Below are 230686 nucleotides of genomic sequence, written 5' to 3' on the forward strand. Positions count from 1 at the left end.
TGCCGGCGATGACCACCACCGGTACGCCATGCTGGCGGGCGATGCGCGCCACGCCAAAGGGGGTCTTGCCACGCAAGGTCTGGGCGTCGAAACGGCCTTCGCCGGTGATCACCAGGTCAGCGCCGTTGATCGCCTCGGCCAACCCGGTCAACTGGGCGACGACGTCCACGCCGGTGCGAAATTGCGCGCCCAGGAACGCCTTGGCGGCGAACCCCAGCCCTCCGGCGGCGCCGCTGCCCGGTTCGTCGCGTACATCCTTGTTCAACGCCTGGGCACAGTGTTCAGCGAAATGCCCCAGCGCCTGGTCCAGTTGCTGTACCTGCTCAGGGGATGCCCCTTTCTGCGGGCCGAAAATCGCTGAAGCGCCGTGAGGTCCGCACAACGGGTTATCGACATCGGCGGCAATCTCGAAACTGACCTGGGCCAAGCGCGGGTCCATCTTGCTCAAATCGATGCGAGCCAGGTCGGCCAAGGCCAGGCCTCCCGGTGGAAGCGGTCGGTTGTGTTCATCCAGCAGGGCCACGCCCAGGGCCTGCATCGCGCCGGCACCGCCGTCGTTGGTGGCGCTGCCGCCGATGGCCAGGATCACGCGCCCGGCGCCTTCGTCCAGGGCGGCGCGAATCAGCTCGCCAGTGCCATAGGTACTGCTGGAACAGGCATCACGTTGCCCAGGAGGTACCAGCTGCAAGCCGCTGGCCTCGGCCATTTCAATGATCGCGGTGTGGCTGTCGGGCAACCAACCCCAACGCGCTTCGACGCTGTCCCCCAGCGGACCTTTCACCCAACTGCGCCGCCACTGCCCGTTGCAGGCCGCCAGCACCGACTCCACCGTGCCCTCCCCGCCGTCGGCCATCGGGCACTTGATCAACTGCGCATCCGGCCAGACCTGGGCCAGGCCTTGGGCGACAGCATCGGCCACGCCCTGGGCGCTCAGGCTGTCCTTGAACGAGTCGGGGGCGATGACTATTTTCATACTTATTCTCCGGTTCCAGTGCACGGCACGGCAGTTGAGCGCAATTGTTCAAGTTCACGCAATCGGGTTGCCATCAACCTCGTTGTCGAGGCTGATGGCCTCATCGCGAGCAGGCTCGCTCCCACAGGGATCCGGGCTAGCTGAAACCTGTGGCCCAGGCAGATCAGTGTGGGAGCGAGCCTGCTCGCGATAGCGGTCTGCCTGTCAAATCTCTATCGAGTGCGTGGGTTGTTGTCCGGAGTGTAAGGGGTCGAGCGTGGCCTGCGATCTTTTCGTTTGCCACGCCCGGTTGTTCTGGGGTTTGATTGGGCCTTTCCCATCGATAAAAGGACCTTGTCATGAGCTACCGCACGCTAGGCCATTCCGGGTTGCAAGTCTCGACATTGACTCTGGGCACCATGATGTTCGGCGAACAGACCAGCACCGAGGATTCGCTGCGGATCATCGACAAGGCCTGGGACCAGGGCATCAATTTCATCGACACCGCAGACGTCTACACCAACGGTCGTTCCGAAGAGATCGTCGGCGAGGCGATTGCCAGTCACCGTCATGAATGGGTGCTGGCCACCAAGGTCGGCTTCGGCCCACCAGATGGTGTCCCCAACCGCAGCGGCCTGAGTCGCAAGCACATTTTCAATGGCATCGAGGCCAGCCTGACGCGCCTGGGCACCGATTACCTGGACATCTATTACCTGCACCGCGAAGACCACAACACCCCGCTTGAGGTCACGGTGTCGGCCATCGGTGACTTGATTCGTCAGGGCAAGATCCGCTACTGGGGCCTGTCGAACTACCGTGGCTGGCGTATCGCCGAGGTGATTCGAATCGCCGACCGCCTGGGCATCGACCGGCCGGTGATCAGCCAACCGCTGTACAACATCGTCAATCGCCAGGCCGAAACCGAGCAGATCACCGCCGCGCAGAACTATGGCCTCGGCGTGGTGCCTTTCAGCCCCCTCGCCCGCGGGGTGCTCAGTGGCAAGTACGCACCGGACGTGGCACCGGACGCCAACAGTCGCGCCGGTCGCCAGGACAAACGCATCCTGGAAACCGAATGGCGGGTCGAGTCCCTGCGCATCGCCCAACAGATCCAGCAATACACCCAGGAACGCGGCGTGGGCATTGTCGAGTTCGCCATTGCCTGGGTGCTGAACAACCGCGCTGTCACCTCGGCGATCGTCGGACCGCGCACCGAGGAACAATGGGATGGCTACACCAAGGCGCAGTCGGTGACGATCACGGCCGAAGATGAAGCCTTCATCGATTCGCTGGTGACCCCGGGGCATGCCTCGACGCCAGGCTTCAATGACGTGGGCCACTTCGTACCGGGGCGTGTGGCGCGTACGTCATAACTTCGTCGACTCCGACGAACACTGTGGGAGCATGGCTTGCCCGCGATGGCCGCGCTGCGGTTCAAGGGCTGAACCGCGTTATCGTTCATCGCGGGCAAGCCTTGCTCCCACAGGCCATGCGCCACAGATAAATTTTCCAGTCACAAGTCCGGGTGTCGATGATCACCCTCATGAGAACCACTGTGTCCAAAGGCATCGTTCTATCGGTCTCGGCCTCTGTGCTGTTCGCCGTCATGTATTACTACACCTCCCTGCTCTCGCCGCTGACCGGCGTGGAAATCTTCGGTTGGCGCATGCTGCTGACGATGCCCTGCATGACGGTGTTCATGCTGGTGGCAAAGGAGTGGAACCTGGTAACGGCGCTCGGTCGGCGCCTGATCGCCACGCCGCGTCTGTTGCTCGGTGCCATGGCGTCTTCGGCGTTGATGGGCGCGCAGCTGTGGCTGTTCATGTGGGCGCCCCTCAACGGCTACAGCCTGGACGTGTCGCTGGGGTATTTTTTGTTGCCGCTGTCGATGGTTCTGACCGGGCGCCTCGTCTATGGCGAGCGCCTGTCCTACCTGCAGAAAATCGCCGTGTTCTTCGCCACCCTCGGCGTGGTCAACGAGTTGTACCAGGTGGGTGGGTTTTCCTGGGCAACACTGTTGGTGGTGGTGGGTTATCCGATCTACTTCATCCTGCGCAAACGCCTGGGGACTGACAACCTGGGCGGGTTGTGGCTGGACATGACCCTGATGCTGCCGCTGGCGCTCTGGTTCGTACACAATGGGGAGCAGGGTTTCGCTGTTTTCGACCAGTACCCTTGGCTGTCGCTGCTGATCCCGTTGCTCGGGGTGATCAGTGCTTCGGCGCTGGTGGCCTACATCGTTGCCAGCCGGTTGCTGCCGTTCAGCCTGTTCGGGCTGTTGAGCTATGTCGAACCGGTGTTGCTGCTGGGCGTTGCCCTGCTGCTGGGAGAAAGCATCCAGGCCAGTGAATGGCTGACCTACATTCCCATCTGGCTGGCCGTGGCAGTGCTGGTGCTCGAAGGGTTCAAGCATCTGATGCGCCAGCGACGCCGGACCTGAAACTTACACGGACCTTGTGGGAGCGAGCCTGCTCGCGATATCGGCGGCACATTCAACATTGATGTATCTGAAAGGTCGCGATCGCGAGCAGGCTCGCTCCCACATTGGGATCTGCTGGCCAATAAAAAACCCGTACGGCAGTTACGCCGCACGGGTTGTCTGTTGCCTCAGCTCTTACTCAGTAGCCAACACACCACGCCGCACCTGGTCACGCTCGATGGACTCGAACAACGCCTTGAAGTTGCCTTCGCCGAAGCCATCGTCGCCCTTGCGCTGGATGAATTCGAAGAACACCGGCCCCATCAGGGTTTCCGAGAAAATCTGCAACAGCAGACGCTTGTCGCCCTGTTCGGAAGCGCCGTCCAGCAAAATGCCCCGCGCTTGCAGTTCATCCACCGGCTCGCCGTGGTTCGGCAGGCGACCTTCGAGCATTTCGTAGTAGGTGTCCGGCGGCGCGGTCATGAAGCGCATGCCGATGCTTTTAAGCTGGTCCCAGGTTTTGATCAGGTCATCGGTCAGGAAGGCCACGTGCTGGATGCCTTCACCGTTGAACTGCATCAGAAATTCTTCGATCTGCCCGGCGCCCTTGGACGATTCCTCGTTCAGCGGGATGCGGATCATGCCATCCGGGGCGGTCATGGCCTTGGAGGTCAGGCCGGTGTATTCGCCCTTGATGTCGAAGTAACGGATCTCGCGGAAGTTGAACAGCTTCTCGTAGAAGCCGGCCCAGTAGGCCATTCGCCCGCGATACACGTTGTGGGTCAGGTGGTCGATGATTTTCAGGCCCGCGCCCACCGGGTTGCGGTCAACGCCTTCGAGGAACACGAAGTCGATGTCGTAGATGGAGCTGCCTTCACCAAAACGGTCGATCAGGTACAGCGGCGCGCCGCCGATGCCTTTGATTGCCGGCAGGTTCAGCTCCATCGGACCGGTTTCGATGTGAATCGGCTGGGCGCCGAGTTCCAGGGCGCGCTTGTAGGCCTGTTGCGAATCCTTGACCCGGAATGCCATGCCGCACACCGACGGCCCATGTTCGGCGGCGAAGTACGAGGCCACGCTGTGGGGCTCGTTGTTGAGGATCAGGTTGATCGCGCCCTGGCGATACAGGTGCACGTCCTTGGAGCGGTGGCTGGCCACTTTGGTGAAGCCCATGATCTCGAAGATCGGCTCCAGGGTATTGGGTGTGGGGGATGCGAATTCGATGAATTCAAAGCCCATCAGGCCCATCGGGTTTTCGTATAGATCTGCCATGTTGGCGCCTCATCATGCTTATCAATTAACGGAGCGTTAGTTGCCGGCCATGCTGAGGGCACGCGGTGGCGCGCAGGAAATGCCGCGAACGGTGCGGGCGAGGAAATCGCCGTAGATCAGTTGAAACCCGAATATCTTCATTGTCGACCCAAGGCTCTTGCGGGCGAGGCTTCTGCTGCCAGAAGACGTTTATTCTTATATGCGTAACTCGATTCTACACAGCGTAACCATGTTTGTCCGCCTTCGGTATCAAATCGTCTTTTGCGGCGACCGCGCAAGGGGTTTGTTGCACAGGAAAATCCCCGTCAGGATCAGCCCCGCACCTACACCCATCAAGACGGTGAGCCGCTCGTCCAACAGCAGCGCCCCGAACAGCACAGCGGTCAACGGGTTGAGTGCGATGAACACGCCGGAACGGGTCGCGCCAATCCGACGGATGCCGTCGTACCAGGCTATATAGGCCAACGCCGACCCCAGCACGCCCAAGTACAGCAGGCTCAACCATTGCCGGATGTCCAGCCCGCGCAATGCTTCGACGCGAACTTCGCCTGCGGCCGCGCAGGCTAGCCACAACATCAAGGTGCCCAGCAGAATCGACCAGGTCACGGTTTGCAAAGGCCCGAGGCTTTCATTCAGGTTTTTGGAAAACAAGGAATAAATGCCCCAGCCCAGCACGCAGCCAAAAATCAGCAGATCGCCCAGCCAGCCCTGCCCTGCACTCTGTAGCAAGGACGGATCGCGACTGACGATCACCAGCCCCGCCCCGCCGATACACAGCACGATGCCCGCAACTTTCGCCCGGCTCAGCCGTTCCTTGAACAGCCACCAGGACGCCAGTCCTATCACCGCCGGATTCAAGGCCACGATCAACGAGGCCCGCGACGCATTGATGTACTGCAAGCCATAGAAGAAACACAGGTTGTAGAAAAAGATCCCGAAGAACCCCAGCGCCGCCAATTGCAGCCCTTGTTTGCGGTTGGGCCTGGCCAGCGGGATCCCGGCCAGACCGAGAAACAGCAACAGCGCGAGACTGGCCAACAGAAACCGCAGGCTGGCGGCGAGCAGCGGGGTCAGGGCATCGGAAAGGATCCTGCCGGCAACGAAGGTGCCGCCCCAGATCATGGTGACCATGGCCAGTTTCAGGTAGACCGGCAGGTCCGAAGGGGTTGGAACGGATTGTTCGAGGGTTTTCATGGTTTCACCACATTGAAATAAAACGACTACCCGTGGCGAGGGAGCTTGCTCCCGCTGGGCTGCGAAGCGGCCCTTTTCTATGAGCGCTTCGCACTCAAGCGGGAGCAAGCTCCCTCGCCACAGGAAAGTGCGCTTGAGATACTCTATTGTTCGCCTCATGCTTGATCATCGTAAAATGAGTATTCCCTCATGACCCTCACCCAACTCGAAATCTTCTCCCAGGTCGCCGAGCTACGCGGTTTCACCGCCGCGGCGACGCGGTTGGGCATCAGCCAGTCAGCGGTGTCCCACGCCATCAAATCGCTGGAGCAGGAGTTGGGCGTAGAGCTGTTCAGACGTCATCAGACCCTCATCGAACCCAGCGACATTGGCCGGCAGTTGCTGCTGCGCGCCCGGGCCATGCTCGGGCTGGCCAATACCCTGCGCCAGGAAGCCGCCGATGCGCGGGGCATGCGCCGAGGCACCCTGCGCATCGGCTCGTTCGGTCCGACTTCGTCGATGAAGTTGTTGCCCGCCATCCTGCAACGTTACCGGGCTCTGCATCCGGGGATCGAAGTGCACATCGACGAAGGGCCGGACCGGCAAGTCATCCAGTGGCTGGATGAACGGCGGATCGACGTCGGTTTCGTGGTGCTGCCCGAAGACCGTTTCGACACGTTCGCGCTGATGCAAGACCAGATGGTCGCCGTGCTGCCCACCGCCCATCCCCTCGCTGCCCAAGCCAGCCTGAGTCTCAAGGACCTGTGCACCGACCCGTTCGTGCTTACCGAGGCCGGTTCTTCTGAACTGGTTTCGCGCCTGTTCAACGCAGCCCGGCTCACCCCGAACGTGCGCTATCGTTGTTCGCAGCTGCTCAGTACCCTGGATGTCGTCAGCCGCGGCGAGGCCGTGACCCTGGTGTCCGAAGGTTCGCTGCCGGGCGGCGACAACCCACGGTTCGTCACGCGGCCATTGTCGCCGCAGGTTCCGCGTCAGATAGGCCTGGCGGTACTGGACAGCCGACAGGCCTCGCCTGCCACCCTGGCATTTATCGAGCTGGCGAGGCAGTCAGTCTGATCACCGGCAACCGAATACACTATCGAAGCTGTTCCTCAAGCCCTCACAGGTTATGCAGATGCCATTGACCGCCACTCGTTTGCGCAAGCGGCCCCGTCGCAACCTGATCACGCTGCTCTGCGGCGTGCTGCCGATACTGTCAGGGCTGGGCATTCTGTACCTGCAGGCCGAACGGACACTGGAGCAACAGAGCCGACAGACCAGCGAAGAGTTGATCGGGCAGATCGAACTGATGCTCGACAACACCGCCCTGGCGGCGCGCGAACTGCTGCCTCTGGCCGGCCAGCTCTGCGAAGCGGTGAAACTGGCCTTGCGCGAACAGGTGACGCGTCGCCCATTCGTCCGTTCGACCAACCTGGTGTGGGACAACATCCTCTATTGCAGTTCGCTGTTTGGCGCCTTCGAGGAAACGGTTGATCCGAACGCCTACCATCAGGGCACCTTGTGGCTCATGAACGGCAACCCGATCACCCCCGACACCGCGCTGCTGATCTACCGGCTCAATGAAGGGCGGCAAGGGGCATTGGCAACGCTGGACGGTTATCACCTGGCCAATGTCTTGCGTCTGATCGGCGGCGAAACCCGGTTGTTGCTGCAAGTCGGGCCAAACTGGCTGACCGCGGACGGGAAGGTCCGAGCAGCGCCCCTGCCCGCGCTGCCGGTCGCCCGCAGCAACCTGACCTCATCGCGCTATGCCTTCAATGTTGAAGCCGGCTTCGATGAGGGGGAAATCTGGCGCTACATGGCCCGTGAGTATCCGCCGCTGTTCAGCCTGCTGATCTTCTTCGGTGTCATCGCCGGAACGCTCGGCTATTGGCTGCAAAAACGCGCCTCATCCCCCAGCCATGAGCTGCAACGCGCGCTTGAGGCCGGGGAATTCGTGCCGTATCTGCAACCGGTCGTGCAGGGCGACAGCAAACGTTGGGCCGGGGTCGAAGTGCTGATGCGCTGGAACCATCCCAAGGAAGGCCTGGTGCGGCCGGACCTGTTCATTCCCTTTGCTGAACACAGCGGCTTGATCGTGCCGATGACCCGGGCATTGATGCAGCAAACGATGCGCTTGCTATCGCCCTTGGTCCCGCAACTGAAAAGTCCTTTTCACGTCGGCATCAACATCACCGCTCGCCACTGTCAGAGTCTGGAACTGGTACAAGATTGCCGCGAGTTCCTGGAGGCCTTCCCACCGGGGGTCATTACCTTGGTGCTGGAACTGACCGAGCGCGAGCTGATCGAACCGACACCCACCACTCACCAGCTGTTCCAGCACCTGCGTGAACTGGGGGTGAAGATCGCAATCGACGACTTCGGCACCGGTCATTCCAGCCTGGGCTACTTGCGCCAGTTCAACGTGGACTTCCTGAAAATCGACCAGAGCTTTGTTGCCATGATTGGCGTCGATGCCCTGTCACGGCACATCCTTGACAGCATCATCGAACTGTCGGGCAAGCTGGACTTGGGTATCGTTGCCGAGGGGGTCGAAACCGTTGAACAAAGCAACTATCTGGCCGCTCACGGTGAACTTTTTGCAGGGTTATCTATTTGGTCGCCCGATGAGTGGCGCGGATTTCATTGCGGCGGTGTCCGTCATTGAAAGCCCTGGTGCTACGTCCCTCCACGGACAACCACAGTCGGACTGATAAAATTCGCATCCCTTGTTACATAACGAAAAAGTTACGATTTACACCCGTGGGTTTCACTACTACAATTTTTTTACCTGTGGCTAATAGCAGGAGCGTCATTATCACCGAGTCGCTTCAAGGCACTTGGCTTATAGCTTTGTTTGCGGTTGGTATCAGCCAAATATTCTGATTGGAGTAACGATATTGTCCAGACTCGCTGAATTTCGTAAAGCAGAACAGGACCTTCAAGAGCGGCTCAAGCAGCTGGAAAAGCTGAAGAATGATGCCGGGCTCAAGAAAGAAATCGAATTCGAAGAGAAGCTCCAGGGACTGATGAAAACCTACGGCAAGAGCCTGCGCGACGTCATCGCGATTCTCGACCCGAACCCGGCCAAGGGGGGCCTGCCATCGACCAAGCCTGTCAAAACCCGCCGTGCGCGAGTGGTCAAGGTGTACCAGAACCCGCACACAGGTGAACTGATCGAAACCAAAGGCGGCAACCATCGAGGCCTGAAAGCCTGGAAAGAACAGTACGGTGCAAAAACCGTTGACGCCTGGTTGCGCAGCTGAGAAAACTGGCCGAATGAAAAAAACCCTGAGCCTGCTCAGGGTTTTTTATGGGGCAGGATTTCTGGATTAAGTAGTTCTAATACCGAGGGCTTTATAGTTTCAGGCTATTTCGTACCGACTGTATTTCATCCTGGTTTTCTACAAACTCCTGAGCCTGCCCCGCATAGGACAGCACATTAGCCCTGCCCTCCTTTAGTGCAGCGACGAGTGTCTGAGATAACACGTGCCGACCGTTTTGCGTGATCGTGCAAGTGGTCTCCAGTGCGGCAACGTCGCCCAACATCGAAGAATGAATCTTATTACAGACACTTTGATAACCGCTCTGATAAAAGTCCTTTTGAATTGATTTGCGCATTTCCAGTAACACGCCTTGCAAGTTGACTTGATGACCCGGCTCGATGGGCGTCGTGGTCAGTTCCATGACCATCACCGCCGTGCCCGCTGAATCACTCTTTGTCGCCCGTTGCCGGGTCGTTCCCGGCGCTGCCGACGAGGTGCCAGCATCAGAGGGCAATGGTTCGATGACCCAGCCTGGGGGCCAGGCGACCTGCGGTTCGGCGGCCTGGACAGCGACATTTGCCATCGCGGCCAGCAGCAGGACAAACAGCGAAAGGAACGGTCGAATCATTGCATTGCACTCAAGGACGATTCGTAAAGTCTGAAGCCCGCCGCCCAGGCAAGCAATAGCCAGAGGCGTTTGGCGATGCCGCGCCCCTTGCGTATCATGGGTGCACCTGCAAGGAAGCCGTTTAGCGCAAGCCCAGGACCGTCGCAGCAAAGTTGCGATGCCGTTTGCCCCACTTATTTTCCGGAGGGCCCATGAGCCTGCACGAACTCAACACTTTCCCTGGCGTCACCGCCCAACCCGATACCGCCACGGCCAAATTCGTCTTCAACCACACCATGCTGCGGGTCAAGGACATCACCAAGTCCCTGGATTTCTACACCCGGGTGTTGGGTTTTTCCCTGGTGGAAAAACGCGATTTCCCGGAAGCCGAATTCAGCCTGTACTTCCTCGCCTTGGTGGACAAGAGCCAGATTCCGGCCGACGCTGCACAGCGCACCGAATGGATGAAATCCATCCCCGGCATCCTGGAGCTGACCCACAACCACGGCACCGAAAGCGACCCGGCGTTCGCCTACCACAACGGCAACACTGACCCACGCGGGTTCGGCCACATCTGCATCTCGGTCCCGGACATCGTGGCCGCTTGCGAGCGCTTCGAAGCGTTGGGCTGCGACTTCCAGAAGCGCCTGAACGACGGTCGCATGAAAAGCCTGGCATTCATCAAGGACCCGGATGGCTACTGGGTTGAAATCATCCAGCCTGCGCCGCTGTAAGCGCCACCGTAGGGTGTGTGGGCAATAAAAATCCCACAGCCCCCTGTGGGAGCGAGCCTGCTCGCGATAGCGGCAGCGCATGACAGTCTGCTATCGCGAGCAGGCTCGCTCCCACAGGGTAATGCGTGATCCAAAAAACAAAACCCCATGAGCACTGGGCTCATGGGGTTTTGTTTTTCCCGCTATCGGCTATCTGTTTACGCCGGCGCGGAGGTACGGATCAGGTGGTCAAAGGCGCTCAACGAAGCCTTGGCCCCCTCGCCTACGGCGATCACGATCTGCTTGTACGGAACAGTCGTCACGTCACCGGCGGCGAACACACCCGGGATCGAGGTTTCACCGCGGGCATCGACAATGATCTCGCCGCGTGGCGACAGCTCGACGGTGCCTTTGAGCCAATCGGTGTTAGGCAACAGACCGATCTGCACGAAGATCCCTTCCAGCGCCACGTCCCGTACTTCACCGCTTGGGCGGTCTTTGTAACGCAAGCCATTGACCTTCTGGCCATCGCCCGTCACTTCGGTGGTCTGGGCGTTGGTGATCACGGTCACGTTCGGCAGGCTGTGCAGTTTGCGCTGCAATACCGCGTCGGCACGCAATTGCACGTCGAACTCCAACAAAGTGACGTGGGCTACGATACCGGCCAGGTCAATGGCCGCTTCCACGCCGGAGTTACCGCCGCCGATCACTGCCACGCGTTTGCCTTTAAACAGCGGGCCGTCGCAGTGCGGGCAGTACGCCACGCCCTTGTTGCGGTATTGCTGCTCGCCCGGCACGTTCATTTCACGCCAGCGCGCACCGGTCGCCAGAATCACGGTCTTGGCCTTGAGGCTCGCACCACTGGCGAATTTGATTTCGTGCAGCGCGCCATCCTTGCCTGGTACCAATGCATCGGCGCGTTGCAGGTTCATGATGTCCACGTCGTACTGCTTGACGTGCTCTTCCAGGGCGACGGCCAATTTCGGCCCTTCGGTTTCCTGCACCGAGATGAAGTTCTCGATGGCCATGGTGTCGAGCACCTGACCGCCGAAGCGCTCAGCCGCGACACCGGTGCGGATGCCCTTGCGGGCCGCATAGATAGCCGCCGAAGCGCCGGCTGGGCCACCGCCCACCACCAGCACATCAAAAGCTTCCTTGGCGCTGATCTTCTCAGCCTGGCGCTCGATACCACTGGTGTCGATCTTGGCGAGGATTTCTTCCAGGCCCATGCGGCCCTGGCCAAAGTTCACGCCATTGAGATAAACACTCGGCACGGCCATGATCTGGCGTTCGTCGACCTCGGCCTGGAACAGCGCGCCGTCGATGGCGACGTGGCGGATATTCGGGTTCAGCACCGCCATCAGGTTCAGGGCCTGGACCACGTCCGGGCAGTTCTGGCAGGACAGCGAGAAATAGGTCTCGAAGTTGAACTCGCCTTCAAGGGAGCGAATCTGTTCGATGACTTCGACACTGGCCTTGGAAGGATGACCGCCGACTTGCAGCAAGGCCAACACCAGCGAAGTGAATTCGTGGCCCATGGGGATGCCGGCAAAACGCAGGCTGATATCGGCTCCTGGGCGATTCAACGAAAACGAAGGCTTGCGCGCATCGGTGCCGTTGTCGAGCAAGGTAATCTGGTCACACAGACTGGCAACGTCTTTGAGTAACGCGAGCATTTCCTGGGATTTCGCACCGTCGTCGAGGGAGGCGACGATCTCGATCGGCTGGGTGACCCGTTCCAGGTATGACTTCAACTGAGCTTTAAGATTGGCGTCCAACATACGGGCGATTTCCATTTTTTGAATTTCAGAAAAAACAACGCCCGAGCGAATCTCGCCCGGGCGTTTTTTGGGGCGAAGCGGCTTGCTTGATTAAGAGCGGATCGCCCTCGGATGACTCACAGACTTAGATCTTGCCGACCAGGTCCAGGGACGGAGCCAGAGTGGCCTCGCCTTCTTTCCACTTGGCTGGGCAGACTTCGCCCGGGTGAGCAGCAACGTACTGAGCAGCCTTGACCTTGCGCAGCAGCTCGGAAGCGTCACGGCCTACACCACCGTCGTTGATTTCAACGATCTTGATCTGACCTTCAGGGTTGATCACGAAAGTACCGCGGTCAGCCAGGCCAACTTCTTCGATCAGCACGTCGAAGTTGCGGGAGATGACGTGGGTCGGGTCACCGATCATGGTGTACTGGATCTTGCCAATGGCTGGCGAGGTGTTGTGCCAGGCAGCGTGAGCAAAGTGAGTGTCGGTGGAGACGCTGTAGATTTCGACACCCAGCTTCTTGAATTCAGCGTAGTTGTCGGCCAGGTCTTCCAGCTCGGTTGGGCAAACGAAGGTGAAGTCGGCCGGGTAGAAGAACACCACGGACCACTTGCCTTTCAGATCGGCATCCGAAACCTGGACGAATTCGCCGTTTTTGAAAGCGGTAGCGTTGAACGGTTTAACTTGGCTGTTGATGATAGGCATTGATGACTCTCCGTCAGGGGTTGAAAAGTTGATGACGTGAATCTTAACCACTCATCCCCCGGCAGGCTCATTGGCAAACCTGATGTGAATGATTGGTTTTGGCTATCAGCCGCTTAATAGATAGAAGAAAACCTAATATGGCGAGCGGGCTCGCTCGCCATAGGTGGGTCCCAAGGATCAGGACGCTACGGGAGTTCGCATCGTGACGAATTCCTCGGCGGCAGTCGGGTGTACGCCGATGGTCTCGTCGAAATCACGCTTGGTAGCGCCAGCCTTGAGCGCGATGGCAAGCCCCTGGACGATTTCCCCGGCATCCGGCCCGACCATGTGGCAGCCCAGCACTTTGTCCGTGCGGGCATCCACCACCAGCTTCATCAGCGTGCGCTCCTGGCAGTCGGTGAGGGTCAGTTTCATCGGGCGGAAGCGGCTTTCGAACACCTGGACTTCCTTCCCCTCCTCCCTGGCTTGCTCTTCGGTCAGGCCGACCGTGCCAATATTCGGCAGGCTGAACACAGCCGTGGGGATCATCCGGTAATCCACCAGACGATACTGCTCGGGCTTGAACAGCCGCCGCGCCACCGCCATGCCTTCAGCCAGGGCGACGGGGGTGAGTTGTACCCGACCGATCACATCACCAATGGCCAGGATCGACGGTTCAGCGGTCTCGTACTTTTCGTTGACCTTGACGAAGCCCTTCTCGTCCAGCGTGACACCGGTGTGTTCAAGGCCCAGATTGTCGAGCATCGGCCGCCGGCCGGTGGCGTAGAACACGCAATCGGTGGCCAGTATGCGACCATCCTTGAGCTCTACCTCCAGGCTGCCATCGGCCAGTTTTTCGATGCTTTTGATGTCCGCGTTGAATTGCAGATCCAGGCCGCGACGGCTCAGCTCTTCGGCCAGATGCTTGCGTACCGCGCCATCAAAGCCGCGCAGGAACAGCTCACCGCGATACAGCAACGAGGTCTGCGCGCCCATGCCATGGAAGATTCCGGCGAACTCCACGGCAATGTAGCCACCGCCCACCACGATGACGCGCTTAGGCAGTTCCTTGAGGAAAAACGCCTCGTTGGAGCTGATCGCGTGCTCACGGCCCGGAATGTCCGGTATCACCGGCCAGCCGCCTGTGGCGATCATGATGTGTTCGGCGGTGTAGCGCTGGCCGTTGATCTCGACCTCATGGGGTCCGGTGAGCCTGGCGTGGCCCTCGTGCAACACCACGCCGCTGTTGACCAGCAGGTTGCGGTATATCCCGTTGAGGCGATTGATTTCCCGATCCTTGTTGGCGATCAGCGTGGCCCAGTCGAAACTCGCTTCTCCCGTCGTCCAGCCATAGGCCGACGCTTGCTCGAGGTCCTCGGCATAATGCGCACCGTAGACCAGCAGTTTCTTCGGCACACACCCCACGTTCACGCAGGTACCGCCCAGGTAGCGGCTCTCCGCCACGGCCACCTTGGCCCCGAAACCGGCCGCGAACCGCGCAGCCCGCACACCGCCGGAACCGGCGCCAATCACATACAAGTCAAAATCGTAGGCCATTTTCTCTCTCCTTCGGCAGGCCATCAGCATACCTGCTGTTTTCACGCGAGGCAGCGTTGCGATGGTTATGGGGGCGAGAAATGAAAAAGCCAGGCGAAATGGGTAACACCGATCACTTGAGCCAGAACCTGTGGGAGCGAGCCTGCTCGCGATAGCGGTGGGTCAGCTTGTGGTGATGCTGGATGTGTGGGCGTCATCGCGAGCAAGCCCGCTCCCACAGGGGTTTTGTTGGAGTGAGAGCATTATCCAGACAAAAAAACGCCCCGAACCAGTCGGGGCGTTTTTCAAGGTGCGGCGCAGGCGATCAGTACGCCTTACCCGTCTTGTAGAAGTTCTCGAAGCAGAAGTTGGTCGCGTCGATGTAGCCTTCGGCGCCACCGCAGTCGAAACGCTTGCCTTTGAATTTGTAGGCCATGACGCAGCCGTTCTGGGCCTGCTTCATCAGGGCGTCGGTGATCTGGATTTCACCGCCCTTGCCTGGCTCGGTCTGTTCGATCAGGTCGAAGATGTCCGGGGTCAGGATGTAGCGACCGATGATCGCCAGGTTCGACGGTGCATCTTCAGGCTTTGGTTTTTCAACCATGCTGTGGACGCGGTAGATGTCGTCGCGGATCATTTCGCCGGCGATTACGCCGTACTTGTTGGTTTCCTGCGGATCGACTTCCTGGATCGCCACGATGGAGCAGCGGAACTGCTTGTACAGCTTGACCATCTGGGTCAACACGCCGTCGCCTTCGAGGTTGACGCACAGGTCGTCCGCCAGGACCACGGCGAAAGGTTCGTCACCAATCAGTGGGCGACCGGTCAGGATCGCGTGGCCCAGGCCTTTCATTTCGGTCTGGCGGGTGTAGGAGAACGAACATTCGTCCAGCAGTTTGCGGATGCCGACCAGGTACTTCTCTTTGTCGGTGCCCTTGATCTGGTTTTCCAGCTCGTAGCTGATGTCGAAATGGTCTTCCAGGGCGCGCTTGCCGCGGCCAGTAACGATGGAGATTTCCGTCAAGCCCGCAGCAAGGGCTTCTTCGACGCCGTACTGGATCAGTGGCTTGTTCACCACCGGCAGCATTTCTTTGGGCATGGCTTTAGTCGCTGGCAGGAAGCGAGTACCGTAACCGGCTGCTGGGAACAAGCATTTCTTGATCATATAAGTCCTTGAAAAGGCGGTGTGTACGAGTTTCGGCGCAGTCTAATCAGGCCGCAGGCACCTTACAATGCCCAAGCTGGCCAACCGATGCCATCATAGAGAAATAAAAAATGGCGGATAGTTCAATCATCTTTCATTGCGAGGGCCAAGCGGTCTCACTGTACGCTCATGGGCGCTGTTTGCGAGCATTTGACGTATCATGGCGCTCTTGATCCCGCCAATGAGGCAGTTAGATGTCGGCAACAAAAAACGCAAACGGTTATTCGGTCAGCCAGGACAAAGACGGTCAGTGGTGGATCATCAACTACCACGGTGAACAGGTCGCCGGCCCCTTGCCCAGCAAAGCAATGGCGGTGGAAGTGGCCGCCGTGTTTCAGGACGAGCGCGCTGCCCCGGCAACCAAAGAGCGTGAAACGGCTCCAGCGCGCAGCCCCCGTCGTAAAAAGTAACGAGACAAGCCTCAAGTAAATGTCGCCTGGACATGGAACGGGGCTTTGTTTATCTGTACCGAAATGGCCATTCGCTATAACCTCGCGCCAGCCCCTTCCTTCTCGATGACGATTCCATGAAAAAATTTCTGGCGCTGTTTGCAGTCCTGGCCCTGGCAGGCTGTGCCACAGCCGAAAAAACCTACCTGAACACCGGCGAACAAGGCCTGACCATCGATTGCTCGGGCGAAGCGAACTCCTGGGCCACCTGTTATGAAAAGGCTGACGCCTCCTGCGCCGGCACCGGCTACCGCATCGTCGGTACCGATGGCACGCCGCAAGCCAAGGAAAGCGACAAGACCCTGGGTGTGGATGTCGGCAACTTCACCAGCCGCAGCGTCCTGGTGGTGTGTAAATAAGCCCGTGGTCTGACTCTCAGATGTGGATCTCGGCGAACTTGATCCCCAGGCCGCGGATGATCTCGATCAGGTCATCGAGGCGGCTGAAGGATTCAACTTCGTCCTGGTCGTCCACCAGAAAAAAGCTGCGTCCTGCGCTTTTCTTGAAAAAGACGATCCACTCCCCCGGGGTCGCCGGGTTCTGAATCACATGGGTGGCGCAGATAAGACCTTCTGCATGGCGCTCACGCACCTGCTCGCGCTTCATCGACTGACTCCATAAATGACAATGCCGCCAACGTCGACCGTGGCGGCATTTTTTGTCGAGGGCAGCAGTTTATCCGATGCCCGGCCTGCTCGTCAGGCCGAGCCCTGGCTCAACCGGAAATGCAGGCGTTGGCCGCGTCCTGCACATCACCCGGACGCACGGGCACGTTGGACAGGCTTTCGTGCAGCTTGATGCTGCTGCCACTGGAGCGCTCGTCAATATCGAACACCGCCGCCGGCAGCGTCGACAATTTGCCGGGGACGATCAAGCGCACGCCATTCTTGTGAGGTTCCATTTGCAGCGGACCCCGGGTGCTGGCCAGCTTGTCAGCGACGCACTTGGCATATTCGTGGGGTTTCTTTCCGGAGATGACATTCATGGTGGGCGGCGTCTGGTTGATGTCCGATACCGATGCACATCCACTCATGGCCAATGCCAACACCCACACACTGCGCTTCATATGATTCCTCCGATAAAGATCCTCCGACAATGCAAACGCTGCTTTTCTCCAGCATCCTGCGTCTTTTTTTGCGCATCCTGCGATAAATGAACAAAGCGTGGGGCGCAGGCCGGATATTAGCACCCGGTGCTGATAAACTGCGCAGCATTGACCTTGCTATCGTTTTGATTTGGTAGAAAAAGCCCTTCTGGAGGCGCCCATGAAATTCATACACCAGCGCGAACACCTCAACGAAGACGATATCGTCGTCATCGAATGCTCTCAAATGTGCAACATCCGCTTGATGAACGACGCCAACTTCCGCAGCTTCAAGAACGGCGGCCGGCACACCTATCACGGCGGCGCGTTCGACACGTTCCCGGCCAGGATCACCGCACCGAGCACCGGTTTCTGGAACATCACCATCGACACCGTCAACCGCCGTGCCATCAGCGTCACGCGCAAGCCGACCCTGACCCACAAAATCAAAATCATCCGGCGTTCCAGCTCGAAACTGAGCTGAGCATCGCCCTTCAAGACAGGCAAAACCGTGGCCCAGACAACCAAATACGTCATCAAGTACAAGCTCAACGGCGAACGCCGCTTCGAATTCGCGCAACTGGAAACCGGCACAAAGGAAGAAGCCATGGCAGCGCTGCAGGCGATCCATGGCCAGACCGATGATGTGATCAGCGACGTCAGGGTCAGTAAACCGTTGTAAAGGTTTCGTAGGCTCTTTGTGGCGAGGGGGCTTGCCCTGATTGGCGGCGCAGCAATCGTCAAGCCGGTGTACATCGCCTGCCGGAAGATTGCATCCTCCCCTTTGGACCGGCTGCGCCAACCAGCGCAAGCAAGCGCCCTCGCCACTAAGAATGCTTGCCTTATCTCAAATGTTGCACCGCAGGAAAATAAGACGATTTAAGTTGAAGAGTACTTCCCCCGGCTAAGTCTCTCACGATCCCATGGGTCTGATTCTCATGCCCGCGTCTCGCCCAATACCAAGAATTCGGCCAACCCAGTATCGAGGGTAAATCGCCTTCGTGCCGGTAGTTCCCAATGAAAGCATCATAGACAGCTTCCTCGAGTACCCCACCCTGCCCCCACATGACACTGACCAGAAGTGAGACTACCTGCACGCCCGAAACGGTAATGGTATAGGACGCAGTGATGCCGTCCCCGTCGGTGACAGTGATTTGCGCCTGGCCATTGCCCGCGGCACGCACATACCCCGTATCCGCGTCCACCACAGCCACTTGCGGGTTCGATGACGAGTATTTGTGGGGAGGAACCCCACCTACCGCGACACGCGTGTAACTCGCGTTGCTGGAGGGGATTGGATTGTTGGGCAATCGATGGTCCGCAATGACGTAGTTCTGCGTGGCCATGACATAGGCGTCCCCAAAACTCAGAGGGAACGCCACGGTCAGGTCTCTTGCCGACGACACCTGACCGCTACCGTAGAGCGCTTTCGCGGTGAAACTGTGCTCACCGATGGCCAGACCGATGACGGCGAAGTTCCAGATACCGTTGCTGCTGACGTGGGCAGAGCCTTTGAAATCCACAACGTCAAAAATATCCACTCCTTTATCGCCACTGGCGGTGCCGCTGAGCATGACGGCCGTTTCCACAGTGCTTGTGCCATGCGGAATTTCAACTTCCTTGCCGTCCTTCACTGAGGTAATTTCTGGCGGAGCAAGTCGGTTCAGGTGAATATCCAGAAAATAAACTGACGACTGACTGGAGTTGCCCAATTGGTCGAGCACCCTGAACTCGACCTGTGCCCTGCGGTTGTCACCCGCTTCCTGGAATTTGTCGGTGAACAGTGTCCTCACCTCCGGGACCGGGGCGCCGTCGGCTATCTCCCATTCATCGGTCGCATCGCCCAGCAGAAACTGAATACGATCGTAGGGCCGCCGGTTGCTGTAGTCGAAACCGAACGTCACCCCTTGCGCCGCCCGCTCGGCGCTGACCCCTTCGTCGATTACATCGGCTGGAATCAGCAGTTCCAGGCCTTCCGGCGCAGGTTCACCCGGAGCACGCAGGTGATACAGGAAGGTCAAGTCATCCGAGACCTCGTCGCCGCCGCTGGCGCGGGTCACTTTGTAGTACAGCCGGTTGACGCCATGACGCAACCGCCTGTGGGGTACATACAAGCGCATGCGCAGGCTTTCCTCCCCCGGCCGGACTGTATCGCCTGTCACGGGAGCGGGCTCGTCATTGAGATACAAGTCAGCCCGATCATCCGCTTCCAATGTCCAGGAATGACTCTGGGCCAATACCCATGGATCAATCAGACATTCAAGGCCCTTGGGCTGGTCGTCGTAAAGGCTTTTGGGGATACCCACCTGAGCAATGCCGGCCGGTCTCACCGGGGTGACCCAACCCATGATGATCACGGGGTACAACTTGAATAGTTCGTTCAATGTGCTGGATTGGATATCCATCATGCTCTCCTGGTGGGTGACAATCGCGAGCCTTTCGGGAACGTCGTTATCACACTCCAGGGCGGGGGAACTGGCTACTGTCAGATCTAACAGGTGTCGTGACGTTTGAGACAAATGGTTGGGTTGAGCTCGGTCAAGGGACATTGACCGCAAGCCCCGGAGTGCCGCAGACCTGAGCGCCTGCCAGACTGACCGCACTCTATTTGCCAGGTCTTCGATCATGCTCCCGAGCCTTCATGCGCCCTCGCTGGCCCAACACGTCAACACCCTTGACTGGCCCTCCCTGGAACAAGACCTCGACCAGGACGGCAGCGCAATCATCCGTAACCTGCTTACGGCCGAGCAATGCAGGATGCTCAGTGGCCTATACGCCGAACCCAACCTTTTCCGTTCGAAGGTGATCATGGCCCGCCACGGATTCGGGCGCGGGGAGTATCAGTATTTTCGCTATCCGCTGCCCGACCTCGTCCAGCAGTTGCGTCAATCCTTGTATCCGCCGTTGGTACCGCTGGCCAATCGCTGGAACGAATGCATGGGCCTTGAGGTGCGCTACCCCTCCGAGCATCCGGCTTTCATTGAACGCTGTCACACCGCCGGGCAACGGCGTCCTACGCCGTTGTTGCTGCAATACGGCCCGCAGGACTACAACTGCCTGCATCAGGACCTGTACGGCGAGCACGTATTCCCGCTGCAGGTGGCGATTCTGCTGTCGGAACCGGGCCAGGACTTTACCGGCGGCGAGTTCGTTCTCACGGAGCAGCGCCCGCGCATGCAGTCACGTGCGCAGGTTATCGATCTGAAACAGGGCGATGCGCTGGTATTTGCCGTGCATCAACGGCCGGTCAAATGCGTTCCCGGTTATTATCGGGTGAACATGCGCCATGGCGTCAGCCGCGTGCACAGCGGTAGCCGGCATACACTTGGAATCATTTTTCATGATGCGCAGTGACGACACCCCTATCACGCTGGACCTGTTCGCCGACGAGACGCCGACGACACCCGGCCTGACCGAACAGATCGGCGAGCAAGCGTTTGTGTTGCGTGGTTTCGCCCTGCCCTGGCTCGAACGTTTGCTGCCGGCCCTGGAAGCGGTGTTGCTGGCCGCGCCGTTCCGGCAGATGGTCACGCCTGGCGGTTTTACCATGTCAGTGGCCTTGAGCAGTTGCGGCGCGCTGGGCTGGACCACCGACCGCAGTGGCTATCGCTACACGGCCCATGACCCACAGACCGGCCAACCCTGGCCCGACATGCCAACGGTGTTCCGCGAACTGGCCCAGGCCGCCGCCCAGCAGGCCCACTTCGAGCACTTCGAGCCCGACGCCTGCCTGATCAACCGTTACGTGCCCGGCGCGCGAATGTCGCTGCATCAGGACAAGAACGAACGCTGCCTCAGCGCCCCCATCGTCTCCATGTCCCTGGGCTTGCCGGCGGTGTTCCAGTTCGGCGGGTTCGAGCGCAGCGACAAAAGTCTGCGCGTTCCACTGTTCCACGGCGACATCGTGGTCTGGGGCGGCGTGGACCGGTTGCGTTATCACGGCGTGCTGCCGCTCAAGCAAGGCCAGCATCCGAAGCTGGGCGCCCAGCGGATCAACCTGACGTTCCGCACCGCCGGGTAACCGTGCAGAATTCAACCGCAAGACCCGGAGTGTTGCCATCTCACAGGCTCGCTATCTTAGCCAAAACGGGCCAATGGACATAACGACCATGAACAGCACTTCGAACACCCTCACCGCTGAACAGGATCCTCGCTGGGCCGCCGTGCTCGCCCGGGATCCGCGCGCCGACGGGCAATTCGTCTATGGCGTGAAAACCACCGGCATCTATTGCCATCCCAGCAGCCTGTCGCGCCTGCCCAATCCACGGAACGTGGAATTTTTTGACACGCCGGAACAGGCCCAGGCGGCGGGGTATCGTCCCAGCAAGCGAGTGGCCAGGGACCAGACCCAGCTCGCCGCCCAACAAGCGGCCCGGGTCGCGGCCGCCTGCCGACAGATCGAGGCTGCCGAAGAACTGCCTGGGCTCAATGAACTGGCGCAAAGCGCAGGCTTGAGTCCCTTCCACTTCCACCGGGTGTTCAAGGCCGTCACCGGCCTGACACCCAAGGGTTATGCCGCCGCCCACCGCTCGCGCAAGGTGCGCGAACGCCTGAGCGATGGTGGATCGATCACCCAAGCGCTGTACGACGCCGGTTTCAATTCCAACAGCCGCTTTTATGAAGCCGCCGACAAAGTGCTGGGCATGAAACCCGCCGATTACCGCGCCGCCGGGCAGAACACCGACATTCGTTTCGCCGTCGGCCAATGTTCCCTCGGGGCGATTCTGGTGGCGCAAAGCGAACGCGGTGTGTGCGCGATCCTGCTGGGGGACGATCCGGACGCGCTGGTGCGGGACCTGCAAGACAAGTTTCGCCGCGCCAACCTGATCGGTGCCGACCGCGAATTCGAGCAATTGATCGCCCAGGTGGTGGGCTTTATCGAGGCACCGGCCCTGGGCCTGGACCTGCCGCTGGACCTGCAAGGCACGGCGTTCCAGGAACGGGTCTGGCAGGCCCTGCGGGATATTCCGCCGGGCAGCACCGCCAGCTATGCCGAGATCGCCCAGCGCATCGGCATGCCTAAAGCCGTGCGCGCCGTGGCCCAGGCCTGCGGGGCCAACAGCCTGGCGGTGGCGATCCCTTGCCACCGGGTGGTGCGCAGCGACGGCAACCTGTCAGGCTATCGCTGGGGCGTGGAGCGCAAGCGTCAGTTGCTGGCGCTGGAGCGCTCGTCCGCGGACTGAACGCCGATGTAGATCGCCACCGAGTCGGGGCCGCTGTAGACCTCGAAATCGGTGGTGAAGCGGCGCAGTGTCTGCGGGTTGTCCGCGAAATATGCCCAGATCAGGCCCCAGGTCTGGATCACGCAATCGGGCATCGGTCCCTTGGCCGAAAACACCAAGTAATCCCCGCCTTCGATGTCCACGGCGGGGTAGCCTGCGCTGGTCGCATCCACCTGCACCCCGGCCGTCACATCAAAGTAGCCGGTGGCGTCGGATTCATAGTTGGAATAGACCCCGTAGACAAACGATTCCGACTGCCTGGCGGGGATCTTGTCGAACAACCCTTCGTTGAAGAATTGCTGCCACATCGGGCCGATCCGTGCCGTGTCGGACTGCTGTTCGTCAGCGTTGCGCGTGTGTACCTGCAGGCCGGCCACGGTAAAGGGTTCGACTGCCTTGAGTTTGACGTCCATGGGTCAGGCTCCTTGAGAAATGAAGCGCGCATGGTAACCCGCTGGCCGTCGGGATCAAGTTGCCGCATCCGATTGAAAAACTCGACTGGCCCTGGCCGGGCCACACCTGCTAAAAACGCTGTTTTCCTCTGCCGTCGGAGACCTGTACATGAGCCAGTGGCCAGACACTCGCATTCTTGACCTGCTTGGCATCGAGCTACCCATCATCCAGGGGCCGATGGCCGGAGTGACGGGGCCGGCCATGGTGATCGCCGCCTGCAATGCCGGCGGGCTGGGTTCGATGCCGGCGGCGATGCTGGATGTCGAGCAATTGCGCCAAGCGCTGACGACGATCAGCGAACAGACCGACAAGCCGTTCAACGTGAATTTTTTCTGTCACCAGCCACCCGTGCTCGACGAGCCGCGCGCCGAGGCCTGGAAGCAACACCTCAAGCCCTACTACGAAGAACTGGGCGCTGACTTCGACGCGCCGACGCCGGTGTCCAACCGCACGCCGTTCGATGATGCAGCCTGCCGGGTGCTGGAGCAGATGCGTCCTGCAGTGGTCAGCTTCCACTTCGGCCTGCCGGAGAAGTCCCTGCTGGATCGGGTGAAAGCCACCGGCGCTAAAGTCCTGTCGTCGGCCACCACCGTCGAGGAAGCCATCTGGCTGGAACAGCACGGTTGTGACGCGATCATCGCCATGGGCTATGAAGCCGGCGGCCATCGCGGGATGTTCCTCAGCGACGACCTCAACACCCAGGTCGGCCTGTTTGCCTTGCTGCCCCAGGTGGTGGATGCGGTGAGCGTGCCGGTGATCGCTGCGGGCGGTATTGGCGATGCGCGGGGTATCGTCGCAGCGTTTGCTCTGGGCGCATCGGCGGTGCAACTGGGCAGCGCCTATCTGTTCACCCCCGAGGCGAAGATCAGCGCGGCCCATCACCGGGCGCTGCGCACGGCCAAGGAAAGCCAAACCGCAGTCACCAACCTGTTCACCGGCCGCCCGGCCCGGGGCATCGTCAACCGGGTGATGCGCGAGATCGGGCCGATGAGTCCGATAGCGCCGGCCTTCCCCCTGGCTGGCGGTGCGTTGCTGCCGTTGCGCGCCAAGGATGAAGCAGACTTCAGCAACCTGTGGGCCGGCCAGGCGTTCCCCATGGGTCGGGAGCTGTCGACCGCGGAGCTGACCCGACAACTGGCCCAGGAGGCCCTGGCCCAACTGAACGGCCGTGGGCGGTCCTGACGGTCGTCATCGTCTGTTGGAACGCCATCGCGAGCAGGCTCGCTCCCACAGGGGATCGGTGGTGAACACAACATCTGGGCACACCACTGGACCTGTGGGAGCGGGCTTGCTCGCGAAAGCGGTGGGTCAGCCAATAGAAATGTTGAATGTACCGCCGTCTTCGCGAGCAAGCCCGCTCCCACATGGGTTCTGGTGTGGCAGCAAGAGGTGTGTTCGCCACAGATCCCCTGTGGGAGCGAGCTTGCTCGCGATGGCGGCCGCCCTCTCACACCAACGTCCGCAAAATGCCGCGTTCCGTTTATCGGCCATTCGCTATATATTTCCGTATATAGCGAAACCGACCTTTCGGAGCCTTTATGTACCTCACCCGCTTCGCGCCGTTGCTGCTGACTACACTCTTTTGCGTTGGCGCCGTCCAGGCCGATGAGGTGCAGGTGGCCGTGGCGTCCAATTTCACCGCACCGGTCCAGGCCATCGCCGCCGGCTTCGAGAAAGACACTGGCCACAAGCTGGTGGCGGCCTATGGCGCGACCGGGCAGTTCTACACCCAGATCAAGAACGGCGCACCGTTCGAAGTCTTCCTCGCCGCCGACGACACCACCCCGGCCAGGCTCGAAAGCGAAGGCGACACCGTGAAGGGTTCGCGCTTCACCTATGCGGTCGGCACGCTGGCGCTGTGGTCGGCCAAGGACGGTTATGTCGACAGCCAGGGCCAGGTGCTCAAGGACAACGGCTTCCAGCACCTGTCCATCGCCAACCCGAAAACCGCGCCCTACGGTTTGGCCGCCACCCAGGTGCTGGACAAACTGGGGTTGTCCGGGCAAGTCAAAGGCAAGCTCGTCGAGGGCCAGAACATCACCCAGGCTTATCAGTTCGTTTCTACCGGCAACGCAGAACTCGGCTTCGTGGCCTTGTCCCAGGTGTACAAGGACGGCAAGGTGGCCAGCGGTTCGGCATGGATCGTCCCCGCCGAGCTGCATGACCCGATCAAACAGGACGCGGTGATCCTCAACAAAGGGCGAAACAACGCCGCCGCCTCGGCGTTCATGGATTACCTCAGAGGCCCGAAAGCCACCGCCATCATCCAAGCCTACGGTTATCAACGCTAAATGCCACTGACCAGTGCCGACTACGCCGCCATTTGGCTGACCCTGAAACTGGCCTCGCTGACCACAGTGATCCTGCTGCTGATCGGCACGCCCATCGCCCTGTGGCTGTCACGTACCCAGTCCTGGCTACGCGGGCCGGTGGGCGCGGTGGTGGCCCTGCCATTGGTGCTGCCACCCACGGTGATCGGCTTTTACCTGTTGCTCGCCCTGGGCCCCAACGGCTGGATCGGTCAATTCACCCAGGCCGTCGGGCTGGGCACCCTCACCTTCAGTTTCACCGGGCTGGTGATCGGCTCGGTGATCTACTCCATGCCGTTTGTGGTGCAGCCATTGCAGAACGCATTCTCCGCCATCGGCAGTCGTCCCCTGGAAGTGGCGGCCACTTTGCGGGCCGGTCCCTGGGATACGTTTTTCAGTGTCATCCTGCCCTTGGCCCGCCCCGGTTTCATCACTGCGGCAATCCTCGGCTTTGCCCACACCGTCGGCGAATTCGGCGTGGTGCTGATGATCGGCGGCAATATCCCCGAAAAGACCCGCGTGGTGTCGGTGCAGATCTACGACCATGTCGAAGCCTTGGAGTACGCCCAGGCTCATTGGCTGGCGGCGGCAATGCTGGTGTTTTCATTTCTTGTGCTGCTGGCTTTGTATTCCAGCCGCCGAACCCGGGCCGGCTGGAGCTGATCGATGATTCAAGCGCGTTTTCAGCTCGACCATGGAGACTTCTCCCTGGACCTGGATGTGCAACTGCCGGGCCGTGGCGTGACCGCGCTGTACGGCCAGTCCGGTTCCGGCAAGACCACCTGCCTGCGCTGCATCGCCGGGCTGGAACGGCCGACCCGGGGTTTCATCGAGGTCAACGGCGAAGTCTGGCAGGACAGCGAGCGCGGCGTGTTCGTGCCGCCCCATCGACGGGCGCTGGGGTACGTGTTCCAAGAAGCGAGCCTGTTCGCGCATCTGTCCGTGCAGGCCAATCTGGCGTTCGGCCTCAAGCGCATCGCGCCGGCGCAACGGCGGGTGGACATGGACCAGGCTACCGAACTGCTGGGCATCGGTCACTTGCTCGATCGACAGCCACACAACCTGTCCGGCGGTGAACGCCAGCGGGTCGGCATCGCCCGAGCCCTGTTGACCAGCCCGCGACTGCTGCTGATGGACGAGCCCCTGGCCGCCCTGGATACCCGGCGCAAGAACGAAATCCTGCCTTACCTGCAACGCCTGCACGATGAGCTGGACATCCCAGTGCTGTACGTCAGCCACTCGCAGGACGAAGTGGCGCGCCTGGCCGACCACATCGTGCTGCTGGAGGCCGGTCGCGTGCTGGCCAGCGGGCCGATCGGCGAAACACTGGCGCGACTCGACCTGCCACTGGCGTTGGGCGATGACGCGGGCGTGGTGGTCCAGGGCAAGGTCAGCGGTTATGACGCAGCCTATCAACTGCTGTCCCTGACACTGCCCGACAGCCTCTTGAACGTGCGTGTCGCCCACACGCCACTGGCCATCGGACAGCCGTTGCGCTTCAAGGTCCAGGCCCGTGACGTCAGCCTCAGCCTGGCGAACGATGCCCAGACCAGCATCCTCAACCGTTTGCCAGTCACTGTGGTCAGCGAACTGGCCGCCGACAACGCCGCCCATGTGTTGATTCGGCTGGAGGCTGCTGGCACGCCGCTGTTGGCGCGCATCACCCGTTACTCCCGCGATCAGCTCAAGCTTCATCCGGGACAGTTGCTGTGGGCGCAGATCAAGGCGGTGGCGGTGTTGGCGTAGGGTATCGCCCCAGACAAATCCCTCGTGAAAGCGGGCTTGCTCGCGATGGCGGTGGTTCAGTCAACATGGGTGTGAACTGATCTGACGCTATCGCGAGCAGGCTCGCTCCCACAGGTCCGGCGGTCCAACCCTGATTCGTGGGTGTTGCGGGCCACCTCAGAAACTTGGCACGACCGTCACAGGCTGCGGTCAATCACTCACAGGCCCCGGATTTGCTGCCAAGGATTCTTTCATGCCCGACACCCTGCCGCCGGATGCGCTGCCGGCCGATCTGCATTATGTCGATGACACCGCCCCTGGTATCTCCCGCAAAAAGTTGCGGGGCAAGTTCTGCTATTTCGATCCTCAGGGCCAGCGGATCACCGATGCGGCCGAAATCCAGCGCATCAACGCCTTGGCCGTACCGCCGGCCTACACCGATGTATGGATCTGCACCGACCCGCGCGGCCATCTCCAGGCCACCGGTCGGGACGCTCGGGGGCGTAAGCAGTACCGCTATCACCCGCGCTGGCGGGAAGTGCGCGATGCCGACAAATACTCCCGAATGCTGGAGTTCGGCCGTACCCTGCCGCGCTTGCGCAAACGCCTGGAGCAGATCCTGGCCACGCCCGGATTCAGCCGCGACAAGGTCATGGCCACGGTTATCACGTTGCTGGACGTCACCCTGATCCGGGTCGGCAACACCCAGTATGCCCGGGACAACCGCTCCTACGGCCTGACCACCCTGCGCAGCAAGCACGTCGAGGTCAATGGCAGCGCGATTGCCTTCCAATTCCGTGGCAAGAGCGGCGTCGAACACCAGATCACCGTGAAAGACCGGCGTCTGGCGCGGATCATCAAGCGTTGCCAGGAGATTCCAGGGCAGAACCTGTTCCAGTACCTGGACGACAACGGCGAACGCCACTCCGTCAGCTCGTCCGATATCAACGCCTACCTCAAGAGCCTCACCGGCGCGGACTTCACCGCCAAGGACTACCGCACCTGGGCCGGCAGCGCGGCGGCTCTGGCGGGGCTGCGACTGCTGTGCTGGGAAACCGAGAGCGAGGCAAAAAAACACCTCGCCGAGATGGTCAGGCAGGTTGCCCGGCAACTGGGCAATACCCCCTCCGTCTGTCGTAAATGCTACATCCATCCCGCCGTGGTGGAGGGTTTCCTGCTGGGTTCGCTGAGGGAGCTGCCCAACCCCCGGGTCCGCAAAGGCCTCAGCGAGGAGGAAGCCGCGCTGGCGATGTTCCTGCAACGCATGGCCCAAACTGCCGAAGCGTGCTGAACCCGGCGAACCACACCTGCGCGAACGCCAACATCCGGCCTCAGACGAGGAACATCCGCGCACCTGCGAACTCCCAACTGTACGGCGCCACCGCTGCGCTGACCGTTCAACGGGAAGTCGACAGGAGTTTGAAATGTCCGAACACATTGTCCATTTTCATTGCCAGATCGATCAGGGAACGACCGAGCGCTTCCGGGACAACTGCCTGGATGCCATTGAAAAAGGCGCCGACTCACTGATGCTCAATCTCTCGACGATCGGTGGCAGTACCAACTTCGGCTTTACCCTCTACACCTTCATCAAATCCCTTCCGGTGCCGGTGCGTGCCGTGAATGCCGGCAATATCGAGTCCATGGGCATCATCATGTACTTGGCCGCCAGCGACCGCACCACCACGCCTCACTCGCGTTTTCTGATTCACCCGATGAACTGGTATTTCGGCCAGAAGTCGGTGGATCACTCGCGTTTGCGGGAATACCTGTCCAGCCTGGACAACGACGTGGCGCGGTACGTGGAAATCTACGTGAAGGAAACCGCCGGCGCCGCCACTCAGTTGGACATTTTCAAATGTCTTTGCGCCGAAGAACGGGTCATCCCGGCCGAAAACTCTTTGGCCTTCGGCATCGCGCACCGGGTCGAGCAAGTGGTTTTCCCGGTGGATGCCAAGCATTGGAAAATCAGTGGTGGCGAGGACCAGTGACCCCGTGCGGTCAGTGCGTGCCGTTCGTCATCTGACGAAGTGTTTTCATTAAACTTTTGCCGGCCATTTCCTTTCACAAATTATGCGAGGCTCGTTGCTCGCGTAACCAAAATGAGGATGCTCGAAATGGCCAGTAGTGGAAACAAAAACCAAGGCAACTTCGCAAATGATCGGGAAAAAGCATCGGAAGCCGGCAAGAAAGGCGGCCATGCGTCGGGCGGTAACGTTGCAAGTGATCGTCAGAAAGGCACTGAGGCGGGCCGCAAAGGAACTGACCGCAACCAAGGCGCGGGCAGAAAATCGTAACCTGGAAAATCGCTGGGGCGCACGCCTGCTGCGCTCCGGCGCTTAATCTGTCATTGCCCTGAGGCGTCGATCAGCGTCCGCTATAAGCCTTTTTCACCATGTCGATCCAGATCGGGTCCAGCCGAGCTTGCTCGCTGTCGAGATTGAGCGACTGCATCCTTGTCAGATGCTCATCAGCCTCTCGGGCGAGTGAGCCCTGGGCGCTGGAGTTGGCGTCCAGTTGATGCATCTGCGTCAATCCCAGATGATAAAACCGTAGCAGCTTCATGGCCGCCACGTCCTGGGCCTGCACACCGGCCTTCACCTGGTGCATCACATTGGTGATGCTCATCAGGCTGCGCTTGAGCTGCCAGCCGTACACCGCCGCGGCCATCCACGGCTGCGACCAGAAATACAGACGCATCAAGGCGACCATCACCAACACCGCGGCAATCACCCCGCCGAGATTGAAGCGAAAATTATCCCCCCCGGGTGTGCCGAACAGCATCACCGAAAGGCTGGACAACAGCATCGCCAGTGCCAGGAACGTCACGGCGACGATGAGGGTACTGCGTCGGGTCTGGCGTCGGTAGACTTCGGCGTCCCACGGCTTGAGCTCGAACATCGCGGTGCAATTTCCTTGTGCGGGGTAAAAAAAGTCCCGCATTATCGCCTGCCCGGTGGATTTAGCTATGCTGGAGCTCATTTTGTGTTGCAACCGACCCGAAGGATCCGGATCAAAGTCCATGGCGATACCGCAAGGATCGTGCGATCTTTCTGCGTGGACGTTTTTTTCAAGATGCCGTCGTTGTGAGTACGGCATCGTTTTCAAGGAAAGCTGAATGAATCAAAGACATGTAATCAACGCCTCGGTCAGCCCGAAGGGCAGCCTGGAGACTTTGTCCCAGCGCGAAGTCCAGCAACTGAGTGAAGCCGGTTCCGGCAGTATCTATACCCTCTTCCGCCAGTGCGCCCTGGCCATTCTCAACACCGGCGCCCATGTCGATAACGCCAAGACCATCCTGGAAGCCTACAAAGACTTCGAGATCCGTATTCACCAGCAAGACCGCGGCGTACGCCTGGAACTGCTGAACGCCCCGGCCGACGCCTTCGTCGATGGCGAGATGATCGCCAGCACCCGCGAGATGCTGTTCAGCGCCCTGCGCGATATCGTCTACACCGAGAACGAACTGGACAGCCAGCGCATCGACCTCAGCTCCTCCCAGGGCATCAGCGACTACGTCTTCCACCTGCTGCGCAACGCCCGCACATTGCGCCCTGGGGTGGAGCCAAAAATCGTCGTGTGCTGGGGCGGCCACTCGATCAACACCGAAGAATACAAATACACCAAAAAAGTCGGCCACGAACTGGGCCTGCGCAGCCTGGACATCTGCACCGGCTGCGGCCCGGGCGTGATGAAAGGCCCGATGAAAGGCGCCACCATCGCCCACGCCAAACAGCGTATCCACGGCGGCCGTTACCTGGGCCTGACGGAGCCCGGCATCATCGCCGCCGAAGCGCCGAACCCGATCGTCAATGAGCTGGTGATCCTGCCGGACATTGAGAAGCGCCTGGAAGCTTTCGTGCGCGTGGGCCACGGCATCATCATCTTCCCGGGCGGCGCCGGTACGGCGGAAGAGTTCCTCTACTTGCTGGGTATCCTGATGCACCCGGCCAACCAGGACCTGCCCTTCCCAGTCGTTCTTACCGGGCCCAAGAGCGCCGCGCCGTACCTTGATCAACTGCATGCCTTTGTCGGTGCGACCCTGGGCGAGGCTGCGCAGAAGCACTACCAGATCATCATCGACGACCCGGCCGAAGTGGCGCGCCAGATGACCCAAGGGCTCAAGGCGGTCAAACAGTTCCGCCGCGAACGCAACGACGCTTTCCACTTCAACTGGTTGCTGAAAATCGACGAAGGCTTCCAGCGCCCGTTCGACCCGACCCACGCCAACATGGCCAGCCTGGGCCTGAGGCGCGACCTGCCCGCCCACGAACTGGCCGCCAACTTGCGCCGGGCGTTCTCGGGGATCGTGGCCGGTAACGTCAAGGACAAGGGTATCCGCCTGATCGAAGAACACGGTCCTTACGAGATCCACGGCGATGCCGCCATCATGGAACCCCTCGACCGGCTGCTCCAGGCCTTCGTCGCCCAGCACCGCATGAAACTGCCGGGCGGCGCGGCGTATGAACCGTGCTATCGCGTGGTGACCTGACCGGTTCAACGATCACCACAGATCCAACTGTAGGAGCGAGCCTGCTCGCGATGGCGGCGGGTCAGATTGCATCAATGCTGAATGTGCCGACGCTATCGCGAGCAGGCTCGCTCCCACAGGGGGTCTGCTGCGATCACAGCGTCGGGTTCAGTCGCATCCGTCCGGCCTCATCCACCTCAAGGCCAAGCCCACGGTAATCCTTGATCAGCGGATGGGGGGTGGCCACCGGATGCGTATGCGTCGCCGTCACCACCCGCACATCCGCTCCCGCCGCCTCGCCGGCCTTGATACCCGCTTCGGCATCCTCGAACACCAGGCAATCCTGGGGGGCGACTTGCAGGCGCTCCGCTGCCAGTCGATAACAGGCCGGATTGGGTTTGCCGTCGCTCACATCCTCGGCGGTGACCATCACCGCCGGACGTGGAATGCCGGCCGCTTCCATGCGCCGCAAGGCCAGCGCCATGGGCGCCGAGGTGACGATGGCCCATTGCAGGGGCGGCAGGCTGTTGAGAAATGCTGTAGCGCCGGGCACCGGCACCACACCTTCCACGTCTTCGATTTCTTCGCGGGTAATCTGCTCGGCCTCGGCCAGGGCATCTACCCCTGGCAGGCGCTGGCGGGCAATGGTGTCGATGGCGCGCACGCCGTGGATGGTCGGCAGAAAGCTCGCCACCTCCACACCGTGACGAAGGGCCCAGCGCGTCCAGATCCGCTCGGCCGCGGCGATGGAATTGAGCAGCGTGCCGTCCATGTCGAAGAGGAAGGCGCGATAGGAAACACTGGAGGGCGGGCGGGCAGACATCGAAATCCTCGGTGATGGCGGTAGGAGAATGCCGGCCACTGTAACATCGCCAGGCACCGAATCCCTGTGGGAGCGAGCCTGCTCGCGATGGCGGTGGGTCAGCGCGCATCGATGCCGAATGTGCCGACGCTATCGCGAGCAGGCTCGCTCCCACAGGTTTTTTGTTGTGTCAGAAAGCGCAGCGCTACACCAACCGCTCAATCCGCTGATGCTGCCAGACCATCTTGTAGTACAGGGTCTGCAACACCAGCATGCTCAAGTAAGCCACCGGAAACGCCATCCATACCCCTTGCAGGCCGAACTGCGCGTCCAGCAGGTAGGCCACTGGCAGCTGAACGCCGACGATGCAGAAGATCGAAATCGCCACCGGCATCAGCACCGTGCCGCTGGCGCGCATGATGCCGCCGACCACCGCCTGGAAGCCGAAGACCAGCAGGCTCCAGAGCATGATGTGCAGCAGATGTTCGGCCTGGATTCGCGCCGCCGGGTCGGTGATGAACAGCCCCAGCAGCCAGTGAGACAACAGATATCCCAAGACCACCAGCCCACCGGTGAGCCAGACGTTGATCAACAGGCCGGTGCGCAGGATCGGCCCCAGACGCTCCAGACGCCCGGCACCGATGGCCTGGGCGCCGAGGATCGAGGCGGTGATGGCAATCGACAACGCCGGGAACTGCACGTAATTGACGATCTGCGTCACCGCGCCATAGGCGGCCGTGGCCTGGAACCCGTGGCCATTGACCAGCGCCAGGATCACCAGCTCCGACAGTGAGATCACCACCATCTGCAAGCCCGTGGGCAGGCCGATGCGCAGTACCTTGCCGAGGATGTCCATGTCCAGGCGCATCGCCGCGAACAACGCCCGGTCCGGCGCCAGGGCGTGCTCGCGACGGTTCAGGCGCCACGCGAGCATGACCATGGCCGACGCCGTACCCACCAGTCCCGCCAGCGCCGCGCTCTCGATGCCCATCTGCGGCAGCCCCAGCCAGCCGCGAATCAGCGCCGGCGTCAGCAGCAGCCCGACGCTGGTGGACACCAGCAAGGCCAGCATGGGCGACAGCGTATCGCTAACCCCGCGCAGCAACTGGGTAAACACCACGAACACCAGCAGTATCGGCAGGATCCACATCATCACCCGGGCATAGGACACCGCGTCCTCCAGCACATCGGCCGGCGTCCCCAGCCCCTGCAGCGCCTGGCGCGCGAACACGGTGCCGAGCACCGCCGCCACCAGCCCGATGATCGCCGCCAGCAGCAACGTGGTACCGGCAATCGCCTTCACCGTGCCGGTTTCCCCGGCGCCGTAAGCCTGCCCGATCAACACCCCTGCTCCCGCGCCCAGGCCAATCACCAGCGCGATAAAGAAAAACAGGATGGGAAACATGCCTGATACCGCCGCCAATGCCTGGGTGCCGAGCATCTGGCCGATGTAGATGCTATTGAGCGTGCCGGACATCGATTGCAGGAAATTGGACAGGACCATGGGGGCCAGGAACAGGAGGTAGATTTTCCAGAGAGGCTGGGTGGGCATGAGGGCTCGTGATGGCAGGTTCAAAATCCGATGCGGGGTAATTTAGCTTATTCCCGGATGGTGGTGAGGGAATCTGTGGGAGCAAGGCGCAAGGGGTTGTGGGCGACTCATCTGTTCGTCAGGGCGCCTCGACATTTCAGCGACTGCGTCTAATCTCAGATAGCACAGTGCCACTCACTGGGCAGGTCAACGCCCTCGGCCATACCGGAATCGGACGACCGGTCTTAAAGTCCGGGGTGGGGTCGCAGATAACCAGTTATTCGTAAATAACCTGTTAGCAACACTGTTCAAGGACCGAACCATGACGTCGTATTCACACGGTCATTCCCATTCCCAAACTCCGCCGCGCATCCTTTGGTCCAGCTTGTTTGTGGCCCTGATCGCGAGCGTCGGCCTGTTGGTTCTCAACGGCCCAAGTACACAAAACCTGGGGTTGTGTGCCGTGCTCCTGGCCATTGGCGCCGGGGTCGGCGTGTGGGCTGCCCGCGCCCAGCACCAGCAGATCGACAGAGCCGTCGCCGCCGCCATTGCCCATCACGCGCTACACGCCGCCGACCACTTGAACCATAAGGCCAGCGCGCAACTCAACGAAGTCATCCTCGGTGCCATGCCGATCTGGGCCAAGCAGGTGGAAAGCTCCCGGCAGCAGACCGAAACCGCGATCGTCTCGCTGACCAATCGCTTCACCGGCATCTCTTCACGCCTGGAAGATACCGTGCAAGCTTCGCAACTGGCCGCCGGTGAGCTGGCCGGCAACAGCAGTGGCGGCGCCGTGCAGGTGCTGGCCCAAAGCGAAGGTGAGCTGGTCCAGGTCATCGACTCCCTGAAAGCCACCCAGGCCAGCCGCGATGAAACCCTGGCCCAGGTGCGTAACCTCACCGCCTACACCGGCGAGCTGCGAACCATGGCCGCCGATGTCGCGGCCATTGCCGCGCAAACCAACTTGCTGGCCCTCAACGCCGCCATCGAAGCCGCCCGTGCGGGCGAAGCCGGGCGCGGTTTTGCGGTGGTGGCCGACGCCGTGCGCAGCCTGTCGAGCAAGTCCAGCGAGACTGGCCAGCAGATGTCGGCCAAGGTCGACATCATCAATAGCGCCATCACTCAACTGGTCCAGGCCGCCTCCAGCGGCGCGGATCAGGACAGCCAGTCGGTCAGCGTCTCCGAGGACAGCATCCAGCGCGTGCTGGAACGCTTCAAGAGCGTCACCGGGCGGCTGGCCGAATCGGCCGACCTGCTGCAGCAGGAAAGCTTCGGTATTCGCGACGAGCTCACCGAAGTGCTGGTCAACCTGCAATTCCAGGATCGGGTCAGCCAGATTCTCAGCCACGTGCGCGACAACATCGAGGACCTGCATGTGCATATGCAGCAGGCCAGTCAGTCGCCCGACCAGGCCGTTTCCATCGATGCCCGCCAATGGCTGGCGCGCATGGAAACCACTTACGCCACCGAAGAACAACGCCGCAACCACCACGGCGAATCGGGCGCGCACCAGAATTCACAGGAAATAACCTTCTTCTAGGAGAGCCGTTCATGGCTAAAAGTGTATTGGTTGTCGACGACTCCGCGAGCGTCCGGCAGGTCGTCGGCATCGCGTTGAAAAGTGCCGGCTACGACGTGATCGAGGCCAGCGATGGCAAGGATGCACTGGGCAAGCTCAATGGCCAGAAGGTGCACCTGATCATCAGTGACGTGAACATGCCGAACATGGACGGCATCACCTTCGTCAAGGAGGTCAAGAAGCTGGCCAGCTACAAGTTCACGCCGATCATCATGCTCACCACTGAATCCCAGGAGTCGAAAAAACTCGAGGGCCAGGCGGCGGGTGCCAAGGCCTGGGTGGTCAAGCCGTTCCAGCCGGCGCAGATGCTGGCGGCGGTGTCCAAGCTGATTCTTCCTTGATTCGCGGAGAGTGAAATGCCCTTGCTGTACGAAACACAGGACGACACCGCGCAGGTGCAGATCGACGGCGAGCTGACGATCTACACCGCCGCCGACCTCGCCGCGCAGTTGCTGCCGCGCCTGGGGGCGACGCCGCGCATGGCGCTGGATCTGTCGCAGATTACGGAAATGGACGGCGCCGGCCTGCAACTGCTGATGATGGTCCAGCGCGAGGCTCCCAAGGCCGGTACCCGCCTGGAGATAACGGGCCACAGCAAGGCCGTCACGGAAACACTCGCCCTGTGCAACCTGGTTGTATAGAGACCTCGCAACACGTCGGACACGACAAAGGATATGAGCGTGAGCATCAATCTCGATCAGGCACAACAAACGTTCATCGTCGAGGCACGGGAACAGTTGCAGGCGATGGAAGAGTCCCTGCTGCAACTGGAAAGCGACCCGGGCGACGATGATGCTATTGGCGCGATCTTCCGGGCGGCCCATACGATCAAGGGCTCGGCCGGGCTGTTCGGCCTGGAACCCATCGTCAGTTTCACTCACATCGTCGAAGACGTGCTCGATCGGTTGCGCAATGGCAGCGTCGAAGTGGACGCCGGCCTGATCGCCGTGCTGCTCAAGTCCAGTGATCACATGCTGGAGCTGATCAATGTGGTGGCCAACCAGGGCGCGAAACTGGCGCCCCCGGCCCTGGCCCGGGAAATGGAGCTGTGCCAGATCCTTCAGGAATATCAGGCGCCCTCGCCTGCCGAAGCCCCGAAGCCCGCCGAAGCAAGCGACACACAAGCGCCCGCCGAAACGCGCCTCTGGCATATTGCCCTGCGTTTTGGCCCGGAGGTGTTCCGCAACGGCATGGACCCGCTGTCATTTCTGCGTTACCTGCAAACCCTCGGTGAGATCATCCACATCACCACGCTGACCGACGCAATGCCCTCGGCCGAAACCTGGGATGCCGAGTCCTGCTACCTGGGGTTCGACATTGAGTTCAGTTCGGCTGCCGGCCACGGGGCGATCAACGAAGTCTTCGATTTCGTGCGCGAAGATTGCCAGATCCAGATCGTCGCCATTGATGACCCCGTGCCGCAGATGAACACCGGGCTGGTTGCAACCACTCAAGAGCAGGCTGACCCCAACACGGCAATGGTCACCACCGGCGAACTGATGCCGGACCAGCGTTCGGCTGCGCGCATGCCCGCTCAGGTCACGCCCGACAAGCAACCGGCAACCAGCGACGGCAAGGCCAAGGACGGCGCCTATGTGCGGGTCAACGCCGACAAGCTCGACGAGTTGATCAACCTGGTGGGCGAGCTGGTCATCGCCAGCGCCGGCGCCAGCCTGCTGGCCCGCCACTGCAACGACGACTCGTTGCAAGAGTCAACTTCAACGGTGTCCGGCCTGGTGGAAGAAATTCTCGACGGCGCCTTGCGTCTGCGCATGATCCCCATCGGTGAAACCTTCAATCGGTTCCGCCGGGTGGTGCGCGATGTCAGCCAGGAACTGGGCAAGGACATCGACCTGATTATCAGCGGTGCGGAGACCGAGCTGGATAAAACCGTGGTGGAAAAAATCGGTGACCCGCTCATGCACCTGTTGCGCAACGCCATGGACCACGGCATCGAAACCGCTGAGGCGCGGCTGGCGGCGGGTAAACCGGCCAAAGGTCATCTGCACCTCAATGCCTATCACGACTCAGGCAGCATCGTGCTGGAAATCGCCGACGACGGCGCCGGCCTGAACCGTGACCGGATCCTGGAAAAAGCCCAGGAACGCGGCCTGGTTGCCCTTGGCGCCAGCCCCACCGACCAGGAAATCTACAACCTGATCTTCGAGCCGGGTTTCTCCACCGCCCAGGCCGTCACCAACCTTTCCGGGCGTGGCGTGGGCATGGATGTGGTCAAGCGCAACATTACCCTGCTGCGCGGCACTGTCGACCTGGACAGCCAACCGGGCCAGGGCACCGTGGTGCGCATCCGCCTGCCGCTGACGCTGGCGATCATCAATGGCTTTCTGGTGGGCATCGGCCAGTCCACGTACGTCATTCCCCTGGACATGGTTCAGGAATGCATCGAGCTGAGCGAGGACGACGGGGTTTGCAGCCGCGAACAAGGCTACCTCGACCTGCGCGGAGAAGTGCTGCCGCTGGTGTACCTGCGCGATCACTTCAACCACGAAGGCCCGGCCTCGCGCCGGCAGAACGTGGTGGTGGTGCGCTACGCCGAACTCAAGGCCGGGCTGGTGGTGGATGACCTGCTCGGTGAATTCCAGACCGTGATCAAACCCCTGGGCAAGTTGTTCGGCGCGCTGCGCGGCATCAGCGGCTCGACGATCCTGGGCAGCGGCGCTGTGGCGTTGATTCTCGACGTGCCGGCGCTGCTCACGCAGATCGCCCAAATAGACAACCGCTACACCTCGACTCAATCACAACAAGCCACTGCTCGCTGACGCTTTAGCAATTCCATGGAGAGGTACTTCCCAATGAAATGGTTCTACGATCTTAGAATCGCCACCAAACTGATCACCTCGTTTCTGGTGGTGCTCGCGTTGACCGCCGTCATGGGGGTGTTCTCGATTATCCAACTCAACGAGGTCAACGGCACAACCATCGAGATCCGCGAAAACTGGATGACTTCGATGCGCGCCGCCTCGGGCATGCGCTTCTACGCGGCGAACTATCGCCTCAAGGAAAATCGCCACATTTCCGCTGACTCCGAGCAGGAGCGCACGGCCATCGAAAAAGAAGCGGACGAAGCCAAGCAGGGTTTCGAAACGCGTCTGGCGACCTATGAAAAACTGCTGTCCAGTGCCGAAGATCGCCAGCTGTTCGACACTGCCCGCAGCGACTGGGCCGCGTACCTGGCCGTTAGCAAAGACCTGTTCGCACTGTCCCGACAAAATTTGCTCAACGAAGCCCAGACGTTGCTCAAGGGCGAATCCAAACGTCATTTCGACCTGGTGACCGCCGACCTGCAGAAACTGGTTGAGCTCAATGCCGCCGGGGCCGACGTGGCCAGCGCCCATGGTACGGAACTGTATGAGAATGCGCGTCTGTCGATCATCGCCGTGCTGGTTGCCGCCCTGCTGGTGGGCCTGGGCCTGGCACTGTTCATTTCGCGGATCATTTCCCGCCCCCTGAAACAGGCGGCCTTGGTTGCCGAGCAACTGGCCGAAGGCAACCTGAACGCGAAAATCGAAAGCGGCTCCAAGGACGAAACCGGCATGGTGCTCAACGCCATGCAAAACATGGTGGGCAAGCTGTCCCATATCATCGGTGAAGTGCGCAACGCCGCCGACAACCTGGCCAGCGCCTCCGAAGAAGTCAGCGCCACCGCGCAATCCATGAGCCAGGCCACCAGCGAGCAGGCGGCCAGCGTCGAAGAAACCAGCGCCTCCATCGAACAGATGAGCGCCAGCATCAACCAGAACACCGAGAACGCCAAGGTCACCGACGGCATGGCCAGCAAAGCCGCCAAGGAAGCCACCGACGGCGGTGAATCGGTGCAGCAGACCGTGGTGGCGATGAAGAAAATCGCCCAACGCATCAGCATCATCGACGACATCGCCTACCAGACCAACCTGCTGGCGCTCAACGCTGCAATCGAAGCGGCCCGCGCCGGTGAGCACGGAAAAGGCTTCGCGGTCGTCGCCGCCGAGGTGCGCAAACTGGCTGAACGCAGCCAGGTGGCGGCCCAGGAGATCGGCGAGCTGTCGTCCAGCAGCGTCGACATGGCCGAGAAGGCCGGGCATCTGCTCAACGAAATGGTCCCGTCCATCAACAAGACCTCGGACCTGGTGCAGGAAATCAGCGCCGCTTCCGAAGAACAGGCCGCCGGCGTGGCGCAGATCAACACAGCCATGACCCAGCTCAACCAGGTGACCCAGCAGAACGCTTCCAGCAGCGAAGAATTGGCCGCCACCGCAGAAGAGATGAGCAGCCAGGCCGAACAGCTGCAACAGGCCATGAGCTTCTTCACCCTGGACGCGCCGGCCAAATCGGCCAGCCAGCCACTGAAGGTGGACAACACGCCCGGCCCGTCCAGTCGCAAGACAGCCCGTGCGCCCGCGGCGGTGATGCCCAAGGCATTTGCCTACAACATGGCCAGCGCGCCAGACGAATCCGAATTCACCCGGTTCTGACGGTCCGGCCCTACGGGCTTCGCTTAAAAGGAGAAAAGGCATGGGCGCCATCGCGACCACACGTCAAGCCGCCATCGCGGTTGAGGAAGAAGCGCAATACCTGACGTTTATGCTCGGCACGGAGATGTTTGCCATCGGCATCCTGTGCATCAAGGAAATCATCGAGTACGGCAACCTGACGGTGGTGCCGATGATGCCGGCCTTCGTACGCGGGGTGATCAACCTGCGCGGCGCGGTCGTGCCGGTGGTGGACCTGTCGGCCCGGTTCGGCCGACAGAACTCGGCGATCACCCGGCGTTCGTGCGTGGTGATCATCGAGGCCAACACCGAGGACGGCCCCGCCCAGGACATCGGCCTGCTGGTGGACACGGTGTCGGCGGTGCTGGAGATCCCGGCTTCGCAGATCGAACCGCCACCGAGTTTCGGGGCGAAGATCCGCGCCGATTTCATCAGCGGCATGGCCAAGGTCGACGGTAAGTTCGTGATCGTACTGGAGGTGGACCGAGTGCTGTCCATCGATGAAATGTCGCAGCTGGCCCAGGCCAGCCCTGCCGCGCTGGAAGCTGAAAACCAATGAACGCAGACACCTGCAAGGAACGCACTGTGAACTCATTGGCGCTCAATGACCGTGAGTTCAGCCAGTTTCAAGCCTGGCTGTATCAAGCCGCGGGCATCAACCTGTCACCGGCCAAGAAGGCCTTGGTGGCCGGGCGGTTGTTCAAGCGCCTCAAGCACTATGAGCTGGGCAGTTATAGCGAGTATTTCAAGCTGATCATGAGCGGCCAGCGCACCGAGGAATTGCAGGTGGCGCTGGACCTGCTCACCACCAACGAAACCTACTTTTTCCGCGAGCCCAAGCACTTCGATTTCCTGCGCGAACATGTGCTGCCCCATGCAACGCCGGGTAAAACCTTCCGCCTGTGGAGCGCCGCCAGTTCCTCGGGTGAAGAGCCCTACAGCCTGGCCATGACCCTGGCCGAAGGACTGGGCACCACACCTTGGGAAATCATCGGTTCAGACATCAGCAGCCAGGTACTGGCCAAGGCCCGTTCCGGACATTACCCCATGGAACGCGCCCGTACCCTGCCCCAACCGTTGCTGGTGAAATATTGCCTGAAGGGCACCGGCAGCCAGCAAGGCACATTCCTCATCGACCGGGCGTTGCGCAGCCGGGTCAACTTCATCCAGGTCAACCTCAACGACACCTTGCCGGAGCTGGGCGAGTTCGATGTCATTTTCCTGCGCAACGTCATGATCTATTTCGACCAACCCACCAAAAGCAAAGTGGTCGCCCGATTGCTCCCACGGCTCAAGTCCGGCGGGTATTTCATCGTGAGCCACTCCGAAAGCCTCAACGGCGTATCCGATGCGTTGAAACTGGTGGCACCTTCGATTTATCGCAAGCCATGAGCGCCGCGCTCAAGCAAATGCCCGAGGTGTATCTGGCGCCCGGCGAGTTTCGTTTCGCCACCAGCCCGACTCGCCTGCGCACCATTCTCGGCTCTTGCGTGGCCGTCACCCTGTGGCATCCGGAGCGCAAGATCGGCGGCATGTGCCATTACATGTTGCCCAGCCGGGCGCGCTGCTCCACGGCGCTGAACGGCATGTACGCCGACGAAGCCATCGAACTGTTCGTCCGCCAGGCAAAGGCCCATCGCACCGAACCCGAGGATTACCAACTCAAGCTGTTCGGCGGCGGCGAAATGTTCCCGGAGCTGCAACGCCAGGTGCCGTTCGGCGACGTGGCGCGGATGAACGTCAACGCAGCGCTGGAAATGGCCGCGCTGTACCGCCTGGACCTGATCGCCCAGGACATGGGCAGCACGGGCTACCGAAGCATCATCTTTGACCTGTGCAGCGGCGACGTGTGGGTCAGGCATCAACCGATAAGGACCCGGCATTAACCATGTCAAAAAAGATAAATGTACTGCTGGTGGATGACTCTGCCGTGGTTCGCCAGGTACTGCTGGCGATCCTCAGCGACACGCCGGACATCCATGTGATGGGTGCGGCGTCCGATCCGATTTTCGCCATGGACAAACTGGCCCGGGAGTGGCCCGACGTGATCGTGCTGGATGTGGAGATGCCGCGCATGGACGGCATCACCTTCCTGAAGAAAATCATGAGCGAGCGTCCCACGCCGGTGGTGATCTGCTCGTCCCTGACGCCCAGGGGCGCCGAAACCACTTTGCAAGCCATGGCCGCCGGCGCGGTGGAAATCATCACCAAGCCCACCAGCGGCCTGAAGAATTTCCTGCTGGAGTCGGCACCGGAGCTGATATCGGCCATTCGCGCCGCCGCCCAGGTCAACGTCAAAAACCTGGGCCGGCGCCCTGCCCCGGCGCCGCTGACCCCAGCCACCAAACTCACTGCCGATGCCATGCTGCCAGCCGCCAACGGCCATGCCATGGCCCAGACCACCGAACGCATCGTCGCCCTCGGCACGTCCACCGGCGGCACCCAGGCCCTGGAAGCGGTGCTGACCGCCTTGCCACGGGTGTGCCCAGGCATCGTCATCGTCCAGCACATGCCGGAAAAATTCACCGCCTCGTTTGCCGCCCGACTCAACAGCCTGTGCCAGATTGAAGTACGCGAAGCCCGCAACAACGACCGTATCCACCCGGGCCTGGCCCTCATCGCCCCAGGCGGCAAACACATGATGGTGACCCGCAGCGGCGCGTTCTATCACGTACAAGTGGTGGATGGCCCCCTGGTCAACCGCCACCGCCCATCGGTGGACGTGCTGTTTCGCTCAGTAGCCAAATTCGCCGGCCGCAACGCCACCGGCATCATCATGACCGGCATGGGCGACGACGGCGCCCGCGGCCTGAAAGAAATGCTCGACGCCGGCAGCAGCACCGTGGCCCAGGACGAAGCCAGCTGCGTGGTCTTCGGCATGCCCAAGGAAGCCATCAAACTCAACGCCGCGCAGCGGGTGATGGGGTTGCAGGAGATTGCCCAGGTAATTTTGCATCGGTAGGCGCTAAGGACTGCTCCCCGATCCACACAGAACTCATTGTGGGAGCAAGGCTTGCCCGCGATGCAGGCGATACAATCTTTCAGCAACCGAGGCGCCTGCTTCGCGAGCAAGCTTTGCTCCCACAACGGGGATAAATCCCCTCGCCACAAAAAGCGACCGGGTTTGCTTCAGTATTCCGCTGAAGCATTCCTTTGCTACAGGGCCACCTTGTCTGCGGGCTTGTGTCTACACCGGCGAAATCGTCGCCAGCACGCCAATCAAAAGGGTCAGTGCCAAAAAACCACCCAAAAAAATCGCCATCTTCGTCATGAGCACTCCTGAAGCAGAAAACTGCGCTACACGGGCGGTTTGATAGGCAAACCGCGTGGCTATTCTGAGGTGGGAACTGGGTTGATTACAGCGGCAGCTTTAACAGAAAAATACGGATCAGACGAAACGCGTAGAACCGTGCCTCACGACCGTTGTGAAGTCAGCCGACGACTCTCGTTTTCGCCATTGCAACGGTTCGTCAAGCTGGAGTTGCCTTTCGCAACCCTCCGACGTCATTGCCTACAACCACTACAGAATCAGCTGGCATTTGCCCCCTTCACCGGCTCAAGATTCAACGCCAGCACGCTCATCAACACGATAACCGCCCCAACCACCACCATCACTGACGGGCGCTCGGCCAGCACCAAAGAAGCCATCAACATCGCGGTGGGCGGTATCAGGTAAAGCGCCATGGAGGCGCGGCTTACATTGCTATGCGCCAGCACGTAAGCCCATGCGAGGTACGCCAGCGCGCTGGGAAAAATACCCAATATCAGCACCGCCAGATTCACCGAAACAGAAGCGTGTTGTGCGTCAATTAGCAGTCCCGGCGCGAAAATAAATAGCAGGACTGTGCCCGACCAGACGGTGTAACAAACCATGGTCAATCCATCGTATCGATAGGCATGACGTTTCTGGAGAGAGAAATACAGACTCCAGGACAGCGCCGCCAGCAGGATCAATAGTCCATGGGCGTTCATATCACCCAAGCCACGATCCCCCGTGACGACCACGGCAGCGCCAAACAAGCCGCACACTACGCACCCCCACTGCCAACCACTGACTCTGTCCTTGTAGAAAAAATGTGCGAGTAAAGCGCTGAACAAAGGCGTGGACTGGGCGAGCACACTGGCGGCCCCGGCACTGACACCACGCTGACCGTAATTGAGCGCTATGTGGTGCAAGCTCACAGCGAAGAAACCCAGCACCGCCAGCAATGGCAGGTCCCTGAGACGCGGCCGGGAAATACCCTTGACCATCGCGACCAGTGCCATGAACACCGAAGCGATGAGAAACCGCATCAGCGCCAAGTGGCCCGGATCGTAAGCCTGCAAGCCGATGCGAATGCCAATCGGAGAATAGGCCCAGCAAAAAATCACGAACGTCGTCGCGAGGATAATTCTCGCACCGGGTTTGCTGGAGGAACCGTCGAACGACACACAACGCGTTTCCATTTAGAAGTCCCTGCCCCATTGAGCGTCTGCCGATTTGCCTCGAAGTATCGAAACCACCTCACATCAGCACAAGTGACTTAAACTCAACCCACCATTCACTTTGGGTGAGCTATGGAACTGTCCCAACTGCGCATGCTCAAGACGGTCTGCGACACCGGCAGCATCGCCCGTGCCGCTGAAGTGCTGCACTGTGTGCCGTCCAACATCACCGCACGCCTCAAATCCTTGGAGCGGGAGCTCGGCACGCCGTTGTTCTTCCGCGAAGGTCGCGGACTGCGAGTCAGCCCGGCGGGCGAAGTCTTTGTGGGGTACGCGACAAAAATACTGAACCTGACAGAAGAAGCCCGCCGCGCAATAGCCCCTGACAGCGCGCCGAGCGGCCCGTTGCGCATTGGCGCGATCGAGTCCAGCGCCACGGGGCGTCTGCCCCAGCTGCTGGCCAAATACCACGCGCAGTACCCGCAAGTATCCCTGGAACTGAGCACGGGCACCTGGGCTCAGCTGCTGGACGATGTCCAGCATCACCGGCTCGATGGCGTAATCGTAGCGGTGGACATGGAGCGACCTGGACTCAAGCGAGCCGTGATGTACCGCGAAGATCTGGTGCTCATCGCCTCCGAGTCTCACGGCCCACTGCGCAGCGCGGCAGATTTGCGAGGCAAAGTGATCTTCATGTGGCCCACGGGCTGTCCGTACCGCTTGGCGCTGGAGCAATGGCTGCTACGCCATGAGCAAACGCAGCCGATCATCAGCATCGCCAGCTACGGCGCCATCGTCGGCTGCGTCAGTGCAGGTGCAGGTGTCTCGCTGGTGCCCCGTGGGATCTATGAGCAATACCGCCAGGGGGCTGGTTGGACGGGGTATGAATTCCCTGAGCTGGCGGGGATCGATAACCTTTTTTATTGGCATGAAAACGCCGGTCGGCATCCTGCCAGGGAGGCGTTTTTGGGGATGCTGCAAACGGAGTTCGAGGGCTAGCTGCACCGCCCTCCCTGTGGCGAGGGGATTTATCCCCGCTGGACGTCTTGCACGCAACCGCTGATTACCGCATCCGTGTGGTGACTCAAGTACTGGAAAACATCGCGTTCCGATCCGAGATCGCCAGCGACACAGTGGTGCTTTCGGACTTGGCGCAACTTTTGGTAATTCCGTTGCGTGATGGGTGTGATTTGCTGGAAGTGATTGGTCGACGGCTTCAGGCGCAGGTTGAACATTGACAGAGTTTCGGGCGCTTAAAGCGCCCGTTTCTGCTTAGCTGGCCGATGAGTTCTGCACGGACTTCCCTCGTTGCATGCATTCGACCTTACCTGCCATTTACATCGGATTTGACCACCTATGATTGGCAGAGAATGGCCTTTGCTGCCCATCGCACGCCCTCACCGCACTGATGCCTGATAATCACCCAGAAGTACCGCGGCTTACTAAGCCGTTTCGCAAGAGCGAGCTCGCGGCAAATCACTGGACGAAGTTTCCGAGGGTGAAGTTGTAGCGAACTGAGTCGTTTCAGCTAGCCAACCCTCAGCGCGCCTCCCTGTTAGTCTTGCGCAGCAGTTCGTGGGCCATCTCGATGGCCTGCTCGCGTGAGGCGGCGAACAGCAGCGGGTAGCCCCAGACCTTGGCGAACAGGCCGGCGAATGCCTTGAATCCCAGGCGCTTTGCCGCGCTGGGTTCGACCATGATCAGGGCCAGAACCAGGCTGCGCAGTTGCGCCTTGTGCTTCTTCATCCACAGCGTGGTGCGTTTCTTTTCTTCTGGTGAGTGCTCATGGTCATCGCCGGGTGGCGTTTCGCTGAGCAGCACGAAGGGTTCGCCGCGCTGCAGGTTGGCTGCGAACTCGTCGAAGTCCTTCTGGGTATCGTGCCCGGGCTCGTGGGCGAAACTCATCCACACCAGCGGGAATTCAGCGCTATTCATCGGCATGGCGGGTTCCTTTGCGGTTGAGGTGACGCCAGCTGGCGGCGATGGCGAACACTCCGGGCAGGGTGATGAAGAATACCGCCGAGAAGGCGACGTACCAGCCGTCGCGCAGCCCGTCGGTGACTCCGCCCAGGGTATTGAGCACGACCAGCAGGCTGCCGAGGATCAGGACAGCCCACTGGGCCTTGCGGGTTTCGATCAGGGCGAGGAGCACCGTGACGATCCAGGAGCCATAGAAGGTAGGAAACACCCAAAGCATGCCGGGCTCGAAGGTAATCGCCGGGGCGGTGCCCTGTGCTCTCACAAAGTCGTTTACGTAGAAGAACAACTGGAAGGTCACGAAGAGCACTGCGCCAGCAGTAGTCGTCAACCAGAACAAGGTGACCTTGTTCGCATTGTGTATCGCCAATACGTGAACCGGGTTTTGGGTAGGCATGAGCACGTTCTCGATGTTCAAGGCGGTAGGGGCGCGAGTCGCCGGCAGCGATCCGCGTACTGCGGGCAATCAGTAGCGGTAGTCCAGCGTGGCCATCAGGTTGCGCGGGGCGCCATAGGTCACGGTGTCGAAGTCACCCTTCTGCAAGGCGTACTTCTTGTCGAATAGGTTGTTGACGTTGAGGCCCAGGTCGATGTTCTCGCTCAGGGCGTAACGCCCCATCACCGAGGTCAGGGCATAGGCGCTCTGTTCGCCGCCCAGCGTGCTGGTGCCAACGCCCGGCGCCTGGTAAAAGCGGCTCTGCCACTTCACGCCTGTGCCCAGGGTCAGCTTGTTCCATGCGCCAGGCAGCCGGTAGGTGGTGAAGAACTGGGCCGTGGTGCGCGGTAGCTGGGAGTTCAGGCGCTCGCCGTCGCCATCCTCGGCGGTGAAGTGGGCGATACCGGCGTAGATGTTCCAGCCAGTGGCCAGCTCGCCCTGCAGGTCGAACTCGATGCCGCGAGACTTGGTGCCGTCGGCGCCGGTATAGGCGTTGGCTCCGCCTGGGGTGAACGCGCCGGGGACCAGTTGCGCGGCGTTGTCCAGCTTGGTCTCGAACACCGCCACGGCAGCATTCAGGCGCCCGTCCAGATAGGCGGCCTTGAGGCCGACTTCCTTGGTCTTGCCCTTGGACGGCGTGAGCACGTTGCCGGTCGTGTCGCGGAAGTCGGTTTGCGGGTTGAAGATGCCCGTGTAGCTGACGTAAGCCGAGTAGGTACTGTCGATGTCGTAGACCAGTCCGACGTACGGGGTGAATTCGTTGTTTTTCTTGTAGTGCAGCGTGCTGCCGTTGGCGTCGTCGTCGACCTCGTAATAGTTCAGGCGCCCGCCGACGATGAGCTTCAGCGGATCGGCCAGGGAGAAGCGGGCCGCACTATAGATGCCGCTCTGCTTGACCTCGGTGCGGGTCGGGATATGCGGTATGACATCAAAGTTGGGCCGTGGCGTGCCTGGGCTCAGGCTATGGATGTTGATCGGCGTAAAGCCTGCGAAGAACGGCGCTACATCGTCCTGACTGGCCTTGCGGAGTGAACTTGTCGCGCCGACCACCAGGTCGTGCTGGCGACCGAGCATTTCGAAGGGGCCGCTGGCCATCACGTCAAAGGTGTTCTGGCGACTGCGCCCCTCGGACGCCACTGCGAACGGGAAGGCGCCCAGCCCCGTGACGGGGTCAGGCCGGCCACCCAGGGAGACCAGTTCGGATTCGCTTTCGGTGCGGTACTGGTTGAACACGCCCTTGAGCGTCCAGCCGTTGTCGAAGCGGTGCTCGACTTCGGCAAAGGCGGTCTTGAGGGTGTTGTCGAAATGGCTCCAGTCCTGCCCATAGCTCTTGGAGCGGGAATAATCGATCTGCGAACCGTCGCTGTACCACAGCGGCAAGCCGCCCCAGGTGGCGCCCTTCGGCGTAATGTCCTGGTAGTCATAGCCCAGGCTCACCGTGGTATCGGCGGTCAGGTCGGCCTCGACGATGCCGTAGAACGCCTTGCGCTCGGGCTTGTAGCCGTCCAGGTAGGAGTTGCCGTCCTGATAGGTGCCTACCAGGCGCGCGCGGATGCGGCCGTCCTCGGTCAGCGGTGTGGAGACGTCGCCCATGCCGCGGTGGGTATCCCAGCTCCCGGCGCCGAGGGAGGCGGATGCGGCGAATTCAGGTGTCGGCCGTTTGCGCACCAGGTTGATGGAGGCTGAAGGGTTTCCGGTGCCGGTCAGCAGGGCCGAGCCGCCACGCACCACCTCGACACGGTCATAGAAGGCGGTGTCCAGGGCGCTGATGCCGCTGCCGTTGACGGCGTTGCCGATCACGGTGGGGATGCCGTCGTACTGCACGTTGTTAATCAGCAACCCCCGCGAATAGAAGCTGGTGCGCTCGCTGTCGGCCTGGCGCGCGGTGACACCGTTGGTGTTCTCCAGCACGCTCTGCACCGTGTTGAGTTGCTGGTCGTCCATGCGCTGGCGCGTGATCACGGTCACCGCCTGGGGCGTTTCCTTCAGCGTCATCGGCAGGCCCGTCGCCGCTGCCGTCTCGCCGGTGGTGTAGGAGCCGGTTCCCTCGGTGGTCGCGTTGTCCATTTGGCCTGTCACGCGGATTGCCGGCAGGGCCACTTCCTTCTGGGCTGAGTCTGCTGCCTTGTTCTGCGGCTGCGCCGTCTCGGCGGCAAATGCGCCCGGCGCACTGAGCACAAGCGCTGCCGCAATCGCCGAGCCCAGCGCGCCGCAGGGCGCGTTTTTGAGGTGCCCGGCGAGCGGCGGGCAGACGACTGAATCGGCGCACAGAGCAAGAGACGAGCGAAACTTCCCTGTAATGGATGAAGTTTTCATTTAAGCAATACTCATTTGCATTTAGATGGCGCATTTAACAACAAAGGCAATGCGCCATGATGGTGAAATCAGGCCAGATTGTTATTCGATTCGGCCAATAATGATCACACCCTCCCGCTGGCCGTTTTGAGTAATAGTCATGGTTGATTACGGAATATGGTCGACTTGCCAGGCAGACTGACGAGGGGCAAACGGCCGGCGTGACATGCGGCGATGTCGCCGTTAGCGCGGTCGTCTTCATGGGCGAGCGACGTTGCAGGGTGTGTGGGGGGTGCTGAAGTCCGCGGCTTTTTAATAAAGCAGCGCAGGCTTGCGTCAGGACAGGCGGATTGGATCAGAGGGCGATCGGATCGGGGAGCATGATTCCGGGCGCAGCTGCCGTCACCGCGCTGCCGGTGCGATCCGAAAGGTAGCGAGCCGGCGGCTTGCCCACCGCCTTGCGAAACATCGTGACGAAGCCGCTGGCGTTTTCGTAGCCCAGTTCCAGCGCCACCGTTTGCACGCTGTCACCCTTGGTCAGCCTTTGCAGCGCCAGGATCACGTGCAGCTGCCGACGCCAGCGCCCGAAGCTCATGCCAATTTCCTGCAGCAGCAGGCGGCTCATGCTGCGCTCGCTCATACCTATGCGCGTCGCCCAGGCGGTCTTCGACGTCTTGTCAGCCGGCGTCGCCAGGATCATTTCCGCGAGGCGACGCAAGCGTGGGTCACGCGGCATGGGCAGGTGCAGGTCCTCCACCGGCGCCGCCACCAGCTCGTCGAGCAACACCGCCAGCAACCGTTCCTCCCGTCCGCCTGGGGCGTACAGCTCGGGAACGGCGGTCGCCTTGAGCAGCAACTCGCGCAGCAGCGGCGATACCGAAATTGTGCAGCAGGTGGTCGGCAGATCCGGCGCGGCATCCTGCTCGACGAACAGGCAGTAGCACTCCACTTCACCGGAACCCCAGGCCGAGTGGGGCAAGTCGCCGGGGATCCACAAGGCGCACTGCGGCGGCACGATCCAGACGCCTTCTTCGATTTCGCAGTTGAGGATGCCGCGAACCGAGTAGATCAACTGCGCCTTGCGGTGCTGATGCGTGGCATTTTCCCAGTCCTTGGCGACCAATGTGGCACTCAGAGCCACAACCGGCCGCGAGACGCTGTCGACGTCCATGGTGGAGGTCAGATCGGTAACGGCGATGCTCGACATGAGGTGTAGAGACTCGGATAGAAAAGGAGGCCTTGGCCTAGCTGGAAAGTATCACGAGCCGCTAGTGTAATGACATCCGGCCTTCCCTCCACGTCAGCAGATGTGGATTTCGTGCACATGCGCGATTTCCAGTCCGGTTTTGAGTACCTGTCGCACTCGAAAACGTTTTTACACAGCCTCGGCCGAAAACAGACGAAAGCCCACCCCATCCCCCGATCTACTCCACAACCCCATTAAAAACAACAATCCCATCCCCCTCCTTCTTAACCGTCAACCTATTCCCCTCCACCACAACCTCAACCAACTCAGAACACCCAGCCACCTCCCGCTTCCCATCAACACGCTCGACCTTGGCATCAAAACTAAAAACATAAGTAGACGCCGGGCAAGCATTCCCACCCTCCCCCGTGGAAACAACCACCACATACCGGCTCGGCCCAAACGTATAAGCCTTTTCAATCGCCACATACCCGGTGTACTCAGCCTCCTCGACAATTGCCTCCATGACATTCACCACCCCAGCGTGCGTTTGATAATTCAGCGCGGTCCCCGTCCCTTGGGTCTGGGTCGTGAAAGGCCCGGCACGCTCGGCGGTGACGGGCAAGGGTTCATAGGCAACGCCGGGCGGCGCTGGGGGCGCGATTTGAGTCGTGACGGTGGGTTTTGCAACGAGGCTTTGTTGGGGTTCAGGAAGATCGCATAGGCCGTTTTTGCAAATGAAATCCCCTTGGCAATCGATATCTTCCGAGCACTGGTTGGTTTCTTCGAAGGTGCTCTGGTTGGCTTTGGCATAGCCGACGACGGCCAGTGCAAGGAGGGTGCAGACGAACAGACGCTTCATCGGTGAAGTCCTTTTCTTGGATGGTGGTCAGATGATAACTGCAAACCTTCCGGGTTTGTCTCTGGTCACTTTCGATTTTGCAGTGTCGGGTGGTCCAACTTTGCTTTGAATACTAGCCTTGTAAACGTGCGCACAAGGAAGTCGAGAAAACCATGACTGACCGCGATCAACTCCATCGAAATGGGTACGCTCTGCTCCGTCAAGCGATCCCAACCGAATGGCTGGAAGACCTGCGTGCCGCGTTCGATGCTGGTGTTAGGCCGTCGGACCAATGGCCCGTGCCTCGTGGCATGGACTGGCGTCATTCGCTGTTGGACGATGATGCGAAGGTTCAGGCTGTGTGTCGTCTGCCCCAGGTGCTGGCGGTCGCGGGGGAGTTGATCGAGGAGCGGTTCTTTCTGTCGCAGGTGGAGGGGCGCGAGCCTCTTGCCGGTGGCGGCCATCAACCGCTGCACCGCGACTTGTCGGCCCAACGGCCAGGCGACATTGCCATGGCCCTGGCTTTTTTTGACGACTATGGCCCTGAGAACGGTGCGACACGCATCGTGCCTGGCAGCCATCGGCCCGAGCCGGGAGCGCCGCCATTCGATTTCACCAACGAATCACGCTCCGTACAGTTTTCAGGTTGCGCCGGTGACATCCTGGTGTTCGATGTGGACTTGGTGCATGCGGGCAGCCTGAACTCGGTGGGTTCGCACCGTCGTTCGATTTTGATCAGTTATTTTTCGGAGCAGTTGTACGCTTCACACTTGGAAACCGTGGGCCTGCGTAATGTTCGTATGGCCACGAGTGAGCGGTTCGAGCCTTTGGATTTTGGCTTCGGTCTACGCTCGCCTAGGTAAAGATGCAGTCATTTGCGCATGACACACCGCCAGAATTTCATCGGCCAGCGCCGAGTCGTCAGGACAGGCGCGCGATAGCATGATCGCGCCGACCGCGTGCGCCAGCAGGTCGATCATTTTCCCCCTCGCCTCACCCGGCCCGGTCGGGTATTTTTCGCCGAGTGTTTGCAACATGCGCTCGATGCCTTCAGCGAATGCCGCCTTCAAATCGTCCGACTGACGTGCCGCGTCACCGCACAACGCTGCCATGGTGCAACCCGTGGCGCGCCCGTCGCGATGGTCCCGTGACACATACACATCAATGAAGTCCTTCACGCTCAATGCGTCGACGCCGATCAGTGACTGCTCAAGACTCTTCGCCGAGGCTTCGGCCATCAGGTCAGCCTTCGAACCGAAATGTTTGTAGAAACCGCCATGGGTGAAGCCGGCGGCGGCCATCAGGTCGGCCACGCCGACCCCGTCAAAACCGCGCTCGCGAAATACGACTGAGGCTGTTTCGACGATGTGCTCCCGATTTGCCTGGGCCTGGGCTTTGGTCACGCGCATGTTTCGATACCTCGTTACCGCTGGAAATTCATCGACTGATCATACATTGATGTTGATCATAATCAAAACCGTTGACAGTTTAGATTTCGATCATCATCATAATTTCCAGCGATCAGACCAGTTACCAACGGACACGGAACAACCTCCCATGAGCGACCTGAATCTGTTTACCGCCTATACCTTGGCCCAGGCACTGGCTGATCGAGCCTGACTTTTTCTCATGCATCAATCCCAATCCATGTTTCTCACAAAGAGCTGACATCATGACTACTCGCCCTACCGTTCTCATCACTGGCGCGTCCACCGGCATTGGCGCGGTTTACGCTGAGCGTTTCGCCCAACGCGGACATGATCTGGTGTTGGTCGCCCGAGATCACTCTCGCCTGGAAACGCTCGCCGCGAAGTTGCGTGGCGAGCACAACGTCGCCGTTGAAGTGCTTCAGGCCGACCTGACTCAACTCACTGACCTGCACAGCGTCGAAGCGCGCCTGCGGGATGATGCGCGCATCGGCATCCTCGTCAACAATGCCGGCGCCGCACAGTCCGGCACCTTCATCGAGCAAAGCACCGACAGCGTTGCACAACTGGTAGCCCTCAACACCACCGCACTGGTGCGGCTCGCCAGCGCCATCGCGCCGCGCTTGGCCAAAGCAGGTGAAGGCGCGATCATCAACATCGGCTCGGTGGTGGGTCTGGCGCCTGAGTTCGGCATGACGGTCTACGGTGCGACCAAGGCGTTCGTGCTGTTCCTGTCCCAAGGCCTGAGCCTGGAACTGTCGCCTCAGGGTGTCTATGTGCAAGCCGTACTGCCCGCCGCCACCCGCACGGAAATTTGGGATCGCGCCGGGGTCGACATCAACACCTTGAGCGAAATCATGGAAGTGGATGATCTGGTCGATGCCGCCCTGGTGGGCTTCGACCGTCGCGAGCCGGTGACCATTCCTCCGCTGCATGAAGGCGAGCGCTGGGATGCCCTGCAAACCGCGCGTCAGGGTCTTTTGTCGCAGATCAGGCAGTCCGCTGTGGCGCAGCGCTATTTGACTCAAGACTGACCCATGTCGACAGGTCGGCCTCGCCCCACTCTCATTCCCCCGACAAGAGCAGCTGCAACATGAAGGCATTTTTTATCGACCGCTACGGCAAGCAGAACGGAATGATTGGCGAAGTGCCCGACCCTGTGGTCGGTGTGCATGACGTTCTGGTTCAGGTGCATGCAACCAGCGTGAACCCGTTGGACTCGAAGATCAGAACGGGGGAATTCAAACTGATCCTGCCCTATACGTTTCCATTGGTATTGGGCAATGACCTGGCCGGAGTGGTTGTTAGCACGGGTTCGGCGGTGAAGCGATTCAAGCCAGGCGACGAAGTCTATGCACGTCCTCCAGAGGCCCGGATCGGGACGTTTGCTGAACTGATCGCCGTGGACGAAAACGCGCTCGCGCTGAAACCCTCGAATCTCGACATGGCCGAAGCGGCTGCCATCCCCTTGGCGGCTTTGACGGCCTGGCAGGTGCTGGTTGAGACCGCCCAGCTGAAAAAAGGCCAGAAGGTGTTGATTCATGCTGGATCAGGCGGAGTCGGCACGTTTGCTATCCAGCTCGCCAAACACCTTGGCGCCTTCGTTGCGACCACCACCAGTACGGCGAATGTTCAATGGGTGAAAGCACTCGGGGCGGATGTGGTCATCGATTACAAACAGCAGGATTTTGCAAAGGAGTTGCGCGATTTCGACGTGGTGTTGAACAGCCTCGGCGCCGATGTACTGGAGAAATCGATCAAGGTGCTCAAACCTGGCGGACAGCTCATTTCCCTTTCAGGGCCGCCGACCGCGCAATTTGCTCAAGAGCAAGGCCTGTCCTGGGTGCTGGGGCAAGTCATGCGCCTGCTGAGCAGCGGTATTCGCAGAAAAGCCCGCAGACATGGGGTGAGCTATGCGTTTTTGTTCATGCGAGCCAACGGGATACAACTGCAGAAAATCACCTCGCTTATCGAGGCTGGGGTCATCAAACCGGTCATCGATCGCTCCTTCCCTTTTGCATCGACCGCAGAGGCGTTGCGCTACGTCGAGCAGGGCAGATCAAAAGGCAAAGTCACCATAACAATCAAATAAGCGCGCGACAAAAGATGTCAGTAGATGATGTGCATACCGCCAAGTACCCGACTGCGGCGCCTGAACCAGAGGAGCCGCCAGCGCACGACAAGCCCATAGACGAGCAGTTGCCACCGGAACCCGCACGGGTAGAAAAGCCGATCATCTTTTGGCGTGGTTTGATGCTTGAGCAGTAACGGCTTGACGCCGCAGGCAGGCGTTAGGCCAATCACGAGACCGAAGCCAAGAACATTTAGCCGTCTTCAGCCCCCCTGCCGCAGGACTTGCAGCATCTGTCCAACCACAAAGGTTTCGACCGCACCTTCACCAGCCCCCCTCTCAAAAGCGGCGCAACAAACCGATGCATCGCCGTCGCAGATTCGGTAAACGGCAATGACACTGCCAGGCCCGCAGCCTGTGTGTCCACAGAGGGAAAATCCTCCGTCAATCGAACCCTGCATCACACCCAGGCCATAGCCAGGCGTGATCCATGGGCGGCCGGGAATCGGGCCGCCCAATGCTCGTGCTGCCTGCATTTCCTGAAGCAAGTCCTTGGAGAAAAGAACGGCAGAGAGGAGTCGGTCCAGCAATAGCGCCGCTTGCGAAATCGGGCCGATCAGCAAGCCATGATAGACCCAGGCGGGGTCATAATTTGAAGCGATGCCAAGAGGGGTCGCTTGTAGGTCTGCTCGCGTTTTAGCGAAGCGAACGTTCGACAGGCCCAGAGGCGTTAGCGCGCGTTGACTCACTGCTTCATCGAGCGTCAGATCTGTCAGCCGTTCAATAAGCCGGCCGATGAGCAGGTAGCCCACATTCGAGTAGCGCCAAGTGGTGCCGGGGGTGTATCGAAGTCGAGTGCCGTCAAGTCGTTGCATCATTTCATCGGCCGCCCAGGCTGACTCACTGTTCGTAATGGCGGCGTGATACTCCGCAAGTTCGCCATAATCGGCGAGTCCTGCCTCATGCCGTAGCAGCTGGCGTAGCGTGAAAGGCTGATCAGCAAGGGGGTCGTCCAATCCAATCAGCCCATCACGCACCAACGATAGAGCCGTCGCAGCCAGGACAGTTTTCGTAAAACTCCACCAGGGGACCATCAGCTCTGATGGGGCAGGCGTTCGTGGTTGACCATTTGATATGAGCGAACTGAGCATTGGCTTCCCTGGAATGTTGGGCGGATCGACAAGATATTTCAGTGGCCAGCCCGGAAAGTGATCGCTCCGGACTGTTCCCCTAATGCCTACTCCACCGCCTCAGCCACGCCCTGATCCTCCCCCAGAAATCCGCCACTCTGGTGATGCCACAACCGCGCATAGGTGCCGTTTTTCCCGAGCAATTCGGTGTGGGTGCCTTGTTCGATGATGCGTCCATCATCCATGACGATCAGCCTGTCCATCGCCGCAATCGTGGACAATCGATGGGCGATGGCGATCACGGTCTTGCCCTGCATCATTTCATCGAGGCTTTCCTGGATGGCGACTTCGACCTCTGAATCCAGGGCGCTGGTGGCCTCGTCAAGCAGCAGGATCGGGGCATTTTTGAGCATTACCCGGGCAATGGCGACGCGTTGACGCTGGCCGCCCGAAAGCTTGATACCCCGCTCGCCCACCAGGGTGTCGTAGCCGCTGTGGCCTTGCTTGTCGCTCAGTTGGCTGATGAACCCATCGGCTTGGGCACTGGCCGCGGCGCTGCGGATTTGCTCGTCGGTGGCATCGGGGCGTCCATAGGCGATGTTGTCGCGAATGGAGCGGTGCAGCAGCGAAGTGTCCTGAGTCACCATACCGATGGCACTGCGCAGACTGTCCTGGGTGACGTGCGCGATGTTCTGCCCGTCGATGCGAATCTCACCCTTGTCCACGTCGTAAAAGCGCAGCAGCAGGTTGATCAGCGTGGATTTACCGGCACCGGAGCGGCCCACCAGCCCGATCTTTTCGCCCGGGCGAATGCTCAGGCTCAGGCCATCGAGCACCTGGCGTTCGCCGTTGTAATTGAAGCTCACATTGTCGAAAGTCACCGCGCCGCCCGTGGTGACCAGCTCCCTGGCGTCCGGGGCATCCTGCACCTTGGGGCCGCAGGCCAGGGTCGCCATGCCATCCTGCACGGTGCCGATGCTCTCGAACAGCGAGGTCATTTGCCACATGATCCAGTGCGACATGCCATTGATGCGCAACGCCATGGCAATAATCGCCGCCACCGCACCCGCGCCCACTTGACCTTGGTGCCATAGCCATAGGGCATAACCGCCTGCCCCCATGATCAACCCGACCACCAATGCCTGATTGACGATCTCGAACTGGCTGACCAGGCGCATCTGGCGAAAGCCGGTCTGCTTGAAATCCTCCATGGCAGCGCGCGCGAAGTGGGCTTCACGTTTGGAATGGGAGAACAGCTTTACCGTGGTGATGTTGGTGTAGGCGTCTGAGATACGCCCGGTCATTGATGACCGCGCATGGGCCTGCTCCTGCCCTACTTTCTCAAGGCGGGGTACGAAGTAGCGCATGGCAAGACCGAACAACGCCACCCAGACAATGAACGGCAGCATCAGCTTCAGATCAAAGCCGCCGGCCAACGCGATGATCGCAATGAAGTACACCCCGATCCCCGGAGCGATCTCGATAATGGTGAATAACACCTCGCGCACCGACAACGCCGTCTGCATCACCTTGGTGGTGACCCGGCCGGAGAACTCATCGGAGAAGAACGAAAGGCTTTGCCGCAGCATCAGCCGGTGAAAATCCCAGCGCAACCGCAACGGCAGGTTGATCGCCAATATCTGGTGCTGCACCATCGTGCGCATCGCTACCAGCCCAATGCTGGTCACCAGCACCACGCCGATGCCCCACAGCACGCGACTTTCCTGTCGGGCCGCATCGCCGCCTGCCTGCCAGATCGACAGCATGTCCACGACCTGTCCGAGAAAAGAAAACAGCCAGGCTTCGTAAATCGACACAGCGGCACTGAGCAGCGCGAGCGCGAGAATGTAACCGCGAGCGCCCCGCGTGCAGGCCCACAGGAACCGCGCCAGACCTTCAGGTGGCGGAGGTGCCTCGTCGGGCGGAAAAGGGTCGAGCCGTTGTTCAAATGCGTGAAGCATGGTGATCTCCAAAACCATCTGGTAAAGAGATTCTGGCATTTAAAGGTTGCTTTGAGGGGTTTGGGTGGAGGAAAGGTTGTTCACCCGGCACAACGAGGGTGCACGGGAGCAGACGTTTCATGCCTCACAAGGAAACCGAGAACGCCATGATCGACCGCAAACAACTGCATCAGGACGGCTATGCCCTGTCCGCCAAGCGATCCCGGCCGAGTGGCTGGATGGCCTGCGTGCCGTGTTCGATGCCGGGGTGAAACCGTCGGACCAGTGGCCAGTGCCGCGTGGCTTGGACTGGCGTTACTCGATGCTGGACGACGATGCGAAGGTTCAGGCGGTATGTCGCCTACCACTGGTGCTGGCAGTGGTGGGGGAGCTGATCGGGGAGCGGTTCTTTCTCTCGCAGGTGGAGGGCCGCGAGCCTCTGATCGGTGGTCACCAACAACTGCACCACAACTTGTCGGCCCAACGGCCAGGCGACATCGCCATCGCCCTTATTGCCCGACGGGCCGCTCATACCGCCGCTGAATCCGCTCCACCTCGCCAGAGCGCCGCAACTGCTCCAAAGCCTTGCTCCACGCGGCCACCACCTCATCGTCAGAGTCAAGGCTGAAGGCGATGTACAGCGATGACCGATAGAGTTCGATGGGGATTTTGCGCAGTGTGCCCGGTGCGATATTCAACTGGCGGCTGTAGTAAGCCACCCCGGCGTCGGTATCACCTACGATGATCTTGGTGCGCCCGGCGAGCAGCATGCGGTAGAGCAGCTTGCTCTCGGTTGCACTTTTGTCCAGGTTGTTGAAGCCCAGCGACTGCAGCATCTGCGGCACCAGGCCGGCATGTCGCGTGGTGATCTGCGGGGCGTGCAGCAGTTGTTCCAGGGAGTTCACCGGCGGCGTACTGGCCAACTGATAGGCATGAATGGACTCTTCCACGATCGGCCCGACCCACTTGTACAACGGCTCGCGCTCCGCCGTGCGAAACAGCGAGAACATGATGGTCTTGCTTCGGGTCCTCAGTACCTGGGTGGCGCGCATGCTGGGCTGCAGCAGCACCTCGAAGTCATCCCCGGTCAGTGCCATGATGGCTCGCACGATTTCAGTGGTCATGCCGGTGAGCTGGTTGTTCTCCTGATAGTTGTACGGGGCCCATTCTTCGGTGACCACCTGATACGGCTCGGCCCTGGCAACGCCAGTACCGAGCAGCAGACAGAGCAGCGCTGCGACAGGTGTCGATTGTTTCACGGGTTCTCCTGATGGGCAGCCTGGTGTTTATGGGGGACCTGATAAGCATAGCCTTAAACACGCACCAAACAGTTGGTGCGCCCCCTTCAGCGGAGATAAATCCCCTCGCCACGGGCTCACCCAAGCGCGTCACTGCGCCCAGCCATTAGCCACAACGATGCGTCGTATAACCGAGGCAGGCGTTCCCCCCGCACCGCCGTCGACTTATCTTTGCTCCAGCGATCAATGAGGTTCGCGCTGCCCAGGATTCCTGCCATGCACACCCAATCCATTCTCCATCGCACAACATTGCTAGCTGCCCTTTTTCTCACGGCAGCGATCTACCCCCTGACTTCCACCGCAACGCCAATAGAAGCCTCGCGATCACACAAACCCCAGCTGCCGGGCGTCTATCGATTCCAAGTGGGTGAGGTACAGGTCAGCGCACTGAGCGACGGTACGCTACCGCTTAATCTTCACCCGCTGCTGCGGGGCATCAGCACCGGGCAAATAGACGCGCTGTTGCAGAAAGGCTTCGTCCGTAACCCGGTGGAAACCTCGATCAACGCCTACGTGATCGACACCGGTTCTCATCTGGTACTGGTGGATACAGGCGCCGGCGAACTGTTCGGCAATGTAGCCGGCAAACTGCCCCAGAGCCTGGCCGCCGCTGGCTATCGGCCGGAGCAGATCAGCGACATTCTGATCACCCACATTCACACCGATCATTCCGGCGGGCTGACGCGGGATGGGCAGATGCTATTCCCCAACGCGACCATTCACGTGGGTCAGGCCGATGTGGATTTCTTCCTGGATCCGGCCAACCTGAGCAGCGGACTCGAACCCAAGCACCTGGAAGAAGCGCGCAAGACGATTGGCCCCTACCTTGAGGCGGGCAAGGTCAAGACGTTCACCGCAAAGACCACCCTCCTCCCCGGCATCACCGCCATCCCGACACCGGGCCACACGCCGGGCCATAGCTTCTACAGGGTCGAGAGTCAGGGTCAAAGCCTCGATTTCTGGGGGGATATCCTGCACGTCGGCCTGATCCAGTTCGCCCGGCCCGAGGTGACCATCAGTTTTGACGTCAATCAGGACAACGCACGAGCCCAGCGGCTGCGTCAGTTCGAAACCTCAGCCGATGAAATGCGCCTGTCTGCGGTCGCGCATTTGCCCTTCCCCGGTATCGGCCATATTCGACGCGAAGCCGGAAAGTATGAGTGGGTGCCGGCCCAGTATCGCAATCGCGACTGAAACGCTTGATCTTGTGGGAGCGAGCCTGCTCGCGATGGCGGTGGCATATTCAACATCTTTGCTGACTGATACACCGATTTCGCGAGCAGGCTCGCTCCCACAGGGGATCTGCGGTGAATGAAGATTCTGCGGCTGGCGGCGATCAAGGGTGGGAGCGAGCCTGCTCGCGATGGCGGCGGCACATGCAACATCTTTGCTGACTGACACTCCGCTTTCGCGAGCAGGCTCGCTCCCACAGGGGATCTGCGGTGAATGAAGATTCTGCGGCTGGCGGTGATCAAGGGTGGGAGCGAGCCTGCTCGCGATGGCGGCGGCACATTCCCCATCGGCGCTGACTGACACTCCGCTTTCGCGAGCAAGCTCGCTCCCACAGGGGATCTGCGGTGAATGAAGATTCTGCGGCTGGCGCCGATCAAGGGTGGGAGCGAGCCTGCTCGCGATGGCGGCGGCACATTCAACATCTTTGCTGACTGACACACCGCTTTCGCGAGCAAGCTCGCTCCCACAGGGGATTTGCGGTGAATGAAGATTCTGCGGCTGGCGCCGATCAAGGGTGGGAGCGAGCCTGCTCGCGATGGCGGCGGCACATTCAACATCTTTGCTGACTGATACACCGATTTCGCGAGCAGGCCAGCTCCCACCTGCGCAACGCTATACAAACCGGCACCTTGTTTGATTTCATGCCCGCACAGCAGCCTGTCTGATGGCGCTGATCGGGAGATGAAGATGAACTACACAGATTTCGACGGAGCGTTGCTGCTGGCACTCAAGGCGCTGCTGCAAGAGCGCAATGTCACACGTGCCGCTGCCCAGTTGGGCATCAGCCAACCGGCTCTGTCGGCACGGCTGGCGCGTCTGCGGGATATCCTGGCGGATCCGTTGTTCGTCCCGGCGGCGAACGGTCGTGGCGTGGTCCCCACACCCCGGGCGCAGGCACTGGAGCAAGAGTTGCTGCAAGTGCTCGAAGGGCTCAAACGCCTGGTCAGTCAACCGGAACGTTTCGATCCGGCCACCACGACCCGCACCTTCGTCATCGCCTTGTTCGAAACGCCGGCGGCCGTTCTGGCGCCGGATCTCTGCGCCCGTCTGAAGCATGAGGCAAAGCATGCAAAGCTGGCGTACATCCATCCCCCACGCGACGTGTTCGAGCGTCTTGAGCAAGGCCAGATCGATCTTCTGATCACCGTGCCAGGCGCGCTTCGCGACGACCTCATGCAGCGACCTCTTTGGGAGGATGGCTTCCTGACCGCCCAGCGCAAGGGCCATCCTCGCGGCACGGGACCACTTGATCTCGAGACGTTTTGCGCCCTTGATCATGTGCTCGTGTCCTCGGAAGGCGGGCGTTTTGCCGGGGTGGTCGACGAGGCACTGGTGGAGATCAACCAGGTTCGCAACGTCGCCTTCTCCATTCAGAATTATGCACTGGCGCCGCTGCTCGTTGCGTCCACTGATACCCTGTGCACACTGCCCTCGCGCTTCCTCTGCCAGTACCGCGACCGGTTGGACCTGTTCGAACCACCCCTCGAGCTGTCTGCGCTGCGCCTGGTGCTGGCCTGGCACCCGCGCAATAACAAGGATGCCGGCCATCAATGGCTGCGCCGCCAGGTCTATCTCAGCGCGGAACTGGAGCCCGCTTGAGTGCTCCAGCGTAGGGGGTCCATCCAAGCGCGCCGCAACCATCGGTTATGCGTATAGCAGCTATCGATAGCGCAGCGGTTCTCGGTAGCAGCCTCTCTCTCTAATCTGCCCACCAACGCGATCGACGGCGGTCGCGACAGGTCAAACCGACCCCTATGGAGAGAGACGATGAACACACTCAACCGCACCATGGCCATCGCGACACTGGCACTGGCAACCCTCAGCGCCGAAGCTGCCTCCCCCGCCCAGACCGCTGCGAGCATGTCCGCCGTCGGCAGCGTGATTCAGTCCGCCAGCTACATCACCACCCGGGATGGCGTGCAGCTGTACTACAAGGATTGGGGTCCACGGGATGGCCAGGTAGTCACCTTCAGTCACGGCTGGCCGCTGAACGCCGACAGCTGGGAAGCGCAGATGATGTTCCTCGCCTCGAAGGGTTATCGCGTCGTTGCCCACGACCGTCGCGGTCATGGCCGCTCCAGCCAGCCGTGGGAAGGCAACGATATGGATCACTACGCCGACGATCTGGCGGCGGTGATTGAAGCGTTGGACTTGAAGGATGTCACCCTGGTGGGTTTCTCGACCGGTGGCGGCGAAGTGGCTCGCTATATCGGTCGCCATGGTACGGGCCGAGTGAAGAAGGCCGTGCTGGTTTCCGCCGTCCCACCGCTGATGCTCAAGACCCAAACCAACCCCGGCGGTCTGCCCATCGAGGTGTTCGACGGGCTGCGCAAGGCGTCCCTGGAGAACCGCTCACAGCTTTACCTGGACATCGCTTCCGGTCCTTTCTTCGGTTTCAACCGCGAGGGTGCCAAGCCATCCCAAGGGCTGATCCAGTCGTTCTGGGTGCAGGGCATGCAGGCGGGCAGCAAGAACACCTATGAATCGATCGCGGCGTTCTCGGCGACCGATTTTCGCGACGACCTGAAGAAGTTCGATGTGCCGACGCTGGTCGTTCATGGAGACGATGATCAGATTGTTCCCATTGATGCTTCCGGTCGGGCCTCGGCGGCGCTGATCAAGGGTGCACGTCTGATCGTCTACCCCGGCGCGCCCCATGGCCTGACCGATACACACAAGGACCGGCTGAACCAGGATCTGCTGACGTTTCTTCAGGAATAAAACAATGACATGCACTGCATGACCTGTGTGGGAGCGAGCCTGCTCGCGATAGCGTCGGAACATTCACGACCCCGGCCAGGCGACCTAGCGCCATCGCGAGCAGGCTCGCTCCCACCTTTGTCCAGGGGCGCCCAGATTCTGCGCCCACCTTGCAGAGCCCTTCTCAGGAAGGGCTTTTGCGTTCTACGCCTCTCACGTCAAACGGCTTGTGGTCGGCACGCTTATCAATTCATGTGAACCTAGCCGTCCTGCAACCCTCGGATATTCAAGACGTACCAAGGGTGATCCACATGACAATCGAAGACACTTTATTACGTCAACGCAAGGTACTTGCCGAGTTCGGCGAGCTGGCCCTGGTTTCAGACGATTTTGAACACATCCTCGACGAGGCGTGTCGTCTGGTCGGTGAAGCACTGGAAACCCATTTGGCGAAGTTCATGTCGCTGGAAGACGACGGGCTCACTTTCCTCGTGCGCAACGGTGTGGGCTGGTTGCCGGGGGTCGTCGGCGAAGTCCGGGTTCAGGCACTGGAAGGCACACCGGAACGGTATTCCCTGGACTCCGGCGGCGCCGTCATTTCCACGGACATTGCGACAGAAACACGCTTTCACTATCACGACTTCCAAACGCGCAACGGCGTCCAGGCGTTCGTCAATGTGCTGGTATACGGCGCCACCGAGACGCGGCCCTTCGGCATCTTCGAAGTCGACAGCCGCAGCCCCCGGCAGTTTAGCGAGAGCGACATCGACTTTCTGCGCGTCTACAGCAACCTGCTGGGTGCGGCGTTGAAACGCGCCAAAACCATGCAGGCCATGCGCCTGACTGAAGAAAAATTGCGTGAAAGCGAAAGACACTATCGAATCGCCGCGCAGCTTAATCCACTCTGGCCCTGGACGGCCGACAGCCATGGCGCGGTGACATCACTGGATCAACGCTGGTATGAATACACCGCACGGTCGCCTGAGCAGACACTCGGGCGCCAGTGGCTGAACGCAACGCACCCCGATGACCGCATATCATTTGCCCGGTTGTGGAATCAGTCGCTGGCGAGTTTGCAACCCTTCGACGCACAGATCCAGTTGCGAAAATCCACGGGGGAATATCGATGGTTCAGAATCCGCGCGTTTTGTAGCCTGGATCCCGAGGGACGATGCGAGCGCTGGTATGGCACCGTCGAAGACATCAACGAGCGGGTGCAACTGGAGGCGGCGCTCAGGGACTGGAACGACCTGCTCGAAGACCGGATTGCAACCCGTACCCAGCAGCTTGAAGCCGAACAACAGGAGCGTGCGCTGGCCGAGTCGAAACTGCGGCAAAGTCAGAAGATGGAAGCGGTAGGCCAACTGACGGGGGGTATTGCCCACGACTTCAACAACCTGCTGGCTGGCATCAGTGGCAGCCTTGAGCTGATGCAACGGCACATCGACCGTCAACGCTACGACGAACTGTCTCGCTACAACTCCGTCGCCCTGACCTCAGCGACACGCGCCGCCGCACTGACCCAGCGCCTGCTGGCATTTTCCAGGCAGCAGTCGCTAGAACCGGAAGTTCTCGAACCGCGCAAAGTGGTGGCCGGCCTGGAAGAAATGATCCGACGCTCCGTGGGCCCGAGCATTCATGTCGAATGCGCTTTCAGGGGGCATGATCCGATCAAATGCGACCCCAATGGACTGGAGAACGCTCTGCTCAATCTGGCCATCAATGCCCGGGATGCGATGCCCGGTGGCGGAACCTTGAAACTTGACGTGCAACTCTGCGTTATCGACGCGACATCTTCCAGCGAAAAAATGATGCCGCCGGGCCCATATGTGGCGATCTCGGTCACCGACTCGGGCACGGGGATCAGCGCCGACATCCTGTCTCGGGTATTCGATCCGTTCTTCACCACCAAGCGCATTGGCGAAGGATCCGGCCTGGGCCTGTCGATGATCTACGGGTTTGCCCAGCAATCCGGAGGGCAGGTGAAGATTCAGAGCAGCGTCGGCGTGGGCACGACCGTGACAATGTATTTTCCGGTTGTCAGCCAGTCCCCCATCAGGGTGAAAAGCGCGCATCTGGATGACACCGCACCCTTGCAGCCCGGCGCCAACGAAACCATTCTGGTGGTGGATGACGAAGCGGCGATTCGCCAGTTGGTCTCGGAATTCCTGACTGAAACCGGCTATCACGTCATCGATGCGCTGGACAGCGTCTCTGCCCTCAAGCAGGCCGATAAGACCGAGCATATCGATTTATTGCTGACAGATATCGGCCTGCCGGGAACCATGAATGGCATCAGCCTGGCGAATGAAATGAAGGCCAGATATCCCTCGCTGAAAGTGTTGTTCATCACCGGATTTGCCGAGGGGAAAAATCTGGTTTCGGTCGACACCACGACCCACGTACTGGCCAAACCTTTCAGCTTGACTGACCTGGGCCGACGGGTGAGTGCGTTGATTCACGCCAGTGAGGACAGCGCTGGATGACGGGGCCCCTTTTCCTTTGAATCAGTGCCGCAACAGTTTGCGCAACGGAATCTCGTCCTTGCGCACAGGCGACTTGATGACGATGTAGCTGAAGTATTTGGAGATGCCGATGTTCTTGTCCAGCAGGCTTTCCATCACATCCTGGTAATCCTGGATGCTGCGGGTCATGAAGCGCACCAGGTAATCGTAGCCACCGCTGATCAGGTGACATTCGAGCACTTCATCCACCAGGCGGATGTTGGACTCGAATTTGGCGAAGTCCTCGCGCTTATGGTCGCTCAAGGTGATTTCGGTGAAGACCGTCACCGAGTCGGTAATCTTGGCCAGGTTCAAATGGGCCTTGTAGCTGGAGATATACCCCAACGACTCGAGCCGTTTGACCCGTTGCAGGCATGGGCTGGCGGACAAGCCAACGGCATCGGCCAGGCTGACGTTGGTCATGCGACCGTCTTTTTGAAGCTCTACCAGAATGCTGATGTCGATCCGGTCCAGTTTCGCTACACCTTCCATCACCTACCTCTGTCTGCCATTTGTAAGACAATCTTCTAACAAAATCAGCACCGTAAAGACAGCTGATGCTGAGCCACCAGATCGGCCATGCTGTTGATGCAATACTGGCCCGCGCACGGCTTGGGCGGGTTGTCGGGGTTGCGACAGATCAGGCAAACCGCCCCAACCTTGGCGGGACGGGCGCCAGGTCGGGTCACTTGAAGAATAGCCTGCGCATCGAGGTCGTTGGCCTTGAGCCAAACGGTATCGTGCAAAGGGTCACTGGCCAGTGAAATAAAATCCTCCGGCTCGATGCCCAGGCGCTCGCACAACGCACCCCGGTCTTCTGCATCGCGGTCGCCCAATACGAGCAGGCGATAGAACTTGCGCAGATAGAGCATCGCCCCCGGCGCATCCTCGAACAACGTCCAGGCGGCGGCCGAGCGGGCGAAGCTCATGCCCTCCTCCCAACTGACCTTGAGTTTCCAGCGCTCGGCCAACTGACGGTGGGCGAAACACAGCAAACCGCTGAAGCCCAACTCGCCGAAGCGCGGATACAGCGCTTGCAGTACCTCATCGAACTCGGCCAGCACCTGGTTTTTTTCCGGCGATTCGCCGTGGTTTTCCAACAGTGGCTGCAGCGCCGTCCAGATGGCGGAGTCCCGATCCACCAGGACCTCATCGCAGTCGATCAACAATGCCCGATACTCAGTCAACCTCATGGGTAAAGCCTCCGCTGATGTCCCACCGATCCACGCTCCTTTGATTTGCATTGGCGCTTGCCCTGGCAAACGCCATGAACACCAGGCCTTCAGCCCATGACCCGTGCCAGCGCAGCGTCGAGAATCTGCAAGGCCTCATCGACCTGCGCCTCGCTGGTCACCAGAGGGGCAAGGAAGCGCAATACGTTGCGGTACACTCCGCACTTGATAACCAGCAATCCACCGGCCCGGGCTTCGTCGATCAAGCGCTGGTTGAGGTCGGCATCCGGGGTGCGCGCCAGGTCATCCTTGATCAGTTCGATCGCCAGCATGAAGCCGCTGCCACGCACGTCGCCAATGCGCGGGTAGCGGGTTTGCAGACGTAACAGCCCCTGACGCAGACGCTCGCCCAGGGCTTCGCCACGGGCCAACAGGTGTTCCTGCTCGTAAGCGTCAATCACCGCCAGCGCCGCCGCGCACGACAGCGCGTTACCGCCATAGGTACCGCCCAGTCCACCAGGCAGTGGCGCATCCATGATTTCGGCCTTGCCGACCACACCCGACAGCGGCAAGCCGCCGGCGAGGCTTTTGGCGACGGTGACCAGGTCTGGCTGGATGCCGGCATGCTGGAAGCCGAACCATTTACCGGTGCGACCAAACCCGGTCTGGATCTCATCAAGAATCAGCACAATGCCGTGTTTTTCCGTCAGCGCGCGCAGGCTTTGGAGGAACTCGACGGGCGCCGAGAGGAAACCGCCGTCGCCTTGCACCGGCTCGATGATGATTGCTGCGACCCGCTCAGGTGCCACTTGAGTCGCCAACAGTTCGTCCAGCGCCTGGAGCGCCATTTCGCTGGTGACACCCCGATAGGCATTCGGATAGGGCGTATGAAAGACCTCCGGCGCGAACGGCCCGAAATTCTGTTTATAAGGCTGGCTCATGCCGGTGAGCGTGGTACCCAGCAACGTCCGGCCATGGAAGCCGCCGCGAAAGGCGATCACCGCCGAGCGCTGAGTGTAGGCTCGGGCGATCTTCACCGCGTTTTCTACGGCTTCGGCGCCTGAGGTAAAGAACGCCGCCTTATAGGCTTGCTCACCCCCGATCATTTCGCACAGGCGCTTGGCCAAGTCCAGATAAGGCTGGTAGGCCACGACCTGGAAACAGGCATGGGTGACTTTTTGCAGTTGGGCTTGCACCGCCGCGACCACCTTGGGGTGATTGTGGCCGATGTTCAGCACACCGATGCCGCCGACGAAGTCCAGGTAGCGCTTGCCGTCCACGTCCCACAACTCCGTGCCCTGGGCCCGGTCGATCACCAGCGGATGGGCAGTGACCAGTCCACGTGGCACGAACTGATCACGCTGACGGAGCAGACTTGGGGTTTCTTCGACTTTACTGTTCATGGCATTTCCCATCGTGAGCCTCGCAACCAGGAAGCGGCTGCGGTGTGTTCACAGGTTAAGCGTTCGACACGATTGTCTAAGCCGAACTTGGTCGTTGAGAAATTCGGATCGACTGTTTACACCCCGACAAACAGCAGAATCCTCCAAGGGCGCCTCGCACCATGGAATCTACCGGCAGAGGTGCCTTGCAACGCAGCCTCGTGCTGCTGCACAGGCCCTTTCGACAGATCCTGCTCTGACATTGAGGCATGCTTGATACTTCCCTTTTACATGCGAGAAATGCCCCATGGCCCTGCTGTATAAAGCTGACCCGGTCCGCGGCGAACAATGGCAGCGTCTGTTCGCCAAACATGCCCCGGATATCCAATGGCGTGCCTGGCCGGACATCGGCGATCCTCGGGATATTCGTTACCTGGCGGCCTGGCAGGCACCGGACGATATCGAAACCGTGTTGCCCAACCTTAAAGTGCTGTTCGCCTTGTCGGCGGGGGTCGATCAACTGGATCTGGGGCGCTTGCCGGCGACGCTGCCGGTGGTGCGATTGCTCGACCCCGGCATCAGTCAGGGCATGTGCGAATACGCCAGTTTCGCCGTACTCAGCTTGCACCGCGACATGGTGCGCTATCGCCAGCAACAGACCGAGCGGTGCTGGCAAGCACACCGGTTGGTGCCTGCGCAGCAGCGCCGGGTCGGGGTCATGGGCCTGGGGTTGCAGGCCCGTCACATACTCAACACCTTGAAGCCCTTTGGTTTCGCCTTGTCGGGCTGGGCGCGCAGTGAACATCACATTGATGGAGTGGAGTGCTTTGCCGGAACCGGGCAACTGCCGGCCTTCCTCAGCCAATGCGATATTGTGCTGTGTGTCTTGCCGCTGACCGAACAAACCAAGGGAATTCTCAACCGTCAGTTGTTCCAACACCTGCCCAGGGGCGCGGCCCTGGTCAACATGGGCCGCGGAGGGCATCTGGTAGAAGCGCATTTGCTTGAAGCGCTTGCCAGCGGCCAGCTGAGCGCGGCGGTGCTCGACGTACTGGAACAGGAACCGGCCGCGCCGGATCATCCGTTCTGGAACCATCGGCAAATAATATTGACGCCCCATATCGCAGCGATGACTCAACCCGAGAGTGCGTTTGGCGTGTTATTGGACAATATTCGCCGCCACCAACGGGGCGAAACGATGCTTGGCCTGGTGGACCGTGAGCGCAGCTACTGAACCGTGCGTGACGAGGTGCATCGAGCAAAAAACCATCCGGTATTTACTGCTGGCCCGGCCGCTGATTTGAGCAAGAAATGTGGCCGCAAGAGGCGTTGCAGAAGGAACCTGCCGAATCGTTTTGCGACCCTTGTCAGGCCTGCTTGCAGGTGAGATACAAGCATCACCCGCGGATAAATCCGACCGTTTACACCCTCTCTCAATGGTGATCTGCCATGTCCACTTCGAAACGCCCTGACTACGTCTATCGTGCCATGACCGCCACCGATGTCCCCTCGGCACACGCCTTATCCGTGCAGTTGAAATGGCCTCATCGTCTGGAGGACTGGGCGATGCTGCAGCGCGTCGCCCAAGGTTTTGTCGTTGAGGATCAGGGCCGCTTGATCGGCACTGCATTCACCTGTGCCCAGGGAGACTACGCCACCATCGGCCTGGTGATCGTCGATGACGAATACCAGGGCCAGGGGATCGGTCGCAAACTGATGGAACTGGCCATTGAAGCGTGCGGCTCGCGTACTGCCATCCTCAATGCGACGCTGGCCGGTGCCCCGCTGTATGCCAGCCAGGGATTCGTTGACTTTGGGCATATCCAGCAACATCAGGGCCTGGCTTTACCGCCTGTACCGCAGGGGTTGGCCGACGACGAACGCTGCCGCGCGCTGACCGAAGCCGATCACGCTCAAATGATCAGACTGGCCAATGCGGGAAGTGGCCTGGACCGTCAGGCCGTGCTCACCGATCTGTTCGATGTCGTTGAGCATGCAGTGGGTATTGAGCGGGACGGCCAGTTGTGCGCTTTCGCCCTGCTGCGCCCCTTCGGTCGTGGCCGTTGCATCGGTCCGGTCATCGCGCAGAACCCTGAACAGGCCCGGCATCTGATCGCCGTGTTGCTGGCACGGGTGCCGGATGCATTCGTTCGGATCGACATTCCTTCCGACACGGGGCTGGGCCCCTGGCTCGAAGAAGCGGGCCTCAAGCAGGTCGACACCGTCGCCCAGATGGCTCGTGGCACGCCCCCGCAAGCGACCGGCTCAGTGCGGCAGTTCGTGCTGGTGACCCAGGCCGTTGGCTGACAAATCCCATCGCTTATCCAGGTCTTTTTTGGAGAATCATGTTCATGCCCGAACCCACTGCAGTGCTGTTGGCGCATGCCGACGGCAGCCCCGCCTCAACCTCGTTCACCCCAGGCTCATTGGGGGCCAATGATCCGTTCGACAGGCTCATCGCTTATGCCGGGGCGGATGGCATCGCCGCTGGTGTCGTCCGGGCCAGCGGTCGGTTCAGTAGCGACCAGTATCCCTTCAGCGAAATGATCGTGGTGCATGCCGGAGGCGTTGAACTGCGCAGCCAGGCACAAACGCTGCGCCTCAGCGCCGGTGAAAGTGCGGTGATCGCCCGTGGTACGGCGGTTGAGATCGACGCGCAACCCGAGTCTTTCTGGGCCTTCTGTGCCGATACCCAGCGCGTGAATGCCAGCGAGCCCGGGCTGACAGCACTCCCGACGCACACGATGCTCTCGCCTTCGGCGGCCCCCGACGACGCAATACTGCTCAGCCCACCCCCGCAATGTCGCTCGCACAATCTGTTTGTCGAAAAAGCGACCAACCTGCGCATTGGGATCTGGGACTCAACGCCGTACACCCGCCGGACCAGGCCTCACAAGCTGCATGAACTGATGCACCTGATCGAAGGCAGCGTCACCCTGCAGACAGCCGACGGAAACGACCTGACGGTCAACGCCGGCGATACCGTATTCGTCCCCCTGGATGCACCCTGCGCCTGGGACAGCAGCGTTTATGTACGCAAGGTCTACGTCGTCAAATAGCACCGCTAATCGCGAGCAGGCTCGCTCCCACAGGGGATCTGCGGTGGATGTGAATCTTGCGGTCACCCCAAAAAAACTGTGGGAGCGAGCCTGCTCGCGATGGCGACGGCACGGTCAAAATCCCCGGTGGCTGACACCCCGCTATCGCGAGCAAGCCCGCTCCAACAGGGGATCTGCGGTGGATGTGAATCTTGCGGTCACCCCAAAAAAACTGTGGGAGCGAGCCTGCTCGCGATGGCGACGGCACTGTCAAAATCCCCGCTGGCTGACACTCCGCTATCGCGAGCAAGCTCGCTCCCACAGGGAATCTGCGGTGGATATGAATCTTGCAGCCACCCCAAAAACAGTGGGAGCGAGCCTGCTCGCGATGGCGACGGCACTGTCAAAATCCCCGGTGACTGACCCTCCGCTATCGCGAGCAAGCTCGCTCCCACAGGGGATCTGCGGTGGATGTGAATCGTGCAGCCACCCCGAAAAAACTGTGGGAGCGAGCCTGCTCGCGATGGCGACGGCACTGTCAAAATCCCCGGTGACTGACCCTCCGCTATCGCGAGCAAGCTCGCTCCCACAGGGGATTTTGAGTTTTGCGATCGAACTCCAAAAAAAGCCCGCAGTGTGAGCGGGCAAAAAGGTGTCACAGGTTAGTAAAGCGTCAAAGCGCCGCAACGATGGCCCTGCCGACATCCTGGGTCGAGCCCTGTCCGCCCAGGTCGGGGGTGATCGGCCCTTGGGCAATCACTTGTTCAATGGCCTTGAGAATCCCGTCATGGGCGGCGCGATAACGTTCATCACCATTGCCCAGGAAATCGAGCATCAACGCCCCTGACCAGATCATCGCAATCGGGTTGGCGATGTTCTGTCCATAAATATCCGGCGCCGAGCCATGCACCGGTTCGAACAACGACGGGAAGCGTCGCTGCGGATCGAGGTTGGCCGACGGCGCGATGCCGATGGTGCCGGCGCAGGCCGGGCCGAGGTCGGAGAGGATGTCGCCGAACAGGTTTGACGCCACCACCACATCAAAACGGTCCGGCTGCAGAACGAAACGCGCACACAGGATATCGATGTGCTGTTTGTCCCATTGCACATCCGGATACTGCTCGGCCATCAACGCCGTGCGCTCGTCCCAATACGGCATGCTGATGGAGATCCCGTTGGACTTGGTCGCCGCGGTCAAGCGCTTGCGCGGTCGGGTCTGGGCCAGATCGAAGGCGAACTTGAGAATCCGATCGACGCCGCGCCGGGTGAACACCGACTCCTGGAGCACGAACTCATGCTCGGTGCCTTCAAACATCTTGCCGCCCACGGAGGAGTATTCGCCTTCGGTGTTCTCACGGATCACCACGAAATCGATATCCCCCGCTTCTCGCCCGGCCAAGGGGCACGGCACGCCCGGGAACAGTCGCACCGGGCGAATGTTCACGTACTGGTCGAAGTCGCGGCGGAACTTGAGCAGCGAGCCCCACAGGGAAATGTGATCCGGCACTTTGTCCGGCCAGCCCACGGCGCCGAAGTAGATCGCATCGAAGCCCTTGAGTTGCTCGAACCAGTCAGCGGGCATCATCTGCCCGTGTTCCAGGTAGTAGTCGCAGTGGGCCCAATCGAGCACTTCGATGCTCAACGACAACTGCCATTTTTTCGCGGCCTGCTCCAGTACCCGAAGCCCTTCAGGCAGGACTTCCTTGCCGATGCCATCGCCGGCGATGGCAGCGATTCGAAATGGTTTGCTCATCAATCGTGGCTCCCTGGTAGGTGTGCAAACAATGGACACATCACAGCCCACCGATGTGGAAGGCCTTGATTTCAAGGTATTCATCCAGGCCGTATTTGCTGCCCTCACGGCCCAGGCCCGACTGTTTGACACCACCGAAGGGCGCGACTTCCATGGAAATGAGTCCTGTGTTAAGACCGATCATGCCGAACTCCAGTCCCTCGCCGAACCGCCATGAGCGGCGCAGATCCTGGGTAAAGAAATAAGCCCCCAAGCCATACGGTGTGGCGTTAGCCAGCGCCAGCGCCTCTTCCTCGGTGGAAAAACGCATCAGCGGCGCAACCGGGCCAAACGTTTCCTCACTGGCCAGCAACATGCCAGCGTGGGCCTCGCCAAGCACCGTGGGCTGGACGAACTGGCTGTCACCCTCGGGAATGCCGCCACAGAGCAGACGCGCGCCCTGACTCAACGCATCATCGATATGCCGAGCGACTTTGCTCACCGCCGCCATGTTGATCAGCGGACCGATCATCACGTCGGCCTCCAGGCCATTGCCGACCTTGAGCTTGCCCACTTCTTGCACCAGGCGCTCGGCGAAGCGCTGGTAAATACCGTCCTGCACCAGGATGCGGTTGGCGCAGACGCAGGTCTGGCCAGCGTTGCGAAACTTGCTGAGCATGATCCCGGCCACGGCCTGCTCCAGGTCCGCGTCGTCAAACACAATGAACGGCGCGTTGCCGCCCAGCTCCAGGCTCAGGCGCTTGATGTGTTCGGCGCTCTGGCGCATCAGCAGGCGACCGACCGCCGTGGACCCGGTGAAGGAAATCTTGCGCACCGTCGGGTTGCCGGTCAGTTCTTCGCCGATGCCCGCCGGCATGCCGGTCACCACGTTGAACACTCCCGCCGGAATCCCGACCCGCTCGGCCAGCACCGCCAGGGCCAGGGCCGACAAAGGTGTCAGGTCCGACGGTTTGACGATCACCGGGCACCCCGCCGCCAAGGCTGGCGCGCATTTGCGGGTGATCATCGCGTTGGGGAAATTCCACGGAGTGATCGCCGCGCAGACACCCACTGGCTGCTTGAGGGTGAGCAGACGACGGTCGCCGCTGGGGGCCGGGATGGTTTCGCCATAAACCCGGCGAGCCTCTTCGGCAAACCATTTGGCGAAGCCGGCGCCGTAGCGGATTTCGCCTTTGGCTTCGTTCAGCGGCTTGCCCTGTTCAAACGTCATGATCAGCGCCAGATCGTCCAGGTTGTCGATCATGGCCTGATACCAACGCTCCAGCAGCACCGCGCGCTCCGCCGCCGGGCGCGCACGCCAGGCCGGCCAGGCACGCTCGGCGGCGTCGATGGCACGCCGGGTTTCCACTCCCTGCATGGCCGGCACCCGAGCGAGCACTTTGCCCGTGGCCGGGTTGATGACGTCGAGCGTGGCGGCGTCATCGGCACCGATCCACTGCCCGTCGACGTAGGCGAATTCTGCTAAAAGGCTGGGGTCTTTCAATTGATTCTTGAGCATGATCGCGTCCTGTTCCGAGGTATTTCCAGTCTAGGGAGATGCCGCGGATGAGGATGCTGAAAGCGGGTTTTGGGCAGTGTTGGATGCTGAAGTTTCGAGGTGGGACGGCAGGCTCTACCGAAGCCCCAGGCTAAACACCGAAACCTGTGGGAGCAAAGCTTGCTCGCGATTGCGGTGGATCAGACACTGATCAAGACCATGTCATCGTTCATCGCGAGCAAGCTGTGCTCCCACACGAGTACTCCCACATTTTGTTCTGTGTATGGCTTAGATTTTCAAGGAGCCCAGCAACCCTTCCAGAAACCGCTCCCCCGCTTCCATCTGGCTGATTTCAATGAACTCGTCGGGCTTGTGCGCCTGCTCGATGGAGCCCGGGCCGCAGACCACCACCGGCACATCCAGGCGCTGCTTGAACAGCCCTCCCTCGGTGCCGAAGGAAACCTTGGCGGTGCCGGTGTCCGCTGCGGCGAAGTTCTTCAGAAAGCGCACCGCCTCAACGCTCGGATGAGTATCCAGCCCCGGATAGACGTTCAGGGTTTCGATCTCGATGTCCGCCACGCTGGAGAGTTTCCTGGCCTCGCGCACGATCACTTCGGCGTGCTCGCGCAGTTGCTCGAGGAACTGATCCAGATCGTCGGCCGGCAGGTTGCGCACTTCGAAATCCAGGGTGCACAGGTTTGGCACGATGTTCAGCGCCTTGCCACCGACAATCTGCCCGACGTGCACGGTGCTGTAGGGCACGTCGTAATCGGCGTCCCGGGCGCCCTGCTCTTGCAGCTGCTGCTGGCTCTGGCGCAACGCGGCGATGAAATCGCAGGCCACATGAATCGCATTGACCGAACGCGGCGCCAGGGACGAGTGCGCCTCCAGGCCACGGCAGTAAGTGCGATAAGAGCCTTTGCCCTTGTGCCCGAGCACGAACTGCATGTTGGTCGGCTCGCCGATCACGCACAAAAACGGCCGCACCGGTGCCAGGTGCAGCACGTCAAGCAAGCGGCGTACACCCACGCAACCGATTTCCTCGTCATGGGAGAGCGCCAGTTGCAGCGGTCGGTTCAGGGGATGGTCGGCGGCATCGAGCATGGCATCGATGGCCAAGGCGATGAACCCTTTCATGTCGCAACTGCCACGACCGTACACCCGCCCGTCCCGCACCGTCGCCTGGAACGCCGGAACGGTCCAGGCCTGCCCCGCCGCTGGCACCACGTCGGTATGTCCGGACAGCAGAATCCCCGGCAACTCCCGTGGGCCGATGCTGGCGAAGAGGTTGGCCTTCTTGCCGCTTTCATCCTTGACGATCAGCGACTCGATGCCCTTGCTCAGCAGCAGCTCGCGCACGTACTCGATCAGGGCCATGTTCGACTCTGAAGAGACCGTTTCAAACGCCAGCAGGCGTTCGAAAATAGCTAGCACGCGAGGTTTCATGAGGCTTTGCTCCGTTGCTCGGCAGTGGGGGCGAATCGGCGAATGGAGAACGGTTCGATCGAGGTGCTGGTACTGCCGGTGCTGATCAGCTCGGCCATGACGTCGCCAACCCCTGGCCCGAGCTGAAAGCCGTGGCCGCAGAAACCGAACGCATAATACAAGCCGTCCACGTTGCCGCTGGGGCCCATCACCGGCAGGGAATCGGGCAGATAACCTTCGATGCCGCTCCACACGCGAATGATGTTCAGGTTGCCGACGCCTGGGAGCAAGCGACGCATCTGGTCAAGCTGGTTGAGAATGCTGCGCGGCTCGACATAGGCCCGGCGGTTGAGCATGTCCGGCTTGCTGCGATAGCCGCCACCGATGACGATGTTGCCCCTGGGAATCTGCCGGAAATAGATCACTTCCTCAGGAATTTTGGTGTACACGCCGATCACCGTCGGCAAGGCATAAGGCACCGGTTCGGTGACGGCCATCTGTGGGCCGTTAGTGTCCAGCGGCACCGGCTCACCAAACTGCGCCGAGAGTTTCTGCCCCCAGGCACCCGCCGTAATCAGCAGTTGAGCGGCGCTGAACTGACGGCCATCGGTGGTTGTGACACTGAAATCACCATTGGCCTTCTGCACTTCAGCCACTTCTGTCCGCTCCTCGATGCGTGCGCCGAGTCGCCGCGCCGCCCTGGCAAACGCCGGGGCCGCCAGACGTGGGTTGGCGTGACCGTCGTGCGGCGCATAGGAGCCGCCCTTGACGTCTGGCCCGAGGAACGCAAAACGCTCGTGCAGCTCAGCGCCACGAAAGATCTTCAAGTCCAACTGCTCTGCCTCAGGGGCGTCGGCATAGGCTTGCAGTTCGGCGATCTCCTCTTCGCGATAACACACGCGCATATGCCCGCTGGCGATGAACTCCAGGTCGTCGTCGATCAGTTCCGGCAGGCGCTTCCACAGCGCCCAGGAACGATTCGCCAGTTCCAGCTGGCCAAGAAAACGCCCCTGGCGCCGCACGTTGCCGAAGTTCACGCCACTGGCGTACTGACCGATCTGGTCACGCTCCAGCAGGATCACCGACTGGCCCCGCTGACGCAGGAAAAATGCCGCCGCCGAGCCCATCAAACCACCGCCGACGATGACCACATCAGCTTTATTGACCGTCATGGCGTCACCTCCCGAGTGAGCATCGAAAGCGGTTTGACCGGCGCCTGTCCGCGTTGCCGGCCCACTTCCTGAACGTGGACACCGGCGGCTGCGGCAATGACCTCGGCCCCGGCCTGAGAGCAATAACGCCCTTGGCAGCGGCCCATGCCCACCCGACTGAAGGCCTTGGCCCGGTTGACTTCACAGGCGCCCTTTTCACTGACGGTACGGCGCAATTCGCCGGCGCTGATCATCTCGCAGCGGCAGACAATGGCCTCATCCGGCAAGGCTTTGGCTTGCGCGGCGGGCCAGGGAAACGCCTGGGCCAGACCGAGACGAAATTGATCCATGACGTTGAGCGCCTGACGCTGCGCGGCGACCTGCGCGACGTCCACCGGTTGCTGCAAATCGCTCAACAACGCCAGGGCGACCAGGCGCCCGGCATGCTCGGCGGCATCAGCACCACGGATCTTCGACCCATCTCCGGCGGCATAAACACCGCTGACCGAGGTCCGGCCGTCTTCGTCCGTGTCCAGCCACCATTGGCCTGAAGCCTCGTCAAAACGCAGAGCACAACCGGCCAGGTCGGCCAGCTGGGTTTCCGGGCGCAGGTGATAACCCAGCGCCACCGCGTCGCAATCCACGGTCAAGGTTTCACCGGCCGCCGTGCGTACCCGCACGCCACTGACGCCGGAAGTCGCCTCACCCAACACTTGCAACGGAGAGACACCCAGGTGCACCGGGATTTTCGCCCGATACAATTGAGCCAACAGCTTCATGCCGGTAAACAGCAATCCGGGGCGCGCCATGAGTTTGGGCAAGGCTTTGATGCGCAGGCCCAGCGGCGCGGTGTCCAGCACCGCCGCCACGTTGGCACCGGCCTTGAGGTATTGGCTGGCAACCAGATACAGCAGCGGCCCGCTGCCCATGAACACCACGCGGTGGCCGATGGACACCGCCTGGGCCTTCAAGGCTATCTGCGCTCCACCGAGGCTGTAGGTGCCGCCCAACTGCCAGCCCTCGATCGGCATCAAGCGGTCAGTGGCGCCGGTGCAAAGAATCAATGCATCGTAATCCACCGTCGAATGCAGGCCCTGGCTGACGCAGCACAGTTGCCCGGGCGTGAGGTTCCACACCAGCGTGTCCGGACGATAGTCAATCTGTGGGCGCAAACGGTCGAAGCTTTCGTGCAAGTCCCGGGCTTTGTCCGCCTCGGTGCCGTAAAGCGTGGCGTAGTTACGAGTGAAGCCTTCAGGCTGGCGCCGGTAGATCTGTCCGCCGTCACGACGGTTTTCGTCGATCAGGACCGGCTTGAAGCCCGCCGCGACCAGGGTTTGGGCGCAACGGATGCCGGCAGGCCCGGCGCCGACAATGACGACTCGATGATTGCTCAGCCGCGCAGTGGCCATATCGCCTCCGGTTGCTTGGTGATGATGTCCAGCCCTTCGCGCACTTCATTGGAACAGGCACGCAGCCGTTCACCGCTGCGGGTCCAGACCCAGCAATCCTGGCAGGCGCCCATCAGGCAGAAACCGGCCCGGCTGCCAGGATCGAACTCCGACTGGCGCAACGCCGGGCCCCGAGTCAGCAATGCGACCATGAGTGTGTCCCCCTGCAAGGCTTCGATGGGTTCGCCATCGACTTTCAAATGGACGATGGGCCGGCCCTGCTCGGCCAACCTCACGAAACGAGCGTTCATGCGTAGGCTCCCATGATCATGCTGTTGGCATCCTGTTGGCTCTTGAGCAGCTCGGCGCTGTCGTGATGGCAGAGGACTTCACTGCCGCCGTCGATGATTCGCCGGGGTGGCGCGGTGTGGTTGCACAGGCCATCGACCCGCACCGGGCAGCGATTGAGGAACGTGCAGAGCCCCGGCTCAGTGGCCTTTGCTCCCAAAGCGGGCAGCGTGCCGCAGGTGGTGGTGCCACAGTTTTCCAGCCAGCCCTGGCGCAATTCCGGCACCGAATGGATCAGCAGGTCGGTGTAAGGATGAAAGGGTGGCTGGGCGAACGATTGCCGGGTGCCCTCTTGAACCTTGTGGCCGCTGTACATCACCACAATGTCGTCGCACAGCGCCCGCACCGTGGAGATGTCGTGACTGATGAACAGGTACGAAACCCCCAATTGCTGGCGCAGGTCGCGCAGCAGCTCGAGGATGGCCGCGCCGACCACCGTATCGAGTGCCGAGGTCACTTCATCGCACAGGATCAGATCCGGCTTGGCCGCCAGCGCCCGAGCCAAATTGACCCGCTGTTTTTGCCCGCCTGAGAGTTCGCTCGGGCGGCGTTCGGCCAGGTCCCGAGGCAGACGCACCAGGTCCAGCAACTCGCCGATACGTTCACGTAGCGCCGCGCCCTTGAGGCCGAAATACATCTTCAGTGGCCGGCTCAGAATGTTGCTGACGCTGTGCATCGGGTTGAGCGCGGTGTCGGCGTTCTGGAAGACCATCTGGATGCGCCGGAATTGCTCGTCAGTGCGCTCGGACAGGCTGCCGCCCAAGGGTTGACCGTCAAACGTCAACCCGCCGAGGGCCGGGGTCAACAGCCCCGCCACCACCCGGGCCAGGGTTGATTTGCCCGACCCCGATTCGCCGATCACACCGATGGCCTGGCCCCGGCGCACGGTCAGGTCGATGTCTTCCAGCACCCGGATCGACGGCATGCCCTGTTGATTCTTGTTGCCGTAGCCAGCGGTCAAGCCCTGGATAGTCAGCAGCGGCGCATCGCCGGCCACGCCGCAGGGCGGACGGATCGTCGTATCCGGCCGCGCCGCCGCCAGCAGGCTGCGGGTGTAGGCGTGTGCCGGGCCTTTGAGCAGTGGCGCAGTGGCGCTGTGCTCGAAGATCTGCCCGCCGTTGAGCACCACGATCTGATCGGCCATCTGCGCGACGACCGCCAGGTCGTGAGACACATAGACCGCCGTCGCGCCCCGCTCGCGCACAACGCGCTTGAAAGCGCGCAACACGTCGATTTGGGTGGTCACGTCCAGGGCTGTAGTCGGTTCATCGAGCACCACCAGCAGCGGATCGCTGATCAGCGCCATGGCCGCCATCACCCGTTGCAGTTGCCCGCCGGAGACTTGATGGGGATAGCGTTGGCCGATGCGCTCGGGATCGGGCAGCGCCAGGTCGCGGAACAGTTCGATGGCCTTGGCTTCCAGTACGGGCCGGCTGCCCAGGCCATGAATCAACGCCCCTTCCACCACCTGGTCGATGAGTTTTTTCGCCGGGTTGAACGCCGCGGCGGCGCTTTGGGCGATATAGGACACACGATTGCCGCGCAGACTTTGCAGCTCGCCTTCGCTCAACGCCAGCATGTCATGTTCGCCAATCTGCACCACGCCACCGGCCAGGCGACAGCCGCGCCGGGCATAGCCGAGCAACGCCAGGGCTATGGTGGTCTTGCCGGAACCGGACTCGCAGATCAGCGCCAGCACCTCACCTTTCTCCAGGGAGAAGCTCACGCTCTTGACGATCTCCACCTCACTGCGCTCGCCGCAAGCGACTACCCGCAGGTTTTCGACTCGGATCAATTCGCTCATTTCAATGCCCCCCCGTACGTCGACTACGTCGCGAAGACAGGCGGTCGATAAACAGATTGACGCCAATGGTCAGGGTGCCGATGGCCAGGGCCGGAATCACGATGGCCGGCGCTCCCTGATTGAGCCCGCCAATGTTTTCGCGCACCAGCGAGCCCAGGTCAGCATCCGGTGGTTGCACACCCAGGCCGAGGAAGCTCATGCCGCTGAGCAGCAGCACGATGAAGCCGAAACGCAAGCCCAAGTCAGCCAGCACCGGGTTGAGCATGTTGGGCAGGATCTCCACGCAAGCGATGTACAGTCGACGTTCGCCACGGGTGCGGGCCACTTGCACGTACTCCAGCGCCTCGATGTTCACCGCCATGCTGCGGGCAATACGGAACGCGCCCGGCGAGTAGCTCAGCACCGCCGTACACACCAGTAAAGTCACCGACGAGCCAAATGCCGAGACCATGATCAACGCCAGCATCTTGCTCGGGATCGAAATAAAGGCGTCCATCAGGCGACTGATCAGCTCATCCAGCCACTTGGGTGATACCACCGACAGCAGTGCGCAACTGGTCCCCAGCCCACTGGCCAGGACCGCAGCCACCAGCGCAAGGCCCACGGTGAACTGTGCGCCGACCAGCACCCGACTGAGCATGTCGCGGCCCAGGTAATCGGTGCCTAACGGATAAGCGACGCTGAGGCTGTCGAAAACATTGTCAGAGACCACTTCCCCCACCGGGTGCGGTGCCAGCCACGGACCGAAGATCGCCACCAGCAACCAGAAGACACACATCGCGGCGCCCACCAGTCCCAGCCAGGACGTGGCGTGAGCGTCTTTGCCCAACGCCAGAGCGACCGCCGCGGTCGGGGATTTCCCAATGAGATTGTTCATTGATTTCTCAGCCTCGGGTTGGAAAGGATCGCGCACAGATCAGCAATCAACACCAATGTCAGGTACGCGGTACAAAACAACATGGTGCAGGCCTGGACCAACGCCATATCACGGTTGGTCACGGCATCGACCATCAGGCTGGCAATGCCGGGATAGTTGAAAATTGTCTCGACGATCACCACCCCGCCCAGCAGGTAGGACAGACTCAAGGCGATGGCATTGGCGATAGGCCCGATGGCGTTGGGCAACGCATGACGCAGTACCACCCGCACCGGGCTCACACCTTTGAGACGGGCCATCTCCACGTAGGGGCTGTCGAGTTGATCGATCACCGCCGCCCGGGTCATGCGCGCCATTTGCGCGATGATCACGCAACACAGGGTCATGACCGGTAAGGCGTAGGTGCGCATGAATTGCCACGGTGAGGTGATCTCGCTGGAATAGGACAACGCCGAGAGCCAACCCAGGTTCACCGCGAAAATCAACACTGCCAGGGTGGCGACCAGAAACTCCGGTACCGCCACCATCATCAAGGTAAAAAAGCTGATGAAGCTGTCGACGCGACCACCACGCCCCATCGCCGAACCTATGCCCAGGGTCAGTGCCACTGGCACCGATACCAGCGCTGTGGCGGCCGCGAGCATCAGGGTGTTGGGCACCCGTCCGGCCATCAGTTCCGTGACCGGCACGGCGTTGGACACCGACACGCCCATGTCGCCGCTGAGCAGGCTCGTCAGCCAATGCAGGTAACGCAACACACCCGGCTGATCGAGGCCCATTTTCACCCTCAGGGCCGCCACCTGCTCCGGCGTGGCGAACTGTCCCAGGGCCTGTTGCGCCGCGTCTCCCGGCAACACCGCCGTGATGGCGAACACCACCATCGAGACGATCAACAACGTCACGATCGCGGCGCCCATGCGCCGGCCGATCAACCAAAGTGTGCTGCTATTCATCCGCCTGCCCTCCTGCCCTGTCACCCAGCCAATACCCGGCGTTCATCAGGCGTCCAGCCAGACTTGCTCGGAGAACATGTAGCCCATGAAACCGCCCAGCGGGTTGGTGCCATAGCCTTTGACGCGCTGATCGACACCGTCGATGTTGCTGATAAACACCGGGATGCCGATGCCGCAGTGGTCATGCACCAGGGTCTGCATGTCGGCGTACATCTTGCCGCGCTTGACCTCATCAGTTTCGCCGCGGGCCTGGACCAATAGCTGATCGAACTGCGGGTTCTTCCAGGCGGACTCATTCCACGGCGCCGTGGACTGGAAGAACTGCGAGAACAGCATGTCGGCGTTGGGCCGCGGGTTGATATTGCCGAAGCTGATCGGGTGCTTGGCCCAGTGGTTGGACCAGTAGCCATCGCTCGGCAGGCGGTTGACATTGAGCTTGAGCCCGGCCTCCTTGGCCGATTGCTGCAGCAACACGGCAACGTCCACCGAGCCGGTGGCAGCCGGCGAGCACATCACCGGCATGGTGATACTTTCCATGCCCGCCTTCTTCAGCAGGAAACGCGCTTTTTCCGGGTCATAGGTCCGCTGTGGCAGGTCAGCATTGAAGAACCGTGCGCCGGGGGCGATCGGATGATCGTTGCCGACCCTGGCGTAGCCACGGAAGATTGCCGACTTGATCTGTTCACGGTCCAACAGCAACTTCATCGCCTGAGTGAACTCCGGGCTCTGGCCCGGCATCTGGTCCTGACGAATGATCAAGTCAGTGTAGTTACCCGACGGCGAGTCCACGACCCGATGGCCAGCACTGTTCTTGATACGAGTGGTGGAACGCGGGTTGACCTCGTTGACAATCTGCACATCGCCCGATAGCAGCGCGTTGATCCGCGATGGCTCGTCGGGAATGCCGATGAACTCGATCTCGTCCAGATACGGCAGGCCGGGTTTCCAGTAATTGGTATTGCGCGCACCGATGGAACGCACTCCCGGCTTGAATTCCTTGACCTTGAACGGACCGGTACCGATGCCCTGGCTGAAATCGCTGGTGCCTTCAGGCACGATCAACAGATGGGAGATGGCCAGGACCGATGGCAGCTCGGCATTCGGGCCGCTCAGACGTATCTGTACTTCATGGCTGCCGATGGCCTTGACCTCGGCGAACTGCGACGCCAGCGGCAAGACCTTGGATCCCGTGATCGGATCCTTGTGTCGCAACAGGGAAAACACCACGTCAGCGGCGGTCAGCCCCTTGCCATTGTGGAAAGTCACTTCCTTGCGCAGGGTAATCACCCAGAGCGTGGCGTCTGTCGTGTCGATGCGCTCGGCCAGTTCGAGTTGCGGCACCATGTGACTGTCGAAGCGCGTCAGGCCGTTGTAGAACATGTAATGACGCACGTAGTCGGTGGACGATGAGCCTTTGGCCGGGTCCAGGGTGTCGGCGGTGGAACTGGAGATGCCGGCGACGCGGATACGCCCGCCCGGCTTGCCTTTGCCCGGGCTTGCCGCTTCTTCGGCGAACAGCTTGCCGGCGGCGCCGAAGAGGCTGCCTGCACCTGCTGCGGCCACACCTGCCAACCCCAGCATCTGCAATGCATTGCGGCGAGACATGCCGCGATTGAGCCCTTCGAAAACACGCAGACTTTCTGTACCGGTGATCAACTGGTCTTCAATGCCATTTTTGTTGTCAGTCATGTCAGTTCTACCTTTCGGAAAATGATAGGGCTCGATTGCGCACGATTAACGCAACGTGGTTGAAACGCCAAACAACGCCATGAAACTCAGTGCAGGTAGTCCTGCAGGCGGTAATACGCGCCTACCAGCGGCAGGAACCAGGGTTTGCCGAAATGCCCGGGAATGGCCGGCCAATCCAGCTCGCGCCAAGGGTTGGCCTCGACCTCGCCGGCCATGACCTGGGCCATGACCTGCCCCATGTGCACCGACATCTGCACGCCGTGGCCGCTGTAGCCCATGGAGTGATACACCCCCCCATGCTGGCCGGCCCGGGGTAAACGGTCGGACGTCATGTCCACCAACCCGCCCCAGCAATAGTCGATCCTGACGTGGGCCAGCTGCGGGAACATCTGCACCATCGCCGCTTGCAGCACCTTGCCGCTCTTGGCGTCGGAAACGCTGTCAGACATGGCAAACCGCGCCCGACCGCCAAACAACAGCCGGTTGTCCGGCGTCAGGCGAAAGTAGTTACCGATCATGCGGCTGGTGACGTAGGAGCGACGCGCCGGCAGCAAGCTGTCGATCAGCGCCTGGGGCAACACTTCGGTGGCGATGACGAAGCTCCCCACCGGTACGATTCGCCGCCGGTACCAGCCCAATCCACCTTGCTGACAGGTGCCGGTGGCCAGCAGGATCTGCGAGGCCTGCAGCGCGCCCTTGCTGGTGTTGACCTGATAGCCGCCTGTGTTCGCCTTCCAGTCCTTCACCGACACGCCCTGGAACACCAACGCCCCGTGACGGGCCGCCGCCTCGGCCAGGCCGACACCGAAGCGCCCGACATGCATCTGCACGCCGTTGCGCTGCAGCAGGCCACCGTGGAACTGGGCCGAATTGACCTCCGCCCGCACCGCTTGGGCAGACAGCAACTCGACGTCGGCATCGACTTCCTTGCGGATCAACTCACAGGTGCGCGCCAGTCCTTCGTAGTGCAACGCTTTGGCGGCCAGTTTGAGCTTGCCATGGCGAGTGAGATCGCAGGCAATCGCTTCCTGCTCCACCAGCGAAACCACACTCTGTACGGCGCTTTCATAGGCCAGGTAATAAGCCCGCGCTTTATCGGCGCCGAGGCTGGCGGTGAGTGACGCGTAGTCCTGGGCAACGCCGGTGTTGCACTGACCGCCATTGCGCCCCGACGCTTCGCCAATCACCCTGCCTGCTTCCAGCACCGCCACGCTGGCCCCCTTCAAGGCCAGGGCCCGGGCCGCCGCCAGACCGGTGAAACCACCACCGACAATGGCCACGTCTACCCGCCCGGGCAATCCGCCGAGCTGGGCACCGGTGAAGGCCGGTGCGGTATCGAGCCAATAAGACTCACTGCCCATGTCTAACCCCTTTTCACCTTGAAGAGTGCGCTCAACTCAGAGCCCGACCAGACCGGCCAAACCGCCGATGTCCGGGATTTGGTGGTAGCCATACACAGCGTTCGCCGGCTGCTCATGACCGCGGGCGACGAAGGCTTTGTTCTTGATCTTCATGTCGTGGGCCGACATCAGGTCGTAGCGAAAGCTGGACGAGACATGCAGCACATCCTCCGGCCCGCAGCCGAGGTTATCGAGCATGAATTCGAAGGCCGCCAGGCGCGGCTTGTAGGCCTGGGCCTGCTGGGCGGTAAAGACTTTATGGAAAGGCGCGCCAAGCTTGTCGACGTTGGACATGATCTGTTCGTCCATCGCGTTGGAAAAAATCACCAGGGGAATCTTGTCGGCGATTTTCGACAGACCCGCCGGTACATCGGCGTGAGGGCCCCACGTGGGCACGGCGTCGTAATAGAGCTGGCCTTCGCCCCGATATTCGACACCCCAGCGCTTGCAGACCCGCATCAGGGACGTCTTGATGATTTCATCATAGGGCCGCCACTCGCCCATCACCTGATCCAGACGATAAGCGGAGAAATCCTTGACGAACTGGTCCATCTGCCCGGCATCGACACGATCGGCGAACAGCTCGCGGGTCATGGTGCCCATTTGGAAGTTGGTCAACGTGCCGTAGCAGTCGAAGGTGATGTACTTGGGTCGAAGAAAGCTCATGAGTGCGGTCCTGGATTTGTTGTTGAAGGCAATGCCGAGGCAAACATTGATGCCGTTCGTGAAGCACCGGTACAACGCTGCATCACGTTTTTATTACAACACCATGAGACCGTGGATAAACGGTTAAAAATACCGGCCGCTTGGTACAAACCACCGTTTTGCAGGGCTCGCTCAGCAGACTTTGCGGGATGCTCCAGACACGGGCGTTGCACCCGTGTTTCTGTGGGTTTGCGGACAGTTATGGTGCGTCTGGCGACGCAGTGAAGGCCGCTTTGCGGCAGAATCTACGCCTGCAGCGGGCCGTTCCAGCATCCAGGTTGAACGGGCCGCCGCTATCGCGAGCAGGCTCGCTCCCACAGGGTTTTGATGGGGCAGCCACCTTTGTGTTTGCCACAGATTCATTGCCGGAGTGAGCCTGCTCGCGATGACGTCAGGCTTTCAACTCAGCCTCAAGAAAACTCACCAACGCCTGCACCCGAGCGCTGCGAACTTTGCGCGACGGCACCAGCAGGTTGATCGGTGCGCTGTCGAATTGCCAATCAGCGAGCACCCGGACCAGGTTGCCCTCGGCGATGGCTCTGCTGACATCCCATTGCGAGCGCAGCACCAGGCCCAGCCCCTCTTCGGCCCAGCGTCGGGCCACGCTGCCGTCGTTGCTCAGCAATGCTGGCTGGATGCGCAGGGTCTTGCGCTCCTGCTCATTGTGCAGATGCCACAGCGTGACGTCCTCATCGTTTTCGCGAATGCAAATACAGCGGTGCTCAGCCAGTTGCTCCGGTGAAGACGGCGTGCCGTGCCGCTCCAGGTAGGCGGGGCTGGCGCACAACCAGCGGGCATTGTGGCTCAGGGGCCGGGCGACCCACTGGCTGTCACTGAGGTTGCCGATGTGAATCACCGCATCACTGTCGTGACGATCAGGCCAGGGCGTTTCCCGTAGATCCAAGTGCAGGCACAACTGTGGGTGCAACCTGGCAAAACGCGCCAGCAACGGCGCGATGCGTTGCCGTCCATAGCCGAACGGCGCCGCCAGCCTGAGGGTGCCGGCCAGTTGATCGTCCGGCTGTTTGAACGATTCGGGAAGCGCCTCCAGTTGCTCCAGCAACAGCGCGCTCTGGCGGGAGAAGCGCTCGCCATCGGCGGTGAGGCTCAAGCGCCGAGCATCGCGGTTGGCCAGGGTCAGGCCGAGCAGTGTCTCCAGTTTGCGTAAGCGCATGGACAACGCAGGTGGCGAGACATTGAGGGCCCTGGCCGCTGCGCTCAACGACTCGGAGCGCGCCAGCGTCACGGCCATGCGCAGGTCTTCGATGCTAATCATTCAGTTCAACTTAATGATTGATGACGCAACATTGAACCACGACTTCACGATCACTGAGTAGAGTCGCCCTGTCCCTATCCATCGAGTGCTGCTCATGACCGCCTCAATTCCCCTCCTTGATACCCCTGTCGCGCTCATCGATGTACCGCGCATGCAGCGCAACATCCAGCGCATGCAGCAACGCATGGACACCTTGGGTGTGCGTCTACGGCCCCACATCAAGACCAGTAAATGCCTGCCCGTGATTCAGGCGCAGATCGCCGCGGGCGCCAACGGTGTCACCGTGTCTACCTTGAAGGAGGCGCAACATTGTTTCGCAGCCGGCATCCAGGACATTTTCTACGCCGTGGCCATGGCGCCCGGCAAACTGGCCCAGGCCCTGATGCTCAAGCGCCAAGGCTGTCGCTTGAGCATCCTCACGGACAGCCTGACGGCGGCCCGGGCCATCGTCGATTTCGGCCAGCAGCACGATGAGCGGTTCGAGGTCTGGATCGAGATCGATTGCGACGGCCATCGGTCCGGCGTGCGGGTCGAGGACGATTCACTCGTGGGCATCGCCCGGCTACTTGATGAAGGCGGCATGCAGCTTTGCGGCGTGATGACCCACGCCGGCTCCAGCTACGAACTCGATACGCCAGACGCGCTGCAAGCCTTGGCCGAACAGGAACGCAACCTCTGCGTTCGTGCAGCCCAACGCATTCGCGAGGCCGGGCTGGCCTGCCCTGAGGTGAGCATCGGCTCCACACCCACGGCGCTGTCGGCACAGAACCTGGAAGGCGTCACCGAGGTTCGCGCAGGCGTCTATGTATTCTTCGACCTGGTGATGCACAACGTCGGCATCTGCCAGGCAGGCGAACTGGCGCTGAGCGTGCTGACCAGCGTCATCGGTCATCAACAGGAAAAAGGCTGGATCATCACCGATGCCGGCTGGATGGCCATGAGTCGTGACCGGGGTACGCAGCGCCAGTCACGGGACTTCGGCTATGGACAAGTGTGTAGCGAAACCGGCGACTGGATCGACGGCGCGCTGCTCACCAGCGCCAATCAGGAGCACGGCATCATCACCCTGACGAACGCCGAGCACGTGGATATCACCGCGCGGTTTCCCATCGGCAGCCGCCTGCGCATCCTGCCCAACCATGCTTGTGCCACTGGCGCACAGTTCCCTCATTACCTCGCCTGTGATGCCACGGGCCAAGTGCACAACTGGAGCCGTCTGCATGGCTGGTGAAATCGGGTTTATCCATACCACTCACGCCGCAGCGCCGGGTGGACATTACGCCCAGGCGCTGTCGTACCAGGGCGTCCTGTATGTATCCGGGCAATTGCCGGTACGCGCCGATGGCAGCCACAGCGTCGACCAGCCCTTCGAGGTCCAGGCCGCCATCGCCCTGGAAAACCTGCTGGCGATTCTCGACGCCGCTGGCCGGGGACCGAGGGATCTGGTGAAGGTGACGGTCTATGTCGCCGGCATCGAACACTGGCCGGCCTTCGACCGAATCTATGCCCGCTATCTGGGCGAGCACCGCCCCGCACGCGCCGTGGTGCCCGTCCCGGCGCTGCATCATGGCTACCTGATTGAAGTCCAAGCGCTGGCGCGCGACGCAAGCCATTCCTAAGGGAAGTGGATGCCCCTGTGGAGCGGGATCGAAAGCCAATGCCTGAATCGGCCAGCGTCGCCAGCACTGGCAAGCTTGTCTGAACCCAAGGGCTACGCCCTGAAACGGATGCCGCTACGTTTTTGCCAAGTTAGCGCGCCAGATACAGCAGATTCTCCTTTGCCGAGGTCGAGAACGGCACAATTGATCAGGGCCGCTTTGTTAGTTTATTGAGCAGACACGGCATAGCGACCTGCTGCAGGCCATGCCATAAACGCTTTATGGGAGCCCGTTGGATGACAACCCGATCTTCGAACAGCTACACCCTTGATCCGCACACAACCAGACAGCTTTATATCAATGGTGACTGGTCGTCCCCGGCACATGCGGCCACCTTGCCGGTGATCAACCCGGCCACCGAAGAGGTTGTTGCCCAAGTCGCCCAAGGGTCGTGCGAGGATGTTGATCGGGCGGTCGCGGCGGCGCGGGCGGCCTTCCCCGGCTGGTCCTCGACTTCGCCAGCTTCGCGCGCGCTGGTGATCGGCAGAATCCATGAACTGATCCTTGAACGAAAGGAGGCGCTGGCCCAGGCGCTCTCTCTGGAAATGGGCGCGGCCATCGGTTTTGCCCGGGCGATGCAAGTGCCACTGGCGGCCGAGCACGTGCGCGTGGCCCGCGATGTGCTGTCCAGCTATTGTTTCCAGAAGGTCGAAGGCGGCACAGCCATTACCCGCGAACCCATCGGCGTCTGCGGTCTCATTACGCCGTGGAACTGGCCGCTGTATCAGATCACCGCAAAAGTCGCTCCGGCCATTGCGGCGGGTTGCACGGTCGTTCTCAAACCCAGCGAACTGTCGCCCCTGAGCGCCCTGCTCTTCGCGCAACTGGTGCATGACGCGGGCCTTCCTCCCGGTGTCTTCAACCTGGTGAACGGCAGCGGTGCCGAGGTCGGTGCGGCCATGGCGGCGCATCCCGATATCGACATGATCTCCATCACCGGCTCGAACCGCGCAGGCGCGTTGGTGGCCCAGGCGGCCGCCCCGACGGTGAAACGCGTGACCCAGGAGTTGGGCGGCAAGTCACCGAACGTGCTGCTGCCAGACGCTGACTTCGACAAAGCCGTGCCACCGGGGGTGATGTCGGCGTTTCGCAATGTCGGCCAGTCATGCAGCGCACCAACCCGCATGATCGTGCCAAGAAACAGTTTAGCGGAGGTCGAAGCCCTGGCTGCCGCCACCGCCAATGCGATCATCGTCGGTGATCCGCAATCGGAAGAAACCATCCTCGGTCCCATCGCCAATCAAGCCCAGTTCAAGCGCGTGCAGGCCATGATCGAAGTGGGCCTGAACGAGGGTGCAAAACTGCTGTGTGGTGGGCCAGGCCGCGTGCAGGGTTTTGCAAAAGGCTTCTACACGCGCCCCACTGTGTTCTCCGAGGTGGACAGCGCCATGCGCATCGCCCAGGAAGAAATCTTCGGCCCGGTGCTGTGCATCATCCCCTATGACACGGTGGATGAAGCGGTCGCCATCGCCAACGACACCGTCTATGGGCTAGGCGCTCACGTTCAGGGTCAGGACCTTGAACAGGCGCGCAGCGTTGCCTCGCGTATCCGCGCAGGGCAAGTGCTGTTGAACTATCCGGCGTGGAATCCGATGGCGCCGTTCGGTGGCTACAAGCGTTCCGGCAATGGCCGTGAGTATGGTCTCCATGGGTTTGAGGAGTACCTGGAGATCAAGGCGATTGTGGGCTTTGGCTAAGACCCGCTACCGCGCCTACTCCTCGGAGCGCCCCGTACCCTCACGATCATGCGAGTAGTGCCTGGTGAACGGAAACGCCGGCAACCAGGACTCACGGCGCACGGTCCAGCTTTCGTAGGTGGGCATCAGTTGATCCGGGGCATCCAGCGTTCCCAGGTTCACTTCCACCTCGTCGCCGCTACGGGCAAACACCGACGAGCCGCAGCGCGGGCAGAAGAAGCGCCCGGCGTAGTCCCGGGTTTCGCCCTCGATCGTCACGGCATCCTGGGGGAACACAGCGGAGGCGTAGAAGAGCGCCCCGTGATGCTTGCGGCAGTCGAGGCAGTGGCAAAGACCAACCCGGTACGGGCGCCCCGAGGCTTGGATGCGAACGTTGCCGCACAGGCAACCGCCGGTGAATTGGTCCATGGTGCGTCTCCTCTGCAGTCATGTGGTCGGGTTCATGACCCGGATCGGTCGAGAACAGGCGCATGCTGCGCCATCAACTCCACCACCCATTCAATGAACACCCGCAACTTGGCGCTGATATGTCGGTTAGGAGGATAGGCCACGTAGAGCGGCATCGGGTCGAGGCGCCAGTCTTCGAACAAGGGCACCAATTCACCGCGCGCCTGGTGGGATCTGGACATGTACTCGGGTAGCCAGAGCACACCCAACCCCGCCAGGCCGGCCGCGAGGTAGGCGTTGCCATCATCGACGGCCAGTGCGTAGCGTCCTTTGATGTGCAAATGCTCGCCGTGGTTGTGCATGGCGTAAGGGAGCGGTTTGCCGGTGCGCGCCCAGAGGAAGCCGACGATGCGATGCTGGGAATCTTCCAGTTCTCGCGGATGCGCAGGCGTGCCCACGCGCTGCAGATAGCTCGGTGCGGCAAACACGCCAAGGGCCAGGTCGCCGACGCGCCGGGCGATCAGCGACTGATCCGTCAGCTCGCCGCCGCGCACCACGCAATCGACGTTTTCATCGAGCATATCGACGATGCGGTCGCTTGCGCCCATGTCGATCTGAATGTCCGGGTATCGCGCGTAAAATTGCGGCAATGCCGGCATCAGGATCATGGTCGCCAACGGGCTTGGCACGTCCACTCGCAATCGCCCTCTGGGCAGTGCCTGAGCGCCGGACAGGCTGGTCTCGGCATCGTCCATGTCGGCCAGCAGGCGAATCACCCGCTCGTAATAAGCGGCGCCGTCAGCGGTGACGTTGACCTTGCGCGTGGTGCGGTTGAGCAACTTGACGCGCAGCCGGGCCTCCAGTTGCTGCACCAGTTGGGTCACGGTGGTTTTGCTCATGTGCAGTGTTTCGGCGGCTTTGGTGAAGCTGCCCGCCTCCACCACTCGAACGAATGCCTGCATCGCGTCGAAACGATCCATTACTGCCCCGGTGTCCGTCAGATTGTTTGGATTTTACAAACAGTGATCGCCAAGGTTGCTCGTTTATCGTCCGCGCACAAGCCCCTAGAGTGTTTTCAACATTGAATCCGACCCTTTGATGGAGGCACCCATGACACAGCGCGATGTAGTTTTCCCCGCCGGACGCCAGGCACTTTATGAGCGTAATCGCTATTCGCCGGCGATTCGTTCCAATGGCTTTTTGTTCGTATCGGGGCAAGTCGGCAGCACCGAAGACGGCTCGCCAGAGCCTGAACTGGAGGACCAGGTTCGGCGGGCGTTCAACAACCTGAAGGCGATTCTCGCCGCCGCCGATTGCACCTTTGATGATGTGGTTGACGTCACCGTGTTCATCGTCGACCCCGAATCGACATTCGAAACGATCTGGAAAGTGGTGCCCGAATTCTGGGGCAGCGCACCGCACCCGACGCTCACGGCGGTGGGGGTGACCTGGTTGTATGGTTTTCAGTTCGAGATCAAGGTGATTGCCAGGTTGCCTGAAACCGCCCAGGGGTGAGCTGACTGGCGGTGGGTCAGGTTGCGGCTGTTGAATGTCCCGCCGTCTTCGCGAGCAGGCTCGCTCCCACAGGGGATTGTGTTGACCCACCCATCGAGACCGACACAGATCCAATGTGGGAGCGAGCCTGCTCGCGATAGCGGACTGTCAGCCTGCGCCGCTCAACCTTTCAACGCTGCTTCGATGGCCGCGATGTCGATCTTTGTCATCTCCATCATGGCTTCGAACGCGCGCTTGGCCGCTGCCTGATCGGGATTGGCTATCGCGGCGGTCAGCACGCGCGGGGTGATCTGCCAGGACAGGCCCCACTTGTCCTTGCACCAGCCGCAGGCACTGGCCTGGCCGCCATTGCCGATAATCGCATCCCACAAGCGGTCCGTTTCGGCCTGGTCATCAGTCGCGACCTGGAACGAAAAAGCCTCGGTATGCTGGAACGCCGGGCCTCCGTTCAGCCCCAGGCAGGGAATGCCCATTACCGTGAACTCGACCGTCAGCACATCGCCCTGCTTGCCCATCGGGTAGTCACCGGGGGCGTGATGAACAGCCTGCACCGCACTGTCCGGGAACGTCGCGGCGTAGAACTGCGCAGCCTCCAGCGCAGCACCGTCGTACCAGAGACAAATCGTGTTTTTGTTATTCATCCGATCTCTCCGAGAGATAACTGGACGGTAAAGTCTAGCAGTCTCTGCGTCGGCGCAAGGCTAGCGGACCAGTGGACTCATCCGCTCCCCATGACTGACCATCCAGCGAATCATGCTCGCCAGAGGCACCCGGTAATTCTGGATGTCGCACGCGCCAACCTGGTCATGGCTGTACAACTCCAGGTAACGGCTGAGCAGTAAATGTCGGCCATCCTCCGTCAACTGCAACTCGATCTCCCGGCAATGCAGAATGCCTTGCTCAAGGTTTTTCACTCGCCGGTGCAGAACCAATACAGGGTTACTCATCCACGGTCTCTCCCTCCGGGCAGGCGTCGTCCCCCGCCACCGCGCCCAACTTGCCCTGGGCGACAAAATCGGCGCGCCGCTGCGCTACCGCGTCACGAAGCGCCACGTAGTAATCCGGCCTGGCCCGCAACTTGTCCGTCAACGGGAGCGCCTCGGCACGACCATCAACAACCCCGCCTACGGTATTGATCGTGCCCAACGTATCGACCGTATCGCTGTTGCTGCCGAACGGATCGACCGCAGAACTCAGCAGTTTGCCGGTTGCGTCGCGCAGGCTGGACGTTCCCAGCAACGGCAGTTCGACGATCGGCCCGGGAGCGATGTTCCAGACGCCGAACGTCTGGCCGAAATCGGCCTTGTGGCGCTCAATACCCAGTTTGCCCGACACATCGATCAGCCCGACGATGCCTGCGGTGGTGTTGATGACGAAGCGACCCAGGGTGTTGACCGAGCGTTGAGCGTTGCCTTGCAGCAGATCGTTGATGAAGACCTTGGGCTCACCGAAGTTCGCCACGAAGTTATGCACCCCCGTCTGCACCACATCTGGAAGCTTGAGATAACCACGGGCAACCGGGGCCAGCGCATAGTCATCGACAGTCCGGTTGAAAGCGAAGATGCCCCGGTTGACGGGCTCTGCCGGATCATCGACGGTGTAGCTCGCACGTTCACAACTGCCAGGGGTTGCAGCGGGCGTGCTGGTGCAGCCGCTGGCGAATGCCACGAGTCCTACGACAACAGTGCAACGAACAAACAGCGGAGCGGGCTTGGTGATCGGCATACAAGGCTATCTCGGCGAGGAATTGGGGCGATACCGGTCAGTTTGGGAAGACACCGCCGTACACAGCTCTGGTGGCGAGGGTTGTGTTGGGTTGGCCGTCGTTTAACTGACTGACATCGGGTGATCCTGCCCCTGATTCTTTGCCTGAAGATTTCCACAACATTGCCCGTCGGCAACTTTATTACCGAGTTGAAATATATGACGCAGGCCCCGGATTGACCCTAGTATCCCCTTCTGTATTCATTGCCCTGCGTGCCCACTGTGAGCCATCTATTACTGGTGGACGACGACCTCGAAGTCCTCGCCCTCTTGCGCAAATTCCTCGAGCAACATGGCTATAGCGTCGAAGTGGCCGCCGACGGTGCCGCCCTGTGGCAGGCGGTGGCGCGTCGCTTGCCGGACCTGATCATCCTCGACGTCATGTTGCCGGGAGACAGTGGACTGGTGCTCTGCCAGCGACTGCGGGCCGAACATACGGTCGGCATCATCATGCTCACGGCCATGGGTGAGCTGAGTGATCGCGTCGTCGGTCTTGAGCTGGGGGCGGATGATTACCTGACCAAGCCGTTCGATGCGCGCGAGCTGCTGGCCCGGGTGCGCGCCGTGCTCAGGCGCACCGGCGAAGCCAGGGGCACATTGAACAACAACTCGCGCCTGATTCTGGAATTCGAAAATTGGCAGCTGGACGTCACCCGCCGCGAGTTGCGCTCACCGGACAAAGTCATGATCCCGTTGTCCACCGGCGAGTTTGAGTTGCTGCTGGTCTTTGCCGAACACCCGCGCCGGGTCCTCACTCGCCAGCAACTGCTGGACCTGGCCCGCGGCGAAACGTATGACGCCTTCGATCGCAGCATCGACGTCCAGGTCAGCCGGCTGCGCCGCAAGCTGGAGAGCGATATCACTGGCCCATCGATGATCCGCACCATTCGCAACAGCGGCTACCTTTTCAGCCCCCATGTGGTGAAGCGATGAAGCCCCGGCACTCAGCTTTCCATCGGCCACGCGATACGGTAGCCCGCTGGATTGCCCTGACCACCATGCTCGCCATGCTGACTTTACTGGCCCTGAACGAGCTGTTCGGCCTGTTGGCTGGGACCTGGGCGCGCCCTCCCCTGATGGAAACCGGCCTGATGGAGAAAGCCGCCGCCATCACTCGTATCATCGACTCGGTGGCGCCCGGACAACGGCCCGATATCGCCAGGGCGGCCAGCGACCAGGCGTTCGCCGCACAATGGTTGCCCCGTCGTGAAGACGCACGAGTGCCGGTGATCGACGACCCACAGTTCAGTGAGGGGGCGACGTTCCTGCGCAAGCAACTGGGCAGGCCCGAGGCCAGGATAGAGGCCTTCGAGCCCGGCGATTGGCCCGCCGATCATCCAGACAGACGCTACGCGGTCCTCCTCCAATTGGCCGACGATTCCTGGGTGGAATTTTCCGTAGCCTCTCGCAGTTGGGGCCTGAAAGAGTGGATGCGCAACCTGATCATTATCGGGCTGATTCTTCTATCGACGTTTATCGTCGCCCTGATTGCTACACGGCATCTGGCAACACCGCTGGAACGCTTTGCCGAAGGCGCCAGGCGCTTTGGCGTGGACTTCCGGGCGCCGCCCATCCCGGTGGTCGGGCCTCACGAAATCCGTCAGGCGATCCTCGCGTTCAATGCCATGCAGGCCCAGCTGCAACACTTCGTCCAGGACCGCACGCAGATGCTCGCTGCCATCTCCCACGACCTGCGCGCGCCCCTGACCCGCATGCGCCTGCGTGGGGAGTTCATCGACGACGCCGAACAGCAATCGAGGCTGTTCAGGGACGTGGATGAAATGCAGGCGATGGTCAATAGTGCGCTGGAATTTTTCCGCGACGAAGCTCGGCTCGAACACGCCACCGCGTTCGACCTGGCCGAACTGCTGCACACGGTCGTCGACGACTTCAAGGATGCCGGCACCGAGGTTTCATTCGAGGGCGCTCCTCGTTTCGTTTACATGGGCCGGCCCATCGGGATCAAGCGAGCCCTGGTCAACCTGATCGACAATGCGAGCAAATATGGCAGCGAGCCGGGCGTTCAGCTCAAGGCGTTCATGGACCGTGTCGAAATTCGCGTCCACGACCGCGGGCCTGGTATCGCCCCGCAGTTCCACGAGCAAGTCTTCGCGCCCTTCTTTCGCATCGAAGGCTCGCGCAACAAGAACACCGGCGGTGTCGGGCTGGGGCTGTCGGCAGCGCGGGCGACGGTGCTGGAGCATGGCGGGACGCTGACCCTCAGGAACCGGCGGGGCGGCGGCCTGGAGGTCAAGGTCTCGCTGCCGCTCAATTGACCCCGGCACCATACGCCGGCAAACAATGTTCTAAACAACACGCGCCTTCCTCGGTAGGATGGCCGGCCTTTTGACCAGGACCGGCCTCCCGGAATTGCCCTGATGATTCTGATCATTTACGCCCACCCCTACCCTGACCAGTCACGGGTCAACCAGCAAATGCTCCAGCGCGCATCCAGCCATCCGGACGTGGTCATACGGTCCCTCTACGATCTTTATCCGGACTTCGACATCGACGTCGAGGCCGAACAACGCGCCATCGAACAGTGCCAACTGCTCGTCCTCCAACACCCGATGTATTGGTACAGCATGCCGCCGCTGCTGAAATTGTGGATCGATAAAGTGTTCACCCATGGCTGGGCCTATGGCAGAGACGCCACAGCCCTCAAAGACAAGCCCCTGCTGTGGGCCGTCTCCACGGGTGGCAACCACGATCATTTCCAGATCGGCGCCTACCCGGGCTTCCAGGTGCTGGCCCAGCCCCTCCACGCAACGGCCGTCTACTGCCACATGCGCTGGCTGGAGCCGGTCGTGGTACACGGCGCGTATGCCGGCGCGTCCGAAACCCTGGATGCACAAATCGAACACTACAGCGCACGCCTGGCCTCCTGGAAGGAAGATTGATATGGAGACTCACAGCCTGATTGAACTGCTTATCTACCTGGGTTCGGCGGTGTTGATCGTGCCGATTGCAGTCAGGTTGGGCCTGGGCCCGGTGTTGGGTTATCTGCTGGCCGGGTGCGTGATCGGCCCGTGGGGACTCAAGCTCGTTACTGACGTAAAGGCGATTCTGGAATTCGCCGAAATCGGCGTCGTCCTGATGCTGTTCGTCATCGGGCTCGAGCTCGATCCCAAGCGGCTCTGGGCGTTGCGCAGGATGGTGTTCGGTGGCGGTGCCTTGCAGATGCTCGCCTGTGGCGGGGCAATCGCGGTGTTCTGTGCGGCCCTGGGGCTGAATTGGACGGCCGCGCTGCTGGTCGGCCTGACCTTGAGCCTGTCCTCCACGGCCATCGCCATGCAAGCCATGAACGAGCGCAACCTGACGTCGACCGCCGTCGGGCGCAGCAGCTTCGCCGTCCTGCTGTTCCAGGACATCGCGGCCATTCCGCTGGTTGCCATGATTCCGTTGTTGGCGGCCCACGGCGACACGCCGTCCGGCACCGCTCTGGTGCTTTCGATTATCAAGATCGTCGTGGCCATCAGCGTCGTCGTGCTGTTGGGACGCTACGTGACGCGCCCGCTGCTGCGCTTCGCCGCGCGCTCGGGTCTGCGTGAGATCTTCAGCGCCGTGGCGCTGTTTCTGGTGTTCGGCTTCGGGTTTCTGCTGGAAGAGGCCGGCTTGTCGATGGCCATGGGCGCGTTCCTCGCCGGGGTGCTGCTGGCCAGTTCTGAATACCGCCATGCCCTGGAAAGCGACATCGAACCGTTCAAAGGCTTGCTGCTGGGGTTGTTTTTTATCGGCGTCGGCATGTCGATCGATTTCGGCACGCTGATCAATGTACCGCTGAAGGTCATGACCCTGACCCTGGGTTTCATTCTGATCAAATTGCTGGTGATCAAGGCCGTCAGCCGTTTGCTGAACGTCCCTGCCGGCCAACGCTCATGGCAAGCGGTGTTGCTCGGCCAGGGCAGCGAGTTCGCCTTCGTGGTGTTCGGCGCCGCCACGCTGGCCGGCATTCTGACCGACCAGTGGGGCAAGAGCCTGACGCTGGCGGTGGCCCTGTCCATGTGTCTGACGCCGTTGCTGATCCTGCTGCTGGATCGAATAGAGTCCGCCACCAAGAAAGACCGCCAGGAATCCGACCTCGTCGATCAGCAGAACCCACGGGTTATCATCGCCGGGTTCGGCCGCTTCGGACAGATCGCCGGGCGTCTCTTGATGTCCTGCGGCGTCGAGGTGGTGGTGTTGGATCATGACCCCGACAACATCGAGACGCTGCGCAAATTCGGCGTAAAAGTGTTCTACGGCGACGCCACTCGCCTCGATCTGCTCCACGCGGCCGGCGCCGGCCAGGCGGTGGTGCTGATCAATGCGATTGACGACCAGCAGGACAACCTGACGCTGACCCGACTGGCCCAGGAGCACTTCCCCGCGTTGAAACTGATCGTCCGTGCGCGGGACATGGGGCACCTGATCACCCTGCGGCAGATGGGCGTAGAGACCGCCGAGCGGGAAACCTTCGAGAGCGCGCTGGCATTGGGCCGAAATGCGCTGGTGCAGATGGGCGTCGGGGCTTACGAAGCGCGCGAGCGCGCGGATCAGTTCCGTCGTTTGAATCTGCAGATGCTGGAGGAAATCGTCGCCCAGCCGGAAGACGACCTCAAGTTCAGGCACGACGCCTACCAGCGCGCCAACGCGTTGCTCACCGAAATGTTCAACGAAGACCGTGCGCGCCCAGTCGACAGTTGGCCTGACCATCATCGAAACGAAACGGATGAGGCGCGCAGCTGATCCGTCCCATTACCCTTTCCTGAACAAGAGGCTTTCATGGCAAACCAAGACATCACGTTCATCCCCGACCCAGACGCGGATTCCATCTCTTCCGACGTCGCCGGCTTCGGCGGCCTGCTTGTTTCCACCCAGATCCCCACTCGCCCTGACGGCAGCCTGGAGCTGGGTGACATCACCTTGCAAAGCGAATGCACATTGCAGGCGCTCAAGACAGCCCTGGAAGGCGCCGGCAGCTCCATGGACCGGGTCTTGCACCTGACCATCTACCTCACCGACATGGCCGACCGTGCGGCCTTCAACGAGGTGTATCAGCGTTTCTTCGCCAAACCCTGGCCGGTACGCGCCGCAGTGGGCGTGGCGGCGCTGGCGGTTGAAGGAATGCGAGTGGAAGTGACTGCGATGGCGGCCAAAGGCTGAGGTTACGGCTGTTTTTGATCGTTCCCACGCTCTGCGTGGGAATGGATCCCGTGACGCTCTGCGTCACCTTCCAGAAGCGGAACGCGGAGCGTCCCTGGCGACGTTCCTACGCAGGAGCGTGGGAACGATCGATAATCCAAAGTGCCCTTTATGGCGAGGGAGCTTGCTCCCGCTCGGCGGCGCAGCCGTCGCAAACTCAGGTTCTTGATGAGCTCAAACCCGCCGGACCTGTCCCAAATGTGCGATTTCCACGAAAACAGTCATTTGCGCACCTAGCCCAAGCCTCGGCGCCTGTCTAAAGTGCGGCGTTTTCCACCCTCGCGGGCGTATTTATGAATCTCTGGTTCCGACTGTTGCTCATGCTGTTTCGTCGTCCCTGGCGCAAGCCGACCGGCCCCCTGGATACCACCGTGGTGCGCATGCGGGTGTGGCCGTTGGACCTGGACCTCAACCGCCATGTCACCAATGGCCGCTATTTCACCCTGGCCGACGTAGGGCGTATGGATTACGTGCTGCGCAGCGGCGCCTACAAAGTGGCCTTGCGCAACCGGGCAGTGCCGATCGTGGGGGATGTGTGGGGTAAGTTTCGCCGGGAGCTGAAGCTGTTCGAAGCGTTCGAAGTGCACACCCGCCTGCTGGGCTGGGACGAGAAGTGGACCTTCATGGAACACCGCTTCCTGAGCCAGGGGCGCGTGGTGGGCGTGGTGATGATGCGCGGCCTGTTCCGTTCGGCCCAAGGCACGATTGCACCGGGAGAGTTTATTCGCGCACTGGGGTTGGCCGAACACTCACCGGCCATGCCCGAATGGCTCAGCGCCTGGTCGCAAAGCTGCGATGACATGAGCCTTGGGCTTCGGGAGGAGGAAAGTGCTCGTACTGTTGACTAGCAGTGACTGGATCAGATCGATCCGCGCCAGCCGGCACTGCACATCCCTCCCCCACAACAGCGTGAGTCTTACTGAACGGTTTTCAGCTTGACCACATCACCGGACACCTTGGTGGTGTAACCGGTCAGGACCCAGGCCCAGAACCAGTCTTCCTGCACTTGGGTGTTGATCATGGCATCGCCGCCCTTGGCCAGGATCGCGGCATTCTGAGCGCGCACGAAACGGTTGTTCTGGCGGATCGGGATCATGCCGAACAGCAGCAGGCCGGTGGCTTTCGCTTCACTGTGGCCGACCACGGTGTATTGGCTGCTGTCGTACTGCTTGGTTTTCATCGGGGTGCCGGTGCAACCCGCCAGGGCCAGGCCAACCAGTGCGCAGGCGACAATTTTGCTGAGGTGGTTCATTGAATACTCCATGAGAAAACGCCCGGGATCCATCTCTCGGGCGGCGCGTACTCTAACCGATCAGCGTCAAATTGACATCACTGCGCTCAACCGGCCGCAAGGCTCAGCGCAGAGCCATTCGTCAGTTGCCTCTGCAGCTAAACAGGCCCCCGTCGATACCATGGACACTGTGCCACGGAAGGTAATCTTGCCCATTCCGGCTGATGAGTAATGGCCGGTTCCGTCGGAGCATTGACCATGATCGATTTGACTGTCTGGAACATCACCCTACCCGTGCAGACCCCGGCGCAAGTCGTGGCGACCAAGGCCATGCCGACGCTGCAGAACAAGTATTTCAACCGCTCCGGCGAGCGGATTGTCTTCTGGGCGCCGGTGACCGGCTCCCACACCGGTAAAAGTGACTACCCGCGCTCCGAATTGCGCGAAACCACCAAAGACGGCAAGTTGCGCAACTGGCGTTACAACAGCGGCGTCAATACCCTCAAAGGTACTTTGGCGGTGAACCAGGTCCCTTCCGAGGGCCGTGTAGTCGTCGCGCAGATCCACGCCAAGGATGCCCCTACGCCGCTGTTGAAACTGGTGTATCGCTACGCCAAGGGCACCGGCAACATCGATGTGGAATATCGGGTAAAACCCAAGGACAAGAAGAGCCCGGTGATCTATACCGTGCCAAAAGTGGCACTGAACAAAACCTTCAGCTACTCCCTGCAAATGGACAAGCAAGGCAAGCTCACGGTGCTGATCAACAGCGTTGGCAAGCAGGTGAAGCTGGACCGCGCCTGGCATGGCTACAACTTTTACTTCAAGGCCGGCGTCTACACCCTGGACAACGTCGGTTCTTCCAGCGAAGGCGGGAAAGTGACCTACACCAAACTGGACGTCAGCCATAAATGACTGACGTCCAGCCCCTCAGGCCTTTGAAGCGGCAACGACCGCCTGCCGGCCGTTAAAGGTAAACAGGAAGCAGACAAACACCAGCAGCGCAAAACCGGCCGGGAACAACCAGATGCTCTTCCACTCATGGCCGCCGTCCACGGCATAGTGATCGGTCACCTGCCCCGCCACCCAGAAGCCGATCAGCATGCCCACGCCATAGGTCGCCAACGTAATCAGCCCCTGGGCCGAGCTGCGAAAACGCTCCGGCGCCTTGGCATCGGTGTAGATCTGCCCCGAGACAAAAAAGAAGTCATAGCAGATGCCGTGCAGGGCGATACCGGTGAAGAGCATGAACGCCAGGTCGCCGTTATTGCCGTAGGCGAACAGCACGTAACGCAGCGCCCAGGCCAGCATGCCTACCAGCAGCGCCAACTTGATGCCGAAGCGCTGGATGAACAGCGGCAACAGCAACATGAACAGCACTTCGGAGACTTGCCCGATGGCCATTTTTGCCGTGGGATTGGTCATGCCGGTTTCGGCCAGGAACGGGTTGGCGTTCTGGTAATAGAAGGCCAGGGGGATGCAGATCAGGATCGAGGCGATGAAGAACACCAGGTAGCTGCGATCCTTCAACAGGCCCAAGGCATCCAGGCCCAGCAGCTGTTTGACGTCACCTGCGCTCGCTTGCGCCTTGAGCGGTACGGTGGCCGGCAACGTGAAGCTGTAGAGTCCCAAGACCAGCGAGGCGATGCTGGCCATCAGGAAGGTATTGCGCAAGCCGCCCGCCGAGATCGCTTCGCGCGAATCCCAGGCAAACACAAAGCTGATCACCACGCCGGCGACGATCCAGCCGATCGTGCCCCACACCCGGATACGGGAGAACTCCAGCGCCGGGTCGCGCATCTGGCGGAACGCCACGGAATTGACCAGGGCCAGGGTCGGCATGTAGATCACCATGTACGCCAGCACGTACGGGTAGAACACGCTGAAATCCGCCGCCGCATACAGCTGATACAACAACACCGCGCCCAACAGGTGCAGCACCGCCAGGATGCGTTCGGCATTGAAGTAGCGGTCGGCGATCAGGCCGATCACGAAGGGGGCAATGATCGCTCCCCAGGACTGGGTGGAGAACGCCATGCCGATCTGCCCACCGCTGGCGCCCAGGGTGCTGGACAGAAAGGTCCCCAGGGTGACGAACCAGCCACCCCAGATAAAGAACTGCAGAAACATCATCACGCTCAAGCGTGCGTTCATCGTGGTCATGACAGTCACCGTTTTATTGTTGTTCTTGTGAAGAAAAATGCTCAGAAGCGCTGGTGTGGCGAGCCGCTGTGGGAGCAAGGCTGGCCCGCGATGGCCGCGCCGCGGTCCAACCGTTGAGCCGCGTTTTCGTTCATCGCGGGCCAGCCTTGCTCCCACAATGAGTTTGCTCGCCATAGGGTTTTGGGTTGGGCCGGTTACCTCAACAGGCCCAACAACCGCCGGTTGGAATCTTCATCAGCCGTTACCCCGGCAAAATCGTCAAACGCCTTTCGAGTCTTGCTAATCATGTGTCGCTCAATGAACGCCGCGCCTTCTGCAGCACCCTGTTGTGAGTCCTTCAGGCAACACTCCCATTCCAACACCGCCCAGCCGCTGAAATCGTATTGGGTGAGTTTGCTGAAGATCGATTTGAAATCGATCTGGCCATCGCCCAGCGAACGGAACCGTCCAGGACGATCGACCCAGCCCTGATAGCCGCCGTACACACCGGAACGGGCGTCGGGCCGGAACTCGGCGTCCTTGACGTGGAACATGCGGATGCGCTCGTGATAGCGATCGATGAAGCCCAGGTAGTCCATCTGCTGCAGGAGCAGATGGCTGGGGTCGTAGAGAATCGCTGCCCGAGGGTGATGATCGACGGCCTGCAAAAAACGTTCGAACGAGGCGCCGTCGTGCAGGTCTTCACCCGGATGGATTTCGTAGCACAGGTCCACGCCGGCTGCGTCGAAGCAGTCCAGAATGGGCAACCAGCGTCGGGCCAGTTCGGCGAATCCCTGCTCTACCAGGCCAGACGGACGTTGCGGCCACGGGTACAGGTACGGCCACAACAGCGCACCGGAAAACGTCGCATGGGCGGTGAGGCCCAGTCGCTGGCTGGCGCGGGCGGCGAGCTTCAATTGCTCTATCGCCCATTCGGTCCGCGCCTGGGGCTGACCGCGCAGATGGGCCGGGGCGAAGTCGTCGAACAGTGCGTCGAACGCCGGATGCACCGCCACCAACTGGCCTTGCAGGTGCGTCGACAACTCACTGATCTGGACACCGGCCTGGGCGCAAATGGCCTTGAGTTCGTCGCAGTAGTCCTGGCTCTCGGCGGCGCGGGCCAGGTCGATGTATTGCGTGCCCGACGTCGGCAGCTGGATGGCCTTGTAACCTTGTGCGGCCGCCCATTGAGCGATGTTCGCCAGGGTGTCGAACGGCGCGTCGGCGGACATGAACTGCGCCAGGAAAATACCCGGGCCACGCAGGCCTGTCGGTGTTTGGGCAATGGAATTCACGGTGGGGCTCTCCTGATTCATTGTGTGCAGGCCAGTGCGGTCCACTTGGTATCGCCGCGATGGTTGGCAATGGCCGCTTCGATAAAGGCCATGCCCCGCAGACCGGTTTCGATGCCGGGTACGCCGGGGGTGTCTGGCCCTGGCGCGGCGGCCCGTATGGCACGGGCAAAATCGCCATAGAGGTTGGCCATGGCTTCCAGATAACCTTCAGGATGCCCGGCCGGCAGCCGCATCCGTTGGCGGGCGGCCTCACACAGCCAGGGCTGGCCCACACCGGACCGCAAGACTCGCAGGGGTTGGTCGATGGGACGATGGATCAGGCTGGCCGGTTCTTCCTGGCGCCATTCCAATCCACCCTTATCGCCATACAGGCGGATTTTCAGCGGGTTCTCTTCACCTGCGCAGACCTGACTGGCAATCAGCACGCCGCTGGCACCACCGGCCATGCGCAACAGCATCGCCGCGTCGTCGTCCAGTTGCCGACCCGGGATGTGGGTGCCCAACGCCGCGCATATCTGCTCGATGGGTTGGTCGGCGACGAACTCCGCCAGGGAAAACGCATGGGTGCCGATGTCGCCAATGCAGCCACCCAACCCTGACTGTTGAGGATCGTCGCGCCAACCGGCCTGTTTGTTGCCTTGCCCGGCGACGTCCTGACTGAGCCAGCCCTGGGGGTATTCGACCAGCACTTTGCGCACCGCACCGATCACGCCGGTGCGCACCATCTCCCGGGCCTGCCAGACCATCGGATAACCCAGGTAGGTATGAGCCAGGCCGTAGAGCCGGCCGCTGCTTTGAAGCACTTGCTTGAGGGCCAGCAACTCACGCAGGTTCATAGCGGCGGGCTTTTCACTGAACACATGAAAACCCGCCTTCAGCGCCTGGTTGGCGATGGGGGCGTGCAGATGATTGGGAGTGACGATGACCAGCAGTTCCATGCGCAAGTGGGCCGGCAGCGCCGCTTCGCTGTCGAGCATGCCTTGCCAATCGCTGTAGCAACGGGACGCGGCCAGCCCCAGGGCCGCGCCGGTCTGCTGATTGTTGTGCGCATCACGGCTGAACGCACCGCACACCAGTTCAAAACCACCGTCCAGACCCGCGGCCTGACGGTGGGCCTGGCCGATGAAAGCGCCCTCTCCACCGCCGACAAAGCCCATTCTTATTTTGGCTGCTACAGGATTCATCGCGACTCTCTTATGCTGGGACTGATGACGATGTAACCGGTTACATCATGGCGGAAATCTAGGCTCAGTTTTGCGGCATGTCAAACCCGTTGGCACATGCATGAGCATTTGTGCGACGCGCAACCTGCGGTAAGCTCCCCAACCGTGCCGGCATTCCTGGCGCCGAATCGAGGTGATTTTGTCCAATATCCGTGAAGTAGCCCGGCTGGCCGGAGTTTCGGTGGCCACGGTTTCCAGAACGCTGAAATCTCCCGAACGGGTGCTGCCCCAGACTCGCGACAAGGTTAACGCGGCGGTGGAACAGGCCGGTTATCGGCCCAACCTGATGGCCGTGCAGTTTCGCTCCCGGAGAACCGGCAACCTGGTGATTCTGGTCCCGACCATCGCCAACACCTTTTTCGCCCGGGTCATCAGCGGGGCCCAGCAGGCTGCGCAGGCGGCCGGTTATCGACTGCTGTTGTGCGACACCCAGGGTCAGGAAGAGATCGAGCGCGAATTTGCCGCCCTCGTCTACGCGCACCAAGCCGACGGGGTGATCCAGTTGCGCGCGAGCAACCCTTTCGAATCGCTTCCCGCGGGCGCCGAATCCTTGCCGCTGGTCAACGCCTGCGAAGTGGTCAAAGGCGCCCCCTACCCGACCATCAGCCTCGACAACCGGGCCGCCGCCCAGGCCATGACCGAACACCTGATCGGGCTCGGCCACCGGCGCATCGGCATCATCAAAGGGCCCCGAAGCAGTCCCCTGACCCTGGACCGCGTAGCCGGTTATCAGGATGCACTGCACCAAGCCGGTATCGCCGCAGACCCTGGCCTGATCTGTCACGGCGACTTCACGTTGAAGGCCGGTTACGACGGGGCCGGCGCGATGCTGGAGCTGGCCGAGCGCCCCAGCGCGCTGTTTTGTGAAAACGACGAGATGGCCATTGGCGCGCTCAAGCGCATCAAGCAAATGGGGTTGCGGGTGCCCGAGGACATTTCACTGGTGGGTTTTGATGACATTCCTTTCGCCGCCTACTGTGATCCGCCGCTGACCACTCTCTCACAACCTGCCGAAACCTTCGGCCAGCGGGCGGTGCAAATGCTGATCGCCCTGATCGAGAAAACACCGCTTGCCGAACGGCATGTCGTGCTGCCGTTCGAGTTGACCGTGCGCGGCAGCAGCGCTGCGCCAGGCCCGGCGTTTAACAAGGATGCTTGAAAAAAACGACGCCCATCACCTTTTGATGCGCTATTGACTCGCCACCTGCCGGTCCGTTTCGACTACAGTGGCACTACTCTGCATAAAGCCATAACAAGACGGAGAGTTTCCCATGCGAGTCAACAAGCGCTTCACCCTTCTGGCCGCCGCGGCAGCACTGGTGGTCACGACCACAGCCCAGGCAGCACCGGTGTACATCAACATCCTGACGGGGGGCACCAGCGGGGTTTATTACCCGATCGGGGTCGGCCTGTCGCAGATTTACAGCAACGGGATCGAAGGCTCCAAGACGTCGGTACAGGCCACCAAGGCCTCGGTGGAAAACCTTAACCTGCTGCAGGCCGGTCGCGGTGAGCTGGCGCTGGCGCTGGGCGACTCGGTGGCGGACGCCAAGAACGGCGTGGAAGATGCCGGTTTCAAAGCCCCTCTGACCAAACTGCGGGCCATCGCCGGCGCCTACCCCAACTACATCCAGATCGTTGCCAGTCAGGAGTCGGGCATCAAGACCCTGGCCGACCTCAAGGGTAAATCCATCTCCGTGGGGGCGGCCAAATCCGGTACCGAGCTCAATGCGCGGGCCATCCTCAAGGCCGCAGGGTTGAGCTACAGCGACATGAAGGTCCAGTACCTGCCGTTCGCCGAATCGGTAGACCTGATCAAGAACCGCCAACTGGATGCCACGCTCCAGTCCTCCGGGCTTGGGATGGCGGCCATTCGTGACCTGGCCTCGACCATGGCGCTCAACTACGTGTCGATCCCGGCAGACGTGGTGGCGAAGATCGGCAACCCGGCCTACCAGAGCGCAAATATCCCGGCCAATACCTACGACGGCCAGGCCGAAGCCGTGCCGACCGTGGCCATCACCAACATCCTGGTTACCCGCGCTGACGTCTCGGACGAGGTGGCCTACCAGATGACCAAGCTGATGTTCGATAACCTCACCCGCCTGGGCAACGCCCATTCGGCGGCCAAGGACATCAAGCTGGAAAATGCCGCGAAGAACCTGCCTATCCCGCTGCATCCCGGTGCCGAGCGCTACTACAAGGAAGTCGGCGCGCTGTAGACCGACCCGGTGCAGCGGCGATGATCGCCGTTGCACCCTCCTGGTTCGCACCTTCGATGTAGACAAGAGGCTTTCAGTTAATGAGTGAAATTCAGCACGGTCTTCCCTCCGACCCACGAGACTGGCCCAAGACGCTGTTCTACGTGGCCCTGCTGTTTTCTGTATTCCAGATCATCACCGCCGCCTTCTCCCCCATTTCCAGCCAGGTGCTGCGTGCCGTGCACGTGGGTTTCCTGTTGTGGGTGGTGTTCCTCAGTTACCCCGCCTATGGCGCAAGCCGCCCCTGGCAACCTCTGGCATGGCTGTTGTCCCTGGCCGGCGTGGCGACGGCGGTGTATCAGTGGGTGTTCGAAGCCGACCTGATCCAGCGCTCCGGGGATCTGACGTCCACGGACCTCATCATCGGTATCATTTTGATCGTGCTGGTGTTCGAAGCGGCCCGGCGGGTGATGGGGATTGCCCTGCCGCTGATTTGCGGGCTGTTCCTGGCCTATGGGCTGTTCGGTGAATACCTGCCAGGCGACCTGGCCCATCGCGGTTACGGCTTCGATCAGATCGTCAATCAATTATCCTTCGGCACCGAAGGCCTGTACGGCACGCCCACCTACGTATCGGCCACCTACATTTTCCTGTTCATTCTGTTCGGTTCCTTTCTTGAAAAGGCCGGAATGATCAAGCTGTTCACCGACTTTGCCATGGGCCTGTTCGGCCACAAGCTCGGCGGCCCGGCCAAAGTGGCGGTTGCCTCCTCTGCCTTGATGGGCACCATTACCGGTTCGGGCATCGCCAACGTGGTGACCACCGGGCAATTCACCATCCCGCTGATGAAACGCTTCGGCTACAAGGCCGCGTTTGCCGGCGGCGTGGAAGCCACCTCGAGCATGGGCAGTCAGTTGATGCCGCCGATCATGGGCGCCGTGGCGTTCATCATGGCCGAGACCATCAACGTGCCATTTGTTGAAATCGCCAAAGCGGCGTTGATTCCCGCGTGCCTGTACTTCGGCTCGGTGTTCTGGATGGTTCACCTGGAAGCCAAGCGCTCCAACCTCAAGGGCTTGCCCAAAGACCAATGCCCCAGCGCGCTGGGCGCCGTCAAAGAGAACTGGTACCTGCTGATCCCACTCGCCGTGCTGATCTACCTGCTGTTCTCCGGTCGCACGCCGCTCTTTTCCGGCATGGTCGGACTGGCACTCACCGCCATCGTGATTCTCGGTTCGGCGATCATTTTGCGGGTGTCGAGCTTTGCAATGCGCTGCGCTTTCTGGATCGCCCTGGGCATCTTGTGCGTGGGCTTTTTCCAGTTAGGCATTGGCGTCATATTCGCGGTGATCGCGGTGTTGGTGGCGATCTGCTGGTTCATCAAAGGCGCGCGGGAAACCCTGACGGTTTGCCTGCACGCACTGGTGGACGGCGCGCGGCATGCGGTGCCGGTGGGGATTGCCTGCGCCCTGGTGGGGATCATCATCGGCGTGGTGTCGTTGACCGGTGTGGCGTCAACCTTCGCCGGCTACATCCTGGCCATCGGCAAGGACAACCTGCTGCTGTCGCTGATCCTGACCATGCTCACCTGCCTGGTGCTGGGCATGGGCATTCCGACCATTCCCAATTACATCATCACCAGTTCGATCGCCGCGCCCGCCCTGCTGGAACTGGGCGTGCCACTGATCGTGTCGCACATGTTCGTGTTCTATTTCGGCATCCTCGCCGACCTGACGCCACCGGTCGCGCTGGCCTGCTTCGCCGCTGCGCCCATTGCCAGGGAAACGGGGCTGAAAATCAGCTTCTGGGCGGTGCGCATCGCCCTTGCCGGTTTCGTCATTCCATTCATGGCGGTCTATAACCCGGCGCTGATGCTCCAGGGCGACAGCCTATGGATGACTGCTTACATGCTGATCAAGACGATGCTCGCGGTCGGGCTGTGGGGCATGGCGTCCACCGGCTACCTGCAACAGAAAATGCCGATCTGGGAACGCCTGATGTGCTTTGCCGCCGGGGCTTTGCTGGTCGTGGCGCTGCCGCTGACCGATGAGATCGGCTTCGTGTTGGGGGCTCTGCTGATCTTTCAACACGTGTGGCGCTCGCGGCGTACCGGACGGGCCTTGGCGTGATCGGTTTGTGCCTGGGCCTGGCCGGTGCGGTCTGGGCCCAGCTTCCTGTCACTGATTTCACCCTGGCGTGGAATCACACCATCGAGAAAATCCGCTGGGAGGAAGATTACCGCGTGACTGAACAAGGCCTGGTTCTGGGCGAAGCCAGGGTCAAGGGCAACGGCGCCGGCATGGAAGTTCCGGACGGTGCCCGGTTGAAAAACGGCAGCTGGCACTATCAGCGCCAGTTGCCGCCCCTGCAACCGCTGAAACTGGGGCGAACACCCGAAGCGGGTGATTACCAGTTGTGCGTCGACGGGGCTTGCCAGCCGATGAGCCATTGGCTCGGGCCGCCCAAGGCAAGTCAGCCAACGGTGGAATTGTGGAGTTGCGGATAACCAGGTCCCCTGGTCCAAACAGAACTCTGTGGCGAGGTTTTTTTGTGGGAGCAAGCCTTGCTCCCACAACTGCCCCCTCACCACAATCAAACCCAGGGTCTGAAGGTCAGTCACTCACGCAAACGTCGCCCCACGGGTATTCACAAACAGTGCATACAACGAGTGGCTGCCGGCCATGAACAGGCGATTACCCTCCCGTCCGCCGAAGCAGACGTTAGGGCAACGCTCCGGCAGGGAGATGTGGCCGATAGCCTTGCCCTCGGGATTGAACACTCGCACACCGTCGAGCTTTTCCAGGTCGGCCTTGGGATCGCCATTACCGCCCCACCCGCACCAGAGGTTGCCACTCTCGTCGCATTTGAGCCCATCGATGGCCGCGTAATCCAAGCCTTCGATGTGCTTGCGCCGTTCGCCCAGGGTGCCATCGTCCTTGACCGTGATCGCCCACACCAGGCGGTTCGGCTTGGCCCGACCTTCGACCACGTAGAGGATCTTCTCGTCTGGCGAAAAGCACAGGCCGTTGGGCCCTGCCATGTCGTCGATCACTCGCGTGACCTTGCCGGTTTCACCGTCGATGCGATACACCGCGTGGGGCTGGGCAGGGGCGACTTTATGCCCTTCGTAGTTGTTGCCGGTCTGGAACGGTGGATCGGTGAACCAGACAGAACCGTCGCGCTTGCACACGATGTCGTTGGGCGAGTTGAAAGGCTTGCCCTCGAAACTGTCCGCCAGCACGGTGATGGTGCCGTTGTGCTCGGTGCGGGTGACGCGCCGGCCTTCAGTCGACGTGGTGGAGCCTTCGCAAACCAGCAAGCGCCCTTGGCGATCGCGGCACAGGCCGTTGGAAAAGTTGGAGTTCTCGCGGTAAACCGACAGGCTGTCGGTGACTTCATCCCAGCGCATGATGCGGTTGTTGGGAATGTCACTGACCAGCAAATAACGACCGTCGCCCACCCACACCGGCCCTTCCGCCCAGCGCAGGCCACTGGCGAGCTTTTCAACACTGGCGTTGAACAGCCGCAGGTCCATGAAGCTGGGGTCGAGGATCTTGATCAGTGGGTCAGGGTAGCGCTGGCTCAAGGGTTCTGCCTGAGTCAGCCCGGGCAGGTTGCCCAGGGTTGCGGCGGCGGCCGAAACCACCAAGGATTTTTTCAGGAATACCCGGCGGCCCTGATGGGCAGTCGTTGCAGGTTGCGAAGCATCCATCGTGCGTCTCCGTTAATTATTATTGGACGGCGACGACAGTTTTACTCCGTGATAGGACATCGTACAAGTATGCGCTCTGCCCTGTGCAAGAAAAAATTCAGTTGGCGTGGAGCGGGATCCGTACGGTGAAGGTGGTGCCCGATCTGGCCTTGGAATGAACCTCGATAGTGCCCTTATGGGCGGATACGATGGCGGACGCGATGTGCAGGCCCAGCCCGAGCCCAGCCGCAGAGCCATACTGCATGTCACCGCTGCGCAATTGCCGGACCATCGGGTTGAAGATGCTGGCAATGGCGTCCTTCTCGATAAGCTTGCCCTGGTTGTTGATGGCAATCACCGCCGTATCCTCTTCGGTACTCAATGAAACAGTAATCGGCGAACCCTCGCTGCCATGCTGGACGGCATTGCCAATCAGGTTGGCGAACACTTGCTCCATACGCGCCTGGTCAAACAGGCCTTCAAGGGCGCCCGTCGTTTCAAAGATGATTCTGCTTTCCGGATGATAGGCCCGCGCCTCTTCCACCATGCCCTCGCAGGCCGCTACCAGGTCACCGTTGAAGCGCTGCACCGGAATGCCCGCCCCCAGTTGGGTGCGGGTAAAGTCCAGCAGATCGCCGACAATCTTGTTGGCCCGTTTGACGCTGGTGTAGATACGCGAAGAGATCTTGGTGGCTTTGGCGGGCAGGTCGCCTGCCCGCAGCAGCACTTCGGAACTCAGCAGGATCGCGCCCAGGGGGCTGCGCAAGTCATGCCCCAGAATCCCGAGGAAGATATTGCGGCCCGCATCGACGGCGCCCGAATAGCTGACCACGGACTCCGCCAGGGCCTGGTCTACGGCCTCGTTGAAGCGGATCACGTCGGACACCACTTGCTCGTGGTCCAGTTGGGTCTGCGGCATCCAGAGCATCAGCACGCTGGTGCGCAGCGCCCGGTATTCCGAAACCATCTGCTCCACCGTAAACCCCGAGGACTGGCGAATGACCGCATGGGTTTCGGCTGCAGTTTCAGCCTCTGCCGCCGGCGCATCGCCTTGGGATTTGGCGATCTGCTCCTTGACGGTTTGCGAAGTGCGCAGGTCAGCGGCAATGGTGCGCAGCATCTGCTCGGCGTGATCGCGCAGAGCCACCGAATCCATGCCATGGGAGGCCGGTGTGATGGTTTTGGCGAAGTCTTCCCACGCCTGAAGAATCGGCTCGATATTGTCGAGGATGAAATCAGCCAGGCGCATGGGTTGCTCCGCAGGAAGGGATAATCGAGGGTCAGTATCGCAACAACGCAAGGGACTGCCGGCCCCGGTTCCATTGTTGTACAGCAAACCCAGGGCGATAGGGGATTCATCGTGGCGCGCGCGCAACTGGCGCCGCACTGCATAGGCGCTTGAATGAACAGCCTTGCGCCAAAATAGGGCGCTTGTTTCCTGCAACGCTATACGGTACAAATCCCTTTTGATGTTGTACGACAACCTATAACTAAACTAGCCGTTCCGAAGCGTCTTGCTTCGGCGGCCTGCCTTTGAGACCCCCTGCCATGACCCGCTCCACGGCTGCACCTGACACCCCCACTCCGCTCCCTCGGCACCTCGCCGTGCTGGTTCTGCTGTGCATGGGATGTGCCTTCGCCGGCAACCATGTCGCCGCCAGGGCAGCATTTGATGACGGTGCCGGGGTCTTGCTGGCGATCCTGCTGCGCTCGGGCGGCACCTTGCTGGTGCTGGCCGCAATGGTGCTCTGGCAACGCCAGAACCTGCGCCTGCCGCAGGGGGTCTGGCGCTGGCAATTGGCTCTGGGGCTGTTGATTGCCGCCCAGAGTCTGTGCCTGTATTCCGCCGTGGCTCGGGTCCCGGTCGCCCTGGCGCTGTTGGTGGGCAATGTCTTTCCGATCCTCTTGGCGTTGCTGACCTGGGCACTCGGCGGGCCACGTCCGACCGCGCGCACTGCCGCGTTGATGGGCATGATTCTGGTTGGCCTGGTGTTCGTGCTGGAAGTACCGGCCCGACTATCGTCGCAAGAAAGCGTCGGCCCGCAGTGGTTGCTCGGCGTGGGCCTGGCCTTTTGTGCCGCCTGCGTGTTCGCCTGCGCGCTATGGATCACCGACCACAAACTGTCCCAGGTGCGCGGGTCGGTCCGCAGCCTGTTGACCATTTTCATCGTGTTCAGCAGCGTCAACCTCGCCGGCCTGACCGGCGCCCTTCCCGGTGGCTTCGACCTGCCGGCCAGCAGCACCGGCTGGTTTGCCCTGGCGACCCTGGTGGTGCTCTATGGCACCGGGTTTATCGTGCTGTTCATTTCCGTGCCCCGCCTGGACATGCCGCGCAACGCCCCGGTGATGAACATCGAACCGCTGGCGACCCTGCTGATCGGCTGGCTGGTGCTGGACCAGATGCTCAACCCGGGCCAGGTGATTGGCGGCGCGATTGTGGTCACCGGCATCGTGTTGCTGACTTATCGCAAGGTCGAGCGCATCAAGGCGCCGGTTACCGAGGCCGCCGGACGCAACTGAACTGAAGCATCCATCGTCGCTGTGTGGGAGCAAAAGCTGCTCCCACACACGCTTCAGGCCGGCCGACGCACCGCCCTCACCTTCGCGCTATTGCCACCGCCGCAAAAGAACCGCTCGCCGCCGTCTGACTCAAGACCCGACACGCCAATCCCCGGCGGCATGGTCACGCTTTCCAGCACTTCTGCGGTTTGCGGGTCAATGCGCCGCAGATCGCTTTCATCGTTTTCCCAGGTGCCGTGCCAGAGTTCGCCGTCGACCCAGGTCACGCCCGTGACGAAGCGGTTGGATTCGAGGGTGCGCAGGATCTTGCCAGTGGAGGGATCGATCTGGAGGATTTTGCGCGCCTTGTACTGGCCGACCCAGAGTGATCCTTCGGCCCAGGCCAGTCCTGAATCATCACCACTATTGGGCGCCGCAATGGTCGCCAGTACCTGGCCGTTGCGCGGGTCGATCTTGCGAATGGTGTCTCCGGCGATCTGGAACAGGTGTTCACCGTCAAAAGCCGTTCCGGCGTTTGCCGGAACGTCCAGCGAACGCAACGTCTGGCCGCTGGCCGGATCGAGGGCATGCAGCTTGTCGCCGGAAGCGAACCAGACGAGCTCGCCGTCATGACTGACACCGTGCACGCAATCGACGCCGGGAAAAGGGCCGTATTCACGCAGGATCTGCGCATCTGAATGTTTCATCTTGCAAGCCTCCTCGTTGGGGTGTGACTGCATCCTAACCATCGGGCAGCAGCGCGGTGAGTAACAATACCGTCGTGAATCCGGGCAACGGTGGCGCCAGCCAGCGACAGGCCCGCCCACGCCCGACCGACTGCACCTTGCCGGACGCGGCCAGCGTGTCGAGGGCCCGTTGCACGGTGCGCTGGCTGGCATCCAGGGCCAGCGCCAGGGCGGAACTGGACCAGGATTGGCCATCGGCCAGCAACGCCAGCACTGCGGCGTGGGGCTCTTCTACAGGACGCGCCAGCACCACCACTTCGCCGCCCTTGCGTGGCATTAGGGCAAACCCACGCCGGGTCGCCGTCACCTCGGCCAGCGGGCGCAGCGCCACCCGCAAGCGCCCGACTTCGACCCGCAGTCGGGCGCGATGGGAATCATCCGTCAGTTTCAAGCCAAAGGCCTGGGCAACGAGGGTTTCCCTGGACACATCGGCAGGCCAGGCTTGAGCCAATTGCCTGGCGAGGGTGAACAACACCGGGCGCCTGGCAAGAGAGATCCGCAGGCTCGCCCTGTTCACGCCATTGCGACATGCGTCCACCACCAACGCGTCGCTGGACAGGAGTGCTTCAACCTCCTCAAGGGTCAGCAAGCGCTCCTCGCCCCCTGCAATCAGACGCGCCGCCGGAGCCTGCAGGACGCGCCAGGCGCTTTCGACTTCGGCAGTCAGCGCGCCAATGCCGGCTTGTCGCGCAGCCTGGGTGGCACGTTCAAGTGCGGCCCGTGCGGTTTTCGTTCGTAACCGCCGCATGGCGATGCCCGCCACCACCAGTTCGCAAGCGGCTCTGGACGGCGGTGGAAGACAGCCCGGGTCAAGGTCAACCAGCCTCGCCTCGGCCTCGTCGAGATGGCCTAGCAGCAGTAAGCGGCGGATTTCGATTGAGCGTGCGTGGGCGACGTTCGTCCGGTCGCCCTGGCGTTCAAGCACCGCCCGCGCAGCCTCCAGGCGCTTCACCGGCCAAGCCAGATCACGGGACGCCAGGGCGATCTCCCCTTCGGCCACCACGCACCGCGCCTGTGCCACGGCCTCCCGGGGCCCGAAGGCCCGAGCCGCCCGCCGCATCAGCACCCTGGCCCGCTCCAGCTCGCCCAACTGCGCCATGGCAATGCCGCGAAGCGCCAAGGCCGGCGCATCGTCACGCAGGGAAACGCGATTGAGCGCGGCCACCGGATCCCCCGCCGCCAGTGCTCGTGCTGCGGCGCTGATCAACGCATCCGATGCCATCGTCCGGTTTCCCTCGCCACAGGTTTGGGTGTCGCGATCAGAGACGGATTTCCCCCGCCGGCAGCACATCGATCCGCGACACCGCGCTGCTCAGGCGTCCCAGCCGGTTGTTGTGGTTGGCAATGATCTGCTCGGCCGCCATGCTGCCGTTGTCCACGGTGGAATGGGCGTCCGCGGCCAGCACCACGTCATAACCCAGGGCATGGGCCTGGCGTACGGTGGCGTTGACGCAATAGTCGGTTTGCAACCCGCAGATCACCACGCGATCAATCATCCGCGCTTGCAGCAGCGACAGCAGGTCGGTCTGGTAGAAGGCGTCCGGCGTGGTCTTGCGTACTCGCAGGTCATCCGGTGCGGTCAACAGGCCATCGGCCAGTTGCCAGGCGCTGGAACCATAAGTCAGCGACCCCTCCAGCTCTTCGTGCTGGATCAGGATCACCGGCAAGCCGACGGCCCTGGCCCTGGCGCTGAGCTCGTTGATTGTCCGGATCATGCGTGGGCTGTCGAAACACTCCTCTTGGCCGCTGCACAGCGCGCTCTGGACATCGATGATCAGCAATGCGGTGTTCATGACGTTCCTCTTCAAAACGTGTTGGATCCCGACAACAGATTAACAACCTGGCGATCATTCCCTGTCGCGGATCGCTTCAAAACACTAGGCAGTATGGCCCGGTTTGCGTAGTACGCCTGTTCGCCGTCGCTTGGGTGACGCAAAAGCCAGGTTTGGGATAGGCTCGTGCGGCTCATCCCTCACCGCACAAGGACATTGCCGATGACGCTACGAATCGAACGTACGGACACCCCCACCGCAGAAGACCGCGAGGCGATCCTCGTCCCGCTGCGCGCCTACAACACGGCCAAGACCGGCGGGACGGTGCCTGAGTTGGTCGCCTGGCTGGTGCGCGACGAACACAGCGGCGAAACCGTGGGCGGGCTCTACGGTCGAGTGTTCTTTCAATGGTTTTATATCGAGTTGCTGGTGGTGCCGGAACAGGCCCGTGGCCAGGGCACCGGTTCGACGTTGATGCAGATGGCCGAAGACTTTGCCCGAGAGAAAAACTGCGTGGGCATGTGGCTGGACACCTTCGACTTCCAGGCGCCCGCGTTCTACAGGCAACTGGGCTTCACGGAAATCGGCCAGATCGACGATTACCCGCCGGGCCACCAGCGCTTCTTCTTCCAGAAGCGCCTGAGCCAGACCGAGTGAAATACAGGCTCTTGTGGACTTACTCGCGATAGCGGTGGGTCAACTGCGGTGATGTGGGCTGTGCCAGCCTCATCGCGAGCAGGCTCGCTCCCATATGGGTTGCGAGTGTTCACAGGATCTGCAAACGACACAAAAACCTGTGGGAGCGAGCCTGCTCGCGATAGCAGTGCAAGTGGTCTACAGACAAGTCGCCAACGCCGCCAACCGACGCTTGGCAACAAAGTCGTCATGCCGGGCGTAGTAGTTCAGCGCCGTGCCGGAAGCGCTGGTTTGCAGATCCACAAACGACTCAGCCGAGCGGGTGTACACGGTCATGCCACCCGTCTTGCCGGGTTGCAGATAGGCACCGGCATCGACGCCAAACACAGCTTCGTCCTGCCAGGAAAACTGCACACACTCGGCCACCACCTGCTGCGGTTTGTCCGAAGTCAATGTCTTATAGGGTGCTTGAGTACGGGCCTGGTTCATCGCCGAACCCGCGCAGCCAACCAGCAACGTTGCGGCCACGGCCACCATCAGCATTCGCATTGCGTTCACTCATAGAGAAAAAAACCGACTGTAGCACTGCGACCTGGGCCTTCATGCTGCTTTACTGAAATTTATACGCGACACCGGGCGATGATTCGCGCAACCTGTCGCGCCATTGCCACTTGCCCGCGCGGAACAGCCCATGACACCCAATGCCGAGTTCTACAAACCCAGCACCGAATACGCTGACAAACTGATCAGCCAGATCGGCCAGACCCCGGCCTGGATCGCCAAGCGAATCGGCGTCACCGACAAGCGGATTCGCTACATCCTCGACGGCGAACGCACCGTCAAGGGCGAAACCACGCCGATACAGATGACCTACACCGAACAGTTCGCCCTCGAATGCCTGGCCGCTGCGGCCAAGGCCAGCAAGAAACAACCCCCGGCACCCAAGGAGTGACCATGGCGGCAACCGAACAGCAACATGAACGAGCGCTGGAAAAATTTCTCGATGCACGCCCCGACCTGCGCGTCGAGCTGGACAACCTCAACCCGCTGTTGGCCCAGGCCAAGGGCGAGACCGCCGCGCAGTATCGCGCCGAGCGCTTGCATGAAGCATTCGAAGCCGAGGCTGAGCACCAGGGCCTGTTCGCTTGGGAACTGACCCTGCAACTGACCGCCACCTCGCCTCAGGACTACGAAAACCAGCGCATGGAAGTCCACAAGGAGGTGGCGCAGATGGCGGGGATGGAGTGGGCGGAGTATTGCGAGTTGAATGGTCTCAAAAACCAAGGCTGAGTACTTCCTGTGGCGCTCGCCCCTTTCCTGGCAATCGCCCCCCCGTCCATAAAGCTTTATCATGGCCGCAGTTTTGCTGATCGGGTCTGTCATGAAGTTTGCCATCGCGTTGTTTTCCGCCGCCCATGCGCCCTCCTCGCGCCGCGCCCTGTTGTTTGCCCAGGCCGCGCTGGCCGGTGGGCATGAAATCGTGCGGCTGTTCTTCTATCAGGATGGCGTCTATAACGCTGCCGACAGCCTCGTAACGCCCCAGGATGAACAGGATCTGCCCCGACAGTGGCGCGCCTTTGTCAGCGACAACCAGCTCGACGGCGTGGTTTGCATCGCAGCGGCGTTGCGCCGTGGCGTGCTGAACGATGAAGAGGCGCAGCGCTACCAGCGTTCGGCGGTCAGCGTCGGCTCCCCTTGGGCCTTGTCCGGCCTGGGCCAGTTGCATGATGCGATCCAGGACGCCGACCGCTTGATCTGTTTCGGAGGCGCGTAATGGCCAAATCCTTGTTACTCATCAGCCGCCAGGCTCCCTGGTCGGGCCCCGGGGCCCGGGAAGCGCTGGACATCGTGCTGGCCGGCGGCGCGTTCGACCTGCCCATCGGCCTGCTGTTCCTCGACGACGGGGTCTTTCAGCTCGCCAACGGCCAGAACGCCAAGGCGCTCCAGCAAAAGGACCTGAGCGCGAACTTGCAGGCGTTGCCCATGTTTGGCGTCGAGGACCTCTACGTCTGCGCCGACAGTGCCGCCGAACGTGGCGTCGCAACCGCTAACCTGGCGCTGGACGAGCTGAAAATACTCAGCGCGCCGCAGATCGCCGCGCTCATTGATCGTTATGACCAGGTGATCACCCTCTGATGTCGACTTTGCATGTGTTGTCTCATTCCCCCTTCGGCGATAGCCGCTTCGCCAGTTGCCTGCGGGTACTGGGCGAGCCGGACGCACTGCTGCTGTGCGGCGACGCGACATACGCCTTGCGAGCCGCCACGGTGCCGTTTGCAGAACTGCAGCGCAGAGGCCTGAAGCTTTTCGTGCTTGGCGAAGACGCACAAGCCCGGGCCCTGGACATTCCGCAATGGGCCGAGGCCATCGACTACCCGGCGTTCGTCGCGCTATCGGTCCACCATGACAAGGTCAACACCTGGTTATGAACGTGCTGAACGTGGGCCAACGCGCCATTGCGCTGGACAAGGACGGCTACCTGGCCGATCTCAATGACTGGTCGGCCGAAGTCGCCACAGCCCTGGCGGCCGCCGAAGACATCGAATTGGGCCCCGAACACTGGGAGGTCCTCGAACTGCTGCGCGGCTTCTACGACGAATTCCAGCTCTCCCCCGCGACCCGGCCGCTGATCAAGTACACGGCGCTGAAACTGGGCGCCGACAAGGGCAACAGCCTGCACCTGAACCGATTGTTCAAAGGCACCCCCGCCAAACTCGCCGCCAAGCTGGCGGGCCTGCCCAAACCGACGAACTGCTTATGACCGACTTCCCACCGCTGACCCTTGAGACCCCGGCCGAACATCCGTTCGCCCAATTCGTGCGCATCCTCGGCAAAGGCAAGCGCGGCGCCCGTGACCTGACCCGCGAAGAAGCGCGGCAAGCCATGGGCATGGTGCTGGACGAGCAAGTCGAGGACACCCAGCTCGGCGCCTTCCTGATGCTATTGCGGCACAAGGAAGAAAGCGCCGAAGAAATGACCGGTTTTACCCAAGCCTTGCGTGAGCGCCTGCAGACCCCGGCGTTGGCGGTGGATCTGGACTGGCCGACCTACGCCGGCAAGAAGCGTCATTTACCGTGGTACCTGCTGGCAGCCAAATGCCTTGGGCAGAACGGTGTGCGGATTTTCATGCATGGCGGCGGCGCGCATACGGCGGGCCGGCTCTACACCGAGCAACTGCTTGGCTTCCTGAACATCCCTCTGTGCCGCGACTGGCAGCAGGTTGGCGCAGCGCTGGACGACGGTGGCCTGGCCTTCATGCCATTGGTGGACTGGGCACCGCAGATGCAACGGATGATCGACCTGCGCAACACCCTGGGCTTGCGTTCGCCGATCCATTCCCTGGCGCGGATCCTCAACCCCCTGGGCGCCCGTTGCGGGCTGCAAAGCATTTTCCATCCGGGCTACCAGGCGGTCCACCGCGATGCCAGCGGTTTGCTGGGAGACACCACCATCGTGATCAAGGGCGACGGTGGCGAGATCGAGATCAACCCGGACGCCGACAGCCACCTGTATGGCACCCGCGACGGTGTGAGCTGGGATGAGGAATGGCCGCGACTGGCCGAACAGCGCCACGTCAAACCGCAAAGCCTCGACCCTGAGCACCTCAAAGCCATCTGGCGAGGCGATGTTGAAGACAGCTACCCGCAACTGGCGCTGATCGCCACCATGGCCCTGGCCTTGCGCGGCCTGGGTCTGGCTCGGGAAGACGCGTTAGAGCAAGCCCGCCAATACTGGGCCGCGCGGGATCGATCGATTTAACCGATCATCAACGCCCAACCTTTGCGCTTTTTGTTCGAACCTATGGGAATAGACTCCTCTCCAACGTTTATTGGTAGAGGAGATCGAGATGGGTTTGTTAGTCGAAGGTCGCTGGCAGGACCAGTGGTATGAAAGCAAGGACGGCGCCTTCCAGCGTGAACAGGCGCAACGCCGCCATTGGATCACCGCCGACGGCAGCGCCGGCCCCACGGGCGACAGCGGATTTGCCGCCGAGTCCGGGCGCTACCATTTGTATGTATCCCTGGCCTGCCCCTGGGCCCACCGGACGCTGATCTATCGCAAGCTCAAAGGCCTGCAAGACCTGATCGATGTCTCGGTGGTCAGCTACCTGATGCTGGAAAACGGCTGGACCTTCGACAAGCGCCATGGCTCCACTGGCGACAAACTCGATCACCTGGATTTCCTGCACCAGCGCTACACCGCCGATACGCCGCACTACACCGGTCGCGTCACCGTGCCAGCGCTGTGGGACAAACGGCAACAACGCATCGTCAACAACGAATCAGCGGAAATCATCCGCATGTTCAACAGCGCCTTCGACGGCTTGACCGGAAACGACCTGGACCTCTACCCCGAGCACCTGCGCCACGATATCGATGCATTGAACGAACGCATTTACCCGGCAGTGAACAATGGCGTGTACCGCGCCGGGTTCGCCACCACTCAGGCAGCCTACGAAGAAGCGTTCGATGGTTTGTTCACTGAGCTGGACCGCTTGGAAGCATTGCTGCAAACCCGACGCTACCTGGCCGGTGAATACCTGACCGAAGCCGATATCCGCCTGTTCACCACCATCATCCGCTTTGACGCGGTGTATTTCGGCCATTTCAAATGCAACCTGCGGCGCATTGCGGATTATCCGAACCTGTCGAACTGGTTGCGGGAGTTGTACCAGTGGCCGGGGATTGCCGAGACTGTGGACTTCACCCATATCCAGCGCCATTACTACGGCAGCCACAAGACCATCAACCCCAACGGAATCGTGCCCAAGGGGCCGGAGCAGGACTTCAGGGTTGCCCATGATCGGGAGCGGTTGAGTGGGAAAGGGATTTGGCGGGGGGTTGAGAACTGATCCAGGATCTTTGTTGATTCTGAAGGCCAATCGCGAGCAGGCTCGCTCCCATATGTGATCGTTGTTCAACCATGAATCTGCGGTTGTACACGATCACTGTGGGAGCGAGCCTGCTCGCGATTGGAGCGACACGGTCTGTCTAGACCTGCCCCTGAGCCCCTTCAAACCACGCCAGTTTCTCGCGCAGTTGCACCACTTCCCCAACGATCACCAGGGTCGGTGCATGAACCTCATGCTCGGCCACCAGTTTCGGCAAATCTGCCAAGGTGCCGGTAAACACCCGCTGGTTGGAGGTGGTGCCTTGCTGGATCAGCGCCGCCGGTGTGTCCGCCGCGCGACCGTGCTTGATCAACTCGTCGCAGATGATCGGCAGCCCCACCAACCCCATGTAGAACACCAACGTCTGCGCCGGCGACACCAAGTCCGCCCACGGCAAGTCACTGGTGCCGTCCTTCAGATGACCGGTGATGAATCGCACCGACTGGGCATAATCGCGATGGGTCAGCGGGATCCCGGCGTAGGCCGCGCAGCCGCTGGCGGCGGTGATGCCCGGAACTACCTGGAACGGGATGCCGTGGGCCGCCAGTTCTTCGATTTCTTCACCGCCACGACCGAAGATGAACGGATCACCGCCCTTCAATCGCACCACCCGCTTGCCTTGCCGGGCCAGATCGACCAATTGCTGGTTGATCTGCTCCTGGGGCACCGCGTGCTCTGAGCGACGCTTGCCGACGTAGATCCGCTCGGCGTCACGCCGGCACAGCTCAAGGATCGCCGGAGCCACCAGACGGTCGTAAAGCACCACGTCCGCCTGCTGCATCAGGCGCAAGGCGCGGAAGGTCAGCAGGTCCGGATCACCAGGGCCTGCGCCCACCAGATAGACCTCACCCGGTGCATTCGGCGCCTGGCCTGCAATCTTTTCACGCAACAGGCGCTCGGCCTCGGCGCCCTGCCCGGCCAACTGTCGATCAGCGATCGGCCCCTGGAACACCTCTTCCCAGAACGCCCGGCGTTGCTGCACATCCGGGAACAGCCCTTTGACCTGGCTGCGAAAACGCGCCGCCAGCCCGGCCAGTTGCCCATAGGTCGAAGGAATCCAGGTTTCCAGCTTGGCTCGGATCAACCGCGCCAGCACCGGCGCATCGCCGCCGCTGGACACCGCGATCACCAGCGGCGAGCGGTCGACAATCGCCGGGAAGATCACGCTGCACAGGGCCGGTGCGTCCACCACGTTGACCGGCACGCAACGCTTGTGGGCGTCGGCCGACACCTGGGCGTTGAGCGATTCGTCGTCGGTGGCGGCGATGATCAGGCCACAGCCGTCCAGGTCCGCTTCCACGTAGCCACGCAGGATGCATTCACCGCCGCTGCCACTGACCAGTTCCCGCAACTGCGGTTCGATATCGGGTGCGACCACCCGCAACAACGCGCCGGCATCGGCCAGCAGGCGAGACTTGCGCAAGGCAATCTCGCCGCCGCCGACCACCAGCACGCGGCTGCCGCGCAGGTTGTGGAACAGTGGCAAATAGTCCATTTAGCCGATGACCTCGATGCCGCCCATGTAGGGCTTCAACACCTCGGGCACACGGATCGAACCGTCGGCCTGCTGGTAGTTTTCCAGTACCGCCACCAGGGTGCGGCCCACGGCCAGGCCGGAGCCATTGAGGGTGTGGACCAGCTCCGGCTTGCCGGTTTCCGGGTTGCGGAAACGCGCCTGCATGCGGCGGGCCTGGAAATCGCCACAGTTGGAGCACGAAGAAATCTCGCGATACTTGTCCTGGCTCGGGATCCAGACTTCCAGGTCGTAAGTCTTCACCGCACTGAAGCCCATGTCGCCGGTGCACAGCGCCAGGGTGCGATATGGCAGCTCCAGCAGTTGCAAGACTTTCTCGGCGTTGGCGGTCAGGCTTTCCAGCGCTTGCATGGACACCGAGGGCTCGACGATCTGCACCATCTCGACCTTGTCGAACTGATGCTGACGGATCATGCCCCGGGTATCACGGCCCGATGCCCCGGCTTCACTGCGGAAACACGGTGTGTGGGCGACGAACTTGATGGGCAGTTGCTTGGCGTCGACGATCTCGCCAGCGACGATGTTGGTCAGCGACACTTCGGCGGTAGGGATCAGGTACAGGTCGGCCTCGCCTTCGCGGCTGATCTTGAACAGGTCTTCCTCGAACTTCGGCAACTGGCCAGTGCCCTGCAAGGCTGGCGCCTGAACCAGGTAAGGCGTGTAGGCTTCTTCGTAGCCGTGCTCGGTGACGTGCAGGTTGATCATGAACTGCGCCAGGGCGCGATGCAGACGGGCAATCGGCCCGCGCAACAAGGCAAAACGGGCGCCCGACAGCTTGGCGGCGGTTTCGAAATCGAGCCAGCCGAACTTCTCGCCCAGGGCGACGTGATCCTGCACCGGGAAATCGAAGACTTTGGGCGTGCCCCAACGGCGCACTTCGACGTTGCCGTCTTCATCTTCACCGACCGGGACCGATTCATGCGGCAGGTTGGGGATACCCAGCAGGATCGAATCCAGTTCGGTCTGGATCGCGTCCAGCTCGACCTTGCCAGCACTCAACTCACCCGCCATGCGCTCGACATCGGCCATCAGCGGTGCGATGTCTTCGCCGCGCTGCTTGGCCTGACCGATGGATTTGGAGCGCGCGTTACGTTCAGCCTGCAGGGCTTCGGTGCGGGTCTGGACGGTCTTGCGCTGTTCTTCCAGCGCTTCGATGCGCGCGACGTCCAGGGCGAAGCCACGGGATGCCAGGCGGTCCGCTACGTCCTGAAGGTTGCTACGTAACAGTTTGGAATCGAGCATGTCGGTCTCTCGTTATCAAAGTTTGGTCAGGGACAGGCCAGCCCAGGTGGCGAGCAGCCCGCCGAATACGCTGATGGCCGCGTAGCCCAGGGCCAGCGGCACCTGCCCGCTTTCCAGCAGGCGCACCGTATCCAGTGAAAAGGATGAAAAAGTCGTCAGGCCGCCAAGAAAGCCGACCAACAGCCCCGCGCGCACCTCGATGGGCACCTCGGGGCGAATCAAAAACAGACCGTATAGAACGCCGATCAGCAGACAGCCCACGATATTAACGGCCAGCGTGGCGGTATAGAAGTGCCGCGGCCAATTTGCGTTGACCCAATTGCCAGTCGCAAAGCGCAACAACGTGCCGGCAACGCCACCAGCAGAGACTGCGAGGATCAAGGGGATCAAGGTTTTCTCCGCTGCCTTGGACTCAGACGGTCCAGTTGTGCCAAATGATTGAGTTTCTCGCCGATCTTCAGTTCAAGGCCACGGGGCACCGGCTGATAGAACGGCTGGGGTTCGAGTTCTTCGGGAAAATAGTCTTCACCGGCGGCATAGGCGTCCGGTTCGTCGTGAGCGTAACGGTATTCATCGCCATAGCCCAATTGCTTCATCAGTTTGGTCGGCGCGTTGCGCAGGTGCAGCGGCACTTCCAGGGAGCCATGCTCGGTGGCGCTGCGCATCGCGGCCTTGAAGCCCATGTACACCGCATTGCTCTTTGGCGCGCAAGCCAGGTAGGTGATGGCCTGGGCCACGGCGAGTTCGCCTTCCGGGCTGCCGAGGCGCTCCTGCACATCCCAGGCGGCCAGGCACAGGCTCAGGGCGCGGGGATCGGCATTGCCGATGTCTTCGCTGGCCATGCGTACCACTCGACGCGCCAGGTACAGCGGATCGCAGCCGCCGTCGATCATGCGCGCAAACCAGTACAAGGCCGCGTCGGGGTTGGAGCCACGGATGGATTTGTGCAGCGCCGAAATCTGGTCGTAGAACGCCTCACCGCCCTTGTCGAAGCGTCTACGGGTATCGCCCAACAGGCTTTGCAGCAGTTCGACGCCAATCTCGCTGTTGTCTTCGGCCAGGTCCGAGGCGTTTTCCAGCAGGTTGAGCAAGCGCCGGCCATCGCCATCGGCGGCCGAAAACAGGATCTGGAAGCCTTCGTCGCTGAGGCTCAACTGGCGTTTGCCCAGGCCGCGTTCCTCGGTCAGCGCCCGGTGCACCAACTTGCGCATCGCCGCCTCGTCGAGGCTCTTGAGCACATAGACCCGCGCCCGGGACAGCAAGGCGTTATTGAGTTCGAACGAAGGGTTTTCGGTGGTCGCGCCAATGAAGATCAGCGTCCCGTCTTCGACGTAGGGCAGGAACGCGTCCTGCTGCGACTTGTTGAAACGGTGCACTTCATCGACAAACAGGATGGTGCGCTTGCCGTATTGCCCGGCCTGTTGCTTGGCGACTTCCACCGCCTGGCGGATTTCCTTGACCCCGGCCAGCACTGCCGAAACCGTCTCGAAATGGGCATCCGAGACTTCGGCCAACAGCCGCGCCAGGGTGGTCTTGCCCACGCCCGGCGGGCCCCAGAAAATCATCGAATGCAGCGCGCCCTGCTCCAGCGCTTCGCGCAGAGGCTTGCCGCGAGCGAGCACATGCTCCTGGCCGACGTACTCATCCAGGTTGGTCGCGCGCAGGCGGGCGGCCAATGGCTGGGCAATCGGGGCGCTTCGAAACAGGTCCATCACTACTTATGCAACCTCCGCTGGGTCCTGGTGCCGATCCTCTCTACCGGAGCAGATCTGTGGGAGCATCTGTGGGAGCAAGGCTTGCCCGCGATACAGACACCTCGGTGCGTCTGGTAGACCGAGGCGATGCAATCGCGGGCAAGCCTTGCTCCCACAAGCCTTGCTCCCACAGGCCATTTCCGACAGGGGCTTTATGTTTACTCCTGGATCACGTCCGCACCCTTGGGGATGTCGAACTTGAACTTGGACGCAGCGATCGGCTCGTTGGCCTTGACCCCGGTGAACAGGATATTGGTACGCTGACCGACACTGTCGATCAGTTGCATGTCGTTGACCAGACCGTTGCGAAAGGACAGGCGCAGGCTGTCGAACAGGCTGTCCCGGGTCTTGGGCTTGAGGGTGAAGTCAATCACGCCACCGGCCTCTTTGGAGCTGATGTCGAAACTCTGGCTGATCTTGGAAACATCGCCGGAGAGCAGCAACGCCGGGGTCTGGGTCAGGCGCTGGTCCAGGGTCTTGATGGTGACCTGTTCCAGGTCCGGGTCCCACAGCGAGACTTTCTTGCCATCGGAAACCATCAGTTGTTCAGCCGGTGCATCGGTGTGCCAATAGAACAGGCCCGGACGCTGCAAGGCCATCTCACCGGCGGTTTCCTGCAACTGGGTACCACTGCCGTCGAGGGTCAGTTGGGAGAAGCGAGCGGTCAGGGTCTGGGAACGTTCCAGCAACTGGGTCAGGCGGGCCACGTCCTTTTCATCGGCATGGGCCGACAAGGTGGTCAGGGCCAGTACGGGCAACAGCAACATGCGAATCAGGCGCATGGGAGTCCTCTTGAAGTCGTGGGAGGTCGAGCGGCGTGTCGCCAGGCCGCTCAGGTCATTAATCGCGCATCGGGCCCGGCGCCAGTACTTCGCGCGAACCGTTGGTGTTCATCGCCGTCACGACCCCGGCCATTTCCATGGCCTCGATCATGCGTGCGGCACGGTTGTAGCCGATCTTGAGCTTGCGCTGAACGGCGGAAATCGAGGCCCGGCGGCTTTCCAGGACGAACTGCACCGCTTCGTCATAGAGCGCATCGGTTTCGGCATCGTCATCGCCACCACCGCTGCTGCCCTCAAAGCCGCTGCCGGCTTCCTCGACACCGTTGAGGATGTCGTCGTTGTATTCAGGGGCGCCACGCAGTTTCCAGGCTTCAACGACCCGGTGCACTTCATCGTCGGACACGAACGCACCGTGCACACGAATCGGCAGGCTGGTGCCCGGCGGCATGTAGAGCATGTCACCGTGGCCCAGCAACTGCTCGGCGCCACCCTGGTCGATGATGGTCCGCGAGTCGATCTTGCTCGACACCTGGAACGCCATGCGGGTCGGAATGTTGGCCTTGATCAGGCCGGTGATCACGTCCACCGACGGCCGCTGCGTCGCGAGAATCAGGTGGATACCAGCGGCACGGGCCTTCTGGGCGATCCGGGCGATCAGTTCTTCGACCTTTTTGCCGACGATCATCATCATGTCGGCGAATTCGTCCACCACCACCACGATGGTCGGCAGCTTGTGCAGCAGCGGCGCTTCGTCGTGGATGTTCTCGCGGTGGTACAGCGGGTCGCTCAACGGCGTACCGGCCTCTTCGGCCTCCTTGACCTTGGCATTGAAGCCCGACAGGTTCCGCACGCCCATCTTCGCCATCAGCTTGTAGCGACGCTCCATCTCGGCAACGCTCCAGCGCAGGGCGTTGGCGGCGTCCTTCATGTCGGTCACCACCGGGCACAGCAGGTGCGGAATGCCTTCATAGATCGACAGCTCGAGCATTTTCGGGTCGATCATGATCAGCTTGGCGTCTTCCGGGCCGGACTTGAACAGGATCGACAGGATCATCGCGTTCACACCCACCGACTTACCGGAACCGGTGGTACCGGCCACCAGCAGGTGCGGCATTTTCGCCAGGTCAGTGATGACAGGCTTGCCGCCGATGTCATGGCCCAGGGCCAGGGTGACCGGCGACTTGTGGTTGTCGTATTCAGGGGTGGAGAGCACTTCGGAGAAGCGCACGATCTGCCGGTCTTCGTTGGGAATCTCGATGCCCACGGTGGTTTTGCCGGGAATCACTTCCACTACCCGCACGCTGGTCACGGCCAGAGAACGTGCCAGGTCCTTGGCCAGGTTGGCGATACGGCTGACCTTCACGCCGGCGGCCGGCTGGATTTCGTAACGGGTAATCACCGGGCCCGGGTGGATCGAATCCACCGAAACCTCGACGCCGAACTCCTTGAGCTTGATTTCCAGCAGGTGACCGACGGCCGCCAGGGATTCGGGGGAATAGTTGAGCTGTTTCTTTTCGGCCGGATCCAGGATCGAGATCGGCGGCAAGGTGCCTTCCACTGCACTGTCGACGAACAGCGGCGCCTGTTTCTCTTTCTGCACGCGCTTGCTCTGCTCCGGCGCCTTGGCCGGAGCCATGGTGATGACCGGCGGCACCTGTTTCTCGCGCTCGGACATGTGCTTGCTCAGGGCCTGTTCACGTTCGATCAGGCGTTCCTTGACCTTGGCCTGCTCGCGCTTGTCCGTGACGGTCGGGGCCACCACGTCGTGGACGCGGTCATCCACCTCGCGCAGTTGCGCCACCAGTTGCTTGCGCTCGGTGCGCGCCGCCCACCAGCGATTCATCGCTCCCTGGATCAGCTCGATCAGGTCCAGGGTGATCTTGCCGGTGACATCCATCACCTTGAACCATGACAAATCGGTGAACACCGTCAGGCCGAACAGGAACAGGGCGATGAACAGCAGCGTGCTGCCCTGGATGTTCAGGGCGTTTTTGGCCAGCTCGCCAAGACTTTCCCCCAGGGCACCGCCCGCTCCGGCCGGCAGGCCGGTGGGAGCGTGAAAATGGATATGGGCCAGCGCAGCGCCCGACAGCACCAGGAACACCAGGCCGATCAGGCGCCAGGAAAACAGCCAGCCACTCCACTGCCAGGGCTCGTGGCGTTGACGGAAAATCTGATAGGCCTTGATCGCCAGCAAAAGCGGAAAGATGTAGGCGAAATAGCCCAGCACCATGAACAGGATGTCAGCGCTGTAGGAACCGGCCGGACCGCCGAAATTCTGCACATCGTCGATCTTGCTGTTGTGGCTCCAGCCCGGATCGTCCTTGCCATAGGTCAGCAAGGCCATCATCAGGAACAGGCACAAGGCGCCGATGGCGATCAACGCACCTTCCTTGAGCCGGTAGTGCAATTGCTGGCGCCAGAGCGGAACGACTGTTTTAGGTGCTGCGGTGGATTTCTTCAAAACGCTTCTTTTCCTGCGCCAAAGGCGCGTCCATCTGTTGAATGACTATAAAAAACTGCTCATCACGAGCAGGCAAAAAAGTGAATGTGCACAACCGGTACTACTTTTACCACTGTGACGTGCATCCAGAAAACCGCAGGTGTTGCCGAAGATTTTGATCTTTTGCCTCTCCTGCGTTCAAAACTCAAGCATTGTACGGGTTTGTCAGCCCCAAGGCATTGCCCGCACGATGGGCTACAGCATAGCCAAAAACCAGCTGTGTTGGCGTCAATTGGAGCATGCATTCTCTTTCGTGACAAAGGCTTATGAGGTGTTTTTATGAGCGAAGTGAAGCATTCACGCCTGATCATTCTCGGTTCCGGCCCTGCGGGATACAGCGCCGCTGTCTATGCCGCCCGTGCCAACCTCAAACCCGTTGTCATTACTGGCCTGCAGGCCGGTGGCCAGCTCACTACCACCGTCGAAGTCGACAACTGGCCCGGCGATGTCACGGACTTGACCGGTCCGGTGCTGATGGAACGCATGCAACGCCACGCCGAGCGCTTCGACACGCAGATCGTCTACGACCATATCCACACCGCCAAGTTGCAACAGCGCCCTTTCGAACTCATCGGCGACAGCGGCACCTACACCTGCGACGCGCTGATCATCGCCACCGGCGCTTCAGCCCAATACCTGGGCCTGGCCTCAGAGCAGACCTTCGCCGGCAGGGGCGTTTCCGCCTGCGCAACCTGCGACGGATTCTTTTACCGCAATCAGGTAGTGGCGGTGGTCGGTGGTGGCAATACGGCGGTTGAGGAGGCTTTGTACCTGTCCAACATCGCCCGCGAGGTACACCTGATTCACCGCCGGGACAAACTGCGCGCAGAGAAAATACTGCAGGACAAGCTGTTCGAAAAAGCCCGCCACGGCAATGTGAAACTGCACTGGAAGCAGAATCTGGATGAAGTGCTGGGTGACGCCAGCGGCGTCACCGGCGCGCGTCTGCGCCAAAGTGAGACCGGCCAGACCAGCACCTTGTCCCTGGCCGGCGTGTTTATCGCTATCGGCCATCAACCCAACACCGAGTTGTTCCAGGGCCAACTGACAATGCGCGACGGCTACCTGATCGTCCGCGGCGGCAGCGAGGGCAATGCCACTGCAACCGATATCGAAGGCGTGTTCGCCGCCGGCGACGTGGCCGATCACGTGTATCGACAAGCCATTACGTCGGCCGGTGCCGGTTGCATGGCCGCACTCGACGCCGAGAAGTATCTCGATGACATTCCGGTGGCTTGACGGTTAACCTTTAGGCGGGCTCTTGTCTGCGCACAAGACCCGCCCTCCCCTTCTGCAAGCCCGGATGACCATGCTGACTTGGCTACAACGCAACACGTTCGATTTTCCGCCACTGGCCAAAGCCCTGAGCGACCCCAATGGCTTGCTGGCCGCCGGTGGCGACCTGTCCGCCGATCGGCTGATCCGGGCCTATCGCCACGGCTGTTTCCCGTGGTTCTCCGAAGGCCAGCCGATCTTGTGGTGGTCACCGGATCCACGCACCGTATTGTTTCCCGACGAACTGCATGTATCGCGCAGCCTGGGCAAGCTTCTGCGCAAGCAACGCTATGCCGTGACGTTCGACAAGGACTTTGCCGCTGTCATCGAGGCCTGCGCCGCGCCCCGGGACTATGCTGACGGCACCTGGATCACCGAGGCCATGCAAACCGCCTATCTGGAGCTGCATCGACGCGGTTTCGCCCATTCAGTGGAGGTATGGGACCAGGGTATATTGGTGGGCGGCCTGTATGGCCTGGCCATGGGGCAGCTGTTTTTTGGCGAGTCCATGTTCAGTCGGGCCGATAACGCCTCGAAATTCGGCTTCGCCACCCTGGTCCAACATCTCAAAGCGGCCGGTTTCGTGCTGATCGACTGCCAAATGCCCACCGAACACTTGCACAGCCTCGGCGCCCGGTCGATCCCAAGGGCTGAGTTTGCCGGCTACCTCAAGGCGCATCTGGACCAGCCCAACCACGCAACCTGGGTTTGCTGAGCGACAATGGCGCTCCTGGCTTACACTTAATCCAAAGCTTACTCCCGAGGGTTGATCATGACCGAGTTGGCGCGCTTGAAGTTCTATGCCACTCAACCCCACTCTTGCAGTTACCTGCCCGAGGAGCAGGCCACGACGCTGTTCCTCGACCCTAGCCAGCCCATGGATGTGCATGTCTACGCAGATCTGTCGGAGATGGGCTTCCGTCGCAGCGGCGATCATCTCTACCGGCCCCATTGCCAACATTGCAATGCGTGCGTGCCGGCGCGCATTCCCGTGGCTCAGTTTGTACCCAATCGCCAGCAGAAGCGGATTTTCAAGCGCAACGCCGACCTGCAGGTCCGGCCAGCCAAGCCGCAGTTCAGCGAGGAGTATTTCGATCTTTACCAGCGCTACATCGAGCAGCGCCACGCCGACGGCGACATGTACCCGCCCAGTCGTGATCAGTTTTCGACCTTTCTGGTCCGCGACCTGCCCTTTTCCCGCTTCTATGAGTTCCGCCTCGAAGGGCGACTGGTGGCCATCGCCGTCACAGACCTGCTGCCCAACGGGCTTTCGGCGGTGTACACCTTCTATGAGCCCGACGAAGAACGGCGCAGTCTGGGGCGTTTTGCCATCCTCTGGCAGATCAACGAAGCCCGGCGCCTCGGGCTGGAAGCGGTGTACTTGGGCTACTGGATCAAAAACTGCAAAAAAATGAATTACAAGACCCAATATCGCCCCATCGAATTGCTGATTAACCAGAGATGGGTCGTCCTCAGTTAGAACCCCTTGGCTTAAACCCCCTTTTTCGGGCACAATGCACGCCGCTTTTGCCTGGCGCAGTTGCACCGGGCCATTCACTGGATACCGAGGGCTTTACTGCATGTCGAAAGAAGACAGCTTCGAAATGGAAGGCACTGTCGTCGACACCCTGCCCAACACCATGTTTCGTGTGGAGTTGGAAAATGGGCACGTCGTAACCGCGCACATCTCCGGCAAGATGCGCAAGAACTACATTCGTATTCTTACCGGTGACAAAGTGCGCGTCGAGCTGACGCCCTATGACTTGAGCAAAGGGCGCATCACTTACCGCGCTCGCTAACAAGTCAATACAAAACGCCCGGCTGATGCCGGGCGTTTTTGTTTGTCCGCGCCAATAATCACCTCACAACCCTGTGGGAGCGAGCCTGCTCGCGATGAGGCCGGCGCATTCGACATTCCAGCCAACTGACCCACCGCTTTCGCGAGCAGGCTCGCTCCCACAGGAAATTTGTGGCGGATACAAATCCTGCAGTTATCCAGACCCGGAGGGGCCAGGTGTTTCTGAAGTCAGCAAAAAGGCGCCTTTCGGCGCCTTTTGCTTTTCCTGCGTGTAACGATCAGGCCATTTCAGCCGTGGTTTCGAAGTCGAAGGTCAGCTCGCCATCCTTGATGTCGATGTGGACCACACCGCCATGTTCGGCCAGTTCGCCAAAGAGGATCTCCTCCGCCAGTGGACGCTTGATCTTGTCCTGGATCAGGCGAGCCATCGGCCGTGCCCCCATCGTCACATCGTAACCACCGGCCGCCAGCCAACTGCGGGCCGCATCGGTGACTTCCAGCAGCACACGCTTGTCTTCGAGCTGCGCCTGAAGTTCGGTAAGGAACTTGTCCACCACACTCTTGATGACCTCATGGCTGAGGCGACCAAACTGGATAATAGTGTCCAGGCGGTTGCGGAATTCAGGCGTGAAGCTCTTCTTGATCACTTCCATCGCATCGGACGAATGGTCCTGATGGGTGAAACCGATCGAAGCGCGAGCCGCGGTTTCGGCGCCGGCGTTGGTGGTCATGATGATGATCACATTGCGGAAATCCGCCTTGCGCCCGTTGTTGTCGGTCAGCGTACCGTGATCCATGACCTGCAGGAGCAGGTTGAAGACTTCCGGATGCGCCTTCTCGATTTCATCGAGCAAGAGCACGCAATGCGGCTGCTTGGTGATGGCCTCGGTCAGCAGGCCGCCCTGGTCGAAACCGACATATCCCGGAGGCGCACCAATCAGACGCGATACGGTGTGACGCTCCATGTACTCGGACATGTCGAAGCGAACCAGCTCGATCCCCATCGCCTTGGCCAATTGCCGTGCGGCCTCGGTCTTGCCGACACCGGTGGGACCTGCGAACAGGAAAGAACCCACTGGTTTGTCCGGCGACTTGAGTCCGGCGCGGGACAACTTGATGGCGGTGGACAGCGAATCGATGGCTGCATCCTGACCGAACACGGTCAGCTTCAGGTCACGCTCCAGATTACGCAGCAGCTCCTTGTCGGAACTGGTGACGTGCTTGGGCGGAATCCTCGCGATTTTCGCCACGATGTCTTCGACCTGTGGCACTTCGATGCGCTTGACGCGCTTCTCCACAGGCTGAAGCCGCTGATAGGCACCCGCCTCGTCGATAACATCAATGGCCTTGTCCGGCATATGCCGGTCATTGATATAGCGCGAGGCCAGCTCAGCAGCGGCGCGCAGGGCTTCATCGCTGTATTCGATATTGTGGTGCAGTTCGAAACGCCCCTTCAGCCCACGCAGGATACCGATGGTGTCTTCCACCGAAGGCTCCGACACATCGACTTTCTGGAAACGCCGGGCCAGGGCACGGTCTTTTTCGAAGATCCCGCGAAATTCCTGGAACGTGGTCGAACCGATGCAACGGATATCACCCGAAGACAGCAGCGGCTTGAGCAGGTTCGAGGCATCCATGACCCCACCGGACGCGGCACCGGCACCAATGATGGTGTGGATTTCGTCGATGAACAGGATCGCCTGCGGACGCTTTTTCAGCTCGCCCAGCAATGCCTTGAAGCGCTTCTCGAAATCACCGCGGTACTTGGTGCCCGCCAGCAAGGCCCCCAGATCGAGGGAATACACCACACTGTTGGCGAGCAGGTCCGGCACCTGGTTATCGACGATACGCTTGGCCAGGCCTTCGGCGATCGCAGTCTTGCCCACGCCCGCCTCGCCCACCAGCAGCGGATTGTTCTTGCGGCGTCGGGCCAGGATCTGCGCGACCCGCTCGACTTCCGCCTCGCGTCCGACCAGTGGATCGATACGCCCCTGGCGCGCCAGTTCATTCAGATTGCTGGCATAGGCGTCCAGCGGATTGCCTGAAGAAGAAGACTCACCGCCCTCGTCATCCTGCATATCCTGTTCACCTTCGGAGTGATCGCCGTGCCCAGGTACCTTGGAAATGCCATGGGCGATGTAATTGACGACATCGATGCGCGCAACACTCTGCTGCTTGAGCAGGAAAACCGCCTGGCTTTCCTGTTCGCTGAAGATGGCGACCAGCACGTTGGCGCCGGTCACTTCACGCTTACCCGAGCTCTGTACATGAAAGACAGCACGCTGCAGGACACGCTGGAAGCCCAGGGTTGGCTGGGTTTCGCGATCCTCGTCATGAACGGGGATCAATGGCGTGGTGGAGTCGATGAACTCCTGCAAATCATGCTTGAGTTTATCGAGGTTTGCGCCGCAGGCACGCAAAACGGTGGCGGCAGCCTCGTTATCCAATAGGGCCAGCAGCAGGTGCTCGACGGTCATGAATTCATGACGCTTCGAACGAGCCTCCTTGAAGGCAAGATTGAGGGTGACTTCGAGCTCGCGGTTTAACATAGCTTCACCTCATACCCAAGTGGTCGGCGTTAACCGTCCTTCTCGATTTCACAGAGTAGCGGATGCTGGCTTTCCCGGGCGTACTGGTTGACCTGCATGGCCTTCGTCTCGGCGATGTCGCGGGTAAACACTCCACATACTGCCCGTCCCTCTGTATGGACGGCCAGCATGACCTTGGTCGCCAGCTCGCGATTCAGGTTAAAAAACACCTCGAGCACTTCGACGACGAAATCCATCGGTGTGTAGTCATCGTTGAACAAAACCACCTTGTACATCGGTGGCGCCTGTAATGCAGGCTTTGCTTCCTGAACAGCAATGCCTGCGGAATCGTCGTCATGTAGATCCGGGCGATCCTGATTGAATGTTAGTCGAATCTGGCTGATTGCATGCATGGAAAGAAAGGTTCGTTTAGTTGGCAAATACAGTGATGGGGGCGCTTGTAGGCGATTTCAACCACGTTCGCCGGGTCACCTTGACTATCGGGAAAACGGTGTTACAACCAATAGAGCCCATCGTGGGTTAAAAAGGTCCGTGGAATCGATCCTGTTTTCCAAGATTAGCCTGCGGATGGATTGGATGATACTCCACTGACGGAGTGTGTTGCAGAGGGATATGGCCTATGTCGGTCGTCAAGATGAGTGGCAAAGTCAAATGGTTCAACAATGCCAAGGGCTACGGTTTCATTATCGCAAACGGCAGGGATGAAGACCTTTTCGCCCATTACTCGGCGATTCAGATGGATGGCTATAAAACCCTGAGAGCCGGACAACGCGTCACGTTCGAAGTCATCCAGGGGCCCAAGGGCCTGCACGCGGTCAATATTGCACCCGACACCGTCGAAGATACCTCTTGCGCTACCCCCGTCAATGCCATGACCACTGAAGCCCATTGATCGGCACAAGCCTCCCCTGACAACAACAATGCCCGACTCGATCACTCGAGCCGGGCATTTTTTTGCTGACTGCCGATCCGCTTACATGTGCGAGATCAGTGCATCACCGAAGGCCGAGGAAGACAACAGCGTGGCGCCGTCCATCAGGCGCTCGAAGTCATAGGTCACGGTCTTGGCGGAAATCGCGCCGTTGGTGCCCTTGATGATCAGGTCGGCCGCTTCGGTCCAGCCCATGTGCCGCAGCATCATTTCCGCCGACAGGATCAGCGAACCCGGGTTGACCTGGTCCTTGCCGGCATACTTGGGTGCCGTGCCGTGGGTGGCTTCGAACATCGCCACGGTGTCGGACAGGTTGGCGCCCGGCGCAATACCAATGCCCCCCACTTCCGCCGCCAGGGCGTCGGAGAGGTAGTCGCCGTTGAGGTTCAGGGTCGCGATCACGTCGTATTCGGCCGGGCGCAGCAGGATTTGCTGGAGCATGGCATCGGCGATGGCGTCCTTGACGATGACGTTCTTGCCGGTTCTCGGGTTCTTGAACTGCATCCAAGGCCCACCGTCGAGCAGGGTCGCGCCGAATTCCTCGGCCGCCACTTCGTAAGCCCACTCCTTGAAGGCACCTTCGGTGAACTTCATGATGTTGCCTTTATGCACGATGGTCAGCGAATCGCGATCGTTATCCACTACATATTGCAAAGCCTTGCGGGCCAGACGCTGAGTGCCCTGCTTGGAAACCGGCTTGACGCCGATGCCGCAATTCTCGTCGAAACGGATCTTGGTAACGCCCATTTCTTCTTTCAGGAACTTGATGACCTTGGTGGCTTCGGGCGAACCGGCTTTCCACTCGATACCGGCGTAGATGTCTTCGGAGTTCTCACGGAAGATCGTCATGTCCACGTCGCCAGGCTTCTTGACCGGGCTTGGCACGCCTTCGAACCAGCGCACCGGACGCAGGCATACATACAAATCGAGCTGCTGGCGCAGGGCGACGTTCAGCGAGCGAATACCACCACCGACCGGCGTGGTCAGCGGGCCCTTGATGGAAACCACGTAGTCTTTGACCGCGTCCAGGGTTTCCTGGGGCAGCCAGGTGTCCTGGTCGTAAACCTGAGTTGCTTTCTCACCGGCGTAGACTTCCATCCAGGAAATCTTGCGCTTGCCGCCATAGGCCTTCTGAACCGCAGCGTCCACCACCTTGATCATGACCGGGCTGATATCGACGCCAATGCCGTCGCCTTCAATGAAGGGGATGATCGGGTTGTCGGGAACATTAAGAGAATGGTCTGCATTGACGGTGATTTTGTCACCGACGGCTGGAACCTGAATCTTTTGATACCCCATGCTGAACTCCATTGCTTGGATTGAACATCTGGCTGCGTTCGAGCGTACCCCAGTTGTATCGGCGCGCAAACCCTACGTTAGGCTCATCCGGGGAAAAGCGTTGCAGTTCGCGGTGTACAACCCTGAAAAACAAGGGAAAAGCGCCAAACGTGAGCATAGCCTGCTCCTCTAGCACTGCGACGTTTAGACCAATGGACGAGTACGCAAGTATATGAACCATCGGCAGATCGCCAGCTACCTATGTATAATGCCGCCGCTGACCACAGGGTCACGACGGCTGATGGCTCTATCACAAGACTTTCGGCCCGTTGAAAGCCGGACCGTTACCGCGGCCCGACCGCTTGACGCTCGACTGATGCACCCAACATCACCGCGAAGAAACCTCGACATTCGACTCACGGATGACTTTGAACGAACGCGCTTACCCGGCGCCCCTCGAGTTTCTGCGCATGCTTTAGCAAAGAAGAGAGTTAATCCGAATATGCCCACCCGCTCGAAGATCATCTACACCTTCACCGACGAAGCTCCCGCCCTCGCCACCTATTCGCTGCTGCCGATCGTCGAAGCCTTTACCGCCTCGGCCGACATCGCCGTGGAAACCCGCGATATCTCCCTTGCAGGGCGCATCCTGGCCAGCTTCCCCGAGCAACTGGGTGACAAAGCCGTCGCCGACCACCTCGCCGAACTGGGCGACCTGGCCGTGACGCCTGAAGCTAACATCATCAAGCTGCCGAACATCAGCGCCTCGGTGCCGCAACTGCAGGCCGCGATCAAGGAATTGCAGGCCCAGGGCTATGCACTGCCGGACTACCCGGAAACCGTGACCAGCGACGCCGAGAAAGACGCACGCGCCCGCTACGACAAGGTCAAGGGCAGCGCCGTGAACCCGGTCCTGCGTGAAGGCAACTCCGACCGCCGCGCACCGCTGTCGGTCAAGAACTACGCGCGCAAGCACCCGCACAAAATGGGCGCCTGGGCAGCCGACTCCAAGTCTCATGTGGCCCACATGAGCACCGGTGATTTCTACGGCAGCGAAAAAGCCGCCCTGATCGACGCCGCCGGCAGCGTGAAAATCGAGCTGATCGCTCAGGACGGCACTGCCACTGTCCTGAAAGAAAAAACCACCGTACAAGCCGGTGAGATCCTCGACTGCGCCGTGATGAGCAAGAACGCCCTGCGCGACTTCATCGCCGCTGAAATCGAAGACGCCAAGCAAAAAGGCGTCCTGCTGTCGGTCCACCTCAAGGCCACCATGATGAAGGTCTCCGACCCGATCATGTTCGGTCAGATCGTCGCCGAGTTCTACAAAGACGCCCTGGCCAAGCACGCACAAGTGCTGGAGCAGATCGGCTTCAACCTGAACAACGGCATCGGCGACCTGTACGCCCGCATCAAGGCCTTGCCGGCCGAGCAGCAGGCGCAGATCGAAGCCGACATCCAGGCGGTCTACGCGGCGCGCCCATCCCTGGCGATGGTCAACTCCGATAAAGGCATCACCAACCTGCACGTACCGAGCGACGTCATCGTCGACGCCTCGATGCCGGCCATGATCCGTGACTCCGGCAAGATGTGGGGCACCGACGGCCAGTTGCACGACACCAAGGCCGTGATCCCGGATCGCTGCTACGCCACCATCTACCAGGCGGTGATCGAAGACTGCAAGCAACACGGTGCCTTCGATCCGACCACCATGGGCAGCGTGCCGAACGTCGGCCTGATGGCCAAGAAAGCCGAAGAATACGGTTCCCACGACAAGACCTTCCAGATCAAGGCCGACGGCGTGGTCCGTGTTTCGGACAATACCGGTCGCACCCTGCTGGAGCAGAACGTCGAGGCGGGCGATATCTTCCGCATGTGCCAGACCAAGGACGCGCCGATCCAGGATTGGGTCAAGCTGGCCGTCAACCGTGCCCGCGCCAGCAGCACCCCGGCGATTTTCTGGCTGGACCCGATGCGCGCCCATGACGGCGTGGTGATCGAGAAAGTCCAGGCTTACCTGAAGAACCACGACACTGCCGGCCTGGACATCCGCATCATGTCGCCGGTCGACGCGATGAAATTCACCCTGGCCCGCACCCGCGAAGGCAAGGACACCATCTCGGTGACCGGCAACGTACTGCGCGACTACCTGACCGACCTGTTCCCGATCATGGAACTGGGCACCAGCGCCAAGATGCTGTCGATCGTGCCGCTGATGAACGGCGGTGGCCTGTTCGAAACCGGCGCCGGCGGTTCGGCACCCAAGCACGTTCAGCAGTTGCTGGAAGAAAACTTCCTGCGCTGGGATTCCCTGGGCGAGTTCCTGGCCCTGGCCGCGTCCCTCGAACACCTGGGCGTGACCTACAACAACCCTAAAGCCCTGGTGCTGGCCAAGACCCTGGATCAGGCTACCGGTGAGTTCCTGGACCGCAACAAGTCGCCTTCGCGCAAGGTCGGCGGCATCGACAACCGCGGCAGCCACTTCTACCTGACCCTGTTCTGGGCCCAGGCATTGGCCGCGCAAAACGACGACGCAGCCCTCAAGGCCCAGTTCACTGCCCTGGCCAAGACACTGACCGACAACGAAGAAAAAATCGTTGCCGAGCTCAATGCCGTCCAAGGCAAACCGGTGGACATCGGCGGTTACTACTTCGCCAACCCGGAGCTGACCAGCAAGGCCATGCGCCCAAGCAACACCTTCAACGCGGCGATTGCTGCGCTGGTGTAAGGTTGTAAAGGAACACCACAAACCCCGGCCCTGGTGCCGGGGTTTGTGTTTCCAGACACAACGCATCCCCCCCGTGGGAGCGAACCTGCTCGCGATAGCGGTATAACATTCAACACTGACGCTGACTGACACACCGCTATCGCGAGCAGGCTCGCTCCCACATTTGACCGTGTTCAACCTTTGAATCGAGAACGCTTCATGGACTGGAACCCCCACATCACCGTCGCCACCATCGTCGAAGACAACGGCCGTTTCCTGATGGTGGAAGAATCCAAGGGCGGACGAGCGGTGCTCAACCAGCCTGCAGGCCACCTGGACCCGAACGAAACCCTGATCGAAGCCGCCGTGCGCGAAACCCTGGAAGAAACCGGCTGGGACGTCGAACCTACCAGCGTGGTGGGCATTTACCTGTACACCGCCCCCAGTAATGGCGTGACCTACCAACGGGTCTGTTTCGCCGCCAAGGCCTTGAACCACCGTCCGGACTATCCACTGGATGATGGCATCCTGGGCGCCAAGTGGCTGACCCGCAACGAGTTGCTCGAACAGCGTGAACACTGGCGCAGCGAGCTGATCATCCGTTGCATCGACGATTATCTGGCCGGTCATCGCCACAGTCTGACGCTGATCCGTCCTTCTCTTTAGCCTTGCGCGTCCGGGCCTGATAGAATCGCGTCCTTTTTCAAGACACTCATTGAACTGCTATGCGTGATCCAGCCCCTTCTGACACCACCAACAAGCGCGTCATTGTCGGCATGTCCGGCGGCGTGGACTCTTCCGTTTCCGCCCTTCTGCTGATCGAGCAGGGTTATGAGGTGGAAGGCCTGTTCATGAAGAACTGGGAAGAAGACGACGGAACCGAATACTGCACCGCCATGGACGACCTGGCGGACGCCCAGGCCGTCTGCGACAGGATCGGCATCAAGCTGCACACCGCCAACTTCGCCGCCGAGTACTGGGACAACGTGTTCGAGCACTTCCTGGCCGAATACAAGGCCGGTCGTACGCCGAACCCGGACATCCTCTGCAACCGCGAAATCAAGTTCAAGGCGTTCCTCGACTACGCCATGATGCTCGGCGCTGACCTGATCGCTACCGGTCACTATGTGCGCCGCCGCGACATCGACGGCCGCACCGAACTGCTCAAGGGCCTGGACCCGAACAAGGACCAGAGCTACTTCCTGCACGCCGTCGGCGGCGAGCAGATCGCCAAGACCCTGTTCCCGGTGGGCGAGCTGGAAAAGCCGCAAGTGCGCGCGATCGCCGAAAAACACGCCCTGGCCACCGCCAAGAAGAAAGATTCCACCGGCATCTGCTTTATCGGCGAGCGGCGTTTCAGCGACTTCCTCAAGCAGTACCTGCCGGCCCAGCCAGGCGAAATCAAGACCACCGAAGGCGAAGTCATCGGCCGCCATCATGGCCTGATGTACCACACCATCGGCCAGCGCCAGGGCCTGGGCATCGGCGGGCTGAAGGACGCCGGTGAAGAGCCGTGGTACGTACTGGTCAAGGACCTGGAGCACAACGAGCTGATCGTCGGCCAGGGCAACGACCATCCGTGGTTGTTCTCCCGCGCCCTGCTCGCCTCCGACATCTATTGGGTCAACCCGATCGACCTCAGCCAACCGCGCCGTCTGACGGCCAAGGTTCGCTACCGCCAGAGTGATCAGCCCTGCATGCTGGAAAAAACCGCCACGGGCTATCGCGCGACGTTCGATGACCCACAACGAGCAGTCACACCCGGCCAGTCCGTGGTGTTCTACGACGGGGAAATCTGCCTGGGCGGCGGCGTGATCGAAGTCGCAGAGCCCTGGAGCAGCAAGGCATGAGCCCGACCCAGGAGCAACTGACGGCATTGGGCGGTGTGTTTCTCGCCGCCGTGCTGGTGGATCGGATCGCCAAGACCGGCCAGGCCACCGAAGCGGGCCTGAGCTGCATGCTCGGCAGCCTGCTGATTCGTGATCCCAAGGACACACTTGAAGTCTATGGCGGCGATGACCTGAACCTGCGCGAGGGTTATCGCGCACTGATTGGCGCCCTGGAACGCGACCCCAGCACTCTGCAACGCGAGCCGCTGCGCTACGCCCTGTCGATGCTGGGCCTGGAACGTCAATTGGCCAAGCGCGACGACCTGCTGGATACCATCGGCAATCGCCTGCCGCAGATTCAGTCCCAGGTTGAACACTTCGGTCCCGCCCACGAAAACGTCATCGCCGCTTGCGGTGCGCTGTACCAAGACACCCTGAGCACCTTGCGCCAGCGCATCCAGGTACACGGCGACATGCGCAATCTGCAACAACCGAGCAATGCCTCGAAGATCCGCGCCCTGTTACTGGCCGGAATTCGCTCGGCGCGGTTGTGGCGGCAGTTGGGTGGTCATCGCTGGCAGCTGGTGATCAGTCGACGCAAATTGCTGAAAGAGCTTTACCCGTTGATGCGCAACGAATAAGTCGCCTCAACCCGCTTTTTTATATCGTTACGCGTAATACGCCGGTCAGTTGGCGACGGACCGGCGATTGTTTTCATGTATGATACGCGCCCCATTTCGTTGCCCGACTGTCCGAGAACACCCCATGCAGCTTTCTTCGCTCACTGCGGTTTCCCCTGTTGACGGCCGCTACGCCGGCAAAACCCAGGCCCTGCGCCCGATTTTCAGCGAGTACGGCCTGATCCGCGCTCGCGTCCTGGTTGAAGTGCGCTGGCTCCAGCGCCTTGCCGCTCACCCTGGCATTGCCGAAGTCCCGGCGTTTTCCGCGCAAGCCAACGCGGTGCTGAACGCCCTGGCTGAAAACTTTGTGCTGGAGCACGCCGAGCGCGTCAAAGAGATCGAGCGCACCACCAACCACGACGTCAAAGCCATTGAATACCTGCTCAAGGAGCAGGCGGCCAAGCTGCCGGAACTGGCCAACGTCAGCGAATTCATCCACTTTGCCTGCACCAGCGAGGACATCAACAACCTGTCCCACGCCCTGATGCTGCGCGAAGGCCGTGATGACGTGATGCTGCCGCTGATGCGCCAGACCGCCCAGGCCATCCGCGAGTTGGCAATCCGCTTCGCCGACGTTCCGATGCTATCGCGCACCCATGGTCAACCGGCTTCGCCGACCACCCTGGGCAAGGAACTGGCGAACGTGGTGTACCGCCTGGAGCGCCAGATCGCCCAGGTCGCCGCCGTGCCACTGCTGGGCAAGATCAACGGCGCCGTGGGCAACTACAACGCCCACCTGTCGGCCTACCCGGACATCGACTGGGAAGCCAACGCCCGCGCCTTCATCGAAGACGAGCTGGGCCTGAGCTTCAACCCGTACACCACCCAGATCGAGCCGCACGACTACATCGCCGAGCTGTTCGATGCGATCGCCCGTTTCAACACCATCCTGATCGACTTCGACCGTGACATCTGGGGCTACATCTCCCTGGGTTATTTCAAGCAGCGCACCATTGCCGGCGAAATCGGTTCCTCGACCATGCCGCACAAGGTCAACCCGATCGACTTCGAAAACTCCGAAGGCAACCTGGGCATCGCCAACGCGCTGTTCCAGCACCTGGCGAGCAAACTGCCGATCTCCCGCTGGCAGCGCGACCTGACCGACTCCACCGTGCTGCGCAACCTGGGCGTGGGCTTTGCCCACAGCGTCATTGCCTATGAAGCCAGCCTCAAGGGCATCAGCAAGCTGGAACTCAACGAGCAGAAAATCGCCGCCGACCTGGACGCCTGCTGGGAAGTCCTGGCCGAGCCGATCCAGACCGTGATGCGTCGCTACAACATCGAAAACCCGTATGAAAAGCTCAAAGAACTGACCCGTGGCAAGGGCATCAGTCCTGAAGCGTTGCAGACTTTCATTGATGGCCTGGACATGCCTGCCGAGGCCCGCGCCGAGCTGAAAAAGCTCACGCCGGCCAACTACATCGGCAACGCAGCGGCACAAGCCAAGCGCATCTGATCCACCGTTTTGCCCTGAGACGCCCGGCCGCGCCGGGCGTTTTTATTCGCGTCTGAAAAGTATATTTTTTCAATAGGTTACACATGAATCCTGATATTCCTCTGCAACTCCTGGGCGGCATCACGGCACGGGAGTTCCTGCGCGACTACTGGCAGAAAAAACCACTGCTGATCCGCCAGGCGATTCCAGACTTCCAAAGCCCGATCGATGCCGACGAACTGGCCGGCCTGGCCCTGGAAGAAGAAGTCGAATCGCGCTTGGTCATCGAGCACGGCGAACGTCCCTGGGAATTGCGTCGCGGCCCGTTTGCCGAAGACGAATTCAGCAAATTGCCGGAGCGCGAGTGGACCCTGCTGGTGCAGGCTGTCGATCAGTTCGTACCCGAAGTCAGCGAACTGCTGGAAAACTTCCGTTTCCTGCCGAGCTGGCGCATCGACGATGTGATGATCAGCTTCGCCGCCCCGGGTGGCAGCGTCGGCCCGCATTTCGACAATTACGATGTGTTCCTGCTGCAGGGCCATGGCCAGCGCAACTGGAAAATCGGCCAGATGTGCGACTCCGAGAGCCCGCTGCTGCAACACGCCGACCTGCGCATCCTCGCCGACTTCGAAGCCACCGACGAGTGGACCCTGGAACCGGGCGACATGCTTTACCTGCCGCCGCGCCTGGCGCACTGCGGCGTGGCCGTGGATGACTGCATGACCTACTCGGTAGGCTTCCGCGCGCCGAGCGCCGCCGAAGTGCTGACCCACTTCACCGACTTCCTCAGCCAGTTCCTGCCGGACGAAGAACGCTACACCGACGCCGATGCGCGCCCGGTGGCCGACCCGCACCAGATCCAGCACGACGCCCTCGATCGCCTCAAGGGCCTGCTGGCCGAGCACATGAGCGACGAGCGCCTGCTGCTGACCTGGTTCGGCCAGTTCATGACCGAGCCGCGCTACCCGGAGCTGGTGGTAGGCCCGGAACTGGAAGAAGACGACCTGCTGGCCGGCCTGGAACAGGGCGCAGTGATCATCCGCAACCCAAGCGCCCGCCTGGCCTGGTCGGAAGTCGATGATGACCTGCTGCTGTTTGCCAGCGGCCAGAGCCGTTATCTGCCGGGCAAGCTGCGCGACCTGCTGAAAATGATCTGCGCCGCCGATGCCCTGCACAGCGAAAACCTCGGCCCGTGGCTGGCCGACGAAGACGGTCGCGGCCTGATCTGCGAGTTGGTCAAGCAAGGCAGCCTGGGGTTCGCTGATGAATAAAATCCACGTTCGTGTCGCAGACTGGCAAAAGGATAACGCCGAGATCCGGCGCATTCGTGAGACTGTGTTCATTGCCGAGCAATCCGTCCCGCCTGAACTGGAATGGGATGCCGATGACCAGAGCGCGGTGCATTTTCTGGCGTTTGAAGGCGACTTCCCCATCGGCACCGCGCGCCTGTTGACTGACGGCCATATCGGTCGCGTCTCGGTCCTCAAGGACTGGCGCGGCCTGAAGGTGGGTGACGCGCTGATGCACGCCGTGATCGCCGAAGCCGAGAAGCGTGGGCTCAAGCAGCAGATGCTCAGCGCCCAGGTGCATGCCACGCCGTTCTACGAGCGGCTGGGTTTTGCCGTGGTCAGCGAGGAGTTCCTGGAAGCCGGGATTCCGCATGTGGACATGGTTCGCCATTCGGCCTGAAACCAAACCCTGTGGCGAGGGGATTTATACCCGCTGGGCTGCTCCGCAGCCCCAAATCAATCACTGCGGTGTGTCAGGTTGATGTAATCGGCTTCATTGGGGCTGCTGCGCAGCCCAGCGGGGATAAATCCCCTCGCCACAAGAGCATCATGCAACCACAAAACGCCCCGCCATCCACCGATGCCGGGGCGTTTTGCCGTCTAACATTCAACTTGCCCCACCCCAGGCCGACAAACTGGCAATATCAAGCCTTTGTCTCGCGGAGAAATGGACATGTCCTTACGCACCCTGCTCGCCACCCTGCTGCTCGGCTGCAGCCTGTCGGTGATGGCCGCTACTGAAATCGTCCCGCTGAACTACCGAACCAGCGCCGACCTGTTGCCGGTGGCGCAGAATTTCATCGGCAAGGACGGCCAGGTCAGCGCCTATGGCAACCAACTGATCGTCAATGCCGAGCCCAGTAAAATCGAGGAGCTCAAGGCATTTCTCGCCCAACTGGACACCGCCCCCAAGCGCCTGCTGATCACGGTCGACACCAACGAAAACAACTTGCAGGGCGACCAGGGCTATTCGATCAACGGCGCCGCTCCCAGCCAGACCCGCATCATCAACCGCAGCACCGCCAGCCGCGAAGGCGGCGTGCAGCAGGTACAAGCCAGCGAAGGCCAGCCGGCGCTGATTCAGGTCGGCCAGAGCGTGCCGTTCACCAGCACCCAGACCGACACCTACGGCCGCCTGCAAAGCCAGACCGAATACCGCAACGTCACCCAAGGCTTTTATGTCACGGCCAGCGTCACCGGCGAGACCGTTCATCTGAACATCAGTACCAACCGTGACCGTATGAGCCAGGAACGTCCCGATGTAGTGAACGTTCAAAGTACCGACACAACGGTCAGCGGCCGCTTGGGTGAATGGATCACCCTGGCCGGGGTCAATCGCCAGACTCAGGCCGATAAACAGGGGCTGAGCCGCAGCTACTCGACCCAAGGCCGGGACGACATGATTCTGCGGGTCAAGGTGGATACCCTGAACTGAAGCACCAAAAACTGACTGACGAGTCGTATTAGACCAAAGATGTAGTGCTATAAAAAAAGCACTACAAAACGTTTGACGAGCCAAAAAACCGAAGGCATGATGGCCTCGCTCCCGCTAATCAGGGGCCCTGGCAAGGGCCTTCGGGTCGACGCTTGCAACTACCCTGCGAGCCGATTCGTGTCTGTACCGCCCACAAGGTGTGTTTGACGAGGTTGCGACTGGAACGAAGTTGTCCCGAGGGACGGAAGCGTAACTAGGTAACCCGGCATCACTCTGAGTTCGTATAAAGGCCCACGACGCCCGAATGCGCCCGCAGTTCGCCTCTACCTGCTCACTTTCCCCTCGAGCCCATCGTTCATCCCGTCGCCTCCCCGCCTGAACCGACTTGACCGTCCAACCCCTGGTCGGCAGGAGCAGGAATTTTCCACCCCAGACCTATGCGACGAGGTTTATCTCCATGGCACTGACACGCGAACAGCAAATTGCAGCCCTTGAAAAAGATTGGGCTGAAAACCCGCGCTGGAAAGGCGTGAAGCGCAATTATTCCGCTGCTGACGTCGTCCGTCTGCGTGGCTCGGTTCAACCTGAGCACACTTTTGCGAAAATGGGCGCCGAGAAACTGTGGAACCTGGTCACCCAGGGCGCCAAGCCAGCCTTCCGTCCCGAGAAAGATTTCGTCAACTGCATGGGCGCCCTGACCGGCGGCCAGGCTGTACAGCAAGTCAAGGCCGGTATCCAGGCGATCTACCTGTCGGGCTGGCAAGTGGCTGCGGACAACAACTCCGCCGAGTCGATGTACCCGGACCAGTCGCTGTACCCGGTGGATTCGGTTCCAACCGTGGTCAAGCGCATCAACAACTCGTTCCGTCGTGCCGACCAGATCCAGTGGAAAGCCGGCAAGAACCCAGGCGACGAAGGCTACATCGACTACTTCGCGCCAATCGTGGCCGACGCTGAAGCCGGTTTCGGCGGTGTACTGAACGCCTACGAGCTGATGAAGAGCATGATCGAAGCAGGCGCCGCCGGCGTTCACTTCGAAGACCAACTGGCTTCGGTGAAGAAATGCGGCCACATGGGCGGCAAAGTATTGGTGCCGACCCAGGAAGCCGTGCAGAAGCTCACCGCTGCCCGCCTGGCCGCCGACGTTGCCGGCGTACCGACCATCATCCTGGCCCGTACCGACGCCAACGCCGCTGACCTGCTGACTTCCGACTGCGACCCGTACGACCAGCCGTTCGTGACCGGCACCCGCACCCAGGAAGGCTTCTACAAGGTTCGCGCCGGTCTCGACCAGGCGATCGCCCGTGGCCTGGCCTACGCGCCGTACGCCGACCTGATCTGGTGCGAAACCGCCAAGCCGGACTTGGACGAGGCGCGTCGCTTCGCCGAAGCGATCAAGAAGGAATACCCGGACCAACTGCTGTCGTACAACTGCTCGCCTTCCTTCAACTGGAAGAAAAACCTGGACGACGCGACCATCGCCAAGTTCCAGCGCGAACTGTCCGCCATGGGCTACAAGCACCAGTTCATCACCCTGGCCGGCATTCACAACATGTGGCACAGCATGTTCAACCTGGCGCACGACTACGCCCGCAACGACATGACCGCCTACGTGAAGCTGCAAGAGCAGGAGTTCGCTGACGCCGCCAAGGGCTACACCTTCGTGGCTCACCAGCAGGAAGTGGGCACTGGCTACTTCGACGACATGACCACCGTGATCCAGGGCGGCACCTCCTCGGTAACCGCGCTGACCGGCTCCACCGAAGAAGAGCAGTTCCACTGATCCTCGGCATGCCTTGAGTCAACGGCCCTTGCGGACCGAATAAAAGCTAACCGCAAAGCCGACGTTCTACAGCCCCGACTGGTTCGGGGCTTTTTTTCGCCGTTTTTCCAGCTTTCACCAACCGTTGATCGTCAAGGCCATGCGGTTTTTTGGTATGAGTGGGGATCGGAACGACCATTGCTGGAATTACCAGTTGGAGCATGGCCGCCAGAACGCCCCCCCCTTTCACACCTTGAAGTGACTGACCAACTGCTGCAACTGGTTACCCAGGCGCGCCAATTCGATGCTGGAGGCTGCGGTTTCTTCGCTGGCTGAGGCGGTCTGTTCGGATACATCGCGCACACTCAGGACACTGCGACTGATTTCCTCGGCCACCGAGCTTTGTTGCACCGCGGCGGCGGCAATCTGTTGGTTCATGGCCTGAATGCCAGAAACCGCCTGGGTGATGTTACCCAGGGATGTGCCGGCCTTGCATGCCAATTCCACGCTGCTGTCGGTCAGTTCGCGGCTGCTCTGCATAATGCTCGATACCTGACGCGTGCCGCTCTGCAAGCCCGCCACCAGGCTCTCGATCTCTTCGGTGGAATGCTGGGTACGCTGGGCCAGCCCACGTACTTCGTCGGCGACCACGGCAAAACCGCGCCCGGCGTCACCCGCGCGAGCGGCCTCAATGGCGGCGTTAAGGGCCAGCAAGTTGGTCTGCTCAGCCACCGCCCTGATCACGTCCATGATCTTGCCGATGCGCCCGCTTTCTTGCTCCAGCTCGTTCATGGCGTCGACTGAGCGCCCGACCTCGCTGGCCAAGCGCTCGATCTGAACGATGGCTTGCGCGACCACCTGGTCGCCAATACGGGCTTGCGCATCGGCCTCTGAGGCGGCTGCGCGAGCCTGTTCGGCATTACGCGCGACTTCATGCACGGTAACCGACATTTCGTGCATGGCGGTCGCCACCTGATCGGTCTCGATCTTCTGACTATTGACCCCGGCACTGGTCTGCTCAGTAACAGCCGATAGCTCTTCGGCGGCACTGGCGATTTGGGTGACACCATCGCGGATGCCACCGATCAGGTCGCGCAAGGTGCTGCCCATACGCTGAATACCCTGCTGCAAGACACCCAGCTCATCACGACGAGTCACGATCATGTGTTGCGTGAGGTCGCCTGCCGCAATGCGATCGACCACAGCCAATGTGTCTTGCAACGGCCGTGTAATCTGGCGGGTGATGATCAGGGCGGCGAAAATCCCCAACAACATCGCCAAGGCAGTACAGCTCAGCTGCAGAATGCGAGCCTGGGCGCTGTCTTCGTCACGGGAAACCAGTTGGCTGGCATACATTTCGTCAGACAGACGGGTGATGGTTTCACCCAAATCGGTGGTGTCCTGCACAGCCTTGCCTATGGCCTGATTACTGGCCGTGAAGTCCTGTACCGAACGACGGTAAGCAATCAGCGCGGTTTCCAACTGCTTGATGGTGTCGGCATAGGTTGGGCCGAAAGCGCTGTTGAGCGCTTCGATGCTCTTGAACGCATTTTCGAGCTGGCGGGTGGCGGCTTGTTCGGTGGCGCTATTGGGGTTGCCGGTATAGCCACGCACTTCATAACGCACCAGCGCCACGTCCTCTTTGGCCTTGAGAATAAGCTTGTAAAGGTCAAAGCGGCGCTCATCCGAGGCGGGCAGTGCTTCCACGTCAGCGATGACCCTGGCAATCAGCGCGGCGCCCTTGACCGCATTGACGCCCATTTCCTTGCGCATGGCTGCGTCATTGCGATAAGCCTCGCGCATCGTATTGAGTGCCACTTGATACTGCGTGCTGGCCTGCTCGATCAGAGCAAGTTTCTTCAGGTTTTCCGGTTTTCTCAGTTCTTTGGCGAGGCTTTTCTGCTGGGCGACAAACTGCTCCAGCGACGCTTGGATCAATGCACCCTTTTGTTCATCACCCCGGTCCAACTGGTACTGCAAGCGAGCTCTGCGCAGGTGATCAAGGCGGTTACCCAGTTCGGTAATGCTGGTCATTCGATCCGTGCGCTCGATCATTTTCCCCAGGCTGAACGAGCCGGTCGCGGCGAGAATAGCGGTCAGAAGCAGCACAACAGCAAAGCCCAAAGCCAGCTTGAGCATAACGCTCATATTCGCGATCCAAGAGTTCATGACTTTCCTTTGGTATCAGCCACGAACGATGAAAACTGACGCGGCTATCTAAGAAGGGGCCGAAAATCTAACCAGCATTGATATAGATGATTAGATGAATGAAGCATAAAGATAGCCATTTGATATCACCTCTTCAAGACCTTAAACCCCAACCTCGTGCCGTTTTTTGCTCGCACGACGGTGGTCGCTTAAACACGAAATACCCTGGCCATAGGATCTGCGCGGGGCTAGCTGAGCGACATTGATCGGACGCCCACGGCTTTTTTGAGCCGTTTTTTTTCAAGCAATCTACTCTGTAGGAGCTAGCCTGCATCTGTGGGTGCCAAGCTTGCCCGTAATGAACGATTGCGCAGTCTGCCTCGGGACAGCGTTGCCGGCATCGCGAGCAAGCTTGGCTCCCACAGGAGCAGTCCCCATGCAGATCCAACCTTCACCGAGCCCGCCCCCCCCCAAAAAAACTGCGGCGCACGGTTAGAAAAATTGATCGAACGCAGTATTGGGCAGTCCGAAAAGGAGTAAAACGTCCGACGCTGACAATTGCAGTAGCGGCAATGTAAGGCTGCCCCTCGGACACAACACTAAGTGCGTAGCAGAAAGGCCGCCACAGATAATAATAATTATCATTTGAAAGCCATTATCATTGTTGCATTCCGCACGAAATATTATTGATCAACAGCCGGCCAACGCCCACGGGGCCGGGGCCGCAGGGTCCTGGAGGTACGCTATGTGCTTATTCCAATAAATAATTTCGCTATAGGAATTTTACTTGCCCGGTGTTTAGCCATAAAATCACCGCGATTGATTGCTGCGACATATCGTCACTGCGTTATTTCTTTTCAAGCTCAGAGACCTTTGCTCTCTGTTAAGGATTTCCAGCATGCCCGAAGCGACAGGACTCATGGCCCACAACTGGGGCTTTGCCATTTTCCTTCTGGGCGTTGTCGGCCTGTGTGCCTTCATGCTCGGCGTGTCGAGCCTGCTCGGGTCAAAAGCCTGGGGCCGCAGCAAAAATGAACCGTTCGAGTCCGGCATGCTGCCTACCGGTGGCGCCCGCTTGCGGCTCTCAGCCAAATTCTATCTGGTCGCGATGCTCTTCGTGATCTTCGATATCGAAGCCCTCTTTCTCTTTGCATGGTCTGTGTCCGTCCGCGAAAGCGGCTGGACCGGATTCGTCGAAGCTCTCGTTTTCATAGCAATTCTGTTGGCAGGTCTTGTCTACCTTTGGCGGGTGGGGGCTCTTGATTGGGCTCCGGAAGGTCGTCGTAAGCGGCAAGCGAAGCTGAAACAATGAGGCTTTGGCAATGCAATACAATCTCACCAGGATCGACCCCGATGCTCCTAACGAGCAGTATCCGATTGGCGAGCGGGAAACCGTTTCCGATCCGTTAGAAGATCAAGTCCACAAAAACATCTTCATGGGCAAGCTCGAAGACGTGCTGAACAGCACGGTCAACTGGGGTCGCAAGAACTCCCTGTGGCCGTACAACTTCGGCCTTTCGTGCTGCTACGTGGAAATGACCACCGCCTTCACGGCGCCCCACGACATCGCGCGCTTTGGCGCCGAGGTGATCCGGGCATCGCCGCGCCAGGCGGATTTCATGGTTATTGCCGGGACCTGCTTCATCAAGATGGCGCCGATCATCCAGCGTCTCTACGAGCAAATGCTCGAACCGAAGTGGGTTATCTCCATGGGTTCGTGCGCCAACTCCGGTGGCATGTACGACATCTATTCCGTCGTTCAAGGGGTGGACAAGTTCCTGCCCGTGGACGTCTACGTGCCTGGCTGCCCGCCTCGCCCTGAAGCTTTCCTGCAAGGCTTGATGCTGTTGCAGGAGTCGATTGGCCAGGAGCGTCGCCCACTGTCCTGGGTCGTTGGTGATCAAGGCGTCTATCGCGCCGAGATGCCATCGCAAAAGGAACAGCGTCGCGAACAGCGTATCGCAGTCACCAACCTGCGCAGCCCCGACGAAGTCTGATCCAGCTCTGCTCTGCATAAGAAACGAGAACCTGGCTTCATTCTTTACGTTGACCGAAAGCGATAAATAACCATGACTACAGGCAGTGCTCTGTACATCCCGCCTTACAAGGCAGACGACCAGGATGTGGTCGTCGAACTGAACAACCGTTTTGGCCCCGAGGCGTTCACCGCCCAGCCGACCCGCACCGGCATGCCGGTGCTTTGGGTTGCCCGCGCCAAACTCGTCGAAGTCCTGACTTTCCTGCGCAACCTGCCCAAGCCGTACGTCATGCTCTATGACTTGCATGGCGTGGACGAGCGTCTGCGCACCAAGCGTCAAGGGCTGCCCGACGGCGTCGATTTCACCGTGTTCTATCACCTGATGTCGATCGAGCGTAATAGTGACGTGATGATCAAGGTCGCCTTGTCCGAGAGCGACCTCAGCGTGCCGACCGTGACCGGTATCTGGCCGAACGCCAACTGGTACGAACGTGAAGTGTGGGACATGTTCGGGATCGATTTCCCCGGCCACCCGCACCTGACGCGCATCATGATGCCGCCGACCTGGGAAGGTCACCCGCTGCGCAAGGACTTCCCGGCCCGCGCCACCGAGTTCGATCCGTTCAGCCTGTCCCTGGCCAAGCAACAGCTCGAGGAAGAAGCCGCGCGCTTCAAGCCGGAAGACTGGGGCATGAAACGCTCCGGGGCGAACGAGGACTACATGTTCCTCAACCTGGGCCCGAACCACCCTTCGGCCCACGGTGCATTCCGCATCATCCTGCAGCTGGACGGCGAAGAGATCGTCGACTGCGTCCCGGACATCGGCTACCACCACCGTGGCGCCGAGAAAATGGGCGAGCGCCAGTCCTGGCACAGCTACATTCCCTACACCGACCGCATCGATTACCTCGGCGGCGTGATGAACAACCTGCCGTACGTGCTTTCGGTCGAGAAACTGGCCGGGATCAAGGTGCCGGAAAAGGTCGACGTCATCCGCATCATGATGGCCGAGTTCTTCCGGATCACCAGCCACCTGCTGTTCCTGGGTACCTACATCCAGGACGTTGGCGCCATGACCCCGGTGTTCTTCACCTTCACCGACCGCCAGAAGGCCTACACGGTGATCGAAGCCATCACCGGTTTCCGACTGCACCCGGCCTGGTACCGCATCGGTGGGGTTGCCCACGACCTGCCGCGGGGCTGGGAAAAGCTGGTCAAGGATTTCGTCGAATGGATGCCCAAGCGCCTGGACGAATACACCAAGGCCGCCTTGCAGAACAGCATCCTCAAGGGCCGTACCATCGGGGTCGCCGCCTACAACACCAAAGAGGCCCTGGAATGGGGTGTCACCGGTGCGGGCCTGCGTTCCACCGGTTGCGACTTCGACCTGCGCAAGGCGCGTCCTTACTCCGGCTATGAAAACTTCGAATTCGAAGTACCGCTGGCAGTCAATGGTGATGCCTATGACCGCTGCATGGTTCGCGTCGAGGAGATGCGCCAGAGCATCAAGATCATCGACCAGTGCATGCGCAACATGCCGGAAGGCCCGTACAAGGCGGATCACCCGCTGACCACGCCGCCGCCCAAAGAGCGCACGCTGCAACACATCGAGACCCTGATCACGCACTTCCTGCAGGTTTCGTGGGGCCCGGTCATGCCGGCCAACGAGTCCTTCCAGATGATCGAAGCGACCAAGGGCATCAACAGTTATTACCTGACGAGCGACGGCGGCACCATGAGCTACCGCACCCGGATTCGCACCCCAAGCTTCCCACACCTGCAGCAGATCCCTTCGGTGATCAAAGGCAGCATGGTCGCGGATATGATTGCGTACCTGGGTAGTATCGATTTCGTTATGGCCGACGTGGACCGCTAAGCATGAATAGCACGCTTATCCAGACAGACCGTTTCGCCCTCAGCGAAACCGAGCGCTCGGCCATCGAGCACGAGCTGCATCACTACGAAGACCCGCGCGCGGCGTCGATCGAAGCCCTGAAGATCGTTCAGAAGGAGCGTGGCTGGGTGCCTGACGGCGCGCTCTACGCCATCGGCGAGATCCTCGGCATCCCGGCCAGCGACGTCGAAGGTGTTGCCACCTTCTATAGCCAGATCTTCCGCCAGCCAGTGGGTCGCCACATCATTCGCGTCTGCGACAGCATGGTCTGCTACATCGGCGGCCACGAGTCCGTGGTCGGCGAGATCCAGAACAAGCTGGGCATCGGCCTGGGCCAGACCACCGCAGACGGGCGCTTCACCCTGCTGCCGGTGTGCTGCCTGGGCAACTGCGACAAGGCCCCGGCGCTGATGATCGACGACGACACCTTCGGTGACGTCCAGCCTGACGGCGTCGCCAAACTGCTGGAGGGCTACGTATGACCCTGACTTCCTTCGGGCCCGCCAACCGCATCCAGCGTTCGGCCGAAACCCATCCCCTGACCTGGCGTCTGCGTGACGACGGCGAAGCGGTGTGGCTGGACGAATACCAGGCCAAGAATGGCTACGCCGCCGCGCGCAAGGCATTCACCGACATGGCCCAGGACGACATCGTCCAGACCGTCAAAGACTCCGGCCTCAAGGGTCGCGGCGGTGCCGGCTTCCCCACTGGCGTGAAGTGGGGCCTGATGCCCAAGGACGAGTCCATCAACATCCGCTACCTGCTGTGCAACGCGGATGAAATGGAGCCCAACACCTGGAAAGACCGCATGCTGATGGAGCAACTGCCCCATCTGCTGATCGAAGGCATGCTGATCAGTGCCCGTGCGTTGAAAACCTACCGTGGCTACATCTTCCTGCGCGGCGAATACACCACCGCCGCCAAGCACCTGAACCGTGCCGTGGAAGAAGCCAAGGCCGCTGGCCTCTTGGGCAAGAACATCCTGGGTTCGGGCTTTGATTTCGAGCTGTTCGTCCACACCGGTGCCGGGCGCTACATCTGCGGTGAAGAAACCGCACTGATCAACTCCCTGGAAGGCCGCCGCGCCAACCCGCGCTCCAAGCCGCCCTTCCCTGCCGCCGTCGGCGTGTGGGGCAAGCCGACCTGCGTGAACAACGTCGAGACCCTGTGCAACGTGCCGGCGATCATTGCCGACGGCGTCGACTGGTACAAATCCCTGGCCCGCGACGGCAGCGAAGACATGGGCACCAAGCTCATGGGCTTCTCCGGCAAGGTCAAGAACCCTGGCCTGTGGGAACTGCCATTCGGCGTAACCGGCCGCGAGCTGTTCGAAGACTACGCCGGCGGCATGCGCGACGGTTACAAGCTCAAGTGCTGGCAGCCCGGCGGCGCTGGCACCGGTTTCCTGTTGCCGGAACACCTGGACGCACAGATGTACGCCGGCGGCATCGCCAAAGTGGGCACCCGTATGGGTACCGGCCTGGCCATGGCGGTGGACGACAGCGTCAACATGGTTTCCCTGCTGCGCAACATGGAAGAATTCTTCTCCCGTGAATCGTGCGGTTTCTGCACCCCTTGCCGCGATGGCCTGCCGTGGAGCGTCAAGCTGCTGCGCGCCATTGAAAACGGCGAAGGCCAGGCCGGCGACATCGAGACCCTGCTGGGTCTGGTGGGTTTCCTCGGCCCGGGCAAGACCTTCTGTGCTCATGCACCGGGTGCCGTGGAGCCGTTGGGCAGCGCGATCAAATACTTCCGCTCTGAATTCGAGGCCGGCATCGCGCCAACGCGCGCAGGCGATCTCAATCAGGTGGTCACGCCGACCATGGTCGGCGCGTAACGACGCTTTAAAAGGCGAAGGGTCCGTGCCCTTCGCCTTTCGTCCGATGACGCCTTTGAAAGGCTGTTTGGATTCGGACGAATAACAAGATTCCATTAGCCACGCCCGCTGACACCGGGCCAACGAAGAACTTTGAACCATGGCCACTATCCACGTAGACGGCAAAGAGCTCGAAGTCGATGGCGCAGACAACCTGTTACAGGCATGTCTGTCCCTGGGCCTCGACATCCCTTATTTCTGCTGGCACCCCGCCCTTGGCAGCGTAGGCGCCTGTCGCCAATGCGCGGTCAAGCAGTACACCGACGAAAACGACAAGCGTGGTCGGATCGTCATGTCCTGCATGACCCCCGCCACCGACGGCAGCTGGATCTCCATCGACGACGAAGAAGCGAAAGTGTTTCGCGCCAGCGTCGTCGAATGGCTGATGACCAACCACCCTCACGACTGCCCGGTCTGTGAGGAAGGCGGCCACTGCCACCTGCAAGACATGACGGTGATGACCGGCCACAACGAGCGCCGTTATCGCTTCACCAAGCGCACCCACCAGAACCAGCAACTGGGCCCGTTCATCTCCCACGAGATGAACCGCTGCATCGCCTGCTACCGCTGCGTGCGTTTCTACAAGGACTATGCCGGCGGCACCGACCTGGGCGTGTTCGGCGCCCACGACAACGTGTACTTCGGTCGCGTTGAAGACGGCACCCTGGAAAGCGAGTTCTCCGGCAACCTCACCGAGGTCTGCCCGACCGGTGTGTTCACCGACAAGACTCACTCCGAGCGCTACAACCGCAAGTGGGACATGCAGTTTTCGCCGAGCATCTGCCATGGCTGCTCCAGCGGTTGCAACATATCCCCGGGCGAACGCTACGGCGAACTGCGTCGCATCGAGAACCGCTTCAACGGTTCGGTGAACCAGTACTTCCTGTGCGACCGTGGCCGTTTCGGCTATGGCTACGTCAACCGCAAGGATCGTCCGCGCCAGCCATTGCTCGCCAACGGCGCCAAGCTGAGCCTGGACGAAGCGCTGGACAAGGCCGCCGAACTGCTGCGCGGGCGCAACATCGTCGGTATCGGTTCGCCACGTGCCAGCCTGGAAAGCAACTACGCCCTGCGTGAACTGGTCGGCGCCGAGCACTTCTACAGTGGCATCGAAGCCGGTGAGCTGGAACGCATCCGCCTGGTCCTGCAAGTGCTCAAGGACAGCCCGCTGCCCGTGCCGACGATGCGTGACATCGAAGACCACGATGCGGTGTTCGTCCTGGGTGAAGACCTGACCCAGACCGCCGCGCGCATGGCCCTGGCCCTGCGCCAGTCGGTCAAGGGCAAGGCTGAAGACATGGCCGACGCCATGCGCGTACAGCCATGGCTCGATGCCGCCGTGAAGAACATCGGCCAGCACGCGCTGAACCCGCTGTTCATTGCCAGCCTGGCTGAAACCAAGCTCGACGACGTCGCCGAAGAATGCGTCCACGCAGCACCGGATGACCTGGCGCGCATCGGTTTTGCCGTGGCCCACGCCCTGGACGCCAGTGCCCCGGCCGTCGAAGGTTTGGACAGTGAAGCGGCCGCGCTGGCCCAGCGTATCGCCGACGCCCTGCTCGCGGCCAAACGCCCACTGATCATCGCCGGCACCTCGTTGGGTTCCAAGGCACTGATCGAAGCCGCCGCCAACATCGCCAAGGCGCTGAAGCTGCGCGAGAAGAACGGTTCCATCAGCCTGATCGTGCCGGAAGCCAACAGCCTCGGCCTGGCCATGCTCGGTGGCGAGTCGCTGGACGCGGCCCTGCAAGCGGTGATCGACGGCAGCGCCGACGCCATCGTGGTGCTGGAAAACGACCTGTACACCCGCACCGACAAGGCCCGGGTGGACGCTGCCCTGAATGCCGCGAAAGTGCTGATCGTTGCCGACCACCAGAAAACCGCCACCACCGACCGCGCCCACCTGGTGCTGCCGGCGGCGAGCTTCGCTGAAGGCGACGGTACGCTGGTCAGCCAGGAAGGTCGCGCCCAGCGCTTCTTCCAGGTGTTCGACCCGACTTACCTGGACGCCAGCATCCTGGTCCATGAAGGCTGGCGCTGGCTGCATGCCCTGCGCGCCACCTTGCTGAACCAGCCGATCGACTGGACGCAACTGGACCATGTCACCGCCGCCGTCGCTTCGAGCAGCCCGCAACTGGCTCGCATCGTCGATGCCGCGCCATCGGCCGCGTTCCGCATCAAGGGCCTGAAGCTGGCCCGCGAACCGCTGCGCTACTCCGGTCGCACCGCGATGCGCGCCGACATCAGCGTCCACGAACCACGGACCTCCCAGGACAACGACACTGCGTTCTCGTTCTCCATGGAAGGTTACTCGGGCTCCGCCGAACCGCGCTCGCAAGTGCCGTTCGCCTGGTCGCCGGGCTGGAACTCGCCGCAAGCCTGGAACAAGTTCCAGGACGAAGTCGGCGGTCACCTGCGTGCCGGTGACCCGGGCACTCGCCTGATCGAAAGCCAGGGCGATGGCCTGAGCTGGTTCGCCAGCGTGCCGCGCGCCTTCAACCCGGCACCGGGCACCTGGCAGGTCGTACCGTTCCATCACCTGTTCGGCAGTGAAGAGAACTCTTCCAAAGCCGCTCCGGTCCAGGAACGCATCCCGGCCGCCTACGTGTCGCTGGCCAAGTCCGAAGCCGATCGCCTGGGCGTCAACGACGGTGCCCTGCTGAGCCTGAACGTCGCGGGCCAGACCTTGCGTCTGCCGCTGCGCATCAATGAAGAACTGGGCGCCGGCCTGGTGGCCCTGCCAGCTGGCCTGGCGGGTATTCCACCGGCGATATTCGGCAAAACCGTCGACGGTCTGCAGGAGGCAGCGCAATGAGCTGGTTTACCCCTGAAGTGATCGACGTGATCCTGACGGTTCTCAAGGCCATCGTGATTCTGCTGGCCGTGGTGGTCTGCGGTGCGCTGCTGAGTTTCGTCGAACGTCGCCTGCTGGGCTGGTGGCAGGACCGCTACGGTCCGAACCGCGTCGGCCCGTTCGGCATGTTCCAGATCGCCGCCGACATGATCAAGATGTTCTTCAAGGAAGACTGGACGCCGCCGTTTGCCGACAAGGTGATCTTCACCCTGGCACCGGTCGTGGCCATGAGCGCCTTGCTGATCGCCTTCGCGATCATCCCGATCACCCCGACCTGGGGCGTGGCGGACCTGAACATCGGCCTGCTGTTCTTCTTCGCCATGGCGGGTCTGTCGGTGTACGCGGTGCTGTTCGCCGGCTGGTCGAGCAACAACAAGTTCGCCCTGCTGGGCAGCCTGCGGGCCTCGGCCCAGACCGTGTCCTACGAAGTGTTCATGGGCCTGGCGCTCATGGGCGTGGTGGTCCAGGCCGGCTCGTTCAACATGCGCGACATCGTCGAGTACCAGGCCCAGAACCTGTGGTTCATCATTCCGCAGTTCTTCGGTTTCTGTACCTTCTTCGTGGCCGGCGTGGCCGTGACTCACCGTCACCCCTTCGACCAACCGGAAGCGGAACAGGAACTGGCCGACGGCTATCACATCGAATATGCCGGCATGAAATGGGGCATGTTTTTCGTCGGTGAATACATCGGCATCATCCTGATCTCGGCACTGCTGGTGACGTTGTTCTTCGGTGGCTGGCACGGTCCGTTCGGCATCCTGCCGCAACTGTCCTTCGTCTGGTTCGCCCTGAAGACCGCGTTCTTCATCATGCTGTTCGTCCTGCTGCGCGCCTCGATCCCGCGCCCGCGCTACGACCAGGTGATGGACTTCAGCTGGAAATTCTGCCTGCCGCTGACCCTGATCAATTTGCTGGTGACCGCTGCGATCGTGTTGATGAACACGCCTGCGGCCGCGGTTCAGTGAGGATTTGACCCATGTTCAAATATATTGGCGACATCGTTAAGGGTACCGGTACCCAACTGCGAAGCCTGGTCATGATCTTCGGCCATGGCTTTCGCAAGCGCGACACCCTGCAATACCCTGAAGAAGCGGTCTACCTGCCGCCGCGTTATCGCGGCCGCATCGTCCTGACCCGCGATCCCGACGGCGAAGAACGCTGCGTGGCCTGCAACCTGTGCGCCGTGGCGTGCCCGGTGGGCTGCATCTCGTTGCAGAAAGCCGAAACCGAAGACGGTCGCTGGTACCCGGACTTCTTCCGTATCAACTTCTCGCGCTGCATTTTCTGCGGCCTCTGCGAGGAAGCGTGCCCGACCACCGCGATCCAGCTCACGCCGGATTTCGAAATGGCCGAGTTCAAACGTCAGGACCTGGTGTACGAGAAAGAAGATCTGCTGATTTCCGGTCCCGGTAAAAACCCTGATTACAACTTCTATCGTGTTGCAGGTATGGCCATTGCCGGTAAGCCAAAAGGCGCCGCGCAAAATGAAGCCGAACCGATCAACGTGAAGAGCTTGCTGCCTTAAGGAAGAAAGATGGAATTCGCTTTCTATTTCGCATCGGGTATCGCGGTGGTCTCCACGCTTCGAGTGGTCACCAACACCAACCCTGTGCACGCCCTGCTCTACCTGATCATCTCGCTGATCGCCGTGGCCATGACCTTCTTCAGCCTCGGTGCGCCGTTTGCCGGTGCGCTGGAAGTGATCGCCTACGCCGGCGCCATCATGGTGCTGTTCGTGTTCGTGGTGATGATGCTGAACCTGGGCCCGGCCTCGGTGCAGCAAGAACGTTCCTGGCTCAAGCCGGGCATCTGGGCGGGGCCGGTGATTCTCGCCGCGCTGCTGCTGGGTGAACTGCTGTATGTACTGTTCGCTCACCAGAGCGGCCAGGCCATCGGCCACACCACCGTAGACGCCAAGGCCGTGGGCATCAGCCTGTTCGGTCCGTACCTGCTGGTGGTCGAACTCGCCTCGATGCTGCTGCTTGCCGCAGCCGTCACGGCGTTCCATTTGGGCCGTAACGAGGCGAAGGAGTAATCACATGCCTGCTATCCCTCTCGAGCATGGTCTGGCGGTTGCCGGCATCCTGTTCTGCCTCGGTCTGGTCGGCCTGATGGTCCGCCGCAACATTCTGTTCGTGCTGATGAGCCTGGAGGTCATGATGAATGCCTCCGCCCTGGCCTTCATCGTCGCGGGCGCTCGCTGGGCGCAGCCGGATGGACAAGTCATGTTCATCCTGGTGATCAGCCTGGCAGCCGCTGAGGCCAGTATCGGCCTGGCGATTCTGTTGCAGCTGTATCGCCGCTTCCACACTCTCGATATCGACGCTGCCAGCGAGATGCGCGGATGAACCTACTCTTTCTGACTTTCGTATTTCCCCTCATCGGTTTCCTGCTGCTGTCGTTCTCTCGTGGACGCTGGTCGGAAAACCTTTCGGCGCTGGTTGGCGTGGGGTCCATCGGCCTGTCTGCCATCGTCACGGCCTACGTGATCTGGCAGTTCAACGTCGCCCCGCCTGAAGGTGGCGCGTACGTGCAGGTGCTGTGGCAGTGGATGGCGGTGGAAGGCTTCACGCCGAACTTCGCCCTGTACCTGGATGGCCTGTCGGTGACCATGCTGGGCGTGGTGGTCGGCGTGGGTTTCCTGATCCACCTGTTCGCCTCCTGGTACATGCGCGGCGAAGCCGGTTACTCGCGCTTCTTCGCCTACACCAACCTGTTCATCGCCAGCATGCTGTTCCTGGTGCTCGGCGATAACCTGCTGTTCCTGTACTTCGGCTGGGAAGGCGTGGGCCTGTGCTCGTACCTGTTGATCGGTTTCTACTACAGCAACCGCAACAACGGTAACGCGGCGCTCAAGGCGTTCATCGTGACCCGGATCGGCGACGTGTTCATGGCCATCGGCCTGTTCATCCTGTTCCAGCAACTGGGCACCCTGAACATCCAGGAGCTGCTGGTACGTGCTCCGCAGCACTTCCAGGCCGGCGACTTCTGGATCGTCCTGGCGACCCTGATGCTGCTGGGCGGCGCTGTCGGTAAATCCGCGCAACTGCCGTTGCAGACCTGGCTGGCGGATGCGATGGCTGGTCCTACCCCGGTTTCGGCACTGATCCACGCCGCAACCATGGTGACCGCCGGTGTCTACTTGATCGCCCGTACCAACGGCCTGTTCGCCCTGGCGCCAGACATCCTGCACCTGGTCGGCATCGTCGGTGGCGTGACATTGGTGCTGGCCGGTTTCGCAGCCCTGGTCCAGACCGACATCAAGCGTATCCTCGCCTACTCGACCATGAGCCAGATCGGCTACATGTTCCTGGCCCTGGGCGTCGGCGCCTGGGAAGGCGCGATCTTCCACCTGATGACCCACGCCTTCTTCAAGGCGCTGCTGTTCCTTGCTTCCGGTGCGGTGATCGTTGCCTGCCACCACGAGCAGAACATCTTCAAGATGGGCGGCCTGTGGAAGAAACTGCCACTGGCCTACGCCAGCTTCATCGTCGGCGGCGCGGCCCTGGCGGCCCTGCCACTGGTCACCGCCGGTTTCTACTCCAAGGACGAGATCCTCTGGGAAGCGTTCGCCAGCGGCAACCAGGGTCTGCTCTATGCCGGCCTGGTGGGTGCGTTCATGACCTCGCTGTACACCTTCCGCCTGATCTTCATCGCGTTCCACGGTGAAGCCAAGACCGAAGCCCACGCTGGCCACGGCATTGCCCACTGGCTGCCACTGTCGGTGCTGATCGTGCTGTCGACCTTCGTCGGCGCCCTGATCACGCCACCGCTGGCCGATGTCCTGCCGCAAAGCGTCGGCCATGCCGGCGGCGACGCCAAGCACAGCCTGGAAATCGCTTCGGGCGCCATTGCCCTGGCCGGTATCCTGCTGGCCGCCCTGCTGTTCCTGGGCAAGCGTCGCTTCGTCACGGCGATCGCCAACAGCGGCATCGGGCGATTCCTTTCGGCCTGGTGGTTCGCTGCCTGGGGCTTCGACTGGATCTACGACAAACTGTTCGTCAAGCCATACCTTGCGATCAGCCACATTCTGCGCAAAGACCCGCTCGACCAGACCATTGGCCTGATCCCGCGCATGGCCAAGGGCGGCCACACTGCCCTGAGCCGTACCGAGACCGGTCAACTGCGTTGGTATGCGGCTTCCATGGCGGCTGGCGCCGTGCTGGTTATCGGCGCCATCGTGCTGGTAGCGGTCTGATATGAACCTTGCGAACTTGCGAAAGGAAACGAGCCCGTCATGATTCTGCCCTGGCTAATCCTGATCCCCTTCATCGGCGGCCTGCTGTGCTGGATGGCGGAGCGTTCAAGCTCCACCCTCCCGCGCTGGATTGCGCTGCTGACCATGTCCCTGGAACTCGCACTCGGCCTCTGGCTCTGGGCGACCGGCGACTATTCATTTGCTCCGGCCCCTGGCGCCGATCCAACCTGGGCGCTTGAGTTCAAGCACATCTGGATCGAACGCTTCGGTATCAGCGTGCATCTGGCTCTCGACGGCCTGTCGCTGCTGATGATCCTGCTGACCGGCCTGCTGGGTATCCTCTCGGTCCTGTGCTCCTGGAAAGAGATCCAGCGTCACGTCGGTTTCTTCCACCTGAACCTGATGTGGATCCTGGGCGGTGTCGTCGGCGTGTTCCTGGCGCTGGACCTGTTCATGTTCTTCTTCTTCTGGGAAATGATGCTGGTGCCGATGTACTTCCTCATCGCGCTCTGGGGTCACAGTTCTTCGGACGGCAAGAAAACCCGGATCTACGCGGCGACCAAGTTCTTCATCTTCACCCAGGCTTCCGGCCTGATCATGCTGGTGGCGATCCTTGGCCTGGTGCTGGTCAACTTCAACAACACCGGCGTGATTACCTTCAACTACGCCGACCTGTTGAAAGTGCAGATGTCGCGCACCACCGAGTACGTGCTGATGCTGGGCTTCTTCATCGCCTTCGCGGTGAAGCTGCCGGTGGTGCCGTTCCACTCCTGGCTGCCGGACGCCCACGCCCAGGCGCCGACCGCAGGTTCCGTGGACCTGGCCGGTATCCTGCTCAAAACCGCCGCCTACGGCCTGCTGCGCTTCGCCCTGCCGCTGTTCCCCAATGCCTCGGCCGAGTTCGCGCCGATTGCCATGACCCTGGGTCTGATCGGGATTTTCTACGGTGCGTTCCTGGCGTTCGCCCAGACCGACATCAAGCGCCTGATCGCCTTCTCCAGTGTTTCGCACATGGGCTTTGTGCTGATCGGGATCTACTCCGGCAGCCAGTTGGCCCTGCAAGGCGCGGTGATCCAGATGCTGGCCCACGGCCTGTCGGCTGCGGCACTGTTTATCCTCAGCGGCCAGTTGTACGAGCGTCTGCACACTCGGGACATGCGTGAGATGGGCGGTATCTGGTCGCGCATCGCTTACCTGCCGGCCATCAGTCTGTTCTTCGCCGCGGCGTCCCTGGGCCTGCCGGGCACCGGTAACTTCGTCGGCGAGTTCCTGATCCTGATCGGCTCGTTCGTCAGCGCTCCGTGGATCACCGCCATCGCCACCTCTGGCCTGGTGTTCGGTTCGGTCTACTCGCTGATCATGATCCACCGCGCCTACTTCGGCCCGACCAAGTCGGATGAAGTGCTGCGCGGCATGGACGGTCGCGAACTGATCATGGTGCTCGGCCTTGCGGTGCTGCTGGTTTACCTCGGCGTCTACCCGCAACCGTTCCTCGACACCTCTGCCGCCACGATGCATGGCGTGCAGCAGTGGCTCGGCACCGCCTTCTCTCAACTCGCTTCGGCCCGGTAAGAGCGCTATGGAATTCACGATTCAACACTTTATCGCGCTTGCGCCGCTGTTGATCACCAGCGCCACGATCATCGTGGTGATGCTGGCGATCGCCTGGCGGCGCAATCACTCACAGACCTTCCTGCTGTCGGTGGCGGGGCTGAACCTGGCCCTACTGTCGATTCTGCCGGCCCTGAAAGTCGCGCCGCTGGCGGTCACCCCGCTGTTGCAGATCGACAGCTTCGCCTGCCTGTACATGGCGCTGATCCTGGTCGCCACCCTCGCCTGCGTCACCCTCGCCCACGCCTACCTCGGCGATGGCGGTACGGGTTACCCGGGCAACCGTGAAGAACTGTACCTGCTGATCCTGATGGCCGCCGCCGGTGGCCTGGTCCTGGTCAGCGCGCAGCACCTGGCCAGCCTGTTCATCGGTCTGGAGCTGCTGTCGGTGCCGGTCTACGGTCTGGTGGCCTATGCCTTCTTCAACAAGCGCTCCCTGGAAGCGGGCATCAAATACATGGTGCTGTCGGCCGCCGGTTCCGCGTTCCTGTTGTTCGGCATGGCCCTGCTCTACGCCGAAGCCGGCACCCTGAGCTTCGTCGGCATCGGTCAGGCCCTGGCGGCCACCGGCCTGCCTAGCCCGATCGCGCAACTGGGCCTGGGCATGATGCTGATCGGCCTGGCGTTCAAGCTGTCGCTGGTGCCTTTCCACCTCTGGACCCCGGACGTCTACGAAGGCGCCCCGGCGCCGGTGGCGGCGTTCCTGGCCACCGCGTCGAAAGTCGCAGTGTTCGCGGTGATGGTGCGGTTGTTCCAGATCTCGCCAGTGGCCAGCAGCGGTGTGCTGAGTGACGTGCTGACCATCATTGCCATCGCGTCGATTCTGTTCGGTAACCTGCTGGCGCTGACCCAGAGCAACCTCAAGCGTCTGCTGGGTTACTCGTCCATCGCCCACTTCGGTTACCTGCTGATCGCGCTGATCGCCAGCAAGGGCCTGGCGGTGGAAGCCATCGGCGTGTACCTGGTCACCTACGTGATCACCAGCCTCGGCGCGTTCGGCGTGATCACCCTGATGTCCTCGCCGTACAACGGCCGTGACGCCGACGCTCTGTACGAATACCGCGGCCTGTTCTGGCGCCGTCCGTACCTGACCGCCGTGCTGACTGTGATGATGCTGTCCCTGGCCGGCATCCCGCTGACCGCAGGCTTCATCGGCAAGTTCTACATCATTGCCACCGGCGTCGAGGCTCACCAATGGTGGCTGGTCGGCTCCCTGGTGCTGGGCAGTGCCATCGGCGTGTTCTACTACCTGCGCGTGATGGTCACCCTGTACCTGATGGAACCGAACCTGCGTCGCCACGATGCCGAGTTGCACTGGGAACAGAAGGCAGGCGGCGTGATGCTGCTGGCTATCGCCGTACTGGCGTTCTTCCTCGGTGTGTACCCGCAGCCGTTGCTGACCCTGGTTCAGCAGGCCGGCCTGACGGGTTGATCACCCGAACGCTGTAGCATCAAAAAATGCCCGTATCGCTTGATACGGGCATTTTTTTGGGCTGTAGAAGTCGCCTACCTCGGGCTATCCTGAGGCGCTTGAACATACGACTCCAAGAGGGAAAGGCTTTGGGCATGGACATCGATTGCGTGGTGGTGGGCGCTGGCGTGGTCGGGCTCGCCGTGGCTCGGGAACTGGCCCAGGCCGGTCACGACGTCCTGTTGATCGAAGCCGGCGAAGCCATTGGCATGGGCACCAGCTCGCGCAATTCCGAAGTCATCCATGCCGGCATTTATTACCCTCCGGGAAGCCTCAAGGCGCAACTATGCGTCGAGGGTCGCCAGCGGTTGTACGCGTATTGCGCGAGTCATGGGGTCGCGACCCACAGGCTTGGCAAATTGATCGTTGCCAAGGATCAGTTTCAGGTGGAGGGTCTCAAGGCCTTGCTTGAGCGAGGATTGAAGAACGGTGTCGACGACCTGCGTCTGCTCGATCAGCAGCAGGCGCTGGAGCTGGAGCCCGCTCTGGCGTGCGTGGCCGCGCTGTATTCGCCTTCCACCGGTATCGTCGACGCGCACGCACTGATGCTGGCCTTGCAGGGGGATGCCGAAGCGGCCGGTGCCGACATCGTATTTCACACGCCCTTGCTGAGGGCACGGACCATCACCGGAGGTTTCATGCTGGAGCTGGGTGGTACGGCGCAGATGAGCGTGTCCTGCCGCCGACTGATCAACGCCGCCGGCCTCCAGGCGCCCGCCCTCGCCCGCCGTATCGAAGGCTTGGCGCCGCACTCGGTGCCCCGCGATTATCTGTGCAAGGGCAACTACTTCAGCCTGACTGGACGCGCGCCTTTTCGACATCTGATCTACCCCGCTCCGGAAGCTGCCGGCTTGGGCATTCACATGACCCTGGACCTGGCGGGCCAGGCCCGATTCGGTCCGGACACCGAGTGGCTCGAGCGCGAGGACTACCGCGTGGACCCGGCCCGCGCCGAAGTTTTCTACCCGGCGATTCGCAATTATTGGCCGGGCTTGCCGGACCAAAGCCTGCAACCGGGCTATAGCGGCATCCGCCCGAAAATTTCCGGCCCCGACGAGCCGGCCCGGGACTTCCTCATCAGCAGCCCCGCCGAGCATCAGGTCCCGGGGCTGATCAATCTGTTCGGGATCGAATCGCCAGGGCTGACCTCCTGCTTGGCGCTCGCCGGGCGGGTGCGGCAACTGATCGTCTAGCGGAGGGGGCAGCGCAAAGTGCAATGCATTTTTCCATGCCCTCATGCAGGCTGCACGACCCGCAAAAAACAGGCCGATATAACCTGCTGTTTTAAAACGAGTTTATATAAATCATTGGCTGGCACGACTGATGCAATTTCCCTGTAACGCGGCGTTGGCGCTTGAAGCCGGCCCGCATCCGTGAATTGCCAGGAGCTACATATGAACGCCATCGACCTGTTGAAAGCCGACCATGAACGCGTCAAGGCCATCCTTGCCCAGCTGAGCGAATCAACCAGCCGGGGCATCAAGAAACGCACCGACCTGTTGGCGAAGCTGGAAATGGAAATCTCCATTCATACCCGACTGGAAGAAGAGATTCTCTATCCGGCCTACAAGCAGGCCGGCGGCAAGGAGCAGGCCGAGATGTACTACGAGGCCAAGGAAGAGCACCGCACCGTCGACTCGCTGGTGCTGCCGGACCTGAAGAACACCGACCCGTCCACCCCAGAATTTGCCGGCCGGGTGAAAGTGGTCAAAGAGTTGCTTGAGCACCATATCGAAGAAGAGGAAACCGAGATGTTCCCTCAAGCCAAAAAGCTGCTGGGCAAAGCGACGCTGGAGTCGTTGGGCGAGCAGATGGAAGCCATGAAGGCGCAGTACAAAAAAGAAATGAGCAGCTCCAGCCTGGCCGCTTGATCAGGCGCTGCCGATGCGTTCAGCCGTTTGCCACGGCTGAACGCAGCCGGGCAGCTCACTGCATCTGTTCTCGCAAGAACTCCAACAGCGCCTGCACCGGGCGCGAACTTTGCCGATGTTGCGGATAGACCGCCGACAGCGCCAAGGCCTCTGTCTCGAAGCCTTCGAGCACCTTGATCAATCGACCGTCCTTCAATGCCTCTCCGACAATGAACGTCGGCAGATACGTGATGCCCATGCCCGCGATAGCCGCGTCCCTGAGTAAATCGCCGTTATTGGCACGCATGCGTCCGGCGACCTCCAGGGTCAGCGGTTTGCTGCGTCCACCGAACCGCCATTGCACCTGACGGCTATGCCCATAGGGCAGGCAATCGTGATTGCGTAGGTCTTCGGGCCGTTCGGGCGTGCCGCGTTGCGCCAGGTAGGCGGGGCTGGCGCAGTACACTCGCTCGATGGTCGCGATACGCCGGGCGATCAACGTCGAATCCTCCAGCACGCCAATGCGCAGCGCGATGTCGTAGCCTTCCCCCAGCAGGTCAACCGAGCGATCACTCAAATCCACTTCGACACTCACCTCTTGGTGGCGCTGCAAGAACAGCGGTAACAGGCTGCCCAGGTGCGCGACCGCGAACGAAAGTGGTGCGCTAAGACGAATGGTGCCGCGAGGCTCGCTGGTCTGGCCGCTGATGCCCTGCTCCACCTGTTCGACTTCACTGAGCAGGCGCAGCGCTGCTTCGTAATAGCGCTGGCCCAGCGGTGTCACATCCAGCCGTCGTGTCGAGCGATTGAGCAAACGCACGCCCAGTCGTTGCTCCAGCTCCATGAGCTTGCGGCTGACGAACTGCTTGGACAGCCCGAGCTTTTCCGCCGCCGCGGTGAAACTGCCCGACTCCATGACCTGGGCAAAAATGCGCATTTCTTCGAAGGGGTTCATTGTCATTCCAGGGTGGACAGTCAGGATGTTCTGGTGGGTATTGTGGATAGGGTGAGACAGGTTGCATAGAGGGTGAAGGTGTAGCCGTCATCGCGAGCAAGCTTTGCTCCCACAAGGATCTTGTGGTCACCCTGAATAAATGTGGGAGCGAGCCTGCTCGCGATGACGGCCGATCAGCTTGCCTAAAAGTGGATGCCATGCACAAAAACGCCCGCACAAGGCGGGCGTCATCCAGCAGCAACCACTCAGCTTACTTGGCGGTCAGCGCCGAATAGCTGTTCATCAGGTTGCGGTAGTTGGGGATACGCTGGGACAGCAGATTGCCCAGGCCTTCGATGTCGTTGCGCCAGTCGCGGTGCAACTCACAGGCCACCGAGAACCAGTTCATCATCTGCGCGCCGGCAGCCGTCATGCGCACCCAGGCCGCCTGTTGCACGGTTTCGTTGAACGTACCCGAAGCGTCGGTGACGACAAACACTTCGAAACCTTCGGCCAATGCCGACAGCGTCGGGAATGCCACGCAGACGTCGGTTACCACGCCAGCGATGATCAGTTGCTTGCGGCCGGTGGCCTTGATCGCCTTGACGAAGTCTTCATTGTCCCAGGCGTTGATCTGGCCTGGGCGCGGAATGTACGGCGCGTCCGGGAACATTTCCTTGAGCTCTGGCACGATCGGACCGTTAGGGCCGTCTTCGAAGCTGGTGGTCAGGATGGTTGGCAGCCCGAAGAATTTCGCCAGGTCAGCCAGGGCCAGCACGTTGTTCTTGAACTCGTTGGGCGAGAAGTCCTGGACCAGGGAAATCAGACCCGTCTGGTGATCGACCAGCAGAACGACTGCGTCGTCCTTGTTCAGGCGATTGTAAGCGTAAGCAGGAACGTTGCTCATGGGATGACTCCTTTGGATGGATGTATTGAAAAACAATGTGGGAGAATCGGTGTGTCAGTCAAAAGGCAAAGCAGGAGCAGCCAAACGCGCCCCAGAAGCCCTGAAAATCGCTGACTGGAACGTTCGACAGCCGCGCCCGTTCATGGCTATGGGCGTGCACCGTGCACGGGCCGCTGCACTGGTGGACTTGCGCCTGCAACGGTGAAGTCGGACGCCAGTGGCCGGGCACCTTGACCACCGGCGACCAGTCCGGGAGTACCGGCACGCTGGCGGGGCCGAGTTTTTCGAAGTCGCCGGCGCCGTACACCACCTTGCCGTCGACCACTGTCAGCACCGACTCGATCCACTTGATGGCCTCTTCCTCGACGCTGAAGAAATCCGCGCTCAGTGCCGCCAGGTCCGCCAGTTGGCCGACCTTGATCTGGCCTTTCTTGCCCTGCTCCGAGGAGAACCAGGCGCTGCCATGGGTGAACAGTTCCAGCGCCGTCAGGCGCGGCAGGCCTTCTTCGTGCAACGAGAGGCCACCGACGGTGCGGCCGCTGACCATCCAGTACAGCGAGGTCCAGGGGTTGTAGCTCGACACCCGAGTAGCGTCGGTACCAGCCCCCACCGGCACGCCTTCGGCCAGCATGCGCTTGATCGGTGGCGTGGCCTCGGCGGCCTTGGCACCGTAGCGGTCGACGAAATATTCACCCTGGAAGGCCATGCGGTCCTGGATCGCGATACCGCCGCCCAGCGCTCGCACGCGTTCGATGTTCTTCGGTGTGATGGTCTCGGCGTGGTCGAAGAACCACGGCAGGCCGTTGAACGGAATGTCGCGGTTGACCTTCTCGAACACATCGAGCATGCGGCTGATGGATTCGTCATAGGTGGCATGCAGGCGGAACGGCCAGCGTTGCTCCACCAGGTGCCGAACCACCGGCTCCAGATCTTGCTCCATGCCCGGTGGCAGGTCCGGACGCGGTTCGAGGAAGTCTTCAAAATCCGCTGCCGAAAACACCAACATCTCACCGGCGCCGTTGTGCCGCAGGAAGTCATCGCCCTGGTGCAACTTGACGCTGCCGGTCCAGTTCTTGAAGTCGGTGAGTTCTTCCTTGGGTTTCTGGGTGAACAGGTTGTAGGCGATGCGCACCGTCAACTGCTGCTCGCGTGCCAACTGCTCGATCACCGCGTAATCATCCGGGTAATTCTGGAAGCCGCCGCCGGCATCGATGGCGCTGGTCAGGCCCAGGCGATTGAGTTCACGCATGAACTGGCGCGTGGAGTTGACCTGATACTCCAAAGGCAGCTTCGGCCCCTTGGCCAAAGTCGAGTAAAGGATCATTGCGTTGGGCCGCGCCACCAGCATGCCGGTGGGTTCGCCCTTGCTGTCGCGCACGATCTCGCCGCCCGGCGGGTTTGGCGTATCGCGGGTGTAGCCAGCCACTCGTAGCGCCGCGCGGTTGAGCAAGGCACGGTCATACAGGTGCAAGACGAATACCGGGGTGTCCGGGGCTGCCTGGTTGAGTTCTTCCAGAGTCGGCATGCGTTTTTCGGCAAACTGGAATTCGTTCCAGCCGCCCACCACCCGCACCCATTGCGGCGTCGGCGTGCGATCGGCCTGGTCCTTGAGCATGCGCAAGGCATCGGCCAGGGACGGCACGCCTTCCCAGCGCAGTTCCAGGTTGTAGTTCAGGCCACCACGGATCAGGTGCAAGTGCGAGTCGTTGAGCCCGGGAATGACGGTGCGGCCCTTGAGATCGATAACCTGGGTGCCGCTGCCGCGCAGGGCCATGGCCTCGGCGTCGGTCCCTACCGCGACGAAGCGCCCCTGGCTGATGGCGACCGCACTGGCGCGGGGCTTCTCACGGTCGACGGTATGGAACTGGCCATTGAATAGAATCAGATCGGCGTTCATCGGACTTCCTTTGGCGAAAAATGTGCAGGTGAATCAATCGGTGGTGGCATTTAGAAGGGGGCTGCTCCGCAGCCAGCGGGGATAAATCCCCTCGCCACAAAATCCCCTCGCCACAACAGTGTTTGTCACAACAGCTCGGCGCTGCTTAGGGCTCCAGGTGTTCGTGGGTTTGAGAGGCTTCTAGCCACGGCGCGAACAGGCGGGTGGCCAGCGGCATGCACACGTACACCACCGACAGCACGATGGTCAGGGTGATCAGGAATGTGGCGACTACGTAGTTGGAAAGAAATGCGTGAAGTTGCAGCACAGGCCCCCAGATCAGCGGTACCAGCAAGGTGTGGGGCAGGATGACCAACAGCGTCACCACCGCCTGTTTCCAGCGTGGCGGAGGAATGGCGGCATCGGCCAGCGGGGCGAACCAGAACTCCTTGTGGGGGGCGACTTCGGTCTGGTCGCCATCAGCCAGCAGCGGCGCGGCCTCTTCCACCAGCTCGCGGCGCTGGGGCGAATCCAGCCAGCGTTGCATCGCCTCGGTGGAGCAGAAACGCAGCACGCAGGTAAACAGCGACAACCCGCCCAGCTTGCCCCGCACCACATCCACACCCAAGTGCCCAGGCCACTGACCAGCCACCCGCACGGTGCGGCGCAACCAGGCCTCATAAGCCGCGTCCTGGCCGGACTTGATCCGGTGCTTGATCACCAGGGTGACGATTTCGTCGAAGCCGGGTTTTGCAGGGCCGCTGGTGGATTCAACGGTTTGAGGTTCAGACATGACGTAGCACTCCAACAAAACGCGTGTTCATCGCCAGGCGCCCAGGCCCGGCAATCAACACGCTGGTAAATACAATCAGCAGCAGCCAGCCGAACTGCCCTTCTTCCAGGGTCCACTGCGGGTGTACCACCACAAGTGCGACGGCCAGCAGAAACAGGATGGGCACGCACGCCAGACGCACGAGGACCCCGGCCATGATCAACAGGGGGCAAAGCACTTCGGCGAAAATCGCCAGCATCAGGGTGGGCGCGGCGCCCAGGTGAAACGGATCCTCGATGCGCGTCAGCTCAACGCTGTAATGCAACAGCTTGGGCAGACCGTGGACCCACAGTAAAAACAGCCCACCGCTCAGGCGCAGAAACAGCAAACCCAGATCCTGCAGGGAACGTTCGTGCACATTGCTCATCGCTGTACTCCATCCAGATCCGCATAGGCGGCGGCCGGTAACGCTTGAGACATGTGGGTGGCAATGCGCGAGCGCAGCCAGCGCTCGGCCGGATCGTTGTCATGCACACCGCTCCAAACCATCGACAACTCGGCGGCATTGATCTGGAACGGCGGATCCTCCGCGCGCAACGCGCAGCCTTCCACCAGCGCGCAGGCGGCGTAGTCAGGCACGGTGGCGATCAGTTCGGTGCCTGCCAGCAAGGCTCGCAGACCGCTGAACTGCGGCACCGCCAACACCACTTTGCGCGTTCGACCAATGCGGGCCAGGTCCAGGTCGATGTTGCCGCTCAGGTCGCCCGAAAACGAAACCATGGCATGGGGCCGCGCGCAGTATTCGTCCAGGGTCAGCGGCCCAGGGCGCTGGTCGCCGCGCAAGACCTTGCAGGGAATGTCGCGCAATTTCTTGCGCTTGGCATTGGCCGGCAGGTCGGTGGTGTAACTCACGCCGACGCTGATTTCACCACTGGCCAGCAGCGACGACATCAGCAGAAAATTGGCCCGGCGCACCACCACAATGATGCCGGGTGCTTCTTCGCGCAGTTGACTGAGCAAGGGTGGAAACAGGCCGAATTCGGCATCGTCGGACAAACCGATGCGGAATACGTCGCAACTGGTGGAGGGATCGAAAGCCTTGGCCCGGCTGACCGCGCCCGAGATCGTGTCCATGGCCGGCTGCAGTTCCTGCAGGATCGCCAGGGCCCGCGGCGTCGGCTCCATGCCGCGACCGTTGCGGATCAGCAGCGGATCGTCAAACAGATCCCGCAGCCGTCCCAGTGCAGCGCTTACCGCCGGCTGGCCCATGAACAGCTTTTCGGCGACACGGGTCAGGTTCTTCTCGAACATCAGCGCCTCGAAGATCACCAGCAGGTTCATGTCGAGGCGGCGTAAATCATTGCGGTTCATGGGTGTTGTTCCTGTTGAATACCGGTCCTGTGGGAGCGAGCCTGCTCGCGAATGTGGTAACACAGTCGACATAAGTGCCAGCTGACCCACCGCTTTCGCGAGCAGGCTCGCTCCCACAGGCTTGCGGCTTGGTCAACCCTGGATAAACGCCAGCAGGTCCGCGTTCAGGCGGTCCTTGTGGGTATCGGTCAGGCCATGCGGCGCGCCGGGGTAGATCAGCAACTGCGAGTTCTTGAGCAACTTGGCGGCGGCGATACCGGCGGTTTCGATGGGGACCACCTGATCATCATCTCCATGCACCACCAGGGTCGGCACATCGATATTGCGCAGGTCTTCGGACAGATCCGTCTCCGAGAACGCCTTGATGCAGTCGTAGGTGTTCTTGTGACCGGCGAGCATGCCCTGCATCCAGAACCAGTCGATCATGCCCTGGGAGACCTTGGCGCCCGGCCGATTGGCACCGAAGAACGAACTGGCCACATCTTTGTATAGCTGAGATCGGTCAGCCAGGGAGGCCTGGCGGAAACCGTCGAACACCTGCACGGGCAAGCCACCCGGGTTGGCCGGGGTCTTGAGCATCAACGGGGTCACCGCCGAAATCAGCCCGAGTTTGGCGACGCGGGCGGCACCATGACGACCCATGTAGCGGGCGACTTCGCCACCGCCGGTGGAGAAGCCCAGCAACACCGCTTCCTTGAGGTCCAACCGCTCGATCAGCTCGGCCAGGTCATCGGCATAGGTGTCCATGTCGTTGCCGTCCCAAGGCTGGCTGGAGCGCCCGTGCCCGCGGCGGTCATGGGCGATCACGCGGTAACCGTTGGACGCCAGGAACATCATCTGCGCCTCCCAACTGTCCGAGTTCAACGGCCAGCCGTGGCTGAAGACCACTGGTTGACCACTGCCCCAATCCTTGTAGTAAATCTCGGTGCCGTCGCGGGTGATGAAGGTGCTCATGACGTGACTCCTTGAGGTGGGTGGATTGCTCAATGGTCCGGTCAGAGGGGGCATTTGCGTGAGTTAAACGTTGTTAATTTTTTGGAACCGGCGTGTTAAGCCGCGATGAAGACGGCTTTTTTGTGGCGAGGGGATTTATCCCCGCTGGACTGCAAAGCAGTCCCGAGACTGACACCTGGGTGTGTCAGATTCATGGGGGATTGGGCTTTTGGGGCCGCTTCGCGACCCAGCGGGGATAAATCCCCTCGCCACAAGGTTCTAGCAACCAGAGGGTTGTGTGTTTGCCAGTGAGAAGGCCCTTCACCGTTGCGCTTGAAACAAAACCTGAGGAATATGCTCGGGAAAAGCCCCTGCACCGGGATCAGAACATTGAGAGCAACATGAGCCAATACCTCAACCTGCCTGTCGAACAGACGGTGCATTTCGGCCCCTACCGCGTCCATCCTCGCCAGCGGCTGGTGCTGGAGGCCGGGCAGCCGTTGCGCCTGGGACGCCGGGCAGTGGAGATCCTGCTGGTATTGCTCGAACACGCTGGAAACGTGGTGAGCAAGCACGAACTGATGGCCCGTGTCTGGCCCAAGAGCGTGGTGGAAGACACCAACCTGCGGGTGCACGTGGCGGCGCTGCGCAAGGCCCTGGGAGACGGCCAGTCCGGGCAGCGTTACATCATCACTGTGGCGCAGCGCGGTTACAGTTTCGTCGCACCGGTGTCCCTGGAGCCGGTCGAGCAACTGGCGCGCATCCCGCACCCTTCCCTGGCCCACAACCTGCCGCCGCGCCGCACCCGGCTGATCGGACGCCAGGGCCTGGTGGAAAACCTGGTGGCCCAGCTGCCGAGAAAACGTTTCATCACCCTGGTGGGGGCCGGCGGGATCGGCAAGACCACCGTCGCCTTGCGTGTCGCTGAGCGGTTGATCGGTCACTACCGCGACGGTGCCTACCTGCTGGACCTGGCGTCGCTCAACGATCCGTGCATGATTGCCCCAAACCTGTGTGCGCTGCTGGACCTGCCACTGCATGAAGGCGACCCGCTGGATGCCATCACCCGGCGACTCAAAGAGCGACACCTGCTGCTGGTCATCGATAACTGCGAGCACCTGATCGATGCCATCGCCCAGCTCAGTGAAACCCTGCTGCGCGGTGCGCCTCACTTGCACATCCTGGCCACCAGCCGCGAAGGTCTGCGGGCCGAAGGCGAGCACGTGCAGCATCTGGATTCCCTGGCGTTCCCCCCCCGGGAGATGCCCATCAAGGGGTATCCGGCCCTGGAGTTCCCGGCGCTGCAGTTGTTCGCCGAACGGGCAATGGCCAGTCATGACAGCTTCGAGCTGACGGATCAGGACATACCGCTGGTGGTCGACATCTGCCGTCGGCTGGACGGTATCCCCCTGGCCATCGAACTGGCCGCCGGTCAGATCGGGGTATTCGGACTGGAGGCACTTCACCGGCAACTGCAAGACAGCGTCGCCCTGCTCCACAACGACACCAACGTCGCCGCACCACGCCAGCAAACCCTGCGGGCCACGCTGGACTGGAGTTTTGCGCTGCTTACCGACTGCGAGCAAACCTGCCTGCGACGGCTGGCGGTGTTCATGGGCAGCTTCAATCTGGCGTCGGCCGCAGCGGTGATCGTGGGTCAACATATCGCGCCGGACCAGGTGCTGATGTCGGTCAGCCAGCTGGTCGCCAAATCGCTGCTCAACGTCGAGGTCGGCGATGAAGAGGTGCGTTATCGCCTGCTGGACACGACCCGCAGCTATGCCCTGGAAAAACTGACTGAAGCCGGGGAACTGGCTGCCAGCCACCAGCGTCACGCCGAGCGCTGCCTGACGCTGATGGAGCATGCCGAAAAAGACTGGGAAACGACCCCCACGCGGCAGTGGATCGCCCGCTACGCCCTCTATCGCGACGACATCCGTGCCGCGCTCGACCGGGGGCTGGGCCCGCAGGGGTCGCACGCGGTAGCGATCCGCCTGACTGCCCGCACCCTGCCCCTCTGGCAGGAGTTGTCGCTGCTCAGGGAGCACGGGCTTTACGTGAGCAAGGCGCGGGCGTTATTGCGCCACAGCCCCGTGCCGTGCCCACGACTGACCCTGGCCCTGGAACTGGCCCATGCCAGTTTCAATTACCATACCCAAGGCGGCACGCCTGCCACTGTCGAAGCCTTCATCACGGCCCGGGGCCTGGCGCAACAATGCCAGGACCTGGCTGGCGAGCTGCGAGCCGTGTCGGGGCTCATGACCGTCAACCTCAGCTGCGGCAACTACCAAGAGGCGCTGGAGCAAAGCCTGGATTTCGACCGACTGGGCATGCACGGCGACCCGACCCTGTCCTTGAGCACCCAACGCCTGCGGGTGCTGGCGCAGCATTTCACCGGCGACCAGACGGCCGCCCGGCGTGATGCCGAACAAGTGATCCAGCGCCTGGCCCAGAGCGGCCACCTCAGCCGTTTCTCCCACGGCTTCGGCGTGCAATACGATCAGAGCGTGGCGGCACTGACCGTGCTGGCGCGCATTCTCTGGCTGCAAGGCTTTGCCGAAAAAGCCCGGCGCACCGCCGATCTTGCGCTGCAGATTGCCTTGCAGATCAACCACGGCATCTCGATCTGCTACACCCTGGCGCTGAGCGGTTGTGTGATTGCGCACTACAACGGCGATCATTCACGCGCCCGGGAAAGGCTCGAACTGTTGAAGCACCAGGCGAAAAAACATTCGGTCATGCTGTTCCATGACTGGGCCAGCCTCTATGCCCGCGCTTTCGATGACGAAACCCTGGAAGCGAGTTCGACCAACGCCGGACTGATCCAGGACATCGTTGTCACCCTGCGCATCGATTGCGTCAACCAGGCACAGGTCGAACGCGCCCGCAACGGTGCGGCAGGCTGGTGTTCGGCGGAGATCCTGCGGGCCGATGCCGAAGCCCTGCTGGCGCAAAACGACCCCGCCCTTGAGCGCTGCGCCGAAGAGCAACTGCTGAGCGCCCTGACGGTGGCCCGGCGGCAAAATGCCTTGGCTTGGGAATTGCGCAGCGCCATGTCCCTGGCCCGGCTGTGGCAACGCCGGGGCATGGACCATGCCGCCCAGGATCTGCTCGGGCCGGTCTATCGTCGTTTCAGCGAAGGGTTCGACACCCCCGACCTACAGCAAGCTGGCGCGCTCCTGCAAAAACTGGCCCGACGGCTGGGGCCTTGAACGACGCACCTCCCAAGCTTCTTGCAACGCGTGGCGCCGACTGAAAACAGCCCACTGACCACTGCGCCGCAATTTTTCCAGGGCATAGGCGCGCGTGGTGTGGAGCAAGTGGAACCGAACCCCGTCCACGCACTGCTCAACCATGACCAGCGATTGGTTCGCCAGCCGTGACAGCAGACCAGGCAGTTGCCCTGCTTCCAGCTCGGCACAACTGATGACGGCCAGCGCAGCCTTGAGCGTAAACGGCCCATCGAAAACGGCCAGGCGCTGGAACACGGCTTGCTCATCGTCACTCAAACGCTCGAAACTCCAATCCAGCATGGCCTCCAGGCTTCGATGGCGCGCCACAGCCGTGCGGCGCCCATGGTTCAAGAGTGACAGCCCACAATCCAACTGTTCCAAGACCCCCGCCACGCCCAACACACCCACCTGGGCCGCCGCCAGTTCCAGCGCCAGCGGTAACCCGTCCAGGCGTTGGCATATCTGGACAATCACCGCCAGCTCACGGTCATTGGGCTCGAAACCCTGCTGCCGGGCAGCGACCTGATCGATCAACAACTGCACGGCCGGACACGCCAATATCTGGTGCGCCGGCTCACCGGGCGAGGCCACTGTCAGCCCCGGCAATTGTACGACGCGCTCATCCGTCAGACTCAAGGGCTCGCGGCTGCTGAACAACAGCGAGACCTGCGGGGCCGATACGCCCAACGCCCGGGCCAGGTCCCGGCAGGCGTCGAGCAGATGGTCGCCGCCATCGAGCACCAGCAAAACCCGCCAGGATTTCAGTTGCTGGCCCAAGGCGCCATGTCCCAGGCCCAGGGTGCGGGAAACCTGCCTCGTCACCTGCGACGGGTCGCTGATGGCGGACAGGTCCACAAACCAGGCACCGTGGTCAAAGTGTTCCAGCAACAGTTCGGCCACCCGCAGCACCACGGTGGTCTTGCCGACCCCACCCGGTCCGGTCACGGTGGTCAGGCGCTGACGGGGCACCTCGCTGAGCAACCGGCCCAGCACTTTGTCGCGACCGATCACCGGGCTCAGGCGCGCGGGCAGGTTGTGGCGCTCGATCGGCTGCTCGACGTCAGCATCCACGACCACGGGCGCGGCAAAGCAATAGCCCTGCCGGGGATGATTGAGGATGTAGCGCGCCCCCTGCGCCGCGTCACCGAAAGCCCGCCGCAGCGCCGCGATGTGCACCCGCAGGTTGATGTCTTCCACCACGCTGTCAGGCCAGACGCGCGCGATAAGCGCTTGCTTGCTGACGAAGTGACCGGCGTTCTCCAGCAACACTTGAAGAATGTCCAGGGCGCGACCGCCCAATACCAGGGGCTCGCCGTCACGCGTGACAAGTCGCTGCTGGCGATAAAAGCTAAACGGGCCGAAGCACACCGCCGGCTCGGTGTCGGGTCTGGCGAAACTGTTCATGGGCGATCCAGCGCCGGATAACCATCGCGGGCATGACACTACGGCGATCCGAACGCGTCTGCCCTGGCTCCTGCGCATCCTTTCCAGAGGGTTCGCGGTTATCTTGGCAGCCATCGCCCAGAGGACAATGCTGGCACAGGGCGCATCACGGACATTGCGGTGCCCTGGACGGACACCGACGGCTCAACTGAACTGCTGGCGGTATTGCACGGGGGTCAGGCCAAGCTTTTCACTGAACAGCAAGCGCATGTGCCGCACACTGCCGAAGCCGCTGCGAAACGCCACGGTCTTGAGGGGCAAATCCGTGGATTCCAGCAACTGGCGGGCGCGGTCGATGCGCGCGCCTTGCAGGAATTCCATGGGCGTCATCTTCACTTCGCGAACGAACATCCGGGCGAAATGGCGCGAACTCATGGCGGCGATCGCGGCCATGCGTTCGATGGTGAACGGTTCCTCCAGGTGCTCCATCACATGATGCTGCACCCGGGTAATGGCAGACTCTTGAGCCGCCACCGCCGCCACCAGCGGGCTGAACTGCGCCTGGCCGCCCTGGCGCTTCATCACCACCAGCAACACCTTGGCCACATCCAGCGCGACTTTACGACCGTGGTCCTGAGCGACGATGGACAGCGCCAGGTCGATGCCGGCGGTGACCCCACCGGACGTAAACAAGCGTCGATCCTGCAGGAATATTTTGTCGGTCTCCACCCGTGCCTTGGGGAAACGCTGAATCAGGCGTTCGGTGTAGTGCCAATGGGTGGTGACGCGATAGCCGTCAAGCAGCCCTGCCTCGCCTAGCACAAATACGCCGGTGCAAATGGAACCGTAGCGCGTGGCCCGCGGCGCTGCCGCGCGCAACCAGGTGTGCAATCCCGGATGCTGGTCGTTATAGGCGCCCGGGCCACCCGGCACCAGCAACACGTCATAGGCCGCCCAAGCCTGGTCGATGTGAATATCGGCCTGTACCGCCACGCCATTGGACGCTCGCAACGCGCCGCGCTCGGTTCCCAGGGTCAGCAATTGATAACGAAGATCGGGTTCAAGGTAACGATTGGCGATGGAAAACACTTCAAGAGGCCCGGCCATGTCGAGCAATAAAAAATCCGGGAACAGCACCATTGCAACGGTTTTCATCGAAAATACGCCAAAATATTCAGGACCTGCAGATGCCACTTGTGGGAGCGAGCCAGCTCACGATAGCGCACTGGCAACCAACAAAGGGCCAAGCTGAAGCGGCTCTACGCACACAGGTTCGCTCCCACAGGGTTGTGTAGCCTGCAAAACCAACATTATGTCGAAGCCACGTGCCTGCGGGTAGGCACTGCTTATTGTCCACTTAGAACGGACAGTATTTCGTTTTCCACCTGCTTATTGAACAATTCAATAACCATTAACCTTCTTCTGAACCTGGCGAACGCCCAACGCCGCCGCCCATACACATCAGGAGAGCTACCATGCTGACCCTTCGCAAAGCTTCAGACCGCGGCATAGCCCGCCACGGCTGGCTGACCTCGTTCCATACCTTTTCCTTTGCCAGCTACCGCAACGTCAATGAACAAGGCTTCTCCGACCTGCTGGTCATCAACGACGACCGGGTCGCAGCGGCCAAGGGCTTCGGCCAGCATCCTCATCGGGACATGGAGATTTTTTCCTATGTACTTGAAGGCGCGCTGGAGCATAAGGACACCTTGGGTACCGGCTCCGTCATTCGCCCCGGTGATGTGCAACTGATGAGCGCCGGCAGCGGTGTGGCCCATAGCGAGTTCAACCACAGCGCCGAGGAGCTGGTGCACTTCCTGCAGATCTGGATCGTGCCCAACGTCAGTGGCGCCACACCGCGCTATCAACAGGAGCACTTCAGCGCCGAACAGAAACGGGGTCGCCTGCAATTGATCATTTCCCCGGACGGCGCCAACGGCTCGCTCCAGGTGCGCCAGGACGCACGGGTCTATGCCGGGCTGTTCGACGGCAAGGAAAACGCTACCTTGACATTGGCGCCTGATCGTTATGCCTACGTGCATGTGGCCCGCGGCAGCATCGAGCTCAATGGGGTGCCGTTACAGGAAGGTGATGGCGTACGGGTGCGCGAGGAACAGCTGCTGACGTTGAGCAACGGTCAGGATGCCGAGGTCCTGGTGTTTGATCTGCGGCCACAGGAATTGCCGCAGATGCCATGAGGGCAGGTCCTGTTCGCGATAGCGGTTTCCCATCCAGCATTCTTGTTGAATGGAACACCTATATCGCGGGCAGGTTCTCCTTCCGCCGCTTCTCATTGCCCACCACCATACCAACCTCAGTAGCTCCATTCATATAGGGCCGCAGGCTCAGTTTGAAATGTTTAATCAAAACATTGATGAGCCACATAACGATGAAACAAGTACCGAAGCGTTGCGACATATCATTTGGCCATCTTTCATGCTGCTCAGGGGTATATAGCGAAAGCATCTTTAGAAAATTAAACTGCATGAGCTGAGTGAAACAAATAGTGCGAAGCGACAGTTCTTTCCGACCGGTGGTGCACTGTCCTTATTAAAACTACAATATCGTCTTAACGTTACTGGCTATCGAAATGATTTCAATTGGCCATCAATTATCCTCACTCAGTTAATCATGGAAGAAGTATGAAAACGGTTATGTCTCTCGCTGTGCTTTCCGTTGCCTGCTACGCAACAGCAGACGTTCAAAAAATTCAATATGCCTACGACGATTCGAAGGCCGAATACTCCATCGTCTCGTTTACCGAGAGCGGTTCGACCCTCCAGGTTACCGTCCAATTCGACCCTCCAGGTTACCGTCCAAAGAGCGGGTCCCTACTTCACCAACTACACAAAACTGGCACTCGACTGCGTTGACCACAATGTTCGGCACATGGGCATGTACAACAGCCTCGAAAGGCTGGAAAAAGCTCAGTTCGACCCGATGCAGGAGCGCATCGTCGCAGGCTCGATCGCCGATGAAGTGCGCAAAGTACTTTGCCGCGGCACAAGCATGACCGCCTCACAGGCCGACGAAGTACCTGCCAAGGTAAAAGCTGACGATAAAATCTGATCTTAACGTCGCTAGCCTGCTATCCCCGAACGCCCTGTTTTCGCTCAAACGTCGAACGATAACTGCCGGGCGGAACGCCGAAGAAATCGCGAAAACGACGCTGAAAGTGCGGCGAGCTGACAAAGCCCGTCGCCACGGCGATTTCTGTGACGGATCGATTGGTCTGCTGGATAAGTTGGCGCGCACGGGTCAGGCGCAGTTCCAGGTAATAACGTGTCGGGGTTGCGCCGAGGAAACTGCAGAAGCGCCGTTCCAACTGCCGCTTGGAAATCTTCACGCATGCCGCCAGCTCATCGATGGTCAACGGCTCCTCGATGTTTTGCCACATCAACTCCAACGCCAGCTTGAGACTTTCTGGCAGCGTCGGATCGGTTTCGACGAAGACCGGCGGCAGATCCGACGCGTCGCCCGACTCATCACACCGCAGGATCTCCTCGATCGCCCCCACCAGCGCTTCGCCTCCCGTCTGGCGGATCAACTGAAGCATCATGCGCAGCGAGCTGTTGGCACCTGCGCAACTGACCCGCTGCCGGTCCACCACATAAGCGCGGCTGGAAACTTTCACATGGGGAAAAACCTCCGCCATCATGGCGCGACTTTCCGGGTGAACCGCGCACTCGAAACCATCGAGCAAACTGGCATCGGCGACGAAAAAAACGCCGTTCCACAACCCGCCCAGTATTGAACCGGACGCGGCGTTGGCGCGCAGCTTGCGTCGCAGCAGCGGCATGCCCTGCAACTTCACGCGAAAGCCACCGGCGACGATCAGGACGTCCTGGTTTTCCGGCAACTGCGCCAACTCGATATCGGCCGAGATGACGATCCCCAGGTCACTGGTCACCTGACTCCCCGAGGCCCCAACCGTCAGCACCTCATACAGAGGCCTGTCGCTCATCAGGTTGGCCGTCACCAGCGCATCCACCGCACCGGTAAAGGACATCATCGAGAAGTTGTCCATCAATACGAACGCGACACGAACCGGAGCCTGGTCAGCACCTGAGGATCCGAGCGGCCGGTAAGCCATGTTTTTGTTTTTAAGTACGCTCTCGAATGCGCTTGGCATAGGGCCTCGTCAATACATGAAGGCATCAGGACTTGCATCACGCTCGCGCTTTAAGCAGCAGAGCAATTGGCACATCTTCCAGATTAACCACGACGGCTGCAATCGACTCGCGACACCGCAGGGTCATCGCCCCCTCCTCGACCTCAAGTACCGTCGATTCTGGTCGATATCGTGTAGGTACGCATGGGCGCTTCCCCCGTTCCAGAAACTCGCAACGCGCACCGCTACTGTTTCCTGTTTCCGCCGTTTCAACACCTATAAATATCCGCGGGAGAAGTCATGAATATCAAACAGAAGCTGACATGGGCGTTCGCGGCCATCGCCTGCCTGCCAGTTATCCTGGTGGCGGTGCTGGTCGTGTTGAACCTGCGCGACGCCGCACAAACCAACTTCCTGGACAGCAGCGGCCGTGAAATCCGCCAGATCGACAACGGCATGAAGCAGTTCTTCGATGGCATCAGCCAGAACGTCGAGTTCTTCGCCAAGGACCCACGGATTATCGCGGCCAAGGATCTGAAAAATTATTCCGGTGCCGACGCTGCACAAATTCCGCTGCCTGAGAACAACAAACAGCTGCTGGACATATTCGACAGATTCGCCAAAAGCCATCCGACCACCGCCTATCTTTCTCTGGGGCTGGCCGACGGCGGTTACGCCAGCTGGCCTGACGACCCCAAAATTTCCAATTACGACCCCCGCGTACGCCCCTGGTACAAGGCCGCCATCGCTTCGCCGGGCACCACCGTGCGCACAGACGCCTATTACTGGGCACCGGACGACGTGTCGCTGATCGGCATCGTCCATACGGTCTCCGACGCCGCCGGCAAGCTGGTGGGTGTGGTGGGCCTGGACGTGTCGCTCAAGCAACTGACCGAACTGGTCAAGAACATCAAGCTGGGCGACAGCGGTTACCTGATGCTGGTCGAAGCCAATGGCAACGTCCTGGTCGATCCCAGCGATGCCAAGCACAACTTCAAGCCCATGGCAGAAATTGGCCCCAACTATGCCGAACTGGCCAAAAGCGGTGATGGCGTGACTCAGATCGAGATCGATGGCGTGCCCTACATGGCCAACGTCGTCAGTTCCAAAGGCCTGGGCTGGCGCTTCATCGGTCTGATCAAACGCGACGAAGTCATGGCCGAAGCCGCGAGCCTGACCTGGTTGATCGCCATCATCGCCGCCGCGCTGGCAGTGGTGTTCGCCATCGTCGGCGCCAGTTTCGCCAGCGTGATCGTGCGACCGATTCGCGGTGTTGCCAATGGCCTGCAGGAAATCGCCGAAGGTGAAGGCGACCTCACCCGCAAGCTCTCGGTGCAAGGCAAGGACGAAACCGCCACTCTGGCCAGTTGGTTCAACCAGTTCCTGGGCATGATCGCCCAACTGGTGCAGCGCATCGGCAGCGCCTCCTCCGACCTGCAAAGCGCCGCCGCCGATACCAGCGAAGTGGCGCAAAACATGAACGAAGCCGCCGGACGTCAACGCCAGGCCGTTGAACTGGTAAGCACCGCGTTCAACGAAATGGTCGCCACCGCCAATGAGGTCGCCCGCTCTTGCAGCCAGGCGGCCTCCAGCGCGGACGAAGGTTATCGCGACGTGCACGACGGCCAGCATCACATCGGCGAAGCCACGGGCAGTGTGCTGAAATTGAGCGAGGATCTGCAAAAGTCGACCCAGACCATGCAGGCGCTGGAGCAGGACAGCAAGAACATCAACACCATCCTCGACACCATTCGCTCGATTGCCGAACAGACCAACCTGCTGGCCCTCAACGCCGCCATCGAGGCCGCGCGGGCCGGCGATCAAGGTCGTGGGTTCGCCGTGGTGGCCGATGAAGTCCGCGCCCTGGCCCGGCGTACCGCCGACTCCACCGGCGAGATCGACAGCCTGCTGGGCAACCTCGCGCGCCGGACCCAGGAAGTCACCCTGCAGATGCAAGGCAGTCTGCAGGGCTCCAAAACCAGCGTTGAACGCATCCATCAGGCCCGCGACAGCTTCGACAAGATCCGTATCTCGGTGGACTCGATTCGCGACCAGAACACCCAGATCGCCACGGCGGCCGAGGAACAGCACCAGGTGGCCGAGGACATCAACCGGCACATCTCGCAAATCCATACCGATGCACAACTGGTGGAAGAATATGCCCACTCGGCGCAGACGGGCTCGGGGCGCTTGACGGATATTTCCGGGCAGCTCAAAGGATTGGTGGGGCGGTTCAAGTTCTAGTTGTAGAGCCTGAGACAGCCCCCCAAATGTGGGAGCGAGCCTGCTCGCGATGGCGGTGGCTCAGCTTGCATTGATGTTGAATGTGCTGACGCTATCGCGAGCAGGCTCGCTCCCACACTTGCTGTGTCACCGAGTCATTGCGGCCCTGTTGTCACCGATGCGGTTTGCCCGCCAAACATGGCCTCGAAGCGCGGTTTGTTGGCTGCGTAGTACTCGGCGACCACCTTGTCTGCCGAACTGTCCCGCGCCGCCGCCATCAATCTCTCAAGGTCAGCTTGAGGAATATTGAAGTGAGTGAAGAAGCGGGCGACGTCGGGATACTCCGCGCTAAAACCTTTGCGGGCCACCGCGTGAATCTGCTCTGCGCCCCCAAAAATCTTCTTGGGATCATCCAGATAGCGCAGCGACCATTTGGAGAACATCCAATGCGGGCTCCAGGCGTTGACCAAAGACCATTTGTCACGCTTGAGGTTACGATCCAACTCACTCAACATCCCGGATTCGGACGAAGCAACCATTTTGTAGCCATCGAGTTTGTATAGCTCAATGGCTTTTTCTGTCAGCTTGTATTGGCCGTTGCCCACTTCTGAAGTGAGGATTTTGCCGCCGAGCTTTTCCCGCACATCTGGTTTGTTGAGATCCTCGATGCTGGCGATCTCACTGGCGGCAATGGAAGTTGGCACCGCCATACCGATCCGACCTTCATACAACACGCCAAGGTCTTCGAGCTTGTCGCTGTACTTGTCATAGAAGGCTTTGTGAGTGCTCGGCAGCCAGACCATCGGGATCAGGTCGATATTACCGTTAGCCAGCGCCTGGAACTGAATGCCGATATCGGCCAGCACCAGTTTGACCGGTTGCTTGAGGTGGTCTTGCAGGGCGGTGCTTGCCAGCTTTACAGCGATTTCCGTATCCGACCAATTCACCCATCCAATGCGCACAGGCGCAGGCTCCTCGGCATGGGCAAGCAAGCTGCAAAAGACCATACACAGGCCTGCAAGCCAGCCGCTAAAAGTCTTACTGGATAACGTAACCATAGTGCCTCTCCGCGTTCTGTGTGAGTTGTTGTTGGCAGGACAGCAGAAGCAATCACCTTCACTCATGAGCGCAAAAGCGCCCTCATCTTCAGGCGGTTTTGATCTCTACGTTCACGTTGGGGTCAATGGCGCCGTTCACTGCGGCAGACATTTTCAGTGCCTCTAGCCCTCTTGAGCCCAAGCCTGGAGTCCCTCACCCCGAGCAAGCCAAATCACCTCGCTGCGAGCCGATCTTAATCCTGGCATTTTGACGGCGCAAGAAAAATGTACACCACTGTCTGAATCATTGACACACATGAACATCCAACTTACCGTTATGTCAAAACCACGCCTGACGTTCTGCTCCGGAGCGCAACACCATGTCCAGCGACCCCTTGCTGCAGCCTTACAAGATCAAACACCTGACACTCAGAAACCGGATCATGACCACCTCCCATGAGCCCGCTTACCCCGTCGATGGCATGCCGAAGGACCTGTACCGGGCGTATCACGTTGAACGGGCAAAGGCCGGCGTGGCGTTGACCATGACCGCAGGTTCCGCTGCCGTTTCCCGTGACAGCCCGCCGGTGTTCAACAACGTGCTGGCGTACAAGGATGAGGTGGTCAAATGGATGAAGGACCTGACCGACGAGTGCCATGAACATGGCGCCGCGGTGATGATTCAACTGACCCACCTGGGACGGCGTACACGCTGGGACAAGGCCGACTGGCTCCCGGTCGTATCGCCCTCTCATCGCCGCGAAGCGTCCCACCGGGCCTTTCCGAAGAAACTGGAAGACTGGGACATCGACCGGATCATTGAGGACTACGTGGATGCCGCCGAACGCATGAAGGCCGCAGGCCTTGATGGATTGGAGTTACAGGCGTACGGGCACCTCATGGATCAATTCTGGTCGCCGCTGACCAACGACCTCGACGGCCCCTACGGCGGCTCGCTGGAAAACCGCTTGCGCTTCACTTTTGATGTGCTGCGTGGCATCCGCCAGCGCTGCGGCGAGGACTTCCTGCTGGGAGTGCGCTACACCGGCGATGAAAACCTGCCGGGCGGCTTCGGTGCCAAAGACGGCATCCAGATTTCCCACATGCTCAAGGACAGCGGGCTGGTGGATTTTCTCAACGTCGTTCGCGGTCACATCGATACCGATGCGGGCCTCACCGATGTGATTCCGATCCAAGGCATGCGTAACTCGCCGCACCTGGATTTTGCCGGCGAGATCCGCTCGGCCACCGGTTTCCCGACGTTCCATGCGGCCAAGATCCCGGACGTGGCCACGGCACGCCACGCCATCGCCTCGGGCAAGGTGGACATGATCGGCATGACGCGGGCGCACATGACCGATCCACACATCGTGCGCAAAATTATCGAAAAACGCGAAGAAGACATCCGCCCCTGCGTCGGCGCCAACTACTGCCTGGACCGTATCTATCAGGGTGGCGCCGCGTATTGCATCCACAACGCCGCCACCGGGCGCGAAACCACCATGCCCCACGAGATCCCCAAGGCACCCACCAAGCGCAAGGTGGTGGTGATCGGTACCGGCCCGGCGGGCCTGGAGGCAGCGCGGGTCGCCGGCGAGCGCGGCCACGACGTCACGGTGTTCGAGGTGGCTGACCAACCCGGCGGCCAGATCCGCTTGACCGCGCAGAGCGAACGGCGTCGCGAGATGATCAGCATCATCGATTGGCGCATGGCGCAATGCGAACGCTTGGGCGTGAAGTTCCATTTCAACACTTGGGCCGAAGCCGAGACCGTCATCGCCGAGGAACCGGACGTGGTGATCGTCGCCACAGGCGGCTTGCCGCACACCGAGGTGCTCAAGCAGGGCAATGAACTGGTGGTGTCGACCTGGGACATCATTTCCGGCGACGTCAAGCCTGGCAAGAACGTGCTGATCTTCGACGACGCCGGCGACCACGCGGCGCTACAGGCTGCCGAAATCATCGCCAACAGCGGCGCACAACTGGAGATCGTCACGCCGGACCGGTCGTTTGCGCCGGAGGTGATGGCGATGAACCTGGTGCCTTACATGCGCAGCCTGCAGGACCTGAACGTCACCTTCACGGTCACCTATCGCGTCGACTCCGTAGAGACGCGCGACGGTCAGCTGGTGGCCAGCTTCGGCAGCGATTATGGCCAAGTGCACAAGCAGCGCGTGGTCGATCAGGTGGTGATCAACCACGGCACCCTGCCCCTGGACGATCTGTACTTCGACCTGCGCCCGCATTCGAGCAACAGCGGTGCGGTTGAACAGCACGATCTGATCGCCGGGAAAACCCAAAATATCGTGACCAACCCCGAGGGTCGTTTCCAACTGTTCCGGATCGGCGACGCGGTGTCGGCACGTAATACCCACGCCGCTATCTACGATGCACTGCGGCTGGTGAAAGACGTCTGAAGGTCATGCCCCTGACCCCATGAGTCAGGGGCATTTTTGAGACTTAACATTGACTTTCACCCCGTGCGAGCCTGCTGGCGATAGCGGTGGTTCAGCTACATGGATGCCGGATGTGCTGTTGTCATCGCGAGCCGGCTCGCTCCCACAGGGGGTCTGTGTTGGACATGAATTTTAGATCGACTGAAGATTGAATGTGGGAGTGAGCCTGCTCGCGATACGGTGGTAACTGCTACCCCAGCAACCGATACACACACGAGCCCCGATCGCGCAGGGGCTGCGTTTTTCAGGTTTGAAGCCCCTGACGAGCAACCGCTGCACCTGCCTGCAACGCCCTGCCCACCTGCTCCTCGAAGTGCCCATCGATCATCGCTTGCAAGGCGGCAGCCGTCACCCCACGGTAGGCCACCAGGGCGTCGATCATGTGTTGGGCATCGTGACTGGCCAACAACTGGCTGCTGCTTACCACCACATTTTTCGCGGCGAGTTGAGCGATGTCGCAAGGAATGCCGGCAGCCATCGCCTGATTGGCCAGCGTCGTCATCAACAAAGCAGGGAAAGCCGGGCCCGTACCCGAGAGCGCCGAGAGGTAATCGATGAAGTCTTCTTGCTGCACCTCTGCCGCCGTGCCTACACACTCGAACAAGCGCTGCACGAGGCTTTTCGTCGTTGCCGCTACCTCTGCAAAGCAATACCAAGGCGTAAAGGACTGCCCGATCTCCACCGCCGCATTGGGCATCGCCCGCACCACTGCCGCAGCCGAGGTCTGTGCAGCAATTGTCTGTGCGCCAATCCCAGCCATCAGGGAAATAACGATTTTACCCGTCGCGTTGATGTTCAGGCTGGCGAAATGCTCGGGGCGAACGGCGATGATCACGACGTCGCTGCGATCCACCAGGTCCTGGTTGTCCGCGACCAGGCAAGCACCTTGCTGAGCCAACGGGTGGTTTCCTGAACGATTGGAAATGACCAGGTTTGCCGCCGACAACAGTCCCTTCGCCAGCACCGCCTTGGCAATCGACCCGCCCAGCCAGCCGGTACCGCCAATGATCCCCACGGTCTCATTGATCATCGGTGCTGCCTTCGAAAGTGTCGGTCAAGGGAACAAAGATCCCAGGCTCCTTTTCGGCATAGCCGAACTTCCCATAGAAGCGATCCAGCTCGCGCTGCTTGGGGACTTTGCCGGTGAAAATACTCACGTAATGCGGAATGCGCTGGAAGCGCACAGTGATCAGCTCACTCGTATTCATGGTGATATAGCCGATCTGCGTCAGATAAATCGTTCGGGCCCGGGTATCAGCGCCTTGGCTGTCATAACCGAAGCGCTTGAACATGCTCGCCAGAGCATTCATCCGCTGCTCGTCTACGGCAGCGACCTCTTGAGCCACTTCAGCGGACTGTAGCGCCCAACTGCGCACGGCAAACTCGAACTGCGAGTCGAACAACTGCGGGTTGAGCCAGCACTCGAACACATTCAGGATCGCCTCGGAAATGCTTTCGGCATAACTTTCGCTTTGCCTGATCAAGCCCCCGGTATTGGTCTCCCGCCACCGAGACAACAAAGCCGCCAGCAACTGCTCGCGGTCCTCGAAGAACCAGTAGAAGCTGGTGCGTGACAAGCCCAGGCGCTTGGCCAGCGGCATGACCCGAACAGCATCGATGCCCGACTCCTTCAGAGCCTCGTAGGCCGCTTCCAGCCACCCCTCCGGCGAACCCCGCCAGCCTGCGTCTTGAGCCTTGCCACGTGCTTTCCCTAACTGGGACATCCCATGCCTCCTTCAAAATACATAAACCAATGTACCTCTACGACCCTAAAATGTACATGTGAGTACATTTTGTTGACATGAACAGACATATGTCTTGAAGTCGACCATCAGCCTTATCGCCATCGTTTCTCGGTCACACGAATTGCCTGAGCGGTATCTCTGGCAGGCAAAGCCTCCATTAGCATTTGTCCTATCCTTGCATTAACCACCCACCCGGAGAGTCGAAATGCCCACCTGCGAATCCGCCCTCCTCCAAAGCTGGCACCACAACGCCCAATCCTGGATCGAAGCCATCCGCACCGGCACCCTCGAAAGCCGTATCAAGGTCACCAACCAGGCCATCATACTGGCGGTGCTAGGCCGTCAACCCGAGCGTGTGCTCGACCTGGGTTGCGGTGAGGGCTGGTTGTTGCGTGCCCTGACTGAACGAGGTATCGAGGTGGTGGGTGTAGATGGCGATGCGACGCTGGTTGAGGCCGCGCGGGCCGCCGGTTCTTCGCGGGTATATTTGGCCAGCTACGAAGAGCTGGCGCAGGCCAAGGTGGACATCGGCAGCGACTACAACGTGATCTGCGCCAACTTCGCTCTGCTGCATCAAGACATCGTCCCTTTGCTCGCAGCCATGAACGCCCTGCTCGCCCCTGGCGGTACGCTGGTGATTCAGACGCTGCACCCGTGGGTCATGGCAGCGGACGACTACCAGGATGGTTGGCGGGAAGAGACTTTCACCGGTTTCAAGGGACAGTGGCAACCCATGCCGTGGTACTTGCGAACCTTGTCCAGTTGGCTCAACGCACTGGACATGGCCGGCTTTCGTCTCGCCGGCCTACAGGAGCCACAGCACCCGCAAAGTGCGATGCCGCAGTCGTTACTGTTAGTAGCCGAGCGGCGAGACTAAGGGCGTTTGCTACGGGGCAGACTTCAACCGCACGCCACTCATCAATAAACCTCAACAACACAAAAAAACTGCCGATACCCAAGGTAAGACCCCAGTGACTGGGTTTCAGGATTGAACGGCGGATCAGGTAATGACAGAGATTTATCTGCTGATAGCACACGGCACGGATCAGGGCGAAGCGTACGTCCTGGGTTGGTTCGATGACAGGACCAAAGCCAGGGAAGTGGCCGAGCAGAAAGAATGGGAAGCCTACCGGGCGAGCCTGAAGGCGGAGCATCCATGGTCAACCCACAAACCCCTGGCGCCGGACCAGACCGACTATCGACGCTACTGGATCAAGACCGTTTCGAAGTTTGATCAGGTGCCTGTTCCGAGGTCTTGGGCGGTTCATTGATCACCGTGGGTGAAATTCAACGAAACGAGCGTTGTCGAGGGTGGTCTAGAAAATTAAGCCCATCCGATGAGAGCATCATTATGTTGAAATTTCTTGGCGGCACCGTAGGTATCATTTTCATAATCGGCCTGATCGTGGTCATCGCCCTGTTCAAGCTGGTCTTCTGACGGCGACAGTGTCGACCACAGGCCTGGGAACGCCGTTTCTCAAGGCGTGAAAAAAGCCCAATCTTTGCAGATTGGGCTGAACCGCTCCGGGAATTCGCTAACGGGCAAATGCATAATAGCTCTTTGCCATTTATTTCACCCACCCCGCTTTCAATCGGGTGGTGTATTCACTACATTGAGTGCAACTCTGCTCTGTTGACACGGACTGTCATGACTACCCTATCCTCGATCACTTCCGCCATTCCCCTCCAGACTCGCTCCGCTGTCGCGGCATCGCCTGCAACAGCGATAGACAGTGCTGATGTCTTCCCGGCTCGACCGTCGGCAATCGTCAGCCTGGGCAGCCCGGTGGTCGATGCTGAATCACAGACCTATTCCCGCCTCGGGCAACTGCCTGGCCAGGAGAATGTTCGTGTTTGGGAAAAGGAAGGTCAGGACGCTATCACCAACATCATGGGGACCAACCCCAGATCGCTGTCGATAGCCAACCGTTTTCACCGCCTGGGTGCGGTCTTGGTGGAGCAGTTCGCCAAGAATGGTTCGAGCATTTCCCAGTCAGTGCTCCATACCACCACGGACAGGGCTTACGACGTCGCCGGGATAAAATCCGAACAGACGCTACTGCACAATAAAGCCGACAACCTGATCAGTCTCAGCATCAAGACCGCCAGCGGCAAGACGGTCACCTTCAGCCTGACAAGCCAGGACGATGGTCTTGGCGTCCAGGCTACCGTGAATGGTGGCCCGCTGAGCGAGGAGGAACTCAAGGCGATTGGCGCTCTGAGCAGTGCCTTTCAGGCGGCTGTCGACGGGTTGACCGCCGAGCCACCCAAGCTCGACCTGAGCAAGCTGACGCAGTTTGACTCCAGCGTATTGGCATCCATTGACCTGAACGCCAAGCTTAAGGGCGTGGACGGTGAAGATCTGACCCTCGCCTTTAGCGCCGACAACCAACGCCGCACCACGCAAATGAGCGGTCCGGATGGCAAACTGAACCTGAGCGTTGACCTGAAGAACAGCACAATCCTGGGCGATGCCAAGCAACAGGCCAACGCACTGAACAGCTACCTTGCCCAGTTTGACCGAGTGCAGGAGCGTGGCAACGCCAAGGCGGCCCTGATGGAGATGTTCAAGGATGCGTTCAGCGCCATGAACAGCCACTACCCAGAGGGCATTACCCTACCTGACCGATTGACCCGTAATGCGGCGGACAAAGGCCTATTGACCGGACTGGCAGACTTCGAGGCGTCCATCACTCAGACTAACAAGGCGTCCAACCCGATGCACCTGTCTGAACTCGATAGTTTTGCCTATACCCTCTCGCAAAAGACTGTCGTCGCGGGCTCCATCATGCGTGACCGCAAGATCGATCAAACCCAGCAATCGAGTCTATCGGCCAGCTTTCACAAAAGCCTGAAGGGCGGGAAAGCACCTGCGCTGGGCAAAGATTACGAATCGCAGAACTATCTCTACGTACAAGTGAATGACAAGGCCAGCAGCTCGGCCAGCCTCGCCTACAAGGATGGCCGACTGACCAAAGCCTCCGTCACGCAACACGCCAGCCAGGACACACGGACACAGAAGTACGTCACGGGCAAACTGATTGAAGAGACCGTGGTGCCGAAGGAAGCTTCAGCCAGCCGCAGTCACTTGGTATTGCTGGAGTACGCCGCCAAGGAGAGCAAGAAATCCAAGGATGCGCAGGAGCAATCCTTACTCAAGGAAGCACTGGCTACCCTCCACAGTTCGGTGATGTTGCAGGAAAATCCTTTGGCGTTGATGCGTTGAACACAGTGCTTTGCGCTGGAACAACCGTGAGCCGGTTTGATTCGACCGTCGCAGTCATCTGCATTGCCTGCGGATGAGCCAGCATACACTCAGCGATCGCAGGCTCCAGCTCAACCCGCACTCGCCTTGTCAGAGCCCGAGCACCAAAGCGTGGGTCATGCTTTCGGCACAGCCAGTCGCTTGCCGCAACGTCCAGGACCAGCGTACGACGATGCTGACCGAGACGTTGGTTGAGTTTGTTCAGTTCGATCTGCAACAACGCTTCCAGCCATTGGGTTTCGATGCGCTGGAAAACCAGAATGCGATCAATACGGTTTAGAAATTCCGGTTCGAACCACGCGTGCAGCGCTTGTTCCAACATGGCCTGCTCACCTTGGGGGGCGATGCCGAGCCAGCGCCGCCAACCGCGTGAAAAACGTTTCCTGTAGGTGGTCGCTTGCTGGGCTCCAATGTTGCTGGTCATGAAGATCAGGCTATTGCGAAAATCCAGCGTTCGGCTACCGCCCGCCAAGGTCAGTTGGCCGTTCTCAAGAATGCCCAACAAGCTGCGCACCACTTCCTTGCTGGCCTTTTCCAGTTCATCGAACAGCACGATGCCTGGGCGACTGTAGGTACCTTGAATCAATTCGCTATTGAACAGACTGACGCCCTCTTTACTCCCCACATAACCAGGTGGCGCTCCGGTGAGCGCCGCCGAGTAATGCTCCTGGGCCAGGGTGTGCATGTCGATGCGACAAAAAGCATCGGAGCGACCGTGTATGGCCTGTGCCAGCAGACGGACGATTTCGGTCTTGCCGACACCGGTTGGCCCCATGAACAGGTTCACCGTCAACGGCCTCTCACGTTCACCAATATCGACCTTAACCACGTTTAGCAACGCCTCGACCGCGCTCATGGCTTGTTCCTGGCCGACAATTCGACTGCGCAACAACGCCATGACCTGAGCGGGATTGAAGACGAAGCGTGAGGTCAACAAATCTGCTGCCGGTGATGCGTTGGTCAGGCTAGGCTGTGGGTGGTTTGGGTCGATGCGATCATTCACGAAAGGCATGGTTTAGCCTGCGTGTTTTTCTTTACCGTCGTGGGGAATCTCTCCCACCGGGCAATGAGCCACGCCGACGGTGCGACGGGTAAGTTTTTCGACGTTTTCCTGGGCTTTCTGCGCATCCAGTACCCAGGTGCGGTAAAAGTCGAACGGGCAGTCAGCCACTCCCTTGTCGCCGTCCCCGGAGTTATAGACCCCGGTGTAACCGCGATGCAGCAGCTTGAACAAATGATTCTGTGATTGGTCGTTCGCTCGCGCATCGCGGATTTGCGAAACGGATAATTGTGCGTACTGAATGCCCATTTCCTCTTCACCGCATTCGCCCAGAGTGCGACCGTCGAAGCCAATGATCGCCGAGTGACCAAAGTAGGAGTAAACCCCATCGAAGCCGGCGGCATTGGCCACTGCCACATAGCAATTATTGGCCCAGGCCATGCTTTTGGACATCATCACCTGCTGCTCTTTGGCCGGGTACATATAGCCCTGGCACCGGACGATCAACTCCGCCCCTTTCATTGCACAGTCGCGCCAGATCTCCGGGTAGTTACCGTCATCACAAATGATCAAGCTGATCTGCAAGCCCTTCGGCCCCTCGCAGACATAGGTTCGATCACCCGGATACCAGCCTTCTATGGGGCACCAGGGAATGCACTTGCGGTACTTCTGGACGATTTCGCCCTGGTTATTGATCAACACCAACGTGTTGTACGGGGCTTTGTGAGGGTGTTCCTCATGCCGCTCGCCGGTCAGGGAAAACACCCCCCACGTGTCTGCCGCACGGCACGCGGCGGAAAAGATCGCAGTCTCTTCGCCTGGAATGCTGGCGGCAGTCGCCATCATCTCATCGTGGTCGTACATGATGCCCATGGTGCTGTATTCAGGAAACACCACCAGGTCCATACCGGGGAGACCGCTTTTCATACCAGTGATGATGTCGGCAATCTTGCGGGCGTTTTCAATGACCTCGGCTTTTGTATGCAACCGCGGCATTTTGTAATTGACGACCGCGACACCCACGGTATCCGGGCTGCTGGAAATATCACCATGACGCATGAAATTTACCTCTGTTAATGGCTGATCATCCAAGGTCTGGAGCCGGTTTTACTCTTGAGCCCCTGTGGATTGGCTTTGGTCGGGGCCAGCGGTTTGCTCGGTGCGCAACAACTGCACCCACTGGGGTGACGACGGTTCTGCTGGTACTCACCAAGGGTCTGCGGTGAGTGGGCACTTCGCTCGTTGGTCGCCATGGCCTGGCGTTGACTACTCGACAACGTCGTCAGCGCCGGTGCAGACAACAGCAACGGCCCTCCTGGGCCCGCGCAAAACGGGCACTGGCACGGCTCGTGCCGTTGGGCCATAGGCCGCAACATTGTGAAACAGCCACAGGTTTGGCATTCGTACTCATAGGTCGGCATGGCGCTCTCCGGACATTGATCGGGCTCGGGCGTGTCTCACAGGTCCGGGGCGATCGGCAGATCGATACTGCCGTCGAGGTGTTTGATGGGGCCGTTGGCGTTGGGGTTGATGTCGAACTCGAAGATTTCGGTGGGTAACCAGAGGGTCGCGCAGGCGTTGGGGATGTCGACCACGCCGCTGATATGCCCTTGCACCGGCGCAGAACCCAACAGTGCATAGCCCTGGGCGGGCGAATAACCAAACTTGGTCAAATAGTTGATCGCATTCAGGCAGGCCTGGCGGTACGCGATATTGACGTCCAGGTAGTGCTGCTTGCCGGCTTCATCCACCGAGATACCTTCAAAGATCAGGTAGTTCTGGTAGGTCGGGATAATCGGGCTGGGTTTGAACACCGGGTTCTTGATTGCGTACTTGGCCATGCCGCCCTTGATCAGCTCGACTTTCATATGCACCCAGCCGGCCATCTCGATTGCGCCGCAAAAAGTGATCTCGCCGTCGCCCTGACTGAAGTGCAGGTCTCCCACCGACAACCCGGCGCCGTTGACGTAGACCGGGAAGAAAATCTTCGAGCCCCGGGACAGGTCCTTGATATCGCAGTTACCACCATGTTCACGCGGCGGCACGGTGCGTGCGCCGGTGGCCGCGGCATCATCCCGGGCCTGGCCTTTGAGCTTGCCCATGTGCGCGGTGGCGGCCAGCGGGGCGTTGGCCAAGGGCGGCACGCGGGTCGGGTTGGTATCGATCAGCTCCTGCTCACGGCGGTTCCAGTCGGCGAGCATTACCGGGTCGGGCAGGCAACCGATCAATCCGGGGTGGATCAGGCCGGCAAAGTTGACCCCGGGAATGTGCCGCGAGCTGGTGAACATGCCTTTGAAATCCCAGATGGCTTTCTGTGCGCTGGGAAAGTGATCCGTGAGGAATCCGCCGCCGTTCTGCCGCGAGAAGAAACCGTTGAAGCCCCACATGGATTCGGCCTTGGCACCGATGTCCAACAGGTCGACCACCAGCAGATCCCCCGGCTCGGCGCCATGCACGCCCACTGGACCGGACAGGTAGTGCACGGTGGACAGGTCGACGTCACGCACATCCGAGGCGTCGTCGTTGTTCTTGATCGCGCCGGCGGTCCAGTCGTAAGTCTCAAGAATAAAGTCATCCCCTGGCTTGACCCAGCAAGCCATGGGAATGTCCGGATGCCAGCGGTTATGGATCTGTTCGTTCTCGGTGGCGGGCTGGTTGAGGTCGACTTTGATCAAGGTATCGGTCATGGCGAAGCTCCTGAACATTGGGGATGTAGCGCGTTGGAACCAGTCTCGAATGGCGGCCCGAATCGGCCAATACGTTGGATGACGTACCCCTGTAGGAGCTGGCTTGCCAGCTGCTACAAAGGGGGCCGATAAACCATCGCGCCGCCCGGCCGCACCTACACAGAGAGGTAGCGACTGATGGTGGCTTCGTCGACCTTGTCCCGGGTCTCTTCAATCACGAAGCGGCCCTTCTCGATCACCAGGAAGCGGTCGGCGATTTCCAGGGTGAATGACAGCACCTGCTCGGAGACCACAATGGTCAGGTCGCGCAGGTTGCGGATCTCTTTCAAAGTGCGGGCGATGTCCTTGATGATCGACGGCTGGATGCCTTCGGTAGGTTCATCGAGCAACAACACCTTGGGATTGGTCGCCAGCGCCCGGGCAATGGCCAGTTGCTGCTGTTGCCCGCCCGAGAGATTGCCGCCCTTGCGCGAGCGCATGTCGTGAAGCACCGGAAACAACGCATAAAGATCTTCGGGGACCTGGCCCCGGGCCGATGCCGGCAGGCCGGTCTGAATATTTTCCAACACCGTCATGCTGGGGAAAATCATCCTCCCCTGGGGCACATAGGCGATGCCGAGCTCCACCCGCTCGTGGGTTTCCAGGTTCGAGACCTCCTGGCCATCGACGCTGACCTGCCCCCGCCACTGCGGAAGGATGCCCATCAAACTCTTGAACAGCGTGGTCTTGCCCATACCGTTGCGTCCCATCACGGCGACGATTTCGCGTTTGGCCACGGCCAAGTCGAGGTCGTGGAGGATCTGGCTCTGGCCGTAACCACAGGACAGCTTGTCTACGTTGAACATGCCTGCTTCCTCAATGGCCTAAATAGACTTCGATGACTTTCGGGTTGTTCTGCACCGACTCCATGCTGCCCTCGGCCAGGACCTTGCCCTGGTGCAGCACCGTGACCTTATGGGCGATGCTCTTGACGAATTCCATGTCGTGTTCGATCACCAGCACCGAGCGTCCCTGGCTGATGCGCTTGAGCAGTTCTGCGGTCTGGACGCGTTCGTTGACGCTCATCCCGGCGACGGGTTCATCGAGCATCAACAGGTCAGGGTTCTGCATCAGCAGCATGCCGATCTCCAGCCACTGCTTCTGACCGTGGGACAGCAGATCGGCCTGTTGCTGCAACAGCTCACCGAGAAAGATCTCCCGCGCCACCTCTTCAACCCGGGCAATCACTGCGGCACTGCGTTTGAAGAACAACGCGCCCAACACCTTGCGCCCCGCCGGGTAGGACATCTCCAGGTTCTCGAACACCGTGAGGTTTTCGTAGATCGACGGGTTTTGGAATTTGCGCCCGACACCGGCACGGACAATGTTGTACTCGCGCATCTTGGTCAGCTCCTGACCATCGAACTGAATGCTGCCGCTGGTGGCGCGGGTCTTGCCGCAGATCAGGTCGAGCACCGTGGTCTTGCCTGCGCCGTTGGGCCCGATTACCACCCGCACTTCATTGCGGTCGATGTACAGGTTGAGGTTGTCCACGGCCTTGAAACCGTCGAATGACACCGTCAGCCCCTCGATAACCAGCACCGGCTTGTTCATTTGAAAACCCACGGCGGTCATGGCTGCGTCTCCAGCGAAGGACGTTCAGGAGCCGAGGCTGGCGGCGCGGTGCGCGGCGCCTCTGGCAGGGGTTCGGCAACGGCTGCTTGCTGCGAGGGACGCCGCAATAGACGGCCAAGGGTCTGGCGGCCATGGCTGTCCCAGAGTCCGGCCAAGCCATTGGGGAAGTACATGACCACGGCAATGAACAACCCGCCCATCAGGTACAGCCATAATTCGGGGAACGACTCGGAGAAATAGGTCTTGCCGTAGTTCACCAGTAAGGCCCCATACACCGCGCCGAGCAGCGACATGCGCCCGCCGACAGCGGCAAAGATCACCATCTCGATGGACGGCACGATGCCGACGAACGAAGGCGACATGAAGCCCACCTGCAAGGCGAACATGGCGCCGCCAATGGCCGAGAAGGCGGCGGCGATGCAGAACACGAAAATCTTGAAACTGGCTACGTCATAACCGGAGAAGCGCACCCGTTCCTCTCTATCGCGCATCGCCATCAGCAGCCGCCCGAGCTTCGACGCGAGGACGAAACGGCCGATGAAAATGCAGCCGAACAACAAGGCCGCGTTGATGAAGTACAGCAGCAGCTTGGCGCTGTCGCTGCGCAGGTCCCAGCCGAGCAGAGTCTTGAGATCGGTGATGCCGTTGACCCCGCCGGTCAGGCCCTGCTGGCCGACGATCAGCACCGTGAGAATCAGCGCGATGGCCTGGCTGACGATAGAGAAATAAACATCCCCCACCCGCCGCTTGAACAGCGCCATGCCAATGATGAAGGCCAGCGCCACCGGCACCAGGATCACCGCTAGCAGGGTGAAGCTGAAACTGTGGAACGGCACCCAGAGCCACGGCAGTTCGGTGATCTGGTTCCAGTCCATGAAATCCGGAATGCCCGGCGTCGACTGGATTTTGGTGCTCTGCGGGTCGGAGGCTTCGAGCTTGAGAAACATCGCCATGCAGTAGCCGCCGACGCCGAAGAACACCCCTTGCCCGAGGCTGAGAATGCCGCCATAGCCCCAACACAACACCAGGCCGACAGCGACGAAGGCATAGGTCAGGTACTTGCCCACCATGTTCAGGCGAAAGGCATCCAGGGTCAGCGGGAAGACCACGAAGATCAGCAGCGCCAACAGGGCCACGCCCAACAGGTTCTGCTTGCCCGCCAGCATCTTGTCTAAAAGCTTCATTGGCTCGCCTCTACTTGCGCACTTTGATGGAGAACAACCCTTGAGGGCGCAACATCAGGATCAGAATCACCCCGGACAGGGTCAGCACCTTGGCCATCGAACCACTGAGGAAAAACTCCGAAATCGATTGGGTCTGGGCAATGACGAACGCCGACGCAATGGTGCCGAACAGGCTTTGTGCGCCGCCGAAGACCACCACCAGGAAGGTGTCGACGATGTACTGCGAGCCCGCGGTGGGACCGGTGGAGCCGATGGTGGTAAAGGCCGCGCCGGCCACCCCCGCGACACCACAACCGAGGGCAAAGGTCATTCGGTCGACCTTGCGCGTATTGATGCCCACGGCACGGCTCATCAGTCGGTTTTGCACCGTGGCCCGCACTTGCAGGCCCCAGCGTGAGCGGTAGAGCAAGAGAAAAATGGCCCCGGTGAGCAGCAGGGTCAGGGCCATCATGAACAGACCGTTACGCGGGATCTCGATGGACTCAGTGAAGTTGAACGAACCCATCAGCCACTCCGGCGGCGTCGCGCTGACTTCACGGGCGCCGAACACCGAACGGAAGGTCTGCTGCATCACCAGGGACAGCCCCCAGGTCGCCAGCAATGTGTCCAGTGGACGCTTGTAGAGCCGACTGATCATCGCCCACTCCACCAGCCAGCCGATGGCCCCGGCCATCAGGAACGACAGGGCGATGGCAATAAAAAAATAATAGGGTTGAAACCACGGGGCGAAATGACTGGTCAGGCTCGAGCAGACATAGGTGGTGTAGGCGCCGATCGTGAGGAACTCGCCGTGGGCCATGTTGATGACCCCCATCTGGCCGAAAATGATCGCCAACCCCAATGCCATCAACAGCAGCACGCAGAACACGGACAAGCCGTTGAACCCCTGCATCGCCGCGATGGCACCAAATTCCGATAGCCATTCCATGATGATGGACTCCTGCTTGGAGGGAGGATGTGGAGAAACGATGGAGCTCCATCGCCGGCAAGCCAGCTCCTACAAAGTGTTGGAGTCGGCTTGCCGCGATAGGCCCAGACCTTACTGATAGCCTTTAGGGAACGGATTCGGTTCGATCAGATCGGACTCGTACACCACTTTGAACTGGCCATCGGGTTGCACTTCACCGATGCGGGTCTTGCTCCACAGGTGATGGTTTTCATGCACTTTGACGTAGCCTTCAGGCGCGGTTTTCAACTCGATGCCCGGCGAGGCTGCTACCACTTTGTCGATATCGAAGCTGCCGGCTTTCTCCACCGCAGCCTTCCACAGCCATGGGCCCAGATACGCGGCCTGGGTCACGTCGCCGATCACCGAATCCTTGCCGTACTTGGCCTTGAAAGCGTCGACGAAGGCTTTGTTGTTGGGGTTGTCCAGGCTCTGGAAGTACTTCATCGAGGCGTAGAAGCCGGCCATGTTTTCGCCGCCGATGCCCAGCAATTCATCCTCGGTCACCGACAGGGTGAGCAAGGTCTGCTTGGCCGCATTGACGCCCGCCGCATTGAGTTGTTTGTAGAAGGCCACGTTGGAGCCACCTACCACGGCGGCGAACACAACGTCGGGCTTCTTCAGCTTGACTTTGTTGATCAGCGAGCCGAACTGGGTGTTGCCCAGCGGGTAGTAGTCTTCGCCGACCACGGTGCCGTGCAGCACGTTCTCAATGTGTTTGCGCGCAATCTTCATCGAGGTGCGTGGCCAGATATAGTCCGACCCCACCAGGTAGAAGGTTTTGGCGCCTTTGGTCTTGGCGATCCAGTCGAGGCTGGCGAGGATTTGCTGGGTGGCTTCCTGGCCGGTGTAGATCACGTTCTTCGACTGCTCCAGCCCCTCGTAGAAAGTCGGGTAGTAGAGCAGGCCGTTTTCTTTCTCGAAAATCGGCAGCACAGCCTTGCGCGAGGCCGAGGTCCAGCAACCGAACACCGTTGCCACCTTGTCGTTGACCAAAAGCTTCTTGGCCTTCTCGGCGAAGGTCGGCCAGTCGGAGGCGCCGTCTTCCTGGATCACCTTGATCTGCCGACCGAGGATGCCGCCTGAAGCGTTGATCTGCTCGATGGCCAGGCGTTCGGCCTGGATCGAGCCGGTCTCGGAAATCGCCATGGTGCCGGTGGCCGAGTGCAACTGGCCGACCGTGACTTCAGTGGCGGTCACCGCCAGGCCGGTGCTGTTGGCCTCGTCCGCCCATACCCCCTGGCTGAACACACTGGCAGCCAATAACGACAGGGCCGCCGCCCCCAGCGCCAGGCGGCGCGGCAACAGGCCTTTAGTGCGGATCAATCGTGGTTCCATGCTGCTACTCCTCTGCGGTGACGCTGACAGCTCGCCTTGGGGCGGCCGGCAACGGTGGTGGCATCAGCATGGCGGCGCGGATCGGTGACGGGTATACGCAGCCTGACGTAAGCGCATACGTCATTTGACGTAGGGAAAAATGCACCAAGGCGGCGCAGGCTATCGCCCCAGGCCCCGCCTGAACGGCACTGCGCGGACGCGCGCGCAGGCAACAGCTGGCGCGGCAAGACGGCGTGGTGCAGGGCATGAAAATTGCTCGGCTATCCGCCACGGGCACACCCGACAGGCACGGAGCGCCTTGACCCAGGAGTCTTTCGCCGTGCTTCCACCTGGCACCCAGCGCATCGCCAAGATCCGTCGCGACTACAACAGTTGGGTCGCCGACGAAACCATGGAAGACTACGCCCTGCGTTACACACCAAAGTCCTTCCGCAAGTGGTCGGAGCTGCGCATTGCCAACACCGCCCTGGGCGCGGTGTCGTTCCTGGCCCTGGAGGCGATTGGCGGGGTATTGGCCCTGAGCTACGGCTTCACCAACACCTTCTGGGCGATCCTCGCCGTGAGCCTGATCATCTTCCTCACCGGCCTGCCCGTCAGCTACTACGCCGCCCGCTACGGCGTCGATATGGACCTGCTGACCCGCGGTGCCGGCTTCGGCTACATCGGCTCGACCATCACCTCGCTGATCTACGCCAGCTTCACCTTTCTGTTCTTCGCCCTGGAAGCAGCGATCATGGCCCTGGCCTTGGAGCTGTACTTCCATATCCCATTGGCCTTTGCCTATGTGATCTGCTCTGTGCTGGTGATCCCCCTGGTGGCCTATGGGGTGACCCTGATCAGCCGCCTGCAACTCTGGACCCAGCCACTGTGGCTGGTGCTGCTGGTGCTGCCCTATCTGTTTGTGCTGCTGAAAAACCCCGAGGCCTTCAGCGACTGGACCAGTTTCCGGGGCCGTGATGCCAGCGGCGACTTCAATCTGCTGGCGTTTTGCGCAGCCTGTACCGTGGCCCTATCCCTGGTGACGCAGATCGGCGAACAGGTCGACTACCTGCGCTTCCTGCCGGAAAAAACTGCGGCCAACCGCAAGCGCTGGTGGGCCGCCCTGCTCTGCGCCGGCCCCGGCTGGATCCTGCCCGGCGCCCTGAAAATGTTCGCTGGCGCCTTCCTGGCGTTTCTCGCTCTGCAACACGAGATCCCCATCGAGCGCGCTACGGAACCTACCCAGATGTACCTGGTGGCCTTCGGTTATGTGTTCGCCTCGCCGGAATGGGCCCTGGCGGCCATGGTGCTGTTCGTCTTCGTCTCGCAGATGAAGATCAACCTGACCAACGCCTACGCCGGCTCCCTGGCTTGGTCGAACTTTTTCGCCCGGGTCACCCACAGTCACCCCGGCCGCGTAGTTTGGCTGGTGTTCAATGTGGCCATTGCCCTGATGCTGATGGAGTTGGGGGTATTCGACGTCATCGACCAGGTGCTCGGTCTCTACGCCAACATCGCCATCGCCTGGATCGGCTCGGTGGTCGCCGACCTGGTGATCAACAAACCCTTGGGGTTGTCACCGAAGTACATCGAGTTCAAGCGCGCTCACCTCTACGACATCAACCCGGTGGGCGTCGGCTCCATGCTGATCGCCTCGCTGCTGTCGGTCCTCGCCCACTTCGGTCTATTTGGTGCACTGGCCCAGGCCGCTCCGCCCTTCGTCGCCCTCGGCACCTCGCTGGTCATGACCCCGCTGCTGGCCTGGGCCACCCGTAGCCGCTATTACATCGCCCGCACCAGCGATCCGTTACTGCTGCAACCGGTAGCTGCGAGCACGCAGATCACCTGCGGCCTGTGCAGCAACCCATTCGAAACCGCCGACATGGCTTTCTGTCCGGCCTACAGCACGCCCATCTGCTCGCTTTGCTGTTCGCTGGACGCGCGTTGCGGCGATCGCTGCAAACCCCACGGGCGTCTGTCGGCGCAATTCGAAGCGCTGTTGCATTGGTTGTTGCCCAATGCCACGGTGCCACGCCTGCACACCCGGCTAGTCCATTACCTGGGCCTGCTGCTCGCGCTGATCCTGATGCTCAGCGGCGCTCTGGCGCTGATCTATGGCCAGGCCTCCCAGGGGCTGCCCCACTCGCCGCAAGCCCAGGCGACGCTGTACCAGGCATTTTTCCAGGCCTTCCTGACGCTCTCGGTACTGGCGGCCATCCTCGCCTGGTGGGTGGTTCTGACGCGGGAAAGCCGCCGCGTGGCCCAGGAAGAATCGGACCGCCAGACCCTGCTGTTGATGCAGGAAATCGAAGCCCACCGCTTGACCGACCAGGCCCTGCAAGATGCCAAGGAGGCTTCCGAGGCGGCCAACGCGGCCAAGAGTCGCTACGTCACCGGACTGTCTCACGAACTGCGTACGCCGTTGAACAGCATCCTCGGTTTTACCCAGATCCTGCAGCGCGATGCGGCCATGCCGGAGCAGCATCAGGATGCCCTGGCGACCATCCTGCGCAGCGGCTCGCACCTGCTGTCGCTGATCGACGGCCTGCTCGATGTGGCCAAGATCGAGGCCGGCAAATTGCGCCTGGAATCGACGGAAATCCCCTTCCCGGAACTGATCCACGATCTGGAGCTGATGTTCACCCCACAAGCCCGGGACAAAGGGTTGCGCTTTCGCCTGGAGCTGATCGGCAAGATACCGGCGGTAGTGCGGGGCGACGAAAAGCGCGTCCGGCAGATCCTCATTAACTTGTTGGGCAATGCGGTCAACTTCACCGACAGCGGCGAGGTCTGCCTGCGGGTCAGTTACATGCGCGAGACGGCAACCTTCGACATCATCGACACGGGTATCGGCATCGACCCCGAGCACATCGAGCGAATCTTCCAGCCTTTCGAGCGCGGTGATCTGATGCGCCAGGACAAGGGCGTTGGCCTGGGCCTGACCATTACCCGCATGCTCACCTCGCTGATGGGCGGCGAGTTGCAGGTCAAGAGTCAGCAGGACAAGGGCACCTGTTTCCAGGTGCGCCTGTTTCTCTCGCAAGTACGGGTGCCGCAAGCGGTAATCCATGTCGAACACGACATCATCGGCTACCAGGGGCCGCGGCGTCTGGTGCTGGTAGTGGACGACCATGTGGACCATCGCAAGGTCCTCAGCGGCATGCTTACGCCCCTGGGCTTTGAAGTGATCCAGGCCAGCAACGGCCAGGAAGCGATTCGCCAGGTCGCCCTGCGGGGGCCGGACCTGATCCTCATGGACCTGTCGATGCCGACGATGGATGGCTGGGAAACCAGCCGACTGATCCGCCGCAATGCGTTGTCCACAGCACCGATCATCGTGATATCGGCCAATGCCTTTAACGACGAGCGCGAGCGCAGCCTGGCCAGTGCCTGCAACGACTACCTTGCCAAGCCGGTACACACCCCGGAGCTGCTCGAACGGATCCAGCAGCAACTCGACCTGCACTGGCTGCGCCGCGAAAAACCAGCCCCTGCGACATTCCCCGTACCGGGGGTATTGCCCTCACAGCCTGACCTCATCGCCCTCGGCGAACTCAGCGCCATTGGCTACGTACGCGGTCTGCACGAAAAACTTGACGCCATCCAGGCCGAGACGCCAGCCACCGCCCCTTTCATCAGTTCCCTACGCAAGCTGCTGAAAAACTTTCGCCTGGACGAAATCAACCGCGCCCTCAAGGAGGCAGAAGATGAATGTATTGACCACAGTCGCTGAACCCGGTGTCGTGCTGATTGTGGACGACACCCCGGACAACCTCGCCATGCTCTCCGACGCCCTCAACGATGCCGGCTACATGGTCCTGGTGGCCCTCGACGGGCTCAGCGCCCTGAACCGCATCGAACGCCGGCGTCCGGACCTGATCCTGCTGGATGCGATGATGCCGGGCCTGGACGGTTTCGAGACCTGCCGGCGGATCAAGGAGCAACCGGCCAACGCCGATATTCCGGTGCTGTTCATGACCGCGCTGACGGAAAGCAGGCATGTGGTCCAGGGCTTTGAAGTCGGTGGCAGCGACTACGTGACCAAGCCGATCCAGACCGACGAAGTGCTGGCCCGGGTCGCCGCACACCTGCGCACCTCGCGCATCCTGCTGTCGGCCCGAGCGGCGTCACAGCCAGCCGCGCCGAGCCTGGACGACGAGCCGGCGCAGAGGGTGCTGTCGGCACGCTTTCAGCTCACCGGTCGGGAAGTCGAGGTTCTGCGCTGGGTGGCCTGCGGCAAGACCAACCGCGACATCGGCACCATTCTTGATCTGAGCCCACGCACCGTGAACAAACATCTGGAGCATGTGTATGTGAAGTTAGGTGTAGAAACGCGCACAGCAGCGACCTCCGTGGCCTTGTCGGCCATGACCGATTCTCGCAACAGTGTTTCAAGGTAAGCCGCGATAACCAGACGTATTGTTGGATGAGCACTAGCTGGTGGATGAAGCAGGAACGTTGGAAACGGCTCTCGCCAAATTACGTTTGTATCGCGGCAATGTCTTTGATGATGTGCCGACGGCTTATCGGTCAAGCGGGTTCCTTTCAGAGTGCCTTGGCCCAGCCGCGCAGTACGTACTTCTGGATTTTGCCCGTCGAAGTTTTCGGCAACTCGCTGAACACGACGGTTTTCGGGAGTTTGAACCCTGCCAGATGCTCACGACAGAAGCGAATGATCTCGGCTTCCCGAGTGTCCTGGCAGTCAGCTTTGAGAGTGATGAAGGCACACGGAGTTTCACCCCATTTTTCGTCCGGACGGGCGACCACCGCAGCTTCCAGTACCGCCGGGTGACGATACAAAACGTCCTCAACCTCGATGGTGGAAATGTTCTCTCCTCCCGAGATGATTATGTCCTTGAGCCGATCCTTGATTTCGACATAGCCGTCCGGGTGACGAACCGCCAAGTCGCCGGTGTGAAACCAGCCGCCCCTGAACGCCTCACGGGTGGCATCGGGGTTCTTCAGATAGCCTTTCATCACTGTGTTGCCGCGCATGAAAATTTCGCCAACGCTGATCCCATCGCAAGGCACCGGCTCCATGGTCTGCGGATCGGCAACCATCAGGCCCTCCAGGGTCGGGTAGCGCACGCCTTGGCGTGACTTGATCTTCGCCCGTTCGTCGAGCGGGCGCTCATCCCATTGCGCGTGCCAGGCACAAACAGTCACAGGACCGTAAACCTCGGTCAATCCATAGACGTGGGTGATCTTGATGCCCATCTCCTCGACCGCACCGATGACCTTGGCCGGCGGCGCGGCGCCCGCCACCATGGCGTTGACCGGGTGATCGAAAACGACCTTGGCCGAGTCTGGCAGGTTGACCAGCGCGTTGAGCACAATGGGCGCACCGCACAGGTGGCTGACCTGATGCTGGTTGATCAGGGTGAGAATTTTTTCCGGGTCCACGCGGCACAAAAACACATGAGTACCGGCCAATGCGGTGACGGTCCACGGGAAGCACCAGCCATTGCAATGGAACATCGGCAGAGTCCAGAGGTACACCGGATGGTTGCCCATCGCCCAGGTCATCTGATTGCCCAGTGAATTGAGATAGGCACCACGGTGGTGGTAAATCACGCCTTTCGGGTTGCCGGTGGTGCCGGACGTGTAGTTGAGGGCGATGGCTTGCCACTCGTCCTCAGGCCATTGCCAGGCGAATTGCGGGTCGCCTTCAGCGAGGAAGGCTTCATAGTCCAGATTGCTGAGCGCTTGGCCTTCGCCATACTCCGGGTCGTCCACATCGACCACCAGGGGAGGATTGGACAGCAGGCTCAAGGCTTCACAGATCACCCCGTGGAATTCACGGTCGGTGATCAACACCCTGGCTTCACCGTGTTCCAGCATGAAGGCAATGGCTGGCGCATCCAGCCGTACATTGAGGGTGTTGAGGACTGCACCAATCATTGGCACAGCGAAGTGCGCTTCGAGCATGGCCGGGATGTTGGGCAGCATCACCGCGACCGTATCGCCCTTGCCGATACCCCGCCCGTTGAGCGCGCCGGCCAGGCGTCGGCAGCGCTCATAAGTCTGTTGCCAGTTGCGCCGTACCGCGCCGTGGATCACCGCCGGATACTCACCGTAGACCGAGGCCGTGCGCTCAATGAAGCTCAGTGGCGAGAGCGCGACATGGTTGACTGGCGAGGGCGCAAGGCCCGTTTCGAAAATCGACATAAGATATTCCTGTGAGGAAGTTCCCAGCCGCGTAGCACGGCTGGATACTTCCAATGGCTGATTGTTGGCTCTGCTCAGGTGTACATCACGCCCCTGGGACGCTGCATCAGTGCAACCGCTGGTTCAAACCGTGCGCTTATCGTTTTTGCGCACGTACGAGCGCCATGTCATGGCCCACTGCTGCGGGTCTTCCAACTGCGCGCTCTTGAGCCGGTGGATCGCCTGGTTATGCGGCGAGGTTTTGACAATCTCGGGATTAGAGTAGGCCTCGTCAGAGATCCGCGCGAGCACCTGGATCCAGGTGTCCAGCGCTTCCTTGCCATACATTTCGCCCGGCTCTGGGGTGAACGGCTCAGGTATCAGCCAAGGGTGGTGGCTGCTCCACATCGGATCAATACCGAAATCGCTCATGCGGTTCTGCACGTCGTGGACATCGACCCCGGTGTCCTCCTTGAGTTGCTCAAGGCTGTAGCGGGTCATCTCCATTCGCGCACTTGTGGCCTCGGGATGGGAACGGGTGACACCGCGAATGGCCAGCAGGCCTTTTTCCATGTAGTTGTTGGCCAGCACGGAAATATCCGAAGCCTCAGACATGCCCGCTGCACCCATGGCGCGGGACCAGGCGTAGGCCTTGAGAATCACTGGGACATTGCCCCAGAACTCGCGAATCTTGCCGCAGCTCTGTGGACGGTCGTGATCGAGGCGGTAGCGCTCACCGTCAAAGGCGACCACTGGCGCGGGCAAGAACGGCGCAAGTTCCGCCGAGCAGCCATACGCTCCAACAGCGGGCCCGCCGACACCACTCTTGGGCGCGCCGAAGGTCTTGTGCAGCATAAACATGCAGGCATCAAAACCGAGTTCGCGTGCACGGATTTTGGTCATCACGCCATTGAAGTTGGCGTGATCGTAGAAGCACAGGCCGCCGGCCTCGTGCACCACGCGCACCCATTCGCGGATCTCGGGATTGTAGACGCCCATGTCGTCGGGGTTGTTCACCATCAATGCGGCGGTGCGGTTGGACACGGCAGCCTTGAGCGACTCGAGCGACGGATAGCCATTCTCCTCAATCATCAGGGTGATGACTTTGAACCCCGCCGCAGCGGCCGTCGCGGCACTGCTGGGGTGTGTCTGGATGGTGGTGATGATCTCATCACGCTGGGCCAGTTCACCACGGGACGCATGGTAGGCGCGGGTCACGGCGCAACTAGTATAGGCCGCGTCGGCACCACCGCCCGCCTGGAAGATGAACTGATCCATCCCGGACAATTCACGCAAGATCGTGTCCATGCCGTGTACCACTTCCAGCGCACCTTGCAGGGTGTCTTCGTCCTGATACGGATGTACGTGGGTGATTTCCGGGCGCCAGGCCATGGCCTCGTTGATCTGCGCGTTGTACTTCATGGTGCAGGTGCCGAACAGGCTGATGTTCATCATGCCCAGGGTCTGCTGCGACAAACGCAGGTAGTGGTACAGCACCTCGGGCTCGGACATTTGCGGCAACGCCGGTTTGCGCGAGCGGCGCATAGTCGCGGGAATCAAATCAGCGGCGCTGCCGACAGCTGTTTGAACGTCGGCTTCGACATCGGAAAAAATCACTCCGCGACGGCCGGGATAGCCCATTTCCAAAATGACAGGTTCGCTCCAGACGGGGGCGTGGTATTCCCTGAGTGTGGTGCTCATTGTGCGATTACCTTCTTGAGTGCAGCGGTCAGACGCTCAAGGTCTGCCTGGGTGTGAATCTCGGTGACGCAATACAGGGCACTGGCGCCCAGCTCCGGGAAGTCCTGCGTCAGGTCTTTGCCTCCGAAGATCCCGAGTACGAGCAACTGCTTGTTGATGTCTTTCACACTGAGCCCGGTGGCGTCGAAATTGACCACGAACTCTTTGAAAAAACCGGACGCAAATGTCACGCCTACCCCTGGAATTTCAGCCAACAGCTTCGCGGCGTAGTGAGCCCGTTGCAGAATGACCTTGCCGACGTCTTCAAAACCTTGCGGCCCCATCATGGCCATGTACACGGCGTTGGCGATGGCCCACATGTACACCGAGTGGCCGGTCCAGTCGTTACCCTTGTCACGCAAGCCATAGGACGATTGCTCGAACAGGCTCAGGCCAAAACCGTATTCGCCGGGCTTGATGGTCTCACCGATACTGATGAACAACGTCGGGTACTGGTGGGCGTAGAGTTCTTCATCGCGGGTTGCAATGAAGCCACTGACACCGCCGCCACAATTCATGTGCACACCGAGCGGCTGAGTGGTACCGACCACGATGTCCGCGCCGAAATCGATGGGCGCGGCCAGCACGCCCAGGGAGATAGGGTCGACACCGACGATCACTTCGGCACCCGCCGCGTGGGCAATCGCCGCAATCTCGGCGCCTTGCTGTTCAATCACCCCGAAGTAGGACGGGGTTTCGAAATACACGGCAGCGGTTTGTGCACCGATTGAGGCGCGTAGGTGATCGAGGTCGAGCAAACCGGTGTTCGGGTCATAGTCGACGAGGCGCACGACGATGTGGCTCGGCATGTCGACCGGTTCGCAGTAGTTGCGAATAATCGACAGCCGCTCCGGGTCGATGGCGCGGACCACCGCCACTTCGTGACGCCCGGTGATGCGTGTGGCCATACGGATGGCGTGGCCGGCGGCGCAACCCCAACTGCGCACAGGCAAGCCGACCAGGTCCATATTCAGTAGCTCGCCGAGCTGGCTGCAGAATTCGAACCAGGCCTGGTTGCGCCCGTGATCGGAACTCGGTTCGCCGAACACCGACGTCAGCCATTCGTTGCGCCGTACCACCTCGTCGCAGGCCGCCGGGACGTGATGCTGCCAACAGCCGGCGCCGAGGAAGTTGAGGTTCTGCTCGCAGGTCTTGTTCTTCGACAGCGTACTGACCAGGTGTCGGCGCAGCTCACTCTCGTTCAGTGCCGGCGGCAGGTTGATCGGCCGCTGCAGGCGATGTTCCTCGGGGATTTGCTGGAACAGTGCCTCGATGCTGTCAACACCAATCGAGTCCAGCATCTCCTGCTTGAGGGCGGGGACGGAGTTCGCCATGTAGGGGTGGGCGACATGATTGCTCATGGGGTTATCCTCGGTTTTTTCGGATGGAACAGATGGTCAGGATCGAACCCTGAAAAAGACGGACCGGTCAGGTCCTGTGTGCACGCGTATATGGCCGCTGAGCGCGGCGTCGACTTGGGCGTCGCCGGTGTCGACGCGCAAGCAACCGGCGTCGAGGGAGAGCAGCTTGTCCATCGAGGCGATCACGATGAGGTGCTCGCGTCCTACCCGGCGGATGACCTCGGCGCTGATCTGCTGATTGCCACGGCCGAACAAGCTGCCATGCCCGCCAAGAACGCCGACGATGATGCGGGTCTCATAGCCCTCCATCAGCCGGATCAACTGGTGTTCGTTGAGGTCAGAGCCCACCAGCGCGCCGTTCAGTACGGCATCGACACCCAGCAGCGTCGATGGCAGGCCGAGTTCGGTCATCACGCGCCGCGTGGTGGTGCCGGGCCCCAACAGGTACAGGCAGCCTGGCTGCATCTCTCGAACGACCTGCCGACAGGCGGCGTCCAGCGCCAAGCTGTCACTGGCGACAGAGCTGGACTTGGCGTTTTGTACGAGGTGACGTTCATAAGGGCTGCGTGCGTAGCCATAGAGTTGCGCCGACACTTGGTCACTTCGCGTGGCGGCTTCATCGATGTCCATCACCTCGGCCTCGCGAAAGCGCACTGAAGGCTCGCCAGCAATAAAGCGTGCGGCGAGGCTTCCGGCGTTTTCGGGATTGGTACCGAAGACGGCGGAATACATTTTCACGCCCGTTGGGATACCGAGGATCGGCACCCGGTCGCTGACCATTCCCAGCACATCCCGCGCCGTGCCATCACCGCCGGCGAAAAGCAGTAGATCAACGTTGGCGTAAGCCATGACAATCGCCGCGCTTCGCGTGTCATCAGCTTCGCTCGATTCGGATATTGAGCGGTAGACGACGATAGGATCGAGACCGGCGGCGCGTGCAACGTCTTCGCCCAACGCACCAGAGCCGGTGAGCAAGCGAAAAGGCATGGACGAGGCAGCCAGGCGTTTGAGCGCAAGCACGGCGCGCTCGCTGGAGACCGGCCGCGCACCACGGCGTCGCGCCTCTAGCAGGACATCGGGGCCATCGGTGCCCTTCAAACCCACCGGGCCGCCCATGCCCGCCACAGGATTGACGATCAGCCCGAGGGTTTTGCCCTGGCCGACGCTGGTGACTGAACTCTCGGGATCGCGCTGCTCACACATTGCTCGGTATCCTGTGCTGAAGAGCGGCGTCACCGGCACTGAAGAAACAGATCTCCATGCCGATTGCATACGCCGCGTATGTGAGCAACAATACGACATACACAGCGTATGTCAACTGACATACGCCATGCATGTTGAATTTTTGATGAGGAAAACGATCGATGGCGCAGAAGCGTGCGGACATGATTTCGGAGACCCGCGGCAAGCTGATCAAGGCAGCACGGGAAGCCTTCGCGACGAAAGGCTATGCGGACAGTTCGATGGACGATCTGACCGCGCAAGCGGGGCTCACCAGGGGCGCGCTATACCATCACTTCGGTGACAAGAAAGGGTTGCTGCAGGCAGTCATCACCCAGATCGACGAAGAAATGATGGCGCGCCTGTCCGTCATCATCGATGAGGCGGCCACGATCTGGGACGGCTTCATTGATGAATCCATCGCGTACATCAAGATGTCCCTGGAACCTGAAATCCAACGCATCGTGTTCCTCGACGGGCCATCGGTGCTGGGCGATCCTTCGCAATGGCCCAGCCAGAACGCCTGTATCCGCAGCACCCAACGCAGCATCCAACGGCTGATCGATGAGGGGACGATTCGCAAGGTCAACACCGAAGCGACGGCGCGCCTGATCATGGGCGCCCTGCTCGGCGCGTCCTTGTGGATCGCCAACGCCGATGATCCGCACACAGCGTCCGAGCAAGTGGTGGAGAGTTTTGTCGCATTGGCGTCGGGATTGTTGCTGGTGTCTGAGGCTGAAAATCGGTAGCGGTCAGGGGTTGCAGGATGAGAGGCAACCGCAAGGCCGTCATGGAACGTTCTGCCAAGTGAGTCAGCTCGGTGCCGCCAGCGTGCTGCTCTTTCCGCTGTACCGTCAAGAGGCTGTGGTCTTAGAGGGGGAAAACCGAAGCAAACAAAAAAGGCACCTGCTATAGCTATATTTCCAGGAAAACGAAGAGAGTAAGTTATGAACACTAATTTTGGTGTGAACGCATGGGGAATCAGCACGGTTGTACTTGCGATTGCGGCGCTCTTAGTTGTTATATTGGACGGTGCCTTTCTAGGGCTTGACGGAAAGTTTGTGGAGGGAACACCTAGGTGGATCTCGTCGCTCCAGCAGTGCGGAAATATAGTGGCGGGGATCTTAGGATTCAGTGGATTGGCGTGGTCGAATTTCTACAAGGCTTTTACCGGTGCTAAAAACTAGTCGGATCAAGGTCTGAATAGACCAGGCAACGAAAAAAAGCCCGGCGCTAGACCGGGCTCTGTTCACTGTTACGTCAGCAAGTCCTCTTCTCTGGTCTGCCACATGACCTAATGCAAAAAGTTGACGCCAATAATAAATCGACACTTACACTGAACAAACCTTCCACCACTTGAGCTTGCTTATTTGTTTAGGTAGCTATGCAATTTAATAGCGCTTATTGGTTTCTGAAATTTTTTCTATAAAAAACTTGCGCTCAGAAAAAACCGAGCTAATTTCTACATCACTCTTCTAGCACTCCTTTGGCTGTCGGCATTCTTAGGTAACGAGTCTGCATCTCGTAAACAGATGAGCGCGTGTGTAACTGATTTCGGTCCACTTGTACCAATTGGTTCTCACCTGACTTCAGGAGATGCACATAATGTCCAACTGTTTTCATTACCTCGCGTCAGTGGCTTTTGGGACTATCCTGGCAGGCTGTTCGCAGAACCTTCAACACAACGAAGGTGCAGTTCAGATCGCTCACTCCACTGACGGCATCCACGTCGTAAGCGTATTCCTCCTTCCCTCGCAAAAAGCCCCCGCGCCGATCACAAAAGGCGAAGCGATCTCAGTGAAACTCACTGCTGCCTATATCTGCGATTTCCGCGAGCGCCTTACCCCTCGAGACTGGTTCTCCAGCAGCAATACCGGGGCCGTGCCATGCAACGGAGGCGACGGGAATGCCAGTGGCTTGGGGTCGGCGCAGAACACCAGAGGTGAAATAGCCATTCTGGCGAACGTCGCAGAGCGCACCACGACCACGGGGCTCACCTTTAACCCCGCCGATATCCAACGCAACGGCCGCGTTGTTTATTACAACGAAGACGTTCGCGAAAGCGGACAGTTGATCAATGCCCTGAATATCCCCCTCTATGGCCCCAAAACCTACGAGGGCGGCACGTTCTTCATGGATGTAGCAATCATGGAGCTGGACAATGACGAAAACGAACAAGGTCGCCATTTGCTTCAGGAACTTGCAAAAGTCGGCAGCGCCGCCTATGCGCCTGGTACCCCCGTACTTAACTTGCTCAATACTTTGGGCGGCGCACTGTTAGGGGCTAATGGCGACGACGTTGAGCTTCGCTATCAAATGGAGTTCGACCCCACCTACACCGGCAAGACCCTCGCCTCGTCCCAGACTGTACTAGCGCCACGAACCAGCCGCGCGCCCCTACAGGAAGGCTATTACGCAATCATCAGGATGGAGCGCCGAGACGAACTTCCCGACTTTGCGTCTATGAGAATCACCGAGGGCAGCCATAGCCCCTATATCAGCGATCCCACCGGTACCTTATTCAAAGGCGGCTCTTGGCTGCTGATCAGAGTCGCCCGAGAAGACCATATCCAAGCGGCGCCTCAAGACTTCGCCACCAAATTGACCGACGTCCTCAATCCATCGGGCAAGACCGAAGCCACCCGCAGTGCGGAGTTAGAGGCCATCGTAAAGGCTGTCGAGGGTGTCCATACAGCGCCCGACAAAAAGTAGGAACTGGTAGCGACTTCGTCGTCAATGTCGAAATTACGCCGTTGCTGAGTGCACCTGTTGCCGTCGGACGTGAACAAAAATGGAGCCCATCGTGAACAAACATCACCCTTACCACCCGATCATATACGTGCGCGGGTTTGCTGCCACTAACGATGAAATAGAAGAAACCGTCGCCGATCCCTACATGGGTTTTAACATCGGCTCATCCAAGTCACGTCAGCTGTGGAACGGCAAGGTTCAGAAATTTTTCTTTGAGTCGCCCATGGTTCGCCTCAAAGATGAGATCGTCTGGCTCAACCAAGGCACACAACAAAGTGATCGCCGCTACGATGATATTTACGTCAACGGCCAGGACCTCACCGATCCCGACCCGGAGAATCCGACACAACCATTGCTGCGCGGTATCGCACTGCCCTATCAATCGATCATTATCTTCCGTTACTACGACGAAGCTTCCGAGACTTTCGGGAGCGGCAACACTCCACCCATTCAGCATTTTGCCCAAGGCCTGAGCGATCTGATTCTCAGGGTACGCGCGCTCGTATGTCGCAAAGGTGATGATCCCATTACCGGCAAACCGTTAGATAATGGCGTTTCCGAAAAAGACTTTCGCTGCTATCTGGTCGCTCACTCCATGGGCGGCCTGGTTGCCCGAGCGTTTCTGCAAAATCCGAAGTTAGGGAGCCCCGAGGCTCGCCAGGCCGTCGATAAACTCTTCACCTATGCCACCCCTCACAACGGCATCGATCTGCGAATCGTACGCAACGTTCCGGCATGGGCCACTTTTGGAGACGCCAACAACTTCAATCGCCAGCGTATGGCTGACTACTTTGCCATTCCTCCGTCACAGTTAATCCCCTCCAGTGACCCAGACGTTTGTGTACTCACCAACTTCCCCGCCGAACGGGTGTTCAACCTCGTGGGCACCAACCCCAGCGACTACACCGTTATGAAGGGTATGAGTGCATGGGCCGTGGGCGATGCAAGTGATGGTTTGGTCAGAATCGACAACGCCACTACTTTCTCGCACAACGGCAACCAGGTTATTCGTTCACCTGCTGCCTTTGCCCATCGTAGTCATTCGGGACACTACGGCGTCGTCAACTCCGAGGAGGGATACCAGAACCTGACACGTTTCCTGTTCGGGAGTCTGCGCATTGACGGGATACTGGATATCCACAGCCTGACTTTACCCGCTGACATTCAAGTTGAAAAAGACAAGGGCAAACAGATCCGGGGTTCTTATCAATTCGAAATCGTCGCCAGCGTACGAGGAAGCCAATGGCAAATACATCGTCGGGTCGTACGCGAAAACTCAGCAATCCATCGGATGTACGACGAACTCTTTCCACTTGTCAACGGCGCAGCCACTCCGGACAGGAGCGCCAGCCCTCAACTGTTCTCAGTGTTCCTTGATGAAACCAAAAGTGTCAGTCAAGCCAAGTCTGTCGCGTTCGCGTTCGATCTGGCAGTGTTGGTACCTGACTATATGGTTGAGAACACGTTCTGGCCAAACCAGCATTACGAAGGCAGCTACATCTACAGAGAGCTGATCCTGGTGGAAGCCATTCCTGATGCCGCGGAGCCCATTGGGTACAAAATATTACATGGCTACCAAAGCAAGACACCTAACTTGGCAACGACTCCGTGCGTAACGCAGGACCTACCAGGTGGAGCGGGAGTGAGTTTCGATATCCCGGTAAAGACCGAAGACGGCATCCGGCCTGGCATTTCGGCGACCTTGCGTATAGAGGTTCGTCTGTGGAACCGGGTCACTGTATAGAGGCCGCCTCATAGAGCGGGCAGTAACTTCATGTGCGGCCACCCGGCCTCATTTTTCCGCGCCCCGAATTTTAGATCAGCACGCTGGACATTCGCTAGTGCCCAATAAATAGCGCAAACGAAAAGAGTGCCGATTTCCCCCGTGCTGCTTCTGGAGCAGCTTGGGGCAGATCATAAAACTGCACATTGTTCAATGATAGATAGATCGCCACGATGGAGTGTCACGATGAGCCTGCACAGAACCACCGTCCTACTAGCCGTGCTGCTTGCGTCCTTCGAGACGTACTCTGCAGAAATTACTGGTTTGGCAGTTTCGCCTACCGCCGACGTTAATAGCCCAATTGGCGTAGGCCCCAAAAAACCCCGCCGCTGCTGTATCACTTGGAAGCCAAGTCCAGATGAGAACCCTGAAGAGTACCGTTTGCGTTTAGAGGAACAGCGCAAGGGCGTCGAAATATTACGGCGCTCGGATGAACTGAAGCCTGGGAACGGGCAACCGTCCTATCAAGATTTAATCGAAGGGTATAAAGGCGGTATTGAATCGTACAAAGGAATGCAATAAGCGCAGCCCGTCGCGACACTCAACTGTCATTAATTGGAAAACTGCATGGAAAGTCTTAATCCACTGCTGCACTCCCTCACCTATATGGCAGGTCCGTCGCTTGCCGCCATAATATTGAATATCGCCATGTGCTTGGCGATATTAAAGCTATCCCGGCATAAGCTTGAGCCGGGACACACACCACTCATAATAGCGTTGTGCTTTCTCGGAACGATTTTGGGCGTGATCGCAGGCGGCAGTGCAACTCCGCTTGGACAGTCATTAGTCACAGGGATCCTAGGCATCGTTGCCACCCTCCTCACTTACTTGCTTAGTAAAGAGTCAGCAGCCGATTGGCGCAACCTGATGTCTTTTGCGATGATAGCGCTATTGGTCGCGGCGTTCGCCGGCCTAATGATCGGCGGCAACTATAAAGCAGTACGGCAAAGTAACGAAGAGTCTATGGCGCAATGGCAAAAATACTACGAAGTCGTCATGCTACCCATTTGCACCAAGGAGCTGGAGCTACTCCTTAATCACAAAGCACTTCCCGAAAACTATATCAGTCAGTGTGATCAAGCGAAGTCAATCATTGAACAATAACCCCCCAATAATTAAATAAAAAATCGTCATACCTAACCATCCAATCACACTAATGGGAGGGGTACACCGATAGCTACCCTGTGCCATCTTGTCAGACATCCATTCATGGTCGCTCACGCATCAGCTGCGACGAGACAAAAACGGGGGAAAAATTTCAATTTCTTCTGCCTGCTGGAACCGTGCTAAAGCCCAGTCGAAATGTTTTCGGAGAGAACGATCTTCACTGTACTTACAGGCTTCAGGTTTAGCACGCTTTGCGGCGAGACTCAGCATCAACCGCCACCACCAGCACCAAGCACGGCATCAATTACTACCTTCGCCCGAAGGTTGCCTCGCGAACTGTTCAATCGGCAACCTTTTAGCAAGCATCTTCCCGCCGTCGGGCTCTTGCACTGATACGTGTTGCCGGGGGAACGAAGGTCGAACGCCTATCGGATGGCAAAGCTACCGAGATCCAAGATATTTGTGGGAGTAAACGTGGCGTTTCCAGACATGAAAAAGCCCAACCTTTTCAGATTGGGCTAAGTCATTGAATAATATGGTCGGGACGGAGTGATTCGAACACTCGACCCCTAGCACCCCATCTCCTTTTTCATACTTCTCGAAAGCTTCCAAAATTTCACTTTGGATTTTTCCAAGCCAGTATTTACTTGAGCTCCAGCGGCGTTCTGCTCTACGAGAGTCCATTAACGTCCATCAAGAGCCGACGTTTTTGTGGGGGTAAAAGTAGGGGGAGTCCGTTTCATGGCCAAAATTACCATCAAAGAACTCGAGTCGCTGACCGCCAATGATGCCGGCCGCATCCTCAGGGAGGATGGCAATCTCACCGGTCGAATTTCCGTGCGTAAGGACGGTGTGTCGATCAGCTTTTTCTATCGGTATCGCTGGGGCGACCAGAACAAAGAGCACGCCTGCGGAACCTGGCCGCGCAAATCCCTGACGGACATCCGCAAGGCCCGCTACCAGGCACGTGCGCTCATCGATGAGCAGATCAATCCCAACGAACACAAGAAAACCGCCAAGGCACAGGCGCATGCCGCAACGAACGCAGAGGCCGAGCAAGTAAAAACGGTCAAGGTGCAAACGCTGACCGTCCAGGATCTGGCCAACGCCTGGCTGTTGGATGGCGTCGCGCGCAAAGACGGCAATGCCGAGTTGCAGTGCCGTTTTAACAAGGACCTATTCCCGGCACTTGGCAGGACAGCGGTGAACAATGTTTCCGAACACGATGTTCGGGCGCTGATCCGCACCGTGGTCAACCGCGGCGCTCACCGTCTAGCCATCAGCTTCTTCGCCGACCTCACCCAGATGTTCAACTGGTCCAGAAAGCGCCAACCTTGGCGGGCGTTACTGGTTGAAGGGAATCCGACTGAACTGGTCGACATCTCCCCTTTGTCCCTGCCGACTATGAAGCGGAAAGAAGCCGCATCCTTTCCCCGGCTGAGCTGTTGGAACTGCGCAACCGCTTTCAGCAAATGACTGCCGATTACGACGCCCTGCCCGCGGGGCAAAAATACGACGGCATTCGGCCGCTAAAGAAGGAAACTCAGCTCGCGCTCTGGATCAGCCTGGGCACGCTGTGCCGGATTGGCGAGTTGCTGCAGGCCGAATGGAAAAATGTCGATCTGGACCAGCAGACCTGGTTCCTCCCCAGCGAAAACGTCAAAGGTACCCGTGGCAAGAAACAAGACCACCATGTCGTCCTCTCGCCCTTCGCGCTGCATTTCTTTCAGGAACTCAAAACCTTGACGGGAGACTCATAATGGTGCTTTCCGAACAAGCAGGATGATGGGCATGTGGACATGAAAGTGGTGAGCAAACAGGTCGGCGATCGCCAGGCCCGGTTCAAAAACCGCAAAGCCCTCTTCAGACGGTGCCATGACGATACCTTGGTCCTTGCCGACGGCCAAAAGGGCGACTGGACTCCGCATGACCTGCGCCGTACGGGGGCAACCATGATGCAGGCTTTGGGGATCAGCCTGGACGTCATCGATCGCTGCCAAAACCATGTGCTGGCCGGTTCTAGGGTGAGACGCCACTACCTGCATCACGACTATGCCGAAGAGAAGAAACGTGCCTGGAATCTGCTGGGCGATCGACTCAGTGCTGTGTTGTCCTCCACCTACGAGCACCCACCGGCCGAGTCGATGATTTCTTTCCCAGCCTATACCGAGAATGGATTGCTACCGACTTCATAAGTCGGCATCTTCAGTACTGAGTAATCATAATTTCGTATGACATCGCCGAGCGCGCTATTTGGCTCGATTTCTGCCCATCATGACCGGCAAAAGTCGGCCAGCAGTTGCCAGTCGCACGTCTAAAAAAGTAGCGGCGATTCAGCCGCTGGCAACGAGCCAAAAGCAGGCACTCAACGCGTCTACTAAACCGGGGACGATTCACCTTGCGTAGTTAAACGAACTCCCACTTGTGCGGCAGCAACAGCGTAAGCCAGCCGAACATCATGGACGCAATGCGAAGACTGCAATTTTAAAAAGCGCGCGCTAAATTGCTAAGCTAATGGCACTCTGCTAGCGTCTCCTGACTTATAATCAGAAGGGAATCGTATGGACGCGCAGGGACAGGTACGCATCTGGCTACTTGAGCAGCCGGACTGGCTTCAGGAGGCTGCTGATCGGCTGCTTAAAAACGGTGATCTCACCCAGGATGACATTTCCCAGATTGCCGCACTGTTAAAAACGCCGCCAGGGCAGGCCGTCACGAAACATCGAACATTCGATGAGCTAACACACGCTCCAGCTGGCTCTGTGCTCCGATTGCGAAGTATTGCAGACGTCACAGGAATTGAGAGCCTTGGTCCCAGGGCGCCTTTAGACTTTGGTACCGGCAATTTAACGGTTATCTACGGGCATAATGGCTCCGGGAAGTCCTGTTACACGAGGATTCTGAAAAAAGCGACAGGCAAAGCTCGCGCCAGTGATCTCAAACCAAACGTTTTCCAAGCGGCTCCAGCTTCCAGCAAATGCACCCTCAGCTTTGAACTGGATCAGTCATCGGAAAGCGTTGAATGGCATATCACCCACCCCGCGATTGAACAATTACGGGAGATAGACATCTTCGATAGTGAAGAGGCGCTCCATTACCTGAAAAGCGAAAGCGCGGCCACGTACAGCCCGCCCATCATGGGTTTGTTTGAGAAGCTGGCCAATGCGACTGATTCGGTTAGGGACACCTTGCAGGCTGAACAAGATCAGCTTGTGAGCCAGCTCCCGGCTATCCCCGCTACCCTCAAAGACACGAGCGCCGGCAAGAGCTATCAAGGCCTTAGCGCGCTGGCACCATCAGCTGTCGATAATCTTTTACGCTGGACTCCAGAGAACGCAGGTAGTTTAGAAGCGCTCAATGAACGACTGAAGACCAGTGATCCCTCATCGCTTGCGAAACAGAAACGCGACACTTGCGTCCAAGTAACCAATATCGTCAAAGGCATCAAGATAGCCGTGGCGGCGTTCGGCGCTGAGCAGATCCAAACTATCCGCACTCAGCGATCAAACGCCCGTGACAAACGACGTATTGCGATCGAAGGCGCGCAGGCCAAATCAGCGATTTTAGAAGGCGTCGGTACGCCGACATGGAAAGCAATGTGGGAGGCGGCTCGCGCATATTCCCAAACGCCGTATCCGGACCAGCATTATCCAGTTACCGTGGACGGGCGCTGCGTGCTCTGCCATCAAGAACTATCGGCTGAAGCCCAAGATCGACTCAACGATTTCGAGCTGTTTGTACAAAGCCGCCTGGAAACAGATGCAAAGTCTGCCGAGCAAACTTACAGCGAAACTCTCCGTATGCTTCCTAACAGCCCGACGGAGGCCGAGGTACAGACGCAGTGCACTGCGGCAGCTTTGACCACGCCTGAGTGGATGGCAGCAGTGTGGGGCTTTTGGAGAGGTGTCGGAGAATCGAGGAAAGCCCTGCTGGATCACGAGCAGTCAGGCTTGGCGGGTACGGTCCCCGATGTAGCCGCGAATCTCCTTGTACTTGAACAATTCGCGCAGCAGCTGACTTTGGAAGCAGACCAATTCGATCAAGATGCGCTTCAGTTCGACAGGCCGAAAGCTGTCGCTGATAAAACCTCATTGGAGGCTAGCCAATGGGTTTCTCAGCAAAGTGAAGCAGTCAGGAAGGAACAACAGAGGCTCAAGGACCACAAGCTGCTCGACAAGCTGAAGACTAGTGCAAGCTCTCGTCGTATCTCTAACAAGGCAACCGAAATCTCTGAAAGCGTGGTTACCGAGTTGTACGTCAAGCGCTTCAATAATGAGCTGCGTGCTCTAGGTGCCACCCGAATTCAGGTTGAGTTGATAAAGACCAGAACCACTCGGGGTAGAGTGCTTCATCAACTCAAACTCAAAGCTCTCAAAAATGGTGATCACTCGCCTGACAAAGTGTTGAGCGAAGGTGAGCGTAGGATCATATCCCTTGCAGCGTTCCTTGCGGACGTTACCGACAAACCAGGTGTCGCCCCTTTCATTTTCGATGACCCAATCTCGTCGCTAGATCATGATTTCGAATGGAAAGTCGCATGCCGCTTAGCTGAATTGGCTAAAGAACGGCAGGTCCTTATTTTTACGCACAGGCTTTCGCTTTACGGAGCGATGGATGACGTTGCCAAGAAAGTTGGTGATTCTTGGAAGAAGGATAACTTCCAGCAAATGTGCATCGAGTCCTTTGGTGGAGCATCGGGACACCCTGCTGATCAAGCAGTGTGGAATAGCTCGACGAAGACCGCAAACAACATCCTGCTGACTCGCGTCAGGGACGCCAAGAAAGCGGGCGAAGATTCAGGTGCAACTGCTTACTATGCCTTAGCTCAAGGTATCTGTAGCGATTTCAGGAAATTGATCGAAAGGTCGGTTGAAGATGACCTTCTGTTTAAAATCGTCGTACGCCATAGGCGCGGCATTTCCACAGATGGTCGTCTGCCTGCCCTTCTCGGGATCACCCGTGAGGATCTTCAAAAAATTGACGAGTTGATGACCAAATACAGCTGCTTTGAGCACAGCCAGTCTGATGAGATGCCGGTACAAGCTCCAGAAGAGCCCGAACTGAAAGCCGACATTGAATCGCTCAAGCAGTGGCGAGATGACTTGGAAGGCCGAAGGAAAAAGGCAATTTAAACTCAGAAACCACGCAGAACAATCATCTGATTGCGCCGCTTGGCGAGCGGCGCAATCAACACGATTAACGGATTAACCATTCGCTGACGACGACTTGGGGTAACCATCCGGGCATCCCACCTTGCGCTGAGGTGTAAGCGAACGGTGAACACGCCTACCGATCTCCCAAATTAAGGGCGATGGTGCCCGCTTATTTTAAGCGGACGCGATAGCCCTTAAATGCGCCAACGAAGCTCTTACTCCAAGTCGTTCAAAGCCCAGGTTGTCCAGGAATGCCTGCAGCCCGGCACCTCCATTTCCAGCGTGGCCATCAGTCATGGCATCAATGCCAACGTGATCCGTAACTGGCTACCACTTTTCCGAGATCAACTACCCGCAACCCTGTCGGCGCTTGTTCCGGTAAAGGTCGCCCCGAAAAGGCAGGCCGAGTCACCGGTGATCATCGAGCTGCCATTTGGCGAGCACACCATCACGGTGAAATGGCCGTCTTCCGATCCCGAAGGATGTGTCAGTTTTGTCCGTGGACTTGCTTCGTGATCCGCATCGACGCAATTTGGCTGGCCACCGAACCGATGGATATGCGCTCCGGCACCGAGTAAGCGCTCGCCCGGGTCGTGGCTGTCTTCGGTGCGGCGCAGCCGCACTGTGCTTATCTCTTTGCCAACCGCCGAGGCAATCGCATGAAGGTGTTGGTGCACGACGGACTGGGCGTTTGGTTGGCGGCACGGCGTCTGCATCAGAGGAGGTTTTCCTGGCCGAGTAATCGGCATGGCGACCTAATGGAGCTGAATTCTGAGCAGCTCCAGGCATTGGTGGTATCTATGTCGAGGATGTGATGGAGGGTAAAGAAACCATCTACCAATTGATAAAGCCGGAAACTCAAGCCACCATAACTGCACCTGGTTCAGCATTACTGTACTTAAATACGTCGTCAAAGAACGCTAATCCGGCATGAGTCAGTACCAGATTGCCTTTTGCATTCCTGTAGGCGATCCCACGCTGCTCGAGATTTTTCCTAACTGCAGATGTAAGAGCCTCCCCTTTCATGTTGCTGGCAGACATGACATCTTGTTTGTCTTCTCCCTTCCCGATCTCCTCCATGATCCCATCAGACACACCAGCTTCCCCATCGCGCAGAATATCAAGCTGGTAGCCCTGTTCATGCAGTCCGCGAGCAAGGATCAACAGCAGAACCTGTATTTTCCTGACCACCTCGCTGTACTCCTCATCGCGCTCGACTGAACGGATGTAGATAAAGCCATTCCGCATCACCAACTCAAACCCGATGTTCAAGTACAAGTGCTTGTAGCTCTGATCGTAGTTATTGAGTATCTCTTCGAAGAGCAGGTTGGGTTTTATTTCACCATTCTCGTAGGTGTCTTTGTTGATCACCTTCCCCGACATCAACTCTTTGTAGATGGCTTGGCTAAGCTGTTGTCTCACTGCCCTGCTCCTCGATCCTCAATTTGTAATAGGTCAACTTCTGCCTGTCATCCTCAATCACCCCTAACTGGAATCGAGGGGTTAGCACGATGTCCTCTCGGTGCTTTAGCCAAGACACGCCTTCCACTAGGTCAGCAATTTCGTAGTCGCTGATCTGCTGGGCCAGATGTGCGTGAAGCGACGCATGGGCGTCAGGCCCGACCTGAACAGGCCACTCATCTATCAGCCTTCCAATTAGTTTTCGGCGCACGTCTGAAGCACGCCTGGCTTTGAGCACGTCCTCTCCAACCGGCTCAACAGACGTTGTTGTTACTCGGGTATTTTTGAGTGAATCCAGACTACTCCGCAGATGCTCCTGAAGGTGAAGCCAATGATCTACGTTGTGCCATTCAATCTTGCTATCGGCTCTCTGCCTCTTCATGCCTTTGAAGGTAGAGAAACGCTCCAGTACCTCATGATCTTTAGGGATGAGGTTGCCCCTTAGTTTCCCGTCATGGAGCTCCCGACAGGCAACTAGTAGATCGTTGAAAACACTCTCAACCTGGTCGTACTCACGACGCTGACGTTCATTCTGATGCACGTAGCGCTGCAGAGACTTGCTGATGACTTCCACGTCGTAGCGATAGGAGCGAATGGATGCCACTGCATAGAGAACCTGCTGACCCAATTTTGGCAACTTGGCATCGCGGAACATCTCGGATATCCGCAGCAAGGCAGTGAGTGCCGGCAGGCCTTTCTTCAGAGGTTCCCTCTCGTTGAGGAACTGCAATGTGGGGAGAACATGCCTACCGTAGATTCGGGTGATCGCCTGCAAAGCACCGCGAGCCTGCTTCACCTCGTCGAGGTTCTCAAGACTCATCACTTCGACGATCTCCGCCAGGCGAAGAGTCTGCCCTTGAAGACTGTCCACGTTCTCCTTGATCTTCCCTTGAGCGTAGCGGATGCGTTCCCGGAGTAGCTTAAGCTCATCCTCGAACGTGTCGTTCCCCTGCTCAATCACTGTCAAATCGCGAAGCTTTTCAAGACTATCATTGAAGCTGTCGCACAGCGCCTCAAGATCGGCGCTACTCAGCTGCCGAAGACGCGATCTATCAAAGTGGCGAAATAACTCGATCAAAAACGGGGCGAAGGCAATGACTCCTCGCTTGGTGTCATGGTGCAATATCAGGCTTGCTCGGACGAGGTTACGCACGTCGAAGGCCGCTTCAATTTTTTGCCGATCGGACTTACTGTCTCCCAGCGAATCAAGCAGCTTCATCACTTTGGACTCGTACAGGCGAGTTGACACTTCTTCGCCAGTCGAGCCTTCATCCATGATGTCGATAAGATCAAGAAAGATGTGCTTATGCTCGATCATGAGCATGACCGTTTTGTCTGCTGCAACGATCATCCGGCAGTGATCTCCGTAACAGCATCGGCGGGATCTTTCTTTGTTCTCAGCGACTCGCTTTCACCTGTGTAGATCACTCGACGTAAGTGGCTGTATGCCCTGTCGGTGGCGAGAAAATGCGAAAGGTCGATGTAATTTTCGATTACTTTCGCGATAGTAGACGTCGGCTCCGGCGTTGCCCCGAACAGCACGAACCCTTCTGACTCAGCGATGCCACGCGCAGCCTTCAGATTCAAGTGGCTCAGATTCGACAGCTCATCCATTACCAATGGCAAACAGATCTGTGTATTTGCAATCAGCAGCCTACGCAGAAGAATCGATAGCAGGCGGCAGTTAATCATTGCCGTAGTACCGTTGGATTGATCCTCTTCGGTGTACTTGTCATGCCCACGCTTGCGGTACCGATATCCAACCCGATCAATCAGTAGGCTCATATCCAGTGTGGTCCCCCGACGGCCACCGTTAACAAAGAACTCGGTACAGAAAGCTCGTAACCGTTCATACAAGCGCTTCTCGTGGAGCCCGGTTGTCATGAGGTTTATGGAATCAATATCGACCAACAGTTCTTCGAAATGGGGATTCAATACGCAGTAAATCTCGATCGCCTCGAGGTCAGACACAATGAATTCCGAGAGCTGGTCATCTACCTCTTTCTCGAACTCCTTGATCATCCTTCTGGCGTGTTTGATTTCGTCGATTTGAATAGAGGTATTCGAGTTATGCGCGGTGACCTTGGCCTGGTAGGTCTGCTGCTCACCTTCCAAGGTGCCAAACATCGCCGCGAAAGCTCTCCGACAGCTACGCATCCGACTCAAGTCATGGAAAGCATGGTAGCCAAAGTCTCTGCCCTCTTCGCCCAGTAAGTTACGTTTCAGCAGTTCATCCAAGGCCACTTGCAGAGCTTCTCTGCTCTTGGCTACCTCAGAAGCGAACTGGGAAATCTCCTTGATCTGGCTAGGGTGAAAGAAAGTATCGCGAGCTTTCAGCTTCATTTCGCGGATCGAAAGGAATCCTAAAGTGATCTCAGCTACGTTCCGGATCTGCTCAAGGTAATTGCGCAGATCTTCGTTTTCCTTCCTGACCCTGGCGAGCACTTCTTTTGCGCGCTCAACCTGTACCGCTAGGTCCTCCAGCTCGCCGGCGGCATCCGCCACACTCTCATGTAGCTTGGCCAACTCTACCGTCTGTTCCCCCACCTCAAGTTCCAATGCTTTCTGCTGCTCGCGCATGTAACCATGCCGACTGAGTAGTTGAACCTCTTCATCAGTTTCAATCCGCTCGCGGGTCAGCTTCTTGGCTTTATCCTTGGCCTGCTCAGCAGTCAATTTGCTGTCATCGTTTAGGCGCTGAATAAGGTCATCACAGTCCTTGATATCGTCATCCAGTTTGATCAGGTCTTGCTCGTGCTGCTTCCTTGCTCTGGTCGGGTCGAAAGACATGAAACCAAATGAGGTCTCCTGACTCAGGAAGCTGATGAAAGAACCTCGCTCCTGGAATAGGCAGCCAAACTCTTTGATGGCTTGCTTCTGGTCAGAGTTGAGTCGAGGAGTCAGCTTGGTGAACAGCGTCGAGTTCAAGCTACTCAGCACCGACGCACTGTGACGATCGACCTGCTCGAGAACAGTTTCCACATGTTCATCAAGAATTTTTCGGAGTTGGTCGCGCTGATGGGAAAGACTGTTCTTATTCCTGATCGCCTGGGCTAGTTGCTCAGCGCTCTGAACCTTGTTTGTCAGGGTCTCGATCTCTGCGGTCAACTCTGCGGAGAGATCGGATAAGAGCTCGCGGACCTCATGCTCTGTTGTGCCAGGGTAACGCCGAAGAATCTCGCTGACCTTGAATAGCTGCTTTTGGACACCGTCCAAATCCTTATGCCGGAGACTTAGTGCTCCAGCCAGCTTCAGATACTCAGCCTTGACCAGACCGTGGTGCTGTCTCTTAGCTGAGTGAGCCACATCAAGAGCCTGAGATCTCTCGGATGCTGCCTTAACATCATCAAGAATGCTGGACTGCCTATCAGCCAAGGCATGCTCAACATCGACGATACTCTGAACGATCAGTTCGGATTTCGTCTCAAACAGTTGGAACTGGCTATCAAAGCTCTCCCAAGACCTCCGCGCGCTTTCTATGTCCGCCAGGCGATCGCCTTCTTTTTTCAGGTTCTCATAGTCATCGAGGATCTCGCTCAGGCTGACACTCAGCTCTGCATTCTTCCGGTCCTTATCCCCTTCGATGATCGTGGCGATAGTATCCGGCAGAGTGCGGTTGTCCTTCGCCCCAATGTCGAAGGCCAGGTGGATTAGCATCTTCCAGGCGTCGATCTCGCGTGCTGTACCGCCATTCCTAAGAGGCAGCAAGCAGAATCGGCCCTCCTCACGATTAAGAGCCTGTTGACCGAAGAGCCGCTGGCGAATGACAGCACCGTCGTTCATTGCCTCCCCGCCCCGAGCTCGGAGATCCGAAAGCACACCAGAAAGTGAGATGCCGTCTATCGGTGCTCCCATGCCTCCATTGATGGGCGATTCAAGGTCCCAAAACAGGTGCTGGATATCGGTATATATGCAAGGTACTGCCATTCGGCCGTATGAGAATGGTCGATTCCCACGGTGCAGGACCAGGCAGAACGGGCCGTGCATGTTCTCCGCTTCGAGGATGATAAAGGAGTGATTTTCCGGGAAGTAGTAGCTGAAGCTAGCCCCAGTCGAGTAGTAGGTCCCGGCCGGCCCCTTGAAGGCGAATTTCTTGGAGCAGCTTTTGAAGTTCTCGTGTGGCAGCAAAAAAAGCTTCAATGCATTCAACATCGAGGTCTTTCCGAGGTTGTTCTGGCCACACAAAGCGGTGTGCTTGTCCACGCGGATTACAGTGTAGGCATAGGCAGCACTGTTAACAAAAATCAGCCTGTGGAATTTGTATGCGTCCTGAAACGCGTAGGAGTCGCTCAACATCATCAGTCCCTTGTCGTTGTCGACATCAAATAGGTTTCCTGCTCTAGCGCTTTTTGGCTGTCTCGCATAAGTCCGATCAGCTCATTGGTTTCCTTGGATAGACCAATAAACTCAAGGAGATCCTGTCTCGTTTGCTGATTGAGTGAGTATTTGGAAGCGGTTAACCGGCGGGCGATATCATCAGGGTACACAAACACTACCCGGTGCCCGTCTGGCAACCCTTTGAGAAGTGTTCGGTACATTATCAGCCCGCCTAAGTCGACATCAAAAAGGCAGTACAGTCTCTGATATTGGCTGAGGAATGGCATGTTCAGTCTGTTGGTGATCTGATTACCGGCGCTGAAGATGACGTCGAAATTTTCACTTTGCTCAGCTACTCCACAGTCGGCCAGGATGTCGACGGTCTGTTTGAGAGCTAGGAAGTTCTCGAGATTTTCCACCAGCAATGCCGCTGGTTGGAGAGTGTTAGGT

210 protein-coding genes and 5 pseudogenes (2 of these 215 only partly in view) are annotated in these 230686 nt (G+C 60.3%); 118 read left to right on the top strand and 97 right to left on the bottom strand.

What is annotated here, in order from left to right; translation table 11 throughout:
- Positions 1–973, bottom strand: partial view of a glycerate kinase gene (locus HQ912_RS17225; protein WP_173407080.1) — the 5' portion only. It extends 164 nt beyond the left edge of the window; only the first 973 of its 1137 coding nucleotides appear in the window; its start codon is at positions 971–973; its stop codon lies beyond the left edge, outside the window.
- Positions 974–1311: 338 nt separating this feature from the next.
- Between HQ912_RS17225 and HQ912_RS17230 the strand changes: the two genes are divergently transcribed.
- Both HQ912_RS17230 and rarD read left to right on the top strand, forming a co-directional pair.
- Positions 1312–2325 carry an aldo/keto reductase gene (locus tag HQ912_RS17230; protein WP_076385320.1) on the top strand — a complete coding sequence of 338 codons (1014 nt, stop codon included), beginning with the start codon at positions 1312–1314 and terminating at the stop codon, positions 2323–2325.
- 182 nt (positions 2326–2507) lie between these two features.
- The gene (rarD, locus tag HQ912_RS17235; protein WP_076385322.1) at positions 2508–3392 is read left to right on the top strand and encodes an EamA family transporter RarD; all 885 of its coding nucleotides are present in this window, start codon (positions 2508–2510) and stop codon (positions 3390–3392) included.
- Between the two features lie 174 nt (positions 3393–3566).
- Here the strand turns inward: rarD and hppD are convergent, their stop codons facing one another.
- Both hppD and HQ912_RS17245 read right to left on the bottom strand, forming a co-directional pair.
- Entirely contained in the window at positions 3567–4643 is a 1077-nt protein-coding gene (gene hppD, locus HQ912_RS17240) for a 4-hydroxyphenylpyruvate dioxygenase (RefSeq protein ID WP_047227629.1), read from the bottom strand.
- A 249-nt stretch (positions 4644–4892) separates the two neighbouring features.
- A complete protein-coding gene (locus HQ912_RS17245; RefSeq protein WP_047227630.1) occupies positions 4893–5837 on the bottom strand; it encodes a DMT family transporter in 945 nt (314 codons plus the stop codon).
- Between the two features lie 189 nt (positions 5838–6026).
- On the opposite strand from HQ912_RS17245, the gene HQ912_RS17250 reads away from it, so the two are divergent.
- From HQ912_RS17250 to HQ912_RS17260, 3 genes and pseudogenes are all read left to right on the top strand, one after another.
- Positions 6027–6893, top strand: coding sequence for a LysR family transcriptional regulator (locus HQ912_RS17250; protein ID WP_047227631.1), 867 nt, complete (start codon positions 6027–6029; stop codon positions 6891–6893).
- Between the two features lie 58 nt (positions 6894–6951).
- Positions 6952–8530, top strand: a pseudogene (locus HQ912_RS17255) (EAL domain-containing protein).
- Positions 8531–8716: 186 nt separating this feature from the next.
- Positions 8717–9082 (top strand): histone-like nucleoid-structuring protein, MvaT/MvaU family, encoded by a 366-nt coding sequence (locus tag HQ912_RS17260; protein WP_047227632.1) that lies wholly within the window; start codon positions 8717–8719, stop codon positions 9080–9082.
- 91 nt (positions 9083–9173) lie between these two features.
- Here the strand turns inward: HQ912_RS17260 and HQ912_RS17265 are convergent, their stop codons facing one another.
- A complete protein-coding gene (locus HQ912_RS17265) occupies positions 9174–9710 on the bottom strand; it encodes a DUF4946 domain-containing protein (protein ID WP_047227633.1) in 537 nt (178 codons plus the stop codon).
- Positions 9711–9901: 191 nt separating this feature from the next.
- On the opposite strand from HQ912_RS17265, the gene gloA reads away from it, so the two are divergent.
- A complete protein-coding gene (gene gloA, locus HQ912_RS17270; RefSeq protein ID WP_047227634.1) occupies positions 9902–10423 on the top strand; it encodes a lactoylglutathione lyase in 522 nt (173 codons plus the stop codon).
- 197 nt (positions 10424–10620) lie between these two features.
- On the opposite strand, the gene ahpF is transcribed toward gloA, so the two are convergent.
- From ahpF to galU, 4 genes are all read right to left on the bottom strand, one after another.
- A complete protein-coding gene (gene ahpF / locus HQ912_RS17275; protein WP_047227635.1) occupies positions 10621–12183 on the bottom strand; it encodes an alkyl hydroperoxide reductase subunit F in 1563 nt (520 codons plus the stop codon).
- A gap of 124 nt (positions 12184–12307) precedes the next feature.
- The gene (ahpC, locus tag HQ912_RS17280) at positions 12308–12871 is read right to left on the bottom strand and encodes an alkyl hydroperoxide reductase subunit C (protein WP_047227636.1); all 564 of its coding nucleotides are present in this window, start codon (positions 12869–12871) and stop codon (positions 12308–12310) included.
- 177 nt (positions 12872–13048) lie between these two features.
- Positions 13049–14407 (bottom strand): glutathione-disulfide reductase, encoded by a 1359-nt coding sequence (gorA, locus tag HQ912_RS17285; RefSeq protein WP_047227637.1) that lies wholly within the window; start codon positions 14405–14407, stop codon positions 13049–13051.
- 304 nt (positions 14408–14711) lie between these two features.
- Positions 14712–15551, bottom strand: a complete 840-nt coding sequence (gene galU, locus HQ912_RS17290) for a UTP--glucose-1-phosphate uridylyltransferase GalU (protein WP_047227638.1) — start codon at positions 15549–15551, stop codon at positions 14712–14714.
- A 233-nt stretch (positions 15552–15784) separates the two neighbouring features.
- On the opposite strand from galU, the gene HQ912_RS17295 reads away from it, so the two are divergent.
- A complete protein-coding gene (locus HQ912_RS17295) occupies positions 15785–16000 on the top strand; it encodes a hypothetical protein (RefSeq protein ID WP_047227639.1) in 216 nt (71 codons plus the stop codon).
- A gap of 116 nt (positions 16001–16116) precedes the next feature.
- Positions 16117–16398: a hypothetical protein gene (locus tag HQ912_RS17300; protein ID WP_047227640.1), complete on the top strand. Its 282-nt coding sequence runs from the start codon at positions 16117–16119 to the stop codon at positions 16396–16398.
- Between the two features lie 16 nt (positions 16399–16414).
- Here HQ912_RS17300 and HQ912_RS17305 read toward each other — a convergent pair whose 3' ends face one another.
- Positions 16415–16645 carry a hypothetical protein gene (locus HQ912_RS17305; protein WP_047227641.1) on the bottom strand — a complete coding sequence of 77 codons (231 nt, stop codon included), beginning with the start codon at positions 16643–16645 and terminating at the stop codon, positions 16415–16417.
- Positions 16646–16754: 109 nt separating this feature from the next.
- The gene (locus HQ912_RS17310; RefSeq protein ID WP_047227642.1) at positions 16755–17105 is read right to left on the bottom strand and encodes a hypothetical protein; all 351 of its coding nucleotides are present in this window, start codon (positions 17103–17105) and stop codon (positions 16755–16757) included.
- Positions 17106–17304: 199 nt separating this feature from the next.
- On the opposite strand from HQ912_RS17310, the gene HQ912_RS17315 reads away from it, so the two are divergent.
- Positions 17305–17607 carry a DUF1883 domain-containing protein gene (locus HQ912_RS17315; protein ID WP_003182962.1) on the top strand — a complete coding sequence of 101 codons (303 nt, stop codon included), beginning with the start codon at positions 17305–17307 and terminating at the stop codon, positions 17605–17607.
- 27 nt (positions 17608–17634) lie between these two features.
- A complete protein-coding gene (locus HQ912_RS17320) occupies positions 17635–17805 on the top strand; it encodes a hypothetical protein (protein ID WP_172833800.1) in 171 nt (56 codons plus the stop codon).
- Positions 17806–17965: 160 nt separating this feature from the next.
- Here the strand turns inward: HQ912_RS17320 and HQ912_RS17325 are convergent, their stop codons facing one another.
- Positions 17966–19528: an Ig-like domain-containing protein gene (locus tag HQ912_RS17325; protein ID WP_155417172.1), complete on the bottom strand. Its 1563-nt coding sequence runs from the start codon at positions 19526–19528 to the stop codon at positions 17966–17968.
- A 220-nt stretch (positions 19529–19748) separates the two neighbouring features.
- Here HQ912_RS17325 and HQ912_RS17330 point away from each other — a divergent pair, with 220 nt between their 5' ends.
- From HQ912_RS17330 to ada, 3 genes are all read left to right on the top strand, one after another.
- Positions 19749–20477 carry a 2OG-Fe(II) oxygenase gene (locus HQ912_RS17330; protein WP_173407081.1) on the top strand — a complete coding sequence of 243 codons (729 nt, stop codon included), beginning with the start codon at positions 19749–19751 and terminating at the stop codon, positions 20475–20477.
- A complete protein-coding gene (gene alkB / locus HQ912_RS17335; protein ID WP_409936830.1) occupies positions 20464–21144 on the top strand; it encodes a DNA oxidative demethylase AlkB in 681 nt (226 codons plus the stop codon). Before HQ912_RS17330 ends, alkB begins: the two co-directional genes overlap by 14 nt.
- Before the next feature lie 88 nt (positions 21145–21232).
- The gene (ada, locus tag HQ912_RS17340; protein WP_047227644.1) at positions 21233–22306 is read left to right on the top strand and encodes a bifunctional DNA-binding transcriptional regulator/O6-methylguanine-DNA methyltransferase Ada; all 1074 of its coding nucleotides are present in this window, start codon (positions 21233–21235) and stop codon (positions 22304–22306) included.
- On the opposite strand, the gene HQ912_RS17345 is transcribed toward ada, so the two are convergent.
- A complete protein-coding gene (locus tag HQ912_RS17345; RefSeq protein WP_047227645.1) occupies positions 22270–22758 on the bottom strand; it encodes a GyrI-like domain-containing protein in 489 nt (162 codons plus the stop codon). The two genes, ada and HQ912_RS17345, sit on opposite strands and share 37 nt — an antisense overlap.
- 148 nt (positions 22759–22906) lie before the next feature.
- Here HQ912_RS17345 and HQ912_RS17350 point away from each other — a divergent pair, with 148 nt between their 5' ends.
- The 7 genes from HQ912_RS17350 to HQ912_RS17380 all read left to right on the top strand — a co-directional run bounded on the left by HQ912_RS17350 (position 22907) and on the right by HQ912_RS17380 (position 29129).
- Positions 22907–23980, top strand: coding sequence for an NAD(P)H-dependent flavin oxidoreductase (locus HQ912_RS17350; RefSeq protein ID WP_047227646.1), 1074 nt, complete (start codon positions 22907–22909; stop codon positions 23978–23980).
- 356 nt (positions 23981–24336) lie between these two features.
- Positions 24337–25089: a molybdate ABC transporter substrate-binding protein gene (gene modA / locus HQ912_RS17355; protein ID WP_160892853.1), complete on the top strand. Its 753-nt coding sequence runs from the start codon at positions 24337–24339 to the stop codon at positions 25087–25089.
- Positions 25090–25770: a molybdate ABC transporter permease subunit gene (modB, locus tag HQ912_RS17360; RefSeq protein ID WP_047227648.1), complete on the top strand. Its 681-nt coding sequence runs from the start codon at positions 25090–25092 to the stop codon at positions 25768–25770.
- Between the two features lie 3 nt (positions 25771–25773).
- Positions 25774–26853: a molybdenum ABC transporter ATP-binding protein gene (modC, locus tag HQ912_RS17365; RefSeq protein ID WP_173407082.1), complete on the top strand. Its 1080-nt coding sequence runs from the start codon at positions 25774–25776 to the stop codon at positions 26851–26853.
- A 232-nt stretch (positions 26854–27085) separates the two neighbouring features.
- Positions 27086–28123: a DNA topoisomerase IB gene (locus HQ912_RS17370; protein ID WP_047227650.1), complete on the top strand. Its 1038-nt coding sequence runs from the start codon at positions 27086–27088 to the stop codon at positions 28121–28123.
- Positions 28124–28256: 133 nt separating this feature from the next.
- A complete protein-coding gene (locus HQ912_RS17375) occupies positions 28257–28823 on the top strand; it encodes an ATP-dependent Clp protease proteolytic subunit (protein ID WP_047227651.1) in 567 nt (188 codons plus the stop codon).
- 126 nt (positions 28824–28949) lie between these two features.
- Entirely contained in the window at positions 28950–29129 is a 180-nt protein-coding gene (locus HQ912_RS17380; RefSeq protein WP_047227652.1) for a general stress protein, read from the top strand.
- 70 nt (positions 29130–29199) lie between these two features.
- On the opposite strand, the gene HQ912_RS17385 is transcribed toward HQ912_RS17380, so the two are convergent.
- Complete coding sequence (locus tag HQ912_RS17385; RefSeq protein ID WP_107322757.1) at positions 29200–29733, bottom strand: DUF3087 family protein; 534 nt, start codon at positions 29731–29733, stop codon at positions 29200–29202.
- Between the two features lie 217 nt (positions 29734–29950).
- On the opposite strand from HQ912_RS17385, the gene ppnN reads away from it, so the two are divergent.
- A complete protein-coding gene (ppnN, locus tag HQ912_RS17390; RefSeq protein WP_047227654.1) occupies positions 29951–31324 on the top strand; it encodes a nucleotide 5'-monophosphate nucleosidase PpnN in 1374 nt (457 codons plus the stop codon).
- Between the two features lie 133 nt (positions 31325–31457).
- On the opposite strand, the gene HQ912_RS17395 is transcribed toward ppnN, so the two are convergent.
- Entirely contained in the window at positions 31458–32126 is a 669-nt protein-coding gene (locus HQ912_RS17395; protein ID WP_173407083.1) for an HAD-IA family hydrolase, read from the bottom strand.
- A gap of 184 nt (positions 32127–32310) precedes the next feature.
- Entirely contained in the window at positions 32311–33657 is a 1347-nt protein-coding gene (locus HQ912_RS17400) for an MATE family efflux transporter (RefSeq protein ID WP_173407084.1), read from the bottom strand.
- Positions 33658–34264: 607 nt separating this feature from the next.
- On the opposite strand from HQ912_RS17400, the gene HQ912_RS17405 reads away from it, so the two are divergent.
- Genes HQ912_RS17405 through HQ912_RS17445 form a run of 9 tightly spaced genes read left to right on the top strand, consistent with a single transcriptional unit; the run spans position 34265 to position 42667 of the window.
- On the top strand, positions 34265–35176 hold the full coding sequence (locus HQ912_RS17405; RefSeq protein WP_409936848.1) for a methyl-accepting chemotaxis protein: 912 nt from the start codon (positions 34265–34267) through the stop codon (positions 35174–35176).
- 11 nt (positions 35177–35187) lie between these two features.
- Complete coding sequence (locus tag HQ912_RS17410) at positions 35188–35556, top strand: response regulator (protein WP_047227658.1); 369 nt, start codon at positions 35188–35190, stop codon at positions 35554–35556.
- A 15-nt stretch (positions 35557–35571) separates the two neighbouring features.
- Positions 35572–35856, top strand: a complete 285-nt coding sequence (locus tag HQ912_RS17415; protein WP_047227659.1) for a lipid asymmetry maintenance protein MlaB — start codon at positions 35572–35574, stop codon at positions 35854–35856.
- A 39-nt stretch (positions 35857–35895) separates the two neighbouring features.
- On the top strand, positions 35896–37995 hold the full coding sequence (locus tag HQ912_RS17420) for a chemotaxis protein CheA (RefSeq protein ID WP_047227749.1): 2100 nt from the start codon (positions 35896–35898) through the stop codon (positions 37993–37995).
- A 33-nt stretch (positions 37996–38028) separates the two neighbouring features.
- Positions 38029–39687: a methyl-accepting chemotaxis protein gene (locus HQ912_RS17425; protein ID WP_047227660.1), complete on the top strand. Its 1659-nt coding sequence runs from the start codon at positions 38029–38031 to the stop codon at positions 39685–39687.
- Between the two features lie 40 nt (positions 39688–39727).
- Complete coding sequence (locus HQ912_RS17430; protein ID WP_047227661.1) at positions 39728–40264, top strand: chemotaxis protein CheW; 537 nt, start codon at positions 39728–39730, stop codon at positions 40262–40264.
- Complete coding sequence (locus tag HQ912_RS17435) at positions 40261–41097, top strand: CheR family methyltransferase (protein ID WP_173407085.1); 837 nt, start codon at positions 40261–40263, stop codon at positions 41095–41097. The genes HQ912_RS17430 and HQ912_RS17435 overlap by 4 nt, the downstream gene beginning before the upstream one ends.
- The gene (gene cheD, locus HQ912_RS17440; protein ID WP_047227663.1) at positions 41094–41591 is read left to right on the top strand and encodes a chemoreceptor glutamine deamidase CheD; all 498 of its coding nucleotides are present in this window, start codon (positions 41094–41096) and stop codon (positions 41589–41591) included. Before HQ912_RS17435 ends, cheD begins: the two co-directional genes overlap by 4 nt.
- Positions 41592–41593: 2 nt before the next feature.
- Entirely contained in the window at positions 41594–42667 is a 1074-nt protein-coding gene (locus HQ912_RS17445) for a chemotaxis response regulator protein-glutamate methylesterase (protein WP_047227664.1), read from the top strand.
- A 566-nt stretch (positions 42668–43233) separates the two neighbouring features.
- On the opposite strand, the gene HQ912_RS17450 is transcribed toward HQ912_RS17445, so the two are convergent.
- Entirely contained in the window at positions 43234–44151 is a 918-nt protein-coding gene (locus HQ912_RS17450; RefSeq protein WP_173407086.1) for a DMT family transporter, read from the bottom strand.
- Between the two features lie 111 nt (positions 44152–44262).
- Between HQ912_RS17450 and HQ912_RS17455 the strand changes: the two genes are divergently transcribed.
- Entirely contained in the window at positions 44263–45129 is an 867-nt protein-coding gene (locus HQ912_RS17455; protein WP_173407087.1) for a LysR substrate-binding domain-containing protein, read from the top strand.
- A gap of 14 nt (positions 45130–45143) precedes the next feature.
- Positions 45144–45368 (top strand): hypothetical protein, encoded by a 225-nt coding sequence (locus HQ912_RS17460; protein ID WP_076385358.1) that lies wholly within the window; start codon positions 45144–45146, stop codon positions 45366–45368.
- A gap of 301 nt (positions 45369–45669) precedes the next feature.
- On the opposite strand, the gene HQ912_RS17465 is transcribed toward HQ912_RS17460, so the two are convergent.
- The 5 genes from HQ912_RS17465 to HQ912_RS17485 form a co-directional block, all read right to left on the bottom strand.
- The gene (locus HQ912_RS17465) at positions 45670–46071 is read right to left on the bottom strand and encodes a hypothetical protein (RefSeq protein ID WP_076385360.1); all 402 of its coding nucleotides are present in this window, start codon (positions 46069–46071) and stop codon (positions 45670–45672) included.
- Complete coding sequence (locus HQ912_RS17470; RefSeq protein WP_139050612.1) at positions 46058–46504, bottom strand: hypothetical protein; 447 nt, start codon at positions 46502–46504, stop codon at positions 46058–46060. Before HQ912_RS17470 ends, HQ912_RS17465 begins: the two co-directional genes overlap by 14 nt.
- Positions 46505–46573: 69 nt before the next feature.
- Positions 46574–48859: a TonB-dependent siderophore receptor gene (locus HQ912_RS17475; RefSeq protein ID WP_173407088.1), complete on the bottom strand. Its 2286-nt coding sequence runs from the start codon at positions 48857–48859 to the stop codon at positions 46574–46576.
- A gap of 334 nt (positions 48860–49193) precedes the next feature.
- Positions 49194–50045 (bottom strand): AraC family transcriptional regulator, encoded by an 852-nt coding sequence (locus tag HQ912_RS17480; RefSeq protein ID WP_028941359.1) that lies wholly within the window; start codon positions 50043–50045, stop codon positions 49194–49196.
- Between the two features lie 217 nt (positions 50046–50262).
- Positions 50263–50886 carry a hypothetical protein gene (locus tag HQ912_RS17485; protein ID WP_173407089.1) on the bottom strand — a complete coding sequence of 208 codons (624 nt, stop codon included), beginning with the start codon at positions 50884–50886 and terminating at the stop codon, positions 50263–50265.
- A 152-nt stretch (positions 50887–51038) separates the two neighbouring features.
- On the opposite strand from HQ912_RS17485, the gene HQ912_RS17490 reads away from it, so the two are divergent.
- Positions 51039–51728, top strand: coding sequence for a phytanoyl-CoA dioxygenase family protein (locus tag HQ912_RS17490; RefSeq protein ID WP_173407090.1), 690 nt, complete (start codon positions 51039–51041; stop codon positions 51726–51728).
- Here the strand turns inward: HQ912_RS17490 and HQ912_RS17495 are convergent.
- Positions 51711–52274, bottom strand: coding sequence for a TetR/AcrR family transcriptional regulator (locus HQ912_RS17495; RefSeq protein ID WP_173407091.1), 564 nt, complete (start codon positions 52272–52274; stop codon positions 51711–51713). The genes HQ912_RS17490 and HQ912_RS17495 overlap by 18 nt on opposite strands.
- A 263-nt stretch (positions 52275–52537) precedes the next feature.
- On the opposite strand from HQ912_RS17495, the gene HQ912_RS17500 reads away from it, so the two are divergent.
- The gene (locus HQ912_RS17500) at positions 52538–53326 is read left to right on the top strand and encodes an SDR family oxidoreductase (protein ID WP_173407092.1); all 789 of its coding nucleotides are present in this window, start codon (positions 52538–52540) and stop codon (positions 53324–53326) included.
- 59 nt (positions 53327–53385) lie between these two features.
- Entirely contained in the window at positions 53386–54384 is a 999-nt protein-coding gene (locus tag HQ912_RS17505) for an NADP-dependent oxidoreductase (RefSeq protein WP_173407093.1), read from the top strand.
- Between the two features lie 242 nt (positions 54385–54626).
- Here HQ912_RS17505 and HQ912_RS17510 read toward each other — a convergent pair whose 3' ends face one another.
- Together HQ912_RS17510 and HQ912_RS17515 are read right to left on the bottom strand one after the other, a co-directional pair.
- Complete coding sequence (locus HQ912_RS17510) at positions 54627–55514, bottom strand: serine hydrolase domain-containing protein (RefSeq protein WP_139050618.1); 888 nt, start codon at positions 55512–55514, stop codon at positions 54627–54629.
- An 86-nt stretch (positions 55515–55600) separates the two neighbouring features.
- Entirely contained in the window at positions 55601–57454 is a 1854-nt protein-coding gene (locus HQ912_RS17515) for an ABC transporter ATP-binding protein (protein WP_107322768.1), read from the bottom strand.
- Between the two features lie 146 nt (positions 57455–57600).
- Here HQ912_RS17515 and HQ912_RS17520 point away from each other — a divergent pair.
- Positions 57601–57944 (top strand): annotated as a pseudogene (locus tag HQ912_RS17520) (phytanoyl-CoA dioxygenase); the annotation flags it as partial.
- Here the strand turns inward: HQ912_RS17520 and HQ912_RS17525 are convergent.
- Positions 57943–58692, bottom strand: coding sequence for a substrate-binding periplasmic protein (locus HQ912_RS17525; RefSeq protein WP_076385378.1), 750 nt, complete (start codon positions 58690–58692; stop codon positions 57943–57945). The pseudogene HQ912_RS17520 and the gene HQ912_RS17525 sit on opposite strands and share 2 nt — an antisense overlap.
- A gap of 255 nt (positions 58693–58947) precedes the next feature.
- On the opposite strand from HQ912_RS17525, the gene HQ912_RS17530 reads away from it, so the two are divergent.
- The 4 genes from HQ912_RS17530 (at position 58948) to HQ912_RS17545 (ending at position 65150) form a co-directional block, all read left to right on the top strand.
- Entirely contained in the window at positions 58948–59925 is a 978-nt protein-coding gene (locus HQ912_RS17530; RefSeq protein ID WP_173407094.1) for an MBL fold metallo-hydrolase, read from the top strand.
- Between the two features lie 726 nt (positions 59926–60651).
- Positions 60652–61563 (top strand): LysR family transcriptional regulator, encoded by a 912-nt coding sequence (locus HQ912_RS17535; protein WP_173407095.1) that lies wholly within the window; start codon positions 60652–60654, stop codon positions 61561–61563.
- A gap of 168 nt (positions 61564–61731) precedes the next feature.
- Positions 61732–62685 (top strand): alpha/beta fold hydrolase, encoded by a 954-nt coding sequence (locus tag HQ912_RS17540; protein WP_107322772.1) that lies wholly within the window; start codon positions 61732–61734, stop codon positions 62683–62685.
- 290 nt (positions 62686–62975) lie between these two features.
- Positions 62976–65150, top strand: coding sequence for an ATP-binding protein (locus HQ912_RS17545; RefSeq protein WP_173407096.1), 2175 nt, complete (start codon positions 62976–62978; stop codon positions 65148–65150).
- Between the two features lie 21 nt (positions 65151–65171).
- On the opposite strand, the gene HQ912_RS17550 is transcribed toward HQ912_RS17545, so the two are convergent.
- From HQ912_RS17550 to gabT, 3 genes are all read right to left on the bottom strand, one after another.
- A complete protein-coding gene (locus tag HQ912_RS17550; RefSeq protein WP_076385388.1) occupies positions 65172–65660 on the bottom strand; it encodes an Lrp/AsnC family transcriptional regulator in 489 nt (162 codons plus the stop codon).
- 44 nt (positions 65661–65704) lie between these two features.
- Positions 65705–66361 carry an HAD family hydrolase gene (locus HQ912_RS17555; RefSeq protein ID WP_076385390.1) on the bottom strand — a complete coding sequence of 219 codons (657 nt, stop codon included), beginning with the start codon at positions 66359–66361 and terminating at the stop codon, positions 65705–65707.
- Positions 66362–66450: 89 nt separating this feature from the next.
- Positions 66451–67743: a 4-aminobutyrate--2-oxoglutarate transaminase gene (gene gabT / locus HQ912_RS17560; RefSeq protein WP_076385392.1), complete on the bottom strand. Its 1293-nt coding sequence runs from the start codon at positions 67741–67743 to the stop codon at positions 66451–66453.
- Between the two features lie 286 nt (positions 67744–68029).
- On the opposite strand from gabT, the gene HQ912_RS17565 reads away from it, so the two are divergent.
- The 3 genes from HQ912_RS17565 (at position 68030) to HQ912_RS17575 (ending at position 70781) form a co-directional block, all read left to right on the top strand.
- Positions 68030–68956 carry a 2-hydroxyacid dehydrogenase gene (locus HQ912_RS17565; protein ID WP_107322775.1) on the top strand — a complete coding sequence of 309 codons (927 nt, stop codon included), beginning with the start codon at positions 68030–68032 and terminating at the stop codon, positions 68954–68956.
- A gap of 215 nt (positions 68957–69171) precedes the next feature.
- Positions 69172–70029 carry a GNAT family N-acetyltransferase gene (locus tag HQ912_RS17570; protein ID WP_107322776.1) on the top strand — a complete coding sequence of 286 codons (858 nt, stop codon included), beginning with the start codon at positions 69172–69174 and terminating at the stop codon, positions 70027–70029.
- A gap of 44 nt (positions 70030–70073) precedes the next feature.
- Positions 70074–70781: a cupin domain-containing protein gene (locus tag HQ912_RS17575; protein ID WP_107323294.1), complete on the top strand. Its 708-nt coding sequence runs from the start codon at positions 70074–70076 to the stop codon at positions 70779–70781.
- Positions 70782–71433: 652 nt separating this feature from the next.
- Here HQ912_RS17575 and HQ912_RS17580 read toward each other — a convergent pair.
- From HQ912_RS17580 to HQ912_RS17640, 13 genes are all read right to left on the bottom strand, one after another.
- Positions 71434–72513 carry a tartrate dehydrogenase gene (locus HQ912_RS17580; RefSeq protein WP_076385398.1) on the bottom strand — a complete coding sequence of 360 codons (1080 nt, stop codon included), beginning with the start codon at positions 72511–72513 and terminating at the stop codon, positions 71434–71436.
- 40 nt (positions 72514–72553) lie between these two features.
- Positions 72554–74011, bottom strand: a complete 1458-nt coding sequence (locus HQ912_RS17585) for an NAD-dependent succinate-semialdehyde dehydrogenase (protein WP_076385400.1) — start codon at positions 74009–74011, stop codon at positions 72554–72556.
- Positions 74012–74278: 267 nt separating this feature from the next.
- On the bottom strand, positions 74279–75436 hold the full coding sequence (gene argE, locus HQ912_RS17590) for an acetylornithine deacetylase (RefSeq protein ID WP_107322318.1): 1158 nt from the start codon (positions 75434–75436) through the stop codon (positions 74279–74281).
- Positions 75433–76587 carry an NAD(P)/FAD-dependent oxidoreductase gene (locus tag HQ912_RS17595; protein WP_076385404.1) on the bottom strand — a complete coding sequence of 385 codons (1155 nt, stop codon included), beginning with the start codon at positions 76585–76587 and terminating at the stop codon, positions 75433–75435. The genes argE and HQ912_RS17595 overlap by 4 nt, the downstream gene beginning before the upstream one ends.
- Positions 76584–77975, bottom strand: a complete 1392-nt coding sequence (locus HQ912_RS17600; protein WP_107322317.1) for an NAD(P)/FAD-dependent oxidoreductase — start codon at positions 77973–77975, stop codon at positions 76584–76586. Before HQ912_RS17600 ends, HQ912_RS17595 begins: the two co-directional genes overlap by 4 nt.
- Positions 77957–78265, bottom strand: coding sequence for a (2Fe-2S)-binding protein (locus HQ912_RS17605; RefSeq protein WP_076385408.1), 309 nt, complete (start codon positions 78263–78265; stop codon positions 77957–77959). The genes HQ912_RS17600 and HQ912_RS17605 overlap by 19 nt, the downstream gene beginning before the upstream one ends.
- Positions 78262–80106: an ABC transporter ATP-binding protein gene (locus HQ912_RS17610; protein ID WP_173407097.1), complete on the bottom strand. Its 1845-nt coding sequence runs from the start codon at positions 80104–80106 to the stop codon at positions 78262–78264. The genes HQ912_RS17605 and HQ912_RS17610 overlap by 4 nt, the downstream gene beginning before the upstream one ends.
- A 1-nt stretch (position 80107) precedes the next feature.
- Positions 80108–80983 carry an ABC transporter permease gene (locus HQ912_RS17615; protein ID WP_076385412.1) on the bottom strand — a complete coding sequence of 292 codons (876 nt, stop codon included), beginning with the start codon at positions 80981–80983 and terminating at the stop codon, positions 80108–80110.
- The gene (locus tag HQ912_RS17620; RefSeq protein WP_076385414.1) at positions 80980–81936 is read right to left on the bottom strand and encodes an ABC transporter permease; all 957 of its coding nucleotides are present in this window, start codon (positions 81934–81936) and stop codon (positions 80980–80982) included. The genes HQ912_RS17615 and HQ912_RS17620 overlap by 4 nt, the downstream gene beginning before the upstream one ends.
- Positions 81937–81981: 45 nt before the next feature.
- Complete coding sequence (locus HQ912_RS17625; RefSeq protein ID WP_107322316.1) at positions 81982–83625, bottom strand: ABC transporter substrate-binding protein; 1644 nt, start codon at positions 83623–83625, stop codon at positions 81982–81984.
- Between the two features lie 86 nt (positions 83626–83711).
- Positions 83712–84986 carry an NAD(P)/FAD-dependent oxidoreductase gene (locus HQ912_RS17630; protein WP_076385417.1) on the bottom strand — a complete coding sequence of 425 codons (1275 nt, stop codon included), beginning with the start codon at positions 84984–84986 and terminating at the stop codon, positions 83712–83714.
- Between the two features lie 36 nt (positions 84987–85022).
- Entirely contained in the window at positions 85023–85691 is a 669-nt protein-coding gene (locus tag HQ912_RS17635; RefSeq protein ID WP_076385419.1) for a haloacid dehalogenase type II, read from the bottom strand.
- 430 nt (positions 85692–86121) lie between these two features.
- Entirely contained in the window at positions 86122–87006 is an 885-nt protein-coding gene (locus HQ912_RS17640) for a LysR family transcriptional regulator (RefSeq protein WP_076385421.1), read from the bottom strand.
- Between the two features lie 94 nt (positions 87007–87100).
- Between HQ912_RS17640 and HQ912_RS17645 the strand changes: the two genes are divergently transcribed.
- The 3 genes from HQ912_RS17645 to HQ912_RS17655 all read left to right on the top strand — a co-directional run bounded on the left by HQ912_RS17645 (position 87101) and on the right by HQ912_RS17655 (position 90361).
- Positions 87101–88237 (top strand): DSD1 family PLP-dependent enzyme, encoded by a 1137-nt coding sequence (locus tag HQ912_RS17645; RefSeq protein ID WP_173407098.1) that lies wholly within the window; start codon positions 87101–87103, stop codon positions 88235–88237.
- Positions 88227–88625 (top strand): RidA family protein, encoded by a 399-nt coding sequence (locus HQ912_RS17650; RefSeq protein WP_076385425.1) that lies wholly within the window; start codon positions 88227–88229, stop codon positions 88623–88625. Before HQ912_RS17645 ends, HQ912_RS17650 begins: the two co-directional genes overlap by 11 nt.
- A gap of 275 nt (positions 88626–88900) precedes the next feature.
- A complete protein-coding gene (locus HQ912_RS17655; protein ID WP_173407099.1) occupies positions 88901–90361 on the top strand; it encodes an aldehyde dehydrogenase family protein in 1461 nt (486 codons plus the stop codon).
- Positions 90362–90376: 15 nt separating this feature from the next.
- Here HQ912_RS17655 and HQ912_RS17660 read toward each other — a convergent pair whose 3' ends face one another.
- Together HQ912_RS17660 and HQ912_RS17665 are read right to left on the bottom strand one after the other, a co-directional pair.
- Positions 90377–90769 (bottom strand): GFA family protein, encoded by a 393-nt coding sequence (locus tag HQ912_RS17660; RefSeq protein ID WP_173407100.1) that lies wholly within the window; start codon positions 90767–90769, stop codon positions 90377–90379.
- 32 nt (positions 90770–90801) lie between these two features.
- A complete protein-coding gene (locus HQ912_RS17665) occupies positions 90802–91728 on the bottom strand; it encodes a LysR family transcriptional regulator (protein ID WP_173407101.1) in 927 nt (308 codons plus the stop codon).
- Between the two features lie 130 nt (positions 91729–91858).
- Here HQ912_RS17665 and HQ912_RS17670 point away from each other — a divergent pair, with 130 nt between their 5' ends.
- A complete protein-coding gene (locus HQ912_RS17670; RefSeq protein ID WP_047227681.1) occupies positions 91859–92263 on the top strand; it encodes a RidA family protein in 405 nt (134 codons plus the stop codon).
- Between the two features lie 161 nt (positions 92264–92424).
- On the opposite strand, the gene HQ912_RS17675 is transcribed toward HQ912_RS17670, so the two are convergent.
- From HQ912_RS17675 to HQ912_RS17685, 3 genes are read right to left on the bottom strand one after another with little or no spacing between them, the layout of a single operon-like run.
- Positions 92425–92904 carry a VOC family protein gene (locus HQ912_RS17675; RefSeq protein ID WP_047227682.1) on the bottom strand — a complete coding sequence of 160 codons (480 nt, stop codon included), beginning with the start codon at positions 92902–92904 and terminating at the stop codon, positions 92425–92427.
- 60 nt (positions 92905–92964) lie between these two features.
- Entirely contained in the window at positions 92965–93210 is a 246-nt protein-coding gene (locus HQ912_RS17680) for a hypothetical protein (protein ID WP_047227683.1), read from the bottom strand.
- On the bottom strand, positions 93203–93988 hold the full coding sequence (locus tag HQ912_RS17685) for a VacJ family lipoprotein (protein WP_047227684.1): 786 nt from the start codon (positions 93986–93988) through the stop codon (positions 93203–93205). Before HQ912_RS17685 ends, HQ912_RS17680 begins: the two co-directional genes overlap by 8 nt.
- Before the next feature lie 261 nt (positions 93989–94249).
- Here HQ912_RS17685 and HQ912_RS17690 point away from each other — a divergent pair, with 261 nt between their 5' ends.
- The 6 genes from HQ912_RS17690 to HQ912_RS17715 all read left to right on the top strand — a co-directional run bounded on the left by HQ912_RS17690 (position 94250) and on the right by HQ912_RS17715 (position 100059).
- Positions 94250–94960 carry a response regulator gene (locus HQ912_RS17690; RefSeq protein ID WP_047227685.1) on the top strand — a complete coding sequence of 237 codons (711 nt, stop codon included), beginning with the start codon at positions 94250–94252 and terminating at the stop codon, positions 94958–94960.
- Positions 94957–96303, top strand: coding sequence for an ATP-binding protein (locus HQ912_RS17695; RefSeq protein ID WP_173407102.1), 1347 nt, complete (start codon positions 94957–94959; stop codon positions 96301–96303). Before HQ912_RS17690 ends, HQ912_RS17695 begins: the two co-directional genes overlap by 4 nt.
- Before the next feature lie 102 nt (positions 96304–96405).
- Positions 96406–96927 (top strand): glutathione-regulated potassium-efflux system oxidoreductase KefF, encoded by a 522-nt coding sequence (gene kefF / locus HQ912_RS17700; RefSeq protein WP_047227687.1) that lies wholly within the window; start codon positions 96406–96408, stop codon positions 96925–96927.
- Position 96928: 1 nt separating this feature from the next.
- The gene (gene kefC / locus HQ912_RS17705) at positions 96929–98755 is read left to right on the top strand and encodes a glutathione-regulated potassium-efflux system protein KefC (protein ID WP_173407103.1); all 1827 of its coding nucleotides are present in this window, start codon (positions 96929–96931) and stop codon (positions 98753–98755) included.
- A gap of 36 nt (positions 98756–98791) precedes the next feature.
- Positions 98792–99172 (top strand): RidA family protein, encoded by a 381-nt coding sequence (locus HQ912_RS17710; protein WP_047227689.1) that lies wholly within the window; start codon positions 98792–98794, stop codon positions 99170–99172.
- Positions 99173–99504: 332 nt separating this feature from the next.
- On the top strand, positions 99505–100059 hold the full coding sequence (locus tag HQ912_RS17715) for a thioesterase family protein (protein ID WP_047227690.1): 555 nt from the start codon (positions 99505–99507) through the stop codon (positions 100057–100059).
- A gap of 68 nt (positions 100060–100127) precedes the next feature.
- Here the strand turns inward: HQ912_RS17715 and HQ912_RS17720 are convergent, their stop codons facing one another.
- The gene (locus HQ912_RS17720; protein WP_047227691.1) at positions 100128–100463 is read right to left on the bottom strand and encodes a lipoprotein; all 336 of its coding nucleotides are present in this window, start codon (positions 100461–100463) and stop codon (positions 100128–100130) included.
- Positions 100464–100700: 237 nt separating this feature from the next.
- Between HQ912_RS17720 and HQ912_RS17725 the strand changes: the two genes are divergently transcribed.
- On the top strand, positions 100701–101357 hold the full coding sequence (locus HQ912_RS17725) for a polysaccharide lyase family 7 protein (protein ID WP_173407104.1): 657 nt from the start codon (positions 100701–100703) through the stop codon (positions 101355–101357).
- A 15-nt stretch (positions 101358–101372) separates the two neighbouring features.
- Here HQ912_RS17725 and HQ912_RS17730 read toward each other — a convergent pair whose 3' ends face one another.
- The 3 genes from HQ912_RS17730 to HQ912_RS17740 form a co-directional block, all read right to left on the bottom strand.
- Positions 101373–102605 carry a nucleoside permease gene (locus HQ912_RS17730; RefSeq protein WP_173407105.1) on the bottom strand — a complete coding sequence of 411 codons (1233 nt, stop codon included), beginning with the start codon at positions 102603–102605 and terminating at the stop codon, positions 101373–101375.
- Positions 102606–102799: 194 nt separating this feature from the next.
- Positions 102800–103900 (bottom strand): sugar phosphate isomerase/epimerase family protein, encoded by a 1101-nt coding sequence (locus HQ912_RS17735; protein WP_173407106.1) that lies wholly within the window; start codon positions 103898–103900, stop codon positions 102800–102802.
- Positions 103897–105063, bottom strand: coding sequence for a Gfo/Idh/MocA family protein (locus HQ912_RS17740; protein ID WP_173407107.1), 1167 nt, complete (start codon positions 105061–105063; stop codon positions 103897–103899). The genes HQ912_RS17735 and HQ912_RS17740 overlap by 4 nt, the downstream gene beginning before the upstream one ends.
- A gap of 178 nt (positions 105064–105241) precedes the next feature.
- Here HQ912_RS17740 and HQ912_RS17745 point away from each other — a divergent pair, with 178 nt between their 5' ends.
- The 4 genes from HQ912_RS17745 to HQ912_RS17760 all read left to right on the top strand — a co-directional run bounded on the left by HQ912_RS17745 (position 105242) and on the right by HQ912_RS17760 (position 109809).
- A complete protein-coding gene (locus HQ912_RS17745) occupies positions 105242–106261 on the top strand; it encodes a LacI family DNA-binding transcriptional regulator (protein WP_139050637.1) in 1020 nt (339 codons plus the stop codon).
- 112 nt (positions 106262–106373) lie between these two features.
- A complete protein-coding gene (locus HQ912_RS17750; RefSeq protein ID WP_047227696.1) occupies positions 106374–107324 on the top strand; it encodes a TAXI family TRAP transporter solute-binding subunit in 951 nt (316 codons plus the stop codon).
- A gap of 80 nt (positions 107325–107404) precedes the next feature.
- Complete coding sequence (locus HQ912_RS17755) at positions 107405–109432, top strand: TRAP transporter permease (RefSeq protein WP_107322310.1); 2028 nt, start codon at positions 107405–107407, stop codon at positions 109430–109432.
- Positions 109429–109809, top strand: a complete 381-nt coding sequence (locus HQ912_RS17760; protein ID WP_107322309.1) for a DUF1850 domain-containing protein — start codon at positions 109429–109431, stop codon at positions 109807–109809. Before HQ912_RS17755 ends, HQ912_RS17760 begins: the two co-directional genes overlap by 4 nt.
- Before the next feature lie 114 nt (positions 109810–109923).
- Here the strand turns inward: HQ912_RS17760 and HQ912_RS17765 are convergent, their stop codons facing one another.
- On the bottom strand, positions 109924–111015 hold the full coding sequence (locus HQ912_RS17765) for an SMP-30/gluconolactonase/LRE family protein (protein ID WP_047227698.1): 1092 nt from the start codon (positions 111013–111015) through the stop codon (positions 109924–109926).
- Positions 111016–111112: 97 nt separating this feature from the next.
- Entirely contained in the window at positions 111113–112243 is a 1131-nt protein-coding gene (locus tag HQ912_RS17770; protein ID WP_047227699.1) for a sensor histidine kinase, read from the bottom strand.
- 299 nt (positions 112244–112542) lie between these two features.
- Between HQ912_RS17770 and HQ912_RS17775 the strand changes: the two genes are divergently transcribed.
- Positions 112543–113514, top strand: coding sequence for an EamA family transporter (locus HQ912_RS17775; RefSeq protein WP_047227700.1), 972 nt, complete (start codon positions 112543–112545; stop codon positions 113512–113514).
- A gap of 53 nt (positions 113515–113567) precedes the next feature.
- Here HQ912_RS17775 and HQ912_RS17780 read toward each other — a convergent pair whose 3' ends face one another.
- Genes HQ912_RS17780 through HQ912_RS17790 form a run of 3 tightly spaced genes read right to left on the bottom strand, consistent with a single transcriptional unit; the run spans position 113568 to position 116032 of the window.
- Positions 113568–114200: a DUF5074 domain-containing protein gene (locus HQ912_RS17780; protein WP_173407108.1), complete on the bottom strand. Its 633-nt coding sequence runs from the start codon at positions 114198–114200 to the stop codon at positions 113568–113570.
- Between the two features lie 34 nt (positions 114201–114234).
- Complete coding sequence (locus tag HQ912_RS17785) at positions 114235–115461, bottom strand: helix-turn-helix domain-containing protein (RefSeq protein WP_173407109.1); 1227 nt, start codon at positions 115459–115461, stop codon at positions 114235–114237.
- 37 nt (positions 115462–115498) lie between these two features.
- A complete protein-coding gene (locus tag HQ912_RS17790) occupies positions 115499–116032 on the bottom strand; it encodes a cysteine hydrolase family protein (RefSeq protein WP_076385459.1) in 534 nt (177 codons plus the stop codon).
- A gap of 201 nt (positions 116033–116233) precedes the next feature.
- On the opposite strand from HQ912_RS17790, the gene HQ912_RS17795 reads away from it, so the two are divergent.
- Positions 116234–116668 carry a GNAT family N-acetyltransferase gene (locus HQ912_RS17795; RefSeq protein ID WP_076385461.1) on the top strand — a complete coding sequence of 145 codons (435 nt, stop codon included), beginning with the start codon at positions 116234–116236 and terminating at the stop codon, positions 116666–116668.
- Between the two features lie 177 nt (positions 116669–116845).
- Here the strand turns inward: HQ912_RS17795 and HQ912_RS17800 are convergent, their stop codons facing one another.
- Positions 116846–117196: a hypothetical protein gene (locus tag HQ912_RS17800; RefSeq protein WP_047227705.1), complete on the bottom strand. Its 351-nt coding sequence runs from the start codon at positions 117194–117196 to the stop codon at positions 116846–116848.
- Between the two features lie 142 nt (positions 117197–117338).
- Between HQ912_RS17800 and HQ912_RS17805 the strand changes: the two genes are divergently transcribed.
- From HQ912_RS17805 to HQ912_RS17840, 8 genes are all read left to right on the top strand, one after another.
- Positions 117339–117599 carry a hypothetical protein gene (locus HQ912_RS17805; RefSeq protein ID WP_047227706.1) on the top strand — a complete coding sequence of 87 codons (261 nt, stop codon included), beginning with the start codon at positions 117339–117341 and terminating at the stop codon, positions 117597–117599.
- A gap of 2 nt (positions 117600–117601) precedes the next feature.
- Positions 117602–117937, top strand: coding sequence for a DUF6388 family protein (locus HQ912_RS17810; protein ID WP_076385463.1), 336 nt, complete (start codon positions 117602–117604; stop codon positions 117935–117937).
- Positions 117938–118028: 91 nt separating this feature from the next.
- On the top strand, positions 118029–118421 hold the full coding sequence (gene tusD / locus HQ912_RS17815) for a sulfurtransferase complex subunit TusD (protein WP_076386709.1): 393 nt from the start codon (positions 118029–118031) through the stop codon (positions 118419–118421).
- Entirely contained in the window at positions 118421–118783 is a 363-nt protein-coding gene (gene tusC, locus HQ912_RS17820) for a sulfurtransferase complex subunit TusC (RefSeq protein WP_076385465.1), read from the top strand. Before tusD ends, tusC begins: the two co-directional genes overlap by 1 nt.
- A complete protein-coding gene (gene tusB, locus HQ912_RS17825) occupies positions 118783–119076 on the top strand; it encodes a sulfurtransferase complex subunit TusB (protein ID WP_076385467.1) in 294 nt (97 codons plus the stop codon). The genes tusC and tusB overlap by 1 nt, the downstream gene beginning before the upstream one ends.
- On the top strand, positions 119073–119408 hold the full coding sequence (locus tag HQ912_RS17830; RefSeq protein WP_076385469.1) for a TusE/DsrC/DsvC family sulfur relay protein: 336 nt from the start codon (positions 119073–119075) through the stop codon (positions 119406–119408). Before tusB ends, HQ912_RS17830 begins: the two co-directional genes overlap by 4 nt.
- On the top strand, positions 119405–120406 hold the full coding sequence (locus HQ912_RS17835) for a glycosyl transferase family protein (RefSeq protein ID WP_076385471.1): 1002 nt from the start codon (positions 119405–119407) through the stop codon (positions 120404–120406). The genes HQ912_RS17830 and HQ912_RS17835 overlap by 4 nt, the downstream gene beginning before the upstream one ends.
- An 88-nt stretch (positions 120407–120494) precedes the next feature.
- On the top strand, positions 120495–121499 hold the full coding sequence (locus tag HQ912_RS17840) for a glutathione S-transferase family protein (protein WP_076385473.1): 1005 nt from the start codon (positions 120495–120497) through the stop codon (positions 121497–121499).
- 139 nt (positions 121500–121638) lie between these two features.
- Here HQ912_RS17840 and cysG read toward each other — a convergent pair whose 3' ends face one another.
- The 6 genes from cysG to HQ912_RS17870 form a co-directional block, all read right to left on the bottom strand.
- The gene (gene cysG, locus HQ912_RS17845; RefSeq protein WP_076385475.1) at positions 121639–123033 is read right to left on the bottom strand and encodes a siroheme synthase CysG; all 1395 of its coding nucleotides are present in this window, start codon (positions 123031–123033) and stop codon (positions 121639–121641) included.
- Entirely contained in the window at positions 123034–124314 is a 1281-nt protein-coding gene (gene serS / locus HQ912_RS17850) for a serine--tRNA ligase (protein ID WP_047227714.1), read from the bottom strand. It abuts the gene before it with no gap.
- Between the two features lie 15 nt (positions 124315–124329).
- Entirely contained in the window at positions 124330–124704 is a 375-nt protein-coding gene (crcB, locus tag HQ912_RS17855) for a fluoride efflux transporter CrcB (RefSeq protein WP_047227715.1), read from the bottom strand.
- Positions 124701–126026, bottom strand: coding sequence for a replication-associated recombination protein A (locus tag HQ912_RS17860; protein ID WP_047227716.1), 1326 nt, complete (start codon positions 126024–126026; stop codon positions 124701–124703). The genes crcB and HQ912_RS17860 overlap by 4 nt, the downstream gene beginning before the upstream one ends.
- A 200-nt stretch (positions 126027–126226) precedes the next feature.
- Positions 126227–126850, bottom strand: a complete 624-nt coding sequence (gene lolA, locus HQ912_RS17865) for an outer membrane lipoprotein chaperone LolA (protein WP_047227717.1) — start codon at positions 126848–126850, stop codon at positions 126227–126229.
- Between the two features lie 58 nt (positions 126851–126908).
- Positions 126909–129314: a DNA translocase FtsK gene (locus HQ912_RS17870; RefSeq protein ID WP_076385477.1), complete on the bottom strand. Its 2406-nt coding sequence runs from the start codon at positions 129312–129314 to the stop codon at positions 126909–126911.
- A gap of 318 nt (positions 129315–129632) precedes the next feature.
- Between HQ912_RS17870 and trxB the strand changes: the two genes are divergently transcribed.
- From trxB to infA, 4 genes are all read left to right on the top strand, one after another.
- Positions 129633–130592 carry a thioredoxin-disulfide reductase gene (trxB, locus tag HQ912_RS17875; RefSeq protein WP_173407110.1) on the top strand — a complete coding sequence of 320 codons (960 nt, stop codon included), beginning with the start codon at positions 129633–129635 and terminating at the stop codon, positions 130590–130592.
- A gap of 70 nt (positions 130593–130662) precedes the next feature.
- Positions 130663–131343: a leucyl/phenylalanyl-tRNA--protein transferase gene (gene aat, locus HQ912_RS17880; protein WP_047227754.1), complete on the top strand. Its 681-nt coding sequence runs from the start codon at positions 130663–130665 to the stop codon at positions 131341–131343.
- 57 nt (positions 131344–131400) lie between these two features.
- Positions 131401–132108, top strand: a complete 708-nt coding sequence (locus HQ912_RS17885) for an arginyltransferase (protein ID WP_047227720.1) — start codon at positions 131401–131403, stop codon at positions 132106–132108.
- A 100-nt stretch (positions 132109–132208) separates the two neighbouring features.
- Positions 132209–132427 carry a translation initiation factor IF-1 gene (gene infA / locus HQ912_RS17890; protein ID WP_002553999.1) on the top strand — a complete coding sequence of 73 codons (219 nt, stop codon included), beginning with the start codon at positions 132209–132211 and terminating at the stop codon, positions 132425–132427.
- Positions 132428–132704: 277 nt separating this feature from the next.
- On the opposite strand, the gene clpA is transcribed toward infA, so the two are convergent.
- Positions 132705–134975, bottom strand: a complete 2271-nt coding sequence (gene clpA, locus HQ912_RS17895) for an ATP-dependent Clp protease ATP-binding subunit ClpA (protein ID WP_047227721.1) — start codon at positions 134973–134975, stop codon at positions 132705–132707.
- 29 nt (positions 134976–135004) lie between these two features.
- A complete protein-coding gene (clpS, locus tag HQ912_RS17900) occupies positions 135005–135367 on the bottom strand; it encodes an ATP-dependent Clp protease adapter ClpS (protein WP_015094394.1) in 363 nt (120 codons plus the stop codon).
- Between the two features lie 227 nt (positions 135368–135594).
- On the opposite strand from clpS, the gene cspD reads away from it, so the two are divergent.
- On the top strand, positions 135595–135867 hold the full coding sequence (cspD, locus tag HQ912_RS17905; protein WP_047227722.1) for a cold shock domain-containing protein CspD: 273 nt from the start codon (positions 135595–135597) through the stop codon (positions 135865–135867).
- Positions 135868–135948: 81 nt separating this feature from the next.
- Here the strand turns inward: cspD and icd are convergent, their stop codons facing one another.
- Positions 135949–137205: an NADP-dependent isocitrate dehydrogenase gene (gene icd / locus HQ912_RS17910; RefSeq protein WP_047227723.1), complete on the bottom strand. Its 1257-nt coding sequence runs from the start codon at positions 137203–137205 to the stop codon at positions 135949–135951.
- Positions 137206–137686: 481 nt separating this feature from the next.
- Between icd and HQ912_RS17915 the strand changes: the two genes are divergently transcribed.
- The 9 genes from HQ912_RS17915 (at position 137687) to aceA (ending at position 148342) form a co-directional block, all read left to right on the top strand.
- Entirely contained in the window at positions 137687–139912 is a 2226-nt protein-coding gene (locus HQ912_RS17915; protein ID WP_047227724.1) for an NADP-dependent isocitrate dehydrogenase, read from the top strand.
- Between the two features lie 198 nt (positions 139913–140110).
- Positions 140111–140557, top strand: a complete 447-nt coding sequence (locus tag HQ912_RS17920; RefSeq protein ID WP_047227725.1) for an NUDIX hydrolase — start codon at positions 140111–140113, stop codon at positions 140555–140557.
- Positions 140558–140616: 59 nt separating this feature from the next.
- Positions 140617–141741 carry a tRNA 2-thiouridine(34) synthase MnmA gene (mnmA, locus tag HQ912_RS17925; RefSeq protein ID WP_047227726.1) on the top strand — a complete coding sequence of 375 codons (1125 nt, stop codon included), beginning with the start codon at positions 140617–140619 and terminating at the stop codon, positions 141739–141741.
- Complete coding sequence (hflD, locus tag HQ912_RS17930) at positions 141738–142361, top strand: high frequency lysogenization protein HflD (RefSeq protein ID WP_047227727.1); 624 nt, start codon at positions 141738–141740, stop codon at positions 142359–142361. The genes mnmA and hflD overlap by 4 nt, the downstream gene beginning before the upstream one ends.
- 124 nt (positions 142362–142485) lie before the next feature.
- Positions 142486–143856 carry an adenylosuccinate lyase gene (purB, locus tag HQ912_RS17935; protein ID WP_047227728.1) on the top strand — a complete coding sequence of 457 codons (1371 nt, stop codon included), beginning with the start codon at positions 142486–142488 and terminating at the stop codon, positions 143854–143856.
- Positions 143857–143939: 83 nt separating this feature from the next.
- The gene (locus HQ912_RS17940; protein WP_047227729.1) at positions 143940–145106 is read left to right on the top strand and encodes a cupin domain-containing protein; all 1167 of its coding nucleotides are present in this window, start codon (positions 143940–143942) and stop codon (positions 145104–145106) included.
- Positions 145099–145524 carry a GNAT family N-acetyltransferase gene (locus HQ912_RS17945; RefSeq protein WP_072339633.1) on the top strand — a complete coding sequence of 142 codons (426 nt, stop codon included), beginning with the start codon at positions 145099–145101 and terminating at the stop codon, positions 145522–145524. The genes HQ912_RS17940 and HQ912_RS17945 overlap by 8 nt, the downstream gene beginning before the upstream one ends.
- A 273-nt stretch (positions 145525–145797) precedes the next feature.
- Positions 145798–146559: a secretin N-terminal domain-containing protein gene (locus tag HQ912_RS17950; protein ID WP_047227731.1), complete on the top strand. Its 762-nt coding sequence runs from the start codon at positions 145798–145800 to the stop codon at positions 146557–146559.
- 457 nt (positions 146560–147016) lie between these two features.
- Positions 147017–148342, top strand: a complete 1326-nt coding sequence (gene aceA, locus HQ912_RS17955) for an isocitrate lyase (RefSeq protein WP_014337679.1) — start codon at positions 147017–147019, stop codon at positions 148340–148342.
- Positions 148343–148567: 225 nt separating this feature from the next.
- Here the strand turns inward: aceA and HQ912_RS28130 are convergent, their stop codons facing one another.
- A complete protein-coding gene (locus HQ912_RS28130) occupies positions 148568–149485 on the bottom strand; it encodes a methyl-accepting chemotaxis protein (RefSeq protein ID WP_371516483.1) in 918 nt (305 codons plus the stop codon).
- Positions 149471–150490 (bottom strand): annotated as a pseudogene (locus HQ912_RS28135) (methyl-accepting chemotaxis protein); the annotation flags it as partial. The pseudogene HQ912_RS28135 and the gene HQ912_RS28130, both read right to left, overlap by 15 nt.
- Before the next feature lie 877 nt (positions 150491–151367).
- On the opposite strand from HQ912_RS28135, the gene HQ912_RS17965 reads away from it, so the two are divergent.
- The 15 genes from HQ912_RS17965 to HQ912_RS18035 all read left to right on the top strand — a co-directional run bounded on the left by HQ912_RS17965 (position 151368) and on the right by HQ912_RS18035 (position 168222).
- Positions 151368–151781: an NADH-quinone oxidoreductase subunit A gene (locus HQ912_RS17965; RefSeq protein WP_011062185.1), complete on the top strand. Its 414-nt coding sequence runs from the start codon at positions 151368–151370 to the stop codon at positions 151779–151781.
- Between the two features lie 10 nt (positions 151782–151791).
- Positions 151792–152466 carry a NuoB/complex I 20 kDa subunit family protein gene (locus tag HQ912_RS17970; RefSeq protein ID WP_024779314.1) on the top strand — a complete coding sequence of 225 codons (675 nt, stop codon included), beginning with the start codon at positions 151792–151794 and terminating at the stop codon, positions 152464–152466.
- Positions 152467–152538: 72 nt separating this feature from the next.
- On the top strand, positions 152539–154323 hold the full coding sequence (gene nuoC / locus HQ912_RS17975) for an NADH-quinone oxidoreductase subunit C/D (protein ID WP_047227734.1): 1785 nt from the start codon (positions 152539–152541) through the stop codon (positions 154321–154323).
- A 2-nt stretch (positions 154324–154325) separates the two neighbouring features.
- A complete protein-coding gene (gene nuoE / locus HQ912_RS17980; protein WP_003203372.1) occupies positions 154326–154823 on the top strand; it encodes an NADH-quinone oxidoreductase subunit NuoE in 498 nt (165 codons plus the stop codon).
- Positions 154820–156178 carry an NADH-quinone oxidoreductase subunit NuoF gene (gene nuoF, locus HQ912_RS17985; protein ID WP_076385483.1) on the top strand — a complete coding sequence of 453 codons (1359 nt, stop codon included), beginning with the start codon at positions 154820–154822 and terminating at the stop codon, positions 156176–156178. Before nuoE ends, nuoF begins: the two co-directional genes overlap by 4 nt.
- A 139-nt stretch (positions 156179–156317) precedes the next feature.
- A complete protein-coding gene (nuoG, locus tag HQ912_RS17990; protein WP_047227736.1) occupies positions 156318–159032 on the top strand; it encodes an NADH-quinone oxidoreductase subunit NuoG in 2715 nt (904 codons plus the stop codon).
- The gene (gene nuoH, locus HQ912_RS17995) at positions 159029–160036 is read left to right on the top strand and encodes an NADH-quinone oxidoreductase subunit NuoH (protein ID WP_047227737.1); all 1008 of its coding nucleotides are present in this window, start codon (positions 159029–159031) and stop codon (positions 160034–160036) included. Before nuoG ends, nuoH begins: the two co-directional genes overlap by 4 nt.
- 11 nt (positions 160037–160047) lie before the next feature.
- Positions 160048–160596, top strand: coding sequence for an NADH-quinone oxidoreductase subunit NuoI (nuoI, locus tag HQ912_RS18000; RefSeq protein WP_047227738.1), 549 nt, complete (start codon positions 160048–160050; stop codon positions 160594–160596).
- Positions 160597–160605: 9 nt separating this feature from the next.
- Positions 160606–161106 carry an NADH-quinone oxidoreductase subunit J gene (gene nuoJ / locus HQ912_RS18005; protein WP_047227739.1) on the top strand — a complete coding sequence of 167 codons (501 nt, stop codon included), beginning with the start codon at positions 160606–160608 and terminating at the stop codon, positions 161104–161106.
- 4 nt (positions 161107–161110) lie between these two features.
- Positions 161111–161419: an NADH-quinone oxidoreductase subunit NuoK gene (gene nuoK / locus HQ912_RS18010; protein ID WP_044463936.1), complete on the top strand. Its 309-nt coding sequence runs from the start codon at positions 161111–161113 to the stop codon at positions 161417–161419.
- Positions 161416–163269, top strand: coding sequence for an NADH-quinone oxidoreductase subunit L (gene nuoL, locus HQ912_RS18015; RefSeq protein ID WP_173407112.1), 1854 nt, complete (start codon positions 161416–161418; stop codon positions 163267–163269). Before nuoK ends, nuoL begins: the two co-directional genes overlap by 4 nt.
- Positions 163270–163308: 39 nt before the next feature.
- Positions 163309–164841, top strand: a complete 1533-nt coding sequence (nuoM, locus tag HQ912_RS18020) for an NADH-quinone oxidoreductase subunit M (RefSeq protein ID WP_047227741.1) — start codon at positions 163309–163311, stop codon at positions 164839–164841.
- A gap of 7 nt (positions 164842–164848) precedes the next feature.
- The gene (gene nuoN / locus HQ912_RS18025) at positions 164849–166312 is read left to right on the top strand and encodes an NADH-quinone oxidoreductase subunit NuoN (RefSeq protein ID WP_047227742.1); all 1464 of its coding nucleotides are present in this window, start codon (positions 164849–164851) and stop codon (positions 166310–166312) included.
- A gap of 128 nt (positions 166313–166440) precedes the next feature.
- Positions 166441–167544 (top strand): NAD(P)/FAD-dependent oxidoreductase, encoded by a 1104-nt coding sequence (locus HQ912_RS18030; RefSeq protein WP_047227743.1) that lies wholly within the window; start codon positions 166441–166443, stop codon positions 167542–167544.
- Positions 167545–167745: 201 nt separating this feature from the next.
- Positions 167746–168222: a hemerythrin domain-containing protein gene (locus HQ912_RS18035; RefSeq protein ID WP_047227744.1), complete on the top strand. Its 477-nt coding sequence runs from the start codon at positions 167746–167748 to the stop codon at positions 168220–168222.
- A 55-nt stretch (positions 168223–168277) separates the two neighbouring features.
- Here HQ912_RS18035 and HQ912_RS18040 read toward each other — a convergent pair whose 3' ends face one another.
- From HQ912_RS18040 to HQ912_RS18070, 7 genes are all read right to left on the bottom strand, one after another.
- Positions 168278–169156, bottom strand: a complete 879-nt coding sequence (locus tag HQ912_RS18040) for a LysR family transcriptional regulator (protein ID WP_047227745.1) — start codon at positions 169154–169156, stop codon at positions 168278–168280.
- A 250-nt stretch (positions 169157–169406) separates the two neighbouring features.
- A complete protein-coding gene (gene ycaC / locus HQ912_RS18045) occupies positions 169407–170042 on the bottom strand; it encodes an isochorismate family cysteine hydrolase YcaC (protein WP_076385491.1) in 636 nt (211 codons plus the stop codon).
- Between the two features lie 58 nt (positions 170043–170100).
- Positions 170101–171939 carry an amidohydrolase gene (locus HQ912_RS18050; protein WP_047229368.1) on the bottom strand — a complete coding sequence of 613 codons (1839 nt, stop codon included), beginning with the start codon at positions 171937–171939 and terminating at the stop codon, positions 170101–170103.
- 145 nt (positions 171940–172084) lie between these two features.
- Positions 172085–172711: an antibiotic biosynthesis monooxygenase gene (locus tag HQ912_RS18055; RefSeq protein ID WP_047229367.1), complete on the bottom strand. Its 627-nt coding sequence runs from the start codon at positions 172709–172711 to the stop codon at positions 172085–172087.
- Entirely contained in the window at positions 172704–173117 is a 414-nt protein-coding gene (locus HQ912_RS18060; protein ID WP_139050656.1) for a DoxX family protein, read from the bottom strand. The genes HQ912_RS18055 and HQ912_RS18060 overlap by 8 nt, the downstream gene beginning before the upstream one ends.
- Positions 173114–174061: a LysR family transcriptional regulator gene (locus tag HQ912_RS18065; RefSeq protein ID WP_173407113.1), complete on the bottom strand. Its 948-nt coding sequence runs from the start codon at positions 174059–174061 to the stop codon at positions 173114–173116. The genes HQ912_RS18060 and HQ912_RS18065 overlap by 4 nt, the downstream gene beginning before the upstream one ends.
- A 132-nt stretch (positions 174062–174193) precedes the next feature.
- A complete protein-coding gene (locus HQ912_RS18070; protein WP_047229364.1) occupies positions 174194–175015 on the bottom strand; it encodes an alpha/beta fold hydrolase in 822 nt (273 codons plus the stop codon).
- Positions 175016–175395: 380 nt separating this feature from the next.
- Here HQ912_RS18070 and HQ912_RS18075 point away from each other — a divergent pair, with 380 nt between their 5' ends.
- Positions 175396–178206 (top strand): ATP-binding protein, encoded by a 2811-nt coding sequence (locus HQ912_RS18075; RefSeq protein ID WP_173407114.1) that lies wholly within the window; start codon positions 175396–175398, stop codon positions 178204–178206.
- On the opposite strand, the gene HQ912_RS18080 is transcribed toward HQ912_RS18075, so the two are convergent.
- Positions 178153–179631: an ATP-binding protein gene (locus tag HQ912_RS18080; RefSeq protein WP_076385494.1), complete on the bottom strand. Its 1479-nt coding sequence runs from the start codon at positions 179629–179631 to the stop codon at positions 178153–178155. The genes HQ912_RS18075 and HQ912_RS18080 overlap by 54 nt on opposite strands.
- Before the next feature lie 183 nt (positions 179632–179814).
- A complete protein-coding gene (locus tag HQ912_RS18085) occupies positions 179815–180765 on the bottom strand; it encodes a GlxA family transcriptional regulator (RefSeq protein WP_076385495.1) in 951 nt (316 codons plus the stop codon).
- A 320-nt stretch (positions 180766–181085) separates the two neighbouring features.
- On the opposite strand from HQ912_RS18085, the gene HQ912_RS18090 reads away from it, so the two are divergent.
- Together HQ912_RS18090 and HQ912_RS27870 are read left to right on the top strand one after the other, a co-directional pair.
- On the top strand, positions 181086–181808 hold the full coding sequence (locus HQ912_RS18090; RefSeq protein WP_047229360.1) for a pirin family protein: 723 nt from the start codon (positions 181086–181088) through the stop codon (positions 181806–181808).
- A gap of 691 nt (positions 181809–182499) precedes the next feature.
- Positions 182500–182679: a hypothetical protein gene (locus HQ912_RS27870; RefSeq protein WP_240539570.1), complete on the top strand. Its 180-nt coding sequence runs from the start codon at positions 182500–182502 to the stop codon at positions 182677–182679.
- 19 nt (positions 182680–182698) lie between these two features.
- Here the strand turns inward: HQ912_RS27870 and HQ912_RS18100 are convergent, their stop codons facing one another.
- A complete protein-coding gene (locus HQ912_RS18100) occupies positions 182699–183742 on the bottom strand; it encodes a GlxA family transcriptional regulator (protein ID WP_076385497.1) in 1044 nt (347 codons plus the stop codon).
- Positions 183743–184021: 279 nt separating this feature from the next.
- Here HQ912_RS18100 and HQ912_RS28140 point away from each other — a divergent pair.
- Positions 184022–185104 (top strand): annotated as a pseudogene (locus tag HQ912_RS28140) (cache domain-containing protein); the annotation flags it as partial.
- A gap of 93 nt (positions 185105–185197) precedes the next feature.
- Complete coding sequence (locus tag HQ912_RS28145) at positions 185198–185965, top strand: methyl-accepting chemotaxis protein (RefSeq protein WP_409936849.1); 768 nt, start codon at positions 185198–185200, stop codon at positions 185963–185965.
- Positions 185966–186099: 134 nt separating this feature from the next.
- Here the strand turns inward: HQ912_RS28145 and HQ912_RS18110 are convergent, their stop codons facing one another.
- The gene (locus HQ912_RS18110; RefSeq protein WP_076385501.1) at positions 186100–187002 is read right to left on the bottom strand and encodes a glycine betaine ABC transporter substrate-binding protein; all 903 of its coding nucleotides are present in this window, start codon (positions 187000–187002) and stop codon (positions 186100–186102) included.
- A 359-nt stretch (positions 187003–187361) separates the two neighbouring features.
- Here HQ912_RS18110 and HQ912_RS18115 point away from each other — a divergent pair, with 359 nt between their 5' ends.
- Positions 187362–189398 carry an NADH:flavin oxidoreductase gene (locus tag HQ912_RS18115; protein WP_173407116.1) on the top strand — a complete coding sequence of 679 codons (2037 nt, stop codon included), beginning with the start codon at positions 187362–187364 and terminating at the stop codon, positions 189396–189398.
- Positions 189399–189681: 283 nt separating this feature from the next.
- Here HQ912_RS18115 and HQ912_RS18120 read toward each other — a convergent pair whose 3' ends face one another.
- Both HQ912_RS18120 and HQ912_RS18125 read right to left on the bottom strand, forming a co-directional pair.
- On the bottom strand, positions 189682–190467 hold the full coding sequence (locus tag HQ912_RS18120) for a pyrroline-5-carboxylate reductase family protein (protein WP_107322865.1): 786 nt from the start codon (positions 190465–190467) through the stop codon (positions 189682–189684).
- On the bottom strand, positions 190457–191161 hold the full coding sequence (locus tag HQ912_RS18125; protein ID WP_107322866.1) for a TetR/AcrR family transcriptional regulator: 705 nt from the start codon (positions 191159–191161) through the stop codon (positions 190457–190459). Before HQ912_RS18125 ends, HQ912_RS18120 begins: the two co-directional genes overlap by 11 nt.
- A 226-nt stretch (positions 191162–191387) precedes the next feature.
- Between HQ912_RS18125 and HQ912_RS18130 the strand changes: the two genes are divergently transcribed.
- The 3 genes from HQ912_RS18130 (at position 191388) to HQ912_RS18140 (ending at position 194408) form a co-directional block, all read left to right on the top strand.
- Positions 191388–192059, top strand: coding sequence for a class I SAM-dependent methyltransferase (locus HQ912_RS18130; RefSeq protein WP_047229357.1), 672 nt, complete (start codon positions 191388–191390; stop codon positions 192057–192059).
- Between the two features lie 130 nt (positions 192060–192189).
- A complete protein-coding gene (locus HQ912_RS18135; RefSeq protein ID WP_047229356.1) occupies positions 192190–192453 on the top strand; it encodes a hypothetical protein in 264 nt (87 codons plus the stop codon).
- A gap of 377 nt (positions 192454–192830) precedes the next feature.
- Positions 192831–194408, top strand: coding sequence for a lactate dehydrogenase (locus HQ912_RS18140; protein WP_260990039.1), 1578 nt, complete (start codon positions 192831–192833; stop codon positions 194406–194408).
- Here HQ912_RS18140 and HQ912_RS18145 read toward each other — a convergent pair.
- From HQ912_RS18145 to urtA, 9 genes are all read right to left on the bottom strand, one after another.
- Entirely contained in the window at positions 194353–195459 is a 1107-nt protein-coding gene (locus HQ912_RS18145; protein ID WP_260990040.1) for an AAA family ATPase, read from the bottom strand. The two genes, HQ912_RS18140 and HQ912_RS18145, sit on opposite strands and share 56 nt — an antisense overlap.
- Positions 195460–195462: 3 nt before the next feature.
- Positions 195463–196506, bottom strand: a complete 1044-nt coding sequence (locus tag HQ912_RS18150) for an aliphatic amidase (RefSeq protein ID WP_047229353.1) — start codon at positions 196504–196506, stop codon at positions 195463–195465.
- Between the two features lie 14 nt (positions 196507–196520).
- Positions 196521–196868: an FmdB family zinc ribbon protein gene (locus HQ912_RS18155; protein WP_047229352.1), complete on the bottom strand. Its 348-nt coding sequence runs from the start codon at positions 196866–196868 to the stop codon at positions 196521–196523.
- 36 nt (positions 196869–196904) lie between these two features.
- Positions 196905–198134 (bottom strand): formamidase, encoded by a 1230-nt coding sequence (gene fmdA, locus HQ912_RS18160; protein ID WP_047229351.1) that lies wholly within the window; start codon positions 198132–198134, stop codon positions 196905–196907.
- 155 nt (positions 198135–198289) lie between these two features.
- Positions 198290–198979, bottom strand: a complete 690-nt coding sequence (urtE, locus tag HQ912_RS18165; RefSeq protein ID WP_139050668.1) for an urea ABC transporter ATP-binding subunit UrtE — start codon at positions 198977–198979, stop codon at positions 198290–198292.
- A 10-nt stretch (positions 198980–198989) separates the two neighbouring features.
- The gene (gene urtD / locus HQ912_RS18170; protein WP_139050669.1) at positions 198990–199748 is read right to left on the bottom strand and encodes an urea ABC transporter ATP-binding protein UrtD; all 759 of its coding nucleotides are present in this window, start codon (positions 199746–199748) and stop codon (positions 198990–198992) included.
- A complete protein-coding gene (gene urtC / locus HQ912_RS18175) occupies positions 199745–200932 on the bottom strand; it encodes an urea ABC transporter permease subunit UrtC (protein WP_173407117.1) in 1188 nt (395 codons plus the stop codon). The genes urtD and urtC overlap by 4 nt, the downstream gene beginning before the upstream one ends.
- 10 nt (positions 200933–200942) lie before the next feature.
- Positions 200943–201860, bottom strand: coding sequence for an urea ABC transporter permease subunit UrtB (gene urtB / locus HQ912_RS18180; protein ID WP_047229347.1), 918 nt, complete (start codon positions 201858–201860; stop codon positions 200943–200945).
- A 111-nt stretch (positions 201861–201971) separates the two neighbouring features.
- Positions 201972–203216: an urea ABC transporter substrate-binding protein gene (gene urtA / locus HQ912_RS18185; protein ID WP_173407118.1), complete on the bottom strand. Its 1245-nt coding sequence runs from the start codon at positions 203214–203216 to the stop codon at positions 201972–201974.
- 319 nt (positions 203217–203535) lie between these two features.
- Here urtA and HQ912_RS18190 point away from each other — a divergent pair, with 319 nt between their 5' ends.
- Positions 203536–206928 (top strand): ATP-binding protein, encoded by a 3393-nt coding sequence (locus HQ912_RS18190; protein WP_107322868.1) that lies wholly within the window; start codon positions 203536–203538, stop codon positions 206926–206928.
- Positions 206903–207595 (top strand): response regulator, encoded by a 693-nt coding sequence (locus HQ912_RS18195; protein WP_047229344.1) that lies wholly within the window; start codon positions 206903–206905, stop codon positions 207593–207595. Before HQ912_RS18190 ends, HQ912_RS18195 begins: the two co-directional genes overlap by 26 nt.
- Positions 207596–207740: 145 nt before the next feature.
- Here the strand turns inward: HQ912_RS18195 and HQ912_RS18200 are convergent, their stop codons facing one another.
- The 4 genes from HQ912_RS18200 to HQ912_RS18215 all read right to left on the bottom strand — a co-directional run bounded on the left by HQ912_RS18200 (position 207741) and on the right by HQ912_RS18215 (position 213646).
- Positions 207741–209363 (bottom strand): acyl-CoA synthetase, encoded by a 1623-nt coding sequence (locus HQ912_RS18200; protein WP_173407119.1) that lies wholly within the window; start codon positions 209361–209363, stop codon positions 207741–207743.
- A 123-nt stretch (positions 209364–209486) separates the two neighbouring features.
- Entirely contained in the window at positions 209487–211043 is a 1557-nt protein-coding gene (gcvPB, locus tag HQ912_RS18205) for an aminomethyl-transferring glycine dehydrogenase subunit GcvPB (RefSeq protein WP_076385518.1), read from the bottom strand.
- Positions 211040–212443 carry an aminomethyl-transferring glycine dehydrogenase subunit GcvPA gene (gene gcvPA / locus HQ912_RS18210; RefSeq protein WP_047229341.1) on the bottom strand — a complete coding sequence of 468 codons (1404 nt, stop codon included), beginning with the start codon at positions 212441–212443 and terminating at the stop codon, positions 211040–211042. The genes gcvPB and gcvPA overlap by 4 nt, the downstream gene beginning before the upstream one ends.
- Before the next feature lie 36 nt (positions 212444–212479).
- Positions 212480–213646 (bottom strand): ATP-NAD kinase family protein, encoded by a 1167-nt coding sequence (locus HQ912_RS18215; RefSeq protein WP_047229340.1) that lies wholly within the window; start codon positions 213644–213646, stop codon positions 212480–212482.
- 161 nt (positions 213647–213807) lie between these two features.
- Between HQ912_RS18215 and HQ912_RS18220 the strand changes: the two genes are divergently transcribed.
- The 10 genes and pseudogenes from HQ912_RS18220 to tnpB all read left to right on the top strand — a co-directional run bounded on the left by HQ912_RS18220 (position 213808) and on the right by tnpB (position 225273).
- A complete protein-coding gene (locus HQ912_RS18220) occupies positions 213808–214413 on the top strand; it encodes a TetR/AcrR family transcriptional regulator (RefSeq protein ID WP_160892965.1) in 606 nt (201 codons plus the stop codon).
- Positions 214414–214611: 198 nt separating this feature from the next.
- The gene (locus tag HQ912_RS18225) at positions 214612–214851 is read left to right on the top strand and encodes a hypothetical protein (RefSeq protein ID WP_047229338.1); all 240 of its coding nucleotides are present in this window, start codon (positions 214612–214614) and stop codon (positions 214849–214851) included.
- A 418-nt stretch (positions 214852–215269) separates the two neighbouring features.
- Positions 215270–216376: a hypothetical protein gene (locus tag HQ912_RS18230; protein ID WP_047229337.1), complete on the top strand. Its 1107-nt coding sequence runs from the start codon at positions 215270–215272 to the stop codon at positions 216374–216376.
- Between the two features lie 91 nt (positions 216377–216467).
- Complete coding sequence (locus HQ912_RS18235) at positions 216468–218159, top strand: esterase/lipase family protein (protein WP_218575704.1); 1692 nt, start codon at positions 216468–216470, stop codon at positions 218157–218159.
- A gap of 225 nt (positions 218160–218384) precedes the next feature.
- Positions 218385–218720 (top strand): hypothetical protein, encoded by a 336-nt coding sequence (locus tag HQ912_RS18240; protein WP_047229335.1) that lies wholly within the window; start codon positions 218385–218387, stop codon positions 218718–218720.
- Positions 218721–218765: 45 nt separating this feature from the next.
- The gene (locus HQ912_RS18245) at positions 218766–219302 is read left to right on the top strand and encodes a hypothetical protein (protein WP_173407120.1); all 537 of its coding nucleotides are present in this window, start codon (positions 218766–218768) and stop codon (positions 219300–219302) included.
- 744 nt (positions 219303–220046) lie between these two features.
- Positions 220047–221500 (top strand): annotated as a pseudogene (locus tag HQ912_RS18250) (tyrosine-type recombinase/integrase).
- A 366-nt stretch (positions 221501–221866) separates the two neighbouring features.
- Positions 221867–224437, top strand: coding sequence for an AAA family ATPase (locus tag HQ912_RS18255; RefSeq protein WP_173407121.1), 2571 nt, complete (start codon positions 221867–221869; stop codon positions 224435–224437).
- Positions 224438–224656: 219 nt separating this feature from the next.
- Positions 224657–224974, top strand: a complete 318-nt coding sequence (tnpA, locus tag HQ912_RS18260) for an IS66-like element accessory protein TnpA (RefSeq protein WP_173407122.1) — start codon at positions 224657–224659, stop codon at positions 224972–224974.
- A gap of 77 nt (positions 224975–225051) precedes the next feature.
- Complete coding sequence (tnpB, locus tag HQ912_RS28150; protein WP_143521905.1) at positions 225052–225273, top strand: IS66 family insertion sequence element accessory protein TnpB; 222 nt, start codon at positions 225052–225054, stop codon at positions 225271–225273.
- 43 nt (positions 225274–225316) lie between these two features.
- Here the strand turns inward: tnpB and HQ912_RS18270 are convergent, their stop codons facing one another.
- The 4 genes in view from HQ912_RS18270 to HQ912_RS18285 are tightly spaced (each overlapping or abutting the next) and all read right to left on the bottom strand, a layout consistent with a single transcriptional unit that may run on beyond the window.
- Positions 225317–225880, bottom strand: coding sequence for a condensin complex protein MksE (locus HQ912_RS18270; protein ID WP_173407123.1), 564 nt, complete (start codon positions 225878–225880; stop codon positions 225317–225319).
- The gene (locus HQ912_RS18275; RefSeq protein WP_173407124.1) at positions 225864–227270 is read right to left on the bottom strand and encodes a hypothetical protein; all 1407 of its coding nucleotides are present in this window, start codon (positions 227268–227270) and stop codon (positions 225864–225866) included. The genes HQ912_RS18270 and HQ912_RS18275 overlap by 17 nt, the downstream gene beginning before the upstream one ends.
- Positions 227267–230218: a hypothetical protein gene (locus HQ912_RS18280; RefSeq protein WP_173407125.1), complete on the bottom strand. Its 2952-nt coding sequence runs from the start codon at positions 230216–230218 to the stop codon at positions 227267–227269. The genes HQ912_RS18275 and HQ912_RS18280 overlap by 4 nt, the downstream gene beginning before the upstream one ends.
- Positions 230218–230686, bottom strand: the 3' portion of a protein-coding gene (locus HQ912_RS18285) for a hypothetical protein (RefSeq protein WP_173407126.1). The gene runs 383 nt beyond the window's last position; only the last 469 of its 852 coding nucleotides appear in the window; the start codon falls outside the window, past its right edge — the gene reads right to left on this strand; its stop codon occupies positions 230218–230220. The genes HQ912_RS18280 and HQ912_RS18285 overlap by 1 nt, the downstream gene beginning before the upstream one ends.

It is taken from the genome of Pseudomonas sp. MPDS, from assembly GCF_013283895.1.
Taxonomy (GTDB): Bacteria; Pseudomonadota; Gammaproteobacteria; order Pseudomonadales; family Pseudomonadaceae; genus Aquipseudomonas; species Aquipseudomonas rhizophila.

Bases quoted from the DNA above. Each gene is read 5' to 3' on its own strand.
- HQ912_RS17400 (WP_173407084.1), bottom strand. From the start codon at position 33,657: ATGCCCACCCAGCCTCTCTGGAAAATCTACCTCCTGTTCCTGGCCCCC.
- HQ912_RS17585 (WP_076385400.1), bottom strand. From the start codon at position 74,011: ATGCTCAAGAATCAATTGAAAGACCCCAGCCTTTTAGCAGAATTCGCC.
- tnpA (WP_173407122.1), top strand. From the start codon at position 224,657: ATGCGCCAACGAAGCTCTTACTCCAAGTCGTTCAAAGCCCAGGTTGTC.
- HQ912_RS17580 (WP_076385398.1), bottom strand. From the start codon at position 72,513: ATGAGCAAACCATTTCGAATCGCTGCCATCGCCGGCGATGGCATCGGC.
- urtB (WP_047229347.1), bottom strand. From the start codon at position 201,860: ATGGAATGGCTATCGGAATTTGGTGCCATCGCGGCGATGCAGGGGTTC.
- HQ912_RS17665 (WP_173407101.1), bottom strand. From the start codon at position 91,728: ATGGATCGTTTCGACGCGATGCAGGCATTCGTTCGAGTGGTGGAGGCG.
- alkB (WP_409936830.1), top strand. From the start codon at position 20,464: ATGATGCGCAGTGACGACACCCCTATCACGCTGGACCTGTTCGCCGAC.
- HQ912_RS17465 (WP_076385360.1), bottom strand. From the start codon at position 46,071: ATGCCGATGAATAGCGCTGAATTCCCGCTGGTGTGGATGAGTTTCGCC.
- HQ912_RS17790 (WP_076385459.1), bottom strand. From the start codon at position 116,032: ATGAACACCGCATTGCTGATCATCGATGTCCAGAGCGCGCTGTGCAGC.
- nuoC (WP_047227734.1), top strand. From the start codon at position 152,539: ATGACTACAGGCAGTGCTCTGTACATCCCGCCTTACAAGGCAGACGAC.
- HQ912_RS17835 (WP_076385471.1), top strand. From the start codon at position 119,405: ATGACCGACTTCCCACCGCTGACCCTTGAGACCCCGGCCGAACATCCG.
- HQ912_RS17965 (WP_011062185.1), top strand. From the start codon at position 151,368: ATGCCCGAAGCGACAGGACTCATGGCCCACAACTGGGGCTTTGCCATT.
- clpA (WP_047227721.1), bottom strand. From the start codon at position 134,975: ATGTTAAACCGCGAGCTCGAAGTCACCCTCAATCTTGCCTTCAAGGAG.
- HQ912_RS17715 (WP_047227690.1), top strand. From the start codon at position 99,505: ATGAATCTCTGGTTCCGACTGTTGCTCATGCTGTTTCGTCGTCCCTGG.
- HQ912_RS17555 (WP_076385390.1), bottom strand. From the start codon at position 66,361: ATGAGGTTGACTGAGTATCGGGCATTGTTGATCGACTGCGATGAGGTC.
- nuoH (WP_047227737.1), top strand. From the start codon at position 159,029: ATGAGCTGGTTTACCCCTGAAGTGATCGACGTGATCCTGACGGTTCTC.
- HQ912_RS17315 (WP_003182962.1), top strand. From the start codon at position 17,305: ATGAAATTCATACACCAGCGCGAACACCTCAACGAAGACGATATCGTC.
- HQ912_RS17375 (WP_047227651.1), top strand. From the start codon at position 28,257: ATGTCCGAACACATTGTCCATTTTCATTGCCAGATCGATCAGGGAACG.
- HQ912_RS17680 (WP_047227683.1), bottom strand. From the start codon at position 93,210: ATGAGTAACCCTGTATTGGTTCTGCACCGGCGAGTGAAAAACCTTGAG.
- HQ912_RS18125 (WP_107322866.1), bottom strand. From the start codon at position 191,161: ATGTCCCAGTTAGGGAAAGCACGTGGCAAGGCTCAAGACGCAGGCTGG.
- HQ912_RS17345 (WP_047227645.1), bottom strand. From the start codon at position 22,758: ATGGACGTCAAACTCAAGGCAGTCGAACCCTTTACCGTGGCCGGCCTG.
- HQ912_RS17565 (WP_107322775.1), top strand. From the start codon at position 68,030: ATGGCCCTGCTGTATAAAGCTGACCCGGTCCGCGGCGAACAATGGCAG.
- HQ912_RS17325 (WP_155417172.1), bottom strand. From the start codon at position 19,528: ATGGATATCCAATCCAGCACATTGAACGAACTATTCAAGTTGTACCCC.
- urtC (WP_173407117.1), bottom strand. From the start codon at position 200,932: ATGAAGCTTTTAGACAAGATGCTGGCGGGCAAGCAGAACCTGTTGGGC.
- HQ912_RS17490 (WP_173407090.1), top strand. From the start codon at position 51,039: ATGACTGACCGCGATCAACTCCATCGAAATGGGTACGCTCTGCTCCGT.
- HQ912_RS18155 (WP_047229352.1), bottom strand. From the start codon at position 196,868: ATGCCGACCTATGAGTACGAATGCCAAACCTGTGGCTGTTTCACAATG.
- HQ912_RS18115 (WP_173407116.1), top strand. From the start codon at position 187,362: ATGTCCAGCGACCCCTTGCTGCAGCCTTACAAGATCAAACACCTGACA.
- HQ912_RS17500 (WP_173407092.1), top strand. From the start codon at position 52,538: ATGACTACTCGCCCTACCGTTCTCATCACTGGCGCGTCCACCGGCATT.
- HQ912_RS17455 (WP_173407087.1), top strand. From the start codon at position 44,263: ATGGAACTGTCCCAACTGCGCATGCTCAAGACGGTCTGCGACACCGGC.
- HQ912_RS17710 (WP_047227689.1), top strand. From the start codon at position 98,792: ATGGCAAACCAAGACATCACGTTCATCCCCGACCCAGACGCGGATTCC.
- HQ912_RS17840 (WP_076385473.1), top strand. From the start codon at position 120,495: ATGGGTTTGTTAGTCGAAGGTCGCTGGCAGGACCAGTGGTATGAAAGC.
- HQ912_RS28145 (WP_409936849.1), top strand. From the start codon at position 185,198: ATGAACGAAGCCGCCGGACGTCAACGCCAGGCCGTTGAACTGGTAAGC.
- HQ912_RS17625 (WP_107322316.1), bottom strand. From the start codon at position 83,625: ATGACTGACAACAAAAATGGCATTGAAGACCAGTTGATCACCGGTACA.
- HQ912_RS28130 (WP_371516483.1), bottom strand. From the start codon at position 149,485: ATGATCGTGACTCGTCGTGATGAGCTGGGTGTCTTGCAGCAGGGTATT.
- urtD (WP_139050669.1), bottom strand. From the start codon at position 199,748: ATGACCGCCGTGGGTTTTCAAATGAACAAGCCGGTGCTGGTTATCGAG.
- HQ912_RS17640 (WP_076385421.1), bottom strand. From the start codon at position 87,006: ATGATTAGCATCGAAGACCTGCGCATGGCCGTGACGCTGGCGCGCTCC.
- HQ912_RS17505 (WP_173407093.1), top strand. From the start codon at position 53,386: ATGAAGGCATTTTTTATCGACCGCTACGGCAAGCAGAACGGAATGATT.
- HQ912_RS17970 (WP_024779314.1), top strand. From the start codon at position 151,792: ATGCAATACAATCTCACCAGGATCGACCCCGATGCTCCTAACGAGCAG.
- nuoL (WP_173407112.1), top strand. From the start codon at position 161,416: ATGAACCTACTCTTTCTGACTTTCGTATTTCCCCTCATCGGTTTCCTG.
- HQ912_RS18070 (WP_047229364.1), bottom strand. From the start codon at position 175,015: ATGAGCACCTTCATCACCCGCGACGGCACCGAGATTTACTACAAGGAT.
- HQ912_RS18195 (WP_047229344.1), top strand. From the start codon at position 206,903: ATGAATGTATTGACCACAGTCGCTGAACCCGGTGTCGTGCTGATTGTG.
- HQ912_RS18135 (WP_047229356.1), top strand. From the start codon at position 192,190: ATGACAGAGATTTATCTGCTGATAGCACACGGCACGGATCAGGGCGAA.
- HQ912_RS17405 (WP_409936848.1), top strand. From the start codon at position 34,265: ATGCCGATCTGGGCCAAGCAGGTGGAAAGCTCCCGGCAGCAGACCGAA.
- HQ912_RS17510 (WP_139050618.1), bottom strand. From the start codon at position 55,514: ATGCTCAGTTCGCTCATATCAAATGGTCAACCACGAACGCCTGCCCCA.
- HQ912_RS17785 (WP_173407109.1), bottom strand. From the start codon at position 115,461: ATGGCATCGGATGCGTTGATCAGCGCCGCAGCACGAGCACTGGCGGCG.
- HQ912_RS27870 (WP_240539570.1), top strand. From the start codon at position 182,500: ATGGGCATGTACAACAGCCTCGAAAGGCTGGAAAAAGCTCAGTTCGAC.
- HQ912_RS18215 (WP_047229340.1), bottom strand. From the start codon at position 213,646: ATGTGTGAGCAGCGCGATCCCGAGAGTTCAGTCACCAGCGTCGGCCAG.
- icd (WP_047227723.1), bottom strand. From the start codon at position 137,205: ATGGGGTATCAAAAGATTCAGGTTCCAGCCGTCGGTGACAAAATCACC.
- cysG (WP_076385475.1), bottom strand. From the start codon at position 123,033: ATGGACTATTTGCCACTGTTCCACAACCTGCGCGGCAGCCGCGTGCTG.
- HQ912_RS17295 (WP_047227639.1), top strand. From the start codon at position 15,785: ATGTCGGCAACAAAAAACGCAAACGGTTATTCGGTCAGCCAGGACAAA.
- nuoI (WP_047227738.1), top strand. From the start codon at position 160,048: ATGTTCAAATATATTGGCGACATCGTTAAGGGTACCGGTACCCAACTG.
- HQ912_RS17770 (WP_047227699.1), bottom strand. From the start codon at position 112,243: ATGCGCCTGGCTGATTTCATCCTCGACAATATCGAGCCGATTCTTCAG.
- HQ912_RS17380 (WP_047227652.1), top strand. From the start codon at position 28,950: ATGGCCAGTAGTGGAAACAAAAACCAAGGCAACTTCGCAAATGATCGG.
- HQ912_RS17515 (WP_107322768.1), bottom strand. From the start codon at position 57,454: ATGCTTCACGCATTTGAACAACGGCTCGACCCTTTTCCGCCCGACGAG.
- HQ912_RS17775 (WP_047227700.1), top strand. From the start codon at position 112,543: ATGACCCGCTCCACGGCTGCACCTGACACCCCCACTCCGCTCCCTCGG.
- HQ912_RS17610 (WP_173407097.1), bottom strand. From the start codon at position 80,106: ATGAGCGAATTGATCCGAGTCGAAAACCTGCGGGTAGTCGCTTGCGGC.
- HQ912_RS18100 (WP_076385497.1), bottom strand. From the start codon at position 183,742: ATGCCAAGCGCATTCGAGAGCGTACTTAAAAACAAAAACATGGCTTAC.
- HQ912_RS18230 (WP_047229337.1), top strand. From the start codon at position 215,270: ATGTCCAACTGTTTTCATTACCTCGCGTCAGTGGCTTTTGGGACTATC.
- modA (WP_160892853.1), top strand. From the start codon at position 24,337: ATGTACCTCACCCGCTTCGCGCCGTTGCTGCTGACTACACTCTTTTGC.
- HQ912_RS17605 (WP_076385408.1), bottom strand. From the start codon at position 78,265: ATGAACGCTCGTTTCGTGAGGTTGGCCGAGCAGGGCCGGCCCATCGTC.
- lolA (WP_047227717.1), bottom strand. From the start codon at position 126,850: ATGCGCCTGATTCGCATGTTGCTGTTGCCCGTACTGGCCCTGACCACC.
- HQ912_RS18130 (WP_047229357.1), top strand. From the start codon at position 191,388: ATGCCCACCTGCGAATCCGCCCTCCTCCAAAGCTGGCACCACAACGCC.
- HQ912_RS18140 (WP_260990039.1), top strand. From the start codon at position 192,831: ATGACTACCCTATCCTCGATCACTTCCGCCATTCCCCTCCAGACTCGC.
- HQ912_RS18240 (WP_047229335.1), top strand. From the start codon at position 218,385: ATGAGCCTGCACAGAACCACCGTCCTACTAGCCGTGCTGCTTGCGTCC.
- HQ912_RS18085 (WP_076385495.1), bottom strand. From the start codon at position 180,765: ATGAAAACCGTTGCAATGGTGCTGTTCCCGGATTTTTTATTGCTCGAC.
- HQ912_RS18050 (WP_047229368.1), bottom strand. From the start codon at position 171,939: ATGAACGCCGATCTGATTCTATTCAATGGCCAGTTCCATACCGTCGAC.
- HQ912_RS17530 (WP_173407094.1), top strand. From the start codon at position 58,948: ATGCACACCCAATCCATTCTCCATCGCACAACATTGCTAGCTGCCCTT.
- HQ912_RS17570 (WP_107322776.1), top strand. From the start codon at position 69,172: ATGTCCACTTCGAAACGCCCTGACTACGTCTATCGTGCCATGACCGCC.
- HQ912_RS18275 (WP_173407124.1), bottom strand. From the start codon at position 227,270: ATGATCGTTGCAGCAGACAAAACGGTCATGCTCATGATCGAGCATAAG.
- HQ912_RS18035 (WP_047227744.1), top strand. From the start codon at position 167,746: ATGAACGCCATCGACCTGTTGAAAGCCGACCATGAACGCGTCAAGGCC.
- kefF (WP_047227687.1), top strand. From the start codon at position 96,406: ATGATTCTGATCATTTACGCCCACCCCTACCCTGACCAGTCACGGGTC.
- tusB (WP_076385467.1), top strand. From the start codon at position 118,783: ATGTCGACTTTGCATGTGTTGTCTCATTCCCCCTTCGGCGATAGCCGC.
- modC (WP_173407082.1), top strand. From the start codon at position 25,774: ATGATTCAAGCGCGTTTTCAGCTCGACCATGGAGACTTCTCCCTGGAC.
- HQ912_RS17695 (WP_173407102.1), top strand. From the start codon at position 94,957: ATGAAGCCCCGGCACTCAGCTTTCCATCGGCCACGCGATACGGTAGCC.
- HQ912_RS17805 (WP_047227706.1), top strand. From the start codon at position 117,339: ATGACACCCAATGCCGAGTTCTACAAACCCAGCACCGAATACGCTGAC.
- HQ912_RS17675 (WP_047227682.1), bottom strand. From the start codon at position 92,904: ATGAATAACAAAAACACGATTTGTCTCTGGTACGACGGTGCTGCGCTG.
- HQ912_RS17660 (WP_173407100.1), bottom strand. From the start codon at position 90,769: ATGGACCAATTCACCGGCGGTTGCCTGTGCGGCAACGTTCGCATCCAA.
- HQ912_RS17885 (WP_047227720.1), top strand. From the start codon at position 131,401: ATGACCGAGTTGGCGCGCTTGAAGTTCTATGCCACTCAACCCCACTCT.
- HQ912_RS17350 (WP_047227646.1), top strand. From the start codon at position 22,907: ATGAGCCAGTGGCCAGACACTCGCATTCTTGACCTGCTTGGCATCGAG.
- HQ912_RS17720 (WP_047227691.1), bottom strand. From the start codon at position 100,463: ATGAACCACCTCAGCAAAATTGTCGCCTGCGCACTGGTTGGCCTGGCC.
- HQ912_RS17740 (WP_173407107.1), bottom strand. From the start codon at position 105,063: ATGAATCCTGTAGCAGCCAAAATAAGAATGGGCTTTGTCGGCGGTGGA.
- modB (WP_047227648.1), top strand. From the start codon at position 25,090: ATGCCACTGACCAGTGCCGACTACGCCGCCATTTGGCTGACCCTGAAA.
- HQ912_RS17245 (WP_047227630.1), bottom strand. From the start codon at position 5,837: ATGAAAACCCTCGAACAATCCGTTCCAACCCCTTCGGACCTGCCGGTC.
- HQ912_RS17310 (WP_047227642.1), bottom strand. From the start codon at position 17,105: ATGAAGCGCAGTGTGTGGGTGTTGGCATTGGCCATGAGTGGATGTGCA.
- HQ912_RS18225 (WP_047229338.1), top strand. From the start codon at position 214,612: ATGAACACTAATTTTGGTGTGAACGCATGGGGAATCAGCACGGTTGTA.
- HQ912_RS18245 (WP_173407120.1), top strand. From the start codon at position 218,766: ATGGAAAGTCTTAATCCACTGCTGCACTCCCTCACCTATATGGCAGGT.
- HQ912_RS17940 (WP_047227729.1), top strand. From the start codon at position 143,940: ATGAATCCTGATATTCCTCTGCAACTCCTGGGCGGCATCACGGCACGG.
- HQ912_RS17450 (WP_173407086.1), bottom strand. From the start codon at position 44,151: ATGGAAACGCGTTGTGTGTCGTTCGACGGTTCCTCCAGCAAACCCGGT.
- HQ912_RS17470 (WP_139050612.1), bottom strand. From the start codon at position 46,504: ATGCCTACCCAAAACCCGGTTCACGTATTGGCGATACACAATGCGAAC.
- HQ912_RS17620 (WP_076385414.1), bottom strand. From the start codon at position 81,936: ATGAATAGCAGCACACTTTGGTTGATCGGCCGGCGCATGGGCGCCGCG.
- HQ912_RS17230 (WP_076385320.1), top strand. From the start codon at position 1,312: ATGAGCTACCGCACGCTAGGCCATTCCGGGTTGCAAGTCTCGACATTG.
- HQ912_RS17595 (WP_076385404.1), bottom strand. From the start codon at position 76,587: ATGACGGTCAATAAAGCTGATGTGGTCATCGTCGGCGGTGGTTTGATG.
- HQ912_RS17600 (WP_107322317.1), bottom strand. From the start codon at position 77,975: ATGGCCACTGCGCGGCTGAGCAATCATCGAGTCGTCATTGTCGGCGCC.
- HQ912_RS17800 (WP_047227705.1), bottom strand. From the start codon at position 117,196: ATGCGAATGCTGATGGTGGCCGTGGCCGCAACGTTGCTGGTTGGCTGC.
- urtA (WP_173407118.1), bottom strand. From the start codon at position 203,216: ATGGAACCACGATTGATCCGCACTAAAGGCCTGTTGCCGCGCCGCCTG.
- HQ912_RS17655 (WP_173407099.1), top strand. From the start codon at position 88,901: ATGACAACCCGATCTTCGAACAGCTACACCCTTGATCCGCACACAACC.
- ppnN (WP_047227654.1), top strand. From the start codon at position 29,951: ATGAATCAAAGACATGTAATCAACGCCTCGGTCAGCCCGAAGGGCAGC.
- HQ912_RS17435 (WP_173407085.1), top strand. From the start codon at position 40,261: ATGAACGCAGACACCTGCAAGGAACGCACTGTGAACTCATTGGCGCTC.
- HQ912_RS17645 (WP_173407098.1), top strand. From the start codon at position 87,101: ATGACCGCCTCAATTCCCCTCCTTGATACCCCTGTCGCGCTCATCGAT.
- HQ912_RS17920 (WP_047227725.1), top strand. From the start codon at position 140,111: ATGGACTGGAACCCCCACATCACCGTCGCCACCATCGTCGAAGACAAC.
- HQ912_RS17615 (WP_076385412.1), bottom strand. From the start codon at position 80,983: ATGAACAATCTCATTGGGAAATCCCCGACCGCGGCGGTCGCTCTGGCG.
- HQ912_RS17425 (WP_047227660.1), top strand. From the start codon at position 38,029: ATGAAATGGTTCTACGATCTTAGAATCGCCACCAAACTGATCACCTCG.
- HQ912_RS17330 (WP_173407081.1), top strand. From the start codon at position 19,749: ATGCTCCCGAGCCTTCATGCGCCCTCGCTGGCCCAACACGTCAACACC.
- HQ912_RS17780 (WP_173407108.1), bottom strand. From the start codon at position 114,200: ATGAAACATTCAGATGCGCAGATCCTGCGTGAATACGGCCCTTTTCCC.
- HQ912_RS17735 (WP_173407106.1), bottom strand. From the start codon at position 103,900: ATGAATCAGGAGAGCCCCACCGTGAATTCCATTGCCCAAACACCGACA.
- HQ912_RS17445 (WP_047227664.1), top strand. From the start codon at position 41,594: ATGTCAAAAAAGATAAATGTACTGCTGGTGGATGACTCTGCCGTGGTT.
- HQ912_RS17385 (WP_107322757.1), bottom strand. From the start codon at position 29,733: ATGTTCGAGCTCAAGCCGTGGGACGCCGAAGTCTACCGACGCCAGACC.
- HQ912_RS17495 (WP_173407091.1), bottom strand. From the start codon at position 52,274: ATGCGCGTGACCAAAGCCCAGGCCCAGGCAAATCGGGAGCACATCGTC.
- argE (WP_107322318.1), bottom strand. From the start codon at position 75,436: ATGAAACCTCGCGTGCTAGCTATTTTCGAACGCCTGCTGGCGTTTGAA.
- HQ912_RS18055 (WP_047229367.1), bottom strand. From the start codon at position 172,711: ATGTCTGAACCTCAAACCGTTGAATCCACCAGCGGCCCTGCAAAACCC.
- HQ912_RS17950 (WP_047227731.1), top strand. From the start codon at position 145,798: ATGTCCTTACGCACCCTGCTCGCCACCCTGCTGCTCGGCTGCAGCCTG.
- HQ912_RS17635 (WP_076385419.1), bottom strand. From the start codon at position 85,691: ATGAGCTTTCTTCGACCCAAGTACATCACCTTCGACTGCTACGGCACG.
- HQ912_RS18280 (WP_173407125.1), bottom strand. From the start codon at position 230,218: ATGATGTTGAGCGACTCCTACGCGTTTCAGGACGCATACAAATTCCAC.
- HQ912_RS17630 (WP_076385417.1), bottom strand. From the start codon at position 84,986: ATGGGCAGTGAGTCTTATTGGCTCGATACCGCACCGGCCTTCACCGGT.
- HQ912_RS17485 (WP_173407089.1), bottom strand. From the start codon at position 50,886: ATGAAGCGTCTGTTCGTCTGCACCCTCCTTGCACTGGCCGTCGTCGGC.
- HQ912_RS17915 (WP_047227724.1), top strand. From the start codon at position 137,687: ATGCCCACCCGCTCGAAGATCATCTACACCTTCACCGACGAAGCTCCC.
- HQ912_RS17860 (WP_047227716.1), bottom strand. From the start codon at position 126,026: ATGGACCTGTTTCGAAGCGCCCCGATTGCCCAGCCATTGGCCGCCCGC.
- HQ912_RS18145 (WP_260990040.1), bottom strand. From the start codon at position 195,459: ATGCCTTTCGTGAATGATCGCATCGACCCAAACCACCCACAGCCTAGC.
- HQ912_RS17550 (WP_076385388.1), bottom strand. From the start codon at position 65,660: ATGGAAGGTGTAGCGAAACTGGACCGGATCGACATCAGCATTCTGGTA.
- HQ912_RS17370 (WP_047227650.1), top strand. From the start codon at position 27,086: ATGCCCGACACCCTGCCGCCGGATGCGCTGCCGGCCGATCTGCATTAT.
- nuoJ (WP_047227739.1), top strand. From the start codon at position 160,606: ATGGAATTCGCTTTCTATTTCGCATCGGGTATCGCGGTGGTCTCCACG.
- clpS (WP_015094394.1), bottom strand. From the start codon at position 135,367: ATGCATGCAATCAGCCAGATTCGACTAACATTCAATCAGGATCGCCCG.
- urtE (WP_139050668.1), bottom strand. From the start codon at position 198,979: ATGTTCAACGTAGACAAGCTGTCCTGTGGTTACGGCCAGAGCCAGATC.
- fmdA (WP_047229351.1), bottom strand. From the start codon at position 198,134: ATGACCGATACCTTGATCAAAGTCGACCTCAACCAGCCCGCCACCGAG.
- HQ912_RS17830 (WP_076385469.1), top strand. From the start codon at position 119,073: ATGAACGTGCTGAACGTGGGCCAACGCGCCATTGCGCTGGACAAGGAC.
- HQ912_RS18090 (WP_047229360.1), top strand. From the start codon at position 181,086: ATGCTGACCCTTCGCAAAGCTTCAGACCGCGGCATAGCCCGCCACGGC.
- aceA (WP_014337679.1), top strand. From the start codon at position 147,017: ATGGCACTGACACGCGAACAGCAAATTGCAGCCCTTGAAAAAGATTGG.
- galU (WP_047227638.1), bottom strand. From the start codon at position 15,551: ATGATCAAGAAATGCTTGTTCCCAGCAGCCGGTTACGGTACTCGCTTC.
- ada (WP_047227644.1), top strand. From the start codon at position 21,233: ATGAACAGCACTTCGAACACCCTCACCGCTGAACAGGATCCTCGCTGG.
- HQ912_RS18220 (WP_160892965.1), top strand. From the start codon at position 213,808: ATGGCGCAGAAGCGTGCGGACATGATTTCGGAGACCCGCGGCAAGCTG.
- HQ912_RS17730 (WP_173407105.1), bottom strand. From the start codon at position 102,605: ATGACCACGATGAACGCACGCTTGAGCGTGATGATGTTTCTGCAGTTC.
- HQ912_RS18040 (WP_047227745.1), bottom strand. From the start codon at position 169,156: ATGAACCCCTTCGAAGAAATGCGCATTTTTGCCCAGGTCATGGAGTCG.
- HQ912_RS17575 (WP_107323294.1), top strand. From the start codon at position 70,074: ATGCCCGAACCCACTGCAGTGCTGTTGGCGCATGCCGACGGCAGCCCC.
- tusD (WP_076386709.1), top strand. From the start codon at position 118,029: ATGAAGTTTGCCATCGCGTTGTTTTCCGCCGCCCATGCGCCCTCCTCG.
- gorA (WP_047227637.1), bottom strand. From the start codon at position 14,407: ATGGCCTACGATTTTGACTTGTATGTGATTGGCGCCGGTTCCGGCGGT.
- nuoK (WP_044463936.1), top strand. From the start codon at position 161,111: ATGCCTGCTATCCCTCTCGAGCATGGTCTGGCGGTTGCCGGCATCCTG.
- trxB (WP_173407110.1), top strand. From the start codon at position 129,633: ATGAGCGAAGTGAAGCATTCACGCCTGATCATTCTCGGTTCCGGCCCT.
- cspD (WP_047227722.1), top strand. From the start codon at position 135,595: ATGTCGGTCGTCAAGATGAGTGGCAAAGTCAAATGGTTCAACAATGCC.
- mnmA (WP_047227726.1), top strand. From the start codon at position 140,617: ATGCGTGATCCAGCCCCTTCTGACACCACCAACAAGCGCGTCATTGTC.
- ycaC (WP_076385491.1), bottom strand. From the start codon at position 170,042: ATGAGCAACGTTCCTGCTTACGCTTACAATCGCCTGAACAAGGACGAC.
- HQ912_RS17265 (WP_047227633.1), bottom strand. From the start codon at position 9,710: ATGATTCGACCGTTCCTTTCGCTGTTTGTCCTGCTGCTGGCCGCGATG.
- HQ912_RS17535 (WP_173407095.1), top strand. From the start codon at position 60,652: ATGAACTACACAGATTTCGACGGAGCGTTGCTGCTGGCACTCAAGGCG.
- HQ912_RS18075 (WP_173407114.1), top strand. From the start codon at position 175,396: ATGAGCCAATACCTCAACCTGCCTGTCGAACAGACGGTGCATTTCGGC.
- nuoF (WP_076385483.1), top strand. From the start codon at position 154,820: ATGACCCTGACTTCCTTCGGGCCCGCCAACCGCATCCAGCGTTCGGCC.
- HQ912_RS17480 (WP_028941359.1), bottom strand. From the start codon at position 50,045: ATGTCGAGCATCGCCGTTACCGATCTGACCTCCACCATGGACGTCGAC.
- tusC (WP_076385465.1), top strand. From the start codon at position 118,421: ATGGCCAAATCCTTGTTACTCATCAGCCGCCAGGCTCCCTGGTCGGGC.
- serS (WP_047227714.1), bottom strand. From the start codon at position 124,314: ATGCTCGATTCCAAACTGTTACGTAGCAACCTTCAGGACGTAGCGGAC.
- gabT (WP_076385392.1), bottom strand. From the start codon at position 67,743: ATGAACAGTAAAGTCGAAGAAACCCCAAGTCTGCTCCGTCAGCGTGAT.
- HQ912_RS17540 (WP_107322772.1), top strand. From the start codon at position 61,732: ATGAACACACTCAACCGCACCATGGCCATCGCGACACTGGCACTGGCA.
- HQ912_RS17650 (WP_076385425.1), top strand. From the start codon at position 88,227: ATGGCTGGTGAAATCGGGTTTATCCATACCACTCACGCCGCAGCGCCG.
- nuoN (WP_047227742.1), top strand. From the start codon at position 164,849: ATGGAATTCACGATTCAACACTTTATCGCGCTTGCGCCGCTGTTGATC.
- HQ912_RS17945 (WP_072339633.1), top strand. From the start codon at position 145,099: ATGAATAAAATCCACGTTCGTGTCGCAGACTGGCAAAAGGATAACGCC.
- HQ912_RS17765 (WP_047227698.1), bottom strand. From the start codon at position 111,015: ATGGATGCTTCGCAACCTGCAACGACTGCCCATCAGGGCCGCCGGGTA.
- HQ912_RS18080 (WP_076385494.1), bottom strand. From the start codon at position 179,631: ATGAACAGTTTCGCCAGACCCGACACCGAGCCGGCGGTGTGCTTCGGC.
- HQ912_RS17395 (WP_173407083.1), bottom strand. From the start codon at position 32,126: ATGTCTGCCCGCCCGCCCTCCAGTGTTTCCTATCGCGCCTTCCTCTTC.
- HQ912_RS17545 (WP_173407096.1), top strand. From the start codon at position 62,976: ATGACAATCGAAGACACTTTATTACGTCAACGCAAGGTACTTGCCGAG.
- nuoG (WP_047227736.1), top strand. From the start codon at position 156,318: ATGGCCACTATCCACGTAGACGGCAAAGAGCTCGAAGTCGATGGCGCA.
- gcvPB (WP_076385518.1), bottom strand. From the start codon at position 211,043: ATGAGCACCACACTCAGGGAATACCACGCCCCCGTCTGGAGCGAACCT.
- HQ912_RS17685 (WP_047227684.1), bottom strand. From the start codon at position 93,988: ATGCCGATCACCAAGCCCGCTCCGCTGTTTGTTCGTTGCACTGTTGTC.
- HQ912_RS18200 (WP_173407119.1), bottom strand. From the start codon at position 209,363: ATGTCGATTTTCGAAACGGGCCTTGCGCCCTCGCCAGTCAACCATGTC.
- HQ912_RS17305 (WP_047227641.1), bottom strand. From the start codon at position 16,645: ATGAAGCGCGAGCAGGTGCGTGAGCGCCATGCAGAAGGTCTTATCTGC.
- HQ912_RS17430 (WP_047227661.1), top strand. From the start codon at position 39,728: ATGGGCGCCATCGCGACCACACGTCAAGCCGCCATCGCGGTTGAGGAA.
- gcvPA (WP_047229341.1), bottom strand. From the start codon at position 212,443: ATGAGCAATCATGTCGCCCACCCCTACATGGCGAACTCCGTCCCCGCC.
- nuoE (WP_003203372.1), top strand. From the start codon at position 154,326: ATGAATAGCACGCTTATCCAGACAGACCGTTTCGCCCTCAGCGAAACC.
- ahpC (WP_047227636.1), bottom strand. From the start codon at position 12,871: ATGCCTATCATCAACAGCCAAGTTAAACCGTTCAACGCTACCGCTTTC.
- HQ912_RS17250 (WP_047227631.1), top strand. From the start codon at position 6,027: ATGACCCTCACCCAACTCGAAATCTTCTCCCAGGTCGCCGAGCTACGC.
- HQ912_RS17810 (WP_076385463.1), top strand. From the start codon at position 117,602: ATGGCGGCAACCGAACAGCAACATGAACGAGCGCTGGAAAAATTTCTC.
- nuoM (WP_047227741.1), top strand. From the start codon at position 163,309: ATGATTCTGCCCTGGCTAATCCTGATCCCCTTCATCGGCGGCCTGCTG.
- kefC (WP_173407103.1), top strand. From the start codon at position 96,929: ATGGAGACTCACAGCCTGATTGAACTGCTTATCTACCTGGGTTCGGCG.
- HQ912_RS18065 (WP_173407113.1), bottom strand. From the start codon at position 174,061: ATGAACCGCAATGATTTACGCCGCCTCGACATGAACCTGCTGGTGATC.
- HQ912_RS17300 (WP_047227640.1), top strand. From the start codon at position 16,117: ATGAAAAAATTTCTGGCGCTGTTTGCAGTCCTGGCCCTGGCAGGCTGT.
- hppD (WP_047227629.1), bottom strand. From the start codon at position 4,643: ATGGCAGATCTATACGAAAACCCGATGGGCCTGATGGGCTTTGAATTC.
- HQ912_RS17750 (WP_047227696.1), top strand. From the start codon at position 106,374: ATGCGAGTCAACAAGCGCTTCACCCTTCTGGCCGCCGCGGCAGCACTG.
- hflD (WP_047227727.1), top strand. From the start codon at position 141,738: ATGAGCCCGACCCAGGAGCAACTGACGGCATTGGGCGGTGTGTTTCTC.
- HQ912_RS18060 (WP_139050656.1), bottom strand. From the start codon at position 173,117: ATGAGCAATGTGCACGAACGTTCCCTGCAGGATCTGGGTTTGCTGTTT.
- HQ912_RS17725 (WP_173407104.1), top strand. From the start codon at position 100,701: ATGATCGATTTGACTGTCTGGAACATCACCCTACCCGTGCAGACCCCG.
- HQ912_RS17410 (WP_047227658.1), top strand. From the start codon at position 35,188: ATGGCTAAAAGTGTATTGGTTGTCGACGACTCCGCGAGCGTCCGGCAG.
- HQ912_RS18255 (WP_173407121.1), top strand. From the start codon at position 221,867: ATGGACGCGCAGGGACAGGTACGCATCTGGCTACTTGAGCAGCCGGAC.
- cheD (WP_047227663.1), top strand. From the start codon at position 41,094: ATGAGCGCCGCGCTCAAGCAAATGCCCGAGGTGTATCTGGCGCCCGGC.
- infA (WP_002553999.1), top strand. From the start codon at position 132,209: ATGTCGAAAGAAGACAGCTTCGAAATGGAAGGCACTGTCGTCGACACC.
- HQ912_RS17795 (WP_076385461.1), top strand. From the start codon at position 116,234: ATGACGCTACGAATCGAACGTACGGACACCCCCACCGCAGAAGACCGC.
- ahpF (WP_047227635.1), bottom strand. From the start codon at position 12,183: ATGTTGGACGCCAATCTTAAAGCTCAGTTGAAGTCATACCTGGAACGG.
- purB (WP_047227728.1), top strand. From the start codon at position 142,486: ATGCAGCTTTCTTCGCTCACTGCGGTTTCCCCTGTTGACGGCCGCTAC.
- HQ912_RS17670 (WP_047227681.1), top strand. From the start codon at position 91,859: ATGACACAGCGCGATGTAGTTTTCCCCGCCGGACGCCAGGCACTTTAT.
- HQ912_RS18110 (WP_076385501.1), bottom strand. From the start codon at position 187,002: ATGGTTACGTTATCCAGTAAGACTTTTAGCGGCTGGCTTGCAGGCCTG.
- HQ912_RS17475 (WP_173407088.1), bottom strand. From the start codon at position 48,859: ATGAAAACTTCATCCATTACAGGGAAGTTTCGCTCGTCTCTTGCTCTG.
- HQ912_RS18120 (WP_107322865.1), bottom strand. From the start codon at position 190,467: ATGATCAATGAGACCGTGGGGATCATTGGCGGTACCGGCTGGCTGGGC.
- HQ912_RS18150 (WP_047229353.1), bottom strand. From the start codon at position 196,506: ATGCGTCATGGTGATATTTCCAGCAGCCCGGATACCGTGGGTGTCGCG.
- aat (WP_047227754.1), top strand. From the start codon at position 130,663: ATGCTGACTTGGCTACAACGCAACACGTTCGATTTTCCGCCACTGGCC.
- HQ912_RS17755 (WP_107322310.1), top strand. From the start codon at position 107,405: ATGAGTGAAATTCAGCACGGTCTTCCCTCCGACCCACGAGACTGGCCC.
- HQ912_RS17415 (WP_047227659.1), top strand. From the start codon at position 35,572: ATGCCCTTGCTGTACGAAACACAGGACGACACCGCGCAGGTGCAGATC.
- gloA (WP_047227634.1), top strand. From the start codon at position 9,902: ATGAGCCTGCACGAACTCAACACTTTCCCTGGCGTCACCGCCCAACCC.